The organism is Pseudomonas sp. WC2 (assembly GCF_050586545.1).
Lineage (GTDB): Bacteria > Pseudomonadota > Gammaproteobacteria > Pseudomonadales > Pseudomonadaceae > Aquipseudomonas.
Genome location: NZ_JBOBDR010000016.1, coordinates 1 through 161,708 on the forward strand (window position 1 = coordinate 1; position 161,708 = coordinate 161,708).

A 161,708-nucleotide genomic window follows, 5' to 3' on the forward strand; every position below is an offset into this window, starting at 1 on the left:
GCACGCTGCTGTCAACACCTCTTTTTCAACTTCCTTTCGGCTTCGATGAACTGAAGCAACCTGCTGCCGAAACCTACATAACTCATTGAATCTCAAGGAGTTTTCCGTTTCGACTGCGCCGGAAGTGGGGCGAATTATAGACATCTGAAATCTGCCGTCAACCGTTAATTTCGCTTTTCTATCAAAAGCTTAGAAAACGCCCTCCTTCCTATATAGAGGCAAAGACGCGCAGCAAACATCCACGAGAGGAGCTTTCCTCGCAGTCGAAAGCAAACGGGCAAGACAGATCCTGGGCAGACCGTGAGATCGTCAAGCCAGGCAATCGGAACCAAGGGGTGGAGCGACCTTACCAGCGGCAAGTGCTATTAACAGAAAGGCATTCAAACAAGAGATGGTGTCCCAGGGCAGGTTCGAACTGCCAACCTTCCCCTTAGGAGGGGGATGCTCTATCCAATTGAGCTACTGAGACACACGATTGTCGTAGACGAGGATGCCGTACGACGGACGGCGTGCATGTTAACGGCCAGGCCCGGATTTGTCATGTCGTCCGCCGGGCTTTTTAAGTGTAGGCAGGCAGCCCGCAGGATTGCGGGAAGTTTTACCGTGCATTTTGCACTCTCCCAAAAAGCCATCATTGCAGATTGCAATTCAGCCACACCACAGAAACCTCGCAAATGCTTGTTTTTAAAGGACTTAACAGCAGTTAGACTATTGGCACGAGGACTGCTTTGTTTGCTCTTATAAAAGAACAATCGGAGCTTCAGCCCATGAACCGCACCCTCTTGCTGGCAAACGCGACGGCTTTGGTCATTTTAGCGGGCTCCCAACTCATCCCCGACGAAAGGGCAGCGGAGCCGGTCGCCCAACGCATGCCCCATTATTTGCAGGTGCAAAGAACGCCACAATGGGCGGTATTGAGCGATCAGAGCAATGGGACGAGTCAAATGGTCAGCGAGCCCGACCAGGCTTCGACACCGGCGACCGAACGTTTGGTTTTTTGATATACCTTCAGGAGTAAAACATGTCGAAGTCAGCTGCAGGATTTCTGATCCTCGCCCTACTGAGTGGCGCTATACATTTTTCACTGTTTGCAGAAACGGAAGTCACCCTGCCACTCATTGCCTGCGGCGTATTCGGAGTGCTATTCACGCTGGCGCTGGTAGCCGGACGCAGAATCAAATTTGATCCGGTGCTGCGCTGAGCCGGATCAACTCCAGCAGGTGATTGACGGCATCGACCAGCGCACCGGAATTGTCGATCACGTGCACGGATGTATCGGTCGATCGCCTCTCCTTGAATAATGCGTTACGGGCAATCCTGTCATCGACCTGCTCACCGGTTTCTCTTCCACGACCGAGTAATCGCTCACGCAGCACTTCATCTTTGACCGTCAGGAGAATCGGCACTAGCGTCGGATAGCGCTCAATGGCTTGACGCAAGTTCGCGCGTGATCCATTGACTAGCACATCCCTCCCCTCTTTCAGCCACTGATCGATTTGCACGGGTATTCCGTAAGACAAACCGTTGGCCTGCCAAGCCAGGGCAAAATCACCAGCGCGCTGAAGCCGCACGAACTCTTCAGGCGACACACCCCTGGCGTCCTCCCCCACCGATTCTGCTGATCGAGTGATAACCCGGCGCACGATTTGGCAATTCATCGCCTGTAAGGGGAGCCGAGCAGCCGCGATAAGACTGTCCTTGCCTGAACCGGACGGTCCCATCAGATAAATAAGCCTGCCATCCATCCTTAAAACCTCTCTGGCACGTGCCTGCCTCTAGCAAATCGGCAATTTGCCACTATCCTGTACAGACAAGGAATGAGGATAGAAAGCCGCATAGCATGCACGTTCCGACGCCCTCGGGCATCAACTGATGTGCTTTCGGAAGCGGTGGATAATGCGCGACTGAGCAAAGTTTTCAAACCAGTCCGCATTTCTGACAATTGGTGCTGGCATTACGCCTTTACCCGGCTCAATATTTGTCACAGAATTGACGCCAATGATCTGGCAATTTTGAGGCATGATGCGGGCCTCTTAACAATTCAGGTTGAACCATTTGGCGCGGATGCTTGTCCTACCACACATCCTGCGGCCAATCCCGAGAACCGCTCCCCTGAACTAACCGGTTAAATATATGCGCCCATTGAAACAGGCAATTTATTCCAGCCGTACGGCTGACAAGTTCGTCGTACGTCTGCCAGACGGAATGCGTGAACGCATTGCCGAGGTGGCTCGCAATCATCATCGCAGCATGAACTCCGAGATCATTGCGCGCCTTGAGCAGAGTCTTATTCAGGAAGGCGCACTGGGCGAAGAGTTGAGCATGCGCCTGGACAGCCCGGAGCTGTCGCTGCACGAACGCGAACTGTTGCAACGTTTCCGCCAACTGTCCCACCGTCAGCAGAACGCCTTGGTCTCCTTGATCGCCCACGATGCCGAAATGGCAGCAGACGCATCCTGAGCCATACCGAACACCTCAAGCCAGCTTAACCGCTGGCTTTTTTTTGCTCGGAATTTGAGTTTGCGCCGGGCATAAAAAAGCCCGCCGATGGGCGGGCTGTCTCGATACGGTAAGTCAGAGCAGGAAGATTGTCGCCAATCCCAGAAAGATGAAGAAGCCACCGCTGTCGGTCATTGCGGTAATCATCACACTCGCCCCCATCGCTGGGTCGCGCCCCATTTTCGCCAGGGTCATCGGGATCAACACTCCCATCAGAGCCGCCAGCAGCAGGTTAAGGGTCATTGCCGCCGTCATCACTACGCCCAACGACCAACTGCCGTAAAGCAGATAAGCAACCACACCAATCACACCCCCCCAGACCAGACCATTGATCAAACCGACTGCTAACTCCTTGCGCATCAAACGCGAGGTGTTACCGGTGCTAACCTGGTCCAGCGCCATGGCGCGGACGATCATGGTGATCGTCTGATTGCCGGAGTTACCGCCGATACCCGCCACGATAGGCATGAGTGCCGCAAGCGCAACCAGCTTCTCGATCGAACCCTCGAACAGACCGATCACCCGTGATGCCACAAATGCAGTGATCAAGTTGACCGCCAGCCACGCCCAACGGTTGCGCAAGGACTTCCAGACCGAGGCGAAAATATCTTCCTCCTCACGCAGACCCGCCATGTTGAGAACTTCGGTTTCACTCTCTTCACGAATCAGGTCGACCATTTCGTCGATGGTCAATCGGCCGATGAGCTTGCCGTTCTTGTCGACTACCGGAGCGGAGATCAAGTCATAGCGTTCGAATGCCTGTGCGGCGTCGTAAGCATCTTCGTCCGGATGGAAACTCACTGGATCGCTGGCCATCACCTCGGCGACCTGCTTATCCGGATCGTTGACCAGCAAACGCTTGATCGGCAGTACTCCCTTGAGCACGCCGTCGTAATCGACTACGAACAACTTGTCGGTATGTCCCGGAAGCTCCTTGAGGCGACGCAGGTAGCGCAGAACCACTTCGAGGCTGACATCCTCACGGATAGTCACCATCTCGAAGTCCATCAGAGCGCCAACCTGCTCCTCGTCGTACGACAAGGCAGAACGCACACGCTCACGCTGCTGGTTATCCAGACTCTCCATCAACTCATGGACGACGTCTCGCGGCAGCTCGGAAGCCAGGTCAGCAAGTTCGTCAGCGTCCATGTCCTTGGCAGCAGCCAGGAGCTCGTGATCGTCCATGTCGGCGATCAGCGTTTCACGAACGGAATCGGATACTTCGAGGAGAATGTCGCCGTCGCGATCAGCCTTGACCAATTGCCAGAGCGTTAGACGGTCGTCCAGCGGCAAGGCTTCAAGGATATAGGCGACGTCGGCGGAGTGCAGATCATCGAGTTTGCGTTGCAACTCGACGAGATTCTGCCGGTGGACCAGGTTTTCGACCCGGTCGTGATGCGCGCCTTCCTGGCGATGGGTGAGGTCTTCAACGACCCGTTGACGCTGCAGCAGCTCGACGACTTGCGCCAGGCGATCCTGCAGGCTGTCCTGTGTTTTCTTTACTTCGATTTCAGACATAGGCGAACTCCACTCCCAGCAGCGGGGCACGCCGGAAGGATCAATCAGTCAATACATGATTGGTGAATGGGGGTAATGAGTAACTACTGGGTAAGTCCATGGAGGGTTTCCATAAGCCCCGGCGGGGCTGACGGGCGCAATGATACACCGCCTGACGGTTTTAAACGTTAAAAAATCACGGTCGAAACAAGTGCTTGCGAAACATTCCTGAGCGCTGTCCTGATCCTTGCAAATGCGACGACTCATCCTGAAAAGAAAACACACCGGCAATAAAAAATGTAGCGGCTACCCTTCAGCGTAGATCGTCAAGGAGGACATCGAGTGCCATCAAAACCCAATCTTTTTCTACTGATCTTCCTGCTATGTCCGCCGCTTCGCAGCGACGCGACAACCCTGCATCGTTGCGAAGCGGAGGATGGCAGCGTCACGTTCACGTCAATGAGCTGTGCGCACGGAGAACGTCTTTCACAGCAGGTGGTTCACCCCTATTCGCCCGGATCCGTCGTAGCCGTAATGCCCGAAGCCAACCACGAAAAAACAGCCGGCGCGCGCACTCACGGTCGAGAGCCTGGCATCGTCGGCGGCGCAGAACACATATGCGGTAACGTGATTAATGCCAGGCAACGCCGCGAAGCCATCATCAATCGGCGAGTGATTGCCGGAATGAGCGCTCAGGATGTCGAGAGCGCTCTGGGCAAACCGGACAAGATAAACATCAGGACATCGACGACGACTTATCGGTATGACCTCAAGCGAGGCCGATCTGCACAAGTCGATTTTGATCAGAGGGGATGCGTGAAGGAAAAAGCCAAAACCCGGACAGCAAAAAGCCCGCGATAAACGCGGGCTTTTCGGTATATGGTGCACTCGACAGGATTCGAACCTGTGACCGCTCGGTTCGTAGCCGAGTACTCTATCCAGCTGAGCTACGAGTGCATTTTGTGTTTTTAGCCCAGACCACAACTGGATGAAGCCAAGTTACCCGCATTGCTGCAACTAACTCTTAAATGGTGCACTCGACAGGATTCGAACCTGTGACCGCTCGGTTCGTAGCCGAGTACTCTATCCAGCTGAGCTACGAGTGCATTTGTGTTTTTAGACCAGATCACATCTGGTTGAAGCCAAGTCATTTACATTGCTGTAACTGACTCTTAAATGGTGCACTCGACAGGATTCGAACCTGTGACCGCTCGGTTCGTAGCCGAGTACTCTATCCAGCTGAGCTACGAGTGCATTTGTTGCGCCGCATTATAGCCCGTCTAATCTCTATTCCAACCACTTTTTCTATTAATTTCAACAACTTACAGAAAAAGCCAGATTACGACGTACTAAGCAAATAATGGCGGAGAACGGGGGATTCGAACCCCCGACACCCTTTTGAGGTGTACTCCCTTAGCAGGGGAGCGCCTTCGGCCACTCGGCCAGCTCTCCGCAACACGGGGCGTATCTTAACCAACCTTTTCCCCGTTTGCAAACATAAAAATCGATAAAAATTAATGGCTTGGTTCTTCGTCCTTCTCTTTCTTTATACGCAGGTAAATTTCCTCACGGTGCACGGCAACCTCTTTCGGCGCGTTCACGCCGATACGCACTTGGTTTCCTTTAACGCCGAGCACGGTCACGGTGATTTCGCCATCACCGATAATCAGGCTTTCTGCGCACCGACGAGTCAGAATCAGCATACCTTTCTCCTCACGCAATTTTTCAGGAACAACAGTCTGCAAAAAAAAGGCACCCGACCTACAACCGGAGCGATCGTAGCCCTACATGCCTGAGTATTGACCAGCGCGAGCAAAAGAACAGATCAGGGGCCCGCGCCATTCAAAAAATAAAGGGCGCGGTCTGACCGCGCCCTTCAAGAAATGGAATTACTCGCCTTGACGGGCCGGAGCATCCAGTTCGAAAGCCGTGTGCAGGGCGCGCACGGCCAGTTCCAGGTACTTCTCTTCAATCACCACGGAAACCTTGATTTCCGAGGTCGAGATCATCTGGATGTTGATGCTTTCTTTTGCCAGGGATTCGAACATGCGGCTGGCCACGCCGGCGTGGGAACGCATGCCGACGCCAACGATCGAGACCTTGGCAATCTTGGTGTCGCCAACCACTTCACGGGCACCGATCTCGCGAGCAGTGTTTTCCAGCACGGTCTGTGCGGCCTGGTAGTCGTTGCGGTGTACGGTGAAGGTGAAGTCGGTGGTGTTATCGTGCGCGACGTTCTGCACGATCATGTCGACTTCGATGTTCGCGGCACTGATCGGGCCGAGAATCTTGAACGCCACGCCCGGGGTGTCTGGCACGCCACGGATGGTCAGCTTGGCTTCATCGCGGTTGAAAGCGATGCCGGAAATGATCGGCTGTTCCATGGTTTCCTCTTCATCAATAGTAATGAGGGTGCCCGGACCCTCCTTGAAGCTGTGCAGTACGCGCAGCGGAACGTTGTACTTGCCGGCGAACTCCACCGCACGGATCTGCAACACCTTGGAACCGAGGCTGGCCATTTCCAGCATCTCTTCGAAGGTGATCTTGTCCAGACGCTGAGCGACCGGCACAACACGCGGGTCGGTGGTGTAAACGCCATCAACGTCGGTGTAGATCTGGCACTCGTCAGCCTTCAACGCAGCAGCCAATGCCACGCCAGTGGTGTCGGAACCGCCACGACCAAGGGTGGTGATGTTGCCGTGCTCGTCGACACCCTGGAAACCGGCGACAACCACCACGCGACCCGCTTTCAGATCACCACGAATCTTCTGGTCATCAATCTGCAAGATACGCGCTTTGTTGTGCGCACTGTCGGTCAGGATCCGCACCTGATTACCGGTGTACGACACCGCCGGCACACCGCGCTTGATCAGCGCCATGGCCAACAGGGCAATCGTCACCTGCTCACCAGTAGAAACGATCACGTCCAGTTCACGCGGAACCGGTTGGCCGTCACCACTGATTTGCTTGGCCAGATCGATCAGACGGTTGGTCTCGCCGCTCATTGCAGACAGCACAACCACCAGGTCATCGCCGGCATCGCGGAATTTCTTAACCTTGTCGGCGACCTGCTCGATTCTCTCGACAGTACCGACCGAGGTGCCTCCAAATTTCTGTACGATCAAAGCCATTTCAAAGCCGCCTCTGCCCATGAAGGGCGCCCAATAATCACTCGAACAGCCGCCGCGCCCGCCACTAGACTGCGGGCGCGACGGACCGTCTTATAAACCCTGCTCGACGAATGGAACGGTCAGCGCCAGTGCGCCATCCAGTGCGCCGGCGTCGACACCGCCGCCCTGCGCCATGTCCGGACGACCACCGCCCTTCCCGCCCACTGCCGCAGCAGCCTGTTTCATCAAATCACCGGCTTTGAGTTGGCCAGTCAGGTCTTTGGTTACGCCTGCAACCAGAACGACCTTTTCCTCATGGACACCGCCGAGCAGGATCACTGCGCGGCCGAGTTTGTTTTTCAGCTGATCGACCAGCGCCAGCAGTGCCTTGCCGTCCTGACCATCCAGACGTGCCGCCAAAACCTTCACGCCTTTGACGTCGAGTGCCGAGGCCGACAGATCGTCGCCCGCAGCGCTCGCAGCCTTGGCCTGCAACTGCTCGAGTTGCTTCTCCAGTTGGCGGTTGCGCTCTAGCACAGCCGACAGCTTGTCGATCAGGTTGTCGCGGCTGCCCTTGACCAGGCTGGCCGCTTCCTTGAGTTGTTCTTCTGCGGCGTTCAAGTAGGCCAGTGCCGCAGCACCGGTGACTGCCTCGATACGACGCACGCCCGAAGCCACACCGCCTTCGCTGATGATTTTCAGCAGGCCGATGTCGCCGGTACGGTTGGCGTGGATACCGCCGCACAGCTCAACGGAGAAATCGCCGCCCATGCTCAGCACGCGCACGTTGTCGCCGTACTTCTCGCCGAACAGCGCCATGGCGCCTTTGTTCTTCGCGGTTTCGATGTCGGTTTCTTCGGTTTCAACTGCGGAGTTCTTGCGAATCTCGGCATTGACGATGTCTTCCAGCGCTTTGATCTGCTCAGGCTTGATCGCTTCAAAGTGGCTGAAGTCGAAGCGCAGACGCTGGCTATCCACCAACGAACCTTTCTGCTGAACGTGCTCGCCCAGTACCTGGCGCAGAGCAGCGTGCAGCAAGTGCGTGGCCGAGTGGTTCAGCGAAGTCGCGTGACGCACTTCGGCATCGACGTGAGTTTCCACTGGCGTGCCGATGGTCAGGCTGCCCGAATCCAGTACACCGTGGTGCAGGAACGCGCCGCCGGTCTTGGTGGTGTCACGCACGTCGAAACGTGCGCTGCCGGCCTGGAGGAAACCGCAGTCACCGATCTGGCCGCCGGATTCGGCGTAGAACGGCGTCTGGTTCAGAACGATCACCGCCTCTTCGCCTTCATTCAAGACGTCGACCGACTGGCCTTCTTTATAGATAGCGACGATTTTTGCCGAACCGCTTGTGTCTTTGTAACCGGTGAACTCGGTGGCCACATCAACCTTGACCAGCGTGTTGTAGTCCAGACCGAACGAACTGGCCGAACGCGCACGAACACGCTGGGCTTCCATCTCACGCTCGAAACCGGCTTCGTCGACAGTCAGGCTGCGCTCACGGGCGATGTCGGCGGTCAGGTCCATCGGGAAACCGTAGGTATCGTAGAGTTTGAATACTACGTCGCCCGGCACCACGGTGCCTTTGAGTTCCAGCAGATCCTGCTCGAGAATTTTCAGGCCGTGCTCCAGAGTCTTGGAGAATTGCTCTTCTTCAGCCTTGAGCACGCGCTCGATGTTGCTTTGCTGCTTCTTCAGTTCCGGGAAGGCTTCGCCCATCTCGGCAACCAGCGCGGCAACGATCTTGCAGAAGAAGCTGCCAGTGGCGCCCAGCTTGTTACCGTGACGGCAGGCGCGACGGATGATCCGGCGCAGCACATAACCGCGACCTTCGTTGGACGGCAGCACGCCGTCAGCGATCAGGAAACCGCACGAACGGATGTGGTCGGACACGACTTTCAGCGACGACTGATCACCGTTTTCGCAACCAATCGCTTCAGCCGAAGCCTTCAGCAGGTTCTTGAACAGATCGATGTCGTAGTTGGAGTTGACGTGCTGCATCACCGCACTGATCCGCTCCAGGCCCATGCCGGTGTCGACCGACGGCGCTGGCAACGGATGCAACACGCCATCGGCGGTGCGGTTGAACTGCATGAACACGTTGTTCCAGATCTCGATGTAACGGTCGCCGTCTTCTTCCGGCGAGCCCGGTGGGCCGCCCCAGATGTGGTCGCCGTGATCGTAGAAAATTTCGGTGCATGGGCCGCACGGGCCGGTATCGCCCATGGTCCAGAAGTTGTCGGAGGCGTATGGCGCGCCTTTGTTGTCGCCGATGCGGATCATGCGCTCGACCGGCACACCGATTTCTTTGGTCCAGATGTCATACGCTTCGTCGTCGGAGGCGTAGACGGTGACCCAGAGTTTTTCCTTCGGCAGTTGCAGAACGCCAGTCAGGAAGGTCCACGCGTAGGTAATCGCGTCTTTCTTGAAATAGTCACCGAAGCTGAAGTTACCGAGCATTTCGAAGAACGTGTGGTGACGAGCGGTATAACCGACGTTTTCCAGGTCACTGTTCTTGCCACCGGCACGCACGCATTTCTGGCTGCTGGTCGCACGGGTGTACGCACGCTTTTCCTGGCCCAGGAAGCAGTCCTTGAACTGGTTCATCCCCGCGTTAGTGAACAGCAGGGTTGGGTCGTTGCCCGGAATCAAAGAGCTGGAGGCTACACGGGTGTGGCCTTGCTCTTCGAAGAAGCGAAGGAAGGCTTCACGGATTTCTGCGCTTTTCATTAGGTTCTTCCACGGAGGCTGCGGCCAAAGGCCTGTTCGAAACGTCAACAGACGAAGCGACGGCAAAGGGCCGCATTATATCGGCCCTGCGCGCGGGGTACAGCGTGTTTATACGATAGAAACGGTCAATTGGACGGCTAACGCTGTCACTTGCGCGAAAAGTCGACGAATGTCGCGATCACTTGCTCGATTTGCGCGCGATTGACATCCATGTGCGTGACCATACGCAGACGCGCGGCGGCGCTCAACTTGATCCCGCGTTCGCCGGCAAACGCCTTGATCGCTTCGGCTTTATCGCCCATTTGCACATAAACCATGTTGGTTTGCACCGGTTCAACGCTGAAACCTGCTTCACGCAGACCGTCGGCCAAAAACTGCGCGTTGGCGTGGTCATCCGCCAGACGCTCGACGTTGTGATCCAGCGCATACAGCCCCGCCGCCGCCAGCAGTCCGGCCTGACGCATGCCGCCGCCGACCATTTTGCGCAAACGCCGGGCCTTGCCGATCAGTTGCTCGGATCCGCACAACACTGAGCCGACCGGCGCGCCAAGGCCTTTGGACAGGCACACCGATACCGAATCGAAATGCTGGGTGATCTCCCGCGCATCAATCCCGAGTTTGACCGCCGCGTTGTAAAGACGCGCGCCGTCGAGATGCAGTTGCAAGCCGTGGTCTTGGGTGAATTTACGCGCCCGCGCCAGATATTCCAGCGGCAGCACTTTGCCTTGCATGGTGTTTTCCAGCGCCAGCAAGCGGGTGCGAGCGAAATGGAAGTCGTCCGGCTTGATCGCTGCCGCGACATGATCCAGATCCAGCGAACCGTCGGCCTGCACTTCCAGCGGCTGCGGCTGAATCGAACCGAGCACCGCCGCGCCGCCGCCCTCGTACTTGTAGGTGTGCGCCTGCTGACCCACGACGTATTCGTCGCCGCGCTCGCAGTGCGCCATCAATCCCAATAGATTGCTCATGGTGCCGGTCGGCACGAACAGCGCGGCGGCAAAGCCCAAGCGTTGAGCCAGTTCGGCTTCCAGACGATTGACCGTCGGGTCTTCGCCGTACACATCGTCACCGGTATCGGCTGCGGTCATCGCGTCGAGCATGGCGGGTGTCGGTTGGGTGACGGTGTCGCTGCGAAGATCGATAACGCTCATGAACCTGGCCTCAAGTCAGCAGGGGAAATCCCTTTACGAAGTGGGATTACTGCGGTCATGGCGCGGATTAATCAACCCTTGCGCAAGGAATTTTCGTTTTCCAGCACCAGAAAATTCGATGGCAATCATCAGAAAGGCGCAATGCACAGACACACAATCTGTGTTAAAAACGCTGCGCCGCCCGAGAAAGGGCGGCAAAAACGTTCTCAGGGCGGGGTGCAATTCCCCACCGGCGGTAATTGCGCGCAATGCGCATAGCCCGCGAGCGCTTGGCGACGGACACGGCTTTTGCGGTGGCGGCGACAAGGTCAGCAGACCCGGTGTGATTCCGGGGCCGACGGTCATAGTCCGGATGAAGAGAGAACGGGATTAACGCCAAAGGGCCGTCCGCGCGATGTTGTGCGTGTGCGCACCCTTGAATCCCTTTCGATTCATAACGCCCTGTTTTTCACACAAACAGGAGTCAGAACATGCAACCCACCGCTATCGACAGCAAAAGCAAACACCCTCATGGCGAGCGCGTCGCGTTCATCCAGGCCTGCTGGCACAAGGAAATCGTCGACCAGAGCCGTAAAGGCTTCGTCGCCGAAATGATTGCCTTGGGTTATCAGGAATCCGACATCGATATCTTCGAAGTCGGCGGCGCTTTTGAAATGCCTCTGCACGCCAAATTGCTGGCCAAGACCGGTCGTTATGCCGGCATCGTTGCGGCAGCCCTGGTCGTGGACGGCGGCATCTACCGTCACGAATTCGTTGCCCAGTCGGTGGTCAGCGGCCTGATGCAGGTGCAGCTGGAAACTGAAGTGCCGGTGTTCTCGGTCTCCCTGACGCCGCATCACTTCCATGCTGGCGACGAGCATCAGAAGTTCTTCTTCGAGCACTTTGTGCACAAGGGTCAGGAAGCGGCGCGCACTTGCGCGGATACGCTGCAGAAGGTTCGTGCGTTGCGTCGTACTGAGCCGCGTGCGGTAGCCGTGTAAACCTCGAACGATCGTTCCCACGCTCTGCGTGGGAACGATCATCGGGTCAGGCGAGATTTTCGTCGGTGGTCGGGACGATCAGGATGCCCGCGCGCAAGCCGTTCTTGACCTTGGGATTAGGGAAGATGATTCGCGCGCCCTCTTCCTCAATGATCCAGCGGGTATTGGCCAGATCTTCGGCCAGCACATAGCCCATTTCCAATTCGGAAAAGTTTTCAATGTCCTGCGGCAGGTTCAAGCGGAACGCGTCGCTGTGCTTGATGATTTCCCGCGCCACGCTGAACAACTGCAAACCGGCCAGCTCGGGCTCAGCCATTTCCGGCTCGTTGCCTTCGATGATCTGTTGCAAGCGGGTTTCCAGCAGCGAAACGTTCACCCCGTCGTTCTGCCCGAATGGTCGCGCCTTGCCCAGTTCCAGCGTGAAAGCCTCAGCACCGAGCTTGTCGTAGGTGTACGAGCTGAACACGATCGACGGCTTGTTCTGCAACAGCACCGCCTCCATGCCAGCCGCGCGCAAACGTGCCAGTTCAACACGGGAATGCTGGCGCCCTTCTTTCCACGGATACAACGCGAACTGCTCGATCTTCGAGCCGCGAATCGCTGTGTGCAGGTCGTAGTGCAGACGCTGGCGATCCGGCAGACTGAAGAAACTCGCCGCCAGACGCTCAAGCTCACAGGCGCGCAGTGCTTCTGAACCACTGCTTTGTTCATGACGGCCGTTGAACAGCCGATTGACGTCCTGCTCGACAAAGCGCTCGCCTTTGCGAATCGCCTCGGGGTTGCCGAACAGAAACAGAATGCGTGCGCGCGGCTTCAGATCGCCGCGTGCGATGTCGTGCAGCAGCCGATCAAGCAACTCGATCGGTGCAGTTTCGTTGCCGTGGATCCCTGCCGACAGCAGCAGGTCCAGGCCATTGTCGCGCGCTTCCGGCGGCCGGACTTCCAGCGCACCTTCGCTCAACCAGCGCATGCGCACGCCTTCGACAGTCAGTTGAGTCTTCTCCGCCGGTTCGCGGCCGGCGAGGGTCAGTTCAAGCAGTTTGCCGAGGGCGAGCATAGAGCGGTTTCCTTAGTGGTCGTGGTTGCAATCCGGGCCGTGCACGTGGTCTTCGTCGTCGCCGACGTCGGCCGGCTCCATTTCCAGCTGCAGACTTACCAGATTAGTCGCCAATGGGCGCAGCAGCAGGTTGGCGTATTCAGCGTCACCTTCTTCAACGTCCACGCCGATCAGCAACTGGCCACGGCCGTCCTGCTGAATCCACAGCTCTTTGCCTTGCCACATGACCGCAACGCGGGTGCACGAGGTTTGCAGTTGCGTGCCGTCGGTGTCTTCAAGGATCAGCTGCAGGGAATCGCTCATGTTTTTACTCTCTTGGTGAGACAAGCCGCGCGCCGCGTTAAAGCGACGCGCCGGCCATCAATTGATCTGGAATGGATAAACCGCGCCCAGTTTAAGGATTTGCGTCAGTTCATCCAGTGCCGTCCGGCATTCAAGCAACAACTGCGGATCCGCCAGATCGGTTTCGCTCAGGCGGTCGCGGTAGTGCTTTTCAACCCATGCGGTCAACGAACCGTACAACGGTGGCGTCATGATAACCCCTGGGTTGACCGCCGCCAGTTCGGTTTCGTTAAGCGCGACGCGCAGTCGCAGGCACGCTGGGCCGCCGCCGTTCTGCATGCTTTGCTTGAGATCGAAGACTTTCACTTCGCGGATCAGACCGCCGGAGCTGGTCAGGCTTTGCAGGTAAGCCCACACGCGCTCGTTGGCCTGGCACTCTTGCGGCACGATCAACAACATCGAACCGTCAGGGCGCGACAGCAACTGGCTGTTGAACAGGTAAGAACGCACTGCGTCATCCACGCTGACCGCCGAACGCGGCACGCACACGGACTGGAAGTTGCCACCGACTTTGGCCAGTTTGCTTTGCAGCTCGGCGAGCATCGACTCGGTGTCGAGGAAGGCGTCCTCGTGATAGAACAGCACCTCGCCATTACCCACGGCGATCACGTCGTTGTGGAACACGCCTTGATCAATCACGTTCGGGTTCTGTTGGGCGTAGACCACGCCTTCGTCACGCAGACCGTGCAGACGGGCAACAGCTTGCGAGGCTTCGAGGGTCTGGCGCGCCGGGTATTTCTGCGGCGCCGGGTAACGGTTGTCGAAGGCACTGCGCCCGAACACGAAGAACTCGACGCCCGCCTCGCCATATTCACGGCAGAAACGCGTGTGGTTGGCCGCGCCTTCGTCGCCGAATTGCGCCACTGCCGGCAACGCGGCGTGATGGGCGAAGTGCTGCTGATTGGCGAACATTGCGCCGAGCACGCGGCTGGTGGTCGGGTGCTCGATGCTGCGGTGATATTTGCAATTGAGGTTGGCGGCGGTGAAATGCACACGGCCATCGGCAGTGTCGGCACTCGGGCTGACGGTGGCGGCGTTGGCCACCCACATGCTCGATGCCGAGCAACTGGCGACCAGCAGCGGCATGGCTTCTTTGGCGGCGCGCTCGATCACTTGCGCGTCGGTGCCACTGAAACCCAGACGGCGCAGAGCGGCCACGTCCGGACGTTCTTGTGGCGCCAGCACACCTTGCTGAAAGCCCATTTCCATCAGCGCTTTCATCTTCGCCAGACCTTGCAGCGCCGCTTCCTTCGGGTTCGAGGATTGCTGGCTGTTGCTCTGGGAGGCAACGTTGCCGTAGGACAGACCACCGTAGTTATGGGTCGGCCCCACTAGACCGTCAAAATTGACTTCATAGGATTTCATCAGCGAGGCTCCACGAGAATCTGTTGTTATAGGCTTCAGTAACTGTTCTTTAAGACCGCGGCGCGGCCTTCGCGAGCAGGCTCGCTCCCACAGGGATCTTCATCGCACTTGTGGGAGCGAGCCTGCTCGCGAATGGGCATCACGCCATCTTCACGCCAGGCGTCAGGGCTGCAGGCAACACCAGGCTCGGGGTTTCCAGCGACGCCACCGGGTACGCGCAGTAATCCGCTGCGTAATAGGCGCTGGCGCGATGGTTGCCCGAAGCCCCGACACCACCAAACGGCGCGCTGCTCGCAGCACCGGTCAGTTGTTTGTTCCAGTTGACGATGCCGGCGCGGCTTTCCAGCCAGAACTGCTGATAACGCACTTCGGAATCCGACAACAAACCAGCGGCCAAGCCGTAAGCGGTGTTATTGGCTTCCGCGATTGCCGCTTCGAAATCGACGTAGCGAATCACTTGCAGTAAAGGGCCGAACAGTTCTTCGTCCGGACGCTCGGCAACCGCCGTCACATCGACAATGCCCGGCGTCAACAACGCGGCTTGCACCTGTGGCTGAGTCATTGCCAGCAGCGACACCGCGCCGTTGGCCAACAGATGTTCTTGAGCGTCCATCAGCGCTTTCGCTGCGCCGAGAGAAATCACCGAGCCCATGAACGGCGCCGGCTGTTGATCGAATGCGCCGACTTCGATCGTCGAACTCACTTCAACCAGGCGCTTGAGCAGGCTGTCACCCCATGCGCCTTGCGGCACCAGCAGACGGCGCGCACAGGTGCAACGCTGACCGGCAGAAATGAACGCCGACTGAATGATCGTGTAAACCGCCGCATCCAGATCCGCGACCTGATCAACCACTAGCGGGTTATTGCCGCCCATTTCCAGCGCCAGAATCTTGTCCGGGCGCCCGGCGAATTGCTGGTGCAGATGGTTACCGGTACGACTGGAACCGGTGAAGAACAGACCGTCGATGCCCGGGTTCGCCGCCAGCGCGATACCGGTTTCGCGAGCGCCTTGCAGCAGGTTCAGGACACCGGCAGGCAGGCCCGCTTCGATCCAGCACTTGACCGTCAGCTCGGCGACTTTCGGGGTCAGCTCGCTCGGCTTGAACAGCACGCTGTTACCGGCCAGCAATGCCGGCACGATGTGACCGTTCGGCAAGTGACCGGGGAAGTTGTAAGGACCGAACACCGCCACCACACCGTGCGGTTTGTGGCGCAGCACGGCGGTGGCGTCGCCCAACGGGCCGCTCTTCTCGCCGGTACGCTCGCGGTAGCTCTGCACCGAAATCGCGATCTTGTTGACCATGCTGGTCACTTCGGTCGCCGATTCCCACAGCGGCTTGCCGGTCTCTTCACCGATGGTGCGAGCCAGTTCGTCAGCGTGGTTTTTCAGCGACGCGGCGAAAGCCTCAAGCACGCTGATGCGCTCATCCAGGGTGCGACGTGCCCACTCCGGAAATGCCTGACGCGCAGCTTGCACAGCCGATTCGACCTGAGCAGTGGTGGCGCCCTCCCCCGACCACAGCACTTGCTGAGTCACCGGGTTCAGCGATTGAAAGGCGTCGCCCTGACCGGCCAGCCACTCACCTGCGATGTATAGCGAATTCATTATTTCGACTCCCGTGCAGCGGACAACGCCACGGCGCGCACTTGATCGCCAGCGTTGAGTTGAAGACGTTTGGCGGTCTGCGGATCCACCACCAGCGTGCCGGCAGCGAGACGCGCCGGCGCAGCGGTGATGCGGCAGTCTTCGCGCTTGCGGTTATGGATGATGAACGGCGTGGCGTCGTCGCCCGGCGTACCGACGGCCAATACCAGCGCTTCACTGTCACGCACCGCGCGGATCTTGCCGGTTTCGCATTCGATGGCCGGGCCGGCGTCGAAGATGTCGACGTAACCCTGATAGCTGAAACCTTCGCCCTTGAGCATCGACAGCGCCGGCTCGGTGTCCGGGTGAACCTGGCCGATCACATTGCGGGCGTCCGGCGAAAGGAAGCAGGTGTACAGCGGGAATTTCGGCATCAGTTCGGCGATAAACGCCTTGTTGCCGACACCGGTGAGGTAATCGGCCTGGCTGAATTCCATCTTGAAAAAGTGACGCCCGAGGCTTTCCCAGAACGGCGACCGGCCAGCGTCATCAGAGACACCGCGCATTTCGGCGATGATCTTGTTGCCGAACAATTCAGGGAATTCGGCGATGAACAGCATCCGCGCCTTCGACAGCATGCGACCGTTCAGACCGCTGCGGTAATCGGCGTGCAGGAACAGCGAGCACAGCTCGGAATTACCGGTCAGATCGTTGGCCAGAAACAGCGTCGGAATCTCGCGATAGATGTTCAGCTCTTGCGACGCGCTGACGGTGAGACCGACACGGAAGTTGTACCAAGGCTCACGCATACCCACGGCGCCAGCGATGGCGGAAATCCCCACCACGCGCCCGTCGTCGTCTTCGAGCACGAACAGGTAGTCCGCATCACCGCGACCGGCTTCGCCGCGAAAGGTCTTCTCGGCCCAGCCGACCCGATGGGCCAGCCGTTCTTCGTTGGCCGGCAAAGTGGTCAAACCGGTGCCGGTGCTGCGGGCCAGGTCGATCAGAGCGGATAAATCGCTGCTGCGTACGGGACGAACAATCATGCTATCTCCTCAAACGGGCCGCCTTCGCCACCCGTGAAACTCGCTAAGGCGTTAAACCGCCACCAGGCGCACGCTGGCACCTTCACCGACGCCCAAGGCTTCGGCTGCTTCCAGATCCAGAGTCACCGGTTTGCCCGGCGCGTAATCCAGCTCCAGCAGCACCGCGCGGTAATCCTGCAACTGTGCGTTGGCCACCAGATACTGACGCCCGGCACCTTTGACCGGCTCGCCGATCTTCACTGGCACCACACGGCTCTGGGCGATCGAACGGATCCCCGAAACGCGTGCATGCAGGGTCGGGCCACCGTCGAAAATGTCGATGTAGTGATCGGTCTCGAAGCCTTCGCGCATCAGGATGTCGAAGGTGATCTGCGCACGCGGGTGTACCTGGCCCATCGCCTCTTGAGCGGAGTCCGGCAGCAACGGCACGTAGATCGGGTAATGCGGCATCAGTTCGGCGAGGAACGTACGGCTTTTCAGTCCGCACAGACGTTCGGCTTCAGCGTAATTGAGGTCGAAGAAGTTGCGACCGATCGCGTCCCAGAACGGTGAGTCGCCATTCTCGTCGCTGTAACCGACGATCTCGGTCACCACCGAATCAGCGAAACGCTCCGGGTGGCTGGCAACGAACAGCAGGCGACCACGGGAGTTGAGTTCCGACCACGGCGAACCGACCAACTCGCGCTGCACGTAGAAACTGGTCAGCAAGCTGTTGCCGGTCAGGTCGTGGCACTGCGAGAGCACATGGATCTTGTTGTGGATCTTCAACTCGCGGGACGCGTGGACGAAGGTCTCGTTGCGGAAGCTGTAGAACGGCTCCGAGTAACCGGCCGAGGCGACAATCGCCGAGCAGCCTACGAGCTTGCCGGTGGTGGAATCTTCGAGGACGAAGAAGTAACTCTCTTCGCCGTTGAAGCTCACTTCGGCGGCAAACGAGGCTTCGCTCGCGGCGATCTTGTCGCTCAGACGTTCCACGTCATCCGGCAAGGAAGTGACACCAATCGGGCTGTCCGCAGCCAGACGCTGTACCTCGCCCAGATCAGCCATTTGCGCAGGGCGCATCACCAGCATGGTGTCACTCCTTTTCTCTTATCAATTCACAGAAAAAAACACCGGACACTGTGGGAGCGAGCTTGCTCGCGAAAGCGGTGTATCAGTCAGCATAGATGGCGACTGACACTCCCTCTTCGCGAGCAAGCTCGCTCCCACATTGATAGTGCTCGGTATCAAAAATTTTGATCGACGCCTGAAAAACTCCAGGCGCCGAAGGGTCTATCAGGCTTGCGTCAGTGCTGCAGCAGCGCGTTCGAAACGATCCAGACCGGCATCGATATCGGCGTCTTCCACCACCAGGCTCGGGGCGAAACGGATCACGTCCGGGCCGGCTTGCAGAATCATCAGGCCTTCTTTTTCAGCGGCGTTGAAGATGTCTTTGGCCTTGCCTTTCCAGGCATCGCTCAGCACGCAACCGATCAGCAGACCGAGACCACGCACCTGAGTGAACAGGCCGTATTTCTCGCCGATCTGCTCAAGGCGCGCCTTGAACTTGTCGTGCTTGGCGTTCACGCCGTTCAGCACTTCTGGCGTATTGATCACGTCGATCACTGCTTCAGCGACCGCGCACGCCAGCGGGTTGCCGCCGTAGGTGGTGCCGTGGGTGCCGACGACCAGATGTTTGGCCAGTGCTTCGGTGGTGAGCATCGCCGCGATCGGGAAACCGCCGCCCAGGCTCTTGGCGCTGGTGAGAATGTCCGGGGTCACGCCGTAATGCTGGTAGGCGAACAGCTTGCCGCTGCGGCCCATGCCGGTTTGCACTTCGTCGAACACCAGCAACGCGTTGTTCGCGTCGCACAGTTCGCGGGCACCTTGCAGGTAAGCCAGTTCGGCCGGCAGCACGCCGCCCTCGCCCTGGATCGGTTCCAGCACGACCGCGCAGGTCTTGTCGGATACCGCCGCTTTCAAAGCGGCCAGGTCGTTGTAAGGCACGTGGGTAATGCCGGTGATTTTCGGGCCGAAACCGTCGGAATACTTCGACTGGCCACCGACGTTCACGGTGAACAGGGTGCGGCCGTGGAAGCTGTTCAGCGCGGCGATGATTTCGTACTTCTCAGTGCCGAAACGGTCGAACGCTACACGGCGGACCAACTTGAACGCGGCCTCGTTGGCTTCGGCGCCGGAGTTGCAGAAGAACACGCGCTCGGCGAACGTGGCGTCGATCAGCTTGTGCGCCAAGCGCAGGGCCGGTTCGTTGGTGAACACGTTGGACACGTGCCACAGCTTGTTCGCTTGCTCGGTCAATGCACCGACCAGCGCCGGATGCGCGTGGCCCAATACGTTAACGGCAATCCCGCCGGCGAAGTCGATCAGCTCGCGGCCGGCCTGATCCCAGACACGGGAACCGGCGCCACGCACCGGAATGAAAGCGGCAGGCGCGTAGTTGGGAACCATTACCTGGTCGAAATCGGCGCGTTGTACCGCAGCGTGCTCAACGGACATCGGAGTCTCCTGAAGAGGAACGCTCGCCTGAAACTGGCGAGCGATGGGGGGATTGTAAGGACAGTTTTCAGCCCGGCCTTGCCGCCAAGCGACAACTTCTTATAGCGCAAACCCCGGATTTTCCCGGGTTTACGGCAATGCGACATATAGCGTCGCAAAGGCGCAGTTTAACTGGCCGCGCCCGTTTGCGGCAGGCTTGCTGATTTGTAGCCGATCAGGAATTTGCATGTGCGGTATATATGTATCGCACATCGATCTGAATAACGGTTTTTACTGGGCGGACGTTTCCAGCGCAGATGACCGCTCATGGCCAAAAACACACCGGCGATTCAGTGCAAGTACGAAGGGGAAGTCGTCGACTTTAGCGAATGGCAAAGTCGACGCTGGACAATTTGCGGATCAACCGCGCTCGGGCGGCACCGACGATAACTCGAACGGGCTGCTGCTGCGCCGCTGGTTGCGATCTTCCCGTGGCGTGGCGCCAAAGAAATTGCGATAGGCGCTGGAGAAGTGCGGCCCCGAGGAGAAGCCACAGGACAAACCGATCTGGATGATCGACTTGCTGGTTTGCATCAACATCTGCCGGGCCTTGTTCAGGCGCAATTCCAGGTAGTACTGGCTCGGCACACGGTTGAGGTATTGCTTGAAGATCCGCTCCAACTGACGGCGCGACACGCAGACGTGCTGGGCGATTTCGTCGGTGGTCAGCGGTTCTTCGATATTGGCTTCCATCAGCAACACCGCTTGGGTGAGCTTCGGATGGCTGGAACCGAGACGGTTCTGCAACGGGATGCGCTGGCGCTCACCGCCCTCGCGAATGCGCTCGACCACCAATTCTTCCGAGACCGCACCGGCCAATTCGGCACCGTGATCACGGGCCAGCACCGCCAGCAACAGATCGAGAACCGACATGCCGCCGCAGGCGGTCAGGCGATCGCGATCCCAGTCGAACAAATGACTGGTGGCGATGACTTTCGGGAAGCGTTCAGCGAAATCGTCCTGCCAGCGCCAGTGCACGGCAGCGCGATAACCGTCGAGCAAACCGAGTTGTGCCAATGGATACACACCCGCCGACAGACCGCCGATGACCGTACCGGCGCGCACCAATTGCTTGAGCGCACTGCTGAGTGCCGGGGCCAGAGTGGTCGGTGGCTCGTCGGCCAGCAGGAACAGTTTCTGGAAGTTTTCGAGCTTGCCGGCCCAGGCTTCACCGGGCAATTGCCAGGCGCCTTCGGCAGGCGGTTCGGCCTGCAAGAACGACAACTCATAGACCACGTCCGGGTGCACACGCTGAGCAACACGCAAGGCTTCCTCCGCCAGCGCCAGCGTCAACGCTTTAGTGCTGGGCCAAATCAGGAAACCAATTCGATGGGCAGTCATGGGCGGGCAATCCGAAGCGAAGAACAGTGATGAAGGCGTGGGCCAATGCTAGCCCGTAAATGAACACAAATCTTGAAACTGCGCAGTTCAAATGTGGGAGCGAGCCTGCTCGCGAAGGCTGTGTGTCAGTCAACATTGCTGCTATCTGAACCACCGCTTTCGCGAGCAGGCTCGCTCCCACAGGGGATATTAGCCAGTCTCCAGGTCGCGAAGCATGACCTAATCTGGTGCATAACGGCAGCGATTACTTGAGGCTGCCCGAGAGGAATTGTTGCAAACGTTCCGATTGCGGATTGACCAGCACTTCACGCGGGTTGCCGCTCTCTTCAACCACACCTTTGTGCAGGAACACCAGTTGATTCGACACTTCACGGGCAAAACCCATTTCGTGCGTCACCACGACCATGGTGCGACCTTCCTGAGCCAGCGCTTGCATGACCTTCAGCACGTCGCCCACCAGTTCCGGGTCAAGCGCAGAGGTCGGTTCGTCGAACAGCATCACCTCAGGTTCCATCGCCAGCGCACGAGCAATCGCCACACGCTGCTGCTCACCACCGGACATGTGCCCAGGGAACGCGTCTTTACGATGGGCCACGCCGACCTTGTTCAGGTAGTGCTCGGCTTTCTCGCGGGCTTCGGCCTTGGACACGCCAAGAACGTGCACCGGCGCTTCCATGATGTTTTCCAGCGCGGTCATGTGCGACCAAAGGTTGAAATGCTGGAACACCATCGACAGGCGCGAACGCATGCGCTGCAGCTGTTTCGGATCAGCGGCTTTCAGCGCGCCGTCCTTGTTCGCTACCAGTTTCAGCTCTTCGTTGTTGAGCAGAATCTTGCCCGCGTGCGGCTGCTCGAGCAGGTTGATGCAGCGCAGGAAAGTACTTTTGCCGGAGCCACTGGAGCCGATGATGCTGATCACATCGCCGGCTGCCGCTTTCAGGGACACGCCCTTGAGCACTTCGTGACTGCCATAGCGTTTATGCAGGTCTTGGACTTCAAGTTTGTACATGCGGTCGGTTCTCACAAAAACAGTCAGTCAGTCGTTGAGCAAGCGCCCGTGACGCAGCGCTTCGCGCCCCGCCACCTTGGCCAGCCAGAAACCGGGTTGGGCATAACGCAGCCGTTCAATGGCAAACAGCACCCCGGAGGTACCAGCACATACCGTGCTGACCCGATCGGACACAGGATCAATCACTTCAAAAATCTCGTCGCCCGCCTCGACCCATTCGCCGGGCTTGCGCAGAAAACTCACGACGCCCGGATGCGGCGCGAACAGCAATTCGGTGCCTTCGAACGGCATGCCTTCACAGGCTTCGTGCGCAGGATTCGGCCACTCGCCAGTGATCAGGCCTTGCTCGGCGAGGAACGCCAGAATGCCTTCAGCATACGCCTCGGCTTCGGCGCGACCGGTGTCGGCCTGACCGCCCAGCTCAATGGTGGTCGCCAGACACGCCAACGGAATCTGCGCCTCGGGGAACTGCCGCGACAGTCGCAGCCACGGCAACGAGCACGCCTCGTCAAACGAGCTGCCGCCGGAATCTTCCGCGAGCAAACCAACCTTCACATTCAGGTGCGCCGCCAGCGAACGCCACTGCGGCCAATGCTGCGGCAGCGCGTACATGTGCAGCGCGGCTTCGGCATCACAATGCAGATCGAGCACCACATCGGCGGTGCAAGCATGGCTGAGCAACACGCGCTGCATGCCTTGCAACTGGCTGCTCGCCTCTGGCAATGCCGCCAGATGATCAGCCATCGCCTGACGAATCAGGCGCACATTGGCGTGTGGATCATCACCGAGACGGTCAGCCAATGCCGCCGCAACCGGTGCGCTCAACTCGACGAAATCACGGTTGAAGTTCTTGCCGCTGCCCGCCTCGAAACGGCCCTGGTGATTGCCTTGCAGCAACTGCCCAAGACCCAATGGATTGGCGACCGGCACTAACTCGATGACACCGTTGAGCAAGCCTTTGGCTTCGAGTTCGCCAAGGCGTTTTTTCAGCTCCCAAGCGGTGCGCATACCCGGCAATTCGTCAGCGTGCAGGCTGGCCTGAATGTAGGCCTTGCGCTCGCCACGTCCGAAGCGGAATACCGAAATCTTGCGTTCGCTGCCCAGGTGGCTCCACGGCAATACGTGATCGATGCGTTCCATATCAGTGCTTCCGCGGGGCCAGGTAGCTCAACCAGCGACGCTCAGCCAGTTTGAACAGTTTGACCAGAATGAACGTCAGGCAGAGGTAGAACACGCCGGCGGTGATGTACGCCTCGAACGGCAGATAGAACTGCGCGTTGACAGTGCGCGCCGCGCCAGTGATGTCGATCAGCGTCACGATGGACGCCAGACTGGTGGTCTGCAGCATCATGATCACTTCGTTGCTGTACTGCGGCAGCGCCCGGCGCAGGGCCGATGGCAGCAGGATGCCTTTGTACAGTTTGAAGCGCGACATGCCCATAGCCTTGGCTGCTTCGATCTCACCGTTCGGCGTGGCCTTGAGGCTGCCGGCGATGATTTCAGCGGTGTAGGCGCTGGTGTTGACCGCGAAGGCCAGGCACGCGCAGAACGTTGCGCTGGACAGCCAAGGCCAGAAGATACTTTCGCGGACCGCTTCGAACTGGGCCAGACCGTAGTAGATCAGGAATAGCTGAACCAGCATCGGCGTGCCACGGATCACGTAGGTGTAAAGCCACGCGGCGCCGTTGACGACAGGGTTCTTCGAGACGCGCATCAGCCCCAGCGGCAGGGCCGCGAGCAGACCGAAAAACAGCGACAGCGCGAGCAGTTTGAGGGTGGTTACCAGGCCGCCGAGATACAGCGGCATCGCCTCCCAAATGACGTTGTAGTCGAAGATCATAGATCAGCCGCCCTTACGCCTACCGAGTAGCGCTTCTCAAGTTGACGCAGGATCAGCAACGAAACACTGGTGATCACCAGGTACATCGCCGCCACTGCGAGGAAGAAGGTGAAAGGCTCGCGGGTGGCATCCGCCGCCTGCTTGGCCTTGAACATCATGTCTTGCAGACCGACCACGGAAATCAGCGCGGTGGCCTTGGTCAGAACCAGCCAGTTGTTGGTGAAGCCAGGGATCGCCAAGCGAATCATCTGCGGCACCATCACCCGGAAGAACACTTGAAAACTGCTCATGCCGTATGCCATGCCCGCTTCGGCCTGGCCCTTCGGAATCGCCATGAACGCGCCACGGAAAGTTTCCGACAGGTACGCACCGAAGATGAAACCGAGGGTGCCGATACCGGCCGCCAATGGATTCAAGTCGATGTAGTCGTCATAGCCGAGCATCGGCGCGACGCGGTTGAGCAAGTCCTGACCGCCGTAGAAGATCAGCAGGATCAGCACCAGATCGGGAATCCCGCGAATCACCGTGGAATACAGATCGCCCAGCCAGGCCAGCCAGCGCACTGGCGACAGGCGCAACGCGACACCGATCAGCCCGAGAACGATGGCCAGAGCCATGGACGACAAGGCGAGCTGAAGCGTCAGCCATGCGCCATCGAGGATGACAGCCCCGTAGCCTTTCAACATGATTCAGGTCCTCGAAAGTTGGGATGAAAAAATGGCGCAAACCGCAGAGATCCTGTTGCTTGCGCCATTTCGGACTTGTCGCAGAGACGTGTTACTTGCCGTAGATATCGAAGGCGAAGTACTTGTCCTGGATTGCTTTGTATTTGCCGTTTTCGCGGATGGCCGCGATGGCTGCGTTGATCTTGTCTTTCAGGGCGTCGCCCTTGCGCACTGCGATGCCTACGCCGTCGCCGAAGTATTTGACGTCGGTGAACGCAGGGCCTGCGAAGGCGAAACCTTTGCCGGCGTCGGTGTTCAGGAAGCCGTCTTGCAGCAGGGTAGCGTCAGCCACGGTACCGTCGAGGCGACCGGCTGCCACGTCCAGATAGATTTCGTTCTGCGAGCCGTACGGCTTGATCTCGGCACCCAGTGGAGCCAGAACTTCGCGGGCGAAACGCTCGTGGATCGAACCACGTTGTACGCCGATGTTCTTGCCCTTCAGCTCAGCCAGACCTTCGCTGACCTGAGTACCGGCCTTCATGACCAGACGTGCCGGGGTGTTGTAGTACTTGTTGGTGAAGTCGACCGACTTCTTGCGGTCTTCAGTGATCGACATCGACGACAGGATCGCGTCGATCTTGCGCACTTTCAGCGCCGGGATCAGACCGTCGAACTCTTGCTCGACCCACACACACTTGACCTGCATCTGCTCGCACAGAGCGTTGCCGATGTCATAGTCGAAACCGACGATGCTGCCATCCGGTGCTTTCGAAGCGAACGGAGGGTAAGCCGCTTCGATACCGATCTTCAGCGGTTTTTCGTCAGCGAAGGTATTCATCGACAGCACGGACAGTGCCAGGGCGCCAAGCAGCACAAGTTTCTTCATCTTGGGACTCCATCGGTAAAGGGCAAAAACGGCAGAGTGAGCGACAGCCCAATATGCGAATGGGTGAATCGGGAAATCGGTTGCTGCATCGGTGGGAAATTTCCCATTGAAACCGTCGCAGGTTTCAACGTCAGCCACGATGAGCGAGTGATCGGCATTCTAACGACAGGCCCGAAGCCGATATTTCTTCAATGCGACAACTAATTACAGATGCACAGAGAAAGCGACTTGAGCTCATTGACAGCCCCGCAATTTCATGCAAGAGCGAAAGACAGTGAACCGATCTATGCTGCAAATTGCGGGCCTATTATTCGCAAACCCTTCTAATCCGGCAAGCGCAGCGTTAAGTCTTATTTTTCAGCCGAGGTTTGGAGGCTCTAAAACGGGGCAATGCGTTTCCCTTTGCCCCGTCACGGGGCGGGCGGTTACACATTCGGTTACGTGGAAGGCGCTGGGTAACAGCGGGAAATGTCTTACGGGGGAGATCGATAATTATTGACCCCCCCGATCATTCCCACGCAGAGCGTGGGAACGATCAGAAGGTACTCGGTCAAACTGTGGGAGCGAGCCTGCTCGCGAAGGGGCCGGCCCGATCGACACAAATCCACCAGACACAAAAAAACCCCGCCCGGCATTCACCGGACAGGGCTTCTATGCCTCTAACGCTTAAGCCACATTCATCGTCTTATGCGTATCAATCAAATGCTGCACCACCCCCGGATCCGCCAGGGTCGAGATATCCCCCAAGCCATCGTATTCCGCCGTGGCAATCTTGCGCAGGATGCGGCGCATGATCTTGCCCGAACGGGTCTTCGGCAACCCCGGAGCCCACTGAATCACGTCCGGCGAAGCAATCGGCCCGATCTCTTTACGCACCCAGTTCTTCAACTCCAGACGCAATTGCTCGGTCGGCTCCTCGCCATTCTTCAAGGTGACGTAGACATAGATGCCCTGCCCCTTGATGTCATGCGGAACCCCAACCACCGCCGCCTCAGCGACTTTAGGGTGAGCAACCATCGCGCTCTCGATCTCGGCCGTGCCCATACGGTGGCCGGACACGTTGAGCACGTCATCGACACGCCCGGTAATCCAGTAGTAACCATCGGCATCACGACGCGCGCCGTCACCGGTGAAGTACATGCCGCGGAACGTCTTGAAATAGGTATCAACGAAACGATCGTGATCGCCGTACAGCGTACGCGCCTGACCTGGCCACGAATCGAGAATCACCAGATTGCCTTCAGCCTCGCCCTCGATGATGTTACCGAGGTTGTCGACCAGCGCTGGCACCACACCAAAGAACGGACGTGCTGCCGAACCCGGCTTCAGCGCGTGAGCACCCGGCAGCGGGCTCATCATGTTGCCGCCGGTTTCGGTCTGCCACCAGGTATCGACGATCGGGCAACGCGACTTGCCGACATTCTTGTAATACCAGTCCCAGGCTTCCGGGTTGATCGGCTCACCGACCGACCCGAGCAGACGCAGGCTGCTACCATCGGCGCCTTCAACAGCGGCCTGACCCGACGCCATCATCGCGCGGATCGCAGTTGGCGCGGTGTAGAGGATGTTGACCTTGTGCTTGTCGACGATCTTCGCCACCCGAGTAATGTCCGGATAGTTCGGCACGCCTTCGAACAGCAGCGTAGTCGCGCCATTGGCCAGCGGGCCGTAAACGATGTAGCTGTGGCCGGTGACCCAGCCGACGTCGGCGGTGCACCAGTAGACTTCGCCCGGACGGTAGTCGAACACGCGCTCGTGGGTCATCGCCGCGTACAGCAGATAACCGCCAGTAGTGTGCTGCACGCCCTTAGGCTTGCCGGTCGAACCGGAGGTATAAAGGATGAACAGCGCTTCTTCGGCGCCCATCTCTTTCGGCGCGCAAACGGTGCCCGCCACTTTCATCAGGTCTTCGTACCAGATGTCGCGATGCTGGTTCCACTTGATGTCGCCACCGGTGCGCTTGCAGACGATGACTTTCTGGATGCTGCTGGTTTCCGGGTTGGTCAGCGCGTCGTCGACGTTGGCCTTGAGGGAAATTTTCTTGCCGGCACGAATGCCTTCGTCAGCGGTGATCACCACTTTCGATTTGCAGTCGATGATGCGACCGGCCAAGGCTTCCGGCGAGAAACCGCCGAACACCACCGAGTGAATCGCGCCGATCCGGGTGCAGGCCAGCATGGCGACCACGGCTTCGGGAATCATCGGCATATAAATGGTCACCACGTCGCCGCGGTGCACGTCCTGACCACGCAGGGCGTTGGCGAGTTTGCACACTTGTTCGTGCAGTTCGCGGTAGGTGATGTTGCGGCTCTCGGAAGGATCGTCGCCTTCCCAGATGATCGCGACTTGATCGCCGCGCTCGGCCAGATGACGGTCGAGGCAGTTGTAGGAAACGTTCAGGGTGCCGTCGGCAAACCACTTGATGTCGACATGGTGATCGTCGAACGACGTCTGTTTCACCGTGGTGAAAGGTTTGATCCAGTCGAGACGCTGAGCTTGCTCACGCCAGAAACCGTCAGGGTTGACGACCGACTGTTGGTACATGGCTTTGTAGGTCGCCTCGTCAGTCAGCGTGTTAGCCAGAACCTCGGGACGAACGGGATACAGAGAAGCCGCACTCATCTTTCCTACCTCGGTGTAATAGTTGTTTTTGTATGACCCCGTTGTAGCCGGGCCGGGCCCATAGAACCATTCGACGATGGTAGTAACAAGCCCCTACAAATCCTCCACCTACCCCGCACGCAGATCTCCCAAACACCCCCAATCCCCTGTGGAAGCTTGCCTGCAAGCGATTCAGACAACTCGGTCCCACAGACAAAACACCCGGTTATCAACCCCCATCCCAAGGGATTGTTACCAAATCTGCCAAAGGTGTTTATCAAAACCCGCTCTGTTTACTGCCGCCTCACCTCCCTAAAATTCACCTCGCCAACAAGGCAACCGCGATTAACAACGATACAGCCCCCACGAAGGCCGTTAATCCAGCTCTCAAGTAATAACTGCAAACGATGAAGTTACACACGCAACCCCAAAAAGGTTGCGTGACCCCACTCGACCTCAAAAAGGTAAATTTGAAATGAAAGCTTTATTGGTTCTGGCCCTCAGCAGTCTGTGCGCAACCGCCATGGCAAACGAGGCCCCGACTGATGTCGCACAGCAACAACCAGTGATCGAGGAATACACTTACTCCACTCACCTGGACATCGCCAACGTTGTATCGATGAGTGAAATTCCGAATGTCTGCGAAGTAGTGCCAGCGAAAATGGAGTACGACGACTCTAAAGGTCAGCGTCACATCCTGCGCTACAGCGTGATGGGCAACGGTTGCACCAATTGATGGTTGCAGACTGCACCGAATTGGATCTCTCAGCGCTTCATTGAGGGTCGATTCCAGCCCGACTTCGGTCGGGCTCAGTTGTGTCTGGAGTCGGTCAAAATGGTTGCAAAACACAAGATATAGTGAAAAACGCGGTTTTTTGCTCAAATCTTGAACAACCAAAGATTGATGAAAAAATTAATCAAAAAAAATTCTCACGGCCCAACATCGACGAAAGCCCTGTAAACCCTCGCTCCGACTCAAATCCCCCTCCCGTTCGACCTCCCTGCGCGCTTTCGCCCTCCCCCACGACGCCAATTTTTTCCCTATAATGCCGCCCTAATCGGGTCAGCAATATTCCCTTACAGGGATCAAAGCCATTCTGAAGCCCCGCAGTCGCGTTTAACGTGATCTGCGCCCGTCAGAGGCTCTCGGAAACCCGTACAAAATTCTGTTTTATTGCCTGCCTTAGCTGCTGCAAAAAACGATTCCTTAAGATCCAACGCGGTCTGTACGACCGTGTGAAAAACCAACCAATCAGGTTTCACACGGGCGACAGGCCCTCACGCAGGAGACGACACGTCATGCTGAGCTGGGACGAATTCGACAAAGAAGACAGTGAAGTAGCAACCGTGAAAGGCGCCAACGCCGGCCACGCTACTGAAGCCAACATGGACCGCCTCGACAACGCTGGCGGTGCCGCCGCGATCGAAGCTCGCGCCGTGACCGCCGACGACTCGGCCGCTGTCGCCCGCGCCAAGGCTGCACTGAACTCCCTCGACGTCGCCGAAGGCCTCGCCGAACTCGAAGGCGCCTCCGCCCGTGTCGCCGTTGACGAAAAGCGCATGATCAACTGCCGCGCCGACCTCAACCAACTCGTGCCATTCAAGTACGACTGGGCCTGGCAGAAATATCTGGACGGTTGCGCAAACCACTGGATGCCGCAAGAAGTCAACATGACCGCCGACATCGCCCTCTGGAAAGACCCGGAAGGCCTGACCGACGACGAGCGCCGCATCGTCATGCGCAACCTCGGCTTCTTCTCCACCGCCGACTCCCTGGTTGCCAACAACCTGGTACTGGCCGTTTACCGCCTGATCACCAACCCGGAATGCCGCCAGTACATCCTGCGCCAGGCTTTCGAAGAGGCGATCCACACCCACGCCTACCAGTACTGCATCGAATCGCTGGCCATGGATGAAGGCGAAATCTTCAACATGTATCACGAGATCCCATCGGTCGCGAAAAAAGCCGCCTGGGGCCTGAAATACACCCGCTCGATCTCCGATCCGAAGTTCGAAACCGGCACCCCGGACACCGATAAAGAGTTGCTGCGCAACCTGATCGCCTACTACTGCGTTCTGGAAGGCATCTTCTTCTACTGCGGCTTCACCCAAATCCTCTCCATGGGCCGCCGCAACAAAATGACCGGCGTCGCCGAGCAGTTCCAATACATCCTGCGCGACGAATCCATGCACCTGAACTTCGGCATCGACGTGATCAACCAGATCAAAATCGAAAACCCACACCTGTGGGATGCCGAAATGAAGGAAGAAGCGACCCAGATGATTCTGCAGGGTACGCAGCTGGAGATCGAATACGCACGGGATACCATGCCTCGCGGGGTGTTGGGTATGAATGCGGCGATGATGGAGGATTATCTGAAGTTCATCGCTAACCGTCGTTTGTCGCAGATCGGCCTTAAAGAGGAATATCCAGGGACGACTAACCCGTTCCCTTGGATGAGCGAGATTATGGACTTGAAGAAAGAGAAGAATTTCTTTGAGACTCGCGTTATTGAATACCAAACTGGTGGTGCGTTGAGCTGGGACTAATAGTCTCGCTTGGCACGATTTGACGATTGCGGTTTGAGTCGGCGAGTCGAGAAAGCAAAAAGCCCCGATCTGATCGGGGCTTTTTTATGAGCGATTGGTAATCATATTTACGCCTACGTCACAGCGTTCAATCTCCTACAGCACTTACAGTCGCTTCCCATTGAAGCCTGCTACGAGCACTACTAAGCTCTATCGCAGGTGCCTAAGAAACGCCCAACGTAGAAAGCTTGGTCAGTGACACAGACGCGTAATTCGTCGGTGGCATCTGCTCTGCTCGTTGGGATTTCTTAAGTCCGCTCTACGTTGGGGTCAGGCCCTCCCAAAATCTAAAACGTAGAGGTCATAAATATGTCTGATCCATGCTCGGTAAAAGTCTTCTCTCGCCACAACCTTTCTCTACATGCCCTTTTACTCGAAAACCAGCCATGGTTCTCCGCCCGGGATATTGGCCGTTTGATGGGCTTCCACCTAAACGATCGGGTGGTCAACAAGCTAGATAGCGATCAACGCCGCATTATGTGGATTGAGTACTTTCGAGAACCCGAACAGCAGTTGATGCTCAGTGAGTCCGGGGTGTATGCACTTTTGGTGTATCACTACGTTCCGGGGAATCGGTTGTTGCGTGAGTGGTTGACCAAAGAGGTCGTGCCGAGCTTGCGCGATGCTGCGGACTCGGGAAATTCCAATCGGCCAATGTTGAGCTTGTTGGATTGGCCTGAAATGTCATTGAGTTTGCTGCATTGGCAGGATGAGGGGTGGATTCGGCTTCGGGATATGCCGCACCTATTAAATGATCAGCCGCGACAACGAACGATCGAAGCTAATCCTTGGTGGCGGCGGGTCGTAAATACGTTGCAGCTATCCATGCATTCGCTTAGGTCAAATCATCGAAAACCCAACGACCATTGAGAAGCCCTTTCAATTGCTCAACGCTCAGTAATTGCTGGGGCTTTCTATGAACAATTGCATGGCAGTTTGCACAGAGAGGAATAAGGTCAGTCACTGGATCGACAACCTGTTTCTCTTCAAATTCGGAAATGGGTTTCACGTGATGTACATGAATAAAGCCCTTCGCGTGCACCCCATAGGCTTTCTCAAAGTCAAAATCACATGCTTTGCATAGAAGGCCATGAATAGCGATAGCCTGACGTCTAAGCTTGGGACAGCGCTCGTATCTCACACCGTAATAAGTAGATTTTTTACCTTCAGTACCAACGATTACGGTTTCAAAATCCTCCGTACCGTCAGCCTGGCTGAAGTCATCCGCCTGCGATGGAGTCAGCACAGCATTGGATGAGATCCGGTCGAATACAGTTTGATCAATGGACCGAACACCGTTACGCCAGTAATTGTTCTTTAGATTTGAGGGAATTTGCTCAAGGTACTCCCCCTCAAGCTTTATTGGGATTGCCGACTCAAACTGACGAAAATCCTCAATAGAGGCAAACAGGTCTCCTCGCTTACTGTTCTTGTCTGCATACACCCTTCCTATCCGGGCTAAACCAAAATAATGAGGCGCAGAACTCAAACGTAACGGTGCAAAAGCCTTATTTTTCAGTTTTCCTTTGTAGTAGAGAACCTCTGTTCCCTGAATAAGGATTTCCTTGTACCGCTTCGGGAAGTGGTAGAGAACCCCAGTTTGATCGGCCCATTTTGACAAATCATTCTCGGCAATTACGGCTGGCATCCACTCATCCTCTTATCAGAGGCTAGAGATTACCAAATCTAGAGAAAAGTCCTACACGACTTACGGAAGGTTCTCACAACTGACTCGATCCACCATTTCAGCCTTTCGGTGAGACATGTGTTACACGTCTCGGTCTTAAAATGCGTTAGCGGAGCCTAGAAAATGACCACATCACTGCACCAAAAAAAGAATTAGTAGGTGCACCACCACGCACCGCCCGCTATTAATACCCCTCCCCCACTCAAGGATCCGAGCCCCACCATGAAATTCGATCTCGCCTACTGCCTCAGCCTCGACGACAAGTTGTCGATCTATGATGTTCGCGATCTCAATTTCGATGAGACGGTGGCGTTTGACTCTGCGAAGGAACACTTCCTGTGCCCCAACGATGCTTGTCGTTCGGCGTTCGAGGCTTCCAATGAGTTGGGCACGTTCAATGCCAAGAACGTGAATTACGTGCGTACGCCGCACTTCAAGAATCTGCCCTCTACGCAGCATGTGGCGGGTTGTCCGTATGTGAGTTTGAAGGCGTCGGCGTTAGGTGTTGAGGCGGCGGATGGCGAAACGGATGACGGCCGTGAGGAACATTTCCCATCAGAGTTGTTACTGACCCGGCGTGAGTATGTGCGCAAGCCTGTCGCGCCGGCGGGGGCGGCGGATGTGTTGCGCGATGATCCGGTGCGGGTGGCGGCGGAAAGTGGTAAGGAGTCGGCGGGTCGTGAGTCGGCGCCGGACAAGACCAGTGTGTTTGCGCATCCGGTGGAGTGTTTTGTGTCGAACTTCGCCGACAAGGAGTTGCTCAAGCGGATGCCGTTGAAGGTCGGCGAGCATTCGGCGCCGTACAGTTCGTTCTTCAAGAAGATTGAGTATCTGACGGACAACAAGGGGCTGATTTACTGGGGGCGGATCAAGAAGATTGAGGACTTCCACAGTGCCAGTTTTCGTATCGATTTCGAGGACAAGGTCTGGTTCAAGAAGCCCGAGGACAGTAAAAAGAAGCCGTATCCGGTCAGCGTTTATCTGAACAAGAAGCTGATCGACAACTACCGCAAGCGCAAGGCGTTCCTGCAAGAGATCAAGCACGCGGTGGATAGCGACAAGGCGTTGTTCTGTTTCTTCTATGGGGTGACGCCGGAGTTGAAGCAGTTGCCGGGCAAGAAGAACCCCGAAAAGCCTTTCGAGGTCTTCAATGCCAATATCGAGAACCTGGATCACTTCATTATTCGTGAAGCGCCGGGTCTGGAGTGACGGTTAGCCCTGGGGCAGTTGCAGTTTGACGGCGCCGGGATGTTGTTTGATCAGCGAGTACGGCAGGATCGACCAGTCAGGTGAATCGCAGGCTCGCTCGACGCGGGCAAAGTACGCGCCCACATACAAACCTTTTTCGGTGAAGTGCCAATTGGAATAGCTCCAGTTGTCTTCATTGGTGAAGTCGCAACTGTCTTCATCTCCGCCTGCTGGTTTCTTCATTTCATCCGGGTACAGCGCGGTGAGTTGTTTGATCAGCCACGGCTTGAAGACTTCGCCTTGGTACTTCGAGCGCGCTGCGTCTTCGGCCTCGGTCAAGGGCTGGTCACCGCCTCTGTAACGATCGGCGTGAAGGATTGGCTGACCCTCGCCCACCCAGAGCACATCTTCGAGCGACAACGGATGGCCGGTTTTCACATCGATGTTGAGCGGCGAATCGCCGAAGTCCGGATGCGCGCCGCCGCAATCGTAGCTGGTGGAAATGTTCAGGCTGATGACACTGGGCGAGATAAACGTCGGAGTAACGTCCTGGAGGAATTCGGCATAGCCGCGACCTCGTAACTGGCAACCGTAGTAACTGATGGCCTCGTCCCACAAGCGCCCGAGCAATTGCTGGTTAACCCGTTGCAGATCTTCTTTTGGCATCCCGGACTCGATGCTGAACATGGACATCTTGGTATCAGGCTCTTCCCACCATTGCAGGGAGTAACCCATGAAGTCCTGCTGTTTACCGGGTTTGAGTTTCAGTCCTTGCAGCCGTAGGTATTCGTAAGGCTCGCTCTTGGGCAACTTGGCGATGTACGGCAATGCATTCGCCGGTACTTCGGGAAGTGGCGTGTCGGTGACCAGTACGGGCAACTTTTTGCCTTTCGCGCTTTGCCATTCGCCCTTCCAGCCGGCCTCAATCTGTTGCAGTTTGAGGGTCGGTAACGGCTTGTCCGGATCCATACGATTGCTGCCCTCTGTGAGCAGCAAGACATCATTTTTATAGGTGCCGTTAAGCTCCAGGTCGCGGTGAAATTTCTCATAGAAGTAGCGACCGGTAACTTGCTCCGGGTCACTGATGTCGACTTCGAACACGATCGGCATTTTGCCTAATGTGCCAGTGAACACCATCCGGTTATCTTCAGCGTGTGCGGTGGATAGCAGCGAGAACAGCACAGCGGCGCAGGTTGCCAGGCGCATCAGTCCCTTGAACATTGTTCGATCCCTGAAAGAGGTGGAGGCGGCGCCAGCCTTTGAGGGCCGGCGCCGGTAAATTCGCGGCGGATTATGGCCGGGTTGTTGTAGGGAATCGAGCCTCTTCGCCCTAGCTCAAGCACATGCTGATCATCAACATCGGCAACAGCCCGATCTACACATGTGCATGCACCCGATCCGGAATCCGCCCAATCCACGGCGTGGCCAATCTGACTGCACATGCCCCTGCCGGCTGACGGAAAACTGCTCGCGCTGTGTCAGAGCTTTCTGCATCAACCCCATGCGCATCAAACACCGCAACAGTGGCCGGATGAGTTGGACGTAAGCTTGCGTACCTTCAATCGATTGTTCCGCCAACAGACCGGGCTGAGTTTCAGTCAGTGGCGGCAGCGCGGCTGTGTGGTGCTCGCGCTGGCCCGACTGGCGGCGGGCGAGGCGGTGACGCGGATCGCTCTGGACTTCGGCTACGAGAGCCCCGCGGCGTTCTCGACGATGTTTCGCCGAGTGCTCGGCCAGGCACCGTCCGTCTGGTTGCAGGGGTAGAACTAGGGCAAATCAAAAATTGCGTTTGATCCCGGTCGAAAACAACTGTACAAAAACACAGTACATTTTCAATCAGCACTCTTGAGCCCGGAGCACACCATGGCCTCTCTTGCGATGAATCACATCCTCGAACGCATTGCCCTTTTCCAGTTCACCCCGACGCACTGCGTCCAGGCCCGAGCAATGCTGGGCTGGAGCGTGGAACAGCTGTCGCGGGAGGCTGAGGTTTCGGTTGAAGACATTCAACGTTTTGAAGGTCAGCAGGACGTGGCGGATGCGGCGCGGCTGGCGCTGGCTTATCGGTTTGAGGCGCAAGGATTGGTGTTCTTTCCCGGTTTTGCACCGGGGCGTAGTGCGAGTGCTCAGGGCGCGTCGTCGGAGTCGGTGGGGCGTGGGGATTTCGCGATGGCTGATTGAATCATCGTGTATTCGACAGAACGGCATCGTCCTTGGGAGCGATGCCGTTTTGTTTGAGTCGCGTTATTTGAATGCGGGGTGTTTGAGCTCGGCCGATTCCTGCTCGTAGCTGTAAGCCATGGCCAGCAATTGCGGCTCAGTCCAGCGCGTGCCGAAAAAGAAAACCGAGGTCGGCATGCCGTCATCCTTCATGCCCGATGGCAGGGTGATCGCCGGATAGCCCGCAACAGCGGCAGAAAATTGCGAGTAGCCGTCGTCCTCGGAAACCAGCGCGTCGAGATTGTGTTCGCGCAGTTGCTCGTCAATGGCCTCTTTGAAGGCTGCGCTGATGGTGTTGATGATTACGGCCGCCTCTTGAGAGGTCATCGTTGTGGCCTCGACCATTTCGAGCATCGCTTGGCCATAGCCATCATGGCCGGGATTGAGCCTGTTGAAATCAATCACCGCCTGCAACGACTGCACAGGCAATCCGCTGCGGCTGGCGAGGTATTCGGTTGACTCATGCTTCATGCCGCCCATCAGCCCGTCGAAGTAGCCGTCTATGTCCGGCAAGCGGATCGTCAGCGGAACGAGGGTCGCGCCCTGCTCCTGCATCGTCGCCATTGCATTAAGGAACTCAGCGCTGGGGGTCAGCGACACACCGTTGGTTCCCACATAAGCAATCGGGTAGCCAATGCGTTTGCCCTTCAACGCGTCCTTGGCGAGCAACGCCGTGTAATCAACGGCTTCAGGCGCCTCAGCGGTGACGGCATCAGCAGCATCGGCCCCCTGAAGCGCGTTGAACATTTGCGCGGCGTCCATCACCGTGCGAGTCAAAGTCCCCGGGGTATCTTGCAAACGAGTGATGGGCACAACGCCCGATCGGCTGAACAACCCTAGCGTCGGTTTAACGCCTACCACACCGTTGGCGGTTGCCGGGCAGGTAATCGAGCCGTTGGTTTCGGTGCCGATCGTGAGTGGCGCGTACCCGGCTGCAGCGGCAATTGCCGAACCCGAACTGGAGCCACAGACCCCCTCACTCAGTACATGAGGATTTTTGCTGTGGCCGCCGCGGCCACTCCAGCCATGGGGCAACGTCATGTCTCGCACGTAGGCCCATTCGCTCATGTTGGTCTTGCCAAACACGATTGCGCCGGCTTCACGCAGTTGTTTAACAATAAACGCATCATTAGCCGCTGGCTGTCCCACCATGGCCAGAGAGCCAGCACTGGTTTGCATGTTGTCAGCGGTGTCGATGTTGTCTTTGAGCAGGACGGGAATCCCATGCAACGGCCCACGGATCTGGCCGGACGCGCGCTCCTTGTCCAGCGCCGCCGCGATGGTGAGCGCATCAGGGTTCAGTTCGATGATTGCATTCAGGGTTGGCCCCTGGTTGTCCAGTGCAGCAATGCGGGCCGTCAAATGCTCGACCAGGGTGACAGCGGTCAACTCGTTGCGGGTCATCATTTGGCTGAGTTCATCAACGCTTTTGTATTCAAGCGGCTCAGCGGCTACAGCTATGCTGGGCGCCACCAATGCAATCACGATGGCGCGGGCCAGCGAATTCGCCCGGCGTTTAAAGCAGTACTTCATGTTTATCGTCCTTGTTTAGGCTAGTCACGAGTGAGTCGTTCACTCGCGACCAAGCCTACCGAGAACGAAGGAAAGAGCTGTCAGGCGCATGCCCCTCAAGCGGTAGGAAAATTCATCCTGACTTGTAGCCGCTACACGCAGCAGAGGACTTTTCCGACACGTCATGTTCCAAATTCAGCCACCACGCCTGCCCACGCGCTGGCTGAGCAATGTTAAACGCCTCGCCCATTTGCGGCGTGGTGATGGAAATACTCCGCTCCCATGCCAACGCAAGGATCCGGTCGAACGGTTCATGCCACGCGTGCATCGCCAGATCGAACGTGCCGTTGTGGATCGGGAAAAGCCAGCGTCCTTTGAGGTCGATGTGCGCTTGCAAGGTTTGTTCCGGCTGCATGTGCACGTGCGGCCATTCGACGTTGTAGGCGCCAGTTTCCATCAGGGTCAGGTCGAATGGGCCGTACTGTTCGCCGATGCGTTTGAAGCCGTCGAAGTAGCCGCTATCGCCGCTGAAAAAGATTCGCGTGTCAGCGTCGATGATCACCCATGAGGCCCACAGCGTGCTGTTGCCGTCGAACAGGCCACGGCCGGAGAAGTGTTGCGATGGCGTGGCGACGAAGCGGATGCCGGCGATTTCGGTGCCCTGCCACCAGTCGTACTGGCGGACTTTGCTGGCGTCGATGCCCCATTTGATCAGGGTGTCGCCGACGCCGAGCGGGGTCAGGAAGTAGGTGGTCTTGGCCGCGAGTTCGAGCACCGCTGCGTAATCGAGGTGGTCGTAGTGGTTGTGCGACAGGATTACCGCTTCGATCGGTGGCAATTGGTCGATGCTGATCGGTGGCTGGTGAAAACGTTTCGGTCCGGCCCATTGCACCGGCGACGCACGTTCAGCGAAGACCGGGTCGGTGATGAAGAACTTGTCGCGCAGTTTCAGCAGCAAGGTCGAGTGACCGAGGCGATAGACGCTGTGATTCGGCGCCGCGAGCAAGTCTTCGCGGGTCAGCGGTTGTACTGGAATCGCCGCCGTCGGGCGGGTATCGCGGGGTTTGTGGAAGATCATGTTCCACATGATTCGCAGCATTTTGCGCAGGCCTTCGCGCTGCACCGGCGCGTGATTGCGGAACAGCCCTTGATCCTGTCGAGAGGCTTCAGGCGTGGAAGTGTGATCCGAAGAAGAAACTGGATTGGCCATGACTGAATGACTCCAGGAAAACCGGGGAATTCACGGGTTTCCAAGGTGGGACGATAAATGGCCAAAGCTGCACGCACAGGCCGAACTGTCTGTCTTTTAAATTGCGAGGATTAACGCAACATTACACTGATCGGTGTAGTTTCTAGGTTGCATCAAAGTGGATGGCAAGTAAACTGCCAAGTGTAATTTCTACTTTTCCCTGCCGAAGCGTACTTATGACAGCTCCACAGCGACTCACCGACCGGAAACGCGAAGCCATTATTCAGGCGGCGATTGCCGAATTCCGTGCCAACGGTTTCGAGATCACCAGCATGGACAAGATCGCCGCCACGGCCGGTGTGTCGAAGCGCACGGTGTATAACCATTTCCCCAGCAAAGAAGAGCTGTTCGCCGAAATTCTCAACCAGTTGTGGACACGAATCAGCGCCGAGCCAGCGGTCACCTACAACCGCGAGCAACCCTTGCGCGAACAGTTACGGCAGATGCTTCAGGCCAAGGTGCAAATGATGGCCGACGAGAACTTCCTGACGCTGGCGCGAGTGGCGATTGCCGCGACCATACACTCGCCGGAGCGTGCGCAAAACATGGTCGAGCGCATGGGCGAACGCGAAGAGGCGCTGACCGTGTGGATTCGTGCCGCGCAGGCCGACCACCGACTGAAACCGGTCGATCCGGAATTCGCCGCGCACCAGGTGCAGGGTTTGCTCAAGACCTTTGGTTTCTGGCCGCAGATGTCGATGGGCCGCGCCGCTCTGGATGCGGAAATGCAAAACACCGTGGCTGAATCGGCGCTGGAGATGTTTCTGGCCCATTACCAGCTCTAAAACGCCCATTTGCTGCGCGAGTCATCGATTAAATGGCTCGGAAGGACACTGATTATTCCCGTTGGAATAAATGACAATGTCCGACAATCGACCGACGGACGGTCGACCTGAGAAAAATACCGCAAAGTATTTCAGGATGAATTTCGCGCAGGGCATCATGGAAAACCAACGCGGCAAAGGCTTGTCATTCGCCCGACGCATCTACCTGCCACGGGCCATCGGTCTGGGGATTGGTTTCTTCAGCGTCGGTGCTGCGTTGTACCCGCTGAATCTGCCCGGCTGGGTCTGGGCGCTGCTGTTGTTCAACGGCTTCGCGTGGCCGCATCTGGCTTATCAAATCTCCATCCGCTCGACGTTCCCCTATCAGGCCGAACGCCGCAACCTGTTGTATGACTCGCTGTGCGGGGGATTCTGGGCGGCGAGTTTTCAGTTCAATCCGCTGACCACCGTGACCATCCTGTCGATGATGACCATGAACAATGTGGCCGCTGGCGGCTATCGACTGGTGGTGTTCGGCGCCCTCGCGCAACTGGCCGGCGTGCTGTTGGGTTGGTCGATTTTCGGTTTCAAATTCAGCCTGACCATGACGCAGACACAGGTCTGGGCTTGCCTGCCGATGCTCACGCTTTATCCATTGGCGTTGGGCATGGTCTGCTATCGCCTGGCGATTAAACTTTCTCAACACAAACGTGCGCTCAGTGCCCTCAGCCGTACCGACAGTCTGACGGGCCTGCTCAATCACGGCGCCTGGAAAGATCTGCTGCACCTGAAATTTCAACAGTGCCGACAGCACAACACGCACGCCATGCTGGCGCTGATCGACATCGATTACTTCAAAGTGATCAACGACAGTTATGGGCACATCGTCGGCGATGCCGCGCTGCGTCAGTTGAGCAAGGAACTTGGACAACTGCTGGATCAGCATGAACTGGCCGGGCGTTATGGCGGTGACGAGTTCTGCGTGATTCTGCCGAACCTGCCTTTGAACAAGGCCGAAGCCCTGATGGAGCAGTTGCGCAACGCTCTGCAACAGTATCGCCACCCCGATGTACCTGAGCTGCGAGTGAGCCTGAGTATCGGTTTGGCGAGTTATCAAAACGTGTACAAGGATGCGCTGGACTGGCTGGACGATGCCGACAAAGCGCTCTACACCGCCAAACACACGGGCCGCAATACCGTCAGTGTGGCTTTGAAACGTGCGATACCGGACAACGCCAACGCCTAAAAAGTTATACAAAATTACAAATATTTACTTTCTTGTACAAGTTTCTGGAATTTTGTATAAGTAGCCATCTGCCAGCTAAGGAATGATGGTATTGAGCGGTCATCACCGAATGTCATCCGCGCATTCGGTCTGTCAGCGCCGGAATAGGGACTGAATCCTTGATCGCCCTACCTCCAGAGCACTGAAACATGTTCTTCAATCGCCACAAGTCTGCCCTCGACGATCTCCAGCAAACTATCACCGAACAAAATGGCCTGCTTGATGCGATTAATCGCTCGATGGCGGTGATTGAGTTCGACCTCGATGGCGTAGTGCTCCGCGCTAACGACAACTTCCTCAAGACCATGGGTTACACCGCCGAACAGGCTATCGGCCAGCCCCATCGGCGCTTTTGCACAGCGGAATTCGGACGCAGCGCGCAATACACTGATTTGTGGTCACGCCTGAAGAACGGCCAGTTTCAGTCCGGTACGTTTGAACGGGTCGACGGCAGAGGCCAGCCCATCTGGCTCGAAGCCAGTTACAACCCGATCAAGGATGCCTCGGGCCGCGTGGTGAAAGTGGTCAAGTACGCCATGGACGTGACCGCCAAGGTGCAGCAGGAAAGCGAAGCCAATGCCAAACTGGAGGCGATTGATCGGGCGATGGCGGTGATCGAATTCAACCTCGACGGCAGTATTCTCACGGCCAATCAGAATTTTCTGACGCGCATGGGTTACACACTCGCCGAACTCAAAGGCAAACATCACCGTTTGTTCTGCACGCCAGCATTGGTCAACAGCAGCGCCTATGAGGATTTCTGGCGGCGCCTGAACCAGGGCGAGCTGTTCCAGGGTCAGTTCGAGCGCGTGGATAAACGCGGGCAAACGGTGTGGCTGGAAGCGAATTACAACCCGGTCTACGACGCTGCCGGCCGTTTGTGCAAAGTGGTGAAGTTTGCCTCGGATGTCACGGCGCGGGTCGAGCAGCATGAGCAGGATGCGCGTAGCGCCAGCGCGGCTTACCACATCTCGGTGGAGACGCGAAAAGTCGCCGAGCAAGGCACGCAGGTGATCCAGCAGGCTGCCAGTGAAATGCGCGACATCGCCGAGGACATTGCCGAGTCTTCAACATTGATTGCACAACTGGGCGAACGCTCCGAGCAGATCACTGCGATCGTCAACACCATCCGCGCGATTGCCGATCAGACCAATCTGCTCGCGCTCAACGCGGCGATTGAAGCGGCGCGCGCCGGTGAGCAGGGCCGTGGCTTTGCCGTGGTGGCGGACGAGGTGCGGCAATTGGCGGCCCGCACCAGCGGTTCGACGGCGGAGATTTCCAGCATGATCGGTCTGATCCAGAACGAAACTCGCCTGGCGATCAAGAGCATGGAAGGCACGCGGGGTCGCGCCGCTGAAGGTGTTGAGTTGGCGAATCAGGCGGGGACGGTGATTCTACAGATTCGTGATGGCGCCAGTGAGGCGGTGGATGCGGTGAGTATGTTTGCCAATGAGCGGGTGCCGGGTTAAACACAGGCCGACCGCGTCGCTGCCTTCGCGAGCAGGCTCGCTCCCACAGGTTGGGTTGTCGTACACAAAAGGTGTAGTCGATTCGAACTCTGTTGGAGCACGCTTGCTAGCGAATAGGCCAGCAGCGACAACGCCGATCACGGCAAGCGCAACGCTCGCCCGAGTTCATCGAACAACGTCACCACCGAACGCAACGCTCGGCAATCCGGGCGGGTCAGCAGCCACAACGCGGTGTCATAGCCGTGCAACGGTTCACTCAAAGCCTGTAAACCATCAGTGATCAAAAAGTCCGGCAGCGCCGCTACTCCCAGGCCGGCGCGAACCAGTTCGGTCACCGACAACATGCTGTTGCAGCGATAACCCGGGGTCACACCGGGCAGGTGCTGACGGCGCCAGGCGATGGTCGGGTGATCGGGCAGAAAGTCGTCGGGGGCGATCCAGGTCAGTGCGCTCAGGTCCGTAGGATCAATCTTCTCTAGATAGCGCGCACTGGCGCAAACCCGGTAGGAAATCTTCGCCAGTTGTCGTCCGACCAAGTGCTCCGGCGGTGTGCGCGTCAGACGCAGAGCGATGTCGGCATCGCGACGACTGAGGTTGGCGAAATCGTTGGAGGTGCTCAGCTCAATGGTCAGCGCCGGGTAGTTCGGCATGAATTGCGCCAGCGCGGGCAGCAGCAAACCTTGCAATACCGAATCAGTGCAGGTCAGGCGCACGGTGCCGCTGACCACTTCGCCGCCCTGCTCCACACCAATTCGCGCGGCCTCCAATGCCTGTTCAGCGCGTTCGGCTTGCTCGGCCAGCGTCTGCGCCAGCGTCGTCGGCAAGTAACCGGCGCGGCTCTTTTCGAACAGTTGCTGACCTAGCGCAGCTTCGAGCCGGCGTACGGCGCGGAATACCGTCGATACGTCGACCTTGAGCAACTGCGAGGCCCGGGCCAGAGAGCCGCCGCGCACCAGCGCGAGGATCAGCGCCAGATCCGGGTAGTCGAGTCGATAGTGCGTCGCTGCATTGATCACTTGGCGAAATGCCCATATTGAGTGCGTGAGCGCCAATCTATAGTGAGTGCCATCAATCAACAAGCGCAGGGAATTCCCATGGAAAACAGCGCCATCCGTATCGCCCTGATTGGCGATTACGACCCGCAAGTCACCGCTCACCAAGCCATCCCCGTGGCGCTCGGGCTGGTCGCCGAACTCCTCGGTCAAACGCTTCAATTCGAATGGTTGCCCACCGAGCAGATCCACGCCGAGACATCGCTGAAAGGCTTCAACGGTTTCTGGTGTGTGCCCGCCAGTCCCTACAAAAGTGAAGACGGCGCCCTGCGCGCCATTCGTTTTGCCCGCGAACAACAGCGCCCTTTCCTCGGCACCTGCGGCGGTTTTCAACATGCGGTGCTGGAATTTTCCCGCAACGTGTTGGGCTGGGTGGATGCGGAACACGGTGAAACATCGCCCGACTCTGAACGCGCGGTACTCACGCCGTTGACGTGTTCGCTGGTCGAGGCCGTGGACAGCATTCATCTGCTGCCCGGCTCATTGATCGCCAAGGCGTACGAAACGTCCGAAATTCGTGAAGGTTATCGCTGCCGCTTCGGAGTGAATCCGCAGTTCGAACGCGAGTTATTGAAGGATCGGCTACAAGCGGTGGGGCATGATTCAGCGGGAGATTTACGCGCGATCGAACTCACCGACCATCCGTTTTTTGTCGCCACGTTGTTTCAACCTGAGCGTGCGGCGCTCAAAGGATTGATGCCGCCGCTGGTTCGCGCGTTTGTTGAAGCTTGCACGGAGCGCCGCTGATGACGTCTTGTTACGCGGTGATTTTCACCTCGACCCGAACCGAGGGTGACAACGGTTATGCCGAGGCCGCTGAACGCATGGCGGCGTTGGTGAGCGAACAGCCGGGGTTTCTCGGTGTGGAGTCGGTTCGCGGGGCAGATGGCGTCGGGATCACGGTGTCGTATTGGCAGAGTGAGGCGGCGATTCTGGCGTGGCGGCAGCACCCTGAGCATCGGGTGATTCAGGCGCGTGGGCGCTCGGAGTGGTATTCGGCGTTTCATACGCGGGTGTGCAGGGTTGAGCGCGAGTATCGGTTCGGGCAATAAAATGGCGGCGTATCGGCAGCCGCCTTCGCGAGCAGGCTCGCTCCCACAGTGGATTTGTGAACACCACTGTTCCCATGTGGGAGCGAGCTTGCTCGCGAAGAGGCCCGAACTGTCACTACAAAACCTCAGCCGCGAACCAAATTCCGCACCGCCTCAATCTCCGGCACTTCAACCTTACTCATGTACACCCGCAACGGCTCGGTGATGTTGAGCCGGTCATCGATATGCTGATCCAGCAACAACTGAATCAACTCGCGTTTAAGCGTCATGGTCTGCGCCGTCGCTGGCGCCCAGACGAATTCATTCACAGGAATAATGCCGTCATCGGCCACGTCCATGCCGAACGAATCTTCGCTGAAACGCACGATGTACTGACCGGTCTTGCGATTGAGGCCGACAAAACCCTTGAGGTCGTCGGCCGCCTGGCAGATGAGTTGGGAGGTGATGCGCATGGTAAACCTCACGAAAAAGGATCGATGGTTTACACGCAGGGCAACTGAGCGGCGCGCCCTCTGCCGGGACGTCTGCCGAGGGCAAGCGTACTGCAAACGGCGCCACAAAAGCGTAGGAAAATTCGCTTTTAATACGTTTATGTCGGTCTGGCGATAGCACGCAATCGATTCAGTTGCTAAAAGGTACGTCTTTGAAAATGCCCCGCGAAAGGAATTCGAACATGCCCGCCACTTTCACCAAAAGCGCTCTGGTCCTGAGCCTGCTGCTCGGCCTCGGTCAGGCGCACGCCGCCACTCAGACCGATCCCGACGCCGTCGCTGCGGCGCATGGCATTCCGCATCCGGCAGTGATCGCCCACCGTGGCGCGTCGTTCGATGCACCTGAATCGACGGCGGCCTCCTACAAACTGGCGCGCGATCTGGGCGCGGACTATCTGGAAATGGATTTGCAGCGCAGCAAGGACGGCGTGCTCTTCGCCCTGCACGACGACAACCTGCAACGCACCACTGACGTCGCGACCAAGTTCCCAGAGCGCAAGGACAGCCCGGCCACGGCGTTCACCATGGCCGAACTGAAAACCCTCGACGCCGGCAGCTGGTTCAACAGCAAATACCCGGATCGCGCGCGCCCGTCCTACGCGGGGCTGAAAATTCTGACCCTCGATGAAATCATCGACATCGCCCAGGCCAATCCGCAACACAAGCCAGGCCTGTACATCGAGACCAAAGAGCCGCAACTGTTCCCGGGCATCGAACATGATCTGAAAGAAAAACTGCAGGATCGCGGTTGGCTCAGCCCGGCCGGTTCGAAGCTGGCGAAAAGTGCGCTGGGTGTCGGTCAGGGCAAAGGCAAGGTGATCCTGCAGACCTTCGAGAAAAACAGCCTCGAACTGCTGCAAAAAGAGATGCCGCAGGTGCCGAAGATCCTCCTGCTGTGGGTGGGCGCCGGCAGCATCGAACCGAAATCGAAAGTGACGTTTGCCGAGTCCGGCGAGAAGGACAAGAACGTGTTCTACGGTAAACAAGAGCCAAAATCCGAAGCTGAATTCAAGCAGTGGGTGGATTACGCCAAGGCTCAGGGTGCCGTCGGTACCGGTCCTTCGGCGAAGCTGACCCACGACGGCGATCAGAGCTATTCGGATCTGGTGCAACCGTGGATGAACAAGTACACCCACGATCAGGGCATGCTGGTGCACGTTTATACCGTTGACGAGCCAGTGGACTTCGAGAAGGTCATGGCCGCCGGTGTCGACGGCATCTTCACCAACCGCGCCAGCGAACTGTTGAAGTTCTATAAACGCCCGGCATCTACCAGTGTTGATCAAGTGTTGAAGAACAACGGCTTCTGATCGGCGAGCGAGGGCAGTTTGCTGGCGGTGCAAAGTTTTAAGGGTGAGTTAAGTTGCGCTGGTTAACCTGAGGCCACTTAAACGAGTCACCCAAGGAACGAACCGATGAAAACTTTGACTGCCCTGTTTACTGCTGCTGCCCTGACCCTCACCGCTGGCCTGGCCCAAGCCGATGTGCGTATCGACCAGGTTCCGCAACTGGTCAAGGAAGGCAAGATCAAGTCGCTGGAGTCGATGAACGCCGAAGCCTTGAAACTGCATCCGGGTGCGACCATCACTGACACCGACATCGATAACCACTTCAACGGTTACGAGTACGAAGTTGAACTCAAGACCGCTGACGGCAAAGAGTTCGACGTGGACTTCGATGCCACCACCGGCAAAGTGCTGAGCAACAAGCAAGACACTTGATTGCCCGCACCAGCAAAAGCCGCACGATTGAAAGGTCGTGCGGCTTTTTCATGCCTGACTGAAATCCTTGTAGGAGATTGCGTTGGGGCTTACGCCGAGGTGCTGACCAGTGAGCCGGCGGTGCTCGAATCCGAATCCTGCAGCGCCTGCAACAGCGAGGCAGTAGCGGTCGACAGCGACGCCGAGGTGGCGGTGATCTGCGCTTGCGCCGCCGCTACTTCAGTCGCTTTGGCATTCGAGCTTTCCTGTTTGGCCTGAGCCGCCTGCAGCGCTTGCTGTTCTTCCTGCAATTGCTTCTGCAGCTCGGCAATCTGCTTGCGCAGCTCCTTCACCGAATCCGATTCCTCACTGCTGCTGGAGCTGCTATCGCCCGCCGGCGCCGCACCACCACCCGCCGCGACTTTGCTGGTGTCAGCGCTCGTGCCAGTGCCGGCAGTTGCGCTGGTAGAAGTGTCGTCACCGACATCGGTGATCGCGGTTTTGCTGGTCGGTGTGGTGACGGTCTGATTGATCGAAACAGAAGTGATGCTGACCATGGAAAGGCTCCAATGCCGGTTATAGATAACCGGTCATCGACCACAGTCGCTTCAATTTGAGATCGACTGTGTACCGACTCGGTATCCGAACCGGTACACATCGGCTCCGTCACGCACTCAGGCGCGCAGTGACTTCGTTGAGTTGCCCGGACAGACCGTGCAGATTCTGGCTGGCGCTTTCGGTGCGCTGCACGTTGTCGAGATTAGTGCTGGCAATCGAGGTGATCTCGGTCAGGTTGCGCGAGATGTCCTCGGCCACCGAGGTCTGCTCTTCGGCAGCGGTGGCGATCTGACGGTTCATGTCGCGAATCGCCTCCACCGCGTGAGTGATGCGCTCCAGCATCGCCCCGGCCTGGGTCACTTGCTCGACGCTTTCATCGCTGCGCGACTGCCCGCTTTCGATGGCTTGCGCAGCATCCACCGCACCGGTCTGCACGTTCTGAATGATCTGGTTGATCTCGATGATCGACTCGGCGGTACGTTGGGCCAAATTGCGCACTTCATCGGCAACCACGGCAAAACCACGTCCGGCCTCACCGGCGCGCGCCGCTTCAATCGCGGCGTTGAGCGCCAGCAGATTGGTCTGTTCAGCGATGCCACGAATAACTTCCAGCACTTTACCGATGCGGCCACTGTCCGCTTCCAGACGACGGATAACGGTGGCGGTGTTGGCGATTTCGCCGCGCATCTGGGTGATCGAGTGGATGGTGCTCTGCATGACTTTCTCACCCTGTTGGGCGGACTGGTCGGCATCGTCGGCAGCTCGTGCGGCATCGGCGGCGTGACGCGCCACTTCCTGGGCGGTGGCGGACATTTCGTTCATCGCGGTGGCCACCTGATCGGTGCGGTTGAACTGCTCGTTGGTGCCGCCGGCCATGGTCGTGGCGATCGCGTTCAACTCGCCGCTGGCGCTGTCCAGATCACTGGCGCTGCGCTGCAAACGGGTGAAGGTTTCGGCAAGGAAATCACGCAAGGTGTTGGCGGCGGCGGCGAGGTTGCCCAGCTCGTCCTGACGGTCGCTGACCACGCGCTCGGCCAGTTTTCCGCGACTCAACTGAGTGACGTAATCAATCAGTTTGCGGATCGGCTCGACCAAGCTGCGATTGACCAGCCATAGGCTCAGCAAGCCAATCACCACCCCAGACGCGAGCATCACCAGCAGACCGAACAACACGGTGCGGTCGGCGTCAGCGCTGATCAACGCCGACTGCTCGGTGCCCTGTTTGCGCAACTCGGCAACCAGTTCGCTCATCTGATCACTGGTAGCCCGATCGACGCCTTTGACCGCCAAGTCGCCCGCCGTCGGATCACCACCGGCAGCGACATAGGCATCGCGCCCCTTCTGGTAGGCAGAACCGAGTTGACGATGCTCATCACGCAGCCGTTCGATGCGCGATTTCAGGCTCGGCTCGATGCCTTTCTGGCCGGCCAACTCGCCGAGGATGTTTTGCACGTCGCGCTGACGATCCTCGAACTGCCCCCAATACTTGCTCAGATCCGCCGGTTGCTTGCCGCGCAACAGAACGTTTTTCCATTCCTGCACCTGCACCTTGAATTGCAGGTTGGCTTCGTCGATCAGTTGCGAGGTGTGCAACGGGCCGGCGATCAACTGGCTGTAGCTTTGCACGCCGTTGGACAGGAAATGAAAACAGGCCAGCGCGATCAACAGCATCGCCAACAGACTGCCGCTCAGCAGGGCGAGAATTTGCGCTCTCAGGGATTTTTGCAGCATCGCAGGTACTCATGACAGGGATGAGGCACGCCCAAAACGAGCGTGAAAAAGTGGCCAGACTTCCCTGTCGGCGAACCTTGGCTCAAGGCCAGTGGCGCGCAAGCTAACTCACCTGTGATCGGCGCGCCAGAGCACTTCTTGAGAATCTCCCGACCATCGGTAAAGCTCTGATTTGACGTCATTTTGCTGTCACACAAACGTCATGTGACGTTGCGATGATGCCGCTCAGGTGAATCTGTAAACCCCGCACCACGCCCTCCTCGCAGCGAGCCGCCATGAACCACAGCCTCGATATCAGCCATCGCGATCCTGACCTGTTTGGCTTGCTCTACGGCTTTCGTTTTCTGCCCGGCGAACGCGGTCGCGAAGTCGATTCGGCCACGGCGTTGCGCTGTTTGCAGGACGACAATGACAATGGCGAATTCCTCTGGCTGCACCTCAATCTTGCGCACGCGGCGTGCGAGCGCTGGATGAAAAGCCATCTGCAATTGCCCGAAGAATTCTTCGAAGCGCTGCACGAAGGCTCGCGTTCGACGCGCATCGAGCATGTCGATTCGGCGTTGCTGGCGGTGGTCAACGATGTGGTGTTCAACCTCAGCAGCATGGTCTCGTCGGACGTGTCGACGCTGTGGGTGTGCGTGCGCAGCAAACTGATCGTCAGCGCGCGTTTGCAACCGCTGCATTCGGTGGACAAATTGCGCTCGTCGGTGAAGGCCGGCGAGCGCTTTCGTTCGCCGTCGGAACTGCTGGTGCATTTGCTGCGGGATCAGGGTGAAGTGCTCACGCAGATTGTGCGCAAGACCAGCCTGAGCGTTGATCAGATCGAGGACGAATTGCTCTCCTCACGGCTGTCGACCAACCGCGCTGAACTCGGCGCTAATCGGCGGGTACTGGTGCGCTTGCAACGGCTATTGGCGCTGGAGCCGGGGTCGCTGCTGCGCCTGCTCAATCGTCCGCCGCCGTGGTTGCAGAAGGAAGACGTCAAGGAACTGCGCAAATCCACCGAGGAATTTGCGCTGATCATCAACGACCTCACGGCGCTGGGTGAGCGGATCAAACTGCTCCAGGAAGAGATCGCCGCCAACCTCAACGAACAAAGCAACCGCACGCTGTTTACCCTGACGGTGGTGACGGTGCTGGCGCTGCCGATCAACATCATTGCCGGTTTTTTCGGGATGAATGTGGGCGGCGTGCCGTTGTCGCAGGATCCGGAAGGGTTCTGGATTTTGGTGGCGCTGGTGGCGACGTTCACCGTGATTGCCGGGCGGTGGGCGTTTCGTAAGCGCGGGGATTACTGACGTCCCCACACGCTCGTTTCCACGCTCTGCGTCACAGGGACGCGGAGCGTCCCGGGCGGCATTCCCACGCGGAGCGTGGGAACGAGCAGGAGACCGACGGTTGGGCTATTCATCCAAACACTGATCTGCCGCAGTCTCTCTGTAACATTCTGCAATGATCATGGGCGACATTCCTTCCCTCGCTGAGGATTGTCCGCTCATGGCTACTCCCTCCCTGACCGCCAGCCCCGCCTCCGCCGCCAGCGGCAGGCCGGCGCTGGACAAGAAAACCGGCCCGTTCACCTACGTGATTTTCTTCGCGGTGTTGGCGATGGGGATGCTGTTTACCGCCTACAGCCTGATGCACGACATGCACGAACTCGGCACGGTGGTGACCACTTGGACACCGTTCCTGCTGCTCGGCGTGGCGCTGTTGATTGCCTTGGGCTTCGAATTCGTCAACGGCTTCCACGACACCGCCAACGCCGTCGCGACAGTTATTTACACCCACTCGCTGCCGCCGAATGTCGCGGTGGTCTGGTCGGGTTTCTTCAACTTTCTCGGTGTGTTGCTTTCCAGCGGTGCGGTGGCGTTCGGCATCATCGCGTTGCTGCCGGTGGAGTTGATTCTGCAGGTCGGATCGTCTGCCGGTTTCGCGATGATTTTCGCTCTGCTGATCGCCGCGATCCTGTGGAACCTCGGCACTTGGTGGCTGGGTTTGCCGGCGTCGTCTTCGCACACGCTGATCGGTTCGATCATCGGCGTCGGCGTCGCCAATGCCTTGATGCATGGCCGCGACGGCACCAGCGGTGTCGATTGGGCGCAGGCGACCAAGATCGGTTACGCGCTGCTGCTCTCACCGCTGGTGGGTTTCGGTTGTGCGGCGCTGTTGCTGCTGGCGCTGCGTACCTTCGTGAAGAATCGCTCGCTGTATAAAGCCCCGCAAGGCAACACCCCACCGCCGTGGTGGATTCGCGGTTTGCTGATCGCCACTTGCACCGGCGTGTCCTTCGCCCACGGTTCCAACGACGGGCAGAAAGGCATGGGCCTGATCATGCTGATTCTGGTCGGCACGTTGCCGATGGCGTACGCCTTGAACCGCACCATGCCCGAAGAACAATCGCTGCAGTTCGCCGCTGTGGCGCAAGTCACTCAGCAAGCGCTGGTGAAAAGTTCACCGCTGCCGGCACCCGCCGATCCGCGACCGATTCTTTCCGATTACGTGCGCAGCAAGGAAGCCACGCCGCAACTGATCCCCGCCCTCGCCGCCCTCACCGGGCACATCGGCGAAGAAGTCAGGGGCTACGGCTCGTTGGCGAAAGTCCCAGCCGAAGCCATGGGCAACGTGCGTAACGACATGTACCTCGCCAGCGAAAGCATTCGCTTGATGGACAAGAACAAGGTCGGCAATTTCGACGCCGACACCAGCAGCAAGCTGCAACTGTTCAAGCAACAGATCGACAACGCCACGCGGTTCATTCCGCTGTGGGTGAAGATCGCCGTGGCCATCGCGCTGGGGCTGGGCACCATGGTCGGCTGGAAGCGGATTGTGGTGACGGTCGGCGAGAAGATCGGCAAGACCCACCTGACTTACGCGCAAGGTGCGTCGGCGGAAACTGTGGCGATGCTGACCATCGGTGCGGCAGACATGTTCGGTTTGCCGGTGTCGACGACCCATGTGTTGTCGTCGGGTGTGGCGGGGACCATGGTTGCCAATGGCGGTGGATTGCAGATGAAGACCATCCGCAATCTGCTGATGGCGTGGGTGCTGACGTTGCCCGCCGCTATCCTGCTGTCCGGCAGCCTCTACTGGTTGTTCACCCAGATTTTCTGACCCTCCGCAATTCCCCTTGTGGGAGCGAGCCTGCTCGCGAAAGCGCTGGATCAGTCAACTCAGCACTGACTGACACGCCCCCATCGCGAGCAGGCTCGCTCCCACATTGGTTTTGCGTTCAGGTTCAGAGCGCAGAGCGAATCAAATCGCCGAGCCAATCCATAAATACCCTGACCCGCAACGGCAAATGCCGTTGCCGCGCATAGAGCAATGAAATCCCCATCGCCGGCGCCGTAAATTGCGGCAACACCGTGACCAACTCACCATTTTCCAGGTGCGGCTGCATCCCGGTGCGCGGCACTTGCGTCAGACCAAACCCGCCCAGACACGCCGACTCATAAGCATCGGTGCTGTTGACCGTGATGCTGCCCGCCATCGGCAAGCGTTTCACCTGCCCGCCCTCCTCGTACACAAAGCCTTCCGACCGCGAGCCGAGCACGCCGACGTAATGCACCAGCCGATGCTGCGCCAGATCTTCGAGCGTTTGCGGCACGCCATAGCGTTCGAGGTACGCCGGGCTGGCGCAGTTGATCATCGGGAAATCGCCCAGGTGTCGCGCCACCACCGATTGATCCGGCTGCGCGCCGATGCGCACCACGCAATCGAAACCCTCGCTGAGCAGATCGACCCGGCGGTCGGTGCTGCTGATTTCCAGCTCAAGATTCGGATGGCGATCCATGAATTGCGGCAGGCGCGGCATGACCAGACGCCGCGCGAGAATGTTCGGCATGTCGACACGAATGCGCCCGGTCAACGACGCCTCGTCCTGGCGGAACAGGCCTTCGATCTCGTCCATGTGCGAGAGCAAGTCCTTGCTGCGTTCGTAAAGCACCAGGCCATCCTGGGTTGCTTGCACCTTGCGCGTGGTGCGTTGCAACAGGCGCGTGCCGAGCAAGGTTTCCAGCGCTTGAACATGTTCGGACACGGTGGAGCGTGGCAAGCCGAGGCTTTCTCCGGCGAGGGTAAAACTCGACAGTTCGCTGACGCGGACGAAGGTGCGCAGCAGTTCCAGTTTGTTCATGGCAGGCCTTCGATTGTTCGGCTGAGCCGATCAGTGATTCCGATTTCAGTCTGTTTATCACCTCCGGGCGGATAAATACACTAAGTCCCATCACCACTCACCGCAATCGAGGAAGCCTGCATGAATCGCAAAATCGTATTGATCACTGGCGCCAGCCGTGGCCTGGGCAAGAACGCCGCCCTGCACCTCGCCGCTCAAGGCGTCGACATCATCGGCACTTACCACAGCCGCGCCGATGAAGCGCAGGCGCTGGTCGTGGAACTGGAAAAACTCGGCGCCAAAGCCGTGATGCTGCAACTGGATGTGGGCCGCAGCGAGAGCTTTGCCGACTTCGGTACTCGGGTTGAGCAAGCGTTACGGCAAACTTTCGACCGCCAGCGCTTCGATTTTCTGATCAACAATGCCGGGGTCGGTCTGCATGTGAGCTTCACCGAGACCAGCGTCGAGCAATTCGACATGCTGATGAACGTGCATTTCAAAGGGCCGTTCTTCCTGACCCAGCAACTGTTGCCGCTGATTAACGACGGCGGCCGCATCATCAACATTTCTAGCGGTCTCGCGCGTTTCACCATCCCGGGTGCCAGCGCCTATGCAGCGATGAAAGGCGCGATTGAAGTGCTGACCCGCTATCAGGCGAAAGAACTCGGTGCACGGCAGATTGCCGTTAACACCTTGGCGCCGGGCGCGATTGAAACTGATTTTGGTGGCGGCACCGTCCGCGACAATGCGGCGGTCAATGCGATGGTCGCCGACAACACCGCGCTGGGTCGCGCCGGTCAGCCGGATGATATTGGCGGGGCGCTGGCGCTGTTGCTTTCGCCGGGAGCGAAATGGATCAATGGCCAACGCGTCGAAGCCTCCGGCGGCATGTTCCTGTAAATTCCGCGCACGAAAAATCGCAGCCTTCACGGGCTGCGATTGTTTTGTTTAACCCTGACACGCATTGCGCATCATCACGCGCTCACGCACCACGTCATACCCCCAGTGATACACGTAGGTGTACGGCAGGAAGAACAGCAACACGCCGATATCGAGCAAGAACGCCTGCCACAGGCTGACCGACAACCACCAGGCAATCAGCGGCACGCCCATCACGATCAATCCGCCTTCGAACAGCAGCGCATGCACCACTCGCACCCAGGCGTTGTGCGCGACATTCAGGCGCTCAAGGGTGCGGTCGAAGAAGCGGTTGAACACCACGTTCCAGGCCAGCGCCAGCAGCGCGATCAACACGGTCACCGCGCCCATTTCCAGCATCGGTTTTTGCATGATCCACGCCAGCAACGGCGTGCAGATCAGGATGGCCAGCAGTTCGAAACCAACCGCTTGAAAAATACGTTCGGTGAGGGATTTGTTGGCCGTCATGACCAGACTCCTTGAGTGAAGATGGTTGCCATGATCTAGCCTCAAACCGATACTTCATAATCAATAACCATCGATCAAGGCGATAGTTGATGATTTCTCAGGAAGTGCTGTTGGCATTCGTGCAGGCGGCCACGCAAGGCTCGTTTTCCGCGGCGGCGCGCAAGTTGGGGCGCAGTCAGTCGACAATCAGCGCGGCGGTGGCCAGTCTGGAGATCGATCTGGATCTGGTGCTGTTCGACCGCAGCAGCCGCAAACCCACACTGACCCCGGCCGGCCACGTCATGCTGCAACGGGCCGAAGCGATTCTCGCCGCCAGCAGTCGCCTGGAAATGACCGCGCGGCAGTTGTCGCAAGGCGTTGAGCCGAAACTGACCGTGGCGATTTCCGACACTTATCAGTCGTATCGTTTCGAAGCGGCGTTGGTGGATTTTGAGCAGCGCTATCCGGATATGGAGCTGGAATGCCTGATCGCCGAATGCGACGACTTGATCGAACTGGTGCAGCGCGGTCGCGCGCATCTGGCCTTCGCCGAAATGCAGGAGAACTATCCGCCGGATCTGGCGACCTCGACGGTGGCCGAACGCACGGAAATTGCTTTGTTTGTTAATCGCGACCACGCGTTGGCCAAGCTTGATCACGTCGATCAGCACATCCTTGAGCAACATCGAGAATTGCGTCTGGCGACCATCGTCAATCCGTACGACAGCCGTGGCAAAGGCCGGGTGTGGTCGGCGCCGAGTTATCTGATGCTGCTGGAAATGGCCGAGAAAGGTTTCGGCTGGGCGCCGTTGCCGCGCTGGCTGGCGCAGCGTTTCGGCAATGACTTGCTGGTGGAATTGAACGTGCGTGGCTGGCCGAAACCTGTGTTTGTCGATGCCTTGTGGTCGCGGCTGTATCCGCCGGGGCCGGCGGGGAGTTGGTTGTTGAGCAAAATGCTGGAATAGGCGGTGACCCCATTCGCGAGCAGGCTCGCTCCCACAGAGAAATGCATTCCAAAGGTGGGAGCGAGCCTGCTCGCGAAGAGGCCGGCAGTGCCAGCGAAGATTTCAGCTCAACCCAACTTGCTCAACCGCCCCTCGATAAACCGCCGCTCCGGCTCTTGCCGTGTCAATTCCAAGGCCCGCACATACGCCGCCCTCGCCTCCTCCACCCGACCCAACTGCCGACAAAACTCCGCCCGCGCCGAATGCGCCAAGTGGTAATCCTGCAATTCCCCCCGCGCCAAAATCCCTTCAATCAGATTCAACCCGGCCAATGCCCCATCACGTTTGGCCACCGCCACCGCTCGATTCAGCTCGATTACCGGCGACGGCACCGCGCGCAACAGCACGTCGTACAAACCAACGATCTGCTGCCAATCCGTCTCCGCCGCCGTTGGCGCCTCAGCATGAACCGCCGCAATCGCCGCCTGCAAACAGTACGGGCCGAAGCGCCGCGTGGTCAGTGCACGTTCGACCAGCGCACAGCCTTCAGCAATCAACCCGGCATCCCAACGCGTGCGATCCTGATCATCCAGCAGCACCAGTTCACCGTCCGGCGAAGTGCGCGCCGAGCGTCGCGATTCGTGCAACAGCATCATCGCCAACAGCCCCATGACTTCAGGTTCCGGCAACAACTCCATCAACAATCTGCCGAGCCGGATCGCCTCGCGGGTGAGATCTTCTCGGGTCAACTCAGCCCCGACCGACGCCGAATAGCCTTCGTTGAACACCAGATAAATCACCCGCAACACGCTGTCGAGGCGTTCGGGCAATTCGCTGAGGCTCGGCACTTGATAAGGGATTTTCGCGTCACGGATCTTGGCTTTCGCGCGCACGATGCGTTGGGCAATCGCCGCCGGTGCGCAGAGAAAGGCGCGGGCGATTTCCTCGGTGCTCAGGTCGCAGACTTCGCGCAAGGTCAGCGGCACTTGCGCGTCCGCCGCCAGCGCCGGGTGACAACAGGTGAAGATCAGCCGCAGACGATCGTCTTCCACGTCTTCGCCACTCCAGTCGGCCTGTTCGAGTTCTTCCAGTTGCGCCACCAGCATCGGCTGCGAGGCCTTGAACCGCGCACGGCGGCGCAACACATCAATCGCCTTGAAGCGCCCGGTCGACACCAGCCAAGTGCGCGGATTGTCCGGTACGCCGTCGCGTTGCCAGCGCTCGACCGCGACGAAGAACGCCTCGTGCAAGGCTTCTTCGGCGAGGTCGAAATCTCCGAGTAGGCGAATCAGCGTCGCCAGAATCCGCCGCGAGTCTTCGCGATAGACCTGCTCGACCCGCGCCCGGACCTCAGACATTCAACTGCCGCACCGGACGCACTTCAACGCTGCCGACCCGCGCCGCCGGGATATTGCCGGCGACCTGGATCGCTTCGTTGAGGTCTTTGGCGTCGATCAGATAGAAACCCGCCAGTTGTTCCTTGGTTTCAGCGAACGGGCCATCGGTGATCGACAGTTTGCCGTTGCGCATGCGCACGGTGGTGGCGGTCTGCACCGACTCAAGCGCCTCGGCGGCCACCATCCGGCCGCTGCCCTGAATCGACTCGGCGTAGGCCCAGCACTCGGCGTCTTCCGGGCTGTCGGGCGATGAATGCAGCAGGCGCTCGTCGCTGTAGACCAGGCATAAATACTTCATGGCGTTCTCCTGATTCGGACGGTTCAACTATGGCTGAAGATCAGGGAGTCACATCAAACAGGGTCGCGCCGCTCATCGGATCGAACGGGGCGGACCAGTGTTCGTGGGCGATCTTCCAGGCCCCACCGACCTGGCGATAGCAGGCGGTGACGCGCATCCAGCAGCTCTGGGTTTCACCCTTGTCGTTGGTGCCGCCGCAGTTGGCGACCCAATGGGCGAAGGCGATGTTGTCGGTGCTTTCGATGGCGATTTCGTGGAATTCGAAGATGTGCGGGCCGGGGCACATTTCCATGCACGCGACCCAGTGCTCGCGGTAGGCGGGTTTGCCTTTGAATTGCAGGGCCTTGATCGCGTCGAACGAGACGATGTCGTCGGCGTACAGCGCCATGACTTTCTCCACGTCCTTGGTCATGACGGCGTCGCGGTAGGTGTTGATCAGGGTCTGGATTTCAGTGTCTGCGCTCATGGGGTTCTCCGTGGTTTTTGTTGTGAAGACACCTTTAGTCGCTCGGCGAACGGGCAGATCGACAGACGAAACAAAAAATTTCCGCAGAAGACAAAATCGCTAGAATCCGAGACTCACCTTTGTAGGAAAAAGGAAATTCCCGTGTCAGCCCAACTCGTGCCGTACGACAGACTCAACGCTTTGCAGCGTGAGCAAGTCGAAGCGATTGAAATCCATGCCGAGCAGATCAAGTTCTCTGGCGATATCCATGGTGCCTTGCACACGCTGCTGTCGAAACCCGGCCCCGGCGTGAAGGGGTTTGCGCTGCTGGCGGATGAAGTGCCGGTGGCGTTTCTGCTGCTCAAACGCCCGCCGGTGTTGCCGGCCTGGGCTAATGAGCACAGCGCCACTTTGCATGCGCTGCAGGTTGATCGCCGCGCGCAGGGCAAGGGTTACGGCAAAGCGTGCCTGCGGGCGCTGCCCGAGGTCGCGCGTCAGGCGTGGCCGGAGATCAAAGGACTGGAATTGTCGGTGGACGCGGATAACGACGCGGCCATCGCGTTGTATGCCAAACACGGCTATGTCGACAGCGGCGAAGCGTACAAGGGCCGGATCGGTTTCGAACGGCGCATGGGCCTGGTTTTCTAAGGCATCGAGGGATGCTCGATGCCGAAACCTACGACCGGGAAGCGCCGAAACGGGTCACCGACACCCTTTACTGACACTCCTGCAGATGATCGTTCCCATGCTCCGCGTGGGAATGTCTCCTGTGACGCTCTGCGTCACGACTTGGGGACGCGAAGCGTCCCCGGCTGCATTCCCACGCGGAGCGTGGGAACGATCAGTACAGGTTTAATCGGTGTTTGGGGTCAGAGAGTCAGGATCATCTCGTGCCAGGCCATGCCGCCATGATCCGACTCGGACGGTTTGATGTAGGCAAAGCCAAACCCGGCATACAGCGGGATGTGTTTTTCTTTGCACATCAGATGAATCGTCGCTTTATCCATCCCGCGCATGCGCTCGATGAACTCACCCATCAAACGCTTGGCCAAGCCCTGCCCTTGATAGTCCGGGTGCACCACCACTGACATGATCACCACATTCGGCCCTTTCGGGTCATGGCCGATCAGTTCCTTGAACGCCTCGTCGGACATCTGCACATCAAACGCCGCGCCCGAATTGACGAACCCCGCCACCACACCATCCACTTCCGCCACGACAAAGCCTTCCGGCCAGGTGGCGATGCGCGTGGCGATTTTTTCACGTGTGGCCGCTTCATCGCCTTCGTAGGCAACGCTTTCGATGGCGTAGCAGCGATCCAGGTCGGCGGCGGTGACGTTACGGATAGTGGTGTTCATGGCAGCTCGACAATCAGCAGAAGAAAGTGCCGAAAGCATAAAGGAATCGAGGGGGCATATCGATCCGCAGAGGCCACAAACGAAAGAGGCGGATCATTGCTCCGCCTCTTTATCGCTGACTCAGCTTTTGCTATCGACCGGCACGCAGATTTCCAGTTTGCCGGTGTGCAGGCGTGGATTGAAATCCGCGCTGTAACGCTCCAGCTCCGGGGCGTTCAGCTCCACGTAGTGAGAGGTCGGCAACCAGGTTTTGTAGATGTATTGCAGGGTTTGCGGCAGCTGATCGAGTGGCCCTTGATGTTCAAACACCGCGTACTGGCGCGGCAGCACTTCGACCCACTGATAGACCTTCTGGTCGAGGTCATCGAGCTTGCTGATTTCCACCCCGGCGATGTAATCGAAACCACCCTTGCCGTCGAAGTTGCTGCAGACGCCGTAGGTCACTTCGTTTTTTTGTCCCTGTATCTTCCCCAAGTGCGGCAAGAACTTTTCCCACAACGCCGGGATGTCCTTGGCAGTGTCTTGAGTAAATCGTCCACGAAAACCTGCAATCAGCAGGAAGTGTCCATGTTCGAAGCGAGGCTCAGCGACTTCGAGGCGTGTTTGCTCATCCATGACGCGACTCCTGGCACAAAAAAAAGGGGTTCGGCTGGGAGTATAGAAAGCCAAACCCGTTTCGCACGGTTACAGCGCGTGCAACTGCTCGACGGCACCGGAACCGACGAATTCGTTGTAGCCAGAGACGATCACGTAAACCGCGAAATAGCAGAAGATCGCTGCAGATGCCATGTAGGAATAGCGCAACAGCTTGTCGCCGAGCAGCTTGCCACCATGGCTGGCGGCGAAGCATAGACCCGCCGACCACAGCAGCCCGGCGCACACAAAACCACCAAGAAACAGCGCTGAACTCACCGGTCCACCGCCACCGGAACGGGCGATCAACGTACCGCCCACCGCGGCAAACCAGAGAATCGCACTTGGCGACGACATGGCGAGGAAAATCCCTCGGAAGAACTCCTTGCGATGGGAGTTCTGCCCCACCTCGGCGGTCGCCGCCAGTTGCGCTTCGTGATGGATCGCCGAGTAAATCATCTTCGCTGCAAAGTAGATCAGCAGCACAGAACCGCCGATCCACAGCACCCAGCGTACAGTTTCGTATTGCAGCAAAACGGTCATGCCGGCCAGCGCCAGCACCGCGTAAATCAGGTCGCCGACGCAGGTGCCGAGGCCCAGAGCAAAGCCCTGAAAGTAACCGCGCTGCATCGCCAGTGTGATCATCGCGATGTTGGCCACGCCGATATCCAGGCACAGCGAAAGGCTCAGCAAGAAGCCGCTGGTGAATTCCATCTACCGATTTCCTTGGGACAAAATTGTTTACAAACGGGCTGGACAGTATGCCATCACTGACCTTATCTTCCGCCACAGGTCACCGCAGTGACCAGCGTCGCTCGGACGGTTCCGGGCGCTTACGTTATCCGAGGCAACAATGGCTGAACAAGGTTCGCCGCGCCGCTTTGCGCGCATAGATCGACTCCCCCCTTACGTTTTCAACATCACCGCCGAGCTGAAGATGGCCGCGCGTCGTCGTGGTGAAGACATCATCGACTTGAGCATGGGCAACCCCGACGGGGCCACGCCGCCGCACATTGTCGAAAAACTCGTGCAAGTCGCCCAACGCGAAGACACCCACGGTTACTCCACATCCAAGGGTATTCCGCGTCTGCGCCGGGCGATTTCCAACTGGTACAAGCAACGCTACGAGGTCGACATCGACCCGGAAAGCGAAGCCATCGTCACCATCGGTTCAAAGGAAGGCCTGGCGCATTTGATGCTGGCCACCCTCGATCAGGGCGACACCGTACTGGTGCCGAACCCGAGCTACCCGATTCACATCTACGGTGCGGTGATTGCCGGCGCCCAGGTGCGTTCGGTGCCGCTGGTGCCCGGCGTGGACTTCTTCGATGAGTTGGAACGGGCGATTCGTGGCTCGATTCCGAAGCCGAAAATGATGATCCTCGGCTTCCCGTCGAACCCGACCGCGCAATGCGTTGAGCTGGATTTCTTCGAACGAGTGATCGCCCTCGCCAAGCAGTACGACGTGTTGGTGATTCACGATCTGGCCTACGCCGATATCGTTTATGACGGCTGGAAAGCCCCATCGATCATGCAAGTGCCCGGCGCCAAGGACATCGCGGTGGAGTTTTTCACCCTGTCCAAGAGCTACAACATGGCGGGCTGGCGCATCGGTTTCATGGTCGGTAACCCGGAACTGGTCAACGCTCTGGCGCGGATCAAGAGTTACCACGACTACGGCACCTTCACTCCGCTGCAAGTCGCGGCGATTGCGGCGCTGGAAGGCGATCAGCAGTGCGTGCGCGACATCGCCGAGCAGTATCGCCAGCGTCGCAATGTACTGGTGAAAGGCCTGCATGAACTGGGCTGGATGGTCGAGAATCCCAAAGCTTCGATGTATGTCTGGGCGAAGATTCCCGAGCAGTACGCGCATCTGGGCTCGCTGGAATTCGCCAAGAAACTGCTGGCCGAGGCCAAGGTCTGCGTCTCTCCGGGAGTGGGTTTTGGTGAGTACGGTGATGACCACGTGCGCTTTGCACTGATCGAAAACCAGGACCGGATTCGTCAGGCTGTACGCGGGATTCGCGGGATGTTCCGGGCGGATGGATTAGTTACCAAATAACTGACCCACCTCTGATCGTTCCCACGCTCCGCGTGGGAACGATCACCCACAAAAAAACCGCATCGCTGCGGTTTTTTTGTGTCTGCAAGAAGCCGCTTAAACGAACAGCGACAACAGCAGGATAAAGCCCAACGCAACCACCGACAGGATGGTTTCCATCGCTGTCCAGGTTTTGAACGTCTCGGCTACGGTCATGTTGAAGTATTGCTTAACCAGCCAGAAACCAGCGTCGTTCACGTGGGACAGGATCAACGAACCGGCGCCAGTCGCGAGCACCAGCAGCTCACGGTTAACACCCGGAATCATCCCCACCACCGGCACCACAATGCCCGCGCCAGTAATGGTCGCCACAGTCGCCGAACCGGTAGCGATACGAATCACCGCCGCCACCAGCCATGCCAGCAGGATTGGCGAAATCTGTGCGCTGACCGCCATGTGGCCGATCACGTCGCCCACGCCACTGGTCACCAGCATCTGCTTGAAGCCACCGCCAGCACCGATGATCAGGATGATCGCGGCGGTTGGCGCCAGGCTCGCGTCGAGCCACTTGAGCATCTGCTGGGAACCGATGCCCTGCTTGTGCCCGAAGGTGTACAGCGACAGCAGCAACGCCAGCAGCAGTGCCGAGATCGGGTGACCGATCATGTCCATCCAGGTGCGGAAGAAGTGACCGTCGGGCAGCGCCACGTCAGCGAAGGTTTTCAGCAGCATCAGGAACACCGGCAGCAGCACGGTGACCAGGGTGATGCCGAAGCTCGGCAGGTTCGCCGAGTCATCGTTTTCGCGGGCCAGTTGATCGACCAGTTCCTGATTCGGATGACCCGGAATGTGCTTGGCGATGAACGTACCGAAGATCGGACCGGCAATGATTGCCGTCGGCAGCGCAACGATCAGACCGTAAAGAATGGTCTTGCCGATGTCCGCTCCAAACACGCCGATGGCCAGCAGCGGGCCCGGGTGCGGTGGCACCAGACCGTGCACGGCGGACAGACCGGCGAGCAACGGGATACCGATCTTGATGATCGACACGCCGGTGCGGCGCGCAACGATGAACACCAATGGAATCAGCAGAACAAAACCGATTTCGAAGAACAGCGGAATCCCGACCAGAAACGCGGCGAACATCATCGCCCACTGGACTTTGTCCTTGCCGAACGCACGGATCAGGGTCTGGGCGATCTGATCCGCCCCGCCCGACTCGGCCATCATTTTGCCGAGCATGGTGCCCAGCGCGAGGATGATGCCGACAAAACCGAGCACGCCACCGAAGCCGTCCTGGAACGCTTTGATGATGGTGCCGATCGGCATACCGGAGGTCAGACCGAGAAAGGCTGCGGCTATGGTCAGGGAAATAAACGGGTGCAGCTTGAACTTGGTGATCAGGACAATCAGTCCGATCACCGTGACCACTGCATCAAGCAGCAGAAACGCGTCGTGGGACATGCCAAACATTGGGGGTGTCTCCTGGATTGTTGTTGTTATTAAAGCGGGTTAAACAGAAGTCGTGAGGACAGCGCTATCTCTTTCAACACACTCATACCGCCTGTTTCAGACCGTGGGCCTGCCACCAGACGTGAGCCTGGGACGCCAGTTCTTCAACGTTGTGGATCGAAGCATTCAACGCCAACGTCAACGGCTCGCCTTTCGGCGATTCGAGGGTGGCGAACTGGCTTTCGATCAACGTGGCCGGCATGAAGTGGCCCGGACGGTGGGACACACGTTCAGCGGCGACTTCAGGGGTCAATTCAAGAAACACGAAGCCCAAGCCCGGCAAGGCGCTACGCAACACTTCGCGATAACTGTGTTTAAGGGCCGAGCAGGTCAGCACCGGGCGTTTGCCCGATGCATCGACGCGACGCAGTTCATCGCACAGGCTGTCGAGCCAGCCGGCACGGTCGTCGTCGTTCAGGGGGATCCCCGCGCTCATCTTTTCGATGTTCGCGGCCGGATGGAAAGTATCGCCTTCAATGGCAGTGGCGCCGCTCAATTGGCACAGGGCCTCGCTGACGCACGTCTTGCCGCAACCGGCAACGCCCATGATGACCAGGGCGGTGATGGGATGACTCATATAACACCTCAGCGCGCAGACAGCGCTACCTTTGCTAGCTATGACTCTAGTGCACAGGCAGAAGTTGCCGACGCCTTCTTGTCGTTTTTTTGGGTTGCAGCAGGTTTGCGCCCAACGCCAAAAAGCGAAGATCAGGCAGGACCTCGCTTACGCATTTACAGCTGCATCAGGACAGCGCTACCTTAGTGCCTTGATTTTTGTTTGGCAAGCCGTCGATGACCACCCCTAAAAACGATAAAAATACCCGCACCACCGGCCGTCCCACCCTGAATGAAGTTGCCCGCCTGGCCGGGGTCAGCCCGATTACCGCCTCCCGCGCCTTGCGTGGGGTCAGCACGGTCGCCACCGAACTGGTGGAAAAAGTCCAGAAAGCCGCCCTCGAACTCAACTACGTAGTCAACCCGGCCGCCCGCGCTTTAGCCTCGGCGCAGAGCCATTCTGTCGTCGTGTTAGTGCCTTCACTGTCCAACTTGCTGTTCATCGATACCCTGGAAGCCATTCATCGAGTGCTCACGCCCAAGGGCTTCGAAGTGCTGATCGGCAACTTCCACTATTCCCGCGATGAAGAAGAAAACCTGCTGCGCAACTACATGGCCTATCAGCCGCGTGGCTTTTTGCTGACCGGATTTGATCGCACGGAAAGTTCGCGGCGCATGATCGAGGCCAGCAACATTCCCTGCGTTTATATGATGGAACTGGACAGCGCGGCTGGCGTGAATTGCGTGGGGTTTTCGCAGTTGAGTGCCGGTGAAACGGCGGCTGAACATTTGCTCTCTCGTGGGCGCAAGCGTCTGGCGTACATCGGCGCGCAACTGGATCAACGGACGTTGTTGCGCGGTGAGGGTTTTCGCAAAGCGTTGCAGAAGGCCGGGCGTTACGACCCGGATCTCGAAGTGCTGACGCCGCGCGCGTCGTCGGTGGGCCTGGGTGGCGAGCTGTTTTTGCAGTTGCTGGCGGCGCACCCCGACGTCGATGCGATCTTCTTTGGCAACGACGATTTGGCTCAGGGGGCGTTGCTCGAAGCGCTGCGCAGCGGCATCAGGATTCCCGAACAAGTGGCGATTCTGGGCTTCAACGACTTGCCGATGTCCGAATACATGGTGCCGCGTTTAAGCAGCATCAACACCCCGCGTGAGGCGATTGGCCGGCGCGCGGCGGAGCAGATGTTGACGTTGATGGCCGGTAACAGCGTCGCCCGTCCAGTTGAAGACATGGGTTTCGAACTGAAGATTCGCGAAAGTACCTGACCTTCCACAGATTCAAGGTTGAATTACAATCCCGGTAGGAGCGAGCCTGCTCGCTCCCACATTGGATCTCCACCGTCTCTAGTGACTAAGCAGGTCTACGAGGGCCAATGCGCCTTTCTGTAGCGGCTGGCTCTTCAGCCACACCGCATGCACCGGCATCACCAACCCGTTTTCGATGTTGCGGAAGTTCAGGCGCTTCAGTCGTCCGCTGTCCAGTCGCGATTGCACCACCGACAACGGAAAATTGCCCCAGCCCAATCCCGCCTCGACCATTTCCATGGCCGTCTCGAGATTGTCCGTACGCCAATACGATTGCGCCACCAGCGGGCGTGTCTCACTGATGGGCAAGTCGCGACTGGCGACGATGATCTGCCGCACCTGCACCAGATCTTCGAGAAACACATCCTGCCCCTGCAACAACGGACTGTCCGCCGCCAGCGTGGCGATCATCCGTTCGTTGCCGACGAACTGAAAACGCTCCAGCACATTCATGCTAAGCCCGGCGAACGCCAGGCAAACGCTGACCCGGCCACTGTGCAACATCGCCAACACGTCATCCTGCGGCGCGGTGAGCACTTCGATGTCGAGCAGCGGATGTCGCTCGGCAATCGCTTTGATCGCCGCCAGCAAACGGTGGCGGTCGATGTCCGCGACCACGCCAATCGACAATTTGCTCTCCAGCCCCAATGACAACTCCACCGCGTGAACTTGCAGTTGTTTCAATTGCTCGGCGATCAGCCGCGCATGGGGGACCAGGGACAGCGCCATTGCCGTGGGTTGTGGCTCGCGATGGCTGCGGTCGAACAGCAAGTAACCGAGTTCGGCCTCGAGATTGCCAATGCCCATGCTGACTGCAGAGGGCACGCGACCTAACGCGCGCGCCGCAGCGGAAAATGAGCCACGCTCGATCACCGCAAGAAACAGCTCAATGCTGTCGCTGTTGAAATTCACTTTGCACACCTATCAATAAAACTGAAAGCAGCCGACTTTTTCTGTCAGGCCTATTGAAGCTATCTTTCGCCGCCTTCGCCAGCCCCGCTGGCCAACAAATGGCAAAAAAGAGGTAAAACTCCATGCAAGGCGTTAAACGCAAACTGGTCTATGTATCGCTTTATGAAGTGATCGGCATGACCTTCTCCGCCCTCGGTCTGGCATTACTGTCCGGCACGTCCCCGGGCAGCACCGGCCCACTCGCGGTGATCATCACCACGATCGCCGTGACCTGGAATTTCATCTACACCTCGATGTTCGAGCATTGGGAAAGTCGCCAACCGTCGCGTACCCGCACCGTGAAACGACGCATTGCCCACGCCATCGGTTTTCAACTGACGTTGATCGTATTCCTCATTCCGTTGATTGCCTGGTGGATGAACATCAGTCTGGTGCAGGCATTTCTGCTCGATCTGGCGTTGATCATTTTCATCCCGTGCTACACATTCGCGTTTAACTGGCTGTTCGACCGCGTGTTCGGTTTACCGGCCTCCGCGCTGCCAGATTCAGCCGCTGCGGCATAAATCGTTAATTCGTAAACAGATATTGCGAGAAATCAGCGGTTTAGCCGAGTAAACCGCTGATATTCACAATCCACGAACTCCGATAGCAGGCTAAGCTTTTCCATCAATAAAAAATGGATCAGCCCATGACTGCTCACGCCCCCGCCGCCGCGCACAGCGACGGCATCGACCCGATCCGCGCCGCTCAGGTTTCCGCCCGCATCGACCGCCTCCCGGCGGTCGCGACGATCTGGCGGCTGGTGGCGCTGCTGTCGATCGGTGGTTTCTTCGAACTCTATGACCTGTTCCAGACCGCCTACATCAGCCCCGGCCTGATCCGCGACGGTATCTTTGCCACCGGTAATCAGGGCGTATTCGGGTTCTCCGATCAGGCAGCGTTTGCCTCGGCGACTTTCCTCGGTCTGTTCCTCGGCGCCAGCCTGCTCAGCCCGTTGGCCGACCGTTTTGGCCGGCGCGCGATCTTCACCTTCGCGCTCGTCTGGTACACCGTGGCGACGGTGTTGATGGGCATTCAAGGTTCGGCGCTGGGCATTATCGGCATGCGCTTTCTGGTGGGCATCGGCTTGGGCATCGAACTGGTGACCATCGACGCCTACCTCTCGGAGCTGGTGCCCAAACGCATGCGCAGCTCGGCGTTTGCCTTTGCGTTTTTCGTGCAGTTTCTGTCGGTGCCAGCGGTGGCATTAATGTCGTGGTGGCTGGTGCCGCAAGCGCCGTTTGGCGTGTCCGGCTGGCGTTGGGTGGTGTTGGCGAGCGCGGTGTTTGCCTTGTTTATCTGGTGGCTGCGCAAACGTCTGCCGGAATCGCCACGCTGGCTGGCGCAACAGGGGCGTTTTGATGAGGCCAATCGGATTCTCGACAATATTGAAGCGCGTTGCGAGAAGGATGACGGCAAACCGTTGGACGCTCCTGAAGCCGTACCGGTCGACGTAGAGGGCAAAGGTCGTTTCGCCGATATCTGGCAGCCGCCCTATCGCCGCCGCGCGTTGATGTTGATCGTTTTCCACATCTTCCAGGCGATCGGTTTCTTTGGCTTTGGCAACTGGTTGCCGGCGTTGCTGTCCGGTCAGGGCGTCAGCGTCACCCACAGTCTGATGTACGCCTTCATCATCACCCTCGCCTACCCGCTCGGGCCGTTGCTGTTCGTGAAGTTCGCCAATCGCTTCGAGAACAAATGGCAGATTGTCGGCTCCGCCCTAGGCGCCATGACCTTCGGCACCTTGTTTGCGTTGCAGACCAGTGCGTTCGGGCTGATCTTCTGCGGGGTGATGATCACCTTCTGCAATGCCTGGCTGAGCTTCAGTTATCACTCGTACCAGAGCGAACTGTTCCCGACCAATATTCGCGCCCGCGCGGTGGGTTTCTGCTATTCGTTCAGTCGCTTGTCGACGGTGTTCAGCAGCCTGTTGATCGGTTTGTTTCTCGACAATTTCGGTACGCCCGGAGTGTTGGCGTTCATCGTCAGCAGCATGCTGATCGTGATGCTGACCATCGGCTACTTTGGCCCGCGGACACGCAATCTGGCGTTGGAGAATATTGCCCATCGTTGATAGCGCATCGGCAAAGAGATCGCCGAGCGTTTACAGGACAAGATTAAGTTGGCGAAGCGGAGAAAAACAACGTGAAGGACAGCGATAAAACGGCGGACAAGTTTCTTGCTGCCCTTTGACGGTTCTGAATAAACACAATACCTGTGGGAGCGAGCCTGCTCGCGAAAGCGGTGGATCAGCCAACATCACTGTTGAATGATCAATCGCATTCGCGAGCAGGCTCGCTCCCACAGTTGCTCTACGGTGTCAGTTCAATTGCAGGGTTTCGTTGAACTGGCTGATGGCATCAACGACGTGCCGTGAGCCTTGCTGAATTTCCTGAATCACCGCTCCCGCTTCGTTCGCCAGTTCCACTCCTAGCCCGGTTCGACTCAGACTCGACTGCATGCTCGACACCGCACTCAGCGACAAGTCATGGTTTTTGCGCACCACATCAACGATCTCCAGCGTCGCCTGACTGGTTCGCGCCGCGAGGCTGCGCACTTCATCCGCGACCACCGCAAACCCGCGCCCATGCTCCCCGGCCCGCGCTGCTTCGATAGCCGCATTGAGCGCCAACAAGTTGGTCTGATCGGCAATCCCGCGGATGGTCTGAACGATGGTGCCGATGATGTCCGACTGCTTGCTGACCGCGTCGATGCTGACCGCCGCTTCGTTGAGGTCGCGGGAAATGTCCTGAATGATCTGCACCGTTTGCTGCACGACCTGTGAGCCTTTTTGCGCGCAGGCGTCATTTTGTACCGAGGTGCTGTGGGCCGATTCGGCGGCGTTCTGCAAGGTGGTCATCTGATGGGTGATGTCGCTGGCGAACTTGACCACTTTGTACAAGCGGCCCTTGGCGTCGAACAGCGGGTTGTAGGAGGCTTCGAGGTAAACCATATGGCCGGCCTTGTTCTTGCGCTCAAAACGATGGGAGTGATATTCGCCGCGATTCAACGAGGCCCAGAAAGCTTTGTACTGCGATGACTCCGACTCGCTGCGATGGCAAAACATGCTGTGATGATGGCCAACGATTTCGTTGAGCGAGTACTGCATGGTCTTGAGAAAGTTGTCGTTGGCGGCAATCACATCGCCTTCCGGGGTGAACTCGATCACCGCCATCGAACGGCTGATCGCCGCGAGCATGCTTTCTTCTTCATGTTCTTTGTTCACCCGGGCGGTAATGTCCGCCGCCACTTTGATCACACTTTTGACCTGCTTGTCCGGGCCATACACCGGCATGTAACTGGCTTCGAGCCAGATCTCTCTGCCGTTCTTGTTCAAGCGCAGAAAGGTGCCACTGATAGGCTCGCCACGGGCCAGGTCGCGCCACAACCTGGCGTATTCCTCGCTGCGGTAAAAGGCTTCTTCACAAAAGATCCGGTGATGTTTGCCCCGCACTTCTTCAGCGCTGTAACCCATGGTTTTGCAGAAGTTTTCGTTGGCATCCAGAACGATGCCGTCGGGGGTGAATTCGATCATTGCCATCGAGCGGCTGATCGCTTCGATCTTGGCGTTAGCCTCGGTCAAGGCACAGCTGAATCGCTCGATCTGCTGCAGGTCAGCCTTGTGATGTAGGTTGAACATGGTTCTATCACCTTCCGCGCGGTCTTTTGATTTGATGAAAGTTCAGGTCTTTCAAGATCCACCAATGGATTCCACAGAACAGGCACACGCATTCCTCCAAAGGGAGGAAGTTGTCAGGTGATAACTGATGATCAATCGGAACGTCCATGCAGCGACGCTCTAATCAAGACATCCTTCTCTTGATAGCCCGCACGCGGGCCAGCCCTAACGCGTTGAAGAACTTCCATATAAATGATGCTCCTTGTTGGTTCAGTGTCGGTGCCTTGGGTTGCGCACTCTGGCAGCATGAATTCACGCACTAACCGTGCACGGTCGACATGGTTAGTTACTGAGGAGCATAGACAGCGCAAAGCCGCGCGCAAGGCCACTAGTCGGCCAGTGTCTGGCACTTTTTGCACAAGAATCGGTTCAGCGCGGGGATAAATGTTGCCGTGGCAGACGCTTTCGCGAGCCGGCTCGCTCCAACGGGGATCAAGTTCTTGGGCGAGTGACAGGATGCTCAGGACTATCAATCGGTCTGAGTCCATGGTGACCAGCAGCAGGTACTGCCACACCGCAAATGCACGGTAGTGCGCAATGATCTTGCAGAATATTTTCAGGTTCAGGCAGGAGCCCGAGAACCGGGCTCCGGAAGGACTTGCTCAATGGCCGAAAATATCGACCTTCTTGGCCTTCTTCTCCGCACGTTTTTCAATCGCAGTCTTGGCCGGTTTTTTCTTCGCGGCTTTCTTTGAATCCATACCTTTGGACATGATGCGTACTCCACTCACAGGGGATGTGAGGTCAGGTATACACCTATCCAGAGCCGCGCGTTCTTTTATAATCGCGGCTTTTCGTACCGACAGTCCGAGCCCATGCCCGATACCCGATTCAGCCTGCTCGACGAGTCCTTGTGGCCGTTGATGAACAAATTTTACCGCAGCCATCAATCGTCGATGAAAGCCGTGCGCGATGCGCAATTGTGGGTGGCGCGGCGCGGCGACATTGTGGCCGCGTTGTGCTTGCGGCCGGTCGCCGGAGGGCATTGGTTGACGGGGTTGTTTGTGGATCCTGGTTGTCGCGAACAAGGGCTTGCCGCGCAGTTGATTGCGGCAGCGGTACAGGGTGTGAGCGAGCCGGTGTGGCTGTTCTGTCATCCAGATTTGCGGGGGTTTTACGAGCGGCGCGGGTTTACCTTCGATCCGGCCTTGCCGCAGGCGATGGCGGAGCGGTTGAGCCGGTATGCGCGGAGCAAGCCGATGATTGCGATGGAGCTGAAACCTTCAATCTGACGCAAAACCCTGTGGGAGCGAGCCTGCTCGCGAAAACGGTGTGTCAGGCAGAGAACCTGTCACTGATATTGCGCATTCGCGAGCAGGCTCGCTCCCCCAGGGGATGTGTTAGGTCTTGAACTAGTCGTCAGCCGTGGGATCGAGATCCGGGAACATCACTTCGGTAAAGCCGAACTTGCTGAAGTCGGTAATCCGCGACGGGTACAACCGGCCGATCAGGTGATCGCACTCATGCTGCACCACCCGCGCATGGAAACCCGAGGCCACGCGCACAATCGGTTCGCCCTTCGGATCGAACCCTTCATAGCGAATCTGTTGAAATCGATCCACGGCACCGCGCAAACCCGGCACCGACAGGCAACCTTCAAAACCTTCTTCCGTCAGTGTATTCAACGGCGTGATCAGCGGATTGATCAGGATCGTCTGCGGCACCGCTTCGGCATCCGGGTAACGTTCGCTGTGCTCGAAGCCGAAAATCACCAATTGCAAATCGACGCCGATCTGCGGCGCGGCCAGACCGACGCCGCCGACGCTTTCCATGGTCTGGAACATGTCGTCGATCAGTTGCCACAGCTCAGGGCTGTCGAACATTTCCGGCGGCACCGGCGGGGCGATGCGCAGCAGACGCTCGTCGCCCATTTTGAGGATTTCACGGATCATGATGTGGCTTCGTCAGTGTCCGGCTTGAGCGAGTGATCGCGGCCCAGGCCCGAGACATGTTGTTTGGGTTGTTCATCGAGTTCGCCGGGGACTTTCTCGCCCGGGTCCTTGCCCTCGCTGGACATGTGCTCGATCACCGCATTCATTTCCGCGCCGAGCAGCAGCACCGCGGCGGAAATGTAGAAATACAGCAACAGCACGATGATCGCCCCGATGCTGCCATACATCGCGTTGTAGTTGGCGAAGGTCTTCACGTAGAACGCGAAACCCAACGAGGCGATGATCCACACCACCACGGCGAGTACCGAGCCTGGGGTGATGAAGCGGAATTCCTGTTTAACGTCCGGCATGACGTAGTAGATCAGTGCCACGGCGACCATCATCAGAATCACGATCACCGGCCAGCGCGCAATCGTCCAGATTGTAACGATGACCTCTTCCAGCCCGACCTGCGCGGCGATCCAGCCCATCACCTGCGGCCCGAGCACCATCAACGCGGCAGCCACCAGCAGCATGCCGGCGATGCCGACGGTGTAAACCACCGACAGCGGAAAGCGCTTCCAGACCGGTCGACCTTCGACCACGTCATACGCCGCATTCATCGCACTCATCATCAGGCGTACGCCGGCAGAAGCGGTGTACAAGGCGATGACGATACCGACCGAGAGCAAACCGCCCTTGGATTGTTGCAGTTGATCGATTACCGGGTTGACCGATTCCAATGCCTGCGGTGGCAGGACCAATTCCGATTGCAGGCGCAACCAGGAAAAGAAGTCCGGCAGGTGCAGGAAACCGATCAGGGCGATCAGGAACAGAATGAACGGGAACAGCGAGAACAGCATCTGGTAGGCCAGTGCCGAGGCGTAGGTCGACATTTCGTCATCGACGAACTCAGTGACCGTGCGCATCATCACCCGATGCAGGGGCAGACCTTTCATGTCTGGAAATATCATTCGCGTCTCCTTTCGCCGCTATACAGGTTTGAAATCGTGGCGACTCAGGGGCCGTTTTTTACATCAAGGTAGCCTGTTTGGCGAACCTTGCCGGGTCTCAGCAGGATTTCGACACAAAAACGGCCATCCTTGGATGGCCGCTCATGTGTTTCGTTCAAGGCTGAATTACGCCTTGTCGACGCCTTTTTTGAGAGAGTCCTTGGCTTTGCCGACTTCTTGCTGGGCTTCGCCTTTCTTCTCTTGAATTTTGCCTTCGACCTGCAGCTTGTCGTTGTCGGTGGCTTTACCGACGCCTTGCTTGACGTTGCCGACCGCTTCGTTGGCCATGCCTTTTACTTTATCGCCTGTGCTACTCATGGTGTTTCTCCTTGGTGCAATTAGGGGGAAAAGTCAGTACGTAATGATTGACTGGCCGGGTTTGCGCCAAGTTTCATTTATTTTTCGCCGGATCATTTCGTCGCGACGAGCAGGTTGGGCTTTATGTTTGCAGCCCAACCCACGAGAATGCCCACCATATGGGCGCCACGCGCCAGGAACCGATCCCGCAGGAATGTTATGAAACTCGATAAAACGCAGGCCATCGCCCGTCGCAACAAGGAACTGGGCGGCGCCGTGCTCGGCACCAACAACTGCCACTTCGCCGAACTGAACCGCAACCGCAACATCTGGTGGTTCGACCTGCCAGTGTCGCGTCTGGCGATTGGTCAGTACGAGTGGATTCACCTGCTGATGCACACGCCGGCCACCGACGAACTGCTGCACCTGAAAGTGCCGACGGTGTTTCTGCGTGAAAAGCTCGAAGGGCTGGTGATTCGCAACGAAGGCAAGCGTAAAGCGGCGTTGAGCCTGGAATTGAGCGCGGACAAGGATTCGTATCTGCAGGACATGCGTCCGGCGGGGACCAATGTGAATTTCGCGCCGTTCCGTCAGTAGCCGAAAAGCTTCGCTAGCAAGCCCCTCCCACACTGATCGTTCCCACGCTCTGCGTGGGAACGATCAAAGCCCTCCTCTGCACCAACAAAAAGCCCCGCATCTGCGGGGCTTTTTGCATTAGGCGGCGGACTTGGCCTTGATCTTCTTCAGCTCTTCATCGCGCAACTCGCGGCGCAGGATCTTGCCGACGTTGGTGGTCGGCAACGCATCGCGGAATTCCACCGAGCGCGGCACCTTGTAGCCGGTGACGTTGGCGCGCATGTGCTCCATCACCGTTTCCTTGGTCAGCGTGACGCCCGGTTTGGCGACGATGAAAATCTTGATCGCCTCGCCCGACTTCTCGTCCGGCACGCCGATGGCCGCGCACTGCAACACGCCCGGCAAGGTCGCCAGCACGTCTTCCAGCTCGTTCGGATAAACGTTGAAACCGGAGACCAGAATCATGTCTTTCTTGCGATCGACAATGCGCATGTAGCCGTCCGGCTGGATCAGCGCGATGTCACCGGTCTTCAGCCAGCCTTCGCTGTCGAGCATTTCATCGGTGGCTTCCTGACGCTGCCAGTAGCCCTTCATCACTTGCGGGCCTTTGACGCACAACTCGCCGATTTCACCCAGCGGCTGCTCGACACCGTTATCGTCGATGACTTTGCACAGGGTCGACGGCACCGGAATACCGATGGTGCCGATCTGGATGTGCTGGATCGGGTTGACCGTCGCCACCGGGCTGGTTTCGGTCATGCCGTAACCTTCGCAGATGGCGCAACCGGTGACCGCTTTCCAGCGTTCAGCAGCGGCCAGTTGCAGGGCCATGCCGCCGGACAGGGTGACTTTCAGTGCCGAGAAGTCCAGCTTGCGGAAACCTTCGTTGTTGCACAGGGCCACGAACAAGGTGTTCAAGCCGACAAAACCGCTGAACTTCCACTTCGACAGTTCCTTGACCATCGCCGGCAGGTCGCGCGGGTTGCTGATCAGGATGTTGTGGTTGCCGATCAGCATCATCGCCATGCAATGAAAGGTAAACGCATAGATGTGGTACAGCGGCAGCGGCGTGATCAGGATCTCGCAGCCTTCGTTGAGGTTGGAACCCATCAGCGCCTTGCATTGCAGCATGTTGGCGACGAGGTTGCGGTGAGTCAGCATCGCGCCCTTGGCCACGCCGGTGGTGCCGCCGGTGTATTGCAGCACCGCGACGTCGCCGCTGTCCGGGTTGGCTTCGGCCACCGGTTGGCCCTGGCCTTTGCTCAGCACGTCGTTGAACTTGATGGCTTTCGGCAGGTGATAGGCCGGAACCATTTTCTTCACGTACTTGATGACGCTGTTGATCAGCAGGCGTTTGACCGGCGGCAACAGGTCGGCAACTTCGGTGACGATGACGTGTTTGACCCCGGTTTTCGGCACCACGGCTTCGGCCAGGTGCGCCATGTTCGCCAGGCAAACAAGGGCCTTGGCCCCGGAGTCATTGAATTGGTGTTCCATTTCCCGCGCGGTGTACAGCGGGTTGGTGTTGACCACGATCAGCCCGGCGCGGATCGCACCGAAGACGGCCACCGGGTATTGCAGGACGTTGGGCAATTGCACGGCGATTCGATCACCGGGCTGCAAGTCGGTATGCTGTTGCAGATACGCGGCAAACGCACCGGACAATTCGTACAGTTCACCGTAGGTGATTGTCTTGCCCAGGTTGCTGAAAGCCGGTTTGTTGGCGAAGCGTTGGCAGGATTGCTTCAACACTGCCTGAATGTTCGGATACTCGTCTGGATTGATGTCGGCAGCAATTCCAGCCGGGTATTTATCCTTCCAAAAGTCTTCGATCATGGAAGCCCACTCCTCAGCAACGCGAATTCTTCACCGCATTTGATGCGATTATTATTGGTGTGTGTTTTGTATTGGTGAATCTGGCTTTCAGATAGGCCGAGAAGTCACAAAAGCGCGCCGAGAGTAGCAGCTTTGCCGAGGGTCGACTAGAGCCAAAAGCGGCCCATACAGTCATATTTGTGACTCAAGACTTGCCAGCAGTCATTTTAGAGCAATAATCCTATATCACCTTAGAATCCCCGGTTTACGGGGGCTTCAAAGCAAAAGATCGCAGCCTTCGGCAGCTCCTACAGGAAACGCATTCCAGTGTAGGAGCTGCCGAAGGCTGCGATCTTTTTGTTTTCAAGACTTAAGCGATATCGCGCAACTCACGCCGCAGAATCTTCCCGACCGGCGTCATCGGCAACGACTCACGCAGCACGATGTGTTTCGGCACTTTGTACGCGGTGAAATTCTCTTTGCAGTAGGCTTTCAGCTCTTCGAGGCTGACACCGGTTTCCCGCGCCACCACGAACAGCTTCACCGCCTCGCCCGAGCGCTCGTCCGGTACGCCGATTACCGCGCAGTTAGCGACTTTCGGGTGGGCCATGACCACGTCTTCAATCTCGTTCGGGTACACGTTGAAACCGGAGACGATGATCATGTCCTTCTTGCGATCGACGATGCGCACGAAACCATCGGGATCAATCACCGCAATGTCGCCCGACTTGAACCAGCCTTCGGCATCCAGCACTTCGGCGGTGGCTTCCGGTTTGTGCCAGTAGCCCTTCATGATCTGCGGACCTTTGATGCACAACTCGCCACGCTCGCCCATCGGCTGTTCTACGCCGTCATCGTTGATGACTTTCAACAATGTGCCCGGCACCGGCAGACCCACCGTGCCGAGACGCGATTGATCGCCGTAGGGGTTGGTGCAGGCCACCGGCGAGGTTTCGGTCAGGCCGTAACCTTCGGTGATGCGGCAACCGGTCATCTGCTCCCAACGCTCGGCGGTGGCTTTGACCAGCGCGGTGCCGCCGGAGTTGGTGAGCTTCAGGCTGGAGAAATCCAGTGTTTTGAAATCCGGGTGCTCCATCAGCGCAACGAACAGCGTGTTCAAGCCCAGCAGCGCCGAGAAACGCCAGTTCTTCAGCTCTTTGATGAACCCGGCAATGTCGCGCGGATTGGTGATCAGTACGTTGTGGTTGCCGGAGACCATCATGCACATGCAGTTCGCGGTGAAGGCATAGATGTGGTACAGCGGCAGCGGCGCGATCATCACCTCCTGACCTTCGCGTAGCAGCGGCTGGCCGTCCGGGCCGAGCTGGGCCAGACAGGCACGCACTTGCTGCATGTTCGCCACCAGATTGCCGTGGGTCAGCATCGCGCCTTTGGCCAGGCCGGTGGTGCCGCCGGTGTATTGCAACACGGCGATGTCGTCGAGGCTGACCTTCAGCGGCTTGATGCCCAGGCCTCGGCCCATGCGCAGCGCGCTTTTGAAGGAGATCGCTTGCGGCAGCGAATACTCCGGGACCATTTTTTTCACTTTGCTGACCACGGTGTTGATCAGCCAGCCTTTGGCGGTGGGCATCAGGTCGCCCATCTTCGCTTCGATCAAGTACTGAATGTCGGTGTCGGGCAGCACTTCCTGGACTTTCTGACCGAACATGTTCAGGTACACCAGCGCGCGCGCGCCGGAATCCTTGAACTGGTGACGCATCTCCCGCGCGGTGTACAGCGGGTTGGTGTTGACCACGATCAGCCCGGCGCGCAGGGCACCAAACACGGCAATCGGGTAATGCAGGACGTTGGGCATCTGCACCGCAATGCGATCGCCCGGCACCAGATCGGTATGCGCCTGCAGATAACCGGCGAACGCGGCGCTCTGGCGCTCGAGTTCGGCGTAGGTCAGCGTGATGCCCATGTTGCTGAACGCCGGGCGATCCGCGAACTTCTTGCAGGAACGCTCGAACACCTCGATCACCGACTTGAACTCACCCATGTCGATGTCCAGCGGTACGCCGGCCGGGCGTTTGTCGTTCCAGAAATCAGGTTGCATTGTTCTTGTCCTCTTTACCTGAGCCGATCCGGGAGCCGCTTTCTGTCATTTCTGAAAAAGCGGAGCTTCACGGACACTAGCAGCTATGGCCATTGAGGCAAATATGGGCAAAGCCGTCATTGATCGTGTGAATCTTCCTGCCGTGGCGTGGGCTGATCAGACGCGCTATACAATGATCCGACTCTGAGCAAAGGAATCGCCATGATCCACCACACCCTATGGCTGGACGCGAGTGACCGCAGCCGCCTGTTCGTCAACCAGTGGCTGCCCGGCGCGCCGTTGCAAGCGGTGATCCTGCTGGCCCACGGCATGGCCGAACACAGCGGTCGATACGCCCGTTTGGCCGACACGTTTTGCGACAAAGGATATGGCGTGTATGCCCCGGATTTGCGTGGACATGGCAGAACTGCCGATCAGGGCACCCTCGGCCACTTCGCTGACGATGACGGTTGGTGCAAGGTGCTCGGCGATCTGGCCAGCCTCAATCAGCACATCGGCCAACAACATCCCGGTGTGCCGATCATCCTGCTCGGTCACAGCATGGGCAGCTATCTCGCCCAGGCCTATTTGCTGCACCACAGCGCCAGCCTCAACGGGGCGATTCTCAGCGGATCGAATTTTCAGCCAGTCGCCCTGTATCGCGCCGCGCGGCAGATCGCTCGTATGGAAAAACTGCGTCAGGGCGGCAAGGGTCGCAGCGCGTTGATCGAGTGGTTATCGTTCGGCTCGTTCAACAACAAATTCAAACCGGCGCGCACGCCCTTCGACTGGCTGAGTCGCGATCCCGCCGAAGTCGACCAGTACGCGGCCGACCCGCTGTGCGGCTTTCGCTGCACCAACCAGCTGTGGATCGACCTGCTCGGCGGCTTGCAGCAAATCAGCAAAGCGTCCAATCTCGCGCAGATCGACCCGGGCCTGCCGTTGCTGGTGATCGGCGGCGAATGTGATCCGGTGAGTGAAGGCAAGCGTCTGACAGATCTGGCCAACGCTTTGCGCACGGCCGGCAGCCAGAACCTGCAACTGAAGATCTACCCGCAGGCGCGGCACGAATTGTTCAACGAAACCAACCGCGATGAAGTGATCGCCGATGTACTGGCCTGGATTGACCAGGCCCTGAGCCATCCGCGACCGCAGCGCAGTGAATAATCTTTTGTGGATTCATTTAATCCGTCACAGGAATCAAGACCGATGACCCAGGTTACCAACATCCCTTACGAAGCCCTCGAAGTCGGCCAGACCGCCAGCTACAGCAAGACTGTCGAAGAGCGTGACATCCAACTGTTCGCCGCCATGTCCGGTGACCACAACCCGGTGCACCTGGACGCCGAATTCGCCGCCGCCAGCATGTTCAAGGAGCGTATCGCTCACGGTATGTTCAGTGGCGCGCTGATCAGCGCCGCCGTTGCCTGCGAATTGCCTGGGCCGGGCACCATTTATATCGGTCAGCAGATGAGCTTTCAGAAGCCGGTGAAGATTGGCGACACGCTGACTGTGCGTCTGGAAATCCTCGAGAAACTGCCGAAGTTTCGTGTGCGCATTGCCACTCGCGTGTTCAACCAGCGTGATGAGCTGGTGGTGGATGGCGAGGCGGAAATTCTCGCACCGCGCAAGCAGCAGACGGTGACTTTGCCAACGTTGCCGGCGATCAGCATTGGCTGATTGAAGAGATCGCAGCTTAGGGCAGCTCCTGTATTCCAAACCAGGAGCTGTCGCAGGCTGCGATCTTTTGCTTTTAAAACAAACATAAAAAAACGCCAGACTAGCTGGCGTTTTTTATAACCGGCAAACGCTTACGAGCGTGCGCGAGCCTGGTTACGCAGGGCTTTCACCTGGTCGTGGTTGCGTTGTACGCCGTGGTACTGGCGTTCAACCAGGTCACGAATGCCAACCAGATTGTGCTTGGTGATTTTTTCCAGTGCTTCCTTGTAAGCCTTCAGCGCATGGTCTTCACCACGCTCGGCTTCGTTCAGCACAGCCTCTTCGTCTTTGCCGGTGAACATGGCTTTGACGTCGACCCAACGACGGTGCAGATCACCGCTGACGCTGGTAGAAGTTTCCGGATCGCCGCCCAGTTTGCGAACTTCAGCTTGCAGCTCAGCTGCAGCGGTAGCGCAATCGGCGGAGCGCGTCACGAACAGGGTTTTCAGTTCTGGGTGCTTGATGTCTTCAGCGCAAGTCTTGAACCCTTCCTGACCGTCCTTGCTGGTTTCAATCAGGTCATTGAGTACAGAGATGGCTTCTTTATTCATGTCGGTCATTTTTCAATTCCTTGCGATCGGTGGAAGATGCAAGGGATATTGCAGTGTGCGTGCCAGGTTTTTAAAAAGATAAATTTCGTTATAAATCAACAAGATAAAGTTAAATGAACTATCTGTATTGCGGTTATTTGCATGATCTGTCATTTGGCCTGCATGCAGAATGCCTGTATTTTCCAATCTGATTTGAAGCCAGACGATACTTTTGATGAATCCCGAAAAACTCGAACTGTTGATTACCCGCGAAATGCCCTTCGGCAAATACAAGGGCCGGATCATTGCCGACCTGCCCGGGCCGTATCTGAACTGGTTCGCTCGCGAAGGCTTCCCGCACGGCGAACTTGGCGGCCTGCTCGCCTTGATGCAGGAGATCGACCATAACGGCCTGTCGGACTTGCTTGAACCGCTGCGCGCCAAACATGGCAAACCTGCCCCGCGCCACTAGAGCGCCCTCTTCCTCAGAGCTTGCCGACCATGCCCGATAACACCCGCCGCGCCCGTGACGAAGCCTTCTGGCAGACATTCGCCGACCGCTACGACGTTCAACCCGGCCCCGTGAACCTGGAAAACGGTTACTTCGGGCGGATGTCGCGCACGGTGATCGAGGAGTACCAGCGCAACATCGAGCTGATCAATACCAGCAACTCGGTGTACGTGCGCCAGCGCTTCGAACTGCACGACAACCTCGACATCCGCGCGCAACTGGCCGAGTTGATCGGTGTGCGCGCGCAAAGTGTGGCCTTCACCCGCAACGCCACCGAAGGCCTGCAGTCGCTGATCCGCAATTACAACCGCTTGCAACCCGGCGATCAGGTGCTGATCAGCGATCTGGAGTACGACACCGTCAAGGGTGCGATGCGTTGGCTGGCCAAGCACCGCGGCGCTGAAGTCATCGAAATTGCCCACACGCATCCGGCGAGTTTCGACAGCCTGCTGGAGACGTACCGCGAGGCGTTCGTCGAACACCCGAAACTCAAGTTGATAGCCCTCACCCATGTCACCCACCGCACAGGTCTGGTCATGCCCGTGCAAGCCATCGCCGCGCTCGCCAAGGAGTATGGGGTCGACATCATTCTCGATGGCGCCCACGCCCTCGGTCAGCTCGAATTCGATCTCGAAGCGCTTGGCATCGCCTTCGCCGGCTACAACCTGCACAAATGGATCGGCGCGCCGCTGACCCTTGGCTTTCTTTATATTGCGCCACAACGTCTTGCCGACATCGATCCGGACATGGGTGAAATGCACTATCCGGTGAACGATATTCGCGCGCGCACTTCATACAGCACGCCGAACATTCCGGCACTGATGACCCTGCCACTGGTGTTCGAAGAGCACCGTTCACTGGGTGGCGCCGCCGCTAAAGGCGCGAGGCTCAATTACCTGCGCAGTCTGTGGGTGAGCGCCGTCCGCCACTTGCCCGGCATCGAAGTAATGACGCCCGATGATGCTCGCCTGTCATGCGGTATCAGCGCCCTGCGCTTCACTCGCCACGATGATCAGCAAACCATGGCCGAACGCTTGCTCAACGACTTCAACCTGTTCACCGTGGTGCGCACCGGGGCTGCTTGCGGGCCATGCATTCGCATCACGCCAGGGCTCACCACTACCGCTGGCGACATGCAACTGCTGATCAGTGCGCTGAACGAGCTGCGCTAAAACACTGTAATCAGGTATTTGTCGTAGCCCGCCACGCCGATCTGCGATGACAGTGCAAAGGTGTCGACGCCGATCGTCAGGTTGCCGAAGAAGCCGTCCTCCGGGCCATCGTCCGTGATCGGGCGCAACGCCAGCCGAACGGCATCGTTTTCCACGGCCGTGCAATTGCAGGCACGGGGCAAATGCACGCACCCCGCCCAGGCCTCCTGATACAACTGCGGCTGTTCATCGTCATTAGCGATGGCGACGCTCAGAGCGATGCACGAAAAGGCAGTTTGCCGATCCGGGTAAAGGCTGGTGAAACGAACGGTGCCTTTACTGTCGGTCGACTGACTGCCGCACAGTGTGTCGGTGCCAATGTGCTGCTCGATGCGGACCACGGCGCCGCTGACAGGCTCGCCAGTCATTACATCGACAAGGGCCAGCCGCAGTAGAAGAGGCAGGCCTTCGATGCCCGCACTGATGTTGCGCACCTTGCCCTGGCTGTTGTGCCAATCGAAACTGCCCACCACGGGCAACTGCCGCGGGCGCAGAGCGTTGATTGATAAAGCGACAGATTGATGGTCGTCCATGAGGCGTTCTCTCTTCCATAAGATGAACGCAGATTAGCGCCACGCAAAAGCTCGCGTGCGGTAACTATGTATCGCTTGATGTCTCGGTGCTTTTTTCCGGGCAAAAAAAAACGGTGCACCGACCAAGCGCACCGTAAAGCCGTAGAACACACAACGAAGTGTCTGGTAACAATCAGTCCAGCAGCGCCAAGGCCTCGGCAGTGCATTCCTGAATACGCGCCCAGTCGCCGTTCTTGATCCACTCCGGATCGAGCATCCAGCTACCGCCCACGCACATGACGTTTTTCAGCGCCATGTAGCTCTTGATATTGGCTGGGCCGACGCCGCCAGTCGGGCAGAATTTCACTTCGCCGAACGGGCCGCCGAGGGCTTTGATTGCCGCCACGCCGCCGCTGACTTCAGCCGGGAACAGCTTGAAGCGGCGATAGCCCAGACCGTAGCCTTCCATGATGCCGGAGGCGTTGCTGATGCCCGGCAACAGCGGAATCGGGCTGTCGACGCTGGCTTCCAGCAGGTCACGGGTAATGCCTGGGGTGACGATGAATTGCGAGCCGGCGGCTTCGGCAGCCGCGAGCATGTTGCGATCGAGCACGGTGCCGGCACCGGTCATCAGCTCCGGGCGCTGGTCACGCAGGATCTGAATGGCCTTGAGGCCGAACTGCGAACGCAGGGTCACTTCCAGCGCGGTCAGACCACCGGCGGCCAGGGCGTCAGCCAGTGGCAGCACGTCCTGTTCGCGGGCGATGGTGATCACCGGCAGGATCCGCGCCTTGGCGCAGAGGCTGTCGATCAGGGCAACTTTGTCCGCCATGGAAACGGTCGGGGATGGGGTTGTCATAGCGGCTGTTCCTTGGCTCATGGGCACCAGTAAATCTCTAACGTAGGTTGCAGAAACGCGCGCACCGGCATGGCGGCGACGTCGTCGGATGCCAGTGCGGCATTCAGGGTGGTCAGCTTCGACTGACCGGAAATCGACAGAATCTTGTGCTTGGCCGAAGCCAGCAGCGCACGGCTCATGGTCAGGCGCTGACGCGGCACGCTTGGTGCCAGCATCGGTAAGCAATGACGCGTGCCGTCGGCTTGCAGCGCTTCGGTGAGATTCGGGCTGTCCGGGAACAACGACGCGGTGTGGCCGTCATCGCCCATGCCCAGTACCAGCACGTCAATCGGCGGTAGCTCGGCGAGCAAGCGGTCGGCGTTCTCGGCAGCCTGTTCCACATTCGCCGCCGCGCTATAAAGGCTGAGGAACTGCGCTTTCGCCGCCGGGCCTTTGAGCAGGTATTGCTTGAGCAGGCCAGCATTACTGTCGGCGTGTTCGACCGGCACCCAACGCTCGTCGGCGAGGGTCACGACGACCTTCGACCAGTCCAGTTCCTGTTTGGCCAGGTGCTGGAAGAACGCCACCGGGCTACGACCGCCAGACACCACCAGCACCGCGTTGCCGCGCGCCGCAATGGCCTCGCTCAGTTGCTTGGCAACATTCAGCGCCAGCCCTTCGGCCAACAGCACCGGGCTCTTGAATTCGTGAGCGTTCACGCCCGCAGGCAGTTGCACATCAGATATCGCCATACCACGACCTCCCGTCCCGCGTGATCAATGCAATGGAGCTCATCGGCCCCCACGACCCGGCCGCATACGGCTTGGGCGCGTCACCGGATTTTTTCCACCCGGCGATCAACTGGTCACACCAGTTCCACGCGGCTTCGATTTCATCTTTACGGACAAACAGGTTCTGATTGCCGTTCATCACTTCCAGCAACAACCGCTCGTAGGCATCGGGGATCCGCGCGCTACGCCAGGTGTCGGAGAAATTCAGTTGCAGCGGACCGCTGCGCAGTTGCATGCCTTTGTCCAGGCCCTGCTCTTTGGTCATCACGCGCAAGGAAATGCCTTCGTCCGGTTGCAGGCGGATGATCAGTTTGTTGCTGATCTGCAGACGCTGCTCAGGGGCGAAGATGTAGTGCGACGGCTCCTTGAAGTGGATGACGATCTGCGACAACTTTTGCGGCATGCGTTTGCCCGTACGCAGGTAGAACGGCACGCCGGCCCAGCGCCAGTTACGGATGTCGGCACGCAAAGCGACGAAGGTTTCGGTGTCGCTCTGGGTGTTGGAATTCGGTTCTTCGAGGTAACCCGGGACGGATTTGCCTTCGCTGTGACCAGCGATGTACTGGCCGCGCACCACTTGCGTGGTCAGGCCTTCCGGGCTGATCGGCGCCAAGGCCTTGAGCACTTTTACCTTCTCGTCACGGATGCTGTCGGCGGACAGATCAGCCGGTGGGTCCATGGCGATCAGGCACAGCAGCTGCAACAGGTGATTCTGGATCATGTCGCGCAGCTGGCCGGCCTTGTCGAAGTAGCCCCAACGGCCTTCGATGCCGACCTTCTCGGCCACGGTGATTTCCACGTGGGAGATGTAATTCTGGTTCCACTGGGTTTCGAACAGGCTGTTGGCGAAACGCAGGGCGATCAGGTTCTGTACGGTTTCTTTGCCCAGATAGTGGTCGATGCGGTAGGTGCGGTTCTCCGGGAAGAACTGCGCCACGGCGTCGTTGACCTTGCGCGACGATTCGAGGTCGGAGCCGATCGGTTTTTCCAGCACCACGCGGGTGTTTTCTGCCAGACCGACTTTCGCCAAGTTCTCGCAGATCGCGCCGTACACCGCTGCCGGTGTGGCGAAGTAGGCAATCATGCGTTGCGTGCTGCCGGCCAGCTCGGCCAGCGCCACATAATCTTCAGATCTGAGGAAGTCGACGTGCAGGTAGGTCAGGCGTGCGAGAAAACGCTCGGCAACGGCTTCGTTCAGCTCTTTGCCCACATAACGACGCAGTTCGGCGGCGATGAACGCCATGTGCTGCTGCTCGGAACCTTCTTCACGGGCCAACGCGATGATGCGCGTGTCCTCGTGCAGCAGGTCGGCGCCATCGAGGTGATAAAGGGCAGGAAACAGTTTGCGTAGGGCCAGATCGCCAAGCGCGCCGAACAAGGCAAAGGTGCACGGTTCAACCGTAATCGAAGGCATGATGTTTGTTCTTTTATCAAGTTAAGCTACAAATACCTTTTTTCAAGGCATCACTCAAGGGAAAATGTAGTAATAACCACAACATTTTCGCAATATACAGATTCCGAGTGGTGGTCGGTCGGAGCCATCAGTAGGATAGGCCACCGTTACGGGCCATATCAAAGGCCCAATTTGCATAGCCCGGCGCACCTTTGCGCAGGTGAATTAGGAATTCCATATGGACCGCGTGCGAAATTTACTGGAACAGATCCAGAGTCGCCTTGAAGACCTGAACAAGGCCGAACGCAAAGTCGCCGAGGTGATCCTGCTCAACCCGCAGCAGGCCACCCGCTTCAGCATCGCCGCCCTCGCCCAGGCAGCCTCGGTGAGCGAACCGACGGTCAACCGTTTCTGCCGTTCATTCGGTGTCAGCGGCTACCCCGAACTCAAGCTGCAACTGGCGCAGAGCCTGGCCAGTGGCGCGGCGTATGTCAGCCGCGCGGTCGAGGCCGACGACAATCCCGAGGCGTACACGCAGAAGATTTTCGGCAGCGCCATCGCATCCCTGGACAGCGCTTGTCAGGCGCTCGATCCGAACCTGATCAGCCGCGCCGTCGACCTGTTGATTCAGGCCCGGCAAATCCACTTCTTCGGCCTCGGGGCTTCGGCACCGGTGGCGCTGGATGCGCAGCACAAGTTCTTCCGTTTCAACCTCGCCGTCACCGCGCACGCCGATGTGTTGATGCAGCGGATGATTGCTTCGGTGGCGCACACCGGAGAGCTGTTTGTGATCATTTCCTACACCGGGCGTACCCGTGAACTGGTCGAAGTGGCGCGCATTGCTCGCGAGAATGGCGCTTCAGTGTTGGGCCTGACGGCGGAGAATTCGCCGCTGGCCAAGGCGAGTACCTTGAGCCTGAACATTCCGCTGCCGGAAGACACCGACATCTATATGCCAATGACGTCGCGGATCATTCAGTTGACGGTGCTGGATGTGCTGGCGACCGGGATGACGCTGCGGCGCGGGGTGGATTTCCAGCCGCATCTGCGCAAGATCAAAGAGAGCTTGAATGCCAGCCGGTATCCGGTTGGGGATGAATTCAACTGATCTCTGAGGACTGATCGTTCCCACGCTCTGCGTGGGAATGCCTCAAGGGACGCTCCGCGTCCCATCTCCGAAAGGGACGCAGAGCGTCCCGGGCTGCATTCCCACGCGGAGCGTGGGAACGATCAAGCCGCCGCCCACGCCTGCAAACTCAAATGCGCCTTCTCCCCCGGCGCCAGATGCAGACTGTCCGTCCCACCCGCCGCCGCTTCCACACAGACAAACTCCGAAATCTCATCCCACGTCACACCCAGCAACGGCCGCGCGCCTGGATGCCACACCACCGTGTCGGCGCTGTCACCGGTATCGATGCACAACTCGCGCTGCCAGGCGTGATCTTTCAGCTGCAATTCGCCGTCGTGCTGGAACACCCGCTGACAGCCGCCATCCACCCGCAACTCACCTTCCTGCTGACAAACCTGGCGATTCAACTGGTCATAACCCTGCGCCCCTTCGAGCCCAGACAGCGCTATCTCACCGACATCGCCAATACGCCAGTAAGCGTGCAAAGCCTGGCTCAACTGGCACGGCATGTCGTCCTGATGCTCGGTGCTCAGGCGTAACTCCATGCGTTCACCCAAGTGCGCGTGCAGGTCAACCTGCCAGTCGCACAGCTGCAATTGCCAGTGCAGGCGCACGCCATCTTCGGCGCTGCTGCTGTCGAGCAACTTCCAGTCAAGCAAACGCGCCCAGCCATGGGACGGCCAAGCGTTTTCGCTCGGATGACGGCCGTACCACGGCCAGCACACCGGCACACCACCACGGATCGCGCCGACATGCGGCCACTTCGCCGCACACCACAACCATGGCTTTTGCCCGCGCGGCTGAAAGTGCAGCAACTGCGCACCCTGACGACTGAACACCGCCTGACACAGCGGATGATCGATCACCAACACGTCGCGCATCTGATAGCGCTCCCAAGCGAACACCGGTTGTTCACGCAGGGATTTGAAGAAGCGTTGTAGCGGATGCTCATGCATTTGCCACGGTTCCGAATTCATCTATTACGGGGATTACCACCCCTCAAAAAAAAGCGGACAGCCTTGGCTGTCCGCAAATATGCGCACATAGAGAGGAGCTTATCGCAGACGCGTTAGAACGTAGACTGAATTTTCAGGCCCGCGACCAATGCGTTGTCCACTGCATCCACACCACCCGGGTGAGTGATGTATTGCAGGTTAGGACGTACGGTCAGCCAGTTGGTGACGTGGAAGCCGTAGTTGATCTCGTAGTTGTATTCGGTCTCACGAATCGGCGAGAACACCGGGTTGTCGTAGTCCGAAACACCGTTGGAAGCGTTCAGCAGCTCGGCGTTTTTCTTCACGTCATCGTTGACGTGGATACGCGCCGCGCCGATACCGACGTCATCCTTCGGACGCGCGTCGAACGGGCCTTTGTAGACAAACATCACCGACTGATAGTTGTCGATGAAGTTGGTGTCCTTGTCGTGGAACGTGGCGTTGGCGGCGATGTTCAGACCGCGCGAGGCATCACCGTTGTGGCTGGTGAGTTGCTGTTGCGCCACGAACCAGTAGCCGCTTTTGCTGCTGTGGGTTTTGTAGGCGTCGCCAGTGGTAGCAGCGTCGAAACCGTTGACGTCTTCGCGAACGTCGTCAGCATCGGCCGTGCTCTTGTAGTAACCGACGCGGTATTCGCCCGGCAGGCTGTTGACCTTCGGCGACCAGACCAGCTCGATCGGCAGAACGGTACCTTTGGTGCCGCTGCCGCTCAGTTTGAAGCCGTTGCCGTGCTCCAGCTGCGACGGGTTCTGGTTGTACGCGCCGATTTGCGCGTAGAGCTCGTCGTTGATGTTGTACTTCACCCGGATCGCGGCCTGGCTGACCGGCCAGTTGTACCAGATGTTGGTCGCCCAGTTACCCACTTGGGAACCGCAGAACGCCAGGTTCTGGAAGTCGCACGGGAAGGTGTTGAAGTCTTCGCCTTCACCGAAGTAACCGGCCTTGACGTCGAGTTTGTTGTCGAAGAACTGGTGCTGAATCCACAACTGGGTCAGACGCACCATGTGGCCACGGCCGTAGACTTCTTGCGAAGAACTCAAGGTGCCGGCACGCGGATCGCCAACGCGGTCGTTGGAGATGTTGTAGCCGTTACGGTTGGTCAGCTGGATCTTCGCCTGGGTGTTATCCCAGCCCCACAGCTTTTGCAGATCGAGTGCCACGCCCAGACCGAACTGGTCAGCGTAACGCGCGGTCTTGTCGTCGTTGTAGCCACCGTTCAGGTTGCCACCGACTTCCCCAACGTAGTCGGCCTTGATGTCGATACCCTGCTCGATCAGCTTGGTACGCTCGCCACCCCAGTCGCCGGTCATCCATTTCGAGTCGGAGCTGAAGGCATCCGCCGCCATGGCGTTACCGGCCAGCACCAATGCCGCCGCAGCTGACACTTGGCAGATCAACCGGGCATTGACGTGTTTCATTTTCATCCCTACATCCTCGTCTTTATTGTTATTAACTGTTTTTATCTAACGCGGTTTACATAAAGTGCGATGGATTACAGGCAATCCACCGCGTGCTCCCAGATTTGTTCTTCAGCGACCTTTGAACTGGGCGACGTTCGCAGACCGCGCATCGGTCTGTGGCACGCCCGCAACACCCAAGCGCTCGCCAGTCTTGGCATCGAACAACAACACTTTTGACGGATCGAATTGCAGCGTCAGGTTCTCGCCCACCTGCGGTGCCACGTCCGGCGCCAGACGGCAGCAGACTTTGGTGTCATTCAAATTGACGAACACCAGCGTGTCCGGACCGGTCGGCTCGGTAACCTGCACTTCGGCACGAATGCTCGGCAGGCCATTGCCCTCGCCGTTCGCCAGAACGATTTGCTCCGGGCGCAGGCCGAGGATCACTTCGCGATCTTCGAGACCGGCGTCCTGCATGCTCATCGGTAGCTCGCAACGCGCCTGGCCGCTGTCGAGCAGCGCCAGCAGACGACCGTCCTTGCGTTGCAGACGCAGCGGGATGAAGTTCATCGGCGGCGAACCGATGAAGCTCGCCACGAACAGGTTGGCCGGGTTGTTGTAGATGTCTTTCGGCGTACCGAACTGCTGAATGATGCCGTCCTTCATCACCGCCACTTTGTCGCCCAGCGTCATCGCTTCGATCTGGTCGTGGGTCACGTAGACCGTGGTGGTTTTCAGGCGCTGGTGCATCAGTTTCATTTCGGTGCGCATCTCGACGCGCAGCTTGGCGTCGAGGTTGGACAGCGGTTCGTCGAACAGATAAATCTTCGGCCGGCGCGCCAGTGCACGGCCCATTGCCACACGCTGTTGCTGACCACCGGAGAGCTGACCCGGCTTGCGATTGAGCAAGTGTTCGATCTGCAGAAGTTTTGCCACGCGCGCGACTTCTTCGTCGATCGCTGCCTGAGGCATCTTGCGAATCTTCAGGCCGAACTCGATGTTCTCGCGCACGCTCATGGTCGGGTACAGCGCGTAGGACTGGAACACCATGGCGATGTCGCGATCCTTCGGGCTCATACCGCTGACGTCTTGATCACCGATCATGATCGCGCCGCCGGTGATGGTTTCCAGACCGGCGATGCAGTTCATCAACGTCGATTTGCCGCAGCCCGACGGGCCGACGAGGATCAGGAACTCACCGTCCTTGATCGACAGTTCGATGTTCTTCAGGGTGTCCGGCAGGCCGGCACCGTAGGTCTTGTTTACGTTGCGAAGTTCGAGCGTTGCCATGATTACCCCTTGACTGCGCCGGCCGTCAGCCCGCGCACGAAATACTTGCCTGCGACCACATAGACCAGCAGGGTCGGCAGGCCGGCGATCATCGCCGCTGCCATATCAACGTTGTATTCCTTGGCGCCGGTGCTGGTGTTGACCAGATTGTTCAGCGCCACCGTAATCGGTTGCGAATCACCGCTGGAGAACACCACGCCGAACAGGAAGTCGTTCCAGATCTGGGTGAACTGCCAGATCAGGCAGACCATGATGATCGGCGTCGACATCGGCAGAATGATGCGGCGGAAAATCGTGAAGAAACCCGCGCCGTCGAGGCGTGCGGCTTTCACCAGCGCATCCGGAATGCTCACGTAGTAGTTACGGAAGAACAGCGTGGTGAACGCCAGACCGTAAACCACGTGGATGAAGACCAGACCGGTGGTGGTGCTCGCCAGGCCCATTTTGCCGAGGGTGAACGAGGCCGGCAGCAGCACGGTCTGGAACGGCAGGAAGCAGCCGAACAACAGCAGGCCGAAGAACAACTGCGAACCGCGAAAGCGCCAGAACGACAGCACATAGCCGTTCAACGCGCCGATACCGGTGGAGATGATCACAGCCGGAACAGTGATCTTGATCGAGTTCCAGAAGTACCCGTCAACCGTGGCCCAGGCCTTGACCCAGCCGATGCCGCTGACCACGGTCGGCCAGCTCAGCAGGTTGCCGGTGCTGATGTCTTCCGGGGTCTTGAAGCTGGTCAGCAACATGACCACCAGCGGCACCAGATACAGGAACACCGCGAAAATCAGCACCGCGTAGATCGCGATGCGACTCAGGCTGATAGCAGGTTTGGCAGCGAGACTAGTCATTGCGCTTGGTCCTCAGCTCGGAATACAGGTAAGGCACGATGATCGCGAGGATCGCACCGAGCATCAGAATCGCACTGGCCGAGCCCATGCCCATCTGGCCGCGACTGAAGGTGAAGGAATACATGAACATCGCTGGCAGGTCGGAGGAATAACCCGGGCCACCGGCCGTCATCGCCGCGACCAGGTCGAAGCTCTTGATCGCGATGTGCGCCAGAATCATCACGGCACTGAAGAACACCGGACGCAGGCTTGGCAGCACCACTTTCCAGTAGATCATCGGCATGCTCGCGCCATCGATCTGTGCGGCACGAATGATCGACTGATCAACGCCACGCAGGCCGGCGAGGAACATCGCCATGATGAAGCCTGAGGCTTGCCAGACAGCGGCAATCACCAGGCAGTAGACCACGCGATCGGGGTCGATCAGCCAGTCGAGACGGAAGCCTTCCCAACCCCAGTCACGCAACAATTTGTCCAGGCCCATGCCCGGGTTGAGCAGCCATTTCCATGCGGTACCGGTGACGATCATCGAGAGCGCCATCGGGTACAGGTAAATGGTGCGGATAAAGCCTTCGCGACGGATGCGCTGGTCGAGGAACACCGCCAGCAACACGCCGATCACCAAGGTGATGCCGATGAACATACCGCCGAACACCGCGAGGTTCTTGCTCGCGACCCACCAGCGATCGTTGTCGAACAACCGCGCGTATTGCGCCAGACCGGCCCACTTGTAATTAGGCAGAAACGTCGAGGTGGTGAACGACAGCACGAACGTCCACAGGATGTAGCCATAGAAGCCCACCAGCACGATGAACATGCTCGGCGCCAGCACCAGTTTCGGTAGCCAACGCTGCAATGCATCGAACGGCGAGGCCTTGCTGAACACAGCAACAGAACTCATGGGGAAATCCAGTACAGGGAATAAAAACTTACAGTGAGATCCCTTGTGGGAGCGAGCCTGCTCGCGAAAACGCTGTGTCAGTCGACGGATGTAGCAACTGACATGACGCCTTCGCGAGCAGGCTCGCTCCCACAGGGTTCGAGCCTGCTTTTAGTTATTTGGCCGACTGCACCGCTGCGCCGAGTTTCTTCGCCGCATCGGCCGGGTCAGCTTTCGGGTCGTTGATGTAGTTGGTCACGACATCAAAGAACGCGCCTTGCACGGCCAGCGTGGTCGCCATGTTGTGCGCCATGCTTGGTTGCAGGCCGCCGGACTTGGCGTCAACGAGGAAGTCTTTCGCAGCAGTCTGTGCGCAGGAGTCGAAGCCCAGCGATTCCATGTTGTTCAACATGTCGTTGCGAACCGGGATCGAACCTTTGTTGATGCTGAAGACTTTCTGGAAGTTTTCACCCAGCACGACTTTGGCGATGTCCTGCTGACCGGCCGCAGTGCCTGCGTCCTTCTGCTTGAACACGGCCAGCGAGTCGATGTTGTAGGTGAACGCTTTGTCGGTGCCCGGGAAGGCGACGCACTGGTAGTCCTTGCCAGCGATTTTCTTCGCGGCAGTCCATTCGGACTTGGCCCAGTCGCCCATGATCTGCATGCCGGCCTTGCCGTTGATGACTTTGGCCGCTTCCAGGTTCCAGTCCTGGCCTTTGCCGTCGGCGTCCATGTAGGTCGCGACTTTCTTCAGCTCGGTGAGCGCCTTGACCATTTCCGGACCGGTCAGCGCTTTGTTGTCGAGGTCGACCAGGGCTTTCTTGTAGCCATCAACGCCCATGACCGAGAGCACCACGGCTTCGAATACGGTGCTGTCCTGCCAAGGCTGACCGCCGTGAGCCAGCGGGATGAAGCCCGCCGCTTTCAGCTTGTCGCCGGCGGCGTAGAATTCTTCGAGGGTGGTCGGGGCTTTTTCGATACCGGCTTTCTTGAACACTTCCGGGTTGATCCACAGCCAGTTCACGCGGTGAATGTTCACCGGCACGGCCACGTAATCACCGTCGTACTTCACGGTATCGGAGACTTTCTTGTCGAGCAGGCTGTCCCACTTTTCCGACTTGGCGACGTCTTTCAACACGTCGGTGTCGAGCAGGCCAGTGGATGCCCATTCCTGGATGTCCGGGCCTTTGATCTGGGCAACACCAGGCGGGTTGCCGGCGACTGCGCGGCTTTTCAGCACGGTCATGGCAGTTGCACCGCCACCACCGGCGACAGCGCCGTCTTTCCAGGTGAAACCGTCTTTTTCGACTTGGGCCTTGAGTACATCAACGGCGGCTTTTTCGCCACCGGACGTCCACCAGTGCACGACTTCGACCGAACCTTTGGATTCGGCAGCGGAAACACTGAGAGGCAGAATTGCGAGCGGGAACAGGGAGGCGACAGAAATGACAGTAGCGAGGCGAGAAATCGCATTCATCTGAGATGTACCTTTCTTGTTGTTATGCATGCAAGTCTGGTGCTTGCGCTGCACAGGAGTTTAAACAGGGCGTTTCGCTTCGCAGGTAACGAAGGGACGCGCGAATGTCACTGCATGGTTACATGATCAATCACATAGCAACGCTCTGGGACAACTGCGACAAGGCAGTCGCCATGCTCGGCGACAAGGGTAGACGAGGGATCAGCACGGCTTGCCAGGCATGATACAGATCGGGCTTGCCCGGCCAGATATCGGCGCTGGGAATGTTTTGCGGATTGAGTTCGTGGTGCCAACTGCCATCGCAACGGTCAATGAAATTCACTTCGCAGAATTCCCAGAACAGTCGGTACCAGCTTTCGTATTGCTCATCGCCAGTGCGCTTGAGCAACGCACTCGCAGCTGCGCTGGCCTCGGCGTGCGTCCAGTGCAGACGGTGACGGACGACAGCTTTGTTGCTCCAGTCGAGGGTGTAGACGATGCCCGGCAAACCATCGACGTCCCAGCCGTGACGGCAGTTGTTCTCGAAGAGTTGCTGCGCGTCGGTGGCGAGCCAGCCCGGCGTAAGCATGCCGGCCTGGACTCGCGCGGCTTCGAGGTGCAGCAACAGCCGCGCCCACTCGAAACCATGACCCGGCGTGGTGCCGTAGGGGCGGAAACCGTCAGCAGGATTGTCGTGGTTATATTCGCGCAGCGGTTGCCAGTCGCGGTCGAAGTGTTCGATGACCATGTAACCGTTGCCAGCAGCGTGACCGTGGATCACCCGTTCGACGATGCGCTGCGCGCGCACCAGCCAGCGCGGATCTTCGGTGACATCGGCCAAGGCGAGAAAGGCTTCGGTCGCATGCATGTTGCTGTTGGCGCCGCGATAGGCTTCTTCTTCGCTCCAGTCACGATTGAAGAATTCGCGCATGGCGCCCTCTTCTTCGCTCCAGAAATACGTGTCGATGATGTCAATGGCGTCATCGAGCAACGCTTGCGCGCCGGGACGCTTGGCGACCACGGCGGAACTGGCAGCCAGCGCGACGAATGCATGCAGATAGGCGTTCTTGCCGGTGTTGTCGTCGCGGTGTTCAGCGACGGCAAACCAGCCGCCGTGCAACGCATCACGCAACGGTCCGCGCAGCGCGGCGATGCCGTGATCGACCAGTTCGGCAAATCCCGGCAGGCCCTGAATGTGGGCCATGGCGAAGCTGTGGGTCATGCGCGCGGTGTTCATGGTTTCGGCTTGCGCGTTCGCTGGCAGACGGCCGCGTTCGTCGAGGTTACCGAAACCTTCAGGCAGTTTGGACGCCTTGGCGAAATCCAGCAGACGCAGGCCTTCGGCGGCGAGCCATTGCTGGTGGGCAGGGGCGTTCAGCCAACTGCTGAAGCCGGGGTGGAAAAGATCCATGGGTGGCCTTTTTTTGTTGTTATGACTGCAGGGAGTCTAAACAACGGGCCGTCGCGGGCTTGTAACGAAGGGGGCGGGTTTTGTCACTGAGCAGTGACATTCGTATTGATGCATCTCACGCCTTCGCGAGCAGGCTCGCTCCCACAAGGGCAATGCGCGCTCTGTGGGAGCGAGCCTGCTCGCGAAGAACGATGACGCGGTATCACTAATCAGCACTGCGCGGCAACTGCAGGGTCACCCGCAACCCACCCTCACGCAAATTCTGCAGCGTCACTTCCCCGCCATGGCTGTGGGCAATGTTCCGCGCAATCCCCAATCCCAAACCATACCCCTGCTGCTGCCCCGCCAACCGGAAGTGCGGCTCAAAAACCTGCTCCAACCGCTGCTCCGGCACACCCGGCCCTTCATCATCAACGTGCAAGACAAACGCGCTGTCATCGTCATCAATGTGCAGATGCGCGTTCTGTCCGTACTTCAGGGCGTTGTCGATCAAGTTGCCGATGCAGCGTTTCAACGCCAGCGGCTTGCCCGGATACGCCGCCAGCGCGCGGCCATGCTGAGTCACGCGACCGTTGCCGTTCGGCGCCAGATACGGCTCGACCAGACAATCGAGCACATGGTTGAGATCGACCGGTTCTATGTTCTCGTGGATGTCGGTGTCTTTCACGCATTGCAGCGCGCCTTTGACCAGCAGCTCCAACTCATCCAGATCCCGACCGAATTTGGCTTGCAGCTGCTCGTCTTCGAGCAGTTCGACGCGTAAGCGCAAACGGGTGATCGGCGTGCGCAGGTCGTGGGAAATCGCGCTGAACAACTGGCTGCGTTCGGTCAGGTAGCGGCTGATGCGTTCGCGCATGGTGTTGAATGCGCGGCTCACCTCGACCACTTCGCTGCCGCCGCCTTCGGCCACCGGCTGGACGTCAGCGCCCAGCGACAGATCCCGCGCCGAGCGCGCCAGACGCTTGAGCGGTCGACTCTGCCAATGCACCAGCACACCGATGAACAGCAGCAGAAAACCACTGGTGAGGACGATGAACCACACCTGCTGCGACGGCAGGCCTTGCTCTTCGAGACTGGTGTACGGCTCGGGCAACAGCGAGGCGATGTACAGCCATTCGCCCGGAGCCATTTGAATCTGCGTGACCAGCACGGGCGGGTTCACCGGTTCCAGGGTCAGCGCGTAATGCGCCCATGAACGCGGCAGTTCATCGAGTTTCAGCCCGGCGTTGAAAATCCGCAGATCCTCGGGGCTGACGAAACTCACCGAGATGTCAGTGTCATGCCCCAAGGACTGACGCAGCACTTCGTCTACCGCTTTCATCACCGCGGCTTTGCGCGGTGTCACCGGCAAAACATCCATGCCCAGCGGCTTGTCGTTGAGCGTCACCACGAATCGTGTGCCGCCCATGCTGCGCAACTGGTCGAGCACCAATGGCCGGTAAGCAACCGGCAGCGAGCGGAAATAACTGACGCTGGCGGTCATCGAATGGGCGAGGCTGCGGGCGCTGGTGACCAGACCTTCAAGCTGCGTGGCGCGCAGTTGCGAGACCCAGATCACGCTGGACAGCGTCTGTGCGAACAGCACCGCCAACAAGGTCAGCAGCAACATGCGCCCGAGCAACGAACGCGGCACTGGCACCTTGGCGGCGAGTTTGCGCAGCGACTCAGTGGCCATTGCCGGCAACCACATTGGCTGCCAGTTGGTAGCCGCTGCCGCGTACGGTGCGAATCAGCCGTGGCGGTTTTTCAGTGTCACGAAGACGCTGGCGCAAACGGCTCACGGCCATGTCGACGATGCGATCGAGCGGCATCAGATCGCGGCCACGGGTGGCGTTGCCGATGGTGTCGCGGTCGAGGATTTCCTGCGGGTGATCGAGGAATAGTTTCAGCAGGGCGAAATCGGCGCCGGAGAGAATCACTTCTTCGCCGTCAGTGTGGAACAGACGATGGCTGACCATGTCCAGGCGCCACTCATCGAAGGCCAGCACTTCACTGCCGCTGCGTTCCTGACCGAATTGCGCACGGCGCAGCAACGCCTTGATGCGCGCTTGCAGTTCGCGGGGGCTGAAGGGTTTGCCGAGGTAGTCGTCGGCGCCGAGTTCCAGACCAATCACGCGGTCGGCTTCGTCGGAGCTGGCGGTGAGCATGATGATCGGCACCTGCGCCTGGCGCGGATGCTGACGCACCCAACGGCACAAACTGAAACCGTCTTCGTCGGGCAGCATGACGTCGAGGATCACCAGATCACTCGGCGCCTCGTTGAGTGCCTGGCGAAAACTGGCGCCATCGGCTGTGGCCCGCACCTGAAACCCGGCGCGGGTCAGGTAGGTTTCCAGCAACTCGCGTATTTCCTGGTCGTCATCGACCAACAATATCGACTTGTTGACTGAGCTCACTTCGAAGGCATCCTTGTTGTTGAAATTGGGGCGGATTATGCCTGATGAACCGATCGTTCCCACGCTGATCGTTCCCACGCTCTGCGTGGGAATGCCTCTGGGGACGCTCCGCGTCCAGTGACGCGGAGCGTCACGAGCTGCATTCCCACGCGGAGCATGGGAACGATCTCACGCTTCAGCCTGCCTGTTCCAGCGCTACGCCTGCGCCCACAAGCCCAGAATACGGCGCTGTCACCAGCCACACCGGGATGCCTTTGAAATAATCGCTCATACAACCTTTGTCGGCGAAGCTGCGGGCGAAACCGCTTTCGAGGAAGAAATCGGCAAACCGTGGAATCACGCCGCCAACGATATACACCCCGCCACGTCCGCCCGTGGTCAGTACGTTGTTGCCGGCGACACGGCCGAGCCAGCAGCAGAACTGCTCCAGCACTTCCAGGGCAATCGGATCACCCGCCAGACCAGCAGCTGTGATCGATTCCGGCGTATCAAGTGTCGGCTCATGCCCATCGACCGCGCAGATCGCCCGGTAAACCCGTGGCAGACCGCCGCCGCTCAACGCGGTTTCGGCGCTGACATGGCCGATTTCATTGTGGATGTGCTGCCACAATTGCGTTTCACGCGGGCTGCTCAGCGGCAGATCGACGTGACCGCCCTCGCCCGGCAACGCCGCGAAACGCCCCTCACCGAGATCAAGCAAAGTGCCGACACCAAGGCCGGTGCCCGGGCCAATCACCACCGCCGGGCGCAACGGCTCCGGCGTGCCTTCGCAGACCACGCGGAATTCGTCCGGCTGCAAACGGGTCATGCCCAGCGCCATCGCCGAGAAATCGTTGACCAGCAACAACTGCTCGACCTGCAAGGTTTTGCAGAACGCCGTGCGGCTCAGCCGCCAGTGGTTGTTGGTGAACTTGAATTCATCGCCGCTGACCGGGCCGGCCACCGACAGGCACACCGAACCGATCGACCCCGGCGCCAGACCGAGCCCGCTCAGGTACAGGCTGATCGCCTCTTCCGGGCTGGCGTGGTCGGCGGTGGCCAAGACCTCAACCGATTCCAGTTGCTGGTTTTTCCACAACGCAAACCGCGCGTTGGTGCCTCCGATGTCACCGACCAAAGCCAGTTTCAATTAAGCGTCTCCAGGGCAGAAGTGAAGGCGCTGGCGCCCTGCTCTGCCGAGCTGAAGGCCATGCGCATAAAGCCGAACAGTTCGCGACCGCTGCCGATGTTGTTGCCCAACAGGCCTTTGGCGGGTTCGCGCGCTGCAAATTCGTCGGCGTCCACCTTAAGCTCCAAGGTGCCTTTGACGCCATCGACGCGGATGATATCGCCCTCTTGCACGCGCGCCAAAGCGCCACCGACATAAGCTTCGGGACTGACGTGGATCGCCGCCGGGATTTTCCCCGAGGCGCCGGACATCCGGCCGTCAGTCACCAACGCGACTTTGAAGCCGCGATCCTGCAGCACCCCGAGGAACGGCGTCATTTTGTGCAACTCGGGCATGCCGTTGGAACGCGGGCCCTGGAAGCGCATCACGGCGACAAAATCTTTTTCCAGCAAACCGGCCTTGAACGCGTCGGCCAGATCCTGCTGATCCTGGAACACCATCGCCGGTGCTTCGACGATCTGGTTTTCCAGCGCGACCGCAGAAACCTTCATCACACCGCGACCGAGGTTGCCCTCCATCACCCGCAGACCGCCCTCTTGGGAGAACGCACGGGCAACCGGGCGCAGGATGTTTTCGTCGAGGCTGTCGACCGGGCCTTCACGCCAGATCAATTCGCCGTTATCGAGGAACGGTTCTTTGGTGTATTTGCTCAGGCCGTGGCCGAGCACGGTGTTGACGTCTTCGTGCAGCAGACCGGCGCCGAGCAGTTCGCGGATCAGGAACGACATGCCGCCCGCAGCCTGGAAATGGTTGATGTCGGCTTTGCCGTTCGGATAGACGTGGCTCAGGGTCGGCACGACTTCGGAGAGGTCGGCCATGTCCTGCCAGGTCAGTTGAATGCCAGCGGCCATGGCGATGGCCGGCATGTGCAGGGTGTGGTTGGTCGAGCCGCCGGTGGCGTGCAGCGCAACGATCGAGTTGACCAGCGACTTCTCGTCGACGATTTCGCCGATCGGCATGAAGTTGCCGTTCTGTTTGGTCAGGCGCGTGACTTGATGCGCGGCTTCGCGGGTCAGCGCGTCACGCAGCGGCGTGTTCGGGTTGACGAAAGAGGCGCCCGGCAAGTGCAGGCCCATGACTTCCATCAGCAATTGGTTGGTGTTGGCGGTGCCGTAGAAGGTGCAGGTGCCCGGGCTGTGGTAGGACTTCATTTCCGATTCCAGCAGCTCTTCGCGGGTCGCTTTGCCTTCGGCGTACTTCTGGCGGACGTCGGCTTTTTCCTTGTTGGAAATCCCCGAAACCATCGGCCCGCCCGGGACGAAAATCGTCGGCAGGTGACCGAAGCGCAGCGAGCCCATCATCAGGCCCGGGACGATCTTGTCGCAGATGCCGAGCATCAATGCGCCGTCGAACATGTTGTGGGACAACGCCACAGCGGTCGACATGGCGATCACTTCGCGGCTCGGCAGGCTCAGTTCCATGCCCGGCTCGCCTTGGGTCACGCCATCGCACATCGCCGGCGTACCGCCGGCGAACTGGCCGACCGAGCCGATTTCGCGCAGGGCATTCTTGATTTGTTCCGGGAAAACTTCGTACGGCTGGTGCGCCGAGAGCATGTCGTTATATGAAGAAACAATCGCGATGTTCGCCGAATTCATCATCCGCAAGCTGTGCTTGTCTTCACTGCCGCAACCGGCCACGCCGTGGGCGAAGTTGGCGCATTGCAGCTTGCCGCGCATCGGCCCGTCAGTGGCGGCGCCGCGAATCAGTGCAAGGTAAGCCTGACGCGTGGCGCGGCTGCGGGCGATAAGCCGTTCGGTGACCTCAAGAACGCGGGGATGCATGTGTAGAACTCCAGGCTAACGGATGTGGCGACCTGATTGTCTATGCTGATCAAACGCCGTTGTTGTTGGAATGACAGACGGCTTTTTTGACCAATCGGACCAGTTGATTCAGGTCACTCGTTGTAGATAAAACAAAATATTGCCACTAAAAAGGCTTGTTTTCTATTTTTATGCGAATAATCTTGTAATTCCAACAACAAAACGACGGCGGCGCTGTTCCATGACTCTTCGAATCGCAATCAATGGTTTTGGCCGCATCGGCCGTAATGTCCTGCGCGCACTGTATACCCAAGGCTATCGTCAGGATTTGCAGATCGTCGCCATCAACGATCTGGGCGACAGCTCGATCAACGCTCATCTGCTCAAATATGACACCGTTCATGGCACGTTCGACGCCGAAGTGGCGCATGACAACGAAAGCCTGACCGTCAACGGCGATCGCATTGCGGTCAGTGCGATTCGCAACCCGGCCGACCTGCCATGGGCCGCGGAAAAGATCGATGTGGTATTCGAATGCACCGGTCTGTTTACCGACCGCGCCAAAGCCGCCGCGCATATTACCGCCGGCGCCCGCAAAGTGATCATCTCGGCCCCGGCCAAAGGCGCCGACGCCACCGTCGTTTACGGTGTGAACCACGACATTCTGCGCCAGTCGCATCAGATCATCTCCAACGCTTCGTGCACCACCAACTGCCTGGCGCCAGTGGCGCAGGTGCTGCACCGCGAGCTGGGCATCGAAAGCGGCTTGATGACCACGATTCACGCTTACACCAACGACCAGAACCTCACCGACGTCTATCACACCGACCCGTACCGCGCGCGTTCGGCCACGCAGAACATGATCCCGAGCAAGACCGGCGCCGCTGAAGCGGTGGGCCTGGTGCTACCGGAACTGGCGGGCAAACTGACCGGCATGGCGGTGCGGGTGCCGGTGATCAATGTGTCGCTGGTGGATTTGACCGTGCAGTTGAAGCGCGAAGCGTCGGCGGACGAAGTCAATGCGCTGCTGAAATCGGCCAGCCAGCATTCGAAGATTTTGGGTTACAACACGTTGCCGCTGGTTTCCAGCGACTTCAACCACAATCCGCTGTCGTCGATTTTCGACGCCAACCACACCAAATCCAGCGGCAAGCTGCTGAAGGTGCTGGCGTGGTATGACAACGAATGGGGCTTCTCCAACCGTATGCTGGATAACTGCCTGGCGCTGTGTAACGCGGAGTAATCCCAGGTTATACCCTGCCCCTGTGGGAGCGAGCCTGCTCGCGAATACGATGTGTCATTCAACATTTATGTTGGCTGATACACCGCTTTCGCGAGCAGGCTCGCTCCCACATTTATTTGCGCAGCTTCAAAAACAGAGCTTGACCATTCGCCTAGATGATAAGCATTATCATTCGCTCGAAATGGATCAGGTCCTCCCGTGAGTCAATCGCGCTTCAATCACGTCTTCCTCACCCAGCGCACGTCCCTGCTGCGCACGCTGGAACGGATGGTCAACAATCACAGCACCGCTGAAGACCTGTTGCAGGAGACCTACCTGCGTGTGACGCGGGCGTTGAGCGAGCGGGCCATCGATCACCTCGAACCTTTTGTCTTCCAGACCGCGCGCAATCTGGCGCTGGATCATTTGCGCGCGCGCAAGATTCACTCGCGAACCATGGTCGACGACGTGCCGCAGGATGTCGTGCACAGCGTAGCCGCCCCTGCCAGCAGTGCCGAAGACGCCGCCCACGCCGAACAAATGCTGGAGCGCCTGAATGTGAGTCTCAGCCAACTCAGCCCGCGTCAGCAGCAGATATTCATCCTCAGCCGTTTGCATGGGAACAGCTATCAGGAAATCGCTGATGAGCTGAACGTTTCCCTGAGCACCGTGCAGAAAGAATTGAAACTGATCATGACTATTTGCATCGGCGTTGCCGAACGACACGACAGCAGCGGCAAGCTGTAAGCTTCAAGCTCCAAGTAAAAACGAAAAGCAGTACACGCATCTGGCTTGCAGCTTGCAGCTTGACGCTTGAAACTGCTTCGCCAGAAGCCCGAGGAAACACCGTGACGGACACCCACCGCTCGCCTTCGCCGGATTCGGTGCAGGACGCTGCAAACGCAATGGACCAGGCACTGGACTGGCTCATCGTGCTCGGCAGCCCGGACGAGGAGCAGACCCGGCAATTCCACGCCTGGCTGGCGGCGGATCCGTTGAATGCCGAAGCGTTTGCCAAGGCCCAGGCGATCTGGGACGGCCCGCAAATTGCCGAATGCGCGCAAAACCTCGCGGCCAAACCGGCGAAAGTCACCTTCCTCAAACGCCTGCGACCGCATTGGAAACCGCTGGCGACCGCTGCGGCGCTGATCCTCGGGCTATTCAGCTTCAGTAATCTGCCGATGCGTATTCAGGCCGATCATCTGACCGTGGTTGGCGAGCGTCAGCGGCTGCAACTGGAGGACGGTTCGAAAGTCCTGCTCAACACCAATTCGGCCTTTTCCAGCACCATCAACGATCGGCAGCGTGTTGCGCGGTTGTTTCAGGGCGAGGCGTTTTTCGAGATCGCCAGCGGTCGCGGCCAGCCGCTGGAAATCGATGCCGGCCCCGTCACCGCCAGCGTGCGCGATACCGCGTTCGCCGTGCGTTTTCTCGATGGCGTAGCGCAGGTCAACGTACAGCGCGGCGATGTCGACTTGCGGGCGACGCACAACGACGCCCGTGTGCGTCTGACTGCTGGCGAAAGTATTCGCATCGGCCCGAACGGTTTCGACCGTCCGGCCAAACTCGACGCCAATACCGATCTGGCTTGGGTGCAGGGCCGCCTGGTGTTCGAGAACTGTCCGCTGAATCAGGTGCTGGCCGAACTGCGCCGCTACTATCCGGGCTGGATCATCAACAACAACGAGCAGTTGGCCGACGTCGCCGTGACCGGTAATTACCGCCTCGACCAGCCGCTCGACGTCGTTCGCTCTCTCGCTCACATCACCTCGGCGCGCCTGCAGGAATTCCCCGCGCTGGTGATTTTGAACTAAATGAGAATTATTTTTACTCGATAGCCAACGTTAGTACGTCTCGTTATAGCCAATGCAATTGATTCGCAACACGCGAAGCCAATCAGCCCCTATAAAGATTCGTGCGACACGGAGCGCTATCGATGTCCTCTCGCCTTACCCGCCAGACTGCTTCCCCTTCCCGCGTATTGTCGCTGCTGACGGCTGCCATCCTGATGGCCGGCACCGCACCGCTGATGGCTGCCACCGAGCAGCCGGCGCGCAACATGGGTGATTACTCGTTCGCCATCAGTCAGCAGCCGCTGGTGTCGGCACTCAACGCCTTCACCGCCGTGACCGGTTGGCAGGTCGGTTTGCCCGCGGAACTGGCGCAGAACGTCTCGTCGCCGGGCGTGCGCGGTTCGCTGCCACCGGAAAAAGCCCTCGAGCGTCTGTTGGTGGGGACCAACCTGAGCTTCCGCAAAATCAGCAACAACAACGTCGTGCTGGAAAAGCGCAACGCCAGCGGCACGCTTAATCTGGATCAGGTGACCATCAGCGCCACCCGCCAAGAGCAATCGGTCAACAGCGTGCCGGCGACTGTCAGCGTGCAGACCCGCCAGGATCTGGACCGCAACAACGTCAACACGATCAAGGATCTGGTGCGCTATGAGCCGGGCGTTTCCGTCGGCGGCGCCGGTCAACGTGGTGGCATCAGCGGCTACAACATTCGCGGCATCGACGGTGATCGCATCCTCACCCAGGTCGACGGCGTCGAAGTACCGGACGGTTTCTTCAACGGCCCGTACGCCAAGACCCAGCGCAACTACGTTGACCCGGAAATCGTCAAACGCGTGGAGATCCTCCGTGGCCCGGCGTCGGTGCTGTACGGCAGCAACGCCATCGGCGGCGCCGTCAGCTATTACACCCTCGATGCCGACGACATCATCAAGCCTGGCAAAGACGTCGGCGCGCGCCTGAAAACCGGTTACAGCTCAGCCGACGAGAGCTGGCTGAAATCCGCCACCGTCGCCGGTCGCGCCGACCAGTTCGACGGTTTGCTGCACTACAGCCAACGCGACGGTCACGAGACCGACTCCTACGGCAGCAACAATGGCACTGGCCTGGAGCGCACCGCCGCCAACCCGGAAGACGTCAGCGCCTACAACGTGCTGGCCAAGATCGGCTGGAACTACAACGAAGATTCGCGCCTGGGCCTGACTTACGAAAAGTACAAGGATGATCGCGACACCGATCAGAAAAGCGCTTATGGCGGCCCGTACTTCAACGGTGCCCCGACCATTCCGAACAGCGTATTGCCCGGTGGCATGTACCAGTGGCGCACCGGCAACGACACCATCACCCGTGAGCGTTTCGGCATCGAGCATTCGTTTGCCCTCGACAGCCTGCTGGTCGACAACGTGAAGTGGAGCCTCAACCACCAGATCGCCAAAACCGACCAGAGCACCGAAGAGTTCTACTACCCGATCACCCGTAAAGTGCTGCGTACCCGCGACACGATTTACGAAGAGAAGCAGTGGGTGTTCGACGCACAACTGGACAAGGCTTTCGCCATCGGTGACACCGATCACGTGCTGACTTACGGCACCACGATCAAGCAACAGAAAGTCACCGGTTCGCGCAGCGGCGACGGCAAGTGCCTCGCGGTTGGTCGCGGTTGCACGGCGATTGGCGCGACCAGCACCGCTGACGTGTTGGCCAAAGCCACCGACTTCCCCGACCCGACCATCAACACTTACAGCCTGTTCGCCCAGGATCAGATCAGCTGGAACAACTGGACCTTCCTGCCGGGTCTGCGCTACGACTACACCCAGCTCAAGCCGCACATCACGCAGGAATTCCTCAACACCGTGGCCGCCGATGGCCAGGGCACCGTCAGCGACAAGAACAAGACCTGGCACAAAGTCTCGCCAAAATTCGGCCTGACCTACGCCCTGACCGAGAACTACACCTGGTACGGTCAGTACGCCGAAGGTTTCCGCACCCCGACCGCGAAAGCGCTGTACGGCCGCTTCGAAAACGCCACCACCGGCTACAACGTCGCACCGAATCCGGACCTTGAACCGGAGAAAAGCAAAAGTTATGAAACCGGTCTGCGCGGCAACTTCGAGCAAGGCTCGTTCGACGTGGCGGTGTTCTATAACAAGTACCGCGACTTCATCAATGAAGACGCCGTCACCCCTGGCTACGATGAGCTGACCTTCCAGTCGAGCAACATCAAGCACGCCACCATCAAGGGTGCGGAAGTCAAAGGTCGTCTGAATCTCGATGCCTTCGGCGCGCCGCAAGGCCTCTATACCCAAGGCTCGATTGCCTACGCCTACGGTCGCAACAACGACACCGGCGAACCGCTCAACAGCGTCAACCCGCTGACCGGCGTGTTCGGTCTGGGTTACGACCAGGACAACTACGGCGGTTTGCTGAGCTGGACCGTAGTGAAGAAAAAGGATCGCGTCGACGACAGCAACTTCAAGTCGCCGGACGGCGTCAGCAGCCAGTTCAAAACCCCGGGCTTCGGCATTCTTGATCTGGCCGGTTATTACAAAGTCACCGATGACGTCACGGTCAGCGGCGGCATCTACAACCTGACCGACAAGAAGTACTGGCTGTGGGACGACGTGCGCGGTTACGACAGCGTCGGCGAAGCCTCGGTGACGCAGCCGGCCAACCTCGATCGCCTGACCCAACCGGGCCGCAACTTCGCGATCAACCTGATCTGGGACATCTGATCCGACTGACCTCACGGCGCGCGTTCACACGATGCGCGCCGTGAGGTTTTTTTACGCTCGGGCGCCTGCTGGTTCGTCTCGTTAGCAAGCGCTTCTTTTTCTCAAGGACTTCCCATGACCACTCAAGACACCGCACAACGCCCTGCCCTGCGTTCGCAACGCTTGAACCAGATCACCCATGAGCCGCACACAAAACTCGATGCGCTGGTGAAGGCTCACGCACCGTTCGAGACCCGCGCCAACTTCGCCCGTTTCGTGGTCGCGCAGTACCTGTTCCAGTCGGAACTGGTCGACCTCTATAACAACGCCGAATTGACTGCGATCGTTCCGGATCTGCCGGCCCGTTGCCGTGCCGAAGCGGCCAAGGCTGACCTCGCCGATCTCGACACCGAAGTGCCGGCAGCGGTCGCTGGCGCAGTGAAAAATCCGAGCAGGGCCCGCGCGCTGGGCTGGATCTTCGTCTCCGAAGGTTCGAAGCTTGGTGCTGCGTTTCTGATCAAACGCGCCGTGGCCCTGGAGCTGAGCGAAACCTTCGGCGCCCGTCACTTGGGTGAGCCGGAAGGTGGCCGTGCTGAAGGCTGGAAGAGCTTCGTGCGCACGCTTGATGCGCTGCAGTTCACTGCCGAGGAAGAGGCTGAAGTGGAGCAAGGCGCGATCGATGCGTTCAACCGCTTCACCGTGCTGCTGGAACAAGCTTACGCCACCGAAGCTGAGCCGGCCTGACACAGCACTGACTCCTTGTGGGAGCGAGCCTGCTCGCGAAGACGGCAGCACATTCAACATTAATGTGACTGATCCACCGCTTTCTCGAGCAGGCTAGCTCCCACATGGGAACTGCAACAACCTGTAAGATCTCCATTCCGCTTCAGAAGCCACCGCTGACCTCATGCCCCAGCCAGCCTCCTCAAAACTCGCCCGTCTGATGTTTGGCCTGCTGGCCTACGTCAGCCTCGGCATTGGCCTGATCGCCATCGTCGTGCCCGGTTTGCCGACCACCGAGTTCATCCTACTGGCTGCCTGGGCCGCAACCCGCAGCTCGCCGCGCTTGAGTGCCTGGCTGGAAAACCATCGGTTGTTCGGGCCGATTCTGAGCAACTGGCGCAACGGCAAGATCATTGCGCGCAAGGCCAAGGTCAGCGCAACGGTGAGCATGTTGCTGTGCGCCACGCTGATGCTGGTGATGCTCGATCACGGCTGGCCGATCTACCTGGCGATTGCCGGGATGAGCTTGGGCAATCTGTGGATCTGGTCGCGTCCCGAATCACTGCCAAAAACCGTTTGACCCATTACCCAGACCCGCACATGGCCGGACACGCGCCGTTCATATCCTTGAAACATCCCTGTAATTTTCCCCTTTTTCAGCACTTTCCCCTGCGCAAACGTTTAGCGCTGACCGTCCGTCGGCAGCCCGCTCATGCGCTGTCGTTCCACGCCGATGAGCATTGAATGGCGCTGAATGGATTTGGCCGGGTACCTCATACCCGCATGCCACCCGTCTATTCATTCGCGAGATCGCCCCATGTTCGACTCTCTGTCCATTCGCCTGAAAATCGTTCTGCTCTCCGGCCTGTGCCTGCTCGGTGTGGTCGCGCTGATCGTTGGCATGAACATCTACCAGACCAATCAGAACGACGAACTGGTCAGCGCGTCCAGCAACAAACTGCTCACCGCCAGTGTGCAAAACCTGCTGCAAGCCAAAGCCGCCGAACAAGCGGTGCGGGTGCAGAAGACCTTCGGCGAAAGCCTGACGGTGATCACTGCCGTAGCGGATCAGATCAAGGACATGCGGGTGATGGCTGCCAGGCGTTCGCTGGACGCGGGCGCCTTGCGGGAAGAGTTGAACCTGAGCCTGAAAACCGCGTTCGAGCGCAACGACAAAGTGCTGGGCATCTGGCTCGCTTTCGAACCCAACGGTCTCGACGGCAAGGACAGCGAGTTCGCCAATGACGCCGCGCGTCAGTCCAACGAAGCCGGACGCTTCGCCACCTACTGGAGCCGCGCCGCCGGTGCCTCGCTGAACACGATCATGGTCGAAGAAGACCTGACCAAAACCACCCTCAGTGTCAGCGGCACGCCTTACAACAGTTGGTACACCTGCCCTCGCGACAACAAGCGCACCTGCCTGCTCGATCCGTATGCCGACACGGTCGGGGGCAAGGAAATGCTCATGACGACCATTTCCGTGCCCTTGATCGTCGACGGTAAAGCCATCGGTGTGGTCGGTGTCGACATTGCTCTCGATGCCCTGCAAGCGGCGGCCGTCGAGTCGCAACGCAACCTCTTCAATAATGCCGGGCACATGTTGATCGTCTCCGGCAGCGGCGTGCTCGGAGCCGACAGCTCGGACGCGGCCAAGGTCGGCAAAAAGATCAACGACACCCTCGGCGCCGATGGCCAGGACGTGCTGCAACTGCTCGCCTCCGGCACCCCGAAAATCCTCGAACAGGGTGACCTGATCCGTGCGGTGTACCCGGTCGATCCGATTGGTAACTCGCGCGCCTGGGGCGTGGTCATCGACTTGCCGAAACACGTGCTGCTGGCCGACTCGGTCAAGCTGCAAGCGGTGCTGGATGATGCGCAGGAAACCGGCGTGATCACCGCGCTGCTGGTGGCCGTGGTTGCCGGTCTGGTCGGCCTGCTGCTGATCTGGCTCACCGCGTCCGGCGTGACCCGCCCGATCAACAGCGTCGCCGAGATGCTGAAGAACATCGCCAGCGGCGAAGGCGACCTGACCCAGCGTCTGAACTACAGCAAAAAGGATGAACTGGGCGAACTGGTGAACTGGTTCAACCGCTTCCTCGACAAGCTGCAACCGACCATCGCCCAGATCAAACAGAGCATCACCGAAGCGCGCGGCACCGCCGACCAGTCTTCGGAAATCGCCCGCCAGACCAGCGAAGGCATGCAGGTGCAGTTCCGCGAAATCGACCAGGTCGCCACCGCCTCCAACGAAATGAGCGCCACCGCCCACGACGTCGCCAACAGCGCGTCGAACGCGGCCAACGCCGCCAAAGGTGCCGACCAGTCGGCCAAGGACGGCATGTCGATCATCGAGCGCAGCACCCGCGACATCAATCAACTGGCCGATGAAGTCAGCAAAGCGGTGACCGAAGTTGAAGCGCTGGCGGTCAACAGCGAGCAGATCGGTTCGGTACTGGAAGTGATCCGCAGCATTGCCGAACAGACCAACCTGCTGGCGCTCAACGCAGCGATTGAAGCGGCGCGTGCCGGTGAGAGCGGGCGTGGGTTTGCCGTGGTTGCTGACGAGGTGCGTAACCTCGCCAAGCGTACGCAGGATTCGGTGGAAGAAATTCGCGTGGTGATCGAGCGCATTCAGACCGGCACCCGTGGCGTGGTCGCGACCATGCATTCGAGCCAGACCCAGGCGCACAACAACGCCGGGCAGATTCGGCAGGCGGTCGATGCGCTGGGCAAGATCAGCGACGCGGTGACGGTGATCAGCGACATGAACCTGCAGATTGCCAGCGCGGCTGAGCAGCAGAGTGCGGTGGCTGAAGAAGTGAACCGTAACGTTTCGGCCATCCGTACCGTGACTGAAACCCTGACCGAGCAAGCCACTGAATCGGCGGCGATCAGCAGCCAGCTCAATGCGTTGGCCAGTCAGCAGATGAAATTGATGGATCAGTTCCGGGTCTGACTCCGCGAGAGATCGTTCCCACGCTCTGCGTGGAAATGCAGCCCGGGACGCTCCGCGTCCCAATCGGAAACTGGAACGCGGAGCGTCCCTTGATGCATTCCCACGCGGAGCGTGGGAACGATCCTCCTCGTGCTTTTTTGCACTATCATCGCCCTCTCGCTCCGGAGGGCCTTCGATGACTGATGTACTCACGTCCATTCAAGCCGCACTCGGCTTGCCCCGCACGCCGATTGCTTTCACCGCCAGCGGCGCCCTGCCCTCGGCGTTCGCCGTGACTGAGCTTGCCTGCGCGAGCATGGCCGCTGCCGGTCAGGCGGTCAGCGAGTTGATCCGCCAGCAAACCGGCTATCTGCCTGAAGTGGAAGTTGACCGTCGTCTGGCCTCGTTCTGGTTCTCCACCTCGCTGCGCCCCATCGGTTGGCAAGTGCCACCGTTGTGGGATCCGGTCGCCGGTGACTATCAAACCCGCGACGGCTGGATCCGCCTGCACACCAACGCCCCGCATCACCGCGCCGCCGCTGAACGTGTGCTCGGTGCCTGCACAGACCGCGGGCAAATGGCGGCGAAGGTTGCGCAATGGATGAGCACGGATCTGGAGCACGCGGTGGTCGAGGCCAAGGGCTGTGCCGCCGAGATGCGCAGTTGGGCACAGTGGCAAGATCATCCGCAAGGCTTGGCAGTGAATGCCGAGCCGCTGGTGCATTTTCTCGATTCGCCGGATGAAAACGCCCAACCGTGGCAAGGCTCAGTCGAGAGACCGTTGGCGGGGATCAAGGTGCTGGACCTGACGCGCGTACTCGCCGGCCCCACCGCCAGCCGTTTTCTCGCCGGGCTCGGCGCTGATGTTTTGCGCATCGACCCGCCGACCTGGAACGAGCCCGGTGTCGTGCCGGAAATGACCCTCGGCAAACGCTGCGCACGGCTGGATCTGCATGATCCGGCGGATCGTGCGGTGTTCGAAAACCTGCTCAAGCAAGCCGATATGCTGTTGCACGGCTACCGCGCCGACGCACTGGAACATCTCGGTTTCGGCCTCGAACGCCGCAGGCAACTGGCGCCGGGCCTGATCGACGTCAGCCTCAACGCCTACGGCTGGAGCGGCCCATGGCAGAACCGCCGAGGTTTCGACAGTCTGGTGCAGATGAGCAGCGGCATTGCCGAGGCCGGGCAGCGCTGGAAGCATGCCGATAAACCAACGCCGCTGCCGGTGCAGGCGCTGGATCATGCAACGGGGTATTTGATGGCGGCGAGTGCGCTCAAGTTGCTGGCGGCGCGCTTGAGGAGTGGTCGCGGCGGTTCGGCGCGTCTGTCGCTGGCGCGTACGGCGAAGTTGTTGATTGAGTCTGGCCCGGGGACAACCGAAGCCCTGCGCGCGGAAGATGAACAGGATCAACAGTTGTCGCTGGAGCAGACCCCATGGGGCCCGGCGCATCGTTTACAGGCGCCAGTGAAGATCAGCGGCACAGCGTTGCAGTGGACATTGCCGGCCACCGATCTGGGTTCACACCCGCCACAGTGGTGAATCCAAAACCGCTATCGCCAGCAGGGCTGGCTCCCACACTGGCGGTGTGTCGCTCATAAATCCTGTGGAGCCTGCCCTGAAAGGGATAACTTCCACGGGGGATCCGCGTCATTCACAAAATCCCCTGTGGGAGCCAGCCCTGCTAGCGATAGGGCCAGTTCTGCCAACACAACATCCGGATCAGTCAGCCTGACTCAAGGACGGCCAGCCTCACAACGACAGCACCCCACTGTACAACCCGTATGCCGCCAGCCCTGCGCCGATGATCACGCAGGTGAAAATGCCTTTCTCTATGGGGGTGAACAACGGCTCGCCGGCCTCATGTTTGGCCTTGGCAAACAGAATCACCCCCGGCGCATACAAGAGCGCCGACAGCAGCAAATACTTCACCCCGCCGGCGTACAACAGCCACACCGCGTAGACGAGAGCAATGCCGCCGATGAGCAGATCCTTGGTGCGTTCGGCCGAGGCGTGTTCATAGGTTTCGCCGCGCCCACTGAGCAGCACCGCGTACGCCGCCGACCACAGGTACGGCACCAGAATCATCGACGAAGCCAGGTAAATCAGGCTGGTGTAAGTCCCCGCCGAAAACAGCGTGATCAGCAGGAAAATCTGGATCATCGCGTTGGTCAGCCACAACGCGTTGACCGGCACATGGTTCTTGTTTTCCTTGGTCAGGAACGCCGGCATGGTCTTGTCCTTGGCCGTGGCGAAAAGAATCTCCGCACACAGCAGCGCCCACGACAGCAAGGCGCCGAGCAGGGAAATCGCCAGACCAATGCTGATCAGCAACGCGCCCCACGGCCCGACGATGTGCTCAAGCACCGCCGCCAGCGACGGGTTCTGCAGATTCGCCAGTTCCGGCTGGCTCATGATCCCCAGCGACAGCACGTTAACCAGCACCAGCAACGCCAGCACGCCGACAAATCCGATCACCGTGGCGCGCCCGACGTCGCTGCGTTTCTCCGCCCGCGCCGAGTACACGCTGGCGCCTTCGATGCCGATGAACACGAACACCGTGACCAGCATCATGTTGCGCACCTGATCCATCACCCCGCCGAAATTCGGGTTGCTGGTGCCCCAGATGTCGCGGGTAAAAATGTCAGCCTTGAACGCCACCGCCGCGATGACGATGAACATGATCAGCGGCACGACCTTGGCCACGGTGGTCAATTGATTGATCAGCGCCGCCTCTTTGATCCCGCGCATCACCAGAAAATGCACGGCCCACAGCAGCACCGACGCGCAGCCGATGGCAATCGGCGTGTTGCCCTGACCAAAGACCGGAAAGAAATACCCGAGGGTGCTGAACAGCAGGACGAAATAGCCAACGTTGCCCAGCCACGCGCTGATCCAGTAACCCCACGCCGATGAAAACCCCATGTAATCGCCAAACCCGGCCTTGGCGTAGGCATACACGCCGGAGTCCAGTTCCGGTTTGCGATTGGCTAGGGTCTGAAAGACGAAGGCCAGGGTCAGCATGCCGATCGCCGTGATGCCCCAACCGATCAGGATCGCCCCGGCATCGGCCCGCGCCGCCATGTTCTGCGGCAGCGAAAAAATCCCCCCGCCAATCATCGACCCCACCACCAGGGCGATCAACGCACCAAGGCGCAGCTTTTGCGTCGGTTGCGACATTCAAATCTCCTTGAAAAGTGTGACGATAGTCTATTTGTAACAACTATTAACTAAGTGGGTAGAGCTAGATGATGCTTATCAGACAAAGCAACTTAACCTCCACTTATATATAGCCGATGACGCTAACGCCTAGCACGCCAAGTCGGTTCTGTGCGCGAATCCTAATAAATCGATTCTGTACTGAAAACAGAGGCGGAAAATTTGCCAAAACCTGAAAAAGAACTAGCGTGATAATTCGAAAGTAATAATAGCCATTCCCAAGCACATCACCAGAAAGCCTCTAGGACGGGCATTACAGACGATAGCTTTATGCCTGCAGTGGTTTCCTAAGTCATTCATTAACAATGGAATGTGGCCATGCACTGATCTACGTCAGCTGTTTGAACAGACAACAGAACTACGCTGTGATCTCTTCTCTCCTGCAATGGAGTCATGCAATGTCTGAAGCTCCCGGAAAACTAAGACTAGGTGCACTGGTCGCGTTGGTAGTCGGCTCGATGATCGGTGGCGGGATATTCTCTTTGCCACAAAACATGGCCGCCAGCGCCGACGTCGGTGCGGTACTCATCGGTTGGGCCATCACCGCTGTCGGCATGCTCACCCTCGCGTTCGTCTTCCAAACCCTCGCCAATCGCAAGCCTGACCTGGACGGCGGTGTCTACGCCTACGCCAAGGCCGGATTCGGCGATTACATGGGTTTCTCGTCCGCCTGGGGTTACTGGATCAGTGCCTGGCTGGGCAACGTCGGTTACTTCGTTCTGCTGTTCAGCACCCTCGGTTACTTCTTCCCGGTATTCGGTGAAGGCAACACGGTTGCGGCGGTGATCGGCGCGTCGGTGCTGCTGTGGGCCGTGCACTTTCTGGTGCTGCGCGGGATCAAGGAAGCGGCGTTCATCAACCTCGTGACTACCGTCGCCAAGGTCGTACCGCTGGTGCTGTTCGTGTTGATCGCGATCTTCGCTTTCAAACTGGACATCTTCACCGCTGACATCTGGGGTGTGAAAAACCCGGATCTGGGCAGCGTGATGAACCAGGTGCGCAACATGATGCTGGTCACCGTGTGGGTGTTCATCGGCATCGAGGGCGCGAGCATCTTCTCCGCCCGCGCCGAAAAACGCTCGGACGTCGGTAAAGCCACCGTGATCGGCTTCATCACCGTGCTGTTGTTCCTGGTGCTGGTGAACGTGCTGTCGCTGGGCATCATGACTCAGCCGGAACTGGCGAAACTGCAGAACCCGTCGATGGCCGCCGTGCTTGAGCACGTGGTCGGACACTGGGGCGCGGTGCTGATCAGTGTCGGTCTGATCATCTCGCTGCTGGGCGCACTGCTGTCGTGGGTGCTGCTGTGTGCGGAGATCATGTTCGCCGCCGCCAAAGACCACACCATGCCGGAGTTCCTGCGCAAGGAAAACGCCAACCACGTCCCGGTCAACGCTCTGTGGCTGACCAACGCGATGGTGCAGATTTTCCTGATCATCACGCTGTTTTCGGCCAGCACTTACCTGTCGCTGATCTACCTCGCCACGTCGATGATTCTGGTGCCCTACCTGTGGTCGGCGGCCTATGCCCTGCTGCTGGCGGTGCGCGGCGAAACCTACGAAGGCTTTGCGGCGGAACGGCGCAAGGATCTGATTATCGGCGGCATCGCGCTGATCTACGCGGTGTGGCTGCTGTATGCCGGCGGGGTCAAGTACTTGCTGCTCTCGGCCCTGCTCTACGCACCTGGCGCGATCCTGTTCGCCAAAGCCAAGCTGGAACTCAAACAACCGATTTTCACTCACGTCGAGAAGCTGCTTTTCGCCGCAGTGGTCGTGGGCGCCCTGGTGGCTGCCTACGGTCTCTACGACGGCTTCCTGACTCTGTAACCCCTGATTGTTTTGTTATCTGGAGGATCTGAAATGACCACGGAAAAAGTTAAGTACGGCGTACATTCCGAAGCCGGCAAACTGCGCAAAGTCATGGTGTGCTCCCCAGGTCTGGCCCATCAGCGGCTGACCCCGAACAACTGCGACGAGCTGCTGTTCGACGACGTGCTGTGGGTGGCCCAGGCCAAGCGCGACCACTTCGATTTCGTCACCAAGATGCGCGAGCGCGGCATCGATGTGCTGGAAATGCACAACCTGCTGACCGACATCGTCGCCATCCCGGAAGCACTGGACTGGATTCTCGAGCGCAAGGTCACCGCCGACTCGGTGGGCCTGGGCCTGATCAGCGAAGTGAAGTCCTGGCTGAAAAGCCTCGAGCCACGGCACATCGCCGAATTCCTGATTGGCGGTGTGTCCGCCGATGACCTGCCGGACAGCTTTGGTGGCAAGACCATCCAGATGTTCCGCGACTTCCTCGGCCACTCCAGCTTCATTCTGCCGCCGCTACCGAACACCCAGTTCACCCGCGACACCACTTGCTGGATCTACGGTGGCGTGACGCTGAACCCGATGTACTGGCCAGCGCGCCGTCAGGAAACCCTGCTGACCACCGCCATCTACAAATTCCATCCACAGTTCACCAACGCCGAATTCGAAATCTGGTACGGCGACCCGGACAAGGATCACGGCAGCTCCACCCTTGAAGGCGGCGACGTCATGCCAATCGGCAACGGCGTGGTGTTGATCGGTATGGGCGAACGCTCGTCCCGTCAGGCCATCGGCCAACTGGCGCTGAACCTGTTCAAGAACAAAGCCGTGGAAAAAGTCATCGTCGCCGGCCTGCCGAAATCCCGCGCGGCGATGCACCTCGACACCGTGTTCAGCTTCTGCGACCGCGACCTGGTGACGATTTTCCCGGAAGTGGTCAATCAGATCGTCGCCTTCACTCTGCGCCCAGACGAAAGCAAACAGGGCGGCATCGACATCCGCCGCGAAGAAGGCAGCTTCCTCGACACCGTAGCCAAGGCCCTCAATCTGCAAGCGCTGCGCGTGGTGGAAACCGGTGGCAACAGCTTCGCCGCCGAACGCGAGCAATGGGACGACGGCAACAACGTGGTGGCTGTGGAGCCGGGCGTGGTCATCGGCTACGACCGCAACACCTACACCAACACCCTGCTGCGCAAGGCAGGCGTGGAAGTCATCACCATCAGCGCCGGTGAACTGGGCCGTGGCCGTGGCGGTGGCCACTGCATGACCTGCCCAATCGTGCGCGACGCAATCGATTACTAAACCTCTGAGCCCTGGCCGGCACTTACAACGTGCGGCCAGGGGGATAACCGACACCGAAGGAGATCCATCATGGCTTTTAACATTCACAACCGTAACCTGCTCAGCCTGGAACACCACACCCCACGTGAGCTGCGTTACCTGCTCGACCTGTCCCGCGATCTGAAACGCGCCAAGTACACCGGCACCGAGCAGCAGCACCTGAAAGGCAACAACATCGCCCTGATCTTCGAAAAAACCTCGACCCGTACCCGTTGCGCCTTCGAAGTGGCGGCGTATGACCAAGGCGCCAACGTCACCTACATCGACCCGAACTCCTCGCAAATCGGCCACAAGGAAAGCATGAAAGACACGGCCCGCGTGCTGGGCCGCATGTACGACGCCATCGAATACCGTGGCTTCAAACAGGAAATCGTCGAAGAGCTGGCCAAGTTCGCTGGCGTACCGGTGTTCAACGGCCTGACCGACGAATATCACCCGACGCAAATGATCGCCGACGTGCTGACCATGCGTGAACACGCCGACAAGCCGATCCATGAAATCAGCTACGCCTACCTCGGCGATGCGCGCAACAACATGGGTAACTCGTTGCTGCTCATCGGCGCCAAACTCGGCATGGACGTGCGCATCTGTGCGCCGAAAGCGCTGTGGCCGCATGACGATCTGGTCGAGCGCTGCAACAAGTACGCGGAAGAAAGCGGTGCGCGCATCACCCTGACCGAAGACCCGAAAGCGGCGGTCAAAGGCGTCGACTTCATTCACACCGACGTCTGGGTATCGATGGGCGAACCGGTGGAAGCCTGGGCCGAGCGTATCCAGCAATTGCTGCCGTATCAGGTCAACGCCGAGCTGATGAAAGCCACCGGCAACCCGCGCACCAAGTTCATGCACTGCCTGCCGGCGTTCCACAACAGCGATACCAAGGTCGGCAAACAGATCGCCGAGCAGTATCCGCACCTGAAAAACGGCATCGAAGTGACCGACGACGTGTTCGAGTCGCCCGCCTGCATCGCCTTCGAGCAAGCGGAAAACCGTATGCACACAATCAAGGCGATTCTGGTCTCGACCCTGGCTGATCTGTAACCACTGCTTATCCATGATCGTTCCCACGCTCCCGCGTGGGAATGCATCCCGTGACGCTCTGCGTCACAGCGGACGCGGAGCGTCCGTGGCGGCATTCCCACGCAGAGCGTGGGAACGATCACTACGAAAAGGACATGCACCATGCGTATCGTCGTAGCTCTGGGCGGTAACGCCCTGCTCCGCCGTGGTGAACCGATGACCGCTGACAATCAGCGCGCCAACATCCGCATCGCCACCGAGCAAATCGCCAAAATCCATGCCGGCAACCAACTGGTCATCGCCCACGGCAATGGCCCGCAAGTCGGCCTGCTGTCGCTGCAAGCGGCGGCTTACACCTCCGTCACCCCTTACCCGCTGGACGTGCTCGGTGCCGAAACCGAGGGCATGATCGGCTACATCATCGAACAGGAACTGGGCAACCTGCTCGACTTCGAAGTGCCGTTCGCCACCCTGCTGACCCAGGTTGAAGTCGACGCCAACGACCCCGCGTTCAAGAACCCGACCAAACCGATCGGCCCGGTTTACGACAAGGCCGAAGCAGAAAAACTCGCCGCAGAAAAAGGCTGGGCGATTGCCCCGGACGGCGACAAATTCCGCCGCGTAGTCGCCAGTCCACGACCAAAACGCATCTTCGAAATCCGCCCGATCAAGTGGTTGCTGGACAAGGGCAGCATCGTGATTTGCGCCGGTGGCGGCGGCATTCCGACCATGTACGACGAGAACCGCAATCTCAAAGGCATCGAGGCGGTGATTGACAAGGATCTGTGCTCCTCGCTGCTCGCCGAGCAACTGGAAGCGGATCTGCTGGTGATCGCCACGGACGTCAACGCGGCGTTCATCGACTACGGCAAACCGACGCAGAAAGGCATCGCCGAAGCGCACCCGGACGAACTCGAACGCCTCGGTTTCGCCGCCGGTTCGATGGGGCCGAAGGTGCAGGCAGCCTGCGAATTTGCGCGCCATACTGGCAAGGTCGCGGTGATCGGGTCGCTGGCGGACATCGAAGCGATTGTCCAAGGCACCGCCGGCACACGGGTGACCACCGCGAAGCCGGGCATCACTTACCGATAATCAGAAACTCCGGGGGCAGACCCAGGGTCTGCCCTTCTCCCATGCCTTGAAAGGAGTAAACCATGGCCCAGTTTGAACCCGGTCATTTGCATATCGAGCGGCACGCGTTGACCGACGATGACGTCAATTACAACGTGCACCTCGACTATGAAGTGTTCACCGATCCGCAGAAAGGCAAAGGGATACAGTTCACCCTGCACGGCAGCATGCAAGGCAAGGACATGAAGGAAACGTTTTTCCTGCCCAAGGAAGAGGCCTACAACTTCGCCCGCGACGTGACCCGGATCGCGGAGAAGTACGGAATTCCCAAGACGCACAGCCAGATCGGCTCGGTGCACAAGCACTACGACCTGATGTTTGAAGACATTCGGCAGAAGTTGAATATGCAATCCGGGGATCCGGTCAATCCCGAGCATTTCGAATAACCTGGATTTTTCACATCGATCGTTCCCACGCTCTGCGTGGGAATGCCGCCACGGACGCTCCGCGTCCGCTGTGACGCAGAGCGTCACGGGATGCATTCCCACGCGGAGCATGGGAACGATCAGCGCAGGACACAGATTTCACCATTAGCCCGCCCCAAGGCATACTTGCCACCCTCCGCTCTGCAGATCACTGAACCGCCCCATGCGTATCCACGTCAGCTTCATCGACCGCGTCGGCATTACCCAGGAAGTCCTGGCTATCCTCGGTGGGCGCAATCTCAATCTGGATGCGGTGGAGATGATCCCGCCGAACGTCTACATCGACGCGCCGACACTGAGCCCGCAAGTGCTCGAAGAACTGAAAGACGCGTTGTTTCGCGTGCTCGGCGTGGAAGCAGTGACCGTGGTCGACATCCTTCCCGGCCAGCGTCGGCATTTGCAGCTCGATGCATTGCTCGCGGCGATGACCGATCCTGTTTTGGCGCTGGACAGCGCCGGCAAGGTGCTGCTGGCCAACCCGGCGTTGATCGCGTTGTACGGTCGTGAGCCGGCCGGTGAAAGCGTCGCTGAACTGTTCAACGATCCCGGCTTGCTCGACACCTTGCTCGAACACGGCTTTCGTTTGCCACTGCGCGAGATCACCGTCAACGGCCAGACCTTACTGCTCGACGCTACGCCGATCACTGACGCAGGCGCCCTGCTGACCTTGTACCAACCGAACCGCATCGGCGAACAACTCTCGGCGCTGCACCACGACCATGCCGAAGGCTTCGACGCGCTGCTCGGCGAGTCCCCGGCGATCCGCACCCTCAAGGCGCGCGCGCAACGGGTTGCCGCTCTCGATGCGCCGCTGTTGATTCAAGGCGAAACCGGCACCGGCAAAGAACTCGTCGCCCGTGCCTGCCACGCGATCAGCACGCGACACAGTGCACCGTTTTTGGCGCTCAACTGCGCAGCGCTGCCGGAGAACCTCGCCGAGAGCGAGCTGTTCGGCTACGCCCCCGGGGCCTTCACCGGTGCGGCGCGCGGTGGCAAACCGGGGCTGATGGAACTGGCCAACCAGGGTACTGTTTTTCTTGATGAGATCGGCGAGATGTCGCCCTACTTGCAGGCCAAGTTGCTGCGCTTCTTGAACGACGGCAGCTTCCGCCGCGTGGGCGGTGATCGCGAAGTGAAGGTCAACGTGCGCATCCTCAGCGCGACCCACCGTGATCTGGAAAAAATGGTCAGCGAAGGCTTGTTCCGCGAAGACCTGTTCTACCGCCTCAATGTGCTCAACGTTGAAGTGCCGCCGCTGCGTGAACGCGGTCAGGACATTTTGCTGTTGGCACGCTACTTCATGCAGCAGGCTTGCGCGCAGATTCAGCGCCCGGTCTGCCGCCTCGCGCCCGGGACCTACCCGGCGCTGCTCGGCAACCGCTGGCCGGGCAACGTGCGGCAATTGCAAAACGTGATCTTCCGCGCGGCGGCGATTTGCGAGAGCAGCCTGGTGGATATTGGCGATCTCGACATCGCCGGCACTTCGGTGGCAAGGCAGACCGACAGCGATGTCGACAGCCTCGAACAAGCGGTCGAATCCTTCGAAAAAACGCTGCTGGAAAAACTCTACGTCAGCTATCCCTCGACCCGCCAACTGGCCAGCCGTCTGCAGACTTCGCACACCGCGATCGCCCATCGACTGCGCAAGTACGGCATTCCCAACAAGCCCTGAAAGCACCTCAAACCCTGTGGGAAATCCCTCCTTTGGGAGCGAGCCTGCTCGCGAAAGCGGTATATCAGCAGAATCATTGGTGACTGACACACCCTCTTCGCGAGCAGGCTCGCTCCCACAGGGATTACAGGGGGGATTCGAAATCCCTTCAAAAACGACCTCCACCTGTACTGAAAGCGCTACAGCGGAACGATATCGCTACACTCGCCTCCGGTCACTGCTGTGCAAGGCTTTGATCCCGTTCAGCTTTTTTCAATGCCCCATGCTGTAGCGATTTCGCTACACAGACAGTTAAACCACGTCCCAGGATTTACCTCAAGCCATTGATTTATAACAACAAATAAACCTTGGCCGCATTCTTGCTATTCATCCCCTCATAAATAAGGGCTCTCCCGCCCAAGCATTCCACCGCGTCCACCAGACGAGTCTGGCCCCCTGAGGAGTTTCCATGAGCGAGTTGCGTTTTACTGAAGATCACGAATGGCTGCGCACCGAAGCCGACGGCAGCGTTACTGTCGGCATCACCGCTTTCGCGCAGAACGCCTTGGGCGACGTGGTGTTCGTGCAACTGCCTGAGCTGCAGGCTTACGAAAAAGGCGCCGAAGCCGCCACCGTGGAATCGGTAAAAGCCGCCAGCGGCGTGTACATGCCGCTCGACGGCGACGTGCTGGCCGTCAACCCGGCGCTCGAAGACGCTCCGGAACTGGTCAACGAAGATCCACTGGGCGAAGGCTGGTTCTTCCGCTTCCAGCCAAGCGACGCCGCCGCTGTCGGCAAACTGCTCGATCAGGACGCGTACGACCGTCTGATCAAAGCCCAAGCCGAAGCCTGAGGAACACCGACATGACTCAAGTAAACCTTGGCACCGCCAACGAATTCATCGCCCGCCACATCGGCCCGCGCGCCGGTGACGAACAAGCCATGCTCAACAGCCTCGGCTTCGATTCGCTCGAAGCACTGAGCGCCAGCGTCATCCCGGAAAGCATCAAGGGCACCAGCGTGCTCGGCATGGACGACGGCCTCAGCGAAGCCGATGCTCTGGCGATGATCAAAGGCATCGCCGGCAAGAATCAGCTGTTCAAGACTTACATCGGCCAGGGCTACTACAACTGCCACACGCCGTCGCCGATCCTGCGTAACCTGCTGGAAAATCCGGCCTGGTACACCGCTTATACCCCGTATCAGCCAGAGATTTCCCAGGGCCGTCTCGAAGCGCTGCTGAACTTCCAGACCATGATCAGCGACCTTACTGGCCTGCCGATCGCTAACGCTTCCCTGCTCGACGAAGCCACCGCCGCTGCCGAAGCCATGACCTTCTGCAAACGCCTGAGCAAGAACAAGGGCAGCCACCAGTTCTTCGCCTCGATCCACAGCCACCCGCAAACCCTCGACGTGCTGCGCACCCGTGCCGAGCCGCTGGGCATCGACGTCGTCGTCGGCGACGAGCGTGAACTGACGGACGTGACGCCGTTCTTCGGCGCGCTGCTGCAATACCCGGCGAGCAACGGCGATGTATTCGACTACCGCGAGTTGACCGAGCGCTTCCACGCCGCCAACGCGCTGGTGGCCGTGGCCGCTGACCTGCTTGCCCTGACCCTGCTGACCGCTCCGGGCGAGTTCGGCGCTGACGTCGCCATCGGTTCGGCACAACGCTTCGGCGTGCCGCTGGGCTTCGGTGGCCCGCACGCGGCTTACTTCTCCACCAAAGATGCGTTCAAGCGCGACATGCCGGGCCGTCTGGTCGGGGTCTCGGTTGACCGCTTCGGCAAGCCGGCGCTGCGTCTGGCGATGCAAACCCGCGAGCAACACATCCGCCGCGAGAAGGCCACGTCGAACATCTGCACCGCACAGGTGCTGCTGGCCAACATCGCCAGCATGTACGCCGTCTACCACGGCCCGAAAGGCCTGACGCAGATCGCCAACCGCGTGCATCACCTGACCGCGATTCTGGCCAAGGGCCTGACCGCGCTGGGCGCTAACGTCGAACAAGCCAGCTTCTTCGACACCCTGACCGTGGCCACCGGCGCGCAAACCGCTGCACTGCACGACAAGGCGCACGCTGCGCAGATCAACCTGCGCGTGGTCGACGCTCAGCGTCTGGGCCTGTCGGTCGACGAAACCACCACCCAAGCGGACATCGAAACCCTGTGGAGCCTGTTTGCCGACGGCAAAGCCCTGCCGGACTTCGCTGCCCTCGCCGCCTCCGTGCAGAGCACCATTCCAGCCTCGCTGGTACGTCAGTCGCCGATCCTCAGCCACCCGGTGTTCAACCGTTATCACTCGGAAACCGAGCTGATGCGCTACCTGCGCAAACTGGCCGACAAGGATCTGGCACTGGATCGCACCATGATCCCGCTGGGCTCGTGCACCATGAAACTCAACGCCGCCAGCGAAATGATCCCGGTGACCTGGGCTGAATTCGGTGCGCTGCACCCGTTCGCCCCGGCCGCGCAAAGTGCCGGTTACCAGCAACTGACCGACGAACTGGAAGCGATGCTCTGCGCCGCCACCGGTTACGACGCGATCTCGCTGCAACCGAACGCCGGTTCGCAAGGTGAATACGCAGGCCTCTTGGCGATTCGTGCTTATCACCAGAGCCGTGGCGATGAGCGTCGCGACATCTGCCTGATCCCGTCGTCCGCCCACGGCACCAACCCGGCCACCGCCAACATGGCCGGCATGCGCGTGGTCGTGACCGCGTGCGATGCGCGCGGCAACGTCGACATCGAAGACCTGCGCGCCAAAGCCATCGAGCACCGCGAACACCTCGCCGCGCTGATGATCACTTACCCGTCGACCCACGGCGTGTTCGAAGAAGGCATCCGCGAAATCTGCGGGATCATTCATGACAACGGCGGCCAGGTGTATATCGACGGCGCCAACATGAACGCGATGGTCGGCCTCTGCGCACCGGGCAAGTTCGGCGGCGACGTCTCGCACCTGAACCTGCACAAAACCTTCTGCATCCCCCACGGCGGTGGCGGCCCGGGCGTCGGCCCGATCGGCGTCAAGTCGCACCTGACGCCGTTCCTGCCGGGCCATGGCCAGATGGAGCGTAAAGAAGGCGCGGTCTGCGCGGCACCGTTTGGCAGCGCGAGCATTTTGCCGATCACCTGGATGTACATTCGCATGATGGGCGGCGCCGGTCTGAAGCGCGCTTCGCAGTTGGCGATCCTCAATGCCAACTACATTTCCCGTCGTTTGGAAGAGCACTACCCCGTGCTGTACACCGGCAGCAACGGTCTGGTCGCGCACGAGTGCATTCTGGATCTGCGTCCACTGAAAGACAGCAGCGGCATCAGCGTTGATGACGTCGCCAAGCGCCTGATCGACTTCGGTTTCCACGCGCCGACCATGTCGTTCCCGGTCGCAGGCACGCTGATGATCGAGCCGACCGAAAGTGAATCCAAGGAAGAGCTGGACCGCTTCTGCGACGCCATGATCCGCATCCGCGAAGAAATCCGCGCGGTGGAAAACGGCACGCTGGACAAGGACGACAACCCGCTGAAAAACGCTCCACACACCGCCGCGGAACTGGTTGGCGAGTGGACGCACCCGTACAGCCGCGAGCAGGCCGTTTACCCGGTAGCGTCGCTGATCGAAGGCAAATACTGGCCACCGGTCGGTCGTGTCGACAACGTCTTCGGTGATCGCAACCTCGTCTGCGCCTGCCCGTCGATCGAAAGCTACGCTTAAGAGAAGCAGTTGTGAGCTTTGAGCTACAAGCTGCAAGTAAGGGCTGATCTGCTTTTTACTTGCGGCTTGTGTCTTGCTGCATGCACTGCGGCCTTATAGAAGCCGCAAGGAAACCCGATCCGCTTTTTTGTAGCTTGCAACTTGAAGCTCACAACTGCTCCGCAGGAGCCCCCCTCATGTCGTTAAGCGTGTTCGACCTGTTCAAGATTGGCATCGGCCCCTCCAGTTCCCACACCGTCGGCCCGATGCGTGCTGCTGCGCGTTTCGCCGAAGGTTTACGCCGTGAAAACCTGCTGACGGCCACCGCCAGCGTTCGCGTCGAGTTGTACGGTTCCCTCGGCGCCACTGGCAAAGGTCACGGCAGCGACAAAGCCGTGCTGCTCGGCCTCGAAGGCGAACACCCCGACACCGTCGATACCGAAACCGTTGCCGCACGCCTGCAAGAAATTCGTGGCAGCGGTCGCTTGAACCTGCTCGGTGAACACAGCATTGCGTTCAACGAGAAAGAACACCTGGCAATGATCCGCAAGCCGTTGGCCTATCACCCCAACGGCATGATTTTCCGCGCCTTCGACGCGGCGGGTCTGCAGATTCGCAGCCGCGAGTACTACTCGGTCGGTGGCGGTTTTGTCGTCGATGAAGATGCCGCCGGCGCCGACCGCATCGTTGAAGACGCCACACCGCTGACCTTTCCGTTCAAAAGTGCCAAGGACTTGCTCGGTCATTGCACCACCTACGGCCTGTCGATCAGTCAGGTGATGCTGACCAACGAAAGCGCCTGGCGCCCGGAAGCGGAAACCCGCGCCGGTCTGCTCAATATCTGGCAAGTGATGCAGGACTGCGTCGCTGCGGGATGCCGTAACGAAGGTATTTTGCCCGGTGGTTTGAAGGTCAAACGCCGAGCGGCAGCTTTGCATCGGCAACTGTGCAAGAACCCGGAATCAGCATTGCGCGATCCGTTGTCGGTGCTCGATTGGGTCAACCTGTATGCCTTGGCGGTCAACGAAGAAAACGCCAATGGCGGCCGCGTTGTCACCGCGCCCACCAACGGTGCGGCGGGGATCATTCCGGCGGTGCTGCATTACTACATGCGTTTTATCCCCGGCGCGAATGACGATGGCGTCGTGCGCTTTCTGCTAACGGCAGCCGCCATCGGCATTCTCTACAAGGAAAACGCCTCGATCTCCGGCGCCGAAGTCGGCTGTCAGGGCGAAGTCGGCGTGGCCTGTTCGATGGCGGCCGGCGCGTTGTGCGAAGTGCTCGGTGGCAGCGTCCAGCAAGTCGAGAACGCAGCGGAAATCGGCATGGAACACAACCTCGGCCTGACCTGCGACCCGATTGGCGGATTGGTGCAGGTGCCGTGCATCGAGCGCAATGCGATGGGCTCGGTGAAAGCCATCAACGCGGTGCGCATGGCCATGCGCGGCGACGGCCAGCATTTCGTCTCCCTCGACAAAGTCATCCGCACCATGCGCCAGACCGGCGCCGACATGAAAAGCAAATACAAAGAGACCGCCCGCGGCGGTCTGGCGGTCAACATTATCGAATGCTGAAACCTATTTAACTCCGCCTCCCTCAGGGAGACGATCGCATTTAGCCCCATCTCCCTCCGGGAGAGGGCTGGGGTGAGGGGTTCTTGATCTCGATCTTGCCTCCGATCCCCAAACTACATTTTCAAGGAGCCACGCATGTCCACCGAACAACTGTCGAAAACCCCGCTGCACGCTCTACACATCGAACTCGGCGCCCGCATGGTGCCGTTCGCCGGCTACGACATGCCGGTGCAATACCCGCTAGGCGTGATGAAAGAACACCAGCACACCCGTGAGCAGGCCGGGCTGTTCGATGTGTCGCACATGGGCCAGATTCGCCTGACCGGCGCCAACGCCGCCAAAGCGCTGGAAACGCTGGTGCCGGTGGACATCATCGACCTGCCGGTGGGCATGCAGCGTTACGCGATGTTCACCAACGAAACCGGCGGCATTCTCGATGACCTGATGGTTGCCAACCTGGGTAACGATGAACTGTTCCTGGTGGTCAACGCTGCGTGCAAGGATCAAGACCTGGCCCATCTGCAAAAACACATCGGCGAGCAGTGCACCATTACGGCGCTGTTCGAAGAGCGCGCACTGTTGGCATTGCAAGGTCCGGCGGCCGTTACCGTGCTGGCGCGTCTCGCGCCGGAAGTCGCGAAGATGACCTTCATGCAGTTCAGCCGCGTCTCGTTGCTGGGCGTGGATTGCTTCGTCAGCCGTTCGGGCTATACCGGTGAAGACGGTTTCGAAATCTCCGTGCCGGCCGCTGATGCGGAGAAACTTGCTCGCGCTCTGCTCGCTGAACCGGAAGTCCAGGCCATCGGCCTCGGTGCCCGCGACTCGCTGCGCCTGGAAGCCGGTCTGTGCCTGTATGGCCATGACATGAACACCGAGACCACACCGATCGAAGCCAGTCTGCTGTGGGCGATCTCCAAGCCACGCCGCGCTGACGGCGCACGCGCTGGGGGTTTCCCGGGTGCAGAACAGGTATTCGCCCAGCAACAGAATGGCGTCGCGCGCAAACGCGTCGGCCTGCTGCCGCAGGAACGTACCCCGGTGCGTGAAGGCGCAGAAATCGTCAATGAAGCCGGCGATATCATCGGCAGCGTATGCAGCGGCGGTTTCGGTCCGACCTTGGGCGGGCCTCTGGCGATGGGTTACCTGGACAGCACTTATGTCACTGTCGACACACCGGTTTGGGCAATCGTACGTGGGAAAAAGGTGCCAATGCTTGTAAGCAAAATGCCATTTGTTCCACAACGCTACTATCGCGGTTGATTGACTGTTTCTATAAGTAACGCGATTGCGTGACGCGTGCACTAATGTGTCACGCAATCGCCACAAAAAAGTGCATTTTCTAACAACCGATTCGAATATGAACTTTGCTTATAACGTTCGAAAACAATTGAACAAGCTAATCGTCTAAGCCCGCACTAGTGCACTGACTAACTGCCATCAAACACAGTAAAACCGGGGCCTTCGGGGGGCTTGTTTTTTCTCCCGTAGTTGGCGTAGAGTTTCCTCACTGTGTTTGCATGGGTCAGCTTGGAATCGTGACCTGGGCAGTAGCCTACAAGTTAGCTACATCCCGTTCGACGTCTTCTTACTCTCCTGCAACCAGCCCCAGTACTCTTTCATGTGAAGGAGACTGTCATTAATTTTTTGCGTCAAAGGAAATAAGAAATGGCTGAACGTCAGAGCGGTACCGTCAAGTGGTTTAACGACGAGAAAGGTTTTGGTTTTATCACTCCTGAAAGCGGTCCGGATCTGTTCGTGCATTTCCGCGCCATCCAGGGCAACGGCTTCAAAAGCCTGAAGGAAGGCCAGAAAGTGACTTTCGTTGCGGTGCAAGGCCAGAAAGGCATGCAGGCTGACGAAGTTCAAGCAGAAGGCTAATCTGCTGTTACGAAAAAGCCCCTGATATTGATATCAGGGGCTTTTTTGTGCGCGCGAATCCGTAAAATGGCGCTTCCATTTGCGTCCAGAGGCTGCCATGTCGAAAAACCTGCTCACGCCCCAAGGGGATTTCCCTCCCGTTGCTCTGGGTCGCCGCTTGGCCGCGATGTTCTATGACTTCTTGCTGTGCACCGCGCTGCTGATCGTCACCGGTTTCGTTTACAAGATGATCCAGGCAGCGATCATTGGCGAAGAGCGTCTGCGGGTGATGACGGATGCCGGGAAAATGGACGGCGATCCGCTGTATTCGACGGTGCTGCTGCTGGTGCTGTTTGCCTTCTTCGCCAAGTTCTGGACCCACGGCGGGCAGACACTGGGCATGCAGGTGTGGGGCATTCGTGTGCAGAACGCCAATGGCACGGCGATCAGCCTGTGGCAGGCCCTGCTGCGCTTTATGGTGTCGATCGCATCGTGGCTGTGCGTGGGGCTCGGATTCTTCTGGTCGCTGTACGACAAGCAGAAGCGCACGTGGCATGACATCTACTCCGATACTCGCGTCGTACGAGTCCCGAAGAAGACCAAATGATTTCCAGACGCCGAATACCACTGTGGGAGCGAGCTTGCTCGCGAAGGCGTTGTGTCAGTCAATTTCAATGGTGACTGATACACCGCTTTCGCCAGCAGGCTCGCTCCCACAGGATTTAAGCTGTTGCTGAGACCTTAAGCGTTACCAGCCAACTTCATCCGTGCAGCCTGGGTGAAATCCAGCATGCGCTTCAATGGCCGGATCGCCTGCGGAATCAACGCCGGATCAACGAAGATCTCGTTCGTCCCTTCCTTCAAGCTCTTGAGCGTGCGCTCAAGGGTGTTCATGGCCATCCACGGGCAATGTGCGCAACTGCGGCAGGCAGCGCCGTTACCGGCGGTTGGTGCTTCGATGAAGACCTTGTCCGGGCACAGCTGCTGCATCTTGTAGAAGATGCCGCGGTCGGTCGCAACGATCAGGGTCTTGTTCGGCAGGCTCTGCGCAGCAGCAATCAACTGGCTGGTGGAACCGACGGCGTCCGCCAGCTCTATCACCGACGTCGGCGACTCCGGGTGCACCAGAATCGCGGCATCCGGGTACAGCGCCTTCATGTCCTCAAGCTGCTTGGACTTGAACTCCTCGTGGACGATGCAGGCCCCGTCCCACAACAGCATGTCTGCGCCGGTCTTGCGCTGGATGTACGTCCCCAGATGCTTGTCCGGGCCCCAGATGATCGTTTCGCCGTTGTCCATCAGACTTTCGACGATCTCCAGTGCGCAGCTTGATGTCACCACCCAGTCGGCCCGAGCCTTAACGGCCGCAGATGTGTTGGCGTACACCACCACCGTGCGCTCCGGGTGTTGATCACAGAACGCCGAGAACTCGTCGACCGGGCAACCCAGATCCAGCGAGCAGGTCGCGTCGAGGGTCGGCATCAGCACGCGTTTTTCCGGGTTAAGAATCTTCGCGGTCTCGCCCATGAACTTCACACCGGCGACCACCACAGTCTTGGCCGGGTGGGCGTTGCCGAAGCGCGCCATTTCGAGGGAGTCGGAGACGCAACCGCCGGTTTCTTCGGCCAACGCCTGAATCACCGGGTCGCAATAAAAGTGGGCCACCAGCACCGCGTCCTGAGCTTTGAGCTCGGCGGCGATGGCGGCACGGTAATAAGCCTCTTCCTCAGCCGTCAGCGGTTTCGGCTGTTTGGCATCGAGGTGGGCTTGAACCAGAAGGCGTTCGGAAATCTGCGTCATGTTCGCAAGACCTGCAGGCGCGTTCGCGCGAAAGTCGAGTATACACCCGGCTCCGGACCGCTTGAGGGTACCGCCGGGAGAGTGAGTATTATCAGGCACGGACAGCATTGAAGCTGCGCAAGGCTACAGAATATCCCGTTGATACAAAAGATGATTCTGACTTGCGTCAGCGCCGCCGGTACTGAAATACCCGCCGCCGAATCGCAGGCAAAAAAAAACCCGGAAATCCTCACTTTCGTGGGCCTTCCGGATTTTCTAAACCGCCAAATATGGTGGGTCGTGTGGGATTCGAACCTACGACCAATTGGTTAAAAGCCAACTGCTCTACCAACTGAGCTAACGACCCGCTGTGTGGTGGCGCGTATAATACTGATTTTTAAGGACTATTCAACACCTTTTTGAAAAAAATCAAAAATAAGGTGTTGGGTCGTCCACACCAGCGGCTGCAAAGCCTTCTGCGCGCAGGCGGCAACTGTCGCATTTGGCGCACGCACGGCCATCATCGTCGGCCTGATAGCAGGAAACGGTCAGACCATAATCAACGCCCAGCTTCACGCCCGCCTGAACAATCTGCGCCTTGCTCAGGTTCTGCAGTGGCGCCTGAATACGGAAGCCGTTGCCTTCCACACCCGCCTTGGTCGCCAGATTGGCCATACGCTCAAAGGATTCGATGAACTCGGGACGGCAATCCGGGTAACCGGAATAGTCCACCGCGTTCACACCAATAAAGATGTCGCGTGCGCCGAGCACTTCCGCCCAACCCAAGGCCAATGACAGGAAAACCGTGTTACGCGCCGGTACGTAAGTCACCGGAATGCCTTCGCCGAGCTCTTCCGGAATGTCGATGCTGGTGTCAGTCAGGGCCGAGCCACCCATGCCGTTCAGATTGAGGCCAATCACCTTGTGCTCGACCACACCCAAATCGCGAGCGACGCGTGCAGCAGCGTGCAATTCAGCGTGGGAGCGCTGCCCGTAGTCGAAGCTCATGGTGTAGCAGGCGTAACCTTCAGCGCGGGCCATCGCTACGACGGTGGCCGAATCGAGGCCGCCAGACAGCAGGATTACCGCACGTTTTTCGTTAGTGTTCAGTTGTTCAGTCATATCAGCGCCCCGGCTCATCATTCCATAGATATTTATGCAGCTGCAGTTGCAACCGCACTGGTAGGTTGTCTGCCACCACCCAATCCGCCAGATCCCTGGGATTGAGGTCATGATGACTTGGGGAGAACAGCACTTCACCCGCACGTCGATCAAGCCCGTACTGGATCAGCTTCGACACCGCCCAGTCATAGTCTTCCCGCGAGCAGATGACAAACTTCACCTGATCATTCGGGGTCAGCAGTTCGATATTTTCGTAACGGTTGCGATGGGCTTCTTTCGAACCCGGCGTTTTCAGGTCGACGACGCGGCTGACGCGCGGATCCACAGCCGAGACGTCGAGGGCGCCGCTGGTTTCCAGCGAGACCTCATAACCGGCATCACACAACTGTTTAAGCAAAGGAATGGCATTCGGCTGTGCCAGCGGCTCGCCGCCAGTCACGCAGACGTAACGCGGACGAAATCCGGCCACTTGCTCAAGGATATCGTCGAGGGTGCGCACGGTACCGCCACTGAAGGCGTACGCGCTGTCGCAGTATTGGCAACGCAATGGGCAACCGGTCAGGCGCACAAAAACAGTGGGCAGCCCGGCAGTCCGCGTTTCCCCCTGCAACGAGTAGAAAACTTCGGTGATTCTCAATGTGTCTTGCATAGTCGCCACGGGCGTAACAGCTAAACAGGCTGTCCGCCTCCGTCAGGCACTTCAGGTAATCCCGCCAACGCGTAGACCACCAGAAGCGTGTTTCAGAAAAAGGGCGTGAATTCTAACGAAAAAACCCGCGACAAGCGCGGGTTTCTTCTAAACGGGTAAAGCAGGCTTACATGCGTTGCAGATCGCGTTGAGCCAACTGAGCAGCGGAGGTACCCGGATATTGGGCCACCACCTGTTGCAGAATGCCTTTTACCTTGTCGGTATGACCGAGGCGGCGCTCTACGTCAGCCAGCTTGTACAGCGAGTCCGGCACTTTGGCGTGCTTGGGATACAGCTGCGAAACCTTGGCAAAAGCCTGACCTGCACCTTGCAGATCGCCCTTGGCCAGGTTGACTTCGCCCAACCAGTACTGGGCGTTGCCCGCGTATTGGCTGTTCGGGTATTTGCGCAGGAACGCGGCGAAAGCCTGGCTGGCCTTGTCGAAATCCTTGGCTTTGATCAGGTCGAAAGCGGCATCGTAATACAGCTTTTCCTTGGCCGGATCACCCGGTTCGCTGCTTGCAGCAGGTGCCTGGGCAGCAGTAGCGGCCCCGGCGCCAGCGGCAGCACCGGCAGCAGCACTTGCATCGCCACCGGCAGAAGAATTCTCAGGAGTCGCGGCAGGTGCAGCACCGGATCCTATGCGCCGATCAAGATCCTGGTATCGCTCCAGGGATTCTTGTTTCATGCGCGCAACCTGATTCTGCAGTTCTTCAATCACACCTTGCTGGCGCGATATCTGATCCTGCATTTGTTGCAGTTGGTTGAACAGCATGCCTTGTGCCGAGGCAGGGGCCGAAGCCGCTCCCCCGGCATAGGCGCCGTTCGTACCGTAACCTGCAGGCGGATAACTGCTCCCGCTATTGTTATAACCGGAGTTGTCATCGACCACAGGAACCGCAGCCCACGCCGCAAGCGGCGCGAGGCTGAGAGCCAGAACAGTTACAGCACGACGGCACGTTCGCATATCGAATTACTTACGCAGTTCGACGCGACGGTTTTGAGCCCAGGACTGCTCGTCGTTGCCGGTAGCAACTGGACGCTCTTCGCCGTAGGAAACCAGTTCCAGCTGAGCTGGGGAAACACCTTGCAGTACCAGGTAGCGCTGAACGGCTTTCGCACGACGCTCGCCCAGTGCCATGTTGTACTCACGAGTACCACGTTCGTCGGTGTTGCCTTCCAGAACAACGCGAGCGCCGTTTGCTTTCAGGTCTTTGGCGTGAACGTCCAGAGCGCGCATGGCTTCTGGCTTCAGGTCCGAGCTGTCGTATTCGAAGTAGAAGGTGGTGATTGCGCGCAGAGCAGCTTCTTCGCTCAGGGAACCGTCAACGGCACCAGTGTTTGCGCCGTAACCAGCGTTTGGATCAACAGCGCCTTCACCGGCGTTGTCGCCGCCTTTGGACGAGCAACCTACAGCTACAGCCATGGCCAGAGCCAGCGCAGCAAATTTACCAAACTTCAGCATTTCCATCGTGAAACTCCTAATGAACCCCAGTGTGTTAAGTAAAACGTGTAGCGCCCGCTCACTTCAGGTAAGGGGACCAGGACGGTTCTCTGACTTCGCCTTGAGCGGTAGGAAGCGGGAGCCTAACGCGTCCATTAATGGACACGAGCATCAAGACTCCCCGGCCCTGTTGGCGGGTGGCGTAGATTACCATGGTGCCGTTGGGCGCAACAGTAGGCGACTCGTCCAGAGTGCTATCAGTGAGGATCTTTACACTCCCTCGCTGCAAATCCTGGGCTGCCACCTTGAAATTGGTGAAGCCATCCTGACGATGGATCATCACCAAAGTCTTTTCATCAGCCGAAAGTTTCGGGTTGGCGTTGTAGTTGCCAACGAACGTCACACGCTCGGCACCACCGCCACTGGCGCTGGTTTTGTAGATCTGCGGCTTGCCGCCACGGTCCGAGGTGAAGTAGATGGTCGAACCATCCTTGCCCCAGTACGGTTCGGTGTTGATGCCAGGGCCAGCAGTTACGCGGGTGATCTGACGCGAAGCCAGGTTCATCACGTAAATGTCCGGGTTACCGTCCTTCGACAGAACGAATGCCAGACGGTCACCATTCGGCGACCAGGCAGGCGCGCCGTTCAGGCCTTCGAAGTTGGTGATCTGCTCACGGCGACCGGTATCGATATTCTGCATGAAGATGCGCGGACGCTTCTGCTCGAACGACACATAGGCAATACGCTTGCCGTCCGGCGCGAAACGCGGCGACAGGATTGGCTCACGCGATTGCAGCAAGGTGACCGCGCGGGCACCGTCGTAGTCCGAACGCTGCAGGGTGTAACGGGTGTTCTTCTCGGAGAAGCGTTCAGCCGTCACGTACAACAGACGAGTCGAAAACGCACCTTCGATGCCGGTCAGTTTCTGGAACGACTGGTCGGCGATGAAGTGCGCCATGTCGCGCAGTTGCTCGGTAGTACCGGAAACGTTGCCGTCAGCCACTTTTTGTTCGGTGGCGACGTTGAACAGCGCCCATTGCACCTGCAGGCGACCGCCCGCTGGGGCAATGCTGCCGACCATCATGTACTGAGCACCCACCGTCTTCCAGTCACGGAAGATGATTTCGCTCGGCTGGCTTGGCTGGCTGATCATGTTTTGCTTTGGAATCGGCGAGTAGTAGCCCGAGTTACGCAAATCGTTACCAATGATTTCGGCCATGTCGTCCGGCAGCACGGCACCGCCCTGCATGCCGAACGGTACAACGGCGATCGGAGTAGCCCGATCGCTACCGCTGGTGACCAGAATGTTCTTTTCATCAGCCATCGCGATCCCTGCCATGCAGCAGATCACGACCAGCATTCCTCGAAGAAGGTTTCTCACAAGGCTAGATCCTCAGGTGTGAATGTCATCTTGAATGAACGATACGGAGCGAAATCGCTCGGCTTCATTCCCTGCATTTCTGTCAAACGTCCAATATTCTTCACTGCCGCGACTGCCGACGCATCGAACGGACCATCGCCGCTGGACTTGGACACGCTGACCGAAGTCACCGTACCGTCCGGCAACATGCCGATTTGCAACACGACCGTCATGCCTTTGCGTGCCGAAGGTGGACGAGCCCAACCTTCTGCAGCTCGCGCACGAATCAGGTCATCGAAACTGCCCGCGACTTCGTCACCCTGCTCATCTGCCAAGGCCTGCTGGCGCTGCGGCGTGTCGGAAAGCAGATCGGCCAAGGCCTGAGCCTTTTTGTCTTCGGTCGATTTACGTGCCGCATCCTGCGCTTTCTTCTTCGCAGCATCGGCAGCAGCTTTCTTCTTCGCTTCATCGGCGATTTTCTTCTTCGCCTCTTCAGCTTCAGCTTTCTTCTTGGCGTCTTCGGCGGCTTTCTTCTTCGCGTCTTCGACAATCTTCTTCTTGGCTTCTTCAGCGGCCTCTTTCTTGGCCTCTTCTTTAGCCTCTTCTTCGGCTTTCTTCTTGGCTATATCAGCCAATTGTTTCTCTTCGGCCTTCTTGGCTTCGGCTTTCTTCGCGTCGTCGGCTTTCTTGGCATCATCTGCCTTCTTCGCCTCGTCCGCTTTTTTCGCCTCATCGGCCTTCTTGGCTTCCTCGGCCTTTTGAGCCGCTTCTTCTTTCTTTTGTTCCGCAGCCTTCACCGCTTCCTGCTCGACCTTTTTCTGCTCCATCTGCTCGACTTCGGTCTGGCGCGCGGCGGATTTCTTCGCCTCACCCGCAATCTTCTGATTGGTCTGGGTGGTTGCCTGACTTTTCGATTTCAGTTGGTACAGGGTTGCCTGGACAATCGGCTTGGCCGGCGGCAGCTCCGGTGTGAAGGCGAAACTGACGAACAGCATGCCGAACACCAGCACGTGCAAGACGATCGCCCAGACACTAGGCCAGAAGAAGCTTTCCGAGGCGGACGGCTCTCTCTGTTGCTGCATCAGGGGGCCTCGGTAATCAAACCAACGTTACCGACCCCGGCTTTCTGCAACCCGCCCATCGCACCCATGACTGAACCGTAGTCGACAGTCTTGTCGCCACGGATGAAGACCTGGGTACGCTTGCCGCCTTCGGTGCCGGCGCGAATGATCTTGGTCACCGCATCAGTCATTTGTGGCAGGGTCATGGCCCTGTCCTGTTGCTTCTCGGTGTCGACTTCGCTGCCAAGGTTCCAGTAATAGGTCTTGTCAGCCTTGATCGAAATGGTCAGGACCTGGGTGTTGTTGTCCTGCGGCAAGGCTTCGCTGGAAACCTTGGGCAGATCAACTTTCACGCCCTGATTGAGCATCGGCGCGGTCACCATGAAAATGACCAGCAGTACCAACATCACGTCGATGTAAGGCACCACGTTCATCTCGGCGACCGGCTTGCGCTTTTTGCGAGCTCGAGCGATTAAAGCCATTGGAAAATACCTGCTTATTCTTCGCTGGTGTGCACTTTGCGGTGCAGGATCGCCTGGAATTCATCGGCGAAGGTGTAGTAGCGGCCCAGCAGGGTTTCGCTGCGAGCGGCGAAACGGTTGTAAGCGATAACTGCAGGGATCGCGGCGAACAGACCGATCGCGGTGGCGATCAGGGCTTCGGCGATACCCGGGGCGACAGTGGCCAGGGTCGCTTGCTGGGCGCTGGCCAGACCACGGAAGGAGTTCATGATGCCCCACACGGTACCGAACAGACCGATGTACGGGCTGACCGAACCAACGGTGGCGAGAAACGGCAGGCTCTGCTCCAGTTTCTCTTCTTCACGGGAGATGGCAACGCGCATGGCCCGCGCCACACCCTCCATCACCGCTTCAGGATCGACACCTGGCTGCTGACGCAGACGCGAGAATTCTTTGAAACCGGCACGGAAGATCTGCTCCACGCCCGAATCCGGATCAGGGTTGCTGCCCGCCTGACGATACAGCTTGGACAGATCGATACCCGACCAGAAGCGCTCCTCGAAGCTCTCCAGGGCGCGTCGACCGGCGCGCAGCAGATTGCTGCGCTGAAAGATCATGATCCATGAGGTCACCGATGCGGCCACCAGGGTCAACATTACCAACTGCACCACGATGCTGGCATTGCTGACCAGGCTCCACATGGAGGAATGGTCGACGACGTTAGCTTCCACGCTTTATCTCCTGCTTTGAGTGTGTACCCGGGCCGACCGCGTCGGCGAAGGCCGTACGCAAGTCTTCGGGAAGGGCCCGGGGTTTCAAACTGTTAGTGCGCACACAGGCCACCAAAAACTGCCCCTCACAGAGCAGCACATTATCCGTTGCCCGCCTGACCTGTTGTTTGAAGCGCAGGCTGGCCCGGTTCAATTCGATTACTTCAGCGCTTACCAGCAGTTCGTCGTCCAGTCGCGCCGGCGCGTGGTAGCGCGCTTCGCTGGAATGCACGACAAACAACAGGTCCTCCCCTGCCAGCTGCGATTGGGCAAAGCCCAGTTCGCGGAGCCGCTCGGTTCGAGCCCGTTCCATAAACTTGAGGTAATTAACGTAATACACGATGCCGCCCGCATCGGTGTCCTCGTAATAAACGCGACAACGATGTGCGAACGGCTCAAGCCCGTTTTGCGCGCGCATACTCTAGTGCTTACTCCTCAGGTTGCCAATCCGGCCAGGCAACTGTTTTTCATGGTTTCAGAGCTTTACCGCAAAAGTACCGTCCTATGACCGTACAAACCCTGAATAAATCGACAACAAATGTGTATTAATCGTCCACGGCATCGAGAAACTCGTCTGCGACGGGCATTTCGCCCATTCGTGACGGAATGTTTAAACCGAAATGCAGATACGCATGCCGGGTCACCACCCTGCCCCGTGGCGTTCGCATGATGTAGCCCTGCTGAATCAGGTACGGCTCCAGCACATCTTCAATGGTATGGCGCTCTTCACTGATCGCCGCCGCCAGGCTGTCGATCCCCACTGGCCCGCCATCGAACTTCTCGATCATGGTCAGCAGCAGACGCCGGTCCTGGTGATCGAAACCGTGCTCGTCGACGTCCAGCAGGTTCAGCGCGAGATCTGCCACCGATTTGGTGATATGCCCCTTGGCGCGCACTTCGGCGAAATCGCGCACCCTGCGCAGCAAACGGTTGGCAATTCGCGGCGTACCACGGGCACGCCGAGCGATTTCGAACGAACCCTCCGGATCCAGTGGCAGGCCAAGAATGGCCGCGGAACGACTGACAATCGTCGCCAGATCGGCCGTGCTGTAGAACTCAAGACGCTGGACGATACCGAAGCGGTCACGCAGCGGATTGGTCAGCATGCCGGCGCGAGTAGTCGCACCGACCAGAGTGAATGGCGGCAGATCGAGTTTGATCGAACGCGCGGCCGGCCCTTCGCCGATCATGATGTCGAGCTGGAAATCTTCCATCGCCGGGTACAGCACTTCTTCAACGATCGGCGACAGACGATGAATTTCGTCGATGAACAGCACGTCGTGCGGCTCAAGGTTGGTCAGCAGCGCCGCGAGATCACCCGGACGCTCAAGCACCGGGCCCGAGGTGCTCTTGATCGACACGCCCATTTCCTGAGCAATGATGTTCGCCAGCGTGGTTTTACCCAAGCCCGGCGGGCCGAAGATCAACGTATGGTCTAGGGATTCACTGCGGCCACGCGCGGCCTGGATGAACAGTTCCATCTGCTCGCGCACGGTCGGCTGGCCAATGTAGTCGGCCAGACTGACCGGGCGAATGGCCCGATCCTGGACTTCTTCGCGCTCGCGCGGACTGTGCGCGGCGGCGATCAGACGATCAGCTTCAATCACTTAAATCATTCCCTTCAGGGCGCGGCGGATCAGATCTTCACTGCTCAAATTCTTGTCCTTGATGGCGGTAATCGCCTTGCTCGCTTCCTGCGGCTTGTAACCCAGGGAAATCAGCGCGCTGACCGCATCGTTCTCGGCGGTATTGACCGGTGCCGGGCCGTCCGGCTGATTCGGCACCAGCGCAAACATCGCCGGCGAAGTTTCCCACGCCTTAAAGCGATCTTTCAGTTCGACCAGCAAACGCTCGGCGGTCTTTTTGCCTACGCCCGGCACCTTGGTCAGGGCCGAGGTGTCCTGCGACTGCACGCAGCGAATCAGCTCGTCGACTTCCAGACTCGACATCAACGCCAGGGCCAATTTCGGCCCGACACCATTAAGACGGATCAACTCGCGAAAAAAGTCTCGCTCACGCTTGCCGGCAAAACCATAGAGCAATTGCGCGTCTTCGCGTACGACCAAATGGGTGTGCAGGGTCAGCGGTTCACCGACCGACGGCAGGCGATAAAGCGTGGTCATGGGCACTTCCAGCTCATACCCGAGGCCGTTTACATCCAGAATCAGGTGCGGCGGCTGTTTCTCAGCCAAGGTGCCGCGCAAGCGTCCAATCACGTTTCAGATCCTTGAGCGTTGGCCAGCCAAGGGCTGGCGACTGTCGAAAGGCAGATTTCGGACCGACGACCCAGGCGCCGAAATCCGCTTTCAGGAAAATTGATGCTGATGCTATCAGAGACGCAGGCGCCCGCCACGACTGCGTGCGGTTCCCAAGCCGTGCGGCAGCAGACTGGAACGGGTGTGCGCATGGCAAATGGCAATGGCCAAGGCGTCCGAGGCATCAATTTGCGGTTTGGCGGTCAGTTTAAGCATGTGCATGACCATCATCTGCACCTGCTCTTTATTGGCGGCGCCGGTACCGACCACAGCCTGTTTGACCTGAGTGGCGGTGTATTCGGCAATCTCCAGGCTCTCTTCAGCGCCAGCGACAATCGCAGCGCCACGGGCCTGGCCAAGCTTCAGTGCAGAGTCGGCGTTCTTCGCCATGAAGACCTTTTCGATGCCCATGGTCACCGGGCCGTAGGTCTGGATGATCTCGCGCACGCCGCGATAGACGATCTGCAGGCGCTCGTGCAGCTCACCGGCGCCGGTGCGGATACAGCCCGAAGCCACATAAATGCAGCCGCCACGCCCGGTATCGCGAACAATCCCGTAACCGGTGATACGCGAACCGGGGTCGATACCAAGAATTAAAGTCATAACGCCTGCAGATTCGGTAAAAGCACGGTTTTCAATTCAACCCATAACAAATGTGGGAGCGAGCCTGCTCGCGAAAGCGGTTTCATCATTGGCAACAATGTTGCCTGAAAATCCGCCTTCGCGAGCAGGCTCGCTCCCACATTGAAGACTAGTCGCTCTTAACCGAGCTGAGCGGCCACGTCTTCCGGAATGTCCGCGTTGGAGTAGACGTTCTGCACGTCATCCAGATCCTCGAGCATGTCGATCAGCTTGAGCACTTTCTCCGCGCCGTCCAGATCCAGTTCGGCGCTGGTGGTCGGCTGCATGACGATTTCCGCGTCATCGCCTTTGAAGCCGGCGGCTTCCAGCGCGTTACGCACGGCGTAGAAACTGGTGAACGAGGTAAACACATCGATCGAACCGTCTTCGTGAGTGACCACGTCATCGGCATCGGCTTCCAGCGCTGCTTCGGTCAGTGCGTCTTCATCGACGCCCGGCGCGAAGCTGATCTGGCCTTTGCGTTCGAACAGATACGCCACCGAACCGTCGGTGCCGAGGTTGCCGCCGCACTTGCTGAACGCATGGCGAACGGCAGCGGCGGTACGGTTGCGGTTGTCGGTCATGCACTCGACCATCACCGCCACGCCGCCCGGGCCGTAACCTTCGTAGGTCAGTTCTTCAACGTTGTCCGCTTCGGTCGCACCGGCGCCGCGTGCGACGGCACGGTCGATGATGTCGCGGCTCATGTTCGCGCTCAGCGCCTTGTCCAAGGCCAGACGCAGACGCGGGTTGGAACCCGGATCACCGCCACCCTGACGGGCCGCAACGGTCAGTTCACGGATCCACTTGGTGAAGATCTTGCCCCTTTTGGCATCCTGACGTTCTTTGCGGTGCTTGATGTTCGCCCACTTGGAATGACCTGCCATAACTCGCTCCGAATTCTTTTTGAAACGTTGCCCGCCCTGCTCGTGCAGCGGCCAGCACACAAAAAAATCTCGACCTGCTCTCTTTAGAAAGAAAAAAGGCGCATCCGAAGATGCGCCTTCAGGCCCGTCTTACTCAGCCTTTGGCGTTTCGCGCAAACGAATGTGCAGCTCGCGCAATGCCTTCGCATCCACAACACCCGGTGCTTGCGTCATCACGTCGGCAGCACTCTGGGTTTTCGGGAAGGCGATCACTTCACGGATCGACTGGGCGCCGGTCATCAGCATCACCAGACGGTCCAGACCGAAGGCCAGACCACCGTGCGGCGGTGCACCGTACTTCAGGGCGTCGAGCAGGAAGCCGAATTTCTCTTCCTGTTCCGCTTCATCGATACCCAGCAGACGGAACACCGACTGCTGCATTTCCTTGCGGTGAATACGGATCGAACCGCCGCCCAACTCGGTGCCGTTCAGGACCATGTCGTACGCGCGGGACAGAGCGCCAGCCGGGTTGGCTTCGAGCTCTTGCGGCGTGCACTTCGGTGCGGTGAACGGGTGGTGCAAGGCGGAGAAGCTGCCGTCGTCGTTTTCTTCGAACATCGGGAAGTCGACAACCCACATTGGCGCCCACTCGCAAGTCAGCAGCTTCAGGTCGTGACCGAGCTTGATGCGCAGCGCGCCCAAGGCTTCGCTGACGATCTTGGCCTTGTCAGCGCCGAAGAACACGATGTCGCCATCGACTGCGCCAACGCGATCGAGGATGGCGTTGAGGTTTTCCAGCGGGATGTTTTTCACGATCGGCGATTGCAGACCGTCAACACCGGCAGCACGCTCGTTGACCTTGATGTACGCCAGGCCCTTGGCACCGTAGATGCCGACGAACTTGGTGTAATCGTCGATCTGCTTGCGCGGCATGCTCGCCCCGCCCGGAACGCGCAGTGCGGCGATACGGCACTTCGGATCGTTGGCCGGGCCGCTGAACACTTTGAAATCGACTTCTTTCAGTTGATCGGCAACGTCGACCAGTTCCAGCGGGTTACGCAGGTCTGGCTTGTCGGAACCGTAACGGCGCATGGCTTCTTCGAAGGTCATGTGCGGGAAGTCACCGAATTCCAGACCCAGCACTTCCTTGAACAGGTTGCGGATCATCTCTTCGGTCAGGCCCATGATCTCTTTTTCATCGAGGAAGCTGGTCTCGATGTCGATCTGGGTGAATTCTGGCTGACGGTCAGCACGCAGGTCTTCGTCACGGAAGCACTTGGCGATCTGGTAGTAACGGTCGAAGCCGGCCACCATCAGCAATTGTTTGAACAGCTGCGGCGATTGCGGCAACGCAAAGAACGAACCGGCGTGGGTACGGCTTGGCACCAGATAGTCACGCGCACCTTCAGGGGTGGCACGGGTCAGGATCGGCGTTTCAACGTCGAGGAAACCATTCTCGTCGAGGAAGCGACGGATGCTGGTGGTCATGCGCGAACGCAGACGCAGCTTCTCGGCCATTTCCGGACGACGCAGGTCGAGGAAGCGATAACGCAGACGGGTTTCTTCGCCGACGTCGGAGAACTCGTTCAGCGGGAACGGCGGGGTTTCCGACTCGTTCAGCACTTCCAGTTCGTAGCCCAGCACTTCGATCATGCCCGACGCCATGTTGGCGTTGGTGGCGCCGGCCGGACGCAGACGCACCTTACCGGTGATCTTGACCACGTATTCGCTGCGCACGCGGTCGGCGGCGGCGAAGCTCTCGGCGCGATCCGGATCGAATACCACCTGAGCCAGACCATCACGATCACGGATATCGAGGAAGATCACCCCGCCGTGGTCGCGGCGACGGTGAACCCATCCGCAAAGGGTAATTTCCTGGCCTTCCAGGCTTTCGTTCAGTTGGCCGCAATAGTGGCTGCGCATCATGGTCGTGGTTCGCTTCTCGTAATTCGAAAAATTCGGTGGAGCTCCCGGCGCACTGAGGCAGTCCGGAAACTCACGCGTGTCGTTCAACCCGGGTTTGAACCCTAGTCAGATTTGTCGCCACCGGCCAGGTTCTTCTTGGCGCCGGTCTTGAAATCAGTCTCGTACCAGCCACCGCCACTGAGGCGAAAGCCGGGCATGGACAGCTGTTTCTTGAGCTCCGGTGCCTGGCAGGCAGGGCAGTCGACCAGCGGTGCCTCGCTGATCTTTTGAATGGCTTCCAACTGATGACCACAGGAAGCACATTGGTAATCGTACATCGGCATGGGGGTGTCTCGGCGATCAGATTGCCACCGCGCGCAGGGCTTTGCGGCGAAAGAGCGGGATTATATCGATTAAATGCGGCCTGTGCAGCCGTATCACTGCACAGGCCGCCGACTCCCCTGCAACCGTCGTTTCAGAGCGAAACCCCGGTTGCCGCGTCCCTCCCTGCGCTCATGACACACACCACCCGGACCAGCGCACTGAAGTTTTTCACTCCGCCGTGACGCAAATGCACCTCACGATCGACGTGGGATAGCAGCGAACTGATGGAGCAGCCATTGTCTTGCGCCATGCTGCCAAGGATATTCCAGTAGACCTGCTCCAGACGCAGGCAGGTCGCGTAGCCGTTCAGTCGTACTGACCGGGACGTCGGCTGGATCAAGGCCATGTCGAATTCGTCGACGAACGGGTCGACTTTTATCTCGTGTCGCGCAACGACGATCCTGTCGCTTCGCCTGTGTCCATCTAGCATATCGGTGACACTCCTTTGCCATCTCTGCTGGTTTTTTTAAAGCCACTTCCTGTGTCTTCATCAAAACGCAGACGCAAAGTTATATCCAGATGACTAGTTGACCATCACCGTAGGATAAGCCGACACCAACGGTAGGATAGAGGTCAGCACGCGGACAACGCTCAGGGTCGCCCGCGCGCTCGGGTTACGCTTCCAGCAGTGCGCGGAGCATCCACGCGGTTTTCTCGTGCACCTGCATACGCTGAGTCAGCAGGTCCGCCGTCGGCTCGTCGCTGACCTTGTCCAGCAACGGGAAAATCCCTCGCGCCGTGCGAGTCACCGCTTCCTGGCCTTCGACCAGTTGCTTGATCATGTCTTCGGCGCTCGGCACTCCGGTTTCTTCCTTAATAGAAGAAAGGCGCGCGTAAGTCGCGTAAGCGCCCGGCGCCGGGAAACCCAGCGCACGAATACGCTCGGCGATCGAGTCCACGGCCAGTGCCAGTTCGTTGTATTGCTCTTCGAACATCAAGTGCAGGGTACGAAACATCGGCCCTGTGACGTTCCAGTGAAAGTTGTGGGTTTTCAGATACAGCACGTAGGTGTCCGACAGCAGCCGCGACAGCCCTTCGACAATGGACTTGCGATCTTCTTCACTGATTCCGATATCGATTGCCATGTTTACCCCCTAACGGCGATTGAGTTCATCCAGCAGGTGCAGACCCACTCTAGCAAGGCTGGCGCCACCCCGCAGCCTCTACGGCTTCAACACAGTGCGACAAATCGCCTGATGGCATGCCACTGGCCGGGCTGATTTGAGTAGCCGCAGGCTTTGCTGTTAAATAGGCAGTGTGTCGCCATGCCCCATTTTCCGGGGCGTTGCGCATAGGCTGATGCCGCGCACGTGTCCACCGCCTCTTATTTTGTTCCGAAGCGAACCGTGCACCTTCAGCTCTTCCTTGTGAGCCGTCATAACGTGAGCCAATCAAAATGTTGAAAATCGTCCACCTGCTAATGGGCGCAGCGGCCTTGCTGCTGTCGTTCATACCTAGCCTGAAATCCGAAGCCGTTCCTTACCTGCAACAACCCGATGCACTTTACCTGGCCTTTTTCGGCCTGCTGAACCTGGTGATTGCTCCAGTGATTCCTTACTGGAACAAAGGCCCGCGCCAGCATCTGCAAAATCTGGTCAGCGCGCTGCTGGTGCTGACTGTCGTCCTGCAAACCCTGACCCTGATCGCGCCGATGCCTGTCATCGCCGGCCAGCCAGCCGTGCTGTTCAGCCTGGTCATCGCTCTGGTTGCGGTCATCCTGCACCTGGCCGTCAGCTTTTATCGTTCTTCACCGGCTGCCGCACCAACCAGCTATGACATGACCAATCGCGATACCGGTACCGTCAAGTGGTTCAACACCTCCAAAGGCTTCGGCTTTATCTCCCGGGATTCCGGTGATGATATTTTCGTGCACTTTCGTGCGATCCGTGGCGAGGGCCATCGCGTCCTGGTTGAAGGCCAGCGCGTCGAGTTCTCGGTGATGAACCGGGACAAAGGCCTGCAAGCCGAGGACGTCATCGCCGCCCTGCCGCGTCGCTGAGCCCAAAGCAAAAAACCGCGAACAGCCGAGCTGTTCGCGGTTTTTTTATGCCCTGAAGAAAAGACTCAGTAGTGCGGCGGCGGTGCATCTTCCTCGAAAGAGCCAAACTGGCCGACCATCTCTTCCTGGCGTTTGAGCAATGCTGCCATCTGCAACTGCAGGCGCTCGACCACGCGCTGCTGGGCGACCAGCACGTCGTTCAATGCCTGAATGGTGTCGTCCTGAAACGCCAGACGGCTTTCCAGATCGGTCACGCGATCTTCCAGGTTCATGACTCAGCCCTCCACAAAGGTGAAATGCTCGGTCAGCACCGCACGCAACCGTTCGCGAATCGCGGCGACCTGCTCGTCACTGTACGGCTTGGCCGACACTTTGCCCCAGACCGGCGCGGGCCAGGCCGCGTCATCGCGTTTACGCACGATCACATGCATGTGCATCTGGCTGACAACGTTGCCCAAGGTCGCGACGTTCATTTTGTCCGCATCGAACAAATCCTTGAGCAACTCTGCCAGTGCAGTGGTCTCTTGCCACAACTGCTGCTGGTCGGCGACATCCAACTGAAACAACTCGCTGATATCGTCGCGGCGTGGCACCAGGATGAACCACGGGTAGTTGGCATCGTTGGACAGCAGCAGGCGACTGAGCGGGAAATCACCGATAACCAGCGTGTCCTGTTGAAGTCGTGAATCTAAAACAAACACTGCGCGCACTCCCGGCTGATCTTCATTATTCAGCTTAGCGGCCATCCCGATGGACAGCGGACCAAGCGACAGGACAGCAGCATACCTGCGATTGCGCCGGGCTTCACGACGACCGCGCCGCTTTGCACAGCCAACGCCCTGACATGGGACATTTACCGGCAGCACGCACCAACACAGAACTCATCGCAGCCCGGAATCGGCATAAATGACCAGAAACCCGGCACTCGTTCAGCATGGGCTGGCCAGCGAACTGTATGAATACGGAACAGCTGTGAATTTTTATGCACCAAATCCGCACAGTGCGTCTACGCTCACGGGGTCGAGCATCCGCCGAATACTCACTTGAGGGGTGAACCGGTAACGTTTTTGGTTGTCGTGGGCCTTTGGCGAACTGGCAACACCAAAGCAGAAATCGCGTCAAGCCCAGATAAAAAGCGGCTTGATGCCTAGCATTTATGAGGTTTTTACAGGAGCAGGCGGCCGTGCAAAAAAATAACCGCAGCGAAAATGCGGTTTGTGCACGCTTGTTGCATTCGTACACATATGGACTATAAGCGCGCCGCTGGATGCGGATGCCTTAAAGCCCCATAAGAACAGTGGCAGGGTTGCCCGATGGAGATTCAAGCGTTTTGCCAGGGACTCTTTTTTACCGATGCAAAAGGCCCATAAACAGCGAGAAAGTTGTCAGTCCGGCTGCGTCGGTACTGTGGATTTGCGACATCGACCACGCCATCTGCGACAACGTCGTAAAGAAGCTGAAAGGTTAGATTCGCAAGTATCGCCAACATTGTCGGCGTGATATAAGTTTGCGCCGACACAAAAAGAAAGAGCCGCCCAGATAATAAAACAGGTGGGACGGCAGTACTCTTCTAAAACCAAAGGAGCAAATCACGATGCGCGTGATGAAGTGGAGCATGATCGCACTGGCAGTTGCAGCAGCAGCCAGTTCTCAGTTGGCTACGGCCGCCCCGTTTGTAAGTGACCAGGCAGAAGCCAAAGGCTTTGTTGAAGACGCCAAGCTCGACCTGCTGGTACGTAACTATTACTTCAACCGCGACAACAAGAATGGCGGCGCTGACGTAAAAGACTGGACTCAAGGTCTTCTGGGCAACTTCAGCTCTGGCTACACCCAAGGTACTGTTGGTGTCGGCGTCGATGCATTCGGCTACCTGGCCATCAAACTGGACGGCGGTGATGGTACTTCCGGTTCGGGCAACATGAGCCGCAGCGACACCGTCAATCCAAACAACGGTGCTCGCGACGTTAACGACAGCCAGGGCAAAGCCGGCGCGTCGGTCAAGTTCCGCGTTTCCAAAACCGAGCTGAAATTCGGCGACATGCAGCCAAGCACTGCTCCAGTGTTCGCTGTCGGCGGCTCCCGTATCATTCCGCAAACTGCCACTGGCTTCCAGTTGCAGAGCAGCGAAGTCAAAGACCTTGACCTCGAAGCCGGCCACTTCTACTCGGGCACCAGCCAGGACAAGAACTCCCGCACTGGCGGCCTGTATGCCAACTACGCTGGCCAGGAAGCCAACACCATCGACTACTTCGGTGGCAAGTACGGCATCACTGAAAACCTGAGCGCATCGCTCTACGGCGCGAAGCTGGAAGACATCTGGAACCAGTACTACGCCAACGTGAACCTCACCACTCCATTCAGTGGTGACACCTCGCTGAACACTGACTTCAACATCTACCGCACCACCGACACCGGTGACAAGCTGGTCGGTGACATCAGCAACACCACGTTCTCCCTGGCCACTGCGCTGTCGTTCCTGAAAGCGCACACCATCACCGTGGGCTTCCAGAAGGTCAACGGCGACACCCCGTTCGACTACATCGGTGTGGGTAAAAACAACCGTGGTGGCGACTCGATCTTCCTCGCCAACTCCATTCAGTACTCTGACTTCAACGGTCCAGGCGAGAAATCCGCTCAGATCCGTTATGACCTGAAGATGGCTGAATACGGCGTTCCAGGCCTGAGCTTCATGACTCGTTACGTCAAAGGCTGGGACATCGACGGCACCAACACTCCAGCAGGCAGCGCCTACGCGGGTCTGTACGGTGAAGACGGCAAACACCACGAAACCAACTTCGAAGCCAAATACGTTGTTCAGAACGGTCCAGCCAAGGATCTTTCGTTCCGTATTCGTCAAGCCTGGCACACTGCCAACGCTGACCAAGGCGAAGGTGACGTGAAAGAGTTCCGCCTGATCGTCGACTATCCACTGTCGATCTTGTAATCGCATACAGTTAGTTTGCGGTAACAAAACAAAAGGCCCATCTTGCGATGGGCCTTTTTTATTGCCTGTTACTGTTATTAATGCCTGACCATCAAGTCAGGCAATTAATTAGCAACCTATCATTGTGCGGCAGGTTCCTGCACCACGCGAATCACGCGTTGTGGAAAAGGAATATCAATACCGGCAGTCTTTAGTCGATCACGCGATTGTTCGTTAAACATGAACATGACATCCCAATAGTCTGCGGTTTTAACCCACACACGCAGGGAAACAGTGATCGAACTGTCACCCAAAGTGGAAATCACAGCCTGCGGCGCTGGGTCCTGCAGAATGCGATCGTCCTTGGCCAGATCCAGCAGCACCTGACGGGCTTTCTGCAGATCGGCTTCGTAATCCACACCCACATCGAACACAACTTTGCGGGTCGGCTGACGGTTGGTGTTGGTGATGATGCCGTTCGACAGATTGCCGTTCGGCATAATGATCGTCTTGTTGTCGCCGGTGCGCAGCACGGTGTGGAAGATCTGGATGCTGTCGACCGTACCCGCCACGCCTTGCGCTTCGATCCAGTCACCGATGCGGAACGGACGGAACAGCAAGATCAGCACGCCGCCAGCGAAGTTCGCCAGGCTGCCCTGCAAGGCCAGACCGATCGCCAGACCCGCCGCACCGATGGCCGCCACGAAGGAGGTGGTCTCGACACCGATCATCGACGCGACGCTAACGATCAGCAGCACTTTGAGAATGATGTTGGCCAGGCTGCTGATAAAGCCTTGCAGCGCCAGATCGGCATTGCGCAGGGCCAGCAGACCGCCGAGTTTTTGCGTGACCTTGTTGATCAGCCACCAGCCGATGGCCAGTGTAATCACGGCCAGCAGCACACGACTGCCGTACTCCATGATCATCGGGATCCACGCCTGGGACGCCCTGACCAGGTTGTCCACCTCAGCATTCAAATCCATGTTCTCTCTCCTGATTTCCGGCTATCCGGGCTTGAAAAATAAACGGCAGAAAGACCGAACCTGCTGGGCTCAATCGTTTCTGCCGCTGCTTGGGCCTCGGACGCTGAAAACGCCGAGAGGTTCCCCCGACCGAAAAGCTTAGTCGCGGAAGTTGTTGAACTGTAGCGGCATGCCGAATTCTTTGGCACGCAGTGCTGCGATGGCTTCCTGCAGGTCATCACGCTTCTTGCCGGTGACACGAACCTGCTCGCCCTGAATGGCGGCCTGCACTTTCAACTTGGCGTCTTTGATGTGGCCGACGATCTTCTTCGCCAGCTCCTTGTCGATGCCTTCCTTGAGGATGGCATCCTGCTTCATCAGCTTGCCCGAAGCGTAAGCGTCCTTGACCTCAAGGCACTGCACATCGATCTTGCGCTTGACCAGTGCCAGCTTGAGGATTTCGATCATCGCTTCCAGCTGGAACCCGGCTTCAGCGGTCAGGCTCACGGTCAGGTCTTTTTCCTTGAACTCGAAGCTGCCTTTGCCTTTCAGGTCATAACGACGATCGAGTTCCTTCACGGCGTTCTCGACCGCGTTGGTGAGTTCGTGTTTGTCCAGTTCGGATACCACGTCGAACGACGGCATGTAATTTCTCCAATAAAAGGCGCGCTCAATAAGGATGGAGCGCGCTTGGCTTGCGGTTAAAATCGCGCTCATTATAACGGGTCTTTTCCCACGAACACGGCGAGCCGCACATGCCTGTACTGATTCGAGCAAAAAACTGATGTCGACCACCTGGCATGTTCTCGGCGCCGGCAGTCTTGGCACTTTGTGGGCCGCGCGCCTGGCCCGCGCCGGTTTGCCGGTGAGACTGATCGTGCGCGATGCCGCGCGTTTGCAAAGCTATCAAGCGGCGGGTGGCTTGACGCTGGTGGAGCAAGGCCAGCCCAACACGTATGCAGTGCCGGGTGAAACCCCGGACAACCCTGAACCGATCCGTCGCCTGTTAGTAGCCTGCAAGGCCTACGACGCCGAAAGTGCCATCGCCCGCCTCGCCCCGCGCCTGGCGCCGGATGCGGAACTGATCCTCTTGCAAAACGGCCTTGGCAGCCAGGATGCCGTCGCCACGCAAGTACCGCAGGCGCGCTGCATCAGCGCCTCCAGCACTGAAGGCGCGTTTCGTGATGGCGATTGGCGTGTGGTGTTCGCCGGCCATGGCTTCACCTGGCTCGGCGATGCCGCTCATCCCGTGGCGCCGATCTGGCTGGATGACCTGCAGGCCGCAAGCATCCCCCATGAATGGAGCGCCGACATCCTCACGCGCCTGTGGCGCAAACTGGCGCTCAACTGCGCGATCAATCCGCTGACGGTGCTGCACAACTGCCGCAACGGCGGTTTGCAGGAACATCACTGCGAAGTGGCCACCCTGTGCGCCGAACTCGCCGAGTTATTGCAGCGTTGCGGCCAACCGGCGGCCGCCGACAATCTGCAGCAGGAAGTCGAACGGGTGATCCTCGCCACCGCGGCCAATTACTCTTCGATGTATCAGGACGTGGCCAATCAGCGCCGCACCGAAATCAGCTATTTATTGGGCCATGCCTGCAAAGTCGCCGCCCGCCATCAACTCAACCTGCCGCACCTCAACCAATTGCAGCAGCGACTCGTCAGCCATCTGCGCAGCCTCGGATTGCCCAGCGACTGAGCAGCGGCTACGCTGGCCACTTGTTCCTTTGCTGCGAAAAACCTGATGCCATTGCGCCAGCGCCTCGAAAACCTGCCGGTCGGCCAGAAACTGCTGGCCGCCCTGCTGGTGCTGTTGACCACGGTTCTGCTGGTCGCCAACCTGACCTTTATCAGCGCCGCCTACTACATTTCCCAGGAAAGCATGGCCCCGCAGGCCTTGCAGACCATTGGCCGACTGATCGCCAACCCAAGTCTGGTCGCCGAGTCCCTGCAATCACCGGAGAGCGCCGAGCGTCTGCTCAAGGAACTCGACAGCTACTCGCCGTTGCGCGCCGCTGCTATCTATGACGGCAAAGGCGAACGGCTGGCGCAAGTTCAGCGCGGCGACAAACTGAAACTGCCGGAGCGCTATCGGCACATCGAAGCGTGGCAACTCACGGAGTTTCGCAGCAACCAGTTGATCACCCTGCCCCGCCCCGGCACCGCTCCCGGCCATTTGTTGCTGGTGGCGAGCAGCGAACTGCCGATGGCGTTCTACACCGGCACCCTGACCGCGAGCCTCGGTATCCTGATTTTCAGCGTGCTGTTGTGGCTGGTGATTGCCCGGCAGATCAAACGCCTGATCACCCGGCCGATCCATCAACTGGAAGAGCTCTCGCGCCAAGTCACCCGCGAAGAGAACTACGCGTTGCGTGCCTCGCGCGGTAATCACGACGAAATCGGCAGTCTGGCCGAGGCGTTCAACACCATGCTGTCGCGTATCGAAGCCCGCGAGCAGCAGCTCAAACGCGCCCGCGATGACTCGCAAGCTGCTTACGATCAGGCGCAAGGTCTGGCCGAAGAAACCCGTCACACCAATCGCAAACTGGAGCTGGAAGTCCAGGTGCGCAGCAAGATCGAGAAAAAACTTACCGGGTTCCAGAATTATCTCAACAGCATCATCGACTCGATGCCCTCGGCACTGATCGCCCTCGACGAACAGCTCTACGTCACTCAATGGAACCAGGAAGCCAGCGCCCTCTCCGGCACACGCCTGGACGAAGCGCTGAACCAGCCGATCTTCCTCGCCTTCGAACCGCTCAAGCCGTTCCTGCCGCAACTCAAGCAGACCGTCGAGCAACACACGGTGGCGAAGATCGAACGGGTGACGTGGTTCAAGGACGACGAACCCAAGCATTACGCGCTGACCTTCTACCCGCTGATGGGCGGCGCCGGGCGCGGCGTGGTAATCCGTATCGATGACATCACCCAGCGCCTGTCGCTGGAAGAAATGATGGTGCAGTCGGAAAAAATGCTCTCGGTCGGTGGCCTCGCCGCCGGCATGGCCCACGAAATCAATAACCCGCTCGGCGCGATCCTGCACAACGTGCAGAACATCCGCCGACGCTTGTCAGGGGATCTGCCGAAAAACTTCGAAGCCGCCGAGCAACTGGGCATCGAGCTGGACACGGTGAACCGCTACCTGCAAGTGCGCGAAGTCCCGCAACTGCTCGACGGCATCCAGCAGGCCGGCGCGCGGGCGGCGAAAATCGTCACGCACATGCTCAGTTTCAGCCGTCGCAGCACCCGCGAAATGGCACCGTGCGATCTGCCGGCACTGATCGATCAAGCGGTGGAAATCGCCGGTAACGACTTCGATCTGGCGATCGGTTTCGACTTCAAGGGACAGGCGATCCTCCGTCAGTTCGACCCTGCACTCGGCCCGGTGCCGGGCACCGCCAATGAACTGGAGCAAGTGCTGCTCAACCTGCTGAAAAACGCCGCGCAAGCGATTCACCAGCGCGAGGACGACAGCGAGCCGGGGCGGATCATTCTGCGCACCAAACTCAATCCGCCGTGGGCGGAGATCCAGGTGGAAGACAACGGCATCGGCATGAGCGAGAACGTGCGCAAACGCACCTTCGAGCCATTCTTCACCACCAAGGAAATCGGCCAGGGCACCGGGCTGGGTCTATCGGTGTCGTACTTCATCATTACCAACAACCACAAAGGCCAGATGGAAGTGCAGTCGGCGCCCGGTCAGGGCACCTGCTTCACCCTGCGCCTGCCGCTCGCGCAACCGGCGTCGATCGCGGCCGAAACCAATCAACTACCGAGGTAACCCATGGGCTTTCGCTTGTCGAAGATTTACACCCGCACCGGCGACAAAGGCGAAACCGGCCTGGGCGACGGCCGCCGCGTACCGAAGGATCATCCGCGCATCGAGGCGATCGGCGAAGTCGATACGCTGAACAGTCAGGTCGGCGTGCTGCTCGCCGGATTGATTGCCGAGCGAGAGGCATTTGCGGGGCTGAATGAGCTGATCGAGGTGTTGGCGCCGTGTCAGCATCGCTTGTTTGATCTGGGCGGCGAGTTGGCCATGCCGGAGTATCAAGCGTTGAACACAGAAGAGATCGAGCGGCTGGAAGCGGCGATCGATCTCTGGAACGAGGAGTTGGGGCCGCTGGAGAATTTCATTTTGCCGGGCGGTTCGATGCTGATTGCCCAGGCGCATGTGTGTCGCAGTCTGGCGAGGAGTGCCGAGCGGCGCTGTCAGCATTTGAATGCGCTGGAACCGTTGGCCGGGGTTGGACTGGCGTATATCAATCGGTTGTCGGATTTATTGTTTGTCGCGGCGCGGTTGATTGCGCGGAGGCAGGGGATTGCGGAGATTTTGTGGCAGCCGGCAGCAAAGCCTGAGAAGAAGTAGCGCCTGACAGGCCGCCTTCGCGAGCAGGCTCGTTCCCACAGTTGATTCGGTTCATCCAGTTGGAATGCGATCAAATGTGGGAGCGAGCCTGCTCGCGAATAGGCCGGCAGCCTTTACAGAGAATCCGGCCAGAAAGCGCGAATCCCCGCGACACCCTGCGCGCCAGCGCCCCAAGCCTTCTCGCGCTCCGCCGGGCCAACCCCACCCAACAAAAACACCGGCTTGCTGAAGCCTTCAATCAACGCCTCAGCCTGCTCCCAGCCCAACGGCTGAGCACCCGGGTGGGTCAAGGTCGGCCGCACTGGCGAAAGCGTTACAAAATCCACGCCCATCTGCTCAGCCAGCGCCAATTCCTCAGCGTTGTGGCACGACGCCGCCAACCAGCGCTCCGCCGGCAACGGGCGCCCCGCCGCTGCGTATTTACGCAACTGCGCAGAGGTGATGTGCCAACCGGCCGACGGGAAATCGCCGAGCCATTCGAACGGCCCTTTGATCATCAGTTGCGCCTTGCCCGCGCACAGACCGGCAGCATCCACCGCCAGATCGCGGTACTTGGGATCGTAACCGTTCGGTGCACGCAGCTGAATCAACTTGATCCCGCCGGCAATCGCTTTCTGGATACCGCGCAGCAACGCCGGGGTTTCCAGATCTTCCGGGGTGATCAGGTATTCGCCCGGCAAACGTGCTGCCGCAACGATTGGCTGATTAGCCGCCGGAAACTCGTAATTCGGCAGATCTTTCGCGCTCACCCAGGCCAGTGGCTGGCCTTCGGCACCGTGCGGCTCGCCAGTAAATGCCGAGACTTCCCAGACATCCAGCAATACCTGCTTGTCCGGGTAGTCGTGACGCACTTTGATCAGCGGTCGGGCGGCACCAACGACGATGCCCAACTCTTCGTTCAACTCACGAGCCAGCGCGCTTTCAACCGACTCGTCCACCTCGACCTTGCCACCGGGGAATTCCCACAACCCGCCTTGATGCTGGGTGTCGGCGCGGCGGGCGATAAGGATTTTGCCGCTGTCGTCACGAATGACGGCGGCGGCGACGTGTACGCGTTTCACGGGTTCAGTTCCTCCAGTCCAGCCTTCTGCCACGCTTTGAAGGCGGGCCATTGGTAGACGGTTTCAACATAGGCTTCGTCGGCGACCGGCAGTTGCACCTGATAAGTACGCAGGCGCACGGCAATCGGCGCAAAGAAGGCATCGGCCAGACTGACCCGGCCAAACAGGTATGGCCCGCTCTCGGTGGCGGCGGCGCGGCATTCGGCCCACAGCGCGAGCATGCGTTCGATATCGACCTTCACCTCCGGCGGCACCGGGTTCAGCGGCGCGTCGTGGCTCAGATTGAAGGGCATGTGATTGCGCATGGCGAAGAAGCCGCTGTGCATTTGTGCGCAGGCCGATCGCGCTTGGGCGCGGGCAAAAATATCGGCTGGCCAGAGCTGCTCGGACGGGAACTGCTCAGCGAGGTATTCGGCGATGGCCAACGAGTCCGCGACGGTGCCGCGGGAGGTTTGCAGCAGCGGCACCTTGGCGGTCGGCGAATGCTTGAGCAGCAGTTCGCGGGTGTCGGGCTTGCCGAGTTTGATCAGTTCTTCGCTGTAGGGTGCGCCGGTCAGTTCGAGCGCCAATGCCGCGCGCAGGGACCAGGAGGAAAGCAGTTTGTCGCCGATGATCAGGTGCAGGGACATGGGTGTGGCGCCTTTTCGTCAGTGGAGAAACCTGGAGAATTGCATACATGAGCTGCCGTCTTCGCGAGCAGGCTCGCTCCCACATTGGATCGTGTTGTCACAAATCCCCTGTGGCAGCGAGCCTGCTCGCGAAAGAAGCGACCCGATCTTGGATCAGGTGCGGTATTCGGCGTTGATCTTCACATATTCATGCGACAGGTCGGTGGTCCAGATGGTTTCGCTGCAATCGCCGCGACCCAGTTCGATGCGGATGGTGATTTCTTCCTGCTGCATCACTGCCGAACCCTGCGCCTCAGTGTAGGTCGCTGCGCGCGCGCCACGGCTGGCGATGCACACGTCACCGAGGAACACGTCGATCTTGCTCACGTCCAGATCCGGCACGCCGGCACGACCAACGGCAGCGAGAATCCGGCCCCAGTTCGGGTCGGAAGCGAACAGCGCGGTCTTGATCAGCGGCGAGTGCGCCACGGTGTAACCGACGTCGAGGCATTCCTGATGATTGCCGCCGCCGTTGACTTCGACGGTGACGAACTTGGTCGCACCTTCGCCGTCGCGCACGATGGCCTGGGCCACGTCCATGCACACTTCGAACACCGCCTGCTTCAACTTGGCGAACAGCTCGCCTTCGGCGCGGGTGATTTCCGGCAGTGCTGCCTTGCCCGTGGCGATCAGCATGCAGCAGTCGTTGGTGGAGGTGTCGCCGTCGATGGTGATGCGGTTGAACGACTTGTTCGCGCCGTCGAGCATCAGGTTGTGCAGCACGTCGCGGGAGACTTTGGCGTCAGTGGCGATGTAACCGAGCATGGTCGCCATGTTCGGGCGAATCATGCCCGCGCCTTTGCTGATGCCGGTCACGGTAATGGTCACGCCGTCATGCTCGAACTGGCGGCTGGCGCCCTTCGGCAGGGTGTCGGTGGTCATGATGCCGGTGGCGGCGGCTTCCCAGTTGTTTTCCGAGAGGTCGTCGAGCGCGGCTTGCAGCGCGCCTTCGATCTTCTCGACTGGCAACGGCTCACCGATCACACCGGTGGAGTACGGCAGAATCTGGCTGGCATCGACGCCGGTCAGCTCGGCCAGTTTGGCGGTGGTGCGCTCAGCGGCGGCCAGGCCCGGCTCGCCGGTGCCGGCGTTGGCATTGCCGGTGTTGGTCAGCAAGTAACGCACGGCGTTCTGCACGCGCTTTTTCGCCAGAATCACCGGCGCAGCGCAAAAGGCGTTCAAGGTGAACACGCCCGCCACGGTCGAGCCTTCGGCGCAGCGCATTACAACGACATCTTTGCGCCCGGGGCGCTTGATGCCGGCCGAGGCGATACCGAGTTCAAAACCGGCAACCGGGTGCAACGTTGGCAAAGGACCAAGACCAACAGCCATGAATGCGCTCCTTACTCAATGATGTCAGCACCGCCACTCGTAGCGACGGTGGTTTAAATGGCAAAACGCCGCGACGGCAGGAGCCGGTCGCGGCGCGGGTATTTCAGCGATTGAAACGGGTTTTACTGGATCTGCCCGTGGCAATGCTTGAATTTCTTGCCCGAACCGCAGTAGCACAGTTCGTTGCGGCCCAGCTTCTGCTCGTTGCGAACCGGGGCGGTGGCGAGGGCTACATCGACCTCTTCACCGAGCAATTCCGGCTGCTCCAGACCTGGCGCTTCAGCGTGTTCGAACTGCATGCGGGCGGCCAGTGCTTCGGCTTCCTCACGCAGACGTTGCTCTTCGGCTTCCGGATCTTCGCGGCGAACCTGAACGTGGGACAGCACACGGATCGAGTCGCGCTTGATCGAATCGAGCAGCTCGGAGAACAGCGTGAACGACTCGCGCTTGTATTCCTGCTTCGGGTTCTTCTGGGCGTAGCCACGCAAGTGGATGCCGTGACGCAGGTGATCCATGGTCGACAGGTGGTCTTTCCACAGGTCGTCCAGCACGCGCAGAACGATTTGCTTCTCGAAGGAGCGCAGTGCGTCGGCACCCGCCTGGTCTTCTTTCTCGTTGTACGCGGCCATCAGCTCGGCCATCAGCTTCTCGCGCAGGGTTTCTTCGTACAGGTGATCGTCTTCGTCGAGCCATTGCTGGATCGGCAGTTTCACGCCGAAGTCGCTGGCAATCGTCGCTTCCAGACCGGCCACGTCCCACTGCTCTGGCAGCGATTGCGGCGGAATGTGCGCGCTGACGGTGGCGTTGAGCACATCCTGACGGAAGTCGGCGATGGTCTCACCGATGTTGTCAGCGGCCAGCAACGTGTTACGCATGTGATAGATCACTTTACGCTGTTCGTTGTTGACGTCGTCGAACTCGAGCAGTTGCTTACGAATGTCGAAGTTACGGCCTTCAACCTTGCGCTGCGCCTTCTCGATCGCGTTGGTCACCATGCGGTGTTCGATCGCTTCGCCCGGCTGCATGCCCAGGGCTTTCATGAAGTTCTTCACTCGATCAGAGGCGAAGATGCGCATCAGGCTGTCTTCCAGTGACAGGTAGAAGCGGCTCGAACCGGCATCGCCCTGACGACCGGCACGGCCACGCAGCTGGTTGTCGATACGACGGGATTCGTGACGCTCGGAAGCAATCACCTGCAAACCGCCGGATTCCAGCACTTGCTGGTGACGCTTCTGCCAGTCGGCCTTGATCTGCGCGATTTGCTCAGGGGTCGGGTCTTCCAGCGACGCGACTTCAACTTCCCAGTTACCGCCCAACAGGATGTCGGTACCACGACCGGCCATGTTGGTGGCGATGGTCAGTGCGCCCGGACGACCGGCCTGCGCGATGATCTCGGCTTCTTTTTCGTGGAACTTGGCGTTGAGAACCTTGTGTTCGATGCCTTCCTTCACGAGCAATGCGGACATGTGCTCGGAAGTTTCGATGGTCGCAGTACCCACCAGCACCGGACGCCCGGCCGCCATGCTTTCCTTGATGTCCGCAACGATCGCCGCGTATTTCTCTTCGGCGGTCAGGAACACCAGGTCGTTGAAGTCTTTACGCGCCAACGGTTTGTTCGGCGGAATGACCATCACTTCCAGACCATAGATCTGGTGGAATTCGAAGGCTTCGGTGTCAGCGGTACCGGTCATGCCGGACAGCTTGGTGTACAGACGGAAGTAATTCTGGAACGTGGTCGAGGCCAGGGTCTGGCTCTCGGCCTGAATGTTCAGACCTTCCTTGGCTTCGATGGCCTGGTGCAGGCCTTCGGACAGACGACGGCCGGGCATGGTACGACCGGTGTGTTCGTCGACCAGCACGACCTGACCGTCCTGCACGATGTATTCGATGTTGCGGTTGAACAGCTTGTGCGCACGCAGACCGGCATAGACGTGGGTCAACAGGCCCAGGTTATGCGCCGAGTACAGGCTCTCGCCTTCAGCCAGCAGGCCGACGCGGGTGAGCATGTCTTCGATGAACTGGTGACCGGCTTCGTTGAGTTCGACCTGACGGGTCTTCTCATCGACGGTGTAGTGGCCTGCCTTGGTGACTTCGCCTTCGACTTCTTCAACGTGCAGTTCCAGCTGCGGGATCAGTTTATTGATCTCCATGTACAGCTTGGAGCTGTCCTCGGCCTGACCGGAAATGATCAGCGGGGTACGCGCTTCGTCGATGAGGATGGAGTCGACTTCGTCGATCACGGCAAAATTGAGTTCGCGCTGGAATTTTTCTTCCATGCTGAACGCCATGTTGTCGCGCAGGTAGTCGAAACCGAATTCGTTGTTGGTGCCGTAGGTAATGTCGGCAGCGTAGGCCAGACGTTTCTCCTCCGGCGGCTGGAACGGCGTCACGACGCCGACGGTCAGGCCAAGGAATTCATACAGCGGACGCATCCAGTTGGCGTCACGACGCGCCAGGTAGTCGTTCACCGTCACAACGTGCACGCCCTTGCCGGACAGTGCGTTGAGGTAAACACCCAGGGTCGCTACGAGGGTTTTACCCTCACCGGTGCGCATTTCGGCGATCTTGCCTTCGTGCAAGGTCATGCCACCGACGAGCTGTACGTCGAAGTGGCGCATACCCATGATGCGCTTGCCGGCTTCGCGGGCGACCGCAAAGGCTTCGGGCAACAGCTTGTCGAGGGTTTCCCCTTTGGCGATGCGGGCCTTGAACTCAGCGGTCTTGGCGCGCAATTGATCGTCCGAAAGGGCCACCATTTGCTCTTCGAAGGCATTGACGAGCTGCACCGTCTTGAGCATGCGTTTGACTTCACGCTCGTTCTTGCTTCCAAAAAGTTTCTTTAACAAAGGCGCAAACATATCGGCAGGATCTTCCACACTAAAGGGATGGAGGGCGGCCCCGTGAGCGTCGCCCGTGCAGCCCTCATGGCCGCATGCGAACGAGCATTCTACCCGGAAACGGAAGTGAGGAAAGTGGCGATATTCCACGATGCTGGCACTGCGCTTTGACGGGGCTCACTTAAAATAGGGGCGTTTTGCTCAACTTCAAGTCATTCAAGGAAGAAGTTAGTCGTTGATTTAATGGGTAAAGCGGGGACAAAAGCAATGGGCGAGTGATTTCGGCCTATCTGCTACCATGGCGATTCTGTTACTTCAGGTGTTCGATCATGGCATTCCGCCCTCTTACGGCCAGAGCACCCGCCGTTCTCCTGCGCGAAGCCAAGCCGCTCAAAGCCCTCCTCGGCCATGCCCAGCGCCTGGGGCATTTGCAGCGTCTGCTCGAAAGCCAATTGCAACCCGCCGCCCGCGCCCATTGCCACGTTGCATCGTGGCGTGAAGGCTGCCTGCAACTGGTGGTCACCGATGGCCATTGGGCGACTCGCCTGCGTTACCAGCAAAAGCGTCTGCTGCGACAGTTGCAGATGTTTGATGAGTTCGCCCGCTTGACGCAAATTCGCTTCAAGGTGCAGCCGCCACTGGTTCAACGCCGGCCCGCCGGACATGCCCCGGATCTGTCGACGGATGCAGCGGCGACGATTCAGGAAACGGCAGACGGGATCAGTGATCCGGGCTTGCGCGCGGCGCTGGAGCGATTGGCGGCGCACGCCAAAGACAAGTCCTGACAGCCATCGATAATTGTAGGAGTGAGCCTGCTCGCCATAGCGGTGGAACAGTCGACATTGTCGTGACTGGCAGACCGCAATCGCGAGCAGGCTCACTCCTACATTAGATCAGCGGCGTTTGCTGCCACCCAATAAAGAGCCCATCAAGCCGCGCACCAGTTGCTTGCCAAGGTTATTCGCCGCCTGGCGCATAGCTGACTTCAAGGCCTGCCCGGCTGCCGTACCGAGGAACTCCCCTGCCCTGTCGGCCAGGCTCGGCTCTTCTGCCGCAGGTTTGCCCGCCGGCACTTCGGCGTCCGGTCCCAATCCCTTGCGCCCGGTCAGAATTTCATACGCCGATTCCCGATCAATCGGTTTGTCATAACGTCCCTTGAACGGTGACCCGGCAATTAGCACCGTACGTTCAGTCTCGGTCAGCGGCCCGATTCGCGATTGCGGCGGCGCCACCAACACGCGCTGGACCATTTCCGGCGTGCCTTTTTCGGTCAGCGTACCGACCAGCGCCTCGCCGATCCCCAATTCAGTCAGCACCGACAAACTGTCGAACGCCGGGTTCGGACGGAAGCCGTCCGCCACCGCGCGCAGGGATTTCTGCTCTTTGGCGGTGAATGCGCGCAAGCCGTGCTGGATGCGTAATCCCAGCTGCGCCAGCACGTCATCCGGCAGATCCGCCGGCGATTGGGTGACGAAATACACGCCCACGCCTTTCGAGCGAATCAGTCGCACCACTTGCTCAAGCCGCTCCTGCAAAGCCTTGGGCGTGTCGCCGAAGAGCAAATGCGCTTCGTCAAAGAACAGCGCCAGCAACGGTTTGTCGGCATCGCCGCGCTCCGGCAACTGCTCGAACAATTCGGCCAGCAGCCACAACAGGAAGGTCGCGTAGACCTTCGGCGCTTCGTGCACAAGACGACTGGCATCCAATAGATGAATACGTCCGCGACCGTCGGCGGCCGGTTGCAGAATGTCTTCGAGTTGCAGCGCCGGTTCACCGAACAAGGCTTCCGCGCCCTGCTGTTCCAGCGTTGCCAGGCGCCGCAACAGCGCCTGACTGGAGCCGGTGGTCATCAACGCCGCGTCTTCGCCCAATAACTGCGGGTTGTCCTTGAGGTGATTGAGCAGCGCTTTCAGGTCTTTCAGATCGAGCAACAACAGGCCTTCGCGATCGGCGACTTTGAATGCCGCATACAGCGCCGACTGCTGGCTGTCGGTCAGCTCCAGCAGACTGCCGATCAGCAGCGGGCCCATTTCACTCAGCGTGGTGCGCAATGGATGACCGGACTCACCGTGGATATCCCACAACGTCACCGGATACGCCTGCGGCGTGTAGTTAAGCCATGGCATCCCGGCAATGCGCTCAGCGACTTTGCCTTGGGGATTGCCGGCGGCACCGAGGCCGCACAGATCGCCCTTGATATCGGCGGCAAACACCGCGACACCGGCGTCGCTGAAGGCTTCGGCCAGACGCTGCAAGGTGACGGTCTTGCCGGTCCCGGTGGCGCCGGCGACCAGCCCGTGTCGGTTCGCCAGGCGCATGGCCTGGGCAATCTGTTGCCCCGCGAGATCGGCGCCGATTACGAGTTGCGATGAGTCAGGCATTTTGTCACCCAATGGTTAATCTTTGATTACGCATGGCCGATAAAGAGGGATGTAAGACCCGACCAAAAGTCAGGACGGACATTTCCCTAAGGAGAGACGGAAATATCAGATTACTTTCACCCTTGGCCATTTTGCGCGCTTCTATAAAAGCACGCCCTGGACATTAAGACCTTAGCGGAACCCCAAGCCATGAACAAAAATCTGCGCTTCAGCCATAAAATTTTGCTTGCCGCCGCTCTCATTGTTATCGCCGCTTTTGCCTCGTTTACGCTGTACAACGACTGGCTGCAGCGCAACGCGATCCGCGATGACCTGAACAACTATCTTAACGAGATGGGTGAGGTCACTGCCGGCAATATCCAGACCTGGCTCACCGGTCGCATCCTGCTGATCGAGAACGCCGCCCAGAACATCGCCATCAATCCGGAGCCAGCCACGGTCGCCAGCCTGCTGGAACAGAAGGCCCTGACCTCGACGTTCATGGCCACCTATCTGGGCGATGCCACAGGCCATTTCACCATCCGCCCGGACACCAAGATGCCCGACGGTTTCGATCCGCGCGTGCGCCCTTGGTATAAAGGTGCCGAAGGCAGCAGCGCGTCGACCCTGACCGAACCCTACATCGATGCCGCCACCGGTCAGTTGATCATCTCGATTGCCACCGCCTCGAAAAAGGCCGGCCAGAGCGTCGGCGTCGTCGGCGGCGACCTGAGCCTGCAATCGCTGGTCGACACCCTTGCCGCGCGGGATTTCGACGGCATGGGTTACGTGTTCCTGGTCAGCGCCGACGGCAAGATCCTCGTGCACCCGGACAAAGCGCTGTTGATGAAGTCGCTCAAAGAGGCTTATCCACAGGACACCCCGCGCATCAGCAGCGATTTCAGCGAAGTCACCGTTGATGGCAAGACCCGCATCGTCACCTTCGCGCCGATCAAAGGCCTGCCGTCGGTGAACTGGTACATCGGCCTGTCGGTGGACAAGGATCAGGCGTTCGCGATGCTCAGCGAATTCCGCACCTCGGCCGTGATTGCCACGGTGATCGCCGTGGCAATCATCATTGCCCTGCTCGGCATGCTGATCCGCCTGCTGATCCAGCCACTGCACGTCATGACCCGCGCCATGGAAGACATCGCCGACGGCGAAGGTGACCTGACCAAGCGCCTGACCATCGTCAACAACGATGAATTCGGCGTGTTGGGCACCGCATTCAACCGTTTCGTCGAACGTATTCATGGCTCGATCCGCGAAGTCTCTTCGGCCACCGGTCAGGTCAATGAAGTCGCCCTGCGCGTGGTCGCTGCGTCGAACTCGTCGATGTACAACTCCGATCAGCAAGCCTCGCGCACCAGCAGCGTTGCTGCGGCGATCAACCAGCTCGGCGCCGCCGCGCAGGAAATCGCCCGCAATGCCGCGCAAGCGTCAAACCAGGCCAGTGATGCCCGCGGCCTCGCCGAAGACGGTCAGCAAGTGGTCGATCGCAGCATCAAGGCGATGAATCAGTTGTCGAGCATGCTCAGCGCGTCGAGTAGCAACATTGAATCGCTAAACAGCAAAACCGTGAACATCGGCCAGATTCTCGAGGTGATCACCAGCATTTCCCAGCAGACCAACCTGTTGGCGCTCAACGCCGCGATCGAAGCGGCGCGCGCCGGTGAGGCCGGTCGCGGGTTTGCCGTGGTGGCGGACGAAGTGCGCAATCTGGCGCACCGCACGCAAGAATCGGCGCAGCAAGTGCAGACCATGATCGAGGAGCTGCAAGTCGGCGCCCGAGAGTCGGTGAGCACCATGAGTGACAGCCAGCGCCACAGTCAGGACAGCGTCGAGATCGCCAACCTCGCGGGTGAGCGCCTCAACAGCGTGACCCAGCGAATCGGCGAAATCGACGGGATGAACCAGTCGGTGGCCACCGCGACCGAGGAGCAGACCGCGGTGGTCGAGTCGATCAACGTCGACATCACCGAGATCAACACGCTGAACCAGGAAGGCGTGGAGAACCTGCAAGCAACGTTGCGGGCTTGCTCGGATCTGGAGCAGCAGGCTTCGCGTCTGCAACAACTGGTGGGCAGTTTCCGCATTTAAAGCGCGCTCGCCGGCCCCTTCGCGAGCAGGCTCG

At 58.9% G+C, this 161,708-nt stretch carries 147 protein-coding genes, 6 tRNA genes, 7 pseudogenes and 1 riboswitch; of the genes and pseudogenes, 64 read left to right on the plus strand and 96 right to left on the minus strand.

What is annotated here, in order from left to right:
• Nucleotides 1-392: 392 nt before the first annotated feature.
• A tRNA-Arg gene (locus tag ACQ4OE_RS19405) sits at nt 393-469 on the minus strand.
• A 298-nt stretch (nt 470-767) separates the two neighbouring features.
• Here ACQ4OE_RS19405 and ACQ4OE_RS19410 point away from each other — a divergent pair.
• On the plus strand, nt 768-1,001 hold the full coding sequence (locus tag ACQ4OE_RS19410) for a hypothetical protein (protein ID WP_430947594.1): 234 nt from the start codon (nt 768-770) through the stop codon (nt 999-1,001).
• A 20-nt stretch (nt 1,002-1,021) separates the two neighbouring features.
• Nucleotides 1,022-1,201: a PA3371 family protein gene (locus ACQ4OE_RS19415; protein WP_430947595.1), complete on the plus strand. Its 180-nt coding sequence runs from the start codon at nt 1,022-1,024 to the stop codon at nt 1,199-1,201.
• On the opposite strand, the gene phnN is transcribed toward ACQ4OE_RS19415, so the two are convergent.
• A complete protein-coding gene (gene phnN / locus ACQ4OE_RS19420; RefSeq protein WP_430947596.1) occupies nt 1,176-1,745 on the minus strand; it encodes a phosphonate metabolism protein/1,5-bisphosphokinase (PRPP-forming) PhnN in 570 nt (189 codons plus the stop codon). The genes ACQ4OE_RS19415 and phnN overlap by 26 nt on opposite strands.
• Nucleotides 1,746-2,133: 388 nt before the next feature.
• On the opposite strand from phnN, the gene ACQ4OE_RS19425 reads away from it, so the two are divergent.
• Nucleotides 2,134-2,460: an Arc family DNA-binding protein gene (locus ACQ4OE_RS19425; protein ID WP_003178899.1), complete on the plus strand. Its 327-nt coding sequence runs from the start codon at nt 2,134-2,136 to the stop codon at nt 2,458-2,460.
• 114 nt (nt 2,461-2,574) lie between these two features.
• Here ACQ4OE_RS19425 and mgtE read toward each other — a convergent pair whose 3' ends face one another.
• Nucleotides 2,575-4,017 carry a magnesium transporter gene (gene mgtE, locus ACQ4OE_RS19430; RefSeq protein ID WP_122589425.1) on the minus strand — a complete coding sequence of 481 codons (1,443 nt, stop codon included), beginning with the start codon at nt 4,015-4,017 and terminating at the stop codon, nt 2,575-2,577.
• A gap of 321 nt (nt 4,018-4,338) precedes the next feature.
• Here mgtE and ACQ4OE_RS19435 point away from each other — a divergent pair, with 321 nt between their 5' ends.
• Nucleotides 4,339-4,857, plus strand: coding sequence for a cell envelope protein SmpA (locus ACQ4OE_RS19435; protein ID WP_430947597.1), 519 nt, complete (start codon nt 4,339-4,341; stop codon nt 4,855-4,857).
• A gap of 19 nt (nt 4,858-4,876) precedes the next feature.
• Here ACQ4OE_RS19435 and ACQ4OE_RS19440 read toward each other — a convergent pair.
• From ACQ4OE_RS19440 to ltaE, 8 genes are all read right to left on the minus strand, one after another.
• Nucleotides 4,877-4,953: transfer RNA gene (locus ACQ4OE_RS19440), tRNA-Arg, on the minus strand.
• 72 nt (nt 4,954-5,025) lie between these two features.
• A tRNA-Arg gene (locus tag ACQ4OE_RS19445) sits at nt 5,026-5,102 on the minus strand.
• A 71-nt stretch (nt 5,103-5,173) separates the two neighbouring features.
• Nucleotides 5,174-5,250: transfer RNA gene (locus tag ACQ4OE_RS19450), tRNA-Arg, on the minus strand.
• Nucleotides 5,251-5,357: 107 nt separating this feature from the next.
• A tRNA-Ser gene (locus tag ACQ4OE_RS19455) sits at nt 5,358-5,448 on the minus strand.
• A gap of 62 nt (nt 5,449-5,510) precedes the next feature.
• On the minus strand, nt 5,511-5,699 hold the full coding sequence (csrA, locus tag ACQ4OE_RS19460; protein ID WP_002554426.1) for a carbon storage regulator CsrA: 189 nt from the start codon (nt 5,697-5,699) through the stop codon (nt 5,511-5,513).
• A 186-nt stretch (nt 5,700-5,885) separates the two neighbouring features.
• Nucleotides 5,886-7,127 carry an aspartate kinase gene (locus ACQ4OE_RS19465; RefSeq protein WP_008086083.1) on the minus strand — a complete coding sequence of 414 codons (1,242 nt, stop codon included), beginning with the start codon at nt 7,125-7,127 and terminating at the stop codon, nt 5,886-5,888.
• A 90-nt stretch (nt 7,128-7,217) separates the two neighbouring features.
• Complete coding sequence (alaS, locus tag ACQ4OE_RS19470; protein WP_430947598.1) at nt 7,218-9,836, minus strand: alanine--tRNA ligase; 2,619 nt, start codon at nt 9,834-9,836, stop codon at nt 7,218-7,220.
• Between the two features lie 146 nt (nt 9,837-9,982).
• Nucleotides 9,983-10,987, minus strand: coding sequence for a low-specificity L-threonine aldolase (ltaE, locus tag ACQ4OE_RS19475; protein WP_430947599.1), 1,005 nt, complete (start codon nt 10,985-10,987; stop codon nt 9,983-9,985).
• Nucleotides 10,988-11,185: 198 nt separating this feature from the next.
• Nucleotides 11,186-11,356, plus strand: a riboswitch (FMN riboswitch).
• A gap of 101 nt (nt 11,357-11,457) precedes the next feature.
• On the opposite strand from ltaE, the gene ACQ4OE_RS19480 reads away from it, so the two are divergent.
• Complete coding sequence (locus tag ACQ4OE_RS19480; RefSeq protein ID WP_016983960.1) at nt 11,458-11,967, plus strand: 6,7-dimethyl-8-ribityllumazine synthase; 510 nt, start codon at nt 11,458-11,460, stop codon at nt 11,965-11,967.
• 46 nt (nt 11,968-12,013) lie between these two features.
• Here the strand turns inward: ACQ4OE_RS19480 and astE are convergent, their stop codons facing one another.
• The 14 genes from astE to acs all read right to left on the minus strand — a co-directional run bounded on the left by astE (nt 12,014) and on the right by acs (nt 28,260).
• Nucleotides 12,014-13,024 (minus strand): succinylglutamate desuccinylase, encoded by a 1,011-nt coding sequence (gene astE, locus ACQ4OE_RS19485; protein ID WP_430947600.1) that lies wholly within the window; start codon nt 13,022-13,024, stop codon nt 12,014-12,016.
• 12 nt (nt 13,025-13,036) lie between these two features.
• On the minus strand, nt 13,037-13,327 hold the full coding sequence (locus ACQ4OE_RS19490) for a hypothetical protein (protein WP_016983958.1): 291 nt from the start codon (nt 13,325-13,327) through the stop codon (nt 13,037-13,039).
• 57 nt (nt 13,328-13,384) lie between these two features.
• Nucleotides 13,385-14,731, minus strand: coding sequence for an N-succinylarginine dihydrolase (astB, locus tag ACQ4OE_RS19495; protein ID WP_430947601.1), 1,347 nt, complete (start codon nt 14,729-14,731; stop codon nt 13,385-13,387).
• Nucleotides 14,732-14,870: 139 nt separating this feature from the next.
• Nucleotides 14,871-16,340, minus strand: a complete 1,470-nt coding sequence (gene astD, locus ACQ4OE_RS19500; RefSeq protein WP_430947668.1) for a succinylglutamate-semialdehyde dehydrogenase — start codon at nt 16,338-16,340, stop codon at nt 14,871-14,873.
• The gene (gene astA, locus ACQ4OE_RS19505; protein ID WP_122589437.1) at nt 16,337-17,362 is read right to left on the minus strand and encodes an arginine N-succinyltransferase; all 1,026 of its coding nucleotides are present in this window, start codon (nt 17,360-17,362) and stop codon (nt 16,337-16,339) included. The genes astD and astA overlap by 4 nt, the downstream gene beginning before the upstream one ends.
• A gap of 51 nt (nt 17,363-17,413) precedes the next feature.
• A complete protein-coding gene (gene aruF / locus ACQ4OE_RS19510; protein ID WP_007919353.1) occupies nt 17,414-18,433 on the minus strand; it encodes an arginine/ornithine succinyltransferase subunit alpha in 1,020 nt (339 codons plus the stop codon).
• Between the two features lie 204 nt (nt 18,434-18,637).
• Complete coding sequence (locus tag ACQ4OE_RS19515; RefSeq protein ID WP_430947602.1) at nt 18,638-19,858, minus strand: aspartate aminotransferase family protein; 1,221 nt, start codon at nt 19,856-19,858, stop codon at nt 18,638-18,640.
• Between the two features lie 399 nt (nt 19,859-20,257).
• Nucleotides 20,258-21,238 (minus strand): transcriptional regulator ArgR, encoded by a 981-nt coding sequence (gene argR / locus ACQ4OE_RS19520; RefSeq protein ID WP_007912706.1) that lies wholly within the window; start codon nt 21,236-21,238, stop codon nt 20,258-20,260.
• Between the two features lie 244 nt (nt 21,239-21,482).
• Entirely contained in the window at nt 21,483-22,247 is a 765-nt protein-coding gene (locus ACQ4OE_RS19525; protein WP_003227281.1) for an ABC transporter ATP-binding protein, read from the minus strand.
• A 27-nt stretch (nt 22,248-22,274) separates the two neighbouring features.
• Entirely contained in the window at nt 22,275-23,387 is a 1,113-nt protein-coding gene (locus tag ACQ4OE_RS19530) for a M14 family metallopeptidase (protein ID WP_430947603.1), read from the minus strand.
• A gap of 1 nt (nt 23,388) precedes the next feature.
• On the minus strand, nt 23,389-24,087 hold the full coding sequence (locus tag ACQ4OE_RS19535; RefSeq protein WP_430947604.1) for an ABC transporter permease: 699 nt from the start codon (nt 24,085-24,087) through the stop codon (nt 23,389-23,391).
• Entirely contained in the window at nt 24,084-24,773 is a 690-nt protein-coding gene (locus tag ACQ4OE_RS19540) for an ABC transporter permease (protein WP_007912702.1), read from the minus strand. The genes ACQ4OE_RS19535 and ACQ4OE_RS19540 overlap by 4 nt, the downstream gene beginning before the upstream one ends.
• A 91-nt stretch (nt 24,774-24,864) precedes the next feature.
• Nucleotides 24,865-25,638, minus strand: coding sequence for an ABC transporter substrate-binding protein (locus ACQ4OE_RS19545; RefSeq protein WP_430947605.1), 774 nt, complete (start codon nt 25,636-25,638; stop codon nt 24,865-24,867).
• Between the two features lie 666 nt (nt 25,639-26,304).
• Nucleotides 26,305-28,260 carry an acetate--CoA ligase gene (gene acs / locus ACQ4OE_RS19550; RefSeq protein ID WP_034153332.1) on the minus strand — a complete coding sequence of 652 codons (1,956 nt, stop codon included), beginning with the start codon at nt 28,258-28,260 and terminating at the stop codon, nt 26,305-26,307.
• Nucleotides 28,261-28,714: 454 nt separating this feature from the next.
• On the opposite strand from acs, the gene ACQ4OE_RS19555 reads away from it, so the two are divergent.
• From ACQ4OE_RS19555 to ACQ4OE_RS19565, 3 genes are all read left to right on the plus strand, one after another.
• Nucleotides 28,715-28,975: a DUF2790 domain-containing protein gene (locus ACQ4OE_RS19555; protein WP_122589445.1), complete on the plus strand. Its 261-nt coding sequence runs from the start codon at nt 28,715-28,717 to the stop codon at nt 28,973-28,975.
• Nucleotides 28,976-29,538: 563 nt separating this feature from the next.
• Complete coding sequence (locus tag ACQ4OE_RS19560; RefSeq protein ID WP_008084848.1) at nt 29,539-30,789, plus strand: ribonucleotide-diphosphate reductase subunit beta; 1,251 nt, start codon at nt 29,539-29,541, stop codon at nt 30,787-30,789.
• 348 nt (nt 30,790-31,137) lie between these two features.
• The gene (locus tag ACQ4OE_RS19565) at nt 31,138-31,698 is read left to right on the plus strand and encodes a BRO-N domain-containing protein (RefSeq protein ID WP_430947606.1); all 561 of its coding nucleotides are present in this window, start codon (nt 31,138-31,140) and stop codon (nt 31,696-31,698) included.
• Here ACQ4OE_RS19565 and ACQ4OE_RS19570 read toward each other — a convergent pair.
• Entirely contained in the window at nt 31,664-32,476 is an 813-nt protein-coding gene (locus tag ACQ4OE_RS19570) for an HNH endonuclease (RefSeq protein ID WP_430947607.1), read from the minus strand. The two genes, ACQ4OE_RS19565 and ACQ4OE_RS19570, sit on opposite strands and share 35 nt — an antisense overlap.
• A 261-nt stretch (nt 32,477-32,737) precedes the next feature.
• Here ACQ4OE_RS19570 and ACQ4OE_RS19575 point away from each other — a divergent pair, with 261 nt between their 5' ends.
• Nucleotides 32,738-33,724 (plus strand): hypothetical protein, encoded by a 987-nt coding sequence (locus ACQ4OE_RS19575; RefSeq protein ID WP_430947608.1) that lies wholly within the window; start codon nt 32,738-32,740, stop codon nt 33,722-33,724.
• A gap of 3 nt (nt 33,725-33,727) precedes the next feature.
• Here ACQ4OE_RS19575 and ACQ4OE_RS19580 read toward each other — a convergent pair whose 3' ends face one another.
• On the minus strand, nt 33,728-34,924 hold the full coding sequence (locus tag ACQ4OE_RS19580; protein ID WP_430947609.1) for a hypothetical protein: 1,197 nt from the start codon (nt 34,922-34,924) through the stop codon (nt 33,728-33,730).
• 213 nt (nt 34,925-35,137) lie between these two features.
• Here ACQ4OE_RS19580 and ACQ4OE_RS19585 point away from each other — a divergent pair.
• Both ACQ4OE_RS19585 and ACQ4OE_RS19590 read left to right on the plus strand, forming a co-directional pair.
• A pseudogene (locus tag ACQ4OE_RS19585) lies at nt 35,138-35,467 on the plus strand (helix-turn-helix domain-containing protein); the annotation flags it as partial.
• A 99-nt stretch (nt 35,468-35,566) separates the two neighbouring features.
• Nucleotides 35,567-35,884 carry an XRE family transcriptional regulator gene (locus ACQ4OE_RS19590; RefSeq protein ID WP_430947610.1) on the plus strand — a complete coding sequence of 106 codons (318 nt, stop codon included), beginning with the start codon at nt 35,567-35,569 and terminating at the stop codon, nt 35,882-35,884.
• A gap of 63 nt (nt 35,885-35,947) precedes the next feature.
• Here the strand turns inward: ACQ4OE_RS19590 and ACQ4OE_RS19595 are convergent, their stop codons facing one another.
• Complete coding sequence (locus ACQ4OE_RS19595) at nt 35,948-37,456, minus strand: amidase family protein (RefSeq protein ID WP_430947611.1); 1,509 nt, start codon at nt 37,454-37,456, stop codon at nt 35,948-35,950.
• A gap of 112 nt (nt 37,457-37,568) precedes the next feature.
• Nucleotides 37,569-38,645 carry an MBL fold metallo-hydrolase gene (locus tag ACQ4OE_RS19600; RefSeq protein ID WP_430947612.1) on the minus strand — a complete coding sequence of 359 codons (1,077 nt, stop codon included), beginning with the start codon at nt 38,643-38,645 and terminating at the stop codon, nt 37,569-37,571.
• A 215-nt stretch (nt 38,646-38,860) separates the two neighbouring features.
• Between ACQ4OE_RS19600 and ACQ4OE_RS19605 the strand changes: the two genes are divergently transcribed.
• The 4 genes and pseudogenes from ACQ4OE_RS19605 to ACQ4OE_RS19620 all read left to right on the plus strand — a co-directional run.
• Nucleotides 38,861-39,469 (plus strand): TetR/AcrR family transcriptional regulator, encoded by a 609-nt coding sequence (locus tag ACQ4OE_RS19605; protein ID WP_430947613.1) that lies wholly within the window; start codon nt 38,861-38,863, stop codon nt 39,467-39,469.
• A gap of 157 nt (nt 39,470-39,626) precedes the next feature.
• Nucleotides 39,627-40,694 carry a diguanylate cyclase gene (locus ACQ4OE_RS19610; RefSeq protein WP_430947669.1) on the plus strand — a complete coding sequence of 356 codons (1,068 nt, stop codon included), beginning with the start codon at nt 39,627-39,629 and terminating at the stop codon, nt 40,692-40,694.
• Between the two features lie 278 nt (nt 40,695-40,972).
• Nucleotides 40,973-41,656 (plus strand): annotated as a pseudogene (locus tag ACQ4OE_RS19615) (PAS domain-containing protein); the annotation flags it as partial.
• Between the two features lie 108 nt (nt 41,657-41,764).
• Nucleotides 41,765-42,202, plus strand: a pseudogene (locus tag ACQ4OE_RS19620) (methyl-accepting chemotaxis protein); the annotation flags it as partial.
• Nucleotides 42,203-42,339: 137 nt separating this feature from the next.
• Here ACQ4OE_RS19620 and ACQ4OE_RS19625 read toward each other — a convergent pair.
• Complete coding sequence (locus ACQ4OE_RS19625; RefSeq protein WP_430947614.1) at nt 42,340-43,281, minus strand: LysR family transcriptional regulator; 942 nt, start codon at nt 43,279-43,281, stop codon at nt 42,340-42,342.
• A 15-nt stretch (nt 43,282-43,296) separates the two neighbouring features.
• Between ACQ4OE_RS19625 and ACQ4OE_RS19630 the strand changes: the two genes are divergently transcribed.
• Together ACQ4OE_RS19630 and ACQ4OE_RS19635 are read left to right on the plus strand one after the other, a co-directional pair.
• Nucleotides 43,297-44,001: a CTP synthase C-terminal region-related (seleno)protein gene (locus ACQ4OE_RS19630; protein ID WP_430947615.1), complete on the plus strand. Its 705-nt coding sequence runs from the start codon at nt 43,297-43,299 to the stop codon at nt 43,999-44,001.
• Nucleotides 44,001-44,306: an antibiotic biosynthesis monooxygenase family protein gene (locus tag ACQ4OE_RS19635; RefSeq protein ID WP_430947616.1), complete on the plus strand. Its 306-nt coding sequence runs from the start codon at nt 44,001-44,003 to the stop codon at nt 44,304-44,306. Before ACQ4OE_RS19630 ends, ACQ4OE_RS19635 begins: the two co-directional genes overlap by 1 nt.
• A gap of 125 nt (nt 44,307-44,431) precedes the next feature.
• Here the strand turns inward: ACQ4OE_RS19635 and ACQ4OE_RS19640 are convergent, their stop codons facing one another.
• Entirely contained in the window at nt 44,432-44,758 is a 327-nt protein-coding gene (locus tag ACQ4OE_RS19640) for a DUF2025 family protein (protein WP_430947617.1), read from the minus strand.
• 221 nt (nt 44,759-44,979) lie between these two features.
• Between ACQ4OE_RS19640 and ACQ4OE_RS19645 the strand changes: the two genes are divergently transcribed.
• Together ACQ4OE_RS19645 and ACQ4OE_RS19650 are read left to right on the plus strand one after the other, a co-directional pair.
• Nucleotides 44,980-46,107 carry a glycerophosphodiester phosphodiesterase gene (locus tag ACQ4OE_RS19645; RefSeq protein WP_430947618.1) on the plus strand — a complete coding sequence of 376 codons (1,128 nt, stop codon included), beginning with the start codon at nt 44,980-44,982 and terminating at the stop codon, nt 46,105-46,107.
• A 105-nt stretch (nt 46,108-46,212) separates the two neighbouring features.
• Nucleotides 46,213-46,518: a PepSY domain-containing protein gene (locus ACQ4OE_RS19650; RefSeq protein ID WP_430947619.1), complete on the plus strand. Its 306-nt coding sequence runs from the start codon at nt 46,213-46,215 to the stop codon at nt 46,516-46,518.
• Nucleotides 46,519-46,607: 89 nt separating this feature from the next.
• Here the strand turns inward: ACQ4OE_RS19650 and ACQ4OE_RS19655 are convergent, their stop codons facing one another.
• On the minus strand, nt 46,608-47,054 hold the full coding sequence (locus ACQ4OE_RS19655; RefSeq protein ID WP_430947620.1) for a hypothetical protein: 447 nt from the start codon (nt 47,052-47,054) through the stop codon (nt 46,608-46,610).
• Between the two features lie 109 nt (nt 47,055-47,163).
• A complete protein-coding gene (locus ACQ4OE_RS19660; protein ID WP_430947621.1) occupies nt 47,164-48,786 on the minus strand; it encodes a methyl-accepting chemotaxis protein in 1,623 nt (540 codons plus the stop codon).
• 275 nt (nt 48,787-49,061) lie between these two features.
• Between ACQ4OE_RS19660 and ACQ4OE_RS19665 the strand changes: the two genes are divergently transcribed.
• Both ACQ4OE_RS19665 and ACQ4OE_RS19670 read left to right on the plus strand, forming a co-directional pair.
• Nucleotides 49,062-50,084, plus strand: coding sequence for a transporter (locus ACQ4OE_RS19665; protein ID WP_122589478.1), 1,023 nt, complete (start codon nt 49,062-49,064; stop codon nt 50,082-50,084).
• Between the two features lie 199 nt (nt 50,085-50,283).
• Nucleotides 50,284-51,897, plus strand: coding sequence for an inorganic phosphate transporter (locus ACQ4OE_RS19670; RefSeq protein WP_430947622.1), 1,614 nt, complete (start codon nt 50,284-50,286; stop codon nt 51,895-51,897).
• Nucleotides 51,898-52,021: 124 nt separating this feature from the next.
• On the opposite strand, the gene ACQ4OE_RS19675 is transcribed toward ACQ4OE_RS19670, so the two are convergent.
• Nucleotides 52,022-52,918, minus strand: coding sequence for a LysR family transcriptional regulator (locus tag ACQ4OE_RS19675; protein ID WP_430947623.1), 897 nt, complete (start codon nt 52,916-52,918; stop codon nt 52,022-52,024).
• A 120-nt stretch (nt 52,919-53,038) separates the two neighbouring features.
• On the opposite strand from ACQ4OE_RS19675, the gene ACQ4OE_RS19680 reads away from it, so the two are divergent.
• Entirely contained in the window at nt 53,039-53,797 is a 759-nt protein-coding gene (locus ACQ4OE_RS19680) for an SDR family NAD(P)-dependent oxidoreductase (RefSeq protein ID WP_430947624.1), read from the plus strand.
• 48 nt (nt 53,798-53,845) lie between these two features.
• Here ACQ4OE_RS19680 and ACQ4OE_RS19685 read toward each other — a convergent pair whose 3' ends face one another.
• Nucleotides 53,846-54,283 carry a multidrug/biocide efflux PACE transporter gene (locus ACQ4OE_RS19685; protein ID WP_122589485.1) on the minus strand — a complete coding sequence of 146 codons (438 nt, stop codon included), beginning with the start codon at nt 54,281-54,283 and terminating at the stop codon, nt 53,846-53,848.
• Nucleotides 54,284-54,372: 89 nt separating this feature from the next.
• Here ACQ4OE_RS19685 and ACQ4OE_RS19690 point away from each other — a divergent pair, with 89 nt between their 5' ends.
• Complete coding sequence (locus ACQ4OE_RS19690) at nt 54,373-55,227, plus strand: LysR family transcriptional regulator (RefSeq protein WP_430947625.1); 855 nt, start codon at nt 54,373-54,375, stop codon at nt 55,225-55,227.
• Between the two features lie 107 nt (nt 55,228-55,334).
• On the opposite strand, the gene ACQ4OE_RS19695 is transcribed toward ACQ4OE_RS19690, so the two are convergent.
• Genes ACQ4OE_RS19695 through ACQ4OE_RS19705 form a run of 3 tightly spaced genes read right to left on the minus strand, consistent with a single transcriptional unit; the run spans nt 55,335 to nt 57,367 of the window.
• Entirely contained in the window at nt 55,335-56,564 is a 1,230-nt protein-coding gene (locus tag ACQ4OE_RS19695; protein ID WP_430947626.1) for an RNA polymerase sigma factor, read from the minus strand.
• Complete coding sequence (locus ACQ4OE_RS19700) at nt 56,557-56,901, minus strand: YciI family protein (RefSeq protein ID WP_008081988.1); 345 nt, start codon at nt 56,899-56,901, stop codon at nt 56,557-56,559. Before ACQ4OE_RS19700 ends, ACQ4OE_RS19695 begins: the two co-directional genes overlap by 8 nt.
• A 40-nt stretch (nt 56,902-56,941) precedes the next feature.
• Nucleotides 56,942-57,367 carry a YybH family protein gene (locus ACQ4OE_RS19705; RefSeq protein ID WP_430947627.1) on the minus strand — a complete coding sequence of 142 codons (426 nt, stop codon included), beginning with the start codon at nt 57,365-57,367 and terminating at the stop codon, nt 56,942-56,944.
• Nucleotides 57,368-57,508: 141 nt separating this feature from the next.
• Here ACQ4OE_RS19705 and ACQ4OE_RS19710 point away from each other — a divergent pair, with 141 nt between their 5' ends.
• A complete protein-coding gene (locus ACQ4OE_RS19710) occupies nt 57,509-57,994 on the plus strand; it encodes a GNAT family N-acetyltransferase (protein WP_430947628.1) in 486 nt (161 codons plus the stop codon).
• Nucleotides 57,995-58,215: 221 nt separating this feature from the next.
• On the opposite strand, the gene ACQ4OE_RS19715 is transcribed toward ACQ4OE_RS19710, so the two are convergent.
• From ACQ4OE_RS19715 to ACQ4OE_RS19725, 3 genes are all read right to left on the minus strand, one after another.
• A complete protein-coding gene (locus tag ACQ4OE_RS19715) occupies nt 58,216-58,704 on the minus strand; it encodes a GNAT family N-acetyltransferase (RefSeq protein ID WP_430947629.1) in 489 nt (162 codons plus the stop codon).
• A gap of 120 nt (nt 58,705-58,824) precedes the next feature.
• Nucleotides 58,825-59,319: a GyrI-like domain-containing protein gene (locus tag ACQ4OE_RS19720; RefSeq protein WP_430947630.1), complete on the minus strand. Its 495-nt coding sequence runs from the start codon at nt 59,317-59,319 to the stop codon at nt 58,825-58,827.
• A 69-nt stretch (nt 59,320-59,388) separates the two neighbouring features.
• On the minus strand, nt 59,389-60,051 hold the full coding sequence (locus ACQ4OE_RS19725; RefSeq protein WP_122589496.1) for a LysE family transporter: 663 nt from the start codon (nt 60,049-60,051) through the stop codon (nt 59,389-59,391).
• A gap of 139 nt (nt 60,052-60,190) precedes the next feature.
• Here ACQ4OE_RS19725 and alaC point away from each other — a divergent pair, with 139 nt between their 5' ends.
• Nucleotides 60,191-61,399 (plus strand): alanine transaminase, encoded by a 1,209-nt coding sequence (alaC, locus tag ACQ4OE_RS19730; protein WP_430947631.1) that lies wholly within the window; start codon nt 60,191-60,193, stop codon nt 61,397-61,399.
• Between the two features lie 96 nt (nt 61,400-61,495).
• Here alaC and ACQ4OE_RS19735 read toward each other — a convergent pair whose 3' ends face one another.
• Both ACQ4OE_RS19735 and ACQ4OE_RS19740 read right to left on the minus strand, forming a co-directional pair.
• Nucleotides 61,496-62,851 carry a GntP family permease gene (locus ACQ4OE_RS19735; protein ID WP_430947632.1) on the minus strand — a complete coding sequence of 452 codons (1,356 nt, stop codon included), beginning with the start codon at nt 62,849-62,851 and terminating at the stop codon, nt 61,496-61,498.
• Between the two features lie 82 nt (nt 62,852-62,933).
• Nucleotides 62,934-63,467 (minus strand): gluconokinase, encoded by a 534-nt coding sequence (locus ACQ4OE_RS19740; RefSeq protein ID WP_430947633.1) that lies wholly within the window; start codon nt 63,465-63,467, stop codon nt 62,934-62,936.
• A 215-nt stretch (nt 63,468-63,682) separates the two neighbouring features.
• On the opposite strand from ACQ4OE_RS19740, the gene ACQ4OE_RS19745 reads away from it, so the two are divergent.
• Nucleotides 63,683-64,714 carry a LacI family DNA-binding transcriptional regulator gene (locus ACQ4OE_RS19745; RefSeq protein ID WP_122590060.1) on the plus strand — a complete coding sequence of 344 codons (1,032 nt, stop codon included), beginning with the start codon at nt 63,683-63,685 and terminating at the stop codon, nt 64,712-64,714.
• A gap of 78 nt (nt 64,715-64,792) precedes the next feature.
• Here ACQ4OE_RS19745 and ACQ4OE_RS19750 read toward each other — a convergent pair whose 3' ends face one another.
• Nucleotides 64,793-65,665, minus strand: a complete 873-nt coding sequence (locus ACQ4OE_RS19750) for a LysR family transcriptional regulator (RefSeq protein WP_430947634.1) — start codon at nt 65,663-65,665, stop codon at nt 64,793-64,795.
• 122 nt (nt 65,666-65,787) lie between these two features.
• Here ACQ4OE_RS19750 and ACQ4OE_RS19755 point away from each other — a divergent pair, with 122 nt between their 5' ends.
• Both ACQ4OE_RS19755 and ACQ4OE_RS19760 read left to right on the plus strand, forming a co-directional pair.
• On the plus strand, nt 65,788-66,228 hold the full coding sequence (locus ACQ4OE_RS19755) for a PACE efflux transporter (protein ID WP_122589504.1): 441 nt from the start codon (nt 65,788-65,790) through the stop codon (nt 66,226-66,228).
• Between the two features lie 125 nt (nt 66,229-66,353).
• A complete protein-coding gene (locus tag ACQ4OE_RS19760) occupies nt 66,354-67,778 on the plus strand; it encodes an MFS transporter (protein WP_430947635.1) in 1,425 nt (474 codons plus the stop codon).
• A gap of 246 nt (nt 67,779-68,024) precedes the next feature.
• Here ACQ4OE_RS19760 and ACQ4OE_RS19765 read toward each other — a convergent pair whose 3' ends face one another.
• A complete protein-coding gene (locus ACQ4OE_RS19765) occupies nt 68,025-68,564 on the minus strand; it encodes a methyl-accepting chemotaxis protein (protein ID WP_232013121.1) in 540 nt (179 codons plus the stop codon).
• 3 nt (nt 68,565-68,567) lie between these two features.
• Nucleotides 68,568-69,344: pseudogene (locus tag ACQ4OE_RS19770) on the minus strand (PAS domain-containing protein); the annotation flags it as partial.
• 854 nt (nt 69,345-70,198) lie between these two features.
• On the opposite strand from ACQ4OE_RS19770, the gene ACQ4OE_RS19775 reads away from it, so the two are divergent.
• A complete protein-coding gene (locus tag ACQ4OE_RS19775; RefSeq protein ID WP_430947636.1) occupies nt 70,199-70,615 on the plus strand; it encodes a GNAT family N-acetyltransferase in 417 nt (138 codons plus the stop codon).
• A 120-nt stretch (nt 70,616-70,735) separates the two neighbouring features.
• Here the strand turns inward: ACQ4OE_RS19775 and def are convergent, their stop codons facing one another.
• The 3 genes from def to ACQ4OE_RS19790 all read right to left on the minus strand — a co-directional run bounded on the left by def (nt 70,736) and on the right by ACQ4OE_RS19790 (nt 72,585).
• On the minus strand, nt 70,736-71,275 hold the full coding sequence (gene def / locus ACQ4OE_RS19780) for a peptide deformylase (RefSeq protein ID WP_122589513.1): 540 nt from the start codon (nt 71,273-71,275) through the stop codon (nt 70,736-70,738).
• Nucleotides 71,272-72,228, minus strand: a complete 957-nt coding sequence (locus ACQ4OE_RS19785; RefSeq protein ID WP_122589515.1) for a YihY/virulence factor BrkB family protein — start codon at nt 72,226-72,228, stop codon at nt 71,272-71,274. The genes def and ACQ4OE_RS19785 overlap by 4 nt, the downstream gene beginning before the upstream one ends.
• Nucleotides 72,229-72,393: 165 nt before the next feature.
• Complete coding sequence (locus ACQ4OE_RS19790) at nt 72,394-72,585, minus strand: CsbD family protein (RefSeq protein ID WP_430947637.1); 192 nt, start codon at nt 72,583-72,585, stop codon at nt 72,394-72,396.
• Nucleotides 72,586-72,783: 198 nt separating this feature from the next.
• Here ACQ4OE_RS19790 and ACQ4OE_RS19795 point away from each other — a divergent pair, with 198 nt between their 5' ends.
• Nucleotides 72,784-73,161 carry a hypothetical protein gene (locus ACQ4OE_RS19795; RefSeq protein ID WP_007917843.1) on the plus strand — a complete coding sequence of 126 codons (378 nt, stop codon included), beginning with the start codon at nt 72,784-72,786 and terminating at the stop codon, nt 73,159-73,161.
• 117 nt (nt 73,162-73,278) lie between these two features.
• On the opposite strand, the gene fadD1 is transcribed toward ACQ4OE_RS19795, so the two are convergent.
• Nucleotides 73,279-74,976 (minus strand): long-chain-fatty-acid--CoA ligase FadD1, encoded by a 1,698-nt coding sequence (gene fadD1, locus ACQ4OE_RS19800; protein WP_122589519.1) that lies wholly within the window; start codon nt 74,974-74,976, stop codon nt 73,279-73,281.
• 349 nt (nt 74,977-75,325) lie between these two features.
• A complete protein-coding gene (fadD2, locus tag ACQ4OE_RS19805; RefSeq protein WP_122589520.1) occupies nt 75,326-77,014 on the minus strand; it encodes a long-chain-fatty-acid--CoA ligase FadD2 in 1,689 nt (562 codons plus the stop codon).
• A gap of 201 nt (nt 77,015-77,215) precedes the next feature.
• On the opposite strand from fadD2, the gene ACQ4OE_RS19810 reads away from it, so the two are divergent.
• Both ACQ4OE_RS19810 and ACQ4OE_RS19815 read left to right on the plus strand, forming a co-directional pair.
• Entirely contained in the window at nt 77,216-78,160 is a 945-nt protein-coding gene (locus ACQ4OE_RS19810; RefSeq protein WP_430947638.1) for a lysophospholipase, read from the plus strand.
• Nucleotides 78,161-78,202: 42 nt separating this feature from the next.
• A complete protein-coding gene (locus ACQ4OE_RS19815) occupies nt 78,203-78,673 on the plus strand; it encodes a MaoC family dehydratase (protein ID WP_003227420.1) in 471 nt (156 codons plus the stop codon).
• 131 nt (nt 78,674-78,804) lie between these two features.
• Here the strand turns inward: ACQ4OE_RS19815 and ACQ4OE_RS19820 are convergent, their stop codons facing one another.
• Entirely contained in the window at nt 78,805-79,272 is a 468-nt protein-coding gene (locus ACQ4OE_RS19820; protein WP_122589524.1) for a ferritin-like domain-containing protein, read from the minus strand.
• Between the two features lie 205 nt (nt 79,273-79,477).
• Between ACQ4OE_RS19820 and ACQ4OE_RS19825 the strand changes: the two genes are divergently transcribed.
• Both ACQ4OE_RS19825 and ACQ4OE_RS19830 read left to right on the plus strand, forming a co-directional pair.
• Nucleotides 79,478-79,714 carry a DUF3820 family protein gene (locus ACQ4OE_RS19825; RefSeq protein ID WP_003227425.1) on the plus strand — a complete coding sequence of 79 codons (237 nt, stop codon included), beginning with the start codon at nt 79,478-79,480 and terminating at the stop codon, nt 79,712-79,714.
• 29 nt (nt 79,715-79,743) lie between these two features.
• Entirely contained in the window at nt 79,744-80,925 is a 1,182-nt protein-coding gene (locus ACQ4OE_RS19830; protein WP_430947639.1) for an aminotransferase class V-fold PLP-dependent enzyme, read from the plus strand.
• Here the strand turns inward: ACQ4OE_RS19830 and ACQ4OE_RS19835 are convergent.
• The 4 genes from ACQ4OE_RS19835 to zwf all read right to left on the minus strand — a co-directional run bounded on the left by ACQ4OE_RS19835 (nt 80,922) and on the right by zwf (nt 84,519).
• Nucleotides 80,922-81,497, minus strand: a complete 576-nt coding sequence (locus tag ACQ4OE_RS19835; RefSeq protein ID WP_430947640.1) for a hypothetical protein — start codon at nt 81,495-81,497, stop codon at nt 80,922-80,924. The two genes, ACQ4OE_RS19830 and ACQ4OE_RS19835, sit on opposite strands and share 4 nt — an antisense overlap.
• A 172-nt stretch (nt 81,498-81,669) precedes the next feature.
• Nucleotides 81,670-82,335, minus strand: a complete 666-nt coding sequence (locus tag ACQ4OE_RS19840) for a bifunctional 4-hydroxy-2-oxoglutarate aldolase/2-dehydro-3-deoxy-phosphogluconate aldolase (protein ID WP_008082815.1) — start codon at nt 82,333-82,335, stop codon at nt 81,670-81,672.
• Between the two features lie 17 nt (nt 82,336-82,352).
• Nucleotides 82,353-83,066, minus strand: coding sequence for a 6-phosphogluconolactonase (pgl, locus tag ACQ4OE_RS19845; protein WP_430947641.1), 714 nt, complete (start codon nt 83,064-83,066; stop codon nt 82,353-82,355).
• Nucleotides 83,053-84,519, minus strand: a complete 1,467-nt coding sequence (gene zwf / locus ACQ4OE_RS19850; protein ID WP_122589533.1) for a glucose-6-phosphate dehydrogenase — start codon at nt 84,517-84,519, stop codon at nt 83,053-83,055. The genes pgl and zwf overlap by 14 nt, the downstream gene beginning before the upstream one ends.
• 226 nt (nt 84,520-84,745) lie before the next feature.
• Between zwf and ACQ4OE_RS19855 the strand changes: the two genes are divergently transcribed.
• Complete coding sequence (locus tag ACQ4OE_RS19855; protein WP_171057240.1) at nt 84,746-85,606, plus strand: MurR/RpiR family transcriptional regulator; 861 nt, start codon at nt 84,746-84,748, stop codon at nt 85,604-85,606.
• A gap of 122 nt (nt 85,607-85,728) precedes the next feature.
• On the opposite strand, the gene ACQ4OE_RS19860 is transcribed toward ACQ4OE_RS19855, so the two are convergent.
• From ACQ4OE_RS19860 to edd, 11 genes are all read right to left on the minus strand, one after another.
• Nucleotides 85,729-86,583 (minus strand): D-hexose-6-phosphate mutarotase, encoded by an 855-nt coding sequence (locus ACQ4OE_RS19860; RefSeq protein ID WP_007917868.1) that lies wholly within the window; start codon nt 86,581-86,583, stop codon nt 85,729-85,731.
• Between the two features lie 113 nt (nt 86,584-86,696).
• Nucleotides 86,697-88,046 (minus strand): carbohydrate porin, encoded by a 1,350-nt coding sequence (locus tag ACQ4OE_RS19865; RefSeq protein ID WP_430947642.1) that lies wholly within the window; start codon nt 88,044-88,046, stop codon nt 86,697-86,699.
• A gap of 105 nt (nt 88,047-88,151) precedes the next feature.
• Entirely contained in the window at nt 88,152-89,312 is a 1,161-nt protein-coding gene (locus ACQ4OE_RS19870; RefSeq protein WP_430947643.1) for an ABC transporter ATP-binding protein, read from the minus strand.
• 2 nt (nt 89,313-89,314) lie between these two features.
• Entirely contained in the window at nt 89,315-90,160 is an 846-nt protein-coding gene (locus ACQ4OE_RS19875; RefSeq protein WP_008082809.1) for a carbohydrate ABC transporter permease, read from the minus strand.
• Nucleotides 90,153-91,061, minus strand: a complete 909-nt coding sequence (locus ACQ4OE_RS19880) for a carbohydrate ABC transporter permease (protein ID WP_008082808.1) — start codon at nt 91,059-91,061, stop codon at nt 90,153-90,155. The genes ACQ4OE_RS19875 and ACQ4OE_RS19880 overlap by 8 nt, the downstream gene beginning before the upstream one ends.
• Nucleotides 91,062-91,215: 154 nt before the next feature.
• On the minus strand, nt 91,216-92,517 hold the full coding sequence (locus ACQ4OE_RS19885; protein WP_122589538.1) for an ABC transporter substrate-binding protein: 1,302 nt from the start codon (nt 92,515-92,517) through the stop codon (nt 91,216-91,218).
• A gap of 130 nt (nt 92,518-92,647) precedes the next feature.
• Nucleotides 92,648-93,907 (minus strand): AGE family epimerase/isomerase, encoded by a 1,260-nt coding sequence (locus ACQ4OE_RS19890; RefSeq protein ID WP_430947644.1) that lies wholly within the window; start codon nt 93,905-93,907, stop codon nt 92,648-92,650.
• 205 nt (nt 93,908-94,112) lie between these two features.
• The gene (locus ACQ4OE_RS19895; protein ID WP_122589542.1) at nt 94,113-95,582 is read right to left on the minus strand and encodes an ATP-binding protein; all 1,470 of its coding nucleotides are present in this window, start codon (nt 95,580-95,582) and stop codon (nt 94,113-94,115) included.
• A complete protein-coding gene (locus tag ACQ4OE_RS19900) occupies nt 95,572-96,303 on the minus strand; it encodes a response regulator (RefSeq protein WP_025112821.1) in 732 nt (243 codons plus the stop codon). The genes ACQ4OE_RS19895 and ACQ4OE_RS19900 overlap by 11 nt, the downstream gene beginning before the upstream one ends.
• 175 nt (nt 96,304-96,478) lie before the next feature.
• Nucleotides 96,479-97,432: a glucokinase gene (locus tag ACQ4OE_RS19905; protein WP_430947645.1), complete on the minus strand. Its 954-nt coding sequence runs from the start codon at nt 97,430-97,432 to the stop codon at nt 96,479-96,481.
• Entirely contained in the window at nt 97,429-99,255 is a 1,827-nt protein-coding gene (edd, locus tag ACQ4OE_RS19910; protein ID WP_430947646.1) for a phosphogluconate dehydratase, read from the minus strand. Before edd ends, ACQ4OE_RS19905 begins: the two co-directional genes overlap by 4 nt.
• Before the next feature lie 220 nt (nt 99,256-99,475).
• On the opposite strand from edd, the gene gap reads away from it, so the two are divergent.
• From gap to ACQ4OE_RS19955, 9 genes and pseudogenes are all read left to right on the plus strand, one after another.
• A complete protein-coding gene (gap, locus tag ACQ4OE_RS19915; protein ID WP_122589546.1) occupies nt 99,476-100,477 on the plus strand; it encodes a type I glyceraldehyde-3-phosphate dehydrogenase in 1,002 nt (333 codons plus the stop codon).
• 198 nt (nt 100,478-100,675) lie between these two features.
• On the plus strand, nt 100,676-101,203 hold the full coding sequence (locus ACQ4OE_RS19920) for an RNA polymerase sigma factor (RefSeq protein WP_127929500.1): 528 nt from the start codon (nt 100,676-100,678) through the stop codon (nt 101,201-101,203).
• 101 nt (nt 101,204-101,304) lie between these two features.
• Nucleotides 101,305-102,270: a FecR family protein gene (locus ACQ4OE_RS19925; RefSeq protein ID WP_430947647.1), complete on the plus strand. Its 966-nt coding sequence runs from the start codon at nt 101,305-101,307 to the stop codon at nt 102,268-102,270.
• 122 nt (nt 102,271-102,392) lie between these two features.
• Nucleotides 102,393-104,978: a TonB-dependent receptor gene (locus ACQ4OE_RS19930; RefSeq protein ID WP_430947648.1), complete on the plus strand. Its 2,586-nt coding sequence runs from the start codon at nt 102,393-102,395 to the stop codon at nt 104,976-104,978.
• Nucleotides 104,979-105,092: 114 nt separating this feature from the next.
• Nucleotides 105,093-105,701, plus strand: a complete 609-nt coding sequence (locus tag ACQ4OE_RS19935; RefSeq protein WP_430947649.1) for a biliverdin-producing heme oxygenase — start codon at nt 105,093-105,095, stop codon at nt 105,699-105,701.
• Nucleotides 105,702-105,864: 163 nt separating this feature from the next.
• Complete coding sequence (locus ACQ4OE_RS19940; protein ID WP_430947650.1) at nt 105,865-106,260, plus strand: YbaN family protein; 396 nt, start codon at nt 105,865-105,867, stop codon at nt 106,258-106,260.
• Between the two features lie 510 nt (nt 106,261-106,770).
• Nucleotides 106,771-107,730: pseudogene (locus tag ACQ4OE_RS19945) on the plus strand (chemotaxis protein); the annotation flags it as partial.
• 378 nt (nt 107,731-108,108) lie between these two features.
• A pseudogene (locus tag ACQ4OE_RS19950) lies at nt 108,109-108,636 on the plus strand (methyl-accepting chemotaxis protein); the annotation flags it as partial.
• A gap of 175 nt (nt 108,637-108,811) precedes the next feature.
• Nucleotides 108,812-110,158, plus strand: a complete 1,347-nt coding sequence (locus tag ACQ4OE_RS19955) for a CoA transferase (RefSeq protein ID WP_430947651.1) — start codon at nt 108,812-108,814, stop codon at nt 110,156-110,158.
• A gap of 210 nt (nt 110,159-110,368) precedes the next feature.
• Here the strand turns inward: ACQ4OE_RS19955 and arcD (ACQ4OE_RS19960) are convergent, their stop codons facing one another.
• A complete protein-coding gene (gene arcD / locus ACQ4OE_RS19960) occupies nt 110,369-111,796 on the minus strand; it encodes an arginine-ornithine antiporter (RefSeq protein ID WP_430947652.1) in 1,428 nt (475 codons plus the stop codon).
• A 437-nt stretch (nt 111,797-112,233) separates the two neighbouring features.
• Here arcD (ACQ4OE_RS19960) and arcD (ACQ4OE_RS19965) point away from each other — a divergent pair, with 437 nt between their 5' ends.
• From arcD (ACQ4OE_RS19965) to ACQ4OE_RS20020, 12 genes are all read left to right on the plus strand, one after another.
• Nucleotides 112,234-113,661, plus strand: coding sequence for an arginine-ornithine antiporter (gene arcD, locus ACQ4OE_RS19965; RefSeq protein ID WP_122589563.1), 1,428 nt, complete (start codon nt 112,234-112,236; stop codon nt 113,659-113,661).
• A 33-nt stretch (nt 113,662-113,694) separates the two neighbouring features.
• The gene (gene arcA, locus ACQ4OE_RS19970) at nt 113,695-114,951 is read left to right on the plus strand and encodes an arginine deiminase (RefSeq protein WP_122589564.1); all 1,257 of its coding nucleotides are present in this window, start codon (nt 113,695-113,697) and stop codon (nt 114,949-114,951) included.
• A gap of 69 nt (nt 114,952-115,020) precedes the next feature.
• Nucleotides 115,021-116,031, plus strand: coding sequence for an ornithine carbamoyltransferase (locus tag ACQ4OE_RS19975; RefSeq protein WP_122589566.1), 1,011 nt, complete (start codon nt 115,021-115,023; stop codon nt 116,029-116,031).
• Nucleotides 116,032-116,172: 141 nt separating this feature from the next.
• Complete coding sequence (gene arcC, locus ACQ4OE_RS19980) at nt 116,173-117,102, plus strand: carbamate kinase (RefSeq protein WP_430947653.1); 930 nt, start codon at nt 116,173-116,175, stop codon at nt 117,100-117,102.
• A gap of 62 nt (nt 117,103-117,164) precedes the next feature.
• Complete coding sequence (locus tag ACQ4OE_RS19985) at nt 117,165-117,527, plus strand: DUF5064 family protein (protein WP_122589568.1); 363 nt, start codon at nt 117,165-117,167, stop codon at nt 117,525-117,527.
• Nucleotides 117,528-117,729: 202 nt separating this feature from the next.
• A complete protein-coding gene (locus ACQ4OE_RS19990; protein WP_430947654.1) occupies nt 117,730-119,238 on the plus strand; it encodes a sigma-54-dependent transcriptional regulator in 1,509 nt (502 codons plus the stop codon).
• Between the two features lie 448 nt (nt 119,239-119,686).
• A complete protein-coding gene (gene gcvH / locus ACQ4OE_RS19995) occupies nt 119,687-120,070 on the plus strand; it encodes a glycine cleavage system protein GcvH (protein WP_016983835.1) in 384 nt (127 codons plus the stop codon).
• Nucleotides 120,071-120,081: 11 nt separating this feature from the next.
• The gene (gene gcvP / locus ACQ4OE_RS20000; protein WP_430947655.1) at nt 120,082-122,934 is read left to right on the plus strand and encodes an aminomethyl-transferring glycine dehydrogenase; all 2,853 of its coding nucleotides are present in this window, start codon (nt 120,082-120,084) and stop codon (nt 122,932-122,934) included.
• A gap of 176 nt (nt 122,935-123,110) precedes the next feature.
• Nucleotides 123,111-124,487 (plus strand): L-serine ammonia-lyase, encoded by a 1,377-nt coding sequence (locus tag ACQ4OE_RS20005; protein WP_430947656.1) that lies wholly within the window; start codon nt 123,111-123,113, stop codon nt 124,485-124,487.
• Nucleotides 124,488-124,622: 135 nt separating this feature from the next.
• The gene (gcvT, locus tag ACQ4OE_RS20010) at nt 124,623-125,747 is read left to right on the plus strand and encodes a glycine cleavage system aminomethyltransferase GcvT (protein WP_430947657.1); all 1,125 of its coding nucleotides are present in this window, start codon (nt 124,623-124,625) and stop codon (nt 125,745-125,747) included.
• Between the two features lie 405 nt (nt 125,748-126,152).
• Complete coding sequence (locus tag ACQ4OE_RS20015) at nt 126,153-126,365, plus strand: cold-shock protein (protein WP_003365337.1); 213 nt, start codon at nt 126,153-126,155, stop codon at nt 126,363-126,365.
• Between the two features lie 97 nt (nt 126,366-126,462).
• Nucleotides 126,463-126,951, plus strand: coding sequence for an RDD family protein (locus ACQ4OE_RS20020; RefSeq protein ID WP_430947658.1), 489 nt, complete (start codon nt 126,463-126,465; stop codon nt 126,949-126,951).
• Between the two features lie 134 nt (nt 126,952-127,085).
• Here the strand turns inward: ACQ4OE_RS20020 and nadA are convergent, their stop codons facing one another.
• From nadA to ACQ4OE_RS20115, 19 genes are all read right to left on the minus strand, one after another.
• Nucleotides 127,086-128,144, minus strand: a complete 1,059-nt coding sequence (gene nadA / locus ACQ4OE_RS20025) for a quinolinate synthase NadA (RefSeq protein WP_064391766.1) — start codon at nt 128,142-128,144, stop codon at nt 127,086-127,088.
• A gap of 270 nt (nt 128,145-128,414) precedes the next feature.
• A tRNA-Lys gene (locus ACQ4OE_RS20030) sits at nt 128,415-128,490 on the minus strand.
• A 62-nt stretch (nt 128,491-128,552) separates the two neighbouring features.
• Nucleotides 128,553-129,245 (minus strand): 7-cyano-7-deazaguanine synthase QueC, encoded by a 693-nt coding sequence (gene queC, locus ACQ4OE_RS20035; RefSeq protein ID WP_064391768.1) that lies wholly within the window; start codon nt 129,243-129,245, stop codon nt 128,553-128,555.
• Between the two features lies 1 nt (nt 129,246).
• A complete protein-coding gene (gene queE, locus ACQ4OE_RS20040) occupies nt 129,247-129,894 on the minus strand; it encodes a 7-carboxy-7-deazaguanine synthase QueE (protein WP_430947659.1) in 648 nt (215 codons plus the stop codon).
• A gap of 166 nt (nt 129,895-130,060) precedes the next feature.
• Nucleotides 130,061-130,900 carry a tol-pal system protein YbgF gene (ybgF, locus tag ACQ4OE_RS20045; RefSeq protein WP_122589586.1) on the minus strand — a complete coding sequence of 280 codons (840 nt, stop codon included), beginning with the start codon at nt 130,898-130,900 and terminating at the stop codon, nt 130,061-130,063.
• A gap of 6 nt (nt 130,901-130,906) precedes the next feature.
• Nucleotides 130,907-131,404: a peptidoglycan-associated lipoprotein Pal gene (gene pal, locus ACQ4OE_RS20050; protein WP_003178634.1), complete on the minus strand. Its 498-nt coding sequence runs from the start codon at nt 131,402-131,404 to the stop codon at nt 130,907-130,909.
• Nucleotides 131,405-131,456: 52 nt separating this feature from the next.
• Nucleotides 131,457-132,737, minus strand: coding sequence for a Tol-Pal system beta propeller repeat protein TolB (gene tolB / locus ACQ4OE_RS20055; RefSeq protein WP_430947670.1), 1,281 nt, complete (start codon nt 132,735-132,737; stop codon nt 131,457-131,459).
• A 17-nt stretch (nt 132,738-132,754) separates the two neighbouring features.
• Nucleotides 132,755-133,819, minus strand: coding sequence for a cell envelope integrity protein TolA (gene tolA, locus ACQ4OE_RS20060; RefSeq protein WP_122589589.1), 1,065 nt, complete (start codon nt 133,817-133,819; stop codon nt 132,755-132,757).
• Nucleotides 133,819-134,271, minus strand: a complete 453-nt coding sequence (tolR, locus tag ACQ4OE_RS20065; protein ID WP_161806672.1) for a protein TolR — start codon at nt 134,269-134,271, stop codon at nt 133,819-133,821. Before tolR ends, tolA begins: the two co-directional genes overlap by 1 nt.
• Nucleotides 134,272-134,294: 23 nt before the next feature.
• The gene (gene tolQ / locus ACQ4OE_RS20070; protein ID WP_008080223.1) at nt 134,295-134,990 is read right to left on the minus strand and encodes a protein TolQ; all 696 of its coding nucleotides are present in this window, start codon (nt 134,988-134,990) and stop codon (nt 134,295-134,297) included.
• Nucleotides 134,980-135,447, minus strand: a complete 468-nt coding sequence (ybgC, locus tag ACQ4OE_RS20075; protein WP_122589591.1) for a tol-pal system-associated acyl-CoA thioesterase — start codon at nt 135,445-135,447, stop codon at nt 134,980-134,982. Before ybgC ends, tolQ begins: the two co-directional genes overlap by 11 nt.
• 127 nt (nt 135,448-135,574) lie before the next feature.
• Nucleotides 135,575-136,636 carry a Holliday junction branch migration DNA helicase RuvB gene (gene ruvB, locus ACQ4OE_RS20080; RefSeq protein WP_007962024.1) on the minus strand — a complete coding sequence of 354 codons (1,062 nt, stop codon included), beginning with the start codon at nt 136,634-136,636 and terminating at the stop codon, nt 135,575-135,577.
• Nucleotides 136,637-137,245, minus strand: a complete 609-nt coding sequence (ruvA, locus tag ACQ4OE_RS20085; RefSeq protein ID WP_003227522.1) for a Holliday junction branch migration protein RuvA — start codon at nt 137,243-137,245, stop codon at nt 136,637-136,639.
• A 114-nt stretch (nt 137,246-137,359) separates the two neighbouring features.
• A complete protein-coding gene (gene ruvC / locus ACQ4OE_RS20090; protein WP_008080220.1) occupies nt 137,360-137,887 on the minus strand; it encodes a crossover junction endodeoxyribonuclease RuvC in 528 nt (175 codons plus the stop codon).
• Between the two features lie 158 nt (nt 137,888-138,045).
• Nucleotides 138,046-138,792: a YebC/PmpR family DNA-binding transcriptional regulator gene (locus tag ACQ4OE_RS20095; protein ID WP_122589593.1), complete on the minus strand. Its 747-nt coding sequence runs from the start codon at nt 138,790-138,792 to the stop codon at nt 138,046-138,048.
• Nucleotides 138,793-138,921: 129 nt separating this feature from the next.
• Entirely contained in the window at nt 138,922-140,697 is a 1,776-nt protein-coding gene (gene aspS / locus ACQ4OE_RS20100) for an aspartate--tRNA ligase (protein WP_160041557.1), read from the minus strand.
• A 101-nt stretch (nt 140,698-140,798) separates the two neighbouring features.
• The gene (locus tag ACQ4OE_RS20105; protein WP_007912741.1) at nt 140,799-141,020 is read right to left on the minus strand and encodes an FmdB family zinc ribbon protein; all 222 of its coding nucleotides are present in this window, start codon (nt 141,018-141,020) and stop codon (nt 140,799-140,801) included.
• Between the two features lie 131 nt (nt 141,021-141,151).
• Nucleotides 141,152-141,490, minus strand: coding sequence for a ribbon-helix-helix domain-containing protein (locus tag ACQ4OE_RS20110; protein WP_122589596.1), 339 nt, complete (start codon nt 141,488-141,490; stop codon nt 141,152-141,154).
• 184 nt (nt 141,491-141,674) lie between these two features.
• Entirely contained in the window at nt 141,675-142,145 is a 471-nt protein-coding gene (locus ACQ4OE_RS20115) for a Dps family protein (RefSeq protein ID WP_008080217.1), read from the minus strand.
• Between the two features lie 311 nt (nt 142,146-142,456).
• On the opposite strand from ACQ4OE_RS20115, the gene ACQ4OE_RS20120 reads away from it, so the two are divergent.
• Nucleotides 142,457-143,059, plus strand: a complete 603-nt coding sequence (locus ACQ4OE_RS20120) for a cold-shock protein (protein ID WP_122589597.1) — start codon at nt 142,457-142,459, stop codon at nt 143,057-143,059.
• 65 nt (nt 143,060-143,124) lie between these two features.
• Here ACQ4OE_RS20120 and ACQ4OE_RS20125 read toward each other — a convergent pair whose 3' ends face one another.
• Together ACQ4OE_RS20125 and ACQ4OE_RS20130 are read right to left on the minus strand one after the other, a co-directional pair.
• Nucleotides 143,125-143,331, minus strand: coding sequence for a SlyX family protein (locus ACQ4OE_RS20125; protein ID WP_122589599.1), 207 nt, complete (start codon nt 143,329-143,331; stop codon nt 143,125-143,127).
• 3 nt (nt 143,332-143,334) lie between these two features.
• Nucleotides 143,335-143,760: an HIT domain-containing protein gene (locus tag ACQ4OE_RS20130; RefSeq protein WP_430947660.1), complete on the minus strand. Its 426-nt coding sequence runs from the start codon at nt 143,758-143,760 to the stop codon at nt 143,335-143,337.
• Nucleotides 143,761-144,653: 893 nt separating this feature from the next.
• On the opposite strand from ACQ4OE_RS20130, the gene ACQ4OE_RS20135 reads away from it, so the two are divergent.
• Entirely contained in the window at nt 144,654-146,003 is a 1,350-nt protein-coding gene (locus ACQ4OE_RS20135; protein ID WP_122589603.1) for an OprD family porin, read from the plus strand.
• 119 nt (nt 146,004-146,122) lie between these two features.
• Here the strand turns inward: ACQ4OE_RS20135 and ACQ4OE_RS20140 are convergent, their stop codons facing one another.
• Complete coding sequence (locus ACQ4OE_RS20140) at nt 146,123-146,965, minus strand: mechanosensitive ion channel family protein (protein WP_122589604.1); 843 nt, start codon at nt 146,963-146,965, stop codon at nt 146,123-146,125.
• Nucleotides 146,966-147,103: 138 nt separating this feature from the next.
• Nucleotides 147,104-147,589, minus strand: coding sequence for a YajQ family cyclic di-GMP-binding protein (locus tag ACQ4OE_RS20145; RefSeq protein ID WP_008080210.1), 486 nt, complete (start codon nt 147,587-147,589; stop codon nt 147,104-147,106).
• Nucleotides 147,590-147,728: 139 nt separating this feature from the next.
• Between ACQ4OE_RS20145 and ACQ4OE_RS20150 the strand changes: the two genes are divergently transcribed.
• The 3 genes from ACQ4OE_RS20150 to ACQ4OE_RS20160 are packed head-to-tail and all read left to right on the plus strand — an operon-like array spanning nt 147,729 to nt 151,316.
• Nucleotides 147,729-148,646, plus strand: coding sequence for a putative 2-dehydropantoate 2-reductase (locus ACQ4OE_RS20150; RefSeq protein WP_430947661.1), 918 nt, complete (start codon nt 147,729-147,731; stop codon nt 148,644-148,646).
• A 45-nt stretch (nt 148,647-148,691) separates the two neighbouring features.
• Nucleotides 148,692-150,728, plus strand: a complete 2,037-nt coding sequence (locus ACQ4OE_RS20155) for a sensor histidine kinase (protein ID WP_430947662.1) — start codon at nt 148,692-148,694, stop codon at nt 150,726-150,728.
• A gap of 3 nt (nt 150,729-150,731) precedes the next feature.
• A complete protein-coding gene (locus tag ACQ4OE_RS20160; protein ID WP_430947663.1) occupies nt 150,732-151,316 on the plus strand; it encodes a cob(I)yrinic acid a,c-diamide adenosyltransferase in 585 nt (194 codons plus the stop codon).
• Nucleotides 151,317-151,429: 113 nt separating this feature from the next.
• Here the strand turns inward: ACQ4OE_RS20160 and ACQ4OE_RS20165 are convergent, their stop codons facing one another.
• The 4 genes from ACQ4OE_RS20165 to secA all read right to left on the minus strand — a co-directional run bounded on the left by ACQ4OE_RS20165 (nt 151,430) and on the right by secA (nt 157,235).
• A complete protein-coding gene (locus tag ACQ4OE_RS20165) occupies nt 151,430-152,377 on the minus strand; it encodes a Nudix family hydrolase (RefSeq protein ID WP_430947664.1) in 948 nt (315 codons plus the stop codon).
• Nucleotides 152,374-153,006, minus strand: a complete 633-nt coding sequence (locus ACQ4OE_RS20170; RefSeq protein ID WP_430947665.1) for a glutathione S-transferase family protein — start codon at nt 153,004-153,006, stop codon at nt 152,374-152,376. Before ACQ4OE_RS20170 ends, ACQ4OE_RS20165 begins: the two co-directional genes overlap by 4 nt.
• 153 nt (nt 153,007-153,159) lie before the next feature.
• Nucleotides 153,160-154,377 carry a bifunctional glutamate N-acetyltransferase/amino-acid acetyltransferase ArgJ gene (gene argJ / locus ACQ4OE_RS20175; protein ID WP_038366685.1) on the minus strand — a complete coding sequence of 406 codons (1,218 nt, stop codon included), beginning with the start codon at nt 154,375-154,377 and terminating at the stop codon, nt 153,160-153,162.
• A 122-nt stretch (nt 154,378-154,499) separates the two neighbouring features.
• Nucleotides 154,500-157,235: a preprotein translocase subunit SecA gene (gene secA, locus ACQ4OE_RS20180; RefSeq protein WP_122589616.1), complete on the minus strand. Its 2,736-nt coding sequence runs from the start codon at nt 157,233-157,235 to the stop codon at nt 154,500-154,502.
• A 308-nt stretch (nt 157,236-157,543) separates the two neighbouring features.
• Between secA and ACQ4OE_RS20185 the strand changes: the two genes are divergently transcribed.
• Nucleotides 157,544-157,999 carry a DUF721 domain-containing protein gene (locus ACQ4OE_RS20185; protein ID WP_430947666.1) on the plus strand — a complete coding sequence of 152 codons (456 nt, stop codon included), beginning with the start codon at nt 157,544-157,546 and terminating at the stop codon, nt 157,997-157,999.
• A 108-nt stretch (nt 158,000-158,107) separates the two neighbouring features.
• Here the strand turns inward: ACQ4OE_RS20185 and ACQ4OE_RS20190 are convergent, their stop codons facing one another.
• Nucleotides 158,108-159,595, minus strand: coding sequence for a helicase HerA-like domain-containing protein (locus ACQ4OE_RS20190; RefSeq protein WP_430947667.1), 1,488 nt, complete (start codon nt 159,593-159,595; stop codon nt 158,108-158,110).
• A 189-nt stretch (nt 159,596-159,784) separates the two neighbouring features.
• Between ACQ4OE_RS20190 and ACQ4OE_RS20195 the strand changes: the two are divergent.
• Both ACQ4OE_RS20195 and ACQ4OE_RS20200 read left to right on the plus strand, forming a co-directional pair.
• A pseudogene (locus tag ACQ4OE_RS20195) lies at nt 159,785-160,816 on the plus strand (HAMP domain-containing protein); the annotation flags it as partial.
• A gap of 93 nt (nt 160,817-160,909) precedes the next feature.
• On the plus strand, nt 160,910-161,674 hold the full coding sequence (locus ACQ4OE_RS20200; RefSeq protein ID WP_409347916.1) for a methyl-accepting chemotaxis protein: 765 nt from the start codon (nt 160,910-160,912) through the stop codon (nt 161,672-161,674).
• Nucleotides 161,675-161,708: the final 34 nt, after the last annotated feature.

Coding starts and splice junctions, on each gene's coding strand:
- ACQ4OE_RS19410 (WP_430947594.1), top strand. CDS start 768: ATGAACCGCACCCTCTTGCTGGCAAACGCGACGGCTTTGGTCATTTTA.
- ACQ4OE_RS19415 (WP_430947595.1), top strand. CDS start 1,022: ATGTCGAAGTCAGCTGCAGGATTTCTGATCCTCGCCCTACTGAGTGGC.
- phnN (WP_430947596.1), bottom strand. CDS start 1,745: ATGGATGGCAGGCTTATTTATCTGATGGGACCGTCCGGTTCAGGCAAG.
- ACQ4OE_RS19425 (WP_003178899.1), top strand. CDS start 2,134: ATGCGCCCATTGAAACAGGCAATTTATTCCAGCCGTACGGCTGACAAG.
- mgtE (WP_122589425.1), bottom strand. CDS start 4,017: ATGTCTGAAATCGAAGTAAAGAAAACACAGGACAGCCTGCAGGATCGC.
- csrA (WP_002554426.1), bottom strand. CDS start 5,699: ATGCTGATTCTGACTCGTCGGTGCGCAGAAAGCCTGATTATCGGTGAT.
- ACQ4OE_RS19465 (WP_008086083.1), bottom strand. CDS start 7,127: ATGGCTTTGATCGTACAGAAATTTGGAGGCACCTCGGTCGGTACTGTC.
- alaS (WP_430947598.1), bottom strand. CDS start 9,836: ATGAAAAGCGCAGAAATCCGTGAAGCCTTCCTTCGCTTCTTCGAAGAG.
- ltaE (WP_430947599.1), bottom strand. CDS start 10,987: ATGAGCGTTATCGATCTTCGCAGCGACACCGTCACCCAACCGACACCC.
- ACQ4OE_RS19480 (WP_016983960.1), top strand. CDS start 11,458: ATGCAACCCACCGCTATCGACAGCAAAAGCAAACACCCTCATGGCGAG.
- astE (WP_430947600.1), bottom strand. CDS start 13,024: ATGCTCGCCCTCGGCAAACTGCTTGAACTGACCCTCGCCGGCCGCGAA.
- ACQ4OE_RS19490 (WP_016983958.1), bottom strand. CDS start 13,327: ATGAGCGATTCCCTGCAGCTGATCCTTGAAGACACCGACGGCACGCAA.
- astB (WP_430947601.1), bottom strand. CDS start 14,731: ATGAAATCCTATGAAGTCAATTTTGACGGTCTAGTGGGGCCGACCCAT.
- astA (WP_122589437.1), bottom strand. CDS start 17,362: ATGATTGTTCGTCCCGTACGCAGCAGCGATTTATCCGCTCTGATCGAC.
- aruF (WP_007919353.1), bottom strand. CDS start 18,433: ATGCTGGTGATGCGCCCTGCGCAAATGGCTGATCTGGGCGAGGTACAG.
- ACQ4OE_RS19515 (WP_430947602.1), bottom strand. CDS start 19,858: ATGTCCGTTGAGCACGCTGCGGTACAACGCGCCGATTTCGACCAGGTA.
- argR (WP_007912706.1), bottom strand. CDS start 21,238: ATGACTGCCCATCGAATTGGTTTCCTGATTTGGCCCAGCACTAAAGCG.
- ACQ4OE_RS19525 (WP_003227281.1), bottom strand. CDS start 22,247: ATGTACAAACTTGAAGTCCAAGACCTGCATAAACGCTATGGCAGTCAC.
- ACQ4OE_RS19530 (WP_430947603.1), bottom strand. CDS start 23,387: ATGGAACGCATCGATCACGTATTGCCGTGGAGCCACCTGGGCAGCGAA.
- ACQ4OE_RS19535 (WP_430947604.1), bottom strand. CDS start 24,087: ATGATCTTCGACTACAACGTCATTTGGGAGGCGATGCCGCTGTATCTC.
- ACQ4OE_RS19540 (WP_007912702.1), bottom strand. CDS start 24,773: ATGTTGAAAGGCTACGGGGCTGTCATCCTCGATGGCGCATGGCTGACG.
- ACQ4OE_RS19545 (WP_430947605.1), bottom strand. CDS start 25,638: ATGAAGAAACTTGTGCTGCTTGGCGCCCTGGCACTGTCCGTGCTGTCG.
- acs (WP_034153332.1), bottom strand. CDS start 28,260: ATGAGTGCGGCTTCTCTGTATCCCGTTCGTCCCGAGGTTCTGGCTAAC.
- ACQ4OE_RS19555 (WP_122589445.1), top strand. CDS start 28,715: ATGAAAGCTTTATTGGTTCTGGCCCTCAGCAGTCTGTGCGCAACCGCC.
- ACQ4OE_RS19560 (WP_008084848.1), top strand. CDS start 29,539: ATGCTGAGCTGGGACGAATTCGACAAAGAAGACAGTGAAGTAGCAACC.
- ACQ4OE_RS19565 (WP_430947606.1), top strand. CDS start 31,138: ATGTCTGATCCATGCTCGGTAAAAGTCTTCTCTCGCCACAACCTTTCT.
- ACQ4OE_RS19570 (WP_430947607.1), bottom strand. CDS start 32,476: ATGCCAGCCGTAATTGCCGAGAATGATTTGTCAAAATGGGCCGATCAA.
- ACQ4OE_RS19575 (WP_430947608.1), top strand. CDS start 32,738: ATGAAATTCGATCTCGCCTACTGCCTCAGCCTCGACGACAAGTTGTCG.
- ACQ4OE_RS19580 (WP_430947609.1), bottom strand. CDS start 34,924: ATGTTCAAGGGACTGATGCGCCTGGCAACCTGCGCCGCTGTGCTGTTC.
- ACQ4OE_RS19590 (WP_430947610.1), top strand. CDS start 35,567: ATGGCCTCTCTTGCGATGAATCACATCCTCGAACGCATTGCCCTTTTC.
- ACQ4OE_RS19595 (WP_430947611.1), bottom strand. CDS start 37,456: ATGAAGTACTGCTTTAAACGCCGGGCGAATTCGCTGGCCCGCGCCATC.
- ACQ4OE_RS19600 (WP_430947612.1), bottom strand. CDS start 38,645: ATGGCCAATCCAGTTTCTTCTTCGGATCACACTTCCACGCCTGAAGCC.
- ACQ4OE_RS19605 (WP_430947613.1), top strand. CDS start 38,861: ATGACAGCTCCACAGCGACTCACCGACCGGAAACGCGAAGCCATTATT.
- ACQ4OE_RS19610 (WP_430947669.1), top strand. CDS start 39,627: ATGGAAAACCAACGCGGCAAAGGCTTGTCATTCGCCCGACGCATCTAC.
- ACQ4OE_RS19630 (WP_430947615.1), top strand. CDS start 43,297: ATGGAAAACAGCGCCATCCGTATCGCCCTGATTGGCGATTACGACCCG.
- ACQ4OE_RS19635 (WP_430947616.1), top strand. CDS start 44,001: ATGACGTCTTGTTACGCGGTGATTTTCACCTCGACCCGAACCGAGGGT.
- ACQ4OE_RS19640 (WP_430947617.1), bottom strand. CDS start 44,758: ATGCGCATCACCTCCCAACTCATCTGCCAGGCGGCCGACGACCTCAAG.
- ACQ4OE_RS19645 (WP_430947618.1), top strand. CDS start 44,980: ATGCCCGCCACTTTCACCAAAAGCGCTCTGGTCCTGAGCCTGCTGCTC.
- ACQ4OE_RS19650 (WP_430947619.1), top strand. CDS start 46,213: ATGAAAACTTTGACTGCCCTGTTTACTGCTGCTGCCCTGACCCTCACC.
- ACQ4OE_RS19655 (WP_430947620.1), bottom strand. CDS start 47,054: ATGGTCAGCATCACTTCTGTTTCGATCAATCAGACCGTCACCACACCG.
- ACQ4OE_RS19660 (WP_430947621.1), bottom strand. CDS start 48,786: ATGCTGCAAAAATCCCTGAGAGCGCAAATTCTCGCCCTGCTGAGCGGC.
- ACQ4OE_RS19665 (WP_122589478.1), top strand. CDS start 49,062: ATGAACCACAGCCTCGATATCAGCCATCGCGATCCTGACCTGTTTGGC.
- ACQ4OE_RS19670 (WP_430947622.1), top strand. CDS start 50,284: ATGGCTACTCCCTCCCTGACCGCCAGCCCCGCCTCCGCCGCCAGCGGC.
- ACQ4OE_RS19675 (WP_430947623.1), bottom strand. CDS start 52,918: ATGAACAAACTGGAACTGCTGCGCACCTTCGTCCGCGTCAGCGAACTG.
- ACQ4OE_RS19680 (WP_430947624.1), top strand. CDS start 53,039: ATGAATCGCAAAATCGTATTGATCACTGGCGCCAGCCGTGGCCTGGGC.
- ACQ4OE_RS19685 (WP_122589485.1), bottom strand. CDS start 54,283: ATGACGGCCAACAAATCCCTCACCGAACGTATTTTTCAAGCGGTTGGT.
- ACQ4OE_RS19690 (WP_430947625.1), top strand. CDS start 54,373: ATGATTTCTCAGGAAGTGCTGTTGGCATTCGTGCAGGCGGCCACGCAA.
- ACQ4OE_RS19695 (WP_430947626.1), bottom strand. CDS start 56,564: ATGTCTGAGGTCCGGGCGCGGGTCGAGCAGGTCTATCGCGAAGACTCG.
- ACQ4OE_RS19700 (WP_008081988.1), bottom strand. CDS start 56,901: ATGAAGTATTTATGCCTGGTCTACAGCGACGAGCGCCTGCTGCATTCA.
- ACQ4OE_RS19705 (WP_430947627.1), bottom strand. CDS start 57,367: ATGAGCGCAGACACTGAAATCCAGACCCTGATCAACACCTACCGCGAC.
- ACQ4OE_RS19715 (WP_430947629.1), bottom strand. CDS start 58,704: ATGAACACCACTATCCGTAACGTCACCGCCGCCGACCTGGATCGCTGC.
- ACQ4OE_RS19720 (WP_430947630.1), bottom strand. CDS start 59,319: ATGGATGAGCAAACACGCCTCGAAGTCGCTGAGCCTCGCTTCGAACAT.
- ACQ4OE_RS19725 (WP_122589496.1), bottom strand. CDS start 60,051: ATGGAATTCACCAGCGGCTTCTTGCTGAGCCTTTCGCTGTGCCTGGAT.
- alaC (WP_430947631.1), top strand. CDS start 60,191: ATGGCTGAACAAGGTTCGCCGCGCCGCTTTGCGCGCATAGATCGACTC.
- ACQ4OE_RS19735 (WP_430947632.1), bottom strand. CDS start 62,851: ATGTTTGGCATGTCCCACGACGCGTTTCTGCTGCTTGATGCAGTGGTC.
- ACQ4OE_RS19740 (WP_430947633.1), bottom strand. CDS start 63,467: ATGAGTCATCCCATCACCGCCCTGGTCATCATGGGCGTTGCCGGTTGC.
- ACQ4OE_RS19745 (WP_122590060.1), top strand. CDS start 63,683: ATGACCACCCCTAAAAACGATAAAAATACCCGCACCACCGGCCGTCCC.
- ACQ4OE_RS19755 (WP_122589504.1), top strand. CDS start 65,788: ATGCAAGGCGTTAAACGCAAACTGGTCTATGTATCGCTTTATGAAGTG.
- ACQ4OE_RS19760 (WP_430947635.1), top strand. CDS start 66,354: ATGACTGCTCACGCCCCCGCCGCCGCGCACAGCGACGGCATCGACCCG.
- ACQ4OE_RS19765 (WP_232013121.1), bottom strand. CDS start 68,564: ATGACCACCTTGCAGAACGCCGCCGAATCGGCCCACAGCACCTCGGTA.
- ACQ4OE_RS19775 (WP_430947636.1), top strand. CDS start 70,199: ATGCCCGATACCCGATTCAGCCTGCTCGACGAGTCCTTGTGGCCGTTG.
- def (WP_122589513.1), bottom strand. CDS start 71,275: ATGATCCGTGAAATCCTCAAAATGGGCGACGAGCGTCTGCTGCGCATC.
- ACQ4OE_RS19785 (WP_122589515.1), bottom strand. CDS start 72,228: ATGATATTTCCAGACATGAAAGGTCTGCCCCTGCATCGGGTGATGATG.
- ACQ4OE_RS19790 (WP_430947637.1), bottom strand. CDS start 72,585: ATGAGTAGCACAGGCGATAAAGTAAAAGGCATGGCCAACGAAGCGGTC.
- ACQ4OE_RS19795 (WP_007917843.1), top strand. CDS start 72,784: ATGAAACTCGATAAAACGCAGGCCATCGCCCGTCGCAACAAGGAACTG.
- fadD1 (WP_122589519.1), bottom strand. CDS start 74,976: ATGATCGAAGACTTTTGGAAGGATAAATACCCGGCTGGAATTGCTGCC.
- fadD2 (WP_122589520.1), bottom strand. CDS start 77,014: ATGCAACCTGATTTCTGGAACGACAAACGCCCGGCCGGCGTACCGCTG.
- ACQ4OE_RS19810 (WP_430947638.1), top strand. CDS start 77,216: ATGATCCACCACACCCTATGGCTGGACGCGAGTGACCGCAGCCGCCTG.
- ACQ4OE_RS19815 (WP_003227420.1), top strand. CDS start 78,203: ATGACCCAGGTTACCAACATCCCTTACGAAGCCCTCGAAGTCGGCCAG.
- ACQ4OE_RS19820 (WP_122589524.1), bottom strand. CDS start 79,272: ATGACCGACATGAATAAAGAAGCCATCTCTGTACTCAATGACCTGATT.
- ACQ4OE_RS19825 (WP_003227425.1), top strand. CDS start 79,478: ATGAATCCCGAAAAACTCGAACTGTTGATTACCCGCGAAATGCCCTTC.
- ACQ4OE_RS19830 (WP_430947639.1), top strand. CDS start 79,744: ATGCCCGATAACACCCGCCGCGCCCGTGACGAAGCCTTCTGGCAGACA.
- ACQ4OE_RS19835 (WP_430947640.1), bottom strand. CDS start 81,497: ATGGACGACCATCAATCTGTCGCTTTATCAATCAACGCTCTGCGCCCG.
- ACQ4OE_RS19840 (WP_008082815.1), bottom strand. CDS start 82,335: ATGACAACCCCATCCCCGACCGTTTCCATGGCGGACAAAGTTGCCCTG.
- pgl (WP_430947641.1), bottom strand. CDS start 83,066: ATGGCGATATCTGATGTGCAACTGCCTGCGGGCGTGAACGCTCACGAA.
- zwf (WP_122589533.1), bottom strand. CDS start 84,519: ATGCCTTCGATTACGGTTGAACCGTGCACCTTTGCCTTGTTCGGCGCG.
- ACQ4OE_RS19860 (WP_007917868.1), bottom strand. CDS start 86,583: ATGCATGAGCATCCGCTACAACGCTTCTTCAAATCCCTGCGTGAACAA.
- ACQ4OE_RS19865 (WP_430947642.1), bottom strand. CDS start 88,046: ATGAAAATGAAACACGTCAATGCCCGGTTGATCTGCCAAGTGTCAGCT.
- ACQ4OE_RS19870 (WP_430947643.1), bottom strand. CDS start 89,312: ATGGCAACGCTCGAACTTCGCAACGTAAACAAGACCTACGGTGCCGGC.
- ACQ4OE_RS19875 (WP_008082809.1), bottom strand. CDS start 90,160: ATGACTAGTCTCGCTGCCAAACCTGCTATCAGCCTGAGTCGCATCGCG.
- ACQ4OE_RS19880 (WP_008082808.1), bottom strand. CDS start 91,061: ATGAGTTCTGTTGCTGTGTTCAGCAAGGCCTCGCCGTTCGATGCATTG.
- ACQ4OE_RS19885 (WP_122589538.1), bottom strand. CDS start 92,517: ATGAATGCGATTTCTCGCCTCGCTACTGTCATTTCTGTCGCCTCCCTG.
- ACQ4OE_RS19890 (WP_430947644.1), bottom strand. CDS start 93,907: ATGGATCTTTTCCACCCCGGCTTCAGCAGTTGGCTGAACGCCCCTGCC.
- ACQ4OE_RS19895 (WP_122589542.1), bottom strand. CDS start 95,582: ATGGCCACTGAGTCGCTGCGCAAACTCGCCGCCAAGGTGCCAGTGCCG.
- edd (WP_430947646.1), bottom strand. CDS start 99,255: ATGCATCCCCGCGTTCTTGAGGTCACCGAACGGCTTATCGCCCGCAGC.
- gap (WP_122589546.1), top strand. CDS start 99,476: ATGACTCTTCGAATCGCAATCAATGGTTTTGGCCGCATCGGCCGTAAT.
- ACQ4OE_RS19930 (WP_430947648.1), top strand. CDS start 102,393: ATGTCCTCTCGCCTTACCCGCCAGACTGCTTCCCCTTCCCGCGTATTG.
- ACQ4OE_RS19935 (WP_430947649.1), top strand. CDS start 105,093: ATGACCACTCAAGACACCGCACAACGCCCTGCCCTGCGTTCGCAACGC.
- ACQ4OE_RS19940 (WP_430947650.1), top strand. CDS start 105,865: ATGCCCCAGCCAGCCTCCTCAAAACTCGCCCGTCTGATGTTTGGCCTG.
- ACQ4OE_RS19955 (WP_430947651.1), top strand. CDS start 108,812: ATGACTGATGTACTCACGTCCATTCAAGCCGCACTCGGCTTGCCCCGC.
- arcD (WP_430947652.1), bottom strand. CDS start 111,796: ATGTCGCAACCGACGCAAAAGCTGCGCCTTGGTGCGTTGATCGCCCTG.
- arcD (WP_122589563.1), top strand. CDS start 112,234: ATGTCTGAAGCTCCCGGAAAACTAAGACTAGGTGCACTGGTCGCGTTG.
- arcA (WP_122589564.1), top strand. CDS start 113,695: ATGACCACGGAAAAAGTTAAGTACGGCGTACATTCCGAAGCCGGCAAA.
- ACQ4OE_RS19975 (WP_122589566.1), top strand. CDS start 115,021: ATGGCTTTTAACATTCACAACCGTAACCTGCTCAGCCTGGAACACCAC.
- arcC (WP_430947653.1), top strand. CDS start 116,173: ATGCGTATCGTCGTAGCTCTGGGCGGTAACGCCCTGCTCCGCCGTGGT.
- ACQ4OE_RS19985 (WP_122589568.1), top strand. CDS start 117,165: ATGGCCCAGTTTGAACCCGGTCATTTGCATATCGAGCGGCACGCGTTG.
- ACQ4OE_RS19990 (WP_430947654.1), top strand. CDS start 117,730: ATGCGTATCCACGTCAGCTTCATCGACCGCGTCGGCATTACCCAGGAA.
- gcvH (WP_016983835.1), top strand. CDS start 119,687: ATGAGCGAGTTGCGTTTTACTGAAGATCACGAATGGCTGCGCACCGAA.
- gcvP (WP_430947655.1), top strand. CDS start 120,082: ATGACTCAAGTAAACCTTGGCACCGCCAACGAATTCATCGCCCGCCAC.
- ACQ4OE_RS20005 (WP_430947656.1), top strand. CDS start 123,111: ATGTCGTTAAGCGTGTTCGACCTGTTCAAGATTGGCATCGGCCCCTCC.
- gcvT (WP_430947657.1), top strand. CDS start 124,623: ATGTCCACCGAACAACTGTCGAAAACCCCGCTGCACGCTCTACACATC.
- ACQ4OE_RS20015 (WP_003365337.1), top strand. CDS start 126,153: ATGGCTGAACGTCAGAGCGGTACCGTCAAGTGGTTTAACGACGAGAAA.
- ACQ4OE_RS20020 (WP_430947658.1), top strand. CDS start 126,463: ATGTCGAAAAACCTGCTCACGCCCCAAGGGGATTTCCCTCCCGTTGCT.
- nadA (WP_064391766.1), bottom strand. CDS start 128,144: ATGACGCAGATTTCCGAACGCCTTCTGGTTCAAGCCCACCTCGATGCC.
- queC (WP_064391768.1), bottom strand. CDS start 129,245: ATGACTGAACAACTGAACACTAACGAAAAACGTGCGGTAATCCTGCTG.
- queE (WP_430947659.1), bottom strand. CDS start 129,894: ATGCAAGACACATTGAGAATCACCGAAGTTTTCTACTCGTTGCAGGGG.
- ybgF (WP_122589586.1), bottom strand. CDS start 130,900: ATGCGAACGTGCCGTCGTGCTGTAACTGTTCTGGCTCTCAGCCTCGCG.
- pal (WP_003178634.1), bottom strand. CDS start 131,404: ATGGAAATGCTGAAGTTTGGTAAATTTGCTGCGCTGGCTCTGGCCATG.
- tolB (WP_430947670.1), bottom strand. CDS start 132,737: ATGCTGGTCGTGATCTGCTGCATGGCAGGGATCGCGATGGCTGATGAA.
- tolA (WP_122589589.1), bottom strand. CDS start 133,819: ATGCAGCAACAGAGAGAGCCGTCCGCCTCGGAAAGCTTCTTCTGGCCT.
- ybgC (WP_122589591.1), bottom strand. CDS start 135,447: ATGCGCGCGCAAAACGGGCTTGAGCCGTTCGCACATCGTTGTCGCGTT.
- ruvC (WP_008080220.1), bottom strand. CDS start 137,887: ATGACTTTAATTCTTGGTATCGACCCCGGTTCGCGTATCACCGGTTAC.
- ACQ4OE_RS20095 (WP_122589593.1), bottom strand. CDS start 138,792: ATGGCAGGTCATTCCAAGTGGGCGAACATCAAGCACCGCAAAGAACGT.
- aspS (WP_160041557.1), bottom strand. CDS start 140,697: ATGATGCGCAGCCACTATTGCGGCCAACTGAACGAAAGCCTGGAAGGC.
- ACQ4OE_RS20105 (WP_007912741.1), bottom strand. CDS start 141,020: ATGCCGATGTACGATTACCAATGTGCTTCCTGTGGTCATCAGTTGGAA.
- ACQ4OE_RS20110 (WP_122589596.1), bottom strand. CDS start 141,490: ATGCTAGATGGACACAGGCGAAGCGACAGGATCGTCGTTGCGCGACAC.
- ACQ4OE_RS20115 (WP_008080217.1), bottom strand. CDS start 142,145: ATGGCAATCGATATCGGAATCAGTGAAGAAGATCGCAAGTCCATTGTC.
- ACQ4OE_RS20120 (WP_122589597.1), top strand. CDS start 142,457: ATGTTGAAAATCGTCCACCTGCTAATGGGCGCAGCGGCCTTGCTGCTG.
- ACQ4OE_RS20125 (WP_122589599.1), bottom strand. CDS start 143,331: ATGAACCTGGAAGATCGCGTGACCGATCTGGAAAGCCGTCTGGCGTTT.
- ACQ4OE_RS20135 (WP_122589603.1), top strand. CDS start 144,654: ATGCGCGTGATGAAGTGGAGCATGATCGCACTGGCAGTTGCAGCAGCA.
- ACQ4OE_RS20140 (WP_122589604.1), bottom strand. CDS start 146,965: ATGGATTTGAATGCTGAGGTGGACAACCTGGTCAGGGCGTCCCAGGCG.
- ACQ4OE_RS20145 (WP_008080210.1), bottom strand. CDS start 147,589: ATGCCGTCGTTCGACGTGGTATCCGAACTGGACAAACACGAACTCACC.
- ACQ4OE_RS20150 (WP_430947661.1), top strand. CDS start 147,729: ATGTCGACCACCTGGCATGTTCTCGGCGCCGGCAGTCTTGGCACTTTG.
- ACQ4OE_RS20155 (WP_430947662.1), top strand. CDS start 148,692: ATGCCATTGCGCCAGCGCCTCGAAAACCTGCCGGTCGGCCAGAAACTG.
- ACQ4OE_RS20160 (WP_430947663.1), top strand. CDS start 150,732: ATGGGCTTTCGCTTGTCGAAGATTTACACCCGCACCGGCGACAAAGGC.
- ACQ4OE_RS20170 (WP_430947665.1), bottom strand. CDS start 153,006: ATGTCCCTGCACCTGATCATCGGCGACAAACTGCTTTCCTCCTGGTCC.
- argJ (WP_038366685.1), bottom strand. CDS start 154,377: ATGGCTGTTGGTCTTGGTCCTTTGCCAACGTTGCACCCGGTTGCCGGT.
- secA (WP_122589616.1), bottom strand. CDS start 157,235: ATGTTTGCGCCTTTGTTAAAGAAACTTTTTGGAAGCAAGAACGAGCGT.
- ACQ4OE_RS20185 (WP_430947666.1), top strand. CDS start 157,544: ATGGCATTCCGCCCTCTTACGGCCAGAGCACCCGCCGTTCTCCTGCGC.
- ACQ4OE_RS20190 (WP_430947667.1), bottom strand. CDS start 159,595: ATGCCTGACTCATCGCAACTCGTAATCGGCGCCGATCTCGCGGGGCAA.
- ACQ4OE_RS20200 (WP_409347916.1), top strand. CDS start 160,910: ATGTACAACTCCGATCAGCAAGCCTCGCGCACCAGCAGCGTTGCTGCG.